Origin of the sequence: Larsenimonas rhizosphaerae (assembly GCF_023700005.1) — a bacterium.
In the GTDB taxonomy this organism is placed as follows: domain Bacteria; phylum Pseudomonadota; class Gammaproteobacteria; order Pseudomonadales; family Halomonadaceae; genus Larsenimonas; species Larsenimonas rhizosphaerae.
The window spans coordinates 769,366-1,000,051 of sequence record NZ_JAMLJK010000001.1 but is presented as its reverse complement, the minus strand read 5'-3'; the positions used below and the strand labels follow the sequence as shown (position 1 = coordinate 1,000,051).

Sequence of the window (230,686 nt, the reverse complement as noted above, 5' to 3'; positions counted from 1 at the left end):
CAGGAGCGCAGAATACCGGCCACGTCGCCGGTCGTGGCCTCAGGCGCTCCTGCGTCGGCACGTACCTCATCCATGCAGTCCGCGACTGCCGGCTCATCGGCATGAGCCTCAAGCCATTCGGGCAGCGCCTTGTACGCATGGGGGAACAGGATGTCGTGGACGAAGGCAATCGAACTGGTTGTCCCCTCGATATCGGTAATTACCGCCCTGATCATGAATGCTCCAGCTGTTCAAAGCGCGGGAAGTTACCGGCGATGGGACTGCCGGTCATTTGAGCGACCCACCCTTCCGTTCGAGTAAAGAGACGAATACAGCTGAAGGCCGGTGCCGGTCCCATGTCAAACCAGTGCCGGGTGCCTGTTGGTACCGACATCAGGTCGCCCTGGCTGCAGCCCACGGCGTAAACATGATCATCCAGGTGCAGGTAAAAGATACCCTCACCCCGAACGAAAAAGCGGACCTCGTCTTCGCTGTGCTGATGCTCTTCCAGAAATCTGGTACGCAGCGCGGCCCGGTCCGGGTGATCCGGTGTCATATGGATCACATCCGCCGTAGCGAAGCCTTCATTCTCCTTCAAACGCGTGACCTCATCGGCATACGCCAGGAGAATGGCGTCCTGATCCGCCTGAGCCGGCAGATCGCGAAGCGCCCAGCGCTCGAATCGCACACCGTGAGGGGCCAGCTCTTCGGCAATGACATCACCCTCACGGGTCGACAGAACCGGCTGTTCCGGGTGTGCTTCGTGATAGACCTTCAAAAAACTCATCGGCATTGCCTCAGGGTAAGTTCACAATCAAACAGCACACTCAATGCTTCCACCTGATTCAGACAGGCCTGCAGATCTCCGGCCCAGGTATAAAGACCATGACCACGGATCAGATAGGCATGACAGGCACCGTCCGACACAGCCTGCTCCACCTCTGCGGCCAGTGCCGGAATATCCTGACTATTATCCACTACGGGAACATGGAACTGCGTCAGATGCGTCGACACGCCGTCAAAGACCTTCAGTAATTCATACCCGGACAGAATGATATTGTCACCGCTTTCCAGCATCGACAGGGCCGTGGCAGCGCGACAATGAGTATGCAATACCGCCCCGGCTCCCTCTCTGAGCCTGTAGATCTGACCATGAAGAAGCGCCTCATCGGAGGGCTTGAGATCGCTGCCCACGGGGGTGGCTTCAAGGTCTGTCACCATGATATCCCCGACCGACAGATGCCCCTTGTGCCGGCCTGAGACCGTCACAGCCATGTGCGACCGGTCCAGCCGCACCGAAAAGTTGCCGCCGGATGCCGGCACCTGCTGCGCCTGGTGCAGCGTCCGCCCGGCCTTCACCAGAGCCTGTTGCGCCGTAGCCAGCGTGGGAAGATCAATCATGGTTGGTGACCATCCATTTTAGAGTCAGTGCATCATGCAGTAGATGGGCCCAGACTAACCAACCCGTCACCGGGATGCCAGCATCCTTAATTCAGGCGCCAGCTTCAGGTAATCTGACTCTACTTCCTCCCTGCATGGTGCTCGATGGCCCTTTCATCCGATACTGATTTTACCCTGACGCCCATTGCCACACTTGCCGGATGCTATCCGGACAAGTTCGGCGTCCCGCGCCAGCCCGGGCTTGCAGCGCATGCCACCGCCACACTGAACCTGCTTCCACCATTCAACCAGCCGGATTGTGTCCGCGGGCTTGAGGCCTTCAGCCATCTCTGGCTGCATTTCATCTTCAACCAGAGCCCCGAAAAATGGTCTCCCCTGGTACGCCCTCCCCGACTGGGCGGCAATGCCCGGGTCGGCGTGTTCGCCTCCCGGGCCACTCATCGCCCCAACCGGCTGGGGCTTTCGCTGGTTGAGTTGATTGATGTGCAAATCGATCAGGGAGTGCGCCTCATCATTCGCGGTCACGATCTCGTGGACGGCACGCCGATTGTCGATATCAAGCCTTATCTGCCCTGGGCAGACAGCACAACCGATGCCCGGGCAGGCTTTGCGCCCGCTCCACCGCTTGAACGACGCGTCATCTTCAGCGCTCGGGCTCGCAGGGCACTGGCCGACATGAATGACAGCGCCCAGCTTGAAGCACTGGTTACCGAAGTACTGGCACAGGACCCGCGCCCGGCTTATCAACATGGCAAAACCGGCCGCATTCATGGCGTACGGCTAAACCGGCAGGATATTCACTTTCACGCCATGCATACGTCTGAAGGCGAAACGGTTATTGAGGTGGTGGATATCATCGACCTGCCATGAGGCACTACACCATCTGCCATCAAAAACGCCGCGACAAGTCGCGGCGTTTTTGATCTTCTGACATGTGATCAGTCAAAGCTGATGCCGATTCGGCGCCCGACTTCCTCATACGCCTCGATCACCCCGCCAAGCCCCTGGCGGAACCGATCCTTGTCCAGCTTCTCACGGCTGGTGCTGTCCCACAGCCGGCAGCCATCCGGCGAAAACTCATCACCCAGGGTGACCTCGCCGTTGAAAACACCGAACTCCAGCTTGTAATCCACCAGCAGGATACCGCCATCCAGAAAGAGCTTTTTCAACACATCGTTCACCCTGAAGGTCAACTCACGCGCCAATTGAAGCTGTTCCGGGGTTGCCCAGCCAAAGGTTTCCGCCAGTGACTCATTGATCATGGGGTCATGCTGCGCATCGTTTTTCAAAAACAGCTCGAAGGTAGGTGGCTCAAGCGCCAGACCTTCCTCTACACCCAGCCGGCGACACAGGCTGCCGGCACTGTAGTTACGCACGACACACTCGACCGGCAGCATGTCGAGTCGCTTGACCACAGACTCTGTATCAGATAGCAGCGACTCGAAATGGGTGGGAATACCCGCTTCCTTCAGCCTGTCCATGATGAAGGCATTGAACCGGTTGTTGACCATGCCCTTGCGTTCGAGCTGTTCGACCTTCTGGCCATCAAAGGCACTGGTGTCATCGCGAAACTCGAGAATCAATCGATCCGGGTCATCGGTGGTGTAAACGGACTTGGCCTTGCCCGCATACAGCGCTTCGCGCTTTTCCATTTAATCTCTCCAGGGCTACAGGTTGTTCAGGGAGTAAAAGTTAACTACAGGGAGCGTGCCGACGACTCAACGACTGCCAGCCGGCGCCATGCATCTGGTCTGCAACGACAAGGCGATGCGTGTCGTCACCCAACAGCGGCACAAGCGCCTCGAAGGCCAGCTCGGCAAGGTTGTTCTTGTCGGACAGGTGAGCCGCCACCACGCACTGCAAATGCTCGGTGCCTATGCCCTTGATCAGTTCCGCCGCCTGCTCGTTGGACAGATGCCCCCAGTGACCGCCTACACGGCGCTTGAGACTGGGGGGATACGGTCCACGCTGCAGCATGTCACGGTCATGATTGCACTCAAGTACCAGCGCATCGCAATGGCGGTAACGCTCAAGTACATGTGAGGTCACGTGTCCAAGATCCGTCAACAGGCCCAGATGACAGCCGCCGGCGCCCAGAATGAACTGAACCGGCTGTCGCGCATCATGAGGCACCGTGACGACATCGATATCCATGTCCTTGATGGAAAAATGCTGCTCCGGCGCAATCATGCTGACCCGGGCAAGCTTTTTCAGGCCGCTTTTAAGCCAGGTACCCGGCGTTGCATACACGGGCAGATCATATCGCCGCGCCAGTGCTGCTGCACCTCGCACGTGATCGATATGCTCATGCGTAATCAACAGCGCATCCAGCTCGTTCGGCGACACATCGAGACGCGCCAGGCGCGCCTCGATGTCCTTCAGTGAAAAACCGCAGTCCACCAGCACCCGACACTCGGCACTGGTAACCAGGGTGGCATTGCCCTTGCTGCCACTGCCCAGCGAAGCAAAGGACAGAGGCATCAGCGCAGCGTGGATGCCACGCGATCAAGAAGCTCTCGGGCCTCGCCCTGCTCGATCGGCTGCCCATCGGTTCGCGTCGCGGTAACCACTACCTGCTGATCACGCGGCGCCAGTTCAAGGCGATATTCACGTGGGTCCGGGCCGCTACCGAAGATCCACCAGCCACTACCGGAGGCAGTCGATGGCGTGTACGTCACGGTGAAGGTGCGTGCACTTCGATCCTGGTCGACAAGGCGTGCACCATTGTCACTGCTGAAGCTGTGTTCCAGCTGGTACGCCATTTCGGCCCAGGTCGATGAAAACCCCTGAGCAATGTTCAACTGCCATTGTCCCTGGCGATTTTCAAGCACCACCGTGTTGTCGTCAGACAGGTTCTGGCCTGCCAGTGATACACCCTCGCCCTGCTGGCTCACCGTCTGGCTCAGGTAGCCGGCCAGATCCTTGAGGCAGGCAGCATTGACGCTGTCGCCCTGGGTACATTCAACGCGCGTGGAATTACTGCGAATCCCCTGAACCAGTGTCAGCTCACCCTGGCGGGTCTGGATACGACCACGAGCCGGGTCAACTTCCTGGATGCCATAGCCTGCACGTGAGGCAAAATCCTGCAAACGCGGCCAGACAGCCGCGGGCGCTGCATTGACCAGCAACCAGCTATCGCCGTCCTCGTTGCGCAGCTGCGCAAAATCGCGCTGATCGCCTTTCGACATCATGGGCTGGGGGCGCGGCACCTTGAAGCCATCCTTGCCCTGCACGAAATCACCGTTGACCCGAGGAACCGGCATCGCATCCTGACTGGCGCCCTGGCGCGCCCCTTCCGGCAGCGACAGGGGCGCAACCATCTTGGCATCCACGTATTCCGAGTTGCGGTCGTAGTAATAGCCATTACTGCCGCACCCGGCCAGCAGCACGAGCAGTGACGCGCTCGCGACCCATGTGGTTCGGGATATCATTCTTCCAACACTCCTGCGAGCTGAAGGGCTTCTCCGACCGTGGCGTGATATTTTTCAGACAGCCAGGTCAGTGGCAAGCGTATTCCCTTGTCGGCCAGCCCCATTTCACACAGGGCCCACTTGACAGGAATCGGATTGGCCTCGATACCCAGCACGGAGTGCAGTGGCATAAGGCGCGTATTGATCTGGTGGGCACGGTCATGATCACCCTTGAACACTGCCTCGCACATGTCGTGCATGCCCTTCGGCGCAACGTTCGAGGAGACGGAAATCACACCATGGCCACCGGCCAGCATGAATTCACACGCTGTCGGATCGTCACCGGAATAAAACGCAAAGTCCTCGTTCCGGAGACGCTTGACCAGCTCGGCCGCGCGCTCCAGATTGCCGGTGGCGTCCTTCAGCCCCACGATATTGGGGATACAGGCAAGCCGGGAAACAGTATCGTTATAAAGGTCCACGCCGGTGCGGCTTGGCACATTGTATAAAATGATGGGCATATCGGTGGCTTCCGCCACGGCCTTGAAATGCTGATACAGGCCTTCCTGGGTCGGACGGTTGTAATACGGCGTCACTGACAGGCAGCCATCGGCGCCGACATCCTTGGCATACCGCACAAGCTCTACCGCCTCAGCCGTGGCATTGGCCCCGGTACCGGCAATGACAGGAATCCGGCCATCCACGATATTGACCACTTCGCGAATCACGTCAAAGTGCTCGGAAAAGGACATGGTGGTTGGCTCACCCGTTGTACCTGCCGCGACGATTCCATCGGTCTCGTGCTCAAGATGGAAATTGACCAGTCGGCGCAGCGCGTCCCAATCGATATCGCCATTGATCTTCATCGGCGTCGCCAAGGCGACCAGGCTACCCTTGAACATCTCGAACCCTCTCTTCGAAAACCGGATTAACACAGTATATTGTGTCCATGACCGAGCGGCTGCCCTCACGCAGAGAGGGCCCGGCCGGGAATAGATGGTACTCAGGCAAGCTTCCAGTGTACAGGTCAGGCAGACGAATCCCGGTGGAAAGCGCTAGACTTCATCATTCCACTTACTGTCTTCCCGGGAGTTATCATGTCCATCGAGATTGGCACCCCGTTGCCACACTTCTCCGTTTCCGCCACATCGGGGCTTACCATCACCCCGGAAAGCCTCACCGGCCACTATACCGTGCTGTACTTTTACCCGAAGGACAGTACGCCGGGCTGCACTACCGAAGGCCAGCAGTTCCGTGATCTGCACGATGAGTTCAAACAGGCCGATACCGTCGTTTTCGGTGTGTCCCGCGATGGCCTCAAGTCACATGACAACTTCCGAACCAAACAGGACTTTCCGTTCGATCTCATCAGCGACAAGGACGAAACCCTGTGCCGACTGCTGGATGTCATCAAACTCAAGAAGATGTACGGCAAGGAACACGAAGGTATAGAGCGCAGCACCTTCGTGCTGGATGACAAGGGGGTATTGATTCAGGAGTGGCGCAAGGTCAAGCCGGATGGCCATGCTGCCGAGGTACTCGCCTTCATCCGCGAGCACCAGGGCAGCTGAGTGTCAGGCATCGCGCCCGGAGGCCTTCTTTTCCCTGCGGGCGCGATGGGTTGCCACGCTGCGCGGCCAGGCATGCAATAACGCCTTCATCAGCGTCGCAAGAGGAATGGCAAAGAACACGCCCCAGAACCCCCAGATTCCCCCGAAGAACAACACCGCGAGAATGATTGCCACCGGGTGCAGATTGACTGCTTCGGAAAACAGGATCGGTACCAACACATTGCCGTCCAGCGCCTGAATGATGGCATAAGCCACCATCACATACATGAACTGATCTCCCAGCCCGAAATGAAAGCCTGCAACCGCGGCGATCGGCAGCGTGGCCGCCGCCGCACCGATATAGGGCACCAGCACCGAAAAGCCCACCATCAGCGCCAGCAGCGCCGAATACGGCAGCCCGAAACAGAAGAAGGTAACGTAGGAGACCGAGCCGACAATGATGATCTCCACCACCTTGCCCCGCACGAAATTGGCGATCTGACCGTCCATCTCTTTCCAGACCTGGGTCATCAGTGCGCGCTGGCGCGGCAGCAGGGACAGAAAAAAGCCGATCAGCTTTTCCTGATCCTTGAGCATGAAAAACACCAGAATCGGCACCAGCACCAGGTAGATAATGATGCTCAGCACATTGCCCAACGAGTTGAACGACATTCTGAGCGCTCGCTGCCCCAGTTGCGTGGCCTCGTGAGCCCCACTGTTGACCCAGCTCTGAATCTGGGCCGGTGTAATGACTGTCGGATACTGTTCCCGCAGTTGATCCAGTAGCTGCTGACTACGAACAAACATCCGCGGCACCTCGCTGACCAGCCCGGTCAACTGATCCCATACCAGCGGCAGGATCACCAGCGCCGCTGTCAGAAGCAGCACCACAAATACCAGAAAGATCAAAAGCACGGCCGGCAGTCGCGGCACTCCCCAGCGCTCCAGCCTGCTGACGCCGCCCTGCAGTAAAAAGGCAAATACCAGTGCGGTCAGAAACGGCGCCAGCATCTGGCCGAAGAAGACCACGATGGCCAGACCGACCAGCAACACCAGCCCCAGGATAATCGCCTCCTCATCCGAGAAGTAGCGATCGACCCAATGTTGTACCAAGGCCTTGACTGCCATGAATCAGCACACCCCCTTGATGAAGCAGTACCGGTACACGCCATCAACCGGCTCCTCGCGCGTCAGGGTATGCCCACCCTGGGCGGCATAACTTTCAAAATCACGCCACGACCCCGGGTCAGTGGCTTCAACGTGTAATACTTCGCCCGGCTGCATGGCGGTCAGGCGCTGCCTGACCTGAAGCAGCGGCAGAGGGCAGTCCAGCCCTCTGGCATCCAGCGTCTGTTCACTCGTGGCCACGACAAAAGCTCCGTTACCGGTTGAAATCGCCCCGATTTAAGGGCACTTTGCCAGACAAATCAATTTATTCGGTATCGACTGACGCGGGATAACTCGAAATGAAAAGGCACGGCGTCGCATGGTGTTTAAGCGCAATTCTTCTATGCAGCGCCGCTGCCCGGCCCGCAACCGCCGTTGCAGACGATTATGGCCTGCCGGCACTGGGTGATGCCAGCAGCGCCATCTCGCCCATGGAAGAATTTCGTCTCGGGCGGGCCTGGCTACGCCAGTTCCGTGCCCAGACAATTTCCTGGCGCGACCCTATTACACGACACTACGTAGAAGACCTGATTCACCGCATGATGCCCTGGAGCGGCCTGGGTAATGAACGGATTGTCGTCACCCTGGTTTCCAGCCGCATGCTGAATGCCTTTGCTGTGCCAGGCGGTGTCATCGGCATCAATACCGGCCTGTTTGCCTTCGCACCGGATCGAGACACCTTCGCCTCGGTACTGGCACATGAAATGGGCCACCTTTCACAGCATCACTTTGCGCGCCAGCTGGAACAGCAACATGCCAGCCGTGTTCCCATGCTCACGGCGCTTCTGACCGGCATGGTACTTGCCGCCGGCGGAGGTGGCGGAGGCGATCTGGGGGTCGCTGCCGTGATGGGGACCCAGGCGGCATACATTCAAAACCTTTTGACCTACTCTCGCCAGTACGAACGTGAAGCCGATGACGTCGGTCTTCGAACGCTGGCCAATGCCGGCATGGATCCGCATGCCATGCCCCGCATGTTCCGTATTCTTCAGCGGCTGGCCAGCCTGCAGGGGTCTACACCGCCCGAATTCCTGCTGACCCACCCCCTGACCGAAACACGCATCAGCACCACAGAGGCCCGTGCCGATCAGCTGGGGCACGGCCATGGCCCCCCGGCAGGCCCGTTATACGACATGGTACGCGCCCGTGTACTGCTGGCCATGCACATGGATGACCCGGCTCAGGCCAGACACCGCCTGGAAGAAGACGACCCGTCGCCCGAGGCACTGGCGTATCTTGACGCCATGACCGATGCCGTCGAGCACCGTACCGACAAGGCGCTGACCGGACTCGACCGTTTGATAACACGCTATCCCGACCTGTCCATGCTGCAAAATAGCGCCGCCGATGTAGCCCTGGATGCCAATCGCTTCAACGAGGCCCTGGCACGCAGCCGCCGCTTGCTGGCCATTGTCCCCGACAACACTCCGGCTCGCCTGATCGAAGGTGAAGCCCTCCTCAATCTGGCGCCGTCAAAGGCCTATCCGGTGCTTGAAAAGCTCTCCGAACAACGCCCGGAAGACCCGGATGTCTGGAATCTGCTGGCAGAGGCCGCCGGGCGAAGCGGCCATTCAGCCGAAGGCCATCTGGCGCTGGCCGAGCAATTGCAGCTGACCGGTCGTATCGACAAGGGTATGAAACAGCTGGATATTGCCGAAGGGGAAGCCACCCGGGCCGGAAACTATACGCTGGCAAGCCGTATCAGGGCACGGCGGGACGCGTTCATGCGCTACCGCAGCGCGCTGGACGACTTTTGACACGATGGAAATACGCCCCGGCCGTTTCGGCCCGGGGCGTTGCAGACAGACTTACAGGCTGTTTCTGAACGTCAGCATGCGCTCCAGCCCGACCAGGGCGCGACGACGAATCGCGTCATCCACCTCGATCGCCCCCAGCCCCTCTTCAAGGCACAACTCGAGCTTATCGAGACTGTTCATTGCCATCCAGGGGCAATGGGCACAGCTGCGACAGGTCGCGCCATTCCCGCCGGTCGGCGCCTCGATCAACAGCTTGTCAGGCACGGCCTGCTGCATCTTGTAGAAAATGCCTCGATCCGTGGCAACGATCAGGGTGTCCTGTGTCATCTTGCGAGCGGCATTGATCAACTGCGACGTGGAACCTGCCACATCAGCCAGATCCACGACCGCCTGTGGTGATTCGGGATGCACCAGCACAGCGGCCTGAGGGTACACACGCAACATGTCCTCGATACCCCTGGCCTTGAATTCTTCATGAACAATGCAGGCACCCTCCCACATCAGCATGTCGGCACCGGTACGTGACTGCACAAACCGGCCCAGGTGCTTGTCAGGAGCCCAGATAATCCTTTCACCGCGCGCATGCAGGTGTGCCACCACATCCTCGGCAATCGCCGATGTCACCACCCAGTCTGCCCGTGCCTTTACCTCAGCCGACGTATTGGCGTATACCACCACGGTTCGGTCAGGATGTGCATCACAAAAGGCGCTGAACTCGGGCGCTGGACACCCGATATCCAGTGAACAGGTGGCCTCCAGGGTCGGCATCAGTACACGCTTGTCAGGCGACAGCATCTTGGCTGTCTCGCCCATGAAGCGCACGCCGGCAACGACCAGCGTAGAAGACGGTGATGCCGCACCAAAACGGGCCATTTCAAGAGAATCGGCAACGCAGCCGCCCGTTTCCTCGGCCAGAGCCTGCAGACTGTCTTCCGTATAATAGTGCGCCACCAGGGTGGCATTGTGTGCCTTGAGCAGGGTCTTGATGCGTTCGCGCTGAAGGGACTCATCGGCTGAAACAGCCGCAGGCTGGTAGGAGCGAGCCAGGTGCGCCTGCACCTGCTCGCGTTCGGTAAGGTGTGTCATGTGTCTATCACTCCGACAGGCAGGGGCTCCCCCTGCTGATGAACTGGCCCTCGACACGTCAAGGGCCGCCAGCGTCATCATAGCGCCAAAGGTCGCGCAGCTCACCCCTCCCGGGAAGCCTCGTCGCGTGCAGCCTGTCCGAGCGTCGTAAAGCCTTCCTCCAGGGCATACACCCAGGCCAGCAGCTCGGCAATGGCCTGATAAAGGGCAGCCGGAATCCGCTCATCGAGGTCAACCTTCATCAGTAGATCCACAAGCTCGGCTGAGTGATGAACATAAAGGCCGTTTTCCTCGGCTCGCTCAAGAATGGCCTGTGCCGTAGATCCATATCCCTTGGCGACCACACGCGGCGCGGCGTCACCGGCCCCATAGGAAATGGCCGCGGCGCGCGCCTGTGGTGCGGGTTGCTCCTCACTCATGCCCCTCCTCCCGCGTCAGTCGTTCGATATCGATACGTTGTGTCGACAGCCCAATCTCCGACATTGCCTGCTGAAGGGCAACACGCGCCTCACGAAAGCGACCTGCGGTCTGCGCCTGATCGGTGCGACAGGCAATCGACAGTGCTCCATCATTCATCAGCAGGTCAAACTGCACTGCTCCCAGACGCGGCAATTCAAGGCTCAGGGTTGAGCGCCAGCGACTGGCCTCATCATCGTCCGCCTGATGGGCCTCACGTTCATCCATGTACAGGGCATCTTCATCCGGCAAGGGACGCAGCTCGGTGATTTCCATTAACAACGGCACCTGCGGTGTCAGCTGGGCATCAATACGAAGGGTATGAGTGGTCAGGGTTTCCAGCTGGTGGCTGACCAGCCGCTGAACGCTTTCATGAATGATCTGCCGCGGCTCGGTACCGACAGGTGATGATCCCACGTCACCTCGCGCCATCGTCTCCGCACCTGACCGGGCCGATGCAGCAGCAGGGCCTGGCGCCATGTCAGCCGCACCAGCCCCGAAAGGCATTGTGGCTGATCCGACCGTCGGCGGGGGGGTTGCCCCCGGCATGCCGGGCGAGGGATGCACCTGCCCTGCAACTGCAGCACCTGTCGTGGTCATCGGGGCGCCGGGCTGCGCCGCAGGTGCTCCCGGCAGCGGAGCGCCCTCGCCTCCGGCACGCAGCAGCAGCGGCAAGCGCCCCTGAGGCTCCTGACGGAGCAGTTGCTCCGGAAAGTCACCCTTGAACCAGCGAGACAAGTGGGATTCGTAGAATATGCCGCTTTGTCCGACGGTTTGTCGCAGCCCTTCCGCCATGGCGCTCGGGCTGGCAGGCACACCCGGCTGAGTAATCAGTGCAGGCGTCCGGGCTGGTACGCTGGTTTTAACGTCACCAAACTGTGACAGCAGGGTGGAAAGCGTCTGGCCTTCCCGGGTAAAGCGAAACTGGAGGGATGAGGGTGCGGCCCTGGCCGCGTCACTGGTCACCGGTTGCAGCCGCTCATAAAGCCCTGCCTCGGCCCCGGCACGCTGGGCGGCACCCTGTCGCGCCGAAGCAACCTGCATTTCCGGCTGCTGGGGGCGATTCAAATGCTCCTGGCCAGGCTTGAGCGACTGATCACCCCGCACGGCATTAACAGACAACACCTTGTTCTCGGCCCCTTCGGAAGCCACACGCTCCATCTGTGCCCGGCGCCCCAGCACCTGATGCATCAGGGTATCAATCAGCGGGGTTATGGTACTCACGGCAAGACCCTCCACACTTGGGGGCAGGCATGCCCTTTCCACGTCACCAACACGGAAACAACACCCACCGTTAATATCGACGCAGAAAGCGCCTTATCGTGACAGTATCGACCACTGTGGTTCACGACTGAAGTCCTTGACCAGGCGAAATACCATTTTTCAGGCATAAAAAAGCCCCGATCTCGAAGAGACCGGGGCCTTGAATTCTGGTGGGTCGTGTAGGATTCGAACCTACGACCAATTGGTTAAAAGCCAACTGCTCTACCAACTGAGCTAACGACCCTGGAAAAACCGTTCGATTTTTCGTGCACAAGTTCGGATGGTGGGTCGTGTAGGATTCGAACCTACGACCAATTGGTTAAAAGCCAACTGCTCTACCAACTGAGCTAACGACCCGTAACATGCCGAACGGGTTGAGCTTTTCTCTTACTGGAAGAGATGGTGGGTCGTGTAGGATTCGAACCTACGACCAATTGGTTAAAAGCCAACTGCTCTACCAACTGAGCTAACGACCCGCTCAACGCGGCGCAAATATTACTGTGAAACGCACCGGCATGCAAGCACTTATATCAATTACCGTTGTCGACGCGGCGGACGCGGTGCCCAGTCGTCCTTCGAGGACCGGCGTGCGTCATCTCTGGATGACCGCTGAGCGGCACCCTGACGTCCTTCGCCGGCCCGGCCCCTGCTGTCATCGCGGCTTTTGCTGTCACGGCCACCGTCGCGCGAGCTCGTGGACTTGACGCCACGCACGGGACGACGCTTGTCCTTGTCCCGATTCCAGCGGTTTTTCTCATCCGGCGTCAACTGCGGCACACGCCGCTGCTCCAGACCTGCCAGCGTCGATAGTCCATCGACCTCTTCCTGAGTCAACTCGGTCCATTCCCCCGCCCGGGCCCGCTTGTCGATAAAGATATTGCCATACCGAACGCGCTTCAGACGGCTGACGGTCAGGCCCTGGGATTCCCACAGGCGACGAACTTCACGGTTGCGCCCTTCAAGAATCACGACGTGAAACCAGGTATTGATGCCTTCGCCACCAAACTCCTGAATATCGGAAAACCTTGCGGGGCCATCATCCAGCATTACCCCTTCGGCCATGGCGTTGACCTGTGCCTGGGTTACTTCACCCATGACCCGCACGGCGTATTCACGCTCGATCTGCATCGAGGGATGCATCAGCTTGTTGGCCAGCTCCCCATCCGTGGTAAACAGCAACAGACCACTGGTGTTGATATCGAGACGGCCAATCGCGATCCAGCGCTCTCCCTTGAGGCGCGGCAGCCGTTCAAACACGGTGCGTCGTCCTTCAGGATCACGTCGCGTACACAGTTCGCCTTCCGGCTTGTTATACATGATCACCCGACGCGGGGCGTCTTCGGCAGCACGGATGCTGACCGGGCGGTTATCGACATTCACGCTGTCGGTGGTGGCAATACGGTCGCCAAGGGTCGCTACCCTGCCATTGACCGTAACGCGACCATCGGCAATCGCGGTTTCCATTTCGCGGCGTGAACCCAGCCCGGCCCGGGCCAGTACCTTCTGCAGCTTTTCAGTCGTCGTTGTCATCAGTGTCATTACTCTCATCGTCGTGCCGGTTATCTGCTGTCTGGTCAGACAGTGAATGCCGGCGTTCGATCAATCGCTGGCCCAGGGTGGCAAAATCCAGCGTTGATTCCGTGGACGCCTTCTCGGCGTGTTGTGCTGTCTCGCTCGCATTGTCAGGCGGAACAGCAGGTGCATCTTCCTTATCGAGGGAGAGTATATCGCCCTCGGGGGAAGCATTGTAATCCTGATTGCCCTCCGTGTCGGGAGGCGTGCTCAGGGTGTGCATGGGGGGCAGTTCATCAAGCGTTGTCAGCCCGAAGTCATCCATGAAGCTGCGAGTGGTAGCATACACGGCCGGTCGCCCCGGCACGTCACGATGACCGATGACCCGCACCCAGTTACGCTCGGTCAGGGTCCGCATGATCGAGGCACTGACCGATACGCCTCGTACCTCCTCGATGTCTGCCCGCGTAACCGGCTGGCGATAGGCGATCAGTGCCAGGGTTTCCATCAGCGCCCGGGAATAGCGCTGCGGGCGCTCTTCCCAGAGCCTGGAGACCCAGGGCGACAGGGCCTGACTGACGTGAAGACGGTACCCTGAGGCCGTGTGACTCAGTGTCAGGGCGCTGGACTCAAGACGCTGACCCAGCACATCCAGCGCGGCCTTGAGCTCGAGCCTGGTCGGCCGCTCGCGCTCGTCGAACAGGCTTTCCAGCCGGTCAAGCATCAACGGCTCCCCGGCGGCCAGCAGCACCCCTTCGATAATACGATCCAGGGAAATGTCATTGTGAGTCACGGCACCTTTTACTCCGGGTCATTCACTGGCATACGTCATTATTCATCGTCAAAGGCAGACTCTCCGCCCTCCTCGCCCGTTATCCCGTCAACGTGATCCGCCTCGGCAAGTCGGGCACGAACGTGAATCGGCGACAACGGGGCATTCTGAACGATCTCGATCATGCGCTCCTTCGCCAGTTCCAGCAGGGCCATGAAGGTCACTATGACCCCGGCGCGGCCTTCCTCCAGCGTAAAGAGCGCTTCAAAGGGCGTAAAATGTCCTGCATCGAGGCGCGCCATGATGGCGAGCATACGCTCACGTGTCGAGAGGGTTTCACGTGTAATCTGGTGGGACTGATTCAGCTCGGCCTGGGCCAGCAGCCCCTTGAGCGCGCCCAGCAGGTCCGCCATATCCACCTCCGGGTAGATCACCCGGGGAGAAAGCTCCGGCAATGCGACCTGAGGGCTGAACCAGTCACGCCCCTGGCGCGGCAGGGTATCCAGCTCATCGGCCGCCTGCTTGAGTTGTTCATATTCCTGCAGTCGACGCACCAGTGCAGCTGTCGGGTCGTCCTCGTCCTCCTCCGCGTCCCCCTTCGGTGGGCGCGGCAACAGCGTGCGCGACTTGATTTCCGCCAGCATGGCGGCCATCAACAGGTACTCTGCCGCCAGATCGATCCCGGAAGTTTCCATCAGCTCGACATATTCAATGTACTGGTGGGTCACCGCCGCCACATTGACCGCCAGAATATCCAGGTTCTGACGACGAATCAGATACAAAAGCAGATCCAGCGGCCCTTCAAAGGTATCCAGAAAGACCCTGAGCGCTTCCGGTGGAATATACAGATCCTCGGGCAGTTCCGTGACAGGCTCATCATTGACTCGTGCCAAAAACGAGGACGGTGGCGCCGACAGCATCGGTACCGACGGCAGTGCATCGGAATCGCTCATCGCGAAAAGGGCTCAGGGTAATCAAGGGAAAGGGGCAGATTCATCGTGTAATTGTACCAGCATTTCAGACATCTGACGCCTGTCAGGAAGCGCTGTCGGCGCGCCGATAGCGTCCTTCGTAATCAAACAGCTTTTCTCGAATCCTCCAGTATCGCCCTACCTTGCGACCGATCACGAAATCAGGCGCTCGAAGCCGTGCGTGCTCGGCACAAACGGTCTCGATACTGTCCGGTACCCAGCCGGTTCCGGGGGCCCGCAGGTGGTGGCGTAGAAAAACCCGCTCGAACACGGTGCGCTGGGCGGGGGTCTCCAGGGCAAACCACTCATCGAGCTGCGCGCCATCCTCGTCGTGATAGACCACCTGAAGCCGGGGCATGCCACGGCCATTGCGCGCCGCCACCAGCTCCATGCCGCTGACGCGCAAAACCTTCGCGTCACGCAGCTTCAAGGCCTCCTTGAGCTGGTTGTCAGCGTCCACCAGCAACCGCTCACACCCGCCACAGCGCCGGGCAGCAATATCATTTTCCGTTCCGCACTCATCGCAGACCTTGAAGCGAAATCTGAACAGGCACTGGGTCAGGCCCTGCTCTCCTTCCACCAGTCCCTGGCAGCGTCGTCCGAAATGCTCGATCAGAACCTCACCGTCCATGCGCCCCCAGAAAGTATTGGCAAAGTCACACAGTGGACATGGTACCTGCACCGGCTCGGTATCCGACGCCGGGCGCGGCGTGGTCATGTCCGGGTCATAAAGTCCCCAGGGGTTGCCGGCATAATCCAGAATCAGACAATCGGTCTTGCCCGGACTCAGGCGAAGGCCGCGACCGACAATCTGCTGATAGAGCCCGACCGACTGGGTGGGACGCAATATGGCAATGACATCCACATGGGGGGCATCAAAGCCGGTAGTCAGTACCGACACATTCACCAGGTACTTGAGTCGGCGGACCTTGAAGTCGGCGATGATCTCGTCACGCACCCGAGTCTCGGTCTGCCCGGTCACCAGCGCACTTTCCGGAGGAAGGTAGGTCAGGATCTCCTCGGCATGCGCCACGGTCGCGGCAAAGATCATGACTCCCTGCCGATCCGTCGCCTGAGCCAGTACATCCTCGATGATCACGGGAGTAGCCCGACTGCCCTTCACTACCCGATTGAGTTCATCCTCCCGGGGTGCTGCGTCACGGCGGGTTATCAGGTGGGAGAAATCATACCGGGCAATGGCAGCATCAATCAGGCGCGGTTCGGTCAAATATCCCTGCCGCACCATCACCCGCAGCGGTTGTTCGAATACGCAGGCCCTGAAAAAGGACGTCTCCGGCCCGCGCACCATGCCGTGGTAATGCTGGTGATAAATGGCGCCCTGGCCGAGCCGAAACGGCGTTGCCGTCAGCCCCAGCACCTTGAGATTCGGGTTCGCTGCCCTCAAATGATCGATAACCTGCTGATAACGCGATACGCGCGTGGCATCATCACTGACGTCCACCCGATGGCATTCATCAATGACCAGCAGGGTAAAGTCACCGCCCCCGAAGGCATCAAGGCGATTGGCCACCGATTGCACCGACCCGAAAACGACCTGACGTGCGGTTTCCTTGCGCCCCAGACCGGCACTGAAAATGTCCGCCTGCAGGCCGTAGGCCTCATACTTGGCGTGGTTCTGCTCGACCAGTTCCCGAACGTGGGCCAATACCAGTACGCGCCCGCGGGCAAGACGCGCCAGCTCGGCAATGACAAGGCTTTTTCCGCTGCCGGTGGGCAGTACAACCACCGCCGGCTCGCTGCTGCGGCGAAACCAGTCCACCACGCGGCGAACGGCCTCCTGTTGATAGGGGCGAAGTGAAACCTGGGTCATTGCACCACACACGAATAATGAAGGGGCCACCATGATGGTGGTCTCGTTCGAATCAGACAAGGCAGGCGTTCCCTGCCAGGAGTTGCCATGGATGCCAACCCGGTACTGCAGACCTACCTCGATTACCTCGATGAAACAACCGAGGTGGAGGTCGTTGAAGACCACGCCGCCAGATTGACCAATGATGGCGTTGATTTCATGCTGATCGCCGCCGAGGATGAACCCTCGTTTTTCCAGCTCCTGCTGCCCAATGCCTGGCCCACCGGCACGGATGATCAGGCCCTGATGCTGGAAGCAGCCAATGAAGTGATGAATACCCTCAAGGCCGTCAAGATTGTACTGATGGAAGACACCGTTCACCTGAGCGTGGAACAGTTTGTCTCGGGGCCGGATCAGGGTGGCCAGTTGCTCGAAGGCCTGATTGAATTACTGAAAAGCGCCGCCGCCGAGCTGCACGAGCGACTGGGCATGGGCAAGGCCCCTCTGGTTCACTGATACGGCACGCATCTGCGCTCATCGACCACCCATAACAAGGAAGACACCCCATGAGTCACACCCCGTTAGTCATGACTGCCCGCTACCAGGTTCGGCCGGAGGCCATCAAGGAATTCATGGCCCTGGCGGAGCATGATGCCAGTGAGTCCCTGGCCTTTGAGCTTGGCTGTCGTCGGTTCGACATCAGTCTGGACGATGGCAACCCCCACACCGTAGTGCTGACGGCGACCTTTGATGACCGCTCGGCCTTTGATCATCACACCCACATGCCGCATTACCTGCCCTGCCTGGCAGGGGTCAGCGACATGCTGGAGGCACCGGCCGAGATCGACCTGTCCGCAGAAGACGCACCCGCTGCATGACGACATGTGCCCCCGCTCCGTATCAGGGAGCGGGGGCACATGGACATCACTTCACTTTCAGCGTATCAGGCCGGGGATGACGCCTGCATGTCGATGACAAACCGATACTTCACATCCCCCTTTTCCATGCGCTCGAATGCCTCATTGATCTGATCGATTTTGATCATTTCAACGTCGCAGGCGATATCGTGCTTCGCGCAGAACTCAAGCACTTCCTGGGTCTCCGCCATGCCGCCAATCAGTGAGCCTGCCACCACTCGACGCTTCATCAGCAGATTGGCGGCGTTGATGGGCGGATCGATTGGCTCAAGCAGCCCGACCAGAATATGCGTGCCATCATGGCCCAGTGCATTCAGATACGGGTTCAGATCATGCTGTACCGGGATGGTGTCAAGCATGAAGTCAAACCGGCCGGCCACTGCCTCCATCTGCGCCTCGTCGGTGGAGATCACCACGTGATCTGCGCCCTGAGCCAGAGCCTCCTCCCGCTTGCCTTCTGAGCGGGTAAAGAGAGTGACTTCCGCACCCAGAGCCCGAGCCAGCTTGACCCCCATGTGCCCCAGTCCACCCATGCCAATCACGCCCACCTTGTGACCGGGCCCGACGCCATGATGACGAAGCGGCGAGTAGGTCGTGATGCCGGCGCACAAAATCGGCGCGGCGCCTTGAAGGTCGATACCCTCGGGCATGCGCACCACAAACCGCTCACTGACCACGACGTGACGGGAATACCCTCCCTGGGTCAGCGACTGATCGTGGCGATCCGGACTGCCATAGGTCATGGTGAATCCTTCCTGACAGTACTGCTCCAGCCCATCGTGACAGGCACTGCAGTGTCTGCAGGAGTCAACCATGCAGCCCACACCGACAACGTCACCGACCTGATAGTGGCTGACATCACTGCCTACCGAGGTGACGCGACCGACAATCTCATGACCCGGCACTACCGGGTACGATGAAAAGCCCCAGTCATCACGAGCAAAATGCAGGTCGCTGTGGCAGACGCCACAATAGAGAATATCGATGGACACATCGTCGGCACGAGGCGCACGGCGCTCAAAGGTCCAGGAAGACAGGGGCTGGTCGGGAGAAAAGGCCGCATAGGCCTGGGTAGTAACGGGCATGCATGCCCTCCTTGTACAAAAAAAGTCTCCGTCAGTGTGCGCCTGACACCCATGCCAGACCAGAGCCGTTACTACCTCAAATATGCCTGTTTCTCCAGAAAAAATGAAAAAAGACTCGCATACCCTGTTATCACGTGCACAATAATACGGTCACCTTCGAACAAGGAGCCCGTCATGTCTGATGGAGAACAGCCATCGATAGCGCAGCATACCGTGGACCGTCTGGCGGAACTGATCACTCCGCACGCACCGAATGATGGCTTTAATGACACCATCATCCCCGGCCTCAGGACCCTGCGCACCCACTGCGCCCAGCAGCGCACGCCACAGATGTACGAACCCGGCCTGGTCGTGATTGCACAGGGCGGCAAGCAGGGCTATCTGGGCGATCAAACCATTCATTATGGGGCCGGTCACTACCTGATTCAGGCCATGCCGCTGCCGTTCGACTGTGAAACGGAAGCCACCCCAGAGGCTCCTCTTCTGGGGATAACACTGCACATCAGCCCGGAAATACTCAGCGATCTGGTACGCCACATGCCCTCGCCGGAACAGGAACCACCGGCGCCGATGGCCTCTGTAGCCCTGGATGAAGACATGGCCGGCAGCGTGATTCGACTGCTCGAGTGCCTTGATGATCCACTCAAGGCACAGGTGCTGGGTGAATCACGCGTGCGGGAAGTCATTTTTCAGGCACTGCGCGGCCCCCAGGGCGGCAGCCTGCATCACCTGATGTATCATCAGGGCCAGTTTGCCTACCCCCGCATCGCACGGGCGCTGCATATCCTGCATAGCGAGTATCAGAGCACACTGGCGATCGACACGCTGGCCGAGCAGGTCCACATGAGCGCATCATCGTTTTATCACCACTTCAAGCAGATCACCTGTCTGTCACCACTGCAGTATCAAAAGCGCGTTCGGCTGCTGCGCGCCAGGGCACTGCTGGCCCAGCCGGATCACTCCGTTTCGCTGACCGCCAATGAAGTCGGCTACACCAGCGCCTCCCAGTTCAGTAGGGAATACAAGCGCTATTTTGGTACCAGCCCGCTGCAGGACCGCCCCGGGCAGGTTTGAGGCGCGGTAGTTGCCCACAAAAAAGGGCCGCAGCATAAGCGGCGACCCCTTGACCTGCTCAACAGTCCTGCCGATCAGCCCAGCCAGACACGGGCATTGCGGAACAGGCGCATCCAGCCGCCATCCTGTGTCCATTCTGCCGGACGCCAGGAGTTGGTGACTGCACGTGCAACACGCTCCGGATGCGGCATCATGATGGTGACGCGTCCATCGGTGGTAGTCAGACCGGTAATCCCGGAAGGCGACCCGTTCGGGTTGGCCGGGTAACGTGAGGTTACCTGCCCGTGGTTATCGATATAACGCATCGATATCTGGCCGCTGGCCTGCAGCGCCCGTAGCCCTGCATCATCCGGGAATTCTACCCGACCTTCGCCATGAGCCACGGCTACCGGCAGACGGGAACCTTCCATTCCGGCCAGAAACAGCGATGGTGATGCCTCAACCTGTACCATCGAGACACGCGCCTCGAACTGCTCGGACTCGTTGCGAACAAAGCGCGGCCAGTGATCAGCCCCCGGAATCAGTGTCTTGAGCTGAGACAGCATCTGACATCCGTTGCAGACCCCGAGCGCCAGGCTGTCTTCACGCGTGAAGAAGGCCTCGAACTCATCGCGGGCCCGGGTGTTGAACAGTATCGATCGGGCCCAGCCGCCGCCGGCGCCCAGCACATCGCCGTAAGAGAAACCACCGCAGGCTACCAGCCCCTGCATATCGGCAAGCGAGACGCGGCCTTCCAGAATATCGCTCATGTGTACATCAACGGCATCGAAACCGGCACGGTCAAAGGCCGCCGCCATTTCCATCTGTCCGTTGACGCCCTGCTCTCGCAGGATGGCAATCGCAGGGCGTGCGCCCTTGTTGATGAACGGCGCCGCGACATCTTCGTTGACATCAAACGACAACTCGGCAAACAGTCCCGGATCACGGGCATCCAGCAGGCCATCAAACTCGGATCGTGCACAGGCCGGGTTATCCCGCATGGCCTGAATCCGGTAGCTGGTCTCTGCCCAGGCGCGCTGCGTTTCGATGCGCGTCGACTCGATCAATGGCTCGCCATAAAGCGAAACCCGCACGACATCATCGGCTCGCGTAGTCGCCACGACGCCACAGGCACCATCGAATCCGGCCGCATTAAGCTGGGAAAGCACCTCGGCCGTGTCGCTGCGGCGCACCTGCACTACTGCCCCCAGCTCCTCGTTGAACAGGGCATGAGTCGCGTCATGAAGGTCATAGGCCAGCCAGTCGAGATCAACATCAAGGCCGGTGTGGCCGGCAAAGGCCATTTCCAGCAGCGTGACCAGTAATCCGCCATCCGAGCGGTCATGATAGGCCAGCAGCCGGCCGTCTCCGTTCAGGCCCTGAAGCACGGCAAAGAAGGCGCGCAGATCTTCCGGATCATCCACATCCGGTGTGCTGGCACCAAGCTGGCCATACACCTGCGCCAGCGCAGAGCCGCCGAGGCGGTTTTTGCCACGCCCCAGGTCAATCAGGATCAGGTCAGTCTCCCCCTGATCCGTGGCCAGTGTGGGCGTCAATGTCGCCAGCGCATCGGTGACGGGTGCAAACCCGGAGACGATCAGCGACATCGGCGAGGCCACGGTCTTGTCACGGCCGTTATCCTGCCAGTCGGTACGCATCGACATCGAGTCCTTGCCCACCGGAATGGTCAGACCCAACGCCGGGCACAACGCCATACCCACAGCGTGTACCGCATCGTACAGTGCTTCATTTTCGCCCGGATGGTCTGCCGCACTCATCCAGTTGGCGGACAGCTTGATGTCTGACAGTTGAGCGATCGGCGTGCCCGCCAGGTTGGTAATGACCTCTGCCACGGCCATGCGCGCAGAAGCCGGAGCGGAAATCAGTGCGGCCGGCGTGCGCTCGCCCATGGCCATCGCCTCACCCTGGTGAGTATCGTAGGACGAAGTGGTTACCGCGCTGTCCGCTACCGGTACCTGCCATGGCCCAACCATCTGGTCACGCGCCACCATGCCGGTAATCGAACGATCGCCGATGGTAATCAAAAAGCTCTTTGAGCCCACCGCCGGCAGGTGCAGCACCCGTTCCATGGCTTCGCGCAGGTCAAGGTTGTCGAGCATGACACCGGACAGCTCGTGCGATGCACGCTCAAAGGAACGATGCATTTTCGGCGGCTTGCCGAACAGCAGGCTCATCGGCAGATCCACCGGCGAGGTGTTGAAGTGGCCATCACGCACTTCGAGGTGATGTGCTTCCTGCGCCTCGCCAACCACGGCATACAGGCACCGCTCACGATGGCACAAGGCTTCAAAGGCCTCGAGCTGCGCCGGAGCAACGGCCAGCACATAACGCTCCTGAGCTTCGTTGCACCAGATTTCCAGCGGGCTCAGGCCCGGCTCGGCACTGGGAATGGCGCGCAGGTCAAACAGGCCCCCCCGGTCCCCGTCCTTGACCAGCTCCGGCAAGGCATTGGACAGGCCGCCCGCACCGACATCATGAATGAAGCAGATCGGGTTATCGGTGCCCATGGCCCAGCAGCGATCGATCACTTCCTGAGCACGACGCTCCATCTCGGGGTTACCACGCTGAACCGAGGCAAAATCCAGATCTTCGCTGGAAGCGCCGGACGCTGTCGAGGATGCTGCTCCGCCGCCAAGGCCGATCAGCATTGCCGGGCCACCCATCACGATGAGCTTCGCGCCTACCGGGATTTCCCGCTTGTCGACATGCTCGTCGCGAACGTTGCCATAGCCACCAGCCAGCATGATCGGCTTGTGATACCCCCGCCGTTCGATGCCATCACGGCTGATGACGTCCTGTTCGTAGGTCCGGAAGTAGCCATTGAGGTTGGGCCGACCAAACTCGTTATTGAACGCCGCTGCCCCGATGGGCGCTTCGATCATGATGTCCAGCGCACTCTTGATTCGGCCGGGCTTGCCGTAGTCGTATTCTTCCCAGGGCTGGATAAAGCCGGGCATCCGCAGATTGGATACACTGTAACCGGCCAGACCGGCCTTGGGCTTGCCGCCGATTCCGGTGGCACCTTCGTCACGGATCTCGCCGCCGGCGCCGGTCGAGGCCCCCGGGTGCGGGGCAATCGCCGTAGGATGGTTATGAGTTTCGACCTTCATCAGAATATGAATCGGTTCCTGATGATAGCCGTAACGATGATCGGTCGGTGACGGGAAGAAGCGCCCGGCACTCAGGCCGCGAATGATCGCTGCATTATCACTGTAGGCCGACAGTACGTTATCGCCCCCCTGTTCATTGGTATTCTTGATCATCTTGAACAGGGACAGGGGCTGGGCTTCGCCATCAATGGTCCAGGACGCATTGAAGATCTTGTGGCGGCAGTGCTCGGAGTTGGCCTGGGCAAACATCATCAACTCGATGTCGGCCGGATTGCGCCCCAGGGCGGTAAAGGCCTCGACCAGGTAATCGATCTCGTCGTCAGCCAGCGCCAGGCCCAGCTCGCGGTTGGCCGTTTCAAGCTCGGGCCGCCCGCCGCCGATAATGTCCACATGCGCAAGCGGACGTGGCGCCTGCGTATCGAAAAGATGCACGGCATCGGCCGTATCATGCAGCACCGTTTCAGTCATGCGATCGTGCAGATGATCCAGTATCCTGCGCTGCACTTCTTCGTCAGGTAATTGTCCGAACGTGATATCGTAAACGATTCCACGTTCGATTCGACGTACCCCGTCAAGACTGCAGTTATGAGCGATATCGGTCGCCTTGGACGACCAGGGAGACAGTGTTCCCAACCGGGGTACCACCAGCACCTGGCGGCCGGCAGCCGGCGGCAGGGTATCGGTGGCATCCAGCAGTGAGGCCAGACGCGCAAGCGTCACCTCATCCAGCCGGTGCCCGGTATCAATGAAATAGGTATACGTCGCACCCAGTTGTTCAATGTCGGCGCCAGCCTCGCGCAGGGTATTGAGCAGTTTGGAATGACGAAAGGAAGAAAGGGCACTCGCGCCTCGCAGTTCGAGCATGACGAAGGAAGCCTCTGCAGCAGCATGAATGAAAGGGCATCCACTCGCGGATCGCCCCCGGGCAGCGGGGAGCATGATACGCGAAACCCCTGCCAGAGGCGAAAGTATAATGGCCTTGCTCGCTGTTTTTCGCTGCACAGGGCAGAAACCCTCTGTGCGATGTTTTCAAGTGCTATCCACTACAAGTAATTAGACGCCTATGCGCCTGCTGTTTCCCGACGTATTGAAGCGCCCCTCACATCGGTGGTTGTCACTGCTCGTACTGTGCGGTCTGATGGCCATTCCGGAAATGAACCTGTTGCCACGCGACGGGGAGCTTGGCGCGGTCAGAAAACGGGATTTCCTGCAGGTCTATACCCGCAATACTCCCACCTCCTTTTATGAAGGCCGCCAGGGCCCGACCGGGTTTGAATACGAACTGTTCACTCGATTTGCCCGCACCCTGGGGGTGAGCCTGGCCGTCGACCGCGAGAACAATATTGCCGGTATTCTCGGTGCCGTGCGCACCGGAAAGGCCGACCTCGGAGCAGCAGGACTCCCCCTGACCACCACGACCCCCGGGGTACGGTACAGCCGCCCGCTGATGACGATGCAGCCACTGGTCATCTATCACCGCGGCCTGCGCCGACCACGCACCCCCGAGGATCTGATAGGGCTTGATATAGCGGTCCTGTCCAATGCAGGCCCTGACAGCCTGTTGAGAAATGCCCAGGCATCACTGCCCGCGCTGAGCTGGAAGGAAAGCAGCGATCTGGAAGTCAATGACCTGCTGGAACTGGTCAACGATGGCCGACTGGACGCTGCCGTCATTTATGAACACCAGTTCAAGCTGAACCGATTATTCTATCCGCAGGTCGAAAATGCCTTCTCCCTAGGCCATCCCCTCTCCCTGGTCTGGGCCTTCCCGGCCGACACGGATATCAGCCTGTTGTCACGCGCCAATCAGTTCATCGACACCCAGCGTCGCAACGGCACGCTGGACCAGCTGATCGAGCGTTATTTCGGCCATGATGATTACCTTGAGTACGTCGGCGCACGCCGATTCATCAATCAGGTCAAGACCACCCTGCCGCGCTACCAGGCCCTGTTCCAAAAGGCGGCCAGGGAAACCGGGATCGACTGGAAAATGCTGGCGGCGCTGGGCTATCAGGAGTCTCACTGGCGCCCCGATGCCGTCTCTCCGACCGGTGTGAGAGGCCTCATGATGTTGACGCGTCCCACGGCCAGACGCATGGGTATCGCCAACCGACGTGATGCGCACCAAAGCATCGATGGCGGATCACGCTACCTGGCCAGTGTGCGGCGCAGACTGCCCGCTTCCATCAAGGAACCGGATCGGACCTGGATGGCAATGGCATCCTATAACATCGGGCTGGGTCATGTGCTGGATGCCAGACGTGTCGCGCGTATGCAGGGACAGAATCCGGACCTGTGGAAGAACATCAAAACGGCACTGCCTCTATTGCAAAAACGACAATGGTATCAGCAGGTGCCCCACGGTTACGCGCCAGGGCACGTGGCGGTCTACTATGTTCGTAACATCAGACGTTATCACGACATATTGAGTTACGTGACGCGCAGTCAGCAGCGTTTCGAACCACTTCGCCGCTTTGAGGAGAGCAATGACCTGCCCTCCTTTGACACCATCCCACCGGTCGACTGACACCATGTTGCTTGCATCACTGGTATTTTTGATTATTTCAAGCATTCAGGCACCGACCTTTTCGACCTGGCTGCTGTGCGGGCTGGGCAAGGCCCATATAGTGCTGCTGCTTGTCAGCAAGCGCCTCAGCCCCGAATGGCGCTGGGCATTGGCCGGTATACTGCTGACCGTCGAGCTGACCCTGCTGTGCAGCTACATCATGCCCACCAGCTGGGTCGGTCATGATGAATGGGAATGGCTCTATGAAACCCTGAGCCACGGGCACTTCACCATTTACGACCGCCCCCCCCTGCTGATGCTGGCCCTTGAAGTCCTGCTGCTGGTTCACACCTTCAACAGCCGGTTTGTCAGGCTGGCCTCACCCATGGTGCTGACCATGGCTCTGAGCATGATGGGCGCCCAGCTCTGGCTTCAGCTTCAGACATCTTCCGGTCCGTCCGAAAGCATTTCCTTGTGGATGGCCGCCGGCCTGATGCTGCTGGCCCTTTACCAGACCCGCCCGTGGCTGGCTGCCGACCATCCCGGTGCTACTCGGCTGGCAACAGTACTGGCGCTGGGACTGAGCAGCACCTTCATGTTATCAGCGCTGGGCTATTGGCACTTTCAGAACGTACAGACCCAATACCGGCTGGAGCGCACCGCTCGCCAGATCAGCGATAACGTTCTGGAGCACGTCAGCCAGTCACTCGAGAATCATCACCGTGCCATGAGCCATTTGACCAGTGCCTGGTCAATGCTGGAACGCCCTCCGTCGCAAGACCAGTGGGACAGTCTGGCAGTCAATTTCAATGACGACTTCGGCTACCAGGCACTGCTGGCATTCGTATCGCCATCCGGCGTCATCACACGCGTTGCCACCCGCGGCATCCCGCCTCGCACCGGGCTTCCATTCAACCAGCTGATGCATCCGTTGAGTGGAAATGCACCCCTGTCTCCTGGCGCGGATGGCTATACGGATGTGATCGATCTGAAGGGAATGGGGCCTAGCGTCATGTTTTATCTGCCCAGCCGTGACAGCCGGGGCGTCATTTTCGGCGCCACGTTAAGCGTCATCGCCCTGGCTCCCCTGCTGAGCACACTGACCACCCTGCTGGGCGAAGAACATGTGGTCTTGAACGCCTACGAGCACGGGCGTCAGATCTACCGCCTTGGTCCCGCCGAAACACCGGCCGAGGCAAGCTATTGCAACGTGCTGTCGCTGGGACAGGAAGGCATTACCCTGTGCACCACGCCCACTCGCCAGCGGCTGGCACGGGAGTATTCCAGCATGCCGGATATTGTGCTGGTCGTCGGGCTGATATTTTCACTGATGATGTTTGTGCTGTTTCAGCTGAACCGAAGGCTCAACGCCCAGCACATGATGGAGCGTGATGCCCGGGATGCTCTGGAACAGGAAGCCGAACAGCGGCGTGAACTGCAGCAGGCCATCGAATGGATGGCGCACCACGACGACTTGACCGGCCTGGCCAATCGGCGCCACTTCATGAACCTCGCCGGCACCTGGCGGGAAGATGCAGGGATCACCCTGCTGATGATCGATCTGGACCATTTCAAGGCCATCAACGATACCCTGGGCCATCAACAGGGTGATCATGTGCTGGCCGAAGTCGCCCGAGCGCTCAAGCTGGCCATCGATGTGCACAATGGCCTGATTGCCCGTTACGGCGGCGAAGAGTTCATGGCACTGGTGCCTGGTATCGACCCGTCTTCACTGACCGACCTTGCCACGAGTCTTCGTGAAGCCGTCAGTGGTACCGGACTGATTCACCCGGCGACCGAGCGTCCGATCACTGTCAGTATCGGCATGGCCACCGGCACGGCGGGTGCCCTGAACGGTTTGATACAGCGCGCCGACACCGCGCTTTACCAGGCCAAGCGTGCGGGCAGGAACCGGGCGGTGCTGTCTCCCCCCGGCGGCTAACGGCGTGCATCGAAAAAGGCTTTCAGCAGGCGCCTGGAGGCCGCGGCCAGCACGCCACCCCGATGGGACAGACGATGATTAAACCAGGGCTGATCAATCAGGTTGGCCCGGGACTGGATCATGCCGGTCCGCGGCTCCGGTGCCCCGTAAACCAGATGGTCCACACGGGCGGTAATCATCGCCCCCAGGCACATCATGCAGGGCTCAAGCGTGACGTACAGGGTGCATCCCGACAGACGATAGTTATCGACATGCAATGAGGCCATCCGCAGCGCCTGAACTTCAGCATGAGCGGTGGGATCCAGAGAAGACCGGGGCTGATTGAACCCCTGTCCGATCACTTCCCCCAGAGCATTGACCACGACCGCCCCGACCGGCACTTCGTCAAGCTCCAGCGCCTCACGAGCCGCCTCCAGGGCGCGATGCATGTAGAATTCATCGCTGCGCATCTGCGCTACACTCTGATGATTTTCCGTCTGGCTCATTGTCATCACATTGTTCCTGTCACCTTACACGCCATCAGCCATTCAAGGAGCCCGTATGCCATTGAAGACCCTTGCCGAACTGGTCCAGCCGGACCTGCTCGATACTCGTCACTTTTGCGGCCAGAGCCAGGATCTGGGCCTGCCTCAGCTTTATGGCGGCCAGGTTCTGGGCCAGGCCCTGTCGGCAGCGCAGCGAACCGTGGAAGAAGGCCGTCTGGCCCATTCACTGCACGGCTACTTCATCGCGCCCGGCGACCCGAATGCCCCGGTGGATTATGAAGTCGACATCCTTCGGGATGGTGGCAGTTTTTCGACAAGGCGAGTAACCGCCACGCAGGCCGACACCACCCTGTTCATCAGCAGTGCATCATTTCATCGCCCGGAATCCGGCCTTGAGCACCAGGCACCGGCAGACCTGCCCCCCTTTCCCGAGGCGCTCATGGCACAGGGCACCCGGGTGGAGCGCTACCCCGGCCACCCGATCGAGTTCGTGCGCATCGCGCCTTCCGAACAGGATCCCCAGCATGTTCGTCACTGGTGTCGGTTGTCCGGTGAACTTGATGCTCCCGCAGATCTGCACCAGGTTCTGCTGGCCTACAGCTCGGATTTCTATCTGATCGCCAGTGCCCTGCGTCCGCACCAGCGGGACTTCAGGGACCCCAACCTCAGGATTGCCAGTCTGGATCACGCCATCTGGTTTCACGAGCACGCCGATATCACTGACTGGCTGCTGTATGACATTACCGCCGTCTGGAGCGGCCACGGACGTGCCCTGTGCCGCGGTGTCTTTTACAATCAGCAGGGCGTACGCATCGCCTCCGTGGCGCAGGAAGGCCTGATCCGGCTCAAAAAGGGCTGAAGCATGGTATTAGCCGGCACGTAACCGGCGCTGATAGTCCGCCTTGAGCCGCTGATAGGTTGAATCGGCCTTCGCCTGCTGCCACACAGCATAAAAGATGGCGGCGGATTCAGCCTTTACCGGGTCTTCCACCGTCTGGCGAGGCAATTCCTCGCCAGTATCAGCGTCGTATTTGCGACCGCCCTTGTGGTTGGCATAACGTCTCGCCCGGGTATAGCCCATCTGGATGAACTTGCGCGCCATGTCCATTCCCGCAAAATCGCCCTGGCGCCCATATTCGAGAAACATCTCGAACAGGGTATCCGCCGATTGTCGGGCGACTTCCGGCGTCTTGAAACGCCAGTGCGGCAATAGTTCGCTTTTGTAGGGCTCGATGGTCAGAACGCCCTGTTCCCCCCGACCCATGCGATATTTTTCAGGATGCGCCCGATAGTCCGTCGTATCTGCCATGGTCATCTCGTGTTGTCGGTCAGCGAATGCGCAGCCTGCGGGCACGAAACTGACGCCCCTTGAGCCGCCCGTTCTTCAGCTGGTTCAGCGCCTGATCCGCCTTGTCACGGGCCACTGCCACATAGCTTGAAGTCGGCTGAACACTGATGCGACCAAGGTCATCCGCAGCCAGGCCGCCATCACGCGTCAGGGCACCCACGATATCTCCCGGACGCAGTTTCTGTTTTTTGCCACCATCAATGGCCAGCGTCACCATCGGTGCCGGCGACGGCCCCTCGTGGCCGGGGGCGGGCAACGGCGAGTCCATCAACTCCCTGTCAAGATACGATGCCAGTGCCTGAAGCTGATGGCCTTCCTTTGACGTAAACAGCGTGACGGCGCGCCCGGCCTGACCGGCGCGGCCGGTGCGACCGATACGGTGTACATGCACATCCAGATCACGGGCGATGCGCATGCTGATGACCAGCGCCAGATCCGGGATATCCAGCCCTCGGGCAGCAACATCGGTCGCCACCATAATCCGGGCGCTGTGCTGGGAAAACAGCAGCAATGCCTCATCCCGCTCACGCTGCTCCAGATCGCCGTGCAGTGCTACCGTATCCCAGCCGGCAGCGCGCAGGGCCTCGGCTGTCTCCTGGGTCTCCCGTTTGGTTTCACAAAACACCAGACACTGCGCCGGGCGATAATGGCTCAACAGACACGTCACGCCGTCCAGCAGCCCACCGCGCTCCACCAGATGAAAGTGTTCCTCGATGGCCGGAGGCGTTTCATCGTCACCGGCCTGCACCATGGCAGGATTGACCAGCCCGGCCTGCGCCAGGGCCTGCACGTCCTCGGGCCAGGTGGCGCTGAACAGCAGCGTCTGACGAGGAACAGGCAACCAGCTCATGATGGCCTCGAGCACCTCTTCAAAGCCCATGTCCAGCATTCGATCGGCCTCATCCAGCACCAGCATCGACAGGGCATCCGGCGACAGGGAGCCCTTGCGGAGCAGAGCCTCTACCCGGCCGGGCGTTCCGACCAGCACATGAGCGCCATGGGTCAACGAGTGAATCTGACGACCGATGGAAGTTCCACCACAAAGCTCCAGCACCTTGAGATTCGGCAGGCTGCGGCCCAGCCGTCGCAACTCGGCGGCGACCTGATCGGCCAGCTCACGTGTCGGGCACAATACCAGCGCCTGGGGAGCGAACCACTCCAGACGCAGGCGAGTCAGTACCCCGAGGCCAAAGGCCGCTGTCTTGCCGGACCCCGTGCGGCCACGGGCAATCACATCACGGCCTTCCAGTACGACAGGCAGTGCTGCCGCCTGTACCGGGGTCATGGTGGTAAATTCAAGCGAGGCCAGGTTATCAAGCAGCGCCGCCGGCAATGGCAGCGACGAAAATTCAGCGGTATCGGGCACAGGGGGACCTTCAAGTAACAATTCAGTACCTTATTGTCGCTGCCACGCGGCCATAACCCAAGTAAAAACACGCCCTGACGTCATTTCAGACAGCACATGCCGGCCAGGCAGAAGCAAAGGACTTGCCTTGTAGCCGTGTATCAGGCGTACAATCTCATGAAGCGTCATCAACACATTATTCTTATATTAAAACAACACGTTGGAATGTCATGAAAAAATGGATTGCTGCATCACTGATTGCCTCGGTAATGGCTTCCGGGACAGCACTTGCCCGTATCCCCGACCCGGTACGCATCGCCATTGATGTCCCCTATGAGCCGTTTGTCGAACGCGCCCCCGATGGCAGCCTGAAAGGGTTTGAAATCGATCTGGGCAATGAATTGTGCAAGCGGGCCAGCCTGAACTGCACCTGGGTAGAACAGGGCTGGGATGGCCTCATACCAGGCCTTCTGGCCCGCAAGTATGACGCGATCCTGTCCTCCATGGGTATCACGCCGGAGCGGGAACGACAGGTAATGTTCTCGATTCCCTACTACAACACGCCCAGCGTTTTCCTGACCTCCCGTGACAGGGACATCAACTTTGACGACAAGGCCTCGCTCAAGGGTCTGACCATCGGCGTTCAACGCGGCACGATCCGTGATGTCTACCTGAGTGGCCAGTACGCCGACACCTTCAACATTCGTCGCTATGGCTCCTCCGAGGACGCCGACAACGACCTGAAGGCCGGTCGACTCGACCTCATCATGGAAGATCTGGGCGTCGCCACCAGCACCCTGGACTTCAAAACCCAGGACAGCCCGTTCAAGCAGATTGGCCCCACCCTGAGCACCCCGACCTCCATTTTCGGCAAGGGCTCGGGCATTGCGTTCAGAAAGCGCGACCAGGACCTCGCCGACAGGTTCAACCAGGCGATCCGCGATGTCTATGCCGATGGCACGTACTATACGCTGATGGACAAGTACTTTGACTATGACCTGTCCACGCCGCCCGACGGCATGAGCCGTCCTGACAAATAAATCACAGGGCCACCTCCGGGTGGCCTGCCTTCCTATTGACACTCCGCCTCGGGAACTTCTTGTGAGACACGATGCCCACCCTCTGCTGTCGGCGCTGCCCGGCACGCACCGCCAGATTGACAGTTTCACCTTCGGGCCATCGGACGCGTCACGGCGCGTGTATATTCAGGGCGCCCTTCACGCTGACGAACTGCCAGGCATGATGGTGGCATGGACATTGAAGCAGCAGTTGCTGGCGCTGGAAGCCGAGGGCCGGCTTCGCTGCCAGATCACCGTGGTTCCGGTCGCCAATCCCGCCGGCCTGGACCAGCAACTGATGGATGTCCCTCTGGGCCGCTATGACCTTGAAACTCTGACCAACTTCAACCGGCACTATCAGGACGTGACCGAGCAGGTTGCCGACGGCCTGGAGGAGGCACTGAGTGATAATGCATCAGACAATGTCGCGCTGATTCGAACCCGCATTCGCCAGGCGCTGGACAGCCTGCCTGCCGATTCTGCCCTGGCGCACCTGCACCTGACCCTGCAGAAGCTGGCCTGCAATGCCGACTTCATTCTTGATCTGCACTGCGATTTTCACGCGGTGGAACATCTTTATACCACCCCGGCGGCCTGGCCTTCGTTCGAACCACTGGCCTGTTACTTTGGCGCCCGGGCCAGCATGCTGGCAACCGACTCCGGCGGCCAGTCCTTTGATGAGTGCTTTACGCTAATATGGGAGCAGTTGCGGGCGCGTTTCGGCGATCGCTATCCGATCCCCTATGGCAGTGAGTCGGTCACGCTGGAACTGCGCGGCCAGGATGATGTGAGTCGCACTCAGGCCGAACAGGACGCTGCCGCAATTCTTCACTGGATGATGCACCTGGGGCTGATCGAGGGAGACGCTCCCGCGCTGCCGGCCCTCCCCTTTCCGGCCACCGACCTTGCCGCGATGACCTTTTTAAAGGCCCCGCGCGGCGGGCTGCTGGTATTTCACGCAGATGCAGGCGAGCTTGTTGAAAAAGACCAGCTTATCGCTGAAATCATCGACCCGATCACCGATGAAGTGCATGCTCTCAAGGCACCACAGCGTGGCATGATGTATGCCAGAAGCCTGCGTCACATGGCCACCACCGGCATGATCGTGGCTGATATTGCCGGCTTCGAAGTACACCGCAGCGGTTATCTACTCGCGCCGTAAATGCTCCGATATGGATTCGGGGCTGTTATCGACGGCGATGTTCAGTAGAATTTCCGTTTTCACTGATCATGTGATGGACGAGCACAATGGGCAGAGCGTTTCAGAACCGCAAGGAATCCATGGCCAAGACGGCCGCGGCCAAAACCAGGGTATACAGCAAGTACGGACGCGAGATTTACGTCTGCGCCAAGTCAGGCGGTACGGACCCCAACAACAACCTGAGCCTGCGAGGAATGATCGAGCGCGCCAAGAAGGATCAGGTGCCTACCCACGTGATCGACAAGGCCCTCGACAAGGCCAGTGGCGCCGGGGGTGAAGATTTCTCCGCCGCTCGCTATGAGGGGTTCGGTCCGGGCAATTGCATGATTATTGTCGAGTGCCTGACCGATAATCCCAACCGCACCTTCGGTGATGTTCGTGGCTGCTTTACCAAGAACAAGAGCAAGATCGGGACCCTGGGCACGGTCAGTCACATGTTCGATCACTGCGCCATTTTTTCCTTTGCCGGTGACGACGAGGAAGCGGTACTCGAGATGCTGATGGAAGCGGACGTCGATGTCACCGACATCGAATCGGAAGATGGCCACATCACCGTCTTTGCTCCCCATACCGAGTATGCAAAAGCCAAGCAGGCACTGATCGACGGCATCGAGGGGATCGATTTCGAGGCAGACGACATCCAGTTCCTGCCCCAGACCCACACGGCCATCGAAGGAGACGACGTCGCCCAGTTCGAGCGTCTGGTGGATATGCTCAATGATCTGGATGACGTGCAAAACGTCTACCATAACGCCGAATTGCCCGCCTGATACCCGACCGGCCCTGTGTTTCCTGCAGGGCCAGCTTCCCTTCAAGTTTTCTATCGTTCGGCCGCTAACCATTGATGTATTCTCCCCTGGCGACGATAAAAACATCATGGCGACGATCACGACCAATACGCTCTCGCTGACCACCCGACAGCATCAGACGAGAGTAAACGACCAGCTTTCCAACGCCATTGAACGGTTATCTTCCGGACTGCGCATCAATAGCGCCCGTGATGATGCCGCCGGCCAGGCCATGGCCAACCGCATGCAAACCAACCTCAATGCCGACCGGCAGATCAGTCGTGGCATGAGTGATGGCATCAGTCTGGCGCAAACGGCCGAAGGCGGTCTCGACCGCATCAATGACCTGCTGCAACGCGGTCGCGAGCTGGCAGTTCAGTCAGCCAACGGCACCCTGTCCGACCCGGACCGGGCCACCCTTAATCAGGAATTCCTGTCCCTGCGTGCGGAAATCGACCGTATTTCGGGCAGCACCGAAATTTTCGGCAAGACCCCGCTTGCCGGTGAAGCGGCACTGACCGGTATCAAGCTGGGGGATACGCCCCACGTGGTTGATGTGTTCGACGATGGCAGCCAAAGCTACTCGTCCGGCGTCAAGGCCATCGCCTATGTACCGGCTGGAACTACCAATTTCACCCTGAACATCAACTCCTATAACCAGGACGATGACATTCAGCTGTTTACTACCGACGGCAAACACCTGATCGGAACCCCGGTCAATGGCACCAGCGATTATACCTGGACGCATAACGGCATTACCGACGGGGCCACTGCCACCACTCAGCTACTGAATACCAGTGACGGCTTTGACCCCGGTGCCACCTACGATGACAGTCAGTTTGTCGATGCCACCGGCAGCTACAGCCGCCCCGGAGCCGCCGCTACCAATAATTACAACGGCATGACAATCGGCTACTCCGGAGATGGCGACCGCACCGCCCCGGCCACGGACCCCGAGTTCAACAATGGCCGTCTGAATGGAAGTGAAACCAGCGAGACGGTCGAAACACTGACCGTTGATAATGTCACCGAGAACCTTATTCTGTTCATGTCCGGGGAAGGCTCCTTCACTGCCTCCGCCAGCTGGGATACCCTGCCGGGTACCTATATGAAGGATCCGAACGCCGCCGCCAGCAGCGATACCGACATAGTCATGAGCGCAGATTACGGCAGCGCCATGAGCACCCTCACCATCAAGGCCACGCCGTCCGACAGCAAATCCCTCGGTATCGATAACACCGCGCTGGACCCGATTGAAAAGGCCCGCGAGGCCATGGCCGAACTGGATAATGCCATATTGAAGGTGGATGACTATCGCAGTCAGTATGGTGCAGCCCAGAACCGGCTGGAGGGGGCCATTGACACCGTCAGTGACAAACGCACCATTACGTCCGCAGCGCAGTCTCGCATCATGGACGCCGATTATGCGCAGGAAAGCTCCCGCATGACCCGAGCGCGCATCATCAGTGACGCAGCCAACGCCATGCTCGCCCAGGCCAACCAGGTGCCTGACGCCATGCTGAGCCTGCTGAAGTAACCACCCGGCACTTTCTGCAATGCCTCGCAGCGCATGCATCAGGGATGCAGGACGTGCCGGTCAGCGTTATCCTTTCTGCCCACCCCGGAGCAGAGATCACCATGCCGATTCAACAAAGCCTCATGCACCGCCTTGCGCTGGATGACGCCTCGAATGCCCTGTCGCTCCAGCTCGCCGATAGTGAGCAGCAGCCTACTCCCGCGCTCGATGACCTTCTGAGCCATTGCCTCAAATTGTTCAACGGCAAGAGCAAGGGCTTTGGTCATGCCGGCGATACCCCGGCCCCTCAAAGCCTGCTGGGCTGTCTGGATGCATGGCAACGTCAGGACACCGACTTCCCTACCGCCACGCATCATGCTGCCCAGGCACTGGCCCCGGCGCTTCAGGAACATCTGTCGGCCAGCGGTTATCTGTGGTGTGTGCATTACACACAGGGCGAAAATACGTTTGTCGCCGTCATTCTTCTGCATGACCGCCAGGGCTACGGCATGGATGAACAGGGCAATGTTCACCTGTCGCCGCAGCTCAACACCAGCCAGTTCTCACTGGCTGTACGCATTGATCTGACCCAGTGGCAGCGCGGCGGCAACAGTAACTACGTGGCGTATTTAAAAAGCGGGGGCGCCAAAAACATGATGGATGCCTTTCACGGCTGGCTCGGTTGCGAGGAAGGCGGAGACTCTGCCAGAGAAACCCGTGCCCTTTTGCAGGCCTTCAGTGAGTATGTCGGTAGTGAAGACATGAGCGAGGAAGACAGCCGGGAAAAGACCGATGCCGTGGTGAGCTACGCGACCGACCAGGCCAGCACCGGCGAACCGATGAGCCTTGACGAGTTTTCGCGCCTGGTCAGCGATGAACACCCCGAGGCCTTTTTCGACTACATTCGTAACAGTGATTATGGTCTGGCAGACGAAGTACCGGCAGATCGCAAGACCATCAACCAGTTTCGCCGGTTTACCGGCCGTGCCTCGGGCGTATCGATCAGTTTTGACTCCCATCTGCTGGGTGACAGCATCGAATACAACGAAGATGCAGACCGACTGATCATAAAAAAGGTGCCGGAAAAGCTGAAAGCCCAGCTGCTTGAGCGCCAGCGTCACTGATGATTCACACGTTCTCCAGTAAATTCGCATAAAGCAGGGAGCATTGATGCAACGTTCAAAAGCGATCGCCATGGATGGCGCGCTGGCGACAGCCATTTCCTTTGGACCGGCCCGCATGGGCTTCGGTCTGTTTCTGCCACAGTTCAAGAATGCCTTTAATATTTCAACGCAACAGGCTGGCCTCATCGCCAGCTCCGGATTTGCAGGATTTTTTGCAGCACTTTTGCTGTCAGGCATTCTGGTATCAAGATGTGGTCCCAGATACGCGGTCGTCGTCGGTGCCTTCGCGGCGATGATCGGGATGTTCATGATCAGCGTATCTCAAAGCCCGATGTTTCTCACTGCCGGCGTGGTGGTGGCTTCCGCCAGTGCCGGGTTCTGCTGGTCACCGTTCAATAACGCTGCCCAGCGCGGCGTAGAAGAGCGCTATCAGGGGCGCACCCTGTCGATCATCAGTACCGGTACAACCGGTGGGATTGCACTCGCAGGCCTGATGGCCTTTTGCGTAGCCAGTACCGAACACGGCTGGCGAGCAGCGTGGCTGGTGTTTTCCGTTACTGCACTGATTGCCATCGTCATCAGTACCCTTGCTCTGGCGCGCCTGCCCAGTGAACCAAGCACCAATTACAGCCATCACGATGCCTCACTGAAACGCCTGCTGCATCACACGGCCTGGCCGCTGTACGGCATCGCCCTGTCGTTCGGGATCACCAACAGCATTTATCTATCCTTTGCAGTCAATCAGGTGGATCAGGCCGGGGGGCTGTCGGGTCTTGCAACCTCCCTGTCAGGGCCGGTGCTTTACATGAGTTTCGGCGCGGCAGGTCTGTTCGGGCTTGCCACGGCAGAACTACACCAGCGTCTTGGCATGCCCACACTGGTGGCTGGAATCTTTCTGGCGTCGATGCTCTCGCTGGTTCTGATCGGTATCACGCCAGCCTCCTGGCCGGGCATGCTGGCCTCCTCTGCCCTGCAGGGCATGTGCGTCATGATGCTCAGCGCCATTTTTTCCTTCTGGAGTGCTCGGCTTTTTCCGGCGCTGGCCACGGTGAGTCTGACCGCCGTGCTTGTCGTATTTGCGCTGGGCAATATTCTGGGGCCCGTGCTGGCCGGTCTGTTTCAAGGCGTAATGGACATGACGGGGGTATTTCTGATGGCAGGTGGGCTGTCGCTGGCGACTGCAGTGGTATTTCCACTGGCTTACCGGGTCATGTTCAACTCGCAACCCCGGTAGCCAGGGTTCTCACGCAGGAGCGACGCTTCCCCGTCGCTCCTGACGGGGAGACAGGCCAAACTGGCGACGATATTCGCGACTGAACTGGGAGGCACTTTCATAGCCCAGCGCCCGGGCAATGGTCGTAACGCTGTCCGGCCCATGCCACAAACGGTAGCGCGCTTCGCACAACCGCAACTGTTTCTGGTATTGCAATGGCGTCATATGAGTCGCGGCCTTGAAGTGATGATGCAGGGACGACACGCTCATGTGGACCTCGGCGGCAAGCGCTCCCATGACCAGCGGGCGATCATACTGGCGGCGGATCAACGCTATCGCCCGGGCTACCCGGGGCATGGGATGCTCCTTCTGCATGGTTCGACCAAGCCATCCCAGCTGGCCTTCCTGTATCAACCGGTAATACAGCTCGCGCTGGTACAGGGGTGCCAGCATCGGTATGTCCTCGGGAGTCTCCAGAAGCCCTGCCAGACGGCATATCGCGTCCAGCAGAACGGGGCCGAGGGGCTCAACCGACAGGGCCCGATCGGGCCCTTTGGCCGCATGCATGGGCAAAGCCGCCATATCCCGCAGGATGTCATCGACCAGGGCTGTATCGATATCGAGCCGGATGCCCAGGTAAGGAGCCTCTGGACTGGCCTCGACCACGTGCGCCAGCACCGGAATATCCATCGACGCCAGCAGGTAGTGCCCCGGATCATAGGAATAGGCCACGCCACCGGCCCACAGGGTTTTACGCCCCTGCGCCATCAGATTGAAGGCCGGTGTCTGCAGCAGATAATCCGGTGAGGTCGGCGCCGTCTGACGGTTGATGTAAAGCCCCGGCACCGCCGTTTCAAGCCGCCCCAGACGCTCTCCGGCAGCACTGGTGAGCATCCCGCACAGCGCCTTCTGCTGGCTAAAGGGCCTGCTATCTTCCAGCCTGACATTCATCCGTTACTCTCCTGTTGATCCGGCCGCCACTGTAGCGTGCCGGCCACGCCGTGACAGCTACCCTTGCAGGATCAGGCAAGAACTCTGCACCATCGCGCCAGCACTCCCACCGCAGGACAACCATACTGAGTCTCGTTACTTACCCTCACCGTTTCGGGAGTACCTCCTTATGCGTTACCGCACTCTTGGCAATACCGGCCTGTTTGTCTCCGAGCTGTGCCTTGGCACCATGACCTTTGGGGGCCAGGGTGAACTCTGGAGCAAGATCGGGCAACTGGGTCAGAAGGAATCAGAGGCCCTCGTCAAACAGGCGCTGGATGCCGGCATCAATTTCATTGATACCGCGGATGTGTATTCCGAGGGCGAATCGGAAAAACTGACCGGTCGGGCCCTCAGGAATCTCGGCATCCCGCGTGATGACGTCGTGGTGGCCACCAAGGTATTTGGCGCCACCGGCCAGGGCATCAATCAGCTCGGCAACTCTCGCTATCACATCATGGAAGGGGTCAAGGCCAGTCTCAAGCGCCTCGACATGGATCATATTGATCTCTACCAGATTCACGGCTTTGATCCCGCCACCCCGATCGAGGAAACCCTGCGCGCGCTCAATACTCTGGTCGAGCATGGCCATGTGCGCTACATCGGCGTCTCCAACTGGGCCGCATGGCAGATCATGAAGGCCCGCGGCATTGCCGACAAACAGGGCCTCGCACAGTTTCAATCCCTGCAGGCCTACTACACCCTGGCCGGTCGGGATCTCGAGCGGGAGATTGCACCCATGCTGCAATCAGAAGGCATGGGCCTGATGGTATGGAGCCCGTTGGCCGGCGGGCTGCTCAGCGGCAAGTATGACAGCGATGCGACCGGCAGCGACGGTCGCCGAGCCAGCTTTGATTTCCCGCCGGTCAATACGGACCGGGCCGGCAAGTGCATTGGCGTCATGCAGCAGATTGCCGAGAGCAAGGGCGTCAGCGTCGCGCAGATTGCCCTGGCCTGGCTGCTTCATCAGGACGTGGTGACCAGCGTGATCATTGGCGCCAAGCGTGAGACACAACTGGCTGACAACCTGGCCTCGGTTGATGTGAAACTAAGTCAGGAGGAGCTGGCACGCCTGGATACCGTTAGTGCACTGCCCACTGAATACCCGGGCTGGATGCTGGAACGCCAGGGCGGTTACCGAGGCAAACAGCTCACCGCCGAATAACAGCTTGAACCGACTGCTGACCTCGGCCGGGGCTCAGCAGTTGCCTTCGCAGGCATTAACGAGGTTTTCGAACGCCACGCTGAAATACAGCTCATAACTGTCCTTTTCCACATACCCCAGATGCGGTGTGGCCATCACATTGGGCAACGCCAGCAAGGGGTCGGTATCGGCTGTCGCCGGCTCCTGTTCAAAGACATCCAGCGCCGCCATCCGGCGCGGATGATCAATCAGCGCGTCATGCAGGGCACCTGGTTCAATCAATTCAGCCCGGCTGATATTGACCAGCAGGGCATCCGGTTTCATCCGGGCCAGATCCTGACGCGTTACCAGCCCACGTGTGGCCTCCACCAGCCGCAGGTGCAGCGACAGGACATCGACCTGACTGAAAAAGGCCTCGCGCGACTCGGCGCATGCCAGGCCATCGGCCTCGGCCCGGTGCTGTGCCGCCTGACTTCCCCACACCATGACCTGCATGCCAAAGGCCTGACCGTAACCCGCGATCCGCTGACCAATACGGCCATATCCCCAGATTCCCAGGGTACGACCGGACAGCACCCGCCCCAGCCCGGCAGGCTCCGCGCACTGCCATCGCCCCTGTTGCAGATGGGTAATGTAGGCCGGCAGATGACGCGAAGCCGCCATGATCAAGGCCCAGCAAAGCTCGGCCGGCGCCACGGGAGAGCCCCGCCCCTCCAGTACCTGAACACCGTACCGCTCACACAGGGCCACATCGATATGCTGGCTGACCCTGCCTGTCTGACTGATCAGTCGTAAATCAGGAAGCTGCGCCAACAGCGCTTCCGTAATGCAGGTTCGCTCCCGAATCAGCACCAGCGCCTCAACGCCCTGAAGTGCTTCTGCCAGCGCGTCAGCACTGTCAAACGGGCCTGAAAGAATTCTTACATCATGCCCATCAAGCAGTGACAGGCAATCCAGTTCCCTTACTACCTGCTGATAGTCATCAGGAATGGCTATCTTCATGTCATGGCCTCCGATACACCGTAAAAATGCCGCCCCGGATGGCTCATGCAGGTATGGGGCGACGCAGCGTCGGTGTGAATCGATATTAAAAAACCCGCGCCAGAGCGCGGGTTATCCGAGACGTCTACTGTCAGAATCAATCAGCTTTTCTGGGCTCGAACGCCGTCTTCGATACGCTGACCAATGGTGGCATCGATGTTTTTCCAGTACTCGAACACACGCGAGAGTACCGGCTCTTCCACGTCTGCCAGCACATGGCCGACCACGTTACTGACCAGGCGATCGCGAGCCGCATCGTCCATGACCTTGTTGACCAGATCATTGGCCTGGCTGAAGTCATCATCTTCCGGACGCAGTGTATAGGCTGCCCGAACAAACTCGCCGTCTGCCTGCCATACCGCGTCTTCCGGATAGGTATCTTCCTGCGCGACCGGACCGCCCTTGCTGTTGGGGGCATACACCGGATCACTGGTCTTGCGAATCCGCATTGCGCCGCCCTTGGCGTAGCTGTTCACTTCCGATTTCGGGGAATTGACCGGAATCTGCTTGTAGTTGACCCCCAGACGCGCCCGGTGAGCATCGGCATAGGAAATCACGCGCGCCAGCAGCATCTTGTCCGGTGAGAAGCCGGTGCCGGGCACGGAGTTGTTCGGCTCGAACGCAGCCTGTTCGATTTCACTGTGGAAATCCGTCGGATTGCGATCCAGCGTCAGCTTGCCGACCTTGATCAGCGGATAGTCGCTGTGCGGCCAGACCTTGGTCAGATCGAACGGATTGATACGGTAGGTTTTGGCATCCTCGAACGGCATGATCTGCATGTGCAGTGTCCAGGACGGGCAATCCCCCTTCTTGATCGAATTGAAGAGATCACGGCGATGGTAGTCCGGATCGACGCCATCCATCTTCACCGCTTCTTCCTGTGTCAGGCACTCGATGCCCTGGTCTGTCTTGAAGTGGTACTTGACCCAGAAGCGCTCGCTCTTGTCATTGACCCACATGTAGGTATGACTGGAGTAGCCATTCATGTGGCGCCAGGTCTTCGGAATACCGCGATCCCCCATCAGCCATGCCACCTGGTGCGCGGATTCCGGCGCCAGCGTCCAGAAGTCCCACTGCATGTCATGGTCACGCAGGCCGTTGTCGGCACGACGCTTCTGGGAATGAATGAAGTGCTGGAACTTCATCGGGTCACGGACAAAGAAGACCGGGGTATTGTTGCCCACCAGGTCAAAGTTGCCGTCTTCGGTATAAAACTTGACCGAAAAACCGCGAGGATCGCGCCAGGTATCCGGGCTGCCGCTTTCACCGGCAACCGTGGAAAATCGTGCAACCACCTCGGTTTTCACGCCCTTTTGCAGGAACTTCGCCCGTGTGTACTGGCTGACATCTTCAGTCACTTCAAAATGACCAAAGGCACCGCTGCCCTTGGCGTGCGGCTGACGGTCCGGGATCATTTCCCGGTTGAAGGCCGCCATCTGCTCCATCAGATAATGATCGTGAAGTACGATCGGGCCATCCGGGCCGACCGACAGCGAATTTTCCTGACTGGATACCGGAATACCGGCATCTGTTGTGGTGCGCTTTTGATCACTCATCAAGGTTTCTCCATTCGTGACGGTCATGGCGTCCTGCCATGTTGTTATTCACCCGACACGGCTCCATCGCTGCTGCCGGGCGTAGTAATCCATGCATATGACCGTGACTGTTCGAGCACCGGCATTCCGGTCGCTTCGAACAGGGCCTGCAGCAACGATAGCATCAATTTACACAAAGAAAAGTGGGCCCGAACGGGCCATTCGGAGGGCAGCAAAAATACAGTCTGGTCACACGTGAGAGGGAAAAACTGCGGCAACCCGCATGCCGACAGGGCTCAAACGCCCTTTTGATAAATTTTATATCTCAAAAATCACTCAAGGATAGTTTTTATAAATACGAGGTATGCAAAAGCCCAATCAAAAAACCCTCGAAATTCGGCCAGGTGTAGCTCGAATACCCCCATCTGCTGGTCCAGCCTCTTCGATCATGGGTCACATGTGCAGATTCAACGGCCTTCTTTGAAAAAACAGCGAGGATCAACAATACTTGCCTCATCCTGAAGAGCATGGCCTTCAGGTCCCATATTCCCTGCCTGCCCTGCTAGGCATGATCATTGATGTACGGGATCATAATGTGCTGAAGGTTTTCTCCTCCCCGGCCGGCCGGTCACGGTTCGGCGCGATAGTCTCGTGTCTTGCATTACTTGCTCTTTCCGGCTGCAGTTCGGCGCCGGGATTTCTCTGGCCGAACGGGCCGGTGGCCGATGCACAGCGCCAGCATCTCTGGCTGGTCATTGCGCTGGTCATGATTGTCGTACTCCCGGTATTCATTCTGACCCCGTGGCTCGTCTGGCGTTATCGCTACAAAAGCCAGGCGACCTATCGGCCCCGCTGGAGCTTTTCACTGTGGGTGGACGTACTGATATGGGGCGTACCTGTCGTGATCGTGGCCCTGCTTTCCGTGGCACTCTGGAAAAACACGATCAACCTTGATCCGTACAAGCCGATTGCATCCGACAAGCCGCCGCTCAGAATTCAGGTCATCGGGCTGGACTGGAAGTGGCTGTTCATTTATCCCGATCACCATATAGCCACCCTCGGGCAACTGGTGATTCCGGTCGACCGGCCAGTGTCGTTTACCCTGACCTCCGCCACGGTCATGCAGTCCTTCATTGTGCCGGCCCTGGGCGGCCAGATTGATGTCATGAACCGCATGGTTACCCGCCTCAACCTGATGGCAGACCACACCGGTGAATTCATGGGTCGCAACATGCAGTACAACGGCGAGGGCTTTTATGCGCAGCAATTCACGACCCGAGCGGTCAGCGACAGTGAGTTCGCGACCTTCATCGACCAGGTCACGACCCAGGGCCAGCCGCTGAATGCCCATGCCTGGGGTGTACTGAAGCAGCAGAACAACTGGAAGGACGTTGCTCGAATATTGAATGATGGCCTGCCGCCGCCGGCCCCCATGGTGGCCTTCAGCCAGCTTCCCGCATCGCTGTTTCAGGATGTGGCCCGCCATCAGCCGATTGCCTGGAACGGCAGCACCGCCACCGATACTTCCGGGAAGGATACCTCCCATCACGACAGGACACCGGCACAGTGACCCTATTTGGCGCGCCCCTGCTCGGGCGCATGACTCTGGATGCCCTGCCCTTCCGGGACATGGTGCAGCACCCCACGCGTGAAAATATCGTTAATGGCCTTATCGCCTCCGGCGCGGCCCTCATGGTGATACTGGCCGCCATCACGGTGCTGGGCCTGATCACCTGGTACGGCAAGTGGAAAACCCTGTGGTGTGACTGGCTGACCAGTGTCGATCACAAGAAGATCGGCATCATGTTCATCGTGATCGCTCTGGCCATGCTGGCTCGTGCACTGGTGGAGGCCTTTTTCATGCGTGCCCAGCAGGCGGTCGGGCTGGACGGCGGCTTTCTGTCGCCGGAGCATTACGGCCAGCTGTTTACCACCCACGGCACCATCATGATCTTTTTCATGGCAATGCCCTTCCTGACCGGCATCATCAACTACGTCATGCCGATGCAGATTGGTGCCCGGGACGTTTCCTTTCCGGTCATGAACTCGATCAGCCTGGGGCTTACCGCGGCCGGCGCGGCACTGGCCATGATCTCCCTGGTACTGGCACCCTTTTCAACCGGCGGCTGGACCGGCTACCCGCCCTTCACCGAACTGGCCGCCAATCCGGGGCCCGGCGTGGATTACTGGTTGTGGGCCATTACCCTGTCGACATTGTCATCGACCATGACCGGCATCAACTTTGCCGTGACCCTCTATAAAAAGCGCGCGCCAGGCATGGGGCTGATGCGCATGCCCCTGTTCTGCTGGACGGCGCTTTGCACCTCGATTCTGATGATTTTCGGCATGCCGCCGCTGACGGTGGCCACAGGGCTTCTGGCGCTGGACCGCTACCTTGACTTTCATATGTTCACCGCGGATCTCGGCGGCAACATGATGAACTATATCAACCTGTTCTGGGCCTTTGGCCACCCGGAGGTCTACATACTGATCCTGCCGGCCTTCGGTATCTATTCAGAAATATTTTCCACCTTTTCCGGCAAGCGGCTGTATGGCTATACGGCACTGGTCATCGCCACCATGGCCATTGCCGTGCTGTCCTTTACCGTATGGCTGCATCACTTTTTCACCATGGGCCAGAGCGCGCATATCAATGCCGTATTCGGTATTGCCACCATGCTGATCGGCATTCCTACCGGGGTGAAAATCTATGACTGGATGTTGACCATGTACCGCGGGCGTGTGCGCCTGACGGTACCGATGCTCTATGCCTGCGGATTTTTGATCCTGTTTTCGATCGGCGGGCTGTCGGGCATTATTCTGGCCACGCCTAGCATCGACTATCAGATCCACAACTCCCTGTTTCTGGTCGCCCACTTTCACAACATGCTGATACCGGGCCTGCTGTTCGGCATGCTGGCCGGATACACCTACTGGTTTCCCAAGGCCTTTGGCTTTCAGCTGGCTCCTCGCTGGGGCTACCGCGCCGCCTGGAGCTGGATCATTGGCTTCATGCTGGCCTTTTTTCCGCTGTATGCACTTGGGCTTCTGGGCATGCCGCGTCGTGCCCTGTCGTTTTTCAATCCGACCTACCTGCCCTGGACCATCTCGGCGCTGCTGGGTGCCGTGCTGATCCTGTTCGCCTTTTTCGGGCTGATCATGCAGCTGTGGCAGAGCATCAAACAGCGGGCTTCCCTTGCCGTGCCGATCGGCGACCCCTGGGATGGACGAAGCCTTGAATGGGCCATGCCCTCTCCTCCACCGGAATACAATTTCCCGGTGCTGCCCAGCATCAATAGCCATGATGCCTTCGCACGTCAGAAAGGCAGCGGACAGCACTATGAAACGCCGGAATATTATGAAGACATCGTCCTGCCGGCCAACACGGCCATGGGGGCAGCATTGGGCGGTGCCGGTTTTCTGATGGCCTTTGGCCTGACCTGGCACATGTGGTGGCTGGTCATCCTCGGGGCCGTGGCCGTACTGGTGTCACTTGTCGGACGCGGTTTCGTGCGTCAGACCACGCGGACCATTCCGGCGGCTGTGGTTGAGAATCAACACCGGGCATGGATGAATGCCGTGCTTGAAACCACACCGATTACTCGCGCCGACGAGCAGACACCTGCCAATCAGGGCCTGCCGGTATCCCCTCGGGAAGGAGCCGTACAATGACCCGTCAGACTGCCGCGTCCGACATACGCCATCCCGGCCTCAACCTCGGGGAGCCTCACAAGGAAGCCCATACGGCCAACGAAGAGCTGGCCTTCGGGTTCTGGGTCTTCATGATGAGCGACCTTATTGTGTTCGGGCTGCTGTTTGCCACCTATGCCACCATGCTGGGCGGTACCGCCGGTGGTCCCGGACCATCGGATGTGCTTGAACTCAAGGGGCCTTTCATCGAAACCATGCTGCTGCTGGCCAGCAGCTTTACCTTCGGCATGGCGTCTCTGGCGCTCAAGTACGAGCAGGGCAAACTCCGCCTGATCGGCTGGCTGCTGATTACCCTGCTGCTCGGGCTTGGGTTCATTGCCCATGAACTCATGGATTTTCAGAGCATGTTCAGCAAGGGCGGCGTGCCGAGCCGCAGTGGCTTTTTATCAGCCTTTTTCTCTCTGGTACCCCTGCACGGCCTGCACGTCACCGCGGCCTGCCTGTGGATGCTGGCCATTCTGGGGCAAATGGCTGTCTACGGGGTTGATACCAGTGTCAAGACCGGCCTGATGCGCCTGGCGATTTTATGGCACTTCCTCGATATCGTCTGGATCGGCATCTTTTCAGTGGTGTATCTCGGAGGGCTGAGCGGATGACAACACGGCAGACAACAGGCAACGAGGCATCGCCGGAGGACCGGGCGCAGGCACAGCGACGGGAATTCAGAAGCTATGTGATCGGCGGGGTGCTGGCACTGATATTGACGCTGATCCCCTTCGCACTGGTGGCCTTCACCCATCTTCCAGCGATAGCGACCTGGATCGTCATCGGGGAGTGCGCCATTATTCAGGTCGTCGTGCATTTTCGCTTTTTCCTGCACATCACCCTGGCCAGAAACACGCGGGAAGACCTGCAGCTGATCCTGTTCACCTTCCTGATCCTGTTGATCATGGTGGGCGGCACCCTGTGGATTCTCTTCAATCTCTACTACCGCATGATGCCGGACATGGTGCCGTAACGTACCTTCAGAATGTGACGGATAAAAAAAGCGCCCTGACGGGCGCTTTTTACATTCATGCAGTCCAGGGCAATCCAGTATCCCTCTAGCGGGATAAAAAGCGACTTCGCAACAGATCAATCAACTGACGCAGCCCCGGTGGGGACTGTCGCCTTCCCGGGTAGTACATGCCAAAGGGCGCACCAACAGAGGCCCATTCCGGCAGTACGATTTCAAGCTGGCCGTTCTGTACTTCCTTCTCGACACGCCACGCCAGGCAATACGCCAGCCCCACCCCTTCAATAGCCGACGCAATACTGTATTCCGTGTCATTGGAACTGACAGGGCCCGTCACGTCGAGCCGCACCAGGGCTTCATCATTACCAAGCTCCCAGGGCATCTGCCGGTTGTCACCGAGCCGCATCTGAATACACGGATAGCGCAGCAGATCCTCCGGGCTGGCCGGTCGGCCCATCAGATCCAGAAGCTCCGGCGACCCTACAACAACCCAGTCCAGCGGATCAGTCAGCGGCAGCGCCACCATGTCGCCGGGGACATGATCCAGATAGCGGATACCGGCATCAAACCCGCCGGCGACAATATCCACCGGGCGATCATCAACACATATGTCGAGAGTGATCTGTGAATAACGCTCAACAAAGGCAACGGTCGAGGGTGCAAGCAGCAGCCGCGCTGCATCACGGGGAACGTTGATCCGCAGCTGACCGACCGGATCGTGGCGCCAGGTATCCAGTGCACCCAGTGCATTGTTGATCAGGTCAAATCCTTCATTGAGCCGAGAAGCCAGCGCCTGGCCTGCCTGAGTAGGCAGCACCGATCGACTGGTGCGATTCAGAAGGCGCACCCCCAATCGCGTCTCAAGCCGCCGCAATCGGTGGCTCAACGCGGAAGTGCTGACGCCCAGTTCGATACCGGCGCGTGTAAAGTTGCCGTGGCGTACAATGGCCAGAAAGGCCTTGAGGTCACCCATGTCCGGCGATCCGCTGTGAGGCATTGTGTCTACCGCTCATCCCATCATTGAATTGAACTCAATGATAGCAGGGTCTTCAAGCAGGTATACTGCGTATCGCAGGGCCAGAAGCTCAGGACGAGTGTGGTAATACGGATGTTACGCTGTCCCTGCCCGCCTTTTATCGTTACCCCGCATGATCCCTCCGCAGCACTCTTCGCACGCTTATCTCCAGGAGCCATGGATGACGTATCTTCCAGCTGAGGACCGCTACGAGCGGATGCCCTATCGTCGATGTGGCCGATCCGGCCTGAAGCTTCCGGCCATTTCCCTTGGTCTCTGGCATAACTTCGGCCACGACAAGCCGCATGCCACCAAGCGCGAGATCTGCCGTACGGCCTTTGATCTGGGCATTACGCACTTTGACCTTGCCAATAACTACGGACCGCCGGCCGGCAGTGCCGAGGAAGCCTTTGGCGAGATTCTGCGGACGGATTTCAAGGGACTCAGGGACGAGCTGGTCATCTCATCCAAGGCAGGCTACGACATGTGGCCTGGTCCGTACGGCAACTGGGGCAGCCGCAAGTACCTGATGGCGTCCTGTGATCAGTCGCTCAAACGCCTTGGCGTCGATTACGTCGACATCTTCTACTCCCACCGTGTTGATCCGGAAACGCCGCTTGAAGAAACCATGGGGGCGCTGGATAGTCTCGTGCGTCAGGGCAAGGCCCTCTACGTGGGGATCTCTTCCTACGGTACCGAACGCACACGGGAAGCGGCAGCCATTCTGAAGGAACTGGGCACGCCCTGTCTGATCCATCAGCCCAGCTACAACATGATCAATCGCTGGATCGAGCAGGATGGCCTGAAAGACACCCTGCACGAGCTGGGTATCGGCTCCATCGCCTTTACGGCGCTGGCCCAGGGCATGCTGACCGACAAGTATCTGCAGGGAATCCCGGAAGGCTCCAGAGTGACGGAAGGCAAGTCGCTGTCGAGGGATATGCTTGACGAGCGAACCATCGAGCACCTGAACCGGCTCAATGATATTGCCGCACGTCGGGGCCAGAGCCTGGCGCAGATGGCCATTGCCTGGGTACTCAGAAATGAAGGCATCACTACCGCACTGATTGGTGCATCAAGTGCCGACCAGGTCCGCGACAGCGCAGCCGCCATCGACAACCTGTCATTCACTGAAGACGAGCTGGCCGAAATTGACCGCTACGCCGTGGATGCCGACATCAACCTGTGGAAGCCCTCCTCCGACGTCTGAGCGGCATGGTGATAGATACAACAACGGCCCCAGAGGGCCGTTGTTGTATACGAGCGTCACTGCCATCACATCCTGAACGATGCGCTGCCTATTCCATTACAAACATGAAGCGATCCCGCGTCCAGACAAGTTTCTCAAGATCCAGAGCTGTATCCTCCGGCCGCTCGAACAACATCTGGCGACCGCAACTTTCGGCTGGGGTAACAAATTCTTCCACCAGGTGGTAATACGGCCGATTGCAGTAATCATCAAACAGTAAACGTGTTCCCGGAGCGGCATTCAACAGGGACGTCAAAAAGCAGGCTACTCGAAACCGACCATCTACCAGCACCAGATCCGGTGAAATCCCCTCGGGCCACCAGCCATTGATGTAGTCCTCAAAGCGATCACGGTGCTTGTAGGACAGGGCGCGTCCCCAGTCGCCCACCGGGCCGGTGTCACAGTAACGAATGGTTGCTCGCTCGGGCATGCCAATATCGGTTCTGACGGAGACCGCCCAGCGCTCGTCACTTTCAACACTTTCAATCCTGGCACTGGTATGCCTTGCCATCCAGCGGGTTGACTGGCCGACACCGTATTCGCCATAACACTGTGACTCACTGGCAAGGCGCTTGAAAAGCGCATCGTCGCCGTCAAAAAGGCGATCTTCGTTCTCCAGCTTAACGATGGTAAATCCCATCGGTTCAAGCCTGACCTTGAGCTCATCAATCGTTAAATTTGCCATGCAGGTTCCTTTTTACGAACTGAGACACCCGTTACCAGAATCATCAAGTGACTGAGCGAAGTTGTTCCATGCTAGGTGAGCGCAATACAGGCTGATACAAGAAGAAGAACGCCAAAACACCGGCAAGTCTGACGATTGAAGCAGCAGGTAAAGCAGGATGAGTACTGAAAAGCCCACCGAGTGTGGGCTTTGTCAGGAACCATCAGATGTCGAGCATTCAGGAGGCGGCAGTTACCTCGGTATCGTCGTTCTCGTGCTCGGTCGTGGCAATCAGTGCGGTCCCCGCCAGATCACCTGTGACGTTGATGGCCGTGCAGCCCATTCCCACCAGCGCGTCGATGGACGTCAGCAGGGCGACGGTTTCGATCGGCAGACCTACCTGTGTAAAGACCGTGGCAATCATGACGATGCCGGCACCCGGCACCCCTGCCGTGCCAACGGAAATCAGCGTACCCAGCAGGACAATATCAACCATCTGGGACAAGCTCAGCGGCACCCCCATGACATTGGCTGCAAAAACGGCCGACACGGCAATGCGAATGGCTGCGCCATCCATGTTGATGGTAGCCCCCAGAGGCAGGCTGAACCCGTAAAGGCCTTGTGGCAGCGAAAGCCGACGTGCCGCATCAAGCGTCAGAGGCAACGTACCGGAACTGCTTTGCGTGGCAAAGGCAGTCGCCATGGGCGTTCGAGCTGCTTTGAAGAAAGCACCGACGCGCACTCCAAATCCAGCCATCAATATCCCGTAGACCACCAGTTGCAGAGCCAGCGCCACGTAAAGCACCAGAATCATGTCCCCCAGCGACAACAGCGTGGATACGCCCTGCTTTCCCACGGTTTCAGCGACAATGGCAAACACGCCAATGGGTACATAATGCAGCACCCCATCCATCACCTTGAGGGTCAGTACATTCAGCCCTTCGACACCCTGATAAAGCCGCTCTGCCAGCGCGCCATGGGTCTCGCTGCGGCGTAGCTCAAGCAGCGCCAGCCCGAAGACCACTGCGGTAAAGATGATACCCAGCAGGTTCGGCCCGGCTATCGCCTCGACAATATTGGCAGGCACAATCGACAGCAACACATGGAAAAATCCGGGATTATCCGGCACCGAGACCTGAGCACCATCACCCAACACCATGCCCTCACCGGGCTGAAGCACGGAAGCCACGGCCAACCCGACCATCATGGCCAGGGCAGTACTGATGACATAGTAAAGCAGAACCTTGCCGCCCATACGCCCTGCACGGCCCGACTCGATCTGGTTGATGCCACTGACCAGCGTGAACAGTACGATGGGCACGATCAGAAACTGCAGCAACCGCAGCAGTAAATCGCCCAGTGGAGCCAGCCAGTCGGCAGCGGTGTCGCCGCCCAGAAACCCGACCGCCAGGCCCAGTACCAGCGCGAGCGTTACTCGCAGAATCAATGATGCCTCGAAATAAGGGCGCATCATCTTCGTTAATACCTTCATGTCTGCATCCTGTTAACGACCGGAAAATCCATGTTATTCCCTCCCTGCCCTCGGCTGGCACGCCGCACGGCTCAGCGTAAACCCGGCAAGTGATCCGGCCCGCGTTCCCGTGTGCAGCCAGTCCGCCAGTGTATCTCCCAACGCGCAGGCAAACTTGAAACCATGGCCTGAAAACCCGCCGGCCATCACCAGCCCCGGCATCACCTCGTCAATCAGAAAATGCTCATCCGGCGTACGGATGTACTGACAGACCGCGCCATGGCGCAGCGCACCAACACCAGGCAGATAACGATCGATCACCTGCTGAAGCTCGGCCATATCCTCGTCATGGCCACCGAACGGGGCCAGAGGCACCCCGGGTTGAACCGTCTGCCCCTGATCGTGACGGCCCATCTTGAAGCCGGCACCGTTCAGATCCGGAAAGCCATAATAAATACCACGCTCCGGGTCGGTCAGACTGAAACCCGGAAAGCAGTCCGGCTGATACCGGGCATCAGCGTCAAACCAGGCAAACGTCTTGCGTACACGGGTCAGGGGAACATGAATGCCTAATGGCGTCAGCAGCGGCTCGATATGCTGACCGGCCGCCAGAAGCACTCGTTCCGCCGTAAAACGGCGGCCATCGGCGCATACCGCAGTAGCTCCCCCACCCTGCAGGGGCTCCAGAGCGATCACGGAAGCATTCGTCGTCAACGTGACGTGACGGGCACGCTCGATGCGGGCGCGCCAGGCCGCCACGATGCGCTCGACCCACAGCACGCCGGCCCGGTGTTCCACGGCGGCCGTCCAGTCAGTATTTATCTGCCAGCCCGGGAACCGACGGCGGGCCGTGTCCCCGGCCAGGACGGTCAGAGGAAGTCCGTACTCACGGGCGCTGGCCTGAACCTGTTGAATGAAGGGTACATCAGACGGCCCCATGTTGATGACGCCACAGGGCAACAACAACGACGCCCCCGTCTCCTGCTCCAGCTGTTGCCACCCGGCCCAGGCCTGCTCGGCCAGTCCGACGTATCCACTGCCCTCGCCGTAAGCCAGTCGAATCAGCCGAGTCTCTCCGTGATGGGCGCCGTGGGAATGCGGCGGGCAGTGCGCGTCCAGAACCTGGATCGATTCGGCACCTGCCCGCACAAGGGCATCGGCAGCGGCCAGTCCCATGCTGCCGCCCCCGATGATCAAATGGCGTGAAGCGTGTTGCGTCTGTGTCACGGTGGTGCCGTCCTCTGGCCAGTAGAAAAGGGCTGTCAGTATAACGGCACCCCGGCGGTGAGACGAAAAACGCCCGGCTCACTGGCCGGGCGCTTGAACGCTGCGGAGTATCAGCCCCTTTTATCTTCGGTTCGAGTCTCGAAGTCGCTGGCCTCATGACGCTCGTGCAGCTGCGTATGGAGCTCGCCGAAGGTTCGGTTGACCATGCGACCGCGCTGGACGGCTGGACGTTCATCAATCTCACGGGCCCAGCGCTGTACGTGTTCATAGTCCTGCACCTGCAGGAATTCGGCCGCATCATAGAGCCGACCCAGCGCCAGCTGACCATACCAGGCCCAGACGGCGATATCGGCGATGGTATACATGTCACCAGCCAGATAACGGTGCTCGGCCAGACGACGGTTCAGTACATCCAGCTGACGCTTGGTTTCCATCGTAAAGCGATCAATCGCGTACTCGATCTTGACCGGCGCGTAGTTATAGAAGTGGCCAAATCCACCGCCCAGATAGGGCGCACTGCCCATCTGCCAGAAGAGCCAGTTCATGGTTTCGGTGCGGTGCTGAATATCTCCGGGCAGGAACTCGTCGAACTTTTCAGCCAGATAAAGAAGGATTGAACCGGACTCGAAGATCCGGACCGGCGCCTCACCACTGTGATCCATAAGCGCCGGGATCTTGGAGTTGGGATTGATGTCCACAAACCCGCTGCCGAACTGATCTCCCTCACCAATGTCGACCAGCCAGGCATCGTATTGCGCGCCTTCATAGCCCAGTGCCAGCAGCTCCTCGAACATTACGCCGGCCTTGACGCCGTTGGGGGTGGCCAGCGAGTACAACTGAAACGGGTGCCGACCGACCGGTAGCTCCCGGTCATGCGTGGGCCCGGCAACAGGCCGATTGGTACCGGCAAACTTGCCGCCACTTTGCTTTTCCCAGGTCCAGACTTTTGGCGGTGTATAATCGTCGCTCATGGCGCCCTCTTTAGCGGAGTAATTTCATGCCTGCTAACAGGCAGGGTATCGTGTCCAAAGCTAGAATGGTTCAGGACATGTCGCCAGTCCGACATTCAACGTCCTGTGAACACCTCGACGCGTTCCGGTGGTCTGGCGAAATCACCTGCCTGATGCCATCCACTTAAAACCGGTCCCCGCCCTTGAAGTAGCCAATGATTGATTGAACGGACTGACCGGGTACCTGCCTGTCTGCAACGTCAGGCGCACGCTCGAGGTCGTCATGTACGGGATGTACAAGAGGCCTGCCCTGGCCTCCCCCTGCGCAGGGGGCCGCCACACTCGCCAGACACCAACGGGCTGCCATGATGCAGGCCCTGTCATTCACCCATGCAACGCCGTCACCGGCCGCTGAAAGGATTCCCATGTTTCGCTGGTTTGAACAACGCCTTGATCCCTTCCCGCCCGACGAGCCTCGGCGCCCGCCGGCCAGCCTGCTGGCCTTTTGCCTGCACTACACCAAAGGAGCCTGGCCGTATCTGGCCGTCGCTACCGTATTGATGGTGGCCATTGCCGCCATCGAGGTCTGGCTGTTCAGTTTTGTCGGACAGATCGTCGACTGGCTCAGCACTCAGGACCGTCAGACCTTCCTGGCCGATCAGGGCTGGGCACTGGCCGGTATGGGAGCGCTGATACTGATCGTGCTGCCGGCGCTGGTCGTTTTGCACTCCCTGTTCAACCATCAGACATTGATGGGCAACTTTCCCATGCGTATTCGCTGGCTGGCGCATCGCTACCTGCTCAGACAGGCCATGCCGTTTTATCAGGATGAATTTGCCGGACGCATCGCGACCCGCGTCATGCAGACAGCACTCGCCGTACGCGAGTGCGTCATCAAGCTGTTTGATGTGCTCAACTACGTGGTCGTCTATTTCATTGGCACCCTGGTGCTGGTGGCCAGCGCCGACTGGCGGCTGGCTGTTCCCCTGCTGATCTGGCTGGTCGGCTACGTCATCCTGCTGCGCATCTTTGTACCGATCATGAGCCGTGTTTCGGAATCGCAGGCCGATGCACGTTCACAGATGACCGGCCGTATCGTCGACAGCTACAGCAACATTCAGACCCTCAAGCTGTTTTCCCATGCACGCCGTGAAGCCGACTTTGCCCGTGAGGGAATGAGTGCCTTCATGACCACCGTGCATCGGCAAATGCGGCTGGTGACCGGGCTGTACGGCCTGCTGTATGTCCTGAATGCCCTGCTGCTGTTTGCCATCGGGGCGCTGGCCATCCGGCTGTGGCTTCAGGAGGCGATTACCGTGGGAGCCATTGCCGTGGCACTGGGACTGGTAATGCGGCTGTGGGGCATGTCGCAATGGATCATGTGGGAAGTTTCCAGCCTGTTTGAAAATATCGGTACCGTTCAGGACGGCATGACCATGCTGTCCCGGCCTCACGAGGTGGAAGACAGTCAGGACGCCCCGCCGCTCTCCCTCACCCGGGGTGAAATCGTGTTTGACCATCTGCAGTTTCACTATGGCAAGGGCAACGGCGTCATCGATGACCTTTCCCTGACCATCGCCCCGGGTGAAAGGATCGGTCTGATCGGCCCATCCGGAGCCGGCAAGTCGACCCTCGTGAACCTTCTGCTGCGTTTTTATGATGTCGAAGGCGGCAGCATTCGCATTGATGGCCAGAACGTGGCCGCCGTGAACCAGGAAAGCCTGCGGGCCAGAATCGGCATGGTGACTCAGGACACGGCACTGCTGCACCGCTCGATTCGAGACAACCTGGCGTATGGTCGTCCCGATGCCAGTGAACAGGAACTGTGGCAGGCCGCCGGCGAAGCCCACGTGGCAGACTTCATCGCGGGACTCAAGGACAGCGAAGGCCGGGAAGGCATGGATGCCCATGTCGGAGAGCGCGGGGTGAAACTGTCCGGCGGCCAGCGCCAGCGCCTGGCCATCGCCCGCGTCATCCTGAAGAATGCTCCGATCCTGATCCTGGACGAAGCCACCTCGGCACTGGACTCCGACGTTGAAGCCGCCATTCAGGACAATCTGGATCATCTGATGGAAGGCAAGACGGTCATTGCCATTGCCCACCGACTCTCTACCATCGCAGCGATGGACCGGCTGGTCGTCATGGAAGGGGGCCATATTGTCGAGCAGGGCTCTCACCAGCAACTGCTGGCGAAGGACGGTTTGTATGCCCGGCTATGGCGTCGCCAGTCCGGCGGCTTTCTGGACACTGACCACCAGGGGAACCTGGATGACGGTCCCGAGTAGCCTCACGGCAACGCGCGCAGGCCGGAACAGTCCCATCATGAAAATGGCCTCCCGAGGGAGGCCATTCATTATTCCGGTACAGCACTCCAACACAGGCTCATGAAGAGCGGGACGTATCAGAACTGACCGTAGCGCTGGACTCATAGGTATAGTCATCATCCAGTACATGCTCGGGATCATTCAGCTCCCCACGGACAAAGGCCAGCAGCCGCTCATCGGCCTCCTTGTCCCTGGCCTTCGCGTCAAACCGATGGCGAATGACAATGCGGGCACGCTGGTGATTAAAGAGCCCGCCCAGCATGAAAAAGGCACTGCCGATCAAGAAAAGCCAGGCCAGAAACGACAGCAGTTGCGCACGATCACTGGCACTTTCATAACTCCAGATGTACGGCACCGACCCCACGACAAACAGCACGGACCCTACAATGAAGGTCACGGCGGTGAGGTTCATCAATTGCAGGGTCAACAGCGCCGATGCCCGAATCACCATCATGACGTTCAGGCTGGCCCCGATCAAAAACAGTACGGAGCCGATCACGAAAAGCCAGGCGCCAGGCACAACCCAGTGCCACCAGGAAAGAAAGAACAGGCTGCCGATGGCGTACAGTATCGTCCCGACGATATAGATCCCGAGCGCGGCCGACTCCAGTATCCGGGAAGGCGATACCCGCCGGCGGTTCCAGAAACGACGAACCTCAATCACATCGTGTGCCTGGACGACCAGGTACACCAGCGAGCCCACGAAAAACAGCCAGGCACCAATATCCTTCCAGGCCTCGAAGCGAGGAAAGAACATGATGCTGCCCACAATGAACATGACGCCGCCCAGCTCGTACAGCACCGCATTGATGCCTTCCCACCGGTAGTCCCTGTTCAGGTCATGAGCCCCGCGCCCGGGGCGCGAAGTGCGTGGACGATCAGTAAAAAGATGCGGCATGTCGGATATCACTTTGAAAAACGATAGCGAAGTGTAGTTGCCCGAGGCGGGTCGCATCCATGGCGCAGACAAAAAGTAATATGGCGGGGAGATGAACATGACACCGGCCGACACGGAGAAGCCCGGCCGCGATACATCGTCGGCCGGGCCTCGGGCAGGTCGTGTCATAACATCATGTGACACATCGATCAGCCCTGTCTCATGCGCCTCGTGCACCGGTATGGAGTGTGTAGATGGACCGGCTGGCAGCCATCAGCAGCTGGTTGCGCTTTTCCCCGACAAAACAGACATTGCCACAGACCTCCGGCAGCAGGACCCGGCCGATCAACGTGCCATCCGGGGCGAACACGGCAACGCCATCCGACCCCTCGCCTCCCGAGGTGGCCGCCCAGATATTGCCATCCTCATCGGCAGCCAGGCCGTCGTACTGCTCCTTGATACTTTGCGTCAGAACCTTGCCACCGGACAGCGACTGGCCGTTCTGCTCAATGGTAAACCGGGTGATGGTCGCGGGATGGTCCTTGAAATGAGACGGCGCCGTATCGCTGACATACAGGGTCTTGCCATCAGCCAGCAGGGCCACGCCGTTGGGCTTTTTAAGCGTATCGTTCAAAAGCCGCGGCTCGTCCATCCCGTCATTGATGAAATATACCGCCGGGGCCAGCTCCAGTGGCCGCTTTTTGCCCTCATAGTCAGCGTGAGCGCCATACCCCGGGTCGGTAAAGATGATTCCCCCTTCCGGCAGGGCTACCAGATCATTGGGTGCATTGAGCGGCTTGCCATTGAACGTTGAGGCCAGCACCGTCACCGAGCCATCCCACTCATAACGCACTACCCGGGGAGGCGCGTGTTCGCAGGCCACCAGCCGGCCTTGGTGATCGAAGGTATTCCCGTTTGAATGGCCTACCCCTTCGCGCAGGACGGAGACCTGCCCGGTGACCTCATCCCAGCGCATCTGACGGGCACGCGGGATATCACTGAACACTGCGTAACGCCCCACGGCGTTCCATGCCGGACCTTCCAGCCACAGCCCGCCACTCCACTGGCGCTCCAACGGCGCGTTGAAGAGGTAATACGCTTCAAAGCGTTTATCGATGACCTTCCATGCCTTGTCCGGATAGCGGCTCGGCTGGGGCTCGGAGGTGGCGGCCCAGGCAGAAGGCAGGGCTGCAGAGGCAGCAAGCGCGGCAGAAGCAGCAAGAAAGTGGCGGCGCGGAAAAGACATGAAGGCTCCTTTGAATCAATGATGCGGGAACAGGCCGCGGGTAATGAAACACAGGCACCGGCAATACCGGTGGTATGCGTTTCGGTTCCATCAGGCACATATGACAAAGGCTGACCCCATGCGGGAATCAGCCTTTTTGAATTTACCACCCCTGTCACTTTCAGACAGGTTCATGCACATCAAACAACACTCATCACTCTGTTACGTCACGCGTAGTGAAATCGCTCGATACGATCCCGAATTGCCGATTCAGGGCCAATCAGCTCACGAAGTTCTCCTTCCGTCAGACCAATCTCGCTGTGTCGCTCGGCAATGGTGGAATAGCTTTCACCATGACGTATGGCATCTTCGACCAGCATGGACAGTTCCTTGCGGTCATCCAGCGCAACGTGGTCAAAGTGATGGCCGGACCGCTGATGCTCAAGCGACAGCTCCTTCCGACAGCGCTTGAGCAGCTGGTCGGTGACAAACGGCGTGCGTTGCATGACTTCACCTCCTCGTTGACGTATGACTGAAAGCTAGAACTACCGTTGGCACCGGGCCATCACTCTTTAGGCGTATACCCGTTCAGTCATGGAGCCATATCCAAAGCGGCATCCAGAGGCCCATCAGGATCATCGGTTCAGGAACATGGTCGAAAACTGCTCCACGTCCTGCGGCGTCTGCCCCTCAGCAGGGGCATTGATATTGCAATGAACCACTCAGGCAGGCGGCTGGTAAATACCGTATCGAACACCGCCCAGCTCACGGCCATCACCATCAGAAATGCCGTGGCAAGGATGGCCACCGTCTGATAGCTGGTCTCGTCAGCGCTCCTGACGGCGATACTGCACAAGGGTGACGTCCACCGTGACCGACAGCGCCTCCAGTGCCGCGGCCCGTGCGCGCCCTTCTGCAGACGCCCGGTACAGATGAGGTGTCATGGCCAGCAGATCGGCAATGCCCTGAGCGGTGTCGATCTTGCAGGTAAAGCGCACCGTATCAAGGGCATGATGTACAAACCCGTGCGGCACCTCATCCCGCGGCGGCCTGTCAGGCTTGAGCGTCGGGTAGATGACCTCCCGCAACTCCCGCAGGTGATCCGGACCGGCCTCGACCTTGATCAGCGTGCCGCCGGGCTTCAGTACCCGTTCAAACTCCGCCATCATCGGAAATCCGAACATGCACAGCACCACGTCAACAGAGGCCGGCTGCACCGGCAAATTGGCGTTGCTGCCGACCACCCAGGCCATGGTATCGCCACTGTCCTGCTTCGCAGCCGCCATGACCGCCCACTTGGAAATGTCCAGTCCCAACAGGGAAAGCGCCTGCCCGGCCGGCGCCTGAGCGGCCAGTTCACGCAGGTAGTAGCCTTCACCGCACCCGGCATCCAGGCAGGTCAGCGGCCCTTCCACCGGATTCAATGCCATGACCAGGCGGCTGACCGCCGCGGCAATCGGGGCGTAGTGCCCCGCCGCCAGAAACCGCTGACGCGCCGCGACCATGGGCTTGCTGTCGCCCGGGTCCGCCGAGCGCTTGTTTTGTACCGGCAGCAGGTTCACATACCCCTGCCGCGCAATATCGAACCCGTGCCCGTGTTCACAGCGCCAGCTGCTGCCTTCCTGCGTGAGCCTGCGACCATCAATCGGGCAGGCCAGTCGTTCAAAGGGGGTACTCATCATCGCAGCACCTTCTGAAGGTATCCGGGTCGTGTCATGCGGAAGACATCCTTAATGCATTTCATCAGGCTCGAGCGAGCCGTTGTCGCGCCATCGTGCTACAGACCGGCCGGAATGCAAAGCACCACCCCGTTCCGGGCGTCCTTCTCGACCTTTCCACCCGAAGACATTGACTTGCTCCCCAATGAGCGCACTATACATCCATGCACCATCCATATGGATGGTTAAAACAACTCATGGGCGTGCGCTCCCGGCCAGCCCATCACCCAGGTACTCACATGAGCGTCCATGAACTGCGCCGCAAAACCGGCGAATCAAGCGAGAAGATCACCATCAATCTGGGGGTGGTGGATCTTGGCCAGATTGATCTGCTCGTTCAGGAAGGCTTTTATTCCAACCGCACCGATCTCATCCGCACCGCCATCCGCAACCAGCTGGCCACTCATGCCGAGGTCGTCAGGGACACCGTAAGCCGCAAGGCCTTCGTCCTGGGGCTTGAGCACTACAGCCGCGCTGATCTGGAGGCCCTGCAGGCCGCGGGTGAAACCCTTCAGATTCAGGTACTGGGCATGGCCAGCATCGCCAGTGATGTCTCCCCGGAGCTGGCACTCGCCACCATCGAATCGGTAGTGGTACTGGGTGCCCTGCATGCCAGTGCCACCGTCAAGTCCGCCCTTGCCGACCGCATCCACTGAGTCTGTGAACAGAGGTAGTAAAATGATCAACCCCGCGATGACACAGCGAATGGAAGAAGCCACACGGCTTACCCGGGCCGGACGACTCAAGGAAGCCATGTCCCTGCTCCAGGGTGCGATGCCTGACGCAAGCCACGATGAAACCGCCTCGACGAGAGCAGCCGACGAGGCCTGGAAGGGCCAGACCCTCGACGGTGACTGGCAGGTCGTGGGGGAGGAATCAGGCCCCCAAGGGGAGTTCACCCGCGATGACACTCATGCCGCCCGAGCGTGGCGCACCTACAGGGACGCCACGGCCTCAGCGACGCAGGCCAAACAGGCCCCCACCGATGTACTGCCGGGCACGTTTACCTCCGGGCACTTTACTCACCCGGCCGGCACGCGAGAGTACAAACTTTATATTCCAGAGGGAGGTGAGGGTCAGACGCTGCCTCTGGTGGTCATGCTGCATGGCTGCACCCAGGGGCCTGATGACTTCGCCATCGGCACCGCCATGAACCACCTGGCCGAGGCGCAGCCCTGCTGCGTGCTGTATCCGGCTCAGCCGATGAGCGCCAATCACTCAAGGTGCTGGAACTGGTTCAGGGCCGAAGACCAGCAGCGCGAGGGCGGCGAGCCGGCGATCCTTGCCGGCATGATCCGCCAGCTCATCGCCACTCATGAACTGGATGCCCGCCGGGTCTACGTGGCCGGCCTCTCGGCCGGGGGGGCCATGGCGACTACGCTGGCCATGACCTATCCGGAGCTGTTCGCCGCCGTGGGCGTGCATTCCGGCCTGCCTCATGGCGTAGCCCGGGGCCTGCCTGATGCCATGGCACTAATGCAGGGCGGAACCGGCGGCGGCAGTGCACGCGCCAGATCCTGGGCCTCGGCAGTACCTGCCATCATCTTCCACGGGGATCGGGATACCACCGTGCATCCCGCCAATGCAGACCGGATCGCTGCTCAGTACGCCATCACCCATCAGCAGACCCGCGTTACCGTGGAACAGGGCCAGGTCAAACACGGCCACGCCTATACGCGGACCCTTCATCATGACGCGACAGGCACGCCCTGCCTGGAACAGTGGCAGATACAGGGTGCCGGTCATGCCTGGTCAGGAGGCAGTAACAAAGGCAGCTATACCGATCCCAAGGGCCCCGACGCCTCCCGGGAAATGCTGCGCTTTTTCTCCCATCACTCCAGGGGCTGAAGAAGGGCCTGGCTGCTGCGCGGGTGCACGCCTCGCGCGGCAAGGCTACAGTAGCGGCTTCACACTCCTGACAAGCAGGCTTTTCCAATGCACACCCTCAACCCTGACAAGCTTTACCATAGCAAATGGACCGCGACCCGCCCGGAGCACAAGGAAAAGCACTTCATGGTGACCCGACTGGTGCGCGATGAGGAAGACAACGTGGTCGACGTCATTCTGGAAGCCGTGCTTACCCGCCGGGAGTTCACTCTGCCCTGGCAGGCACTGAAGGACGATGACGTCTGGAAAATGGGGTGGCAGTAAGCGCCGAGGGATTCCCCCTTCGAACGCCGCATGGACAGATCGGTGGAGACGCTATAGTGAAGTAGTGCACCAGCGTACGCTGCCTCGATTCCAGCCCAGGATGCCGCTCATGACTCACCTTCGTTACCTGCTTGCAACCACTGCCGCCGCTTCGTGCCTGCTGCTTGCCCCCGACGCGCTTGAAGCACGCGTCACGGCATTTGATATTTCATCCACCACACCGATGTACGATGGGCGCCGCTTTGGCAAGGCCGGCCATATAGAGCGCATCGAAGGTATTGCCCATTTTGCCGTCGCACCGGACGATGAGCGCGTAGCCCATATTGATGGGCTGGACAGGGCACCGACCAATGCCGATGGCGAGGTGGAATTCAGTACCGAGGTCGTCATCCTGAGACCCACCGGCCAGGGCTCGGGCGTGCTGTTTTACGACGTACCGAACCGGGGGCGCAACCTGAGTCTGGCCCTTTTGAACCTTGCCGGTGTCGATGATGACCACTTCAGCGTGGATGACCCAGGCGACGGCTTTCAGATGCGTCAGGGCCACACCCTGGTCTGGAGCGGCTGGCAGGCCGGGCTGGACGATGACATGCTGACACTCGACATCCCCGCACTGGACGGCGTCACCGGCCCCTCCCGTGACGAGTTCATCTTCGATGACACCGAGACCGTCCATCGAGAACGGCTGAGCTACCCGGCTGCCAGTCTCGATCCGAAAGACGCCACCCTGACGGTACGCCCCACGCCCGAGGCGCCGCGTGAAACACCGGACGGGCTTTCGTTTCGCTACCTGGACGAGCAGACCATCGACATCACGCGGCCAGCGGGTCAGGACGCCGGTGCCATTTACGAATTCGTCTATCCCGCCACGGGAGCACGGCCCGCCGGGCTTGCGTTTGTCGCAACAAGTGACCTTGTCTCGTTTCTGCGCGGCAACCCGGGCCATGATGCCTCCTCCCCCATTCATCACATTGACCATACCATCGGGCTGGGTATTTCCCAGTCAGGTCGCTTCCTGCGCGATTTCATTTATCAGGGGTTCAACGCCGACGCACAGGGCCGACAGGTGTTCGATGGGGCCATGGCGCACATCGCCGGTTCGCGCAAGACCTTTACCAACGACCGGTTCGCCCAGCCCGGCCGTTTTTCCCGCCAGCACGAGGACCATGACTTTCCGGGCGACCAGTTCCCGTTCAGCTATGCCGACACCACGGACCCGCTGACCGGCCGGACCGGCAGCCTGCTGACAGCCTGCAGGGCGACCGACACCTGCCCGAAACTGATGCATACCGATACCTCCACCGAATTCTGGCAGGGCCGGGCATCACTGGTATCCACCTCCCCGTGGGGTGCTCCGCTGACGATGCCGGACAATGTGCGGCTGTATTTTCTCGCCGGCATGCCACACTTCAATACCTGGGGCACCACCCCCCAGGACAAGGCGCCCTGCACCTACCCGACCAACCCGCTGAGCCCGGCCCCCACCATGCGCGCACTGGCTTCCGCCATGCAGGCCTGGGTAACAGAAGATACGGCCCCGCCTGCGAGCGCCTATCCTGGACTTGAACCCGGCACGCTGATTGACCCCGCCGTGCTGCACCTTCCTCGCGTGCAGGGCACCGTGCCGACACCCCCCGTCAACGCCCTGCACGTGATGGATTACCGCACCACACCACCGGCAGCCGGTGCGGCCTACCCGGTGAGGGTGCCCAATGTAGATGCCGATGGCCTGCCGCAGGGCGGCGTGCAGTCACCCTACGTGGCAGTGCCTGTCGGCACCTACTGGGGCTGGAACCTGCGTGACGAAGGCGTGGCGGCCGGGGATTTGTGCAGCCTGAACGGCAGCTACCTGCCCTTTCCGGCCGCCCCTGTCGAAACCGACAGCCGCCGCCCCCTCGATACTCGCTATAAAAACCGGGATGATTATCTGGATGCACTACGCCAGGCGGCGAACGCACAGGTCATGGCCGGGCTGATGCTGCCGGAGGATGTGAGCCTTGTGGTCGAGGATGCCCCCGCCTTCCCCACCCACCGGCACTGACTGCACGGGCACAATGGCGGGACAACGGCATGACCGTCCGGCCGCGATGCGAGGCCTGAGCCCCGCACTGCGGCCCTCGCCCTGTCAGGGCGCGTCAGCATCACCCCGCGTAATGTCCTGCTGGCTGATCACCATGACATTGCGCGGCCACCAGTCGGGATGATGATCCCGGATGAATGCCAGCATTCGCTCCCGGATATTTGCCTCGGCACGCCACCCGGAAATGGGGTCGGATGCCATCAGAAAGCAGGTCAGGGTCTGCGCCGAGATGGTCTGTGCGGTCACACTGCACAGCAGCTTGTGATGCTCGATCACATCGTCTTCTTCCTGAGCAAACTCCAGGAACTTCTCGCGCAATACGGCAATATCGGCATTCAGGTGCACGTTCAGCTCCATGCTTCGATATTCCCGGGTATTACCGGCCGACAGATTTTCGAAGGCCTTGGACGCAAAGTAGGTTACCGGCACGATCAGCAGCCGCTCATTCCATACCCGCAGACGAATATAGGTATAGAAAATGCCTTCCACGTAACACCACTGCCCTTCAAACATCACCAGATCACCAATGCGTACCGGCTTTGCCAGCGATAGCTGAAACGAGGACAGGATGTTACCGAGCACGGCCTGACCGGCAACCCCCACCAGCACCGCCAGTACACTGGCTGACGCCAGAATCGACATCCCGAGGGTCTCGAACAGCTTCACCTGACTCAGCACATAGATCGTGACCGAAATCACCAGAACAAGAATGATCACCCGCCGCAGGGCGTACAGCGTGGTCAGCAGCTTGCGGTCATCCCGGGGCTTGGCATCATCGATCTGCCCGACCATGTGCCGGGTCAGGTGCAGCATGAAGGTATCCACCAGCGTCAGCGCGATGGCCCCCGCGCTCCAGGCCATCACCGTAATCAGCGCAACACGCAGCGTGGTGGCAAAGATCGCCGAGAAGGACACCACATACTCGATCAGCATCTGGGTGACGAGGGCCACCACGATCATGGCTACCGGGCCCTGAATCTGAATGACAAAAATACTGGGCGAACCGGAAGGCAGCCATCGGGCCATGAACCCGATCAGCGCATGAACGGCCTTGCCGATCAGCCACAGCATCAGCAGTACCAGCGGAATGGCGAACCACTCCCACAGCTTCAGGACGCCCATGGGAGTCTTGAGGCGGTCAGGGATGTAATGCTCGAACCGGGAGGGGCCGTACCGATCATACAGGGCCGGAATGGCCCGCACGCTCTCCGGGGTAATCATCCAGACCGGCTCGTGATCGCTGATCCGGTAACGCCCGAGCCGAATGTCATAGGCATCGCTGCCGACCTCCATCGAGACCAGCTCGATATCCCGGCGCGGCTCCCCGGCCCGGGAATCCTTGCCGGAGGCATCCTCGATCACGGCGTCACGCCGCCCTGACAGGCTCGAGATATTGAGCCACTTGCCACGCCGAAAGACCTCGGACAGCTTGCGGGCCAGCATGGCACCGCGCTCACGCTGCTCCGTCGGACTCAGATCGGTCAGATTGAGTATGTGCGCGGCGCCCTCGAAATCGCCCTTGTCGGTCAGTTCGGTAAAACTGCGCATCGCTTCGCGGGGCGTACGCAGCATGGCCTCATCCATTTCACCCGGCAGCCCGGTATTCATCGACTCGGTGCTGTACCAGAGCCCTTCCTGATTTTTTGTCTCCTCCGCCTGAGCCACTCCCAGCCCCAGACCGATCGACAACACGACCGCTACCATCACCCGCCATCCCTGCCAGGACTGTTTCATCGTCATGCCTGCATTACCGTTCCGTGAGCCATGCATGAGGGTTACCCACCTGCACGATGAACATGCGACTGCCGGCGGCAGCCGCGCTATAGCGCCAAGCGTGCATTGTAAGGGCGCGGCTGATCCCCGCGCCATAACATGATGCCCCGCCACCGGCACGGCATGAAGAAACCCATGCAGCACGGCCCCACCTCAGCCAGGCTGAACAGAGCCATGACAGCATGTTCGTCACCGCCCATTCATACCGAACGGCGCCGCCCATCGCGGCCCGGGCCACAGGAGCGCTCATGACCCACCCCACCCAGCAAACCCGCAAGGCCCTGTATGAACAGGCCCGGCACCACAATATTGAAGGGCGCTCATCGATGAGCAGGGACGAACTGGCCGCCGCGCTGGTACGTGCAACACACAAGGAGGCCAAGCCGGTGGTGGCGACACGCATCGAGACCTTCCGACGGCTGGCCAGCGCCGTGGCGGCCGGCGAATTCGTGCTGCGCCCCCGCAGCCTGACCGGCCATCAACGGCGGCTGCACCTGCGCCAGACGCTGCGCGAAGACCACCAGACCCGCATTGCCTCTGCCTCAGAGGAAGCCGTGGTCAAGTTCGACAAGCTATCCGACTCCCTGTTTTCGTTCTTCCGCGGCACGGCACTTTTGTTCTACCGGGACATGGCCGGCGATGACGCCTGGATGCCCACGGTGCTGGCGCTGGGCGATGTACACCCGGAGAACTTCGGCGTCATGCCCAACATGAACAACGTGCCCATCTTCTCGGTCAATGATTTCGATGAAGCCTACTACGCCCCCTTCACCTGGGACCTGAAGCGCGGCGCGACCGGTTTCATGATCGCCGCCGAGACGGAGGGAAAGCTTGAACGCACGCACCAGATCAAGGTGGTGCGCCAGTTCATCAAGGGCTATATCGAAGCCATGGAGCGGCTGGCACGCGAAGGCACCGAACAGGATGAGGAAATGCGGTTCGACAACGCCCCGAAGTTGATTCGCGGGCTGTTCAAGGATGCCCATGAAGCGCGGGCCGACTGGCTGATGGATGATTACCTCACCGAGGACAAAAGCGGCTTTCGCTCCACCGATAAACTGGTGCCGATCTCATCACGGCGTGACGACTTCCAGGCCATTACCGACCGGCTGATCAAGGATAATGGCATCGAGATACCGACACGCACCGAGGGCATGCGGGTGAAGGATGTTGCCATACGCCGCGGCCAGGGGACCGCCTCGCTGGGGCTTAACCGCTATTACGTGCTGATCGAAGGCCCCGAGCGTGACGGCACCGATGACGTCATTATCGAATACAAGCAGGCCCGGCGTTCTGCCCTTTCCGGGCTGGTGCCACCCTCCGCCTACGAGATGGACTCCAAAGCCGAGCGCATCAGCCATGCCCAGCAGGTGCACCTGGTGCGCGGGGATGTATTTTACGGCCATGTCGAATTCGATGGCCTGAGCTACATGTCCCGCGAGCGCGCCCCGTTTCGCGACGATATCGACCTGGATGACCTCTCGAAGCGCGACTGGAAGAAATACGCCCGCATCTGCGGCCGCGTGCTGGCTCAGGTACATGCCCTCTCGGACGAATCCGGCAGGATCGACTACGACGTTGAACCCGCCATCATCAACGCCATCGGGCCCCGGGCACTGTTCATTGCCGACATGGTGGAATTCGCCCTTGAGGCCGCCGACCGCGTCCGCCAAGACCATGCCATGTTTCGCGAAGACCATGCACGAGGCGCCTTTACGCAGCTTGATATCGTACATCGATAGTTCAATAGCCTCGCCCTGAAAGGATAAATCCGGCGTTTTCAGGGCATGGGGCGCATCAGCCAAGCAGCAAGGAGTGATCGATGGGAATGAACCGGGTGGCGGACTCAATGAGCGAGTCCGCCGTAAACCGGGGCACGCCATACACCTCGACGCACTTGCCGTGGACATCACGAAGCCGTTGCGCCAGCAGGTCAAAATCGCCATCGCCGGAGACCAGCACGATCACATCGGCCTGCGCGGCGAACTCGATGGCGTCGAGCGTGATGCCGACATCCCAGTCGCCCTTGGCCGAGCCATCCGCGCGCTGAATGAACGGCTTGAGCCGAACGTCAAACCCGATCGAGCGCAGGATGGCCTGAAACTCGCGCTGCCGGGTATCGCCCTTGTCAATGGCGTAACACCGCGCCGCCAGCACCTCCCGACCGGCCGTGGACCGTGCCCACAACCTGCGATAATTGACATGTTTGCCGTAGGCCTCACGGGCGGTGTAATACACGTTCTGGGTATCGACGAACATGGCAACGCGGGTCATGGCAAGCTGACTCCCCTGCAGGCATGAACGCGCTCACTGAAGACGAGCGCAATGTGCGGCTCATGATACTCCGCGATCAGGGCCGACCCAATAACACACCCAGTGATAGAGCCAGAGTGCAACGCATGATCCGAGCCGAACCGGCCACTTTCCAGCCACGTTGAATCATGTTTGCCGCAGATTAAAGCATGAGCAGAATGCAGGAGGCGTATCTATCGATAGTGACGCACGTGATCAATCAGGGCGCGGAGTTTTGGTGTCACCGTATGTCGGCCTGGATAGTAGAGAAAGAATCCGGCAAACGGCGGCAACCAGTCATCGAGCATCGTGACCAGCTCGCCGCGTTCGATATAAGGCAAAAACGTCTCTTCCATGCCAAACGTGATGCCACCGTCAGCAAGCGCCACACGGATCATTAACTGCATGTCATTGGTGGTCATCTGTGGCTCGACTGCCACCGCAAGCGCGCGCTGATCACGCTCAAACTCCCACCGATAAGGAGCCGTTTCGGGTGAGGCGCGCCAGCCAATGCAGCGATGCCCCGTCAGTTCCCGGGGGTGTTGCGGCATATCATGGCCCGCAAGGTAGCCAGGTGAAGCAACAGCCACCTGACGCTGTTCGCCCGTCAGGGGGATGGCGATCATGTCCTGCTCGATAACCTCTCCCAGCCTGATACCGGCATCGAAACCGGCTGCGACAATATCGAATACCTCATCCGTCACGGTGACATCCAGCGTAATATCCGGATGTTTCTCAATAAAGGCCGTGATCAGCGGGCCCGACAAGAACCGCTCCGCGATCGATGTGGTCGTCACCCTTAAAAGCCCGCTGGGCGACGCCGGCGTATCCCGCGTCGCCTCCAGCACCGCAGTGATCTCGGTCAGCGTGTCAGAGAGTGCGCCCAGTAACTGCTCTCCCTCTTCGGTCAGCCGTACACTCCGCGTCGTACGATTGAAAAGTGGTCTACCCAACGCATGCTCAAGTCGTCCAATAGACTGACTGACCGCAGAACGCGTCACCCCCAATCCATCGGCCGCGGCGCGAAAGTTGCCTGCCCGGGCCACGGCAACAAATATCGTCAACAGGTTGAGATCCATATCGATTGGCAAGCCTCACTAACCATTGCGTATAGCCATCAGCATATTCTAATTGACAGGCCAGCACCTTACCCTGTGATGCACCGGCATGGCATATCACACGCCGTCATCACGGAGAGTACCATGAGCATTATCGGCAAAATCGTTTTAATCACCGGCGCCAGCAGTGGCATCGGGGAAGGCATCGCCCGCGAGCTGGCAGCGGCCGGGGCATACGTTCTACTGGGTGCCCGTCGCACCGACAGGCTGGAGCAGATCGCAGGTGAGATTCGTGAGGCGGGCGGTATCGTCGAGGTACGGCCTCTGGATGTGACCAACAGACAGGCGATGGTCGAGTTTGCACAACGTGCGATGGACCTATGGGGTCGCATCGATGTACTGATCAATAATGCTGGTGTCATGCCACTGTCTCCGCTCTCGGCAGGAAAGCTGGACGAGTGGGCATGCATGGTCGATGTGAACATCATGGGTGTTTTATGGGGCATCGGCGCAGTACTGCCCGTCATGGAATCCCAACGGGAAGGACAGATCATCAATATCGGCTCCATCGGCGCGCTGGCAGTCACTCCCACAGCAGCCGTTTACTGCGCCACCAAATTCGCAGTCCGAGCGATTTCGGACGGACTGCGACAGGAAACCTCCAATGTTCGCGTCACCTGTGTCAATCCAGGTGTCGTGGAGAGCGATCTGGCCTCAACCATTACCCACGACGAGACCGCAGCTGCCATCAACGATTACCGCGCCATCGCACTGCAGCCGGTCGATATTGCCCGGGCCATCCGCCAGCTCATTGATGCTCCGGCCAGCGTCGATACCACCGAAATCACCCTGCGCCCAACGGCCTCTGCCAATTGACCAGTCCGTCATCAAGCCTTCCCCCTTTATCCCACACAAATAGCCACCCGGAGGTGGCCTTTTGTGTGTCTACTTCTACGCCCGCCTGGAACGTAGTGCGAAGCGTCATCGAGGCACTGCACGGGGTGGCGTGGAGGAAACCGGCGTAAAGGCCATAGCAGATTGTAATAACGCTGATCGAACAGGTTCTCGACGTCCAGCGTCATGCTGTTGGTCTGGCCCGCCGGGCCGGATACCGTATAGACATGTCTCCGGGCGCGTACTCAAACCACTGGCCCCGGCCCCTTTATATAAGTCATACTTCATCAAACTTTGGATCGGCCACGCTGATGCCGTGACCCATGTGTTGCTGCTGCGCTTCCATCGCTCGCCGATCCCTGACTTCATGTTCAAGGCTGAACCCCGTTGTTCAGTGGAATCTGTCGGGCGGAGCACACGCGTTCATGGCCGGGATACATACGCCAACGGAACTTCAACAGGCGATCAGCGCCTGTCGGGGGTCGTTTATCGCCGTGGGGATCTTCAGCATGTTCATCAACGTGCTGATGCTGGTACCGCCCCTTTACATGCTGCAGATCTATGACCGGGTCATCAGCACCCGAAGCATCGATACGCTCCTGATGCTGACGCTGATCGTGGTCTTCTTTTTCCTGGTGATGGGCGGACTGGAACTGGTGCGCTCCAGGCTGATGGTTCGGGTGGGCAATCGGCTTGATACCCTGCTCAGTGAACGGCTCTACAGCGCCATGTTTCACAAAAGCCTCTCGTCACCTGCCGGACAGACCGCTCAACCCCTGACCGACCTCACCACACTGCGCCAGTTTCTGACCGGCAATGCCCCCTTTGCCTTTTTTGATGCGCCCTGGATCCCGATCTATATCGGGGTGCTGTTCCTGTTCCATGCCTGGCTCGGGGTCTTTGCCATCGCAGCCGGGCTGGTACTGCTGGGCCTGGCGCTTGCCAACGAATGGGCCACCCGCACCCTGCTCACCCGCGCCGGCAGCGATCAGATCACCTCACAGCAACTAGCCACCGCCAACCTGGCCAACGCCGAAGTTGTCCATGCCATGGGCATTCTGCCCGGCCTTCGGGCGCGCTGGGCCAGACATCATCACCAGTACCTGCTGAAACAGTCTCGCGCCAGTGACCGCGCCGGGGCATTGATCAATGCCTCGAAGGTCATGCGCCTGCTGTGCCAGTCGATGATTCTGGGGCTTGGCGCCCTGCTGGCCATTGAAGGCGAGCTGAGCCCGGGAATGATGATTGCCGGTTCGATTCTGATGGGGCGCGCCCTGGCACCGATCGATCAGATGATGGCAGCCTGGAAGGGATTCATTGGTGCCCGCTCGGCCCATGAACGGTTGCAGACCCTGTTCAGGGAGACCTCCGCCGAGCAGCCCCGCATGGCTCTGCCCACCCCGACAGGCAACCTGCATCTTGAAAACATCTCCGCCGCACCTCCCGGCGCCCGCAAGACCACCCTGCGCGGCATCACCCTGTCAGTGGCACGGGGCGAGCACATCGGTATCATCGGCCCCAGCGCCTCGGGCAAATCAACCCTGGCACGGGTAGCACTCGGCCTGTGGCCGACGCAGACCGGCAAGGTGCGCCTTGATGGTGCCGATATCACCCAATGGGACCGGGAAGCCCTCGGGCCCAGCATCGGTTACCTGCCTCAGGATATCGAGCTGTTTGATGGCACCATCAGCGACAACATCGCCCGCTTTGGCGATGTTGACCCTGCTGCCGTGGTCGAGGCGGCAAGGTGGGCTGGCGTACACGAAATGATCCTGCAACAGCCCGACGGCTACGACACCTGGATTTCCTCCAGCCGCGGGGTGCTTTCCGGCGGGCAGCGTCAGCGGATCGGGCTGGCGCGCGCCCTGTACGGCAAGCCGGTTCTGGTGGTTCTGGATGAACCGAACTCCAACCTGGATGACAGTGGCGAGAAGGCGCTGGCCGCCACCCTGGAACGGCTCAGGGCAGAGCAGATCACACTGCTGGTCATCTCCCATCGCCATCACCTGCTCGCCCATGTCGACAAGCTACTGGTGCTCAAGGACGGCAGAATGGGGATGTTCGGCCCGCGTGACGAGGTCATCGGCCACTTCAAGCGCCAGCGGCAACCCGCCCCCGAAGCAGCGCCTACCAGGGTGCAGGCATCCGCCATGCATGCTCACCCCACCGCGCGGGGCAGCCAGTCATGACGCATGTTGCCGGTACGCCGGATACCTCCCGAGATACGCTGCCCACCAGCAGTCGCCGCGTGTGCCTGGCCGGGCTGATTATCATCCTGGTGGCCTTTGGTGTCTTCGGCACCTGGGCGGTACTGGCCAACCTGTCCGTGGCCGTGATCGCCAGTGGCACGGTCTCGGTGGACTCGTTCAAGAAGACCATCCAGCACCTTGAGGGGGGCATTGTCTCCGACATCCGGGTCGATGATGGGGATCACGTTACCCGCGGCGATACGCTGATTGTTCTGGATAACACCCAGTCCACCAGCCGGCTGGCCATTGAGCGCACCACCTTCTTCGTGGCCCGCGCCCAGGAAACCCGCCTGCTGGCCGAGCAGAACGGAGCCGACCGGCTTGAATTCCCCCCTGACCTGGTAGACGAGGCAGCAGGCCATGCCCGCCTTGAACAGGGGCTTTCGGTGCAGCAACGCCTGTTTGATTCCCGGCGGCACTCGCTGCAAGGCGAAATCGGCGCACTCAACGAACAGATTCAGCAGTACCGGGAGCAGATCACGGGACTGAAACAGATGACGGCCATCAACCAGCGCCGGTCCCGCTCGCTGAGCGCCGAGGCGGACGACTACCGCTCCCTGTTCAAGGAAGGGCTCGGGAATAATCAGCGCATTCGCGAGCTGGATCGGCAGATTCTGGAACTTCAATCAAACAGTGCCCAGGCCCGCGCCGAAATGGCCCAGCTTGGCTCGCGCATCAGCGAAAACCGGGCACGCATCGAAACCCGACGCCAGGACTATCAGCAGAACGTCAGCGAGCAGCTCCGCGAGGCCCAGTCCCGGGGCAGCGATGCCCGCCAGCGCATGATCGCCCTGGATGATCAGGTGCGCCGTACCGACATCCGAGCACCGGTATCGGGCACGGTGGTGGGCCTTGACGTGCGCACCCTGGGCGCGGTCATTACCCCCGGCCAGCCCCTCATGAGCATCGTGCCGGACACCGACGGCTTTTTCATTGATGCCCGGGTGCCGGTGCAGGACATCGACAACGTGTACGCCGGCCAGCATGCCGACATTCGGTTCAGTGCCTTCAACCAGCACCGCGCTCCCATCATCGATGGCCGGGTGGATCACGTTTCAGCCGACAGCTTCAGGGATGAAGCAACCGGTGCCCATTATTACCGGGCCCGCATCCGGGTCTCGTCGGCAGGCAAGGGCCAGATGACCGACAGCATGCAGCTGCTGTCCGGCATGCCGGCCGAAGTCATGATCAAAACGGGCCGGAAGACCCTGTTCGAGTACCTGAGCCAACCGGTCACCGACATGCTGCACCGCGCCGTGCGACAGGACTGACCTGATCATGATGCCCCTGCGCCGCTGCTCGTTTTCGCTGATGCTGCTGTTGCCCCTTCTGCCAGGCCTGCTGCCCCCCGCCGTGGCAGATACCTTCATGGCCGCGCTGGATACGACCTTACCTGAGCACTCGCCACAGGCACCGCCCACACGACAGCCCGCCCCAGGCCAGCCGCCCGTTCAGACCCTGAAGATGGCTGACGAGGCCACGGTGCCCTCACTGCCGGCCCTTCTTGCCCGGGCACTCGCTTACGACGCCGGCCTTGAAAGCCAGCGCCTTCGCGCAAGAGCGCAGGGCAAGGAGGTGCCCAAGGCCTGGGCGGCGCTACTTCCCCGGCTGGATGTGACCTATGCCCGCAGCTACACCGACAGCGACAATTACTATTCCGAGGGTGGATCCGTCTCCTGCAGCAACAACCCCCGGACCGGCGCCCTGATCGGGGGCGAGGATCTGGAGATGCGTTGCCGAGGCTATTCTGCCGACACGCGCCGCCAGCTTACGCTGAGCCAGACGCTTTTCTCCCTTGAGCAGTTTCGTCAGGTTCAAAAGGCCGATGCTCAGCGCGACGCTGCCGTACTGCAGGTGGCGGTAGCAGAGCGCGACCTCGCCCTAGAGACCGCCGAGGCATACATGAATGCCCTGTTTGCCTCGCGCCACATTGCCCTGCTGGATGGCAAGCGCACCGCCCTGACCCTGCAGGTCACGCAGGCGCAGCGCGCCTATGAGCTGGGCATCGGGGACCGCATTGACCTGCTCGCAGCCCGTGCACGGCGAGATCAGTCCGAGGCAGACCGTGTCGCAGCCCGCAACGACTACGACGATGCCCTCTCCACCCTGACCCGGCTGACCGGCACCACTCCGGACTTCACCCGGTTTTCACTGAACGCACTGACCGACGTGGAATTTGCCGATGCCCCGGCACTCGCGACCCTCACCCCGCTGATCGCTGACAACCCGGAAGTGCGGCTGGCCCAGCTTCAGGGCAGGATCGCCGCCGCCGAACATGATGTACGCCAGGCCGGGTATGCCCCGGACGTATCGCTGTCACTGTCCTGGTCCGATCAGAACAGCGACGACCCCTACCAGGACCGGACCGACCGCCGCGTAGCCCTTCAGGCGCAGATGAATCTCTTTCAGGGCGGCTACACTCTGGCCGATACGCGCCAGGGGGAGCTGCTCGCCCGGGCCAGCCGGTTTGAGGCCCAGGACGCTCGCCGCCGGGCGCTGGAACAACTGACTACCCGGCATCGCCGCATCAGCAGCGATATCTCGCGCCTGAAGGCGCTCAGGCGCGCCATTTATTCCAGCACGCTGTATCTGGACGCCGCCGACAAGGGCGCCGCGCTGGGATTGAGGGATCTGGTGGATGTGCTTGATGCACGCGCCGAGGTCTTTCAGCAGCGCATTCACTTCATGGAGGCGTTCCGCCAGCTGGTAATGGACCACCTGCACCTGCAGGCAGCCATGGGCCGGCTGAATACCCGGGCACTCGGTGAGGTCATGGTATTGATCGGTGACGTCGTCGAGGCGCCACGGAAGTGAACTGCCCGCCCTGCGCAAGGTGCCTCGGCAGGCATGAAAAAGGCCCATCCAGGATGGGCCTTGTCAATCACACGCCATTGGGCTTCAGGCAAACAGAAACTCTTCCGGCCCCATGGCATAGGCAATTTCACCTGTCGGTGAGCCTGGATCATACTTGGGTACGCCCACCAGGGAGACCGAATACAGGCCGTCATCGGTATTGAGCATCAGCGTCTCATCCGGACGCATGCTGATATCTTCATAATCGATCGGCTGACCGTCCGGGCCGTTCAGACCGGTGACGTCGATGCGGTCAATGCCCAGCTCGAAATTGGTAATGGTGCTGTACTGCCACGCGCCATCACTGCCAAAAACGAAACTGTCGGCCGCATTATCCGTGCCGCTGACCGTGCCATCGACGATAACCTCTTCGTAAGGGCCGGTCGGCGCTGGTGCACGATGCGGTATCTGGTCACGATGATCGGTAAACGCATTGATGCCACCGGCCACATCGGCAAGCAGCAGGGCAAAATCGTTTTCATCCAGCCCTGCCGGCCCGCTGTCGCGGTACAGCCAGGTCTGGCCGTCATAGATGACCGGCATGACGGCGTCATCGCTGTCCTGTTCGCCGGCCATGGTCAGGGCTTCCTGCAGGGAAGCCGCATCATCGGCCACGAGGGCATAATCGAAATCCAGCGTGCCAAAGGACTCCATCACCTCGTTATCGACAAGCAGGGTATCCTTCGCGACATCAAAGCCTGAAATGGTATCGATGCCATCGCCGGCCGTGCCATAGCGGGACGCATCGCCGGCCACGTGGATCACATCCACCCCGTTGCCCTCCCCCCCCAGCATCACGGTTTCCTGCACCGCGCCTGATGCGGTGTAATCGAGCCCGCCGGACAGCCCGGTAGCATCAACCTGGGTAACCGCGGTAGTGCCATCGGCACCGTTGGCCCATTCAACGCGGCCGTTGCCTGTAAGGTCGAGCGACTCAAGTGCCGCGCCCTGCACGTTCAGATCAAGCGTATCGCCGGAATTTACCCGGTCTTCGGCAAACTGCGCCGCAAGCGAAAGCGTCGTCACATCATCGGCTAGTGCAAAGGTGGCCTCCCCGCCCTCCGTAAACGTATAGGAGTGGGTGTTATTGGTGTATGCCATGGTGTCAGTCCCCTGGATTTTCCTGTCAGATACGGTGCATGACAACCCTGTGCTGCCCTTCCCGCCTGCCCAGGGTAATCGGGTTATAACCTACATTAGCTTAACAAAAATTAATATAGTTAAATCCGATTAACTCCGGGCGTATGTCATTCAAAATCAGCACGCCTTTTTTCGAATGCGCGGGCCTGCTACCGGTACTTGTACGCACTCGAGCACGCGCCAGGGACAGCACGACATTCAACACGGCAAAAGGCAGAATCATGGACCACATCGACTGGGCAGAGGTCGGCGCATTGCTCGACCAGCTCTACAGCGCCGCGGATGGCCTGGAAGCCCTGTTTCCGGGGCGAAAATTCACCCTCGATGGCCACCTGGTCGGAAGCGTTGGCGAAGTAGTCGCGGCGTACATGTTTAACTTGACGCTGAACCCGGCCTCCACGCTCGGCCATGACGCCATTGCCCCGGACGGACGCCAGGTCGAGATTAAATTGACGCAGGGCAAGACGGTTGCGCTTCGCCACCCGCCCGAGCACCTGCTGGTGCTCGCACGCCCCAGGAGCGGCGCGATTTCCGTGATCTACAACGGCCCCGGGCAGATCGCCTGGGACGCGGCAGGGAAGAAGCAAAGTAACGGCCAGCGCCCCATTGGACTAGGGAAGTTGAAGGCACTGGATGCAGGGCTGGAAGAAGAGGAAAGATTGGTGCTGGTGAGAGAGGCGCCGGTTTGAACTCAGCTCAGGCGTACGACGATATGCATTAGCTTCTATTCTGCTCCGCCTTCAACGCGGCCTGCACCGAAGGCCGCTCGCTGATCCTTGCCATATAGGCCGATAATGCTGGCCACTCATCAAGCTCTATATCAAAGAACCGACACCAGCCAAGTACAGTAAACAGATAGGCATCTGCGATACTGAAATGCGCCCCCATCAAATACTGGTTTTGGGTTCGCAGCTCATGTTCCAAAACATCAAACCGCGTGCTTACTTTATCGAGGAAGATCGCTCGAGCCTCAGCAGGAAGCACCGAATTAAACAGTGGTGCAAGCCCGGCATGAAGTTCGCTATTGATAAAAGCCAGCCACTCATGAAGTCTGATATTTTCCCATTTATCCTTTGGGATCAGGCCTGTTTCCGGTTTCAAACCCGCGAGATAGTTAAGAATTACAGGACCTTCAGTAATGATTCGGCCATCCTCGGTTTCCAGTGCGGCCACGTACCCCTTGGGGTTAATAGTCCAAAAATCCTGCCCATGCTCCGTACGCTTTGTTCGATTATTCACTCGAACCAATTCGAACGGCAGCGATAACTCTCGCAGCACGATATGCGGCGATAGTGAGCAGGTGTGGGGCGCGTAATAGAGTTTCATGAAGGCGGGTCCTGATCTAAAACATGGCTTGATGCAAAGCACCTTGAAGACGCCAGTATGTTATTGGCCCAGCCCCACCGTATAATTACTATCCGAGACACAAACCATTAGCTGAGCTACTACCTTGCTGAATCTAACGCACTGGCGCCTTGTGGTTTCGATCAGCGACATGGGCACCATTTCTCACGCATCCGATATCATCGGCATGACGCAATCCGGCGCCAGCCAGGCACTTGCTCAGCTGGAACACATGCTCGGCGCGGCGCTTTTTTCACGCTCGCAACGACGGATGATCCCTACGGCGTTCGGCGAGTCCGTTATCGAGCATGCGCGCGCCATGCTAAACCACCATGCCCACATTCGAAGTCTGGCCAACGAACAGCAAGGACTCGGCCCTGCTCGCCTTACGCTCGGTAGCTTTCCGTCCGTCATTTCCCGTATTTTACCCAAGCTTCTAAGCAGCTTTAGGCAGCGATACCCCGACATAGAGGTCGTGGCGCTAGAGGGAACTGACAAGGAAATCGAGGAGTGGCTTGGAAACCAACATATTGATGTTGGCGTGGTATTGAATCCTGCCGCAGAACGCGACGCCGTAATCCTTGGGTGCGATACCTGGGTTGCCTTACTGCCCGTATCTCATGCTCTCGCCCGCAGAACGGACGGCACAGGCATAGGCTTTTCTGAGCTCGCGCATCACCCCTTCATTCTCGCAACGGGCGGCTGCCATGTGCACGCACAAAGCCTGGCTCAAACACTCGGACTGGAACTCACCGATATCCGAGTGACGGTGCAAAGCTGGGAAAGTGCCTGCGCACTCGTACGTGAGGGAATAGGCATTGCCGTGGTGCCGGAGTCAACGCTTCCCGAGTGCAAACGAGGCCTTCGAGCCCTACCGCTTGAGCCACCAATAAAGCGCAGCTTCGGGCTGGTTAAAGCCCCCGCTGCGGCTTACTCAAAGGCTGCTGATGTGTTCTTTCAGTATTTATCTGCAATGACACAGGCATAAAAATAATTTTACCAAAAATTTAATAAATTACTCAAAAAATAATTTTAATAAAATATATAAAAATATCAGCTACCATACGCCCTCCAGCATTCTCATAGAAGTCGATTGACCCTTTTTTTATATTCATAACCTTTCTATTATTTTTTTAGCATTTTCGATTTTTTTATCATTTGCCATTTCACCCAACACATTATCATTAAAATGTAACAATTCATCCTTGTAAGGCAATGTTTGCTCGTAAAGTTGAAAGTAACCTTTACCTACGGCACCTCGAAACTGAACTAACTCAGGTGAATTATCACCATTTGCTAAAATATGATCGGTTGTTATACCAGGGTATGGATCTATAAAAACTATTTTAGAAACTCCTAACTGATATGCTTTTTTTGCACACAGCTCACAAGGACTAGCTGTTGTATACAGAAATCCACCCTCTACTCCAGCTCCTCCATATTTTGAAATTTGCAAAAACGCGTTTTCTTCTGCGTGCAATGATCTTGTATGCACTTGATTTCCTTTACCATCTAAAACATTTTTTATATCTTTAAAGCAATAAGACGGGTTGCGACCTTTCATCAACTCTTTTTTGTTTTTATACTTATCATCTATTACCTTTACAACATCCCTAAACTCTTTATTATTTCTTTCAAACTCACTATATTCTATCTTATCAAAGCCATTAATCGCTTTCTCCGTAGATCTTAAAGCACATGGAACTTGACCATGAGGTACATCATTCCATCCAACAGCCTTAACAGATTTATTTTTATCAGTTACAACCGCGCCTACTTGTCTTGAAATACACCCAGAGTTAGTCTTTGCTGTATATGCAATTTGCATTATTCTCTCCATTGACGAGGGAGAGACTAAACCAGGATGCATCATCAATGATAAATACCAAGCCAACTGAGATTTCAGAATATTATTATTTCCAATTTCATTTCTGGGGTTAAACAAATGAATATCAGATATCTCTATACACTTTTTAACATTCTGACCAACAAACTCATTCTTATCACCTGATCCAGATTCTATTTTATCCATTTCTTTAATTTGCTCACCAGTAAACTTTCTTACATTACCTAAATATTTTTCTCTATCCGAATTGGGAGCATTTACAGAAACCAAATAAAAGGCAGAGTATCTATCTTTAAAAAATCTAGCCTCAAAGGGATTTCTAATTGCATCAATAACTATAAAAGCCTTTTCGTAAGTACTTCTTATTATTTTAATAACAGCATTAACAGCTTTAGGCAGCTCAAAAACCTTATTCGGATCGAATTTAACAGTCTCGTAATTACAATCTACAGATCCAGTTTTTCTTATCGAGTTTCCCGCAGCTTGATATACATTAACGTACAACCCTCGTTCAAGACCATCCAAACAAGACTTAAGCTTATCGGTTATTTTTTTAATAGAGCGAAGCTCTTTAAGAAGTTTATTTTTACGCCGACCAAGGTCATCTCTACCGTTAGATGAATCTTGTCTAGATAAATCCTGCTCACCTCTTGCTATAACAGCATGTTTTATACTATCCAACTGAATAAAAAGCCTAGCAGCATCGTCGTGAAAATTCTTCAAAGCCGTTTTAACTTTACTTTTACTCACAGCGCTAGACTTATTTACCACAAAATCCTCAAGCTTCGACCTACTTATGTTGAGCAGATATATAGTTATTAGATCACTCATTTTTATGTAGAAAAAAGGAGTCCAATTCGATGATATAAAACTATTTAAAATAGAATACCTTTTAACATCCAACCCCTTATAAAATAACTCTCCTTGATAATTCAAGTAACTAATATCTGGAAACTCAGGAGACTTACTGGTCAATATGGATGCAGCAGTACTACTGCCCTGATCCAGTTCGACCAGTTAATCCAACAACCAAGAACTTGCTTTTCTCTAGAAAAAGACTTGATAGTGCGGAACTACTCATAGTGTGCTATCTCCAAGAATTTTGGCACCATTCAACTATAATTAAAAAAAGCCAATTTTGAGAGCAAGTCTGTTAATTAGCCTCAATTCATCTTTTGAAACTGAAAATAAAAAACCCGCCGAAAGGCGGGTTTTTTATTGAAGCCAGCATGCAGAAACCATCATTTCCACTCGATCGTTGCGGGCGGCTTGCTGCTCACGTAATGGGCCATTCGCGGCGGCGCCACTGATCTCGTTGATAACGTGACCAGCAGCTCGTACGGCAGGTGCGCCCAGCAAGCGGTCATGACGTCGATGGTCTTGGCCACGCGAATGGCGATGCCCCACTCATAGCGACGGCCGTCGCCAACTACGCCGACGGCTCAGCTTGAACCAGGTGCTTCCGCCACCACGTGCGTCATGGCCATCACCGTTTGCGACACATCCACCCCATCAGCTTCCCGAGCACGTGCATGGGCCGGATGGGAAATGTTTAATACCAGAGAAGTGGCCAGCATGGGGGTTAGCCATGCCCATGTGCTTCCAGCCCGCAGGACAACTTCCACAAATCACCCGTTTAAAAGCCAATATTCTTATAACTATCAAGGCTGAGCATGAAAGTAGAAGAGATTTATCGACGGGACCTGAACCTGTTGGTCGCATTGCAGGTTCTGGTGGAGGAGCGCAGTGTCAGTCGGGCTGCCGCTCGGTTGAACCTGAGCCAGTCCGCCATGAGCCGGATTCTGGGGCGATTACGCTGCCTGCTGTCGGACCCGCTGTTTACACGCCAGGGGCAGTATCTGGTTCCCACCGAGAAGGCCTTGTTAATGAATATGGCGCTGGACGAGCCTCTTGGGTCGCTCAGGCAGCTGTTGTCTCCCATCGAGTTTGACCCCGGGTCCTGTGATCAGAATTTCACGATTGTCACGACGGATTATGCAATGCAAACCATCCTGCCCTTTGCCTTGCCCCGTATATATCAGGAGGCGCCCAACGTCGCGCTGGAGTTTCTACCCTTGCAGGATGAGCATTTAAAAGAGCAACTGACCTATGGCCGGGCTGATCTGGCCATTTGCCGCCCGATTCATTCCATTGAACCATTGCAATACGAGACCCTGGGCCGTGTTGGCGTGTCGTGTCTGGTATCCAGACAACACCCGTTGGCGGACAAGGACATGTGTCTGGACGATTATCTGAATTTCCCGCATGCCATGATCGCCATCAGTGATGGGGTTAAATCCCTCATCGAACAGGCGCTGGAAGACAGGCCCAGACGGCGCATGGTGCTGCGGGCCTATCATCTGGAAGCGGCACTGGCGATTGTTGATACGATGCCACTGATCATCACGGTGCCTGCGGATCTGGCCTATCTGGTGTCAGAGCGTCATGACCTGGTGGCGAAACCCCTGCCCTTTCATTTCACACCGTTTGATTATTCCATGATCTGGCACCCTCGCTGTGAACACTCGCCTTCACAGGAGTGGTTGAGAAATATCGTCAAGGAAGAGTGTGGCAGGCTCATCGCCAGCCGTGTCGTGGAAATGGGGCTGGATGCAGACGCTGATAGCATGGTGCTGCCTGATCCCTTGCCCACCGGTATGAAACCGTAACCTTCGTTCTGGCTATCCTGCTGATTCAAAGGCCCTTTTTTAAAGGGCCAGGGGCCCGCCGCAAGGCCGATGTGGTGTATGTACAATCTGCATGGATCACTTCACTTTTTATCATTTGAGTCACTCCCCGATACTCTTTACGCTTCGCGTGAAGCTCGTCGTTAAGCGCATATACGCACCTTTTTCAGCGCACTTCCCGCCCGGGTTGCTGACGTTGTTATCCATTTTGCGGCTGTTATTGGTTTTTCCATGATTTACCAGGGTCAACGGAAAAAGTGGCAGCGCACGCCATTAAAAGTGGTGAACAAAAACAATAGGCGTAAACGAAAGGCACTCCCATCACTGAACATATAACAAGAGCAACTTATGACTATTTTCCGGTTTCCACTCCTGGTCTGGCTCGGTATAGGGATTCTGATTACCAGCTTGGGGATCAGACAGTCCTTTGGCATTTTCATGACGCCCATTTCCGACTACTTCCATACGGGGCGTGAGTTCTTCAGCTTTGCCATCGCATTGCAGAACCTGTTGTTCGGGGCATTCCAGCCGTTTGTCGGCATGGCCGCTGACCGCTGGGGGCCAAAGCGCATCATCGTTGCAGGCGCCATCGCGTACGCCCTGGGTCTGTACCTGACCTCCATTACTACCGAACCCACCATGATGTTCCTGTCACTGGGTGTGCTTGTCGGCTTTGGGTTGAGTGCCACCAGCTACGTGATCGTTCTGGGTGCCGTTGCGAAAGTGGTGCCTGCACAACACGCGGCCAAGGCCTTTGGCCTGACCACGGCAGCAGGCTCCTTTGGCATGTTTGCAATGATTCCGGGGGCACAGACGCTGCTGAGTATTTCCGACTGGCAGGGTGCCATGCAGATATTTGCTGTCATGTGCAGTTTCATGGTGCTGTTTGCATTTTTCATCAAGACGGCAAAACAGGACACACACAGCGCACATCCCCTACAGGAAGACCTGCAGACCCTGAAAGGCGCCCTGAAGGAAGCCTTCTCACACAGGGGCTACTGGTTGATTCATATCGGCTTCTTTGTGTGTGGTTTTCATGTGATGTTCATCGCCACTCACCTTCCCAGTTATCTGGCGGACAAGCACATCTCGGCCTCAACGGCGGCCATGGCGCTGGCCTACGTAGGCATATTCAACATCGGTGGCTCGTACTTCTGGGGCGCCATGGCAGACCGCTATAGCAAACGTTATGTGATGTCTGCGCTGTACCTGGTGCGTACGGCCGTGATCAGTGCGTTTGTGGTGCTGCCCACCACCGACATGACGGCGGTCATCTTTGGCGCGGCCATCGGGTTCTGCTGGCTGGGCACCGTGCCCATTACATCCGGGCTGGTTCGTCAGATCTTTGGCGCTCGTTATCTGTCGACACTCTACGGGCTGGTGTTTTTCTCTCACCAGCTGGGCAGCTTTCTGGGCGCATGGGCCGGTGGCTTCATCTACGACTACTACGGGTCCTATGATCCGATCTGGTGGTCAGCGATCACGCTGGCGTTCATTTCGGCATTGATTCATCTTCCGATCAATGACAGGCCGGTGCCCCGCCTGAGCATGGCAACCGCGTAACGTCTCGGGGCGCCTGGCACAGGATGTCAGGCGCCTGCTTTCCTTATGCCTATCCGTCACCCTCACCAAGCTGGCGCAGATACGGCCCACTCACCTCACCTCACCTCACCTCACCTCTTGCGCATTGCCCCACTTATCCGGCGCCAGCATGTCTCGCCCGACACGCATGCCTCTCTCGGTTACACTAGCGTGGCCGCCTGGAGTGTGAGGTTTTCTCACCACGTTTCACCCAGCCCCTTTCCAACCTGTGATGCATGACATGTCCATTTCCAAACGCGCTTCAAGGCTGAGCCTGCCTCAGATCAATCCCGGTGTGTCGACGGTGCTTGAGTATCTGCTGCTCAGGTTTCCAGCCATCGGTGAGGCGACATGGCGAGAGCGCATGGCCACCGGCAAGGTACATCGCGATGACGGCGTCTTGATTACACCGACATCGCCCTTCAAGCCACAACTTCGCGTGTTCTATTACCGCGAAGTGGCCAGCGAGCCGAGCATTCCCTTCGCAGAGCAGATTGTCTATCGCGATGAGCACATTCTGGTGGCCTACAAACCGCACTTTCTGCCCGTCATGCCCGGCGGGCGCTACGTAACCGAGTGCCTGCAACAGCGTCTGCGCAACAGTACGGGAATCGAGGCGCTTCAGGCAGTGCATCGTCTGGATCGAGTGACGGCAGGGCTGGTGCTTTGTTCGCTGAATCCCGAGACCCGCGGGCAGTATCACCAGCTCTTCAAGTCACGACGTATTCACAAGACCTATCAGGCCATCGCCGAGGTAGAAGGCCATGAGTCATGGGTGGGTCGAGAGTGGGACGTAAAAAATCGCATCGAGAAAAACGAGCAGCGCTTTCGCATGCGGGTCAGTGAAGGTGACGCCAACAGCCACTCGGTGATTCGCTGCGTGCAGCAAACCGACACGCAGGCACTGTTCGAACTACATCCCGTCAGCGGGCGCCGTCACCAGTTGCGCGTGCACATGCAGTCACTCGGCTGGCCGATCCTGAATGACCGCTACTATCCGGTACTGCAGCCGCTCTCGCCGGACGACTACACGCGCCCCTTGCAGTTGCTCTCCAAGGGCCTGGAGTTCATTGACCCCGTGACAAGTGAACCCAGGCGCATTGAATACGATGGCAACCTGGCGCTTGAATAGCACGGCGCCATCACGCTCCTGTCCCTTGCTCCACGAAGTGCATCCCGAGCCGGGCTACCATGCTCATCCCGGCGATTGCATGACGAGCTGAACGGCGCCGGACTGCTCGCACCACGGTAACTTGCCGCTGGTAGCTACCACTTACACGAAAAAGCCCTTCCGACCTGATGGCCAGAAAGGCTTTTTTGCACACAGCGCTCAGTTCATGTCATTGAAGTGCAACCGGGCGGCGTCACCTCAGCGAGAAGGGATCATCAGACGATCACTCCCACTCTAATATAAATAGGAACAATATATTCATACAATTCAGTAACTTATAAATAACCAATCTAGCAATACCATAAACTATACCACACGAAGAATTTTTGCTACTTTTTTGCAGCTCTGCGCTTCCGCAGCTCAGTCCGAGCCCAGGCAGATGCCTCTGCCATGTCACTGCGCAGCTCTTGCCGCTCCTCAGGGGTCAACCAACGCACTACGGATTCGCCCCCTTCAGCCTGCTCCAGAGACCAACGCATACTCTCTGCCTTGACCTCTGCAGCCGATGCCTGTGACGCTCGGCACTCTTGCTCGCTCATACCGCCTCTCAAACTTATACTAAGAATCAGTTGCTCAGTGTATATTTTTTAGCAAAATAAAAAAATTCTGTAGCTTTATGATAACTGGTAAATTGTCAATATTAAATGACAAAAGGAGCTCTTCATGGTCATGACAATAGATGAGATTAACGATTTAAGTGAAGAGGCTGATTTACATATACTAAACAGAGACTATGAAGCTCTGGAAAGTCTTATTGAGAGATTGACACCAAAAGATTTTGATTTTGAACACCCTCTTTATGAGGCTCATTACCTTTACACAATAGCAAACTGCTATTCCGTACTTTACGAGGCTCGGAGGGTTGAATGGCACTCAGACGACCTAATGAAAGCCATAATCTATTACAGACAATCTCTTCACAGAATACCAAAACCTGACTGGAATGAAATACCTGAAAATATTCAGGCATTTAATAACCTTAAGTCGATGGTTCTAACTAACTTGGCTAACCACCTTTCTTCTCAAGGAAGGGTTTTATGTTGCATACCTTTTTATGATGAAGCCATAGCTATAAATAGAAAAATAGAAGCGATTGCATCAAAGGCTAGAAACCAGCTCTTTCTTGGCGAATCTCTATATGACAACGGGCACAAAGAGTATCACTATTTTATCGCCTACAGGCTTACCAAAGAGGCCGCAGATAATATCGAAGAACTATATCCTGAACACAGAGTCGATTTGGAGGGGGATGGGTATTTAATTAGATTCAAGGAATGGTTCGAGGAGAACTTTGAGGAATCTTCCTTCGATTACTTTTCAGAAGAGTATAACAGCTCAAAAACGAGAAAGGAAAAACAATATCTACAATGGTGCGCAAAGAACAAACTATTTATTAACGACCTAAATGATGTCTGCGATTTTGAAATATCCCATCAGGATGTTCTTGCTCTTCCTTCTTTCTCTCAATCCATAAACTCAACACTCACCATGCAAGAAGAGCTAGCGTATCATGGCAACTTCGATGAAATAAAAAATGACTACTGCTACGCACGCTACTTGTTTTTTACTGCCCACAGCATACCTGATGAAGAACAACACTTCTACAACTCAACATATCGACATGTTGACGACATGTCTCACTCGATAAACAACCTAAAAATCAGTCATTACAAAACATCATTCCGGATACTTTATTCATTATTCGACAAAATCGCTTATTTACTAAGTCGCTTTTTTGATCTTAACGATATCAAAGATGACAACATGATAAGCATTGACAATCTATTTCGAGACTTCAAGTCAAGCAACTGGAGAAAAAATTGGAAGCCAAATAAAAAGCTAGGGACTAGCGACAATCATTTTATTCATGCTTTATTTTACATATTAAAAGATATTCGCGACGTTAAAAACACTTCATCTGTTTCAAAGTGGATAGACCCAGACGCTAAGGCATTTTCTGAAATTAGGAATGCCATGGAGCATAGATCACTTAAAATAGTAGATGATTTCGGTTATGATATTACGACCTCACATAACAGTTATCATGATATTGAATTAGAAAAACTTAATCTAGAGATTAAAAAAATAAGGGAGAAGTTACAATCCCCCTTGCCCCCTGAAGAATCCAAAGCAATAGAATCCGACCTAAAAAAGCTCGAATCGGATCTTTATGAAAAGAAAAAATTAAGCTCACATTCTCTATTAATACCTATAAGTCAATTTGAGTCCCGGCTAATGACGCTAATAAAACTGGCAAGAAACTCAATTATTTATCTATCGCTATCCATCCACTTCGAAGAAAAAAAGCGCCCTAATGATAAGATATACTTGCCAATGGGCGTCCCATTAAAAGATTAAATCAAAGATAAGGCGGGCTGCACCGCCTTATCTTAGTATTGAGTCCGTTCTCAGCTTCATAATTCAGACCTAGGCATAACAACCTTGGTCATAACCTTTCCCATTTCCTCCTGCGTCGCCTCGATCTTACTGAGAACAGCAAGGATTGTTGACTGGCCAAACTGGGCAGTTCGCACGTCATCGGTCAGCCATAGCTTCAATAGGCCACCCAAACGGCCAAGATCGCCGTTGATTCGAGCCAACTCCCGTACCTGCTCACAATCGACTACACCCTTGATCTTGTAGCCCTGGCCAACCTCGCGCAGATAACGCGCAGCGCTCATGCCTGCTCGCTTTGCTTGCGCCTCGATATGCTCCTTTTCCTCAGGTAAGCAGTACACCTTGATAGGCGTACTGCTCTTCCTCGTTATTCGTTTTGCCTTATCGTTCATCATCTTTTGCCTTACCTCCTTGTTACCTGGCGGATAGTGTCCAACGCCTCCTGGAAGTCCTCCGGTGTCGCTCGACCAGTTTCAGCCTGGTAGTACAGGATCGTGAACATATTGGCGACGGCTTCCGCAACGGGCGAAATCTGCCGGGCGGTTTCCTGGTCGATGAACTCCAGGGCAGCCAACTTGGTCGCGGCCTGATGAATTACGTTCTGAACTTCGATATTATGTGTGGTTGTCATGTGTCACCTCTCTGTCAGGTGGTATGTGGAAATGCGGGCCGGTGCACCATCACCGGCCCGTGTGCTTTCTAACTACTTGCGTCGGCCAAACGGCCAGCGTCTCATTTTGTCGATTTGATCGACCGATCTCGTCATGTCCTTGTAAGCACGCCCGGCCAACCTGTTTTGGAATACCTCCATTTTGTCGGCAATGGCTTTCATCTTCGGGCCGTGTCCGGTGTTGTGCAGCCACTGCCCCCAAAAATAGAAGGCCAGCATCACAATGAACATCACTGCGAAGAAACCAAATACCTCCGCAAGGTTTTGGGGTGGAAAGTTAAACTCCATAATCAGTAATCCTTATCTAGTTAGGCCATGCGGCCTTTTTTAACAAAGCTGGCAATCTCGCTATTTCGCTCCTGCTGACGTTCCTGGGCATACGAAACGTAATCCTCAACGTCGAAGGTGTGCTTTTCCGGGTCGCGCTCTTGCCATTCTGCGTGTGCTTGGCGGGCTTCTTCTTGGTCCTCACTGGATAGGCCATCAAAGCCGCCGGTTTGATTCATCCAGCCAGTGCCGCCACCGCCTAAGCTATCGTTGTCAAATGCAGGGGAAGCGTCGTCAGTCGCCCTCCTTGTCGTCGTCATCCCCGTTATCTTTCGTACTGTTTCGGATCGAGCTGGCTAGACGACCTCCAGCAGTTCGGCCAATCCGATCCCCGGCCATATCACCCATACCCCTCATCAAATTTGCACCGGTATCCGCTGCAATACGACCAGCTTTTACAGCGCTGCCTTTAAAGCCGCCGCCAGAGGATTCGCCACCGCTAGAAGATTGGCCGGACGCTTGGGAAAATGAGCCAGCTTCATCAGAGTCGCCGCCACCGCTAAATGCTCCGCCCAGGCTCGACATAACGTCAGTATTGTTCGCTACGTTCTCACCTGCTTTTGCAAATGCAGCCTGAATAGCAGACGCACCGCCGGCGGTAGCCATTGCTGCACCGGCAGCCATACCGCCAGTGGCAACAGCCGCTCCGGCCATCGCTCCGGCACTGATACTGCCAGCACCTGCCGCCGCGCCGCCTCCAGGAACCAGGCTGGCGACCACATTGGGAACCGAGTGAATGAGCATCACAAGAACCAGTGAAACGACAAAGATCACCAGCAGTTCACGCATAGGGGCATCATTGGATAGATCGGCATAGAAACCGTCCATGATCGACATGGCAATGCCAATGAGCAACGTCATTGTCATCAACTTCAAAGCAACGCCCAATACGCTTTTGAAGTAGTTGATTGCTATATCTGAAGTCCAACGCGAACCACCAAACCCCAGCACGAAGACACCGGCATAGATCAATATCCAAGCCGTCACCAAGGCCAACAACACATTGGCCGCCACTACCCCCATACAGGCCAAAATTGCCAGCGTGATTAAGAAGATAGACAAGTTATCTATCGGGCTTGTGATGCTGTAGGACTCACCAGCTTTCACAATAATGTCGAACGCAATACTAATAGGCTCTGACGGGGTTAGATCTCTCGGAAGGCCACCGGCTTGAGCACCGATCATTCTCAACGAGTCGATGATTGACGTCGCAAAGTCTGGGCCGTTTCTGAGCAACCAGAGAAAGAAACCAAACGTCAGAATGAAGCGCACGAACTCGGCAAAGAACTCCCTTATATCCGCTTGTTTAAGGATTAAGGTCCCGCCAGTCCAAACAAGGGATATAGTGCCCAGCGTCCAGAACAGCCAGGCGGCATAGCTTGTAATTACCGTGCCCCAAGTAGCACTGGCCGTCATGAAACGCACGGCCACTTCATCCAAGACACCATTAGGCTCAATGGCCGCTGACGCAGTTTGCGAAGTCAGTAAAACTGCCAGGAGCATCACAAGTCGAATGAATATCTTGCTCATGGTTAGAACCCCTTGTTCTTGGAGCGATCAGTGGGTTCGCCCATATCCCAAAGACAGTTCCCTTCTTCCCTCTGCTCTTTCGTCAAGTTTGGGTTGTCACAGTTGATCGTTGCAGGCTTAGGCCCGTCATCTTCACCGCACCCCACCAGAACGAAAGAGGCCAACGCGCTAACGATAAAAACTCGGGTGATATTCTTCATGATTAGAACCCCCTGTTTTCTGAACGGTCGGTTGGCTCTCCCATATCGAACAACCTTTCACGGGACGCTTGATATTGAGCTTCGCGGTCAGCATCCGCCTGCATTCGAGTGCCAACGGCATTCTGCTGAGCAATCAGCAGGCTACGGATTTGCAGGAGCTGGTTAGCCTGGTTGCTGGCGAGCTGATTGGCGTAGCCAATAGCGGCCAGTTGGCCGTCTGCGCCCTGGGCGGCAGATTGCAGGCGGTTAAGCTGTCGGGCGTCGGCTTCAAGATTGTCTTGCTGCTGCTCCAGGCCCTTAAACAGCGCGTCGTTGGCCTTCTTCTGCGATTCAGACGCCAGGCGACGGTTCTCGGCCATCGCGGCTCGTTCGGCATCACTGCATCCCGCCGCCGAGAAACAAGGCGAGCTGCGGTAATAGGCCACGTCCTGGAACTTGCCCAGGTAAGCATCGAGGCTGCCAAGCTGGTTCTGGTAATAGGCGAGCGTGTTGGTCGCCTGGTTCAGATCGTTGATGGTGCGCTGCGCCTGGTCCCAAATATGGGCCGCCGGGGCCATCGTGTTTTGCAGTTGGTTTTCGTACTGCTGGAGTTGGGTTTGGTATTCCTGAATCTGCTTGGCCGTCTGCGCGACCGCTTCCAAAGCAGACATGATGTTTTGCGTCAGATTGGTGCCATCAACTACTGGAATACCGGCGTAGACGGGCTGCAAAGTGCAGGTCGTCATAACGACGGCCATAGCAATTTTAGCGGCTAAATTTTTTCTTTTAACTTTTTGCATACGTTGATCTCCATTACCAATGAATGCTTTATCGTGCCTTTCAATGCATAACGTATAAGCTCAATAATTGGACATAAAAGTTGACATGAAGAAATTTAAGCCAATAACTCCTACGGCGGCAGCCGGCAGCCTCGAAGAGCAAGATTCCCGTTGAGCACCTCCGGTGCGAATAAAGGGGAGTGAAATAGGAACCGCCGACTTGTCGGTGGGCCTACTTCACCTATCTTGCCCGCCTTTCAGCGTTGTTTACGCCAAGGAAAGTATTGCCGCGAAAATCTGTTTTTTAGTGCAAACTATATAAAATCGCTTGATCACCTTCTTGCGAGAACGGAAGCACGAAATAAACACGTAATATCAGTCAATTACTACGCTAACGCGGGGGTTTACACAGCAAACAAAAACAGGAATACACAGCTTTACCAATTCAGGAGGGATAGCGCCCCTCAAGTGTCAATGAAACGTACGAGTGATAGCAACTCATCGAATGTAGAGCGCTGTATTCCATGGGTTTTCAAACTCACTAGACACTCTCGCCGGCCTTTTCTTTGACAGTTTCAGATTGGTATCGGTTGGGTCATACGGTCAGGAAGGATCGCTATCAACACCCTGTGCGTGTCGAGCCGCTAGCGCCCAACTTCGGACAGCTTTTCGGGCACAGCGTCAAGGCGGATAGGAAATGTAGTGTTGTAGTATGTTGTATAGTGCTACTACATAATACAACCTAAAAACCGCACACATTTTCGGCCTACTACCGGCTTAAGTCGCTATTCATCTTGATGCATTGAATACGGCTTTCTGATCCGCCCAGAGAGGCGCTTCAGGCATCACCCTCCGGCCAACCCCTAGTCGACCTCTGAACGATGCTCCTGGGGCTTATAAGGCGGCTTTGGTCGTCCTTCGGACGGGTTGAACGCCAAGAAAAGGTGATAGCCCTTGGCGAGGAAGCAGAATCGGCCACCCTCTTGGCGTTAAAACATCGGCCAAAGGCCGATAGGTATTCAACCTCCAGCACCCAGCTGGAGGTTGCTGGATATCCTTAGATATCCTGAATATCCTGCCAAAACAGCAAAAAATCGGGCGGGTGTGAGTCACTATCGGGCGGATGTGAGTCGCCATCGGGCGGGTGGGGGACGCTATCGGGCGGGTGTGAGTCGCCTTATCCTATTCTCAGCATCTATCGTTATTCCAACTTCGTGCAATTTTTCCGCATCTTCCCTAAGCCTGGAACGCCCATTTCGCATCGTCTTACTATTGATGTTTTCACCACAGACTGCGCGAATGAGAGTATCAACATGCCACCCTCCGGCTGGATCATTCTTGTGGGTCAATATGTGTCGAGCGACCGCCTGACTAATCCCGTGCCGCAAGCGAGCAATGGGTGCGGGATCGTAGTACAGGCTAAGGTCATGCTCCAATAGCATGACCAAGGCGATACCAAGCCGAACTCTCCACAGATTTCGGTCTCCCCCCGTCAAGGGATCAGGGCGTGTCATAGGTGAAGGAATAACATGATCGATCAAGCCGCCGATTATCGGAAAATCGAACTGTGGTGTTTCAATGGTTACAGTTGCTGCTCGCAGCTCTGCCAGCAGCTTCTCAAGATGGGAGGAACTATACCTGCTATCAGACAAGGTTTTCCGCACTTTGGCAGGGTCTACCAAAAGCTCTACACCACCATCTGACACATCGCGTCGACGTTCGGCACAGTGCAAAATAGCCTCAACAACATCTGCGTGCCGCTGGCCAAGCCTTCCCTTAATGCGACAGCGGCCAAAGGATGTTTCCATCCAATCGGCCTCCATCAGACTTGGGCGCTGACTGGCCTGGTAAAGCATCACTCTTGCCTGTGCACTTGTACTAGTTGGAGTGACCTTGTTACCAGTTGTCATCAGTGCCTTCCATAGCAGCTTTAGATTTCTTGAACGGTAATACTCCTTTGGCCTTACGCTGCCTCTCCAGCACGGCAGGTTTCAGCACACCGCCTTCGTGACGTCTGAACCAACACTCTGAGAAAGGAGAGCCATAATTCGCCTTGCTCACGCCATAGCGGACGAAGTACCCACGCTGACTATCATCAACACCCCATTCCTCAGCCTCGGTTTGCGTCATGCCAGACAGATACGATTGCCAGCGAATGTTATCGACCAGAACAGACGACCCACGGCTGGCCTGTTGCTGGTCACCCGCACCAATCATGGCGGCGCTCTTACTGGCATGGTGCAAAAATACGATAGAGCACCCCGTATCGGCGGCAATGGCCTCCATACGTCCGATCACTTGCGCCATTGGGCCGCTGGCGTTTTCATCTTCAATATGAAAACGACGTAAGGTGTCCAGGATCATCAGGCGACGGCCTTCAGCCGCTCGCTTAAGGCCATCGAACCAATCGAGACACATGATGTTGGGGCACCTTCCTATCAGCGGCTCAATCAGCAAGCCTTTAGCAACGGCTTGCCGCTGCTCGGCAGTGAGATGTGCCCCAAGCGCATGTAATCGGTGATGGATAGCAGCAGGAGGATCTTCTGCGGGGAGATAGATAACTCGCCCAACAGTAAACTCTCCGACTTCCAGCAAGTCCGGGCCTCCAGCGATCTGCATGGCAAGCTGTAAAGCCAGCATGGATTTTCCGGCACCACCTGGTGAAACCAAGGCCCCCACCGTACCGGCAACCATGTTAGGTAAAACATAATCAAGAGGCGGCGGCGTTTCCGAAAAGGCCGCCATAAGATCAAGGGCCATACTGTTAGGCCTCTATGGTGTTGCCAGGTCGAGCTGCCTGGATTCCAGACGACTTGCGCTCTTCAATCCATTGCTCTACTTCCGACAAGTCCCACGCGACGTTTCTGCTGGTAAGTGCAATTCGGCGAGGGAACTCACCTCGCTTCTCCAAGTTGTAAATTGTCCGTGAGGAGAGAGGAATCATTTCTAAGAGCACTTTTCGATTGATCAGCGTCTTGTTTGCCATTGCTTGCATACTTGTGCCTCCACTTACTTATGAAAGCTCTATGGTGCCCAGCAATGCCACTTGATTAAGCCTATAAATTGGCTAAAATGGTTGACATGAAAAATGAATCGAGCATCGTTATCTGGGAAGGTTGTGCCCCAGTCGTCACAGAAGCTATCCAGCGGTTTGAAGAACGCTGGCACCCTTACTCTGCGTCCTCAAGACGCTACCCGATCGTGCGCTTGATAGAGGAAGTCATCGATCCTGCCCTGGCAACCTACATGGATACACTTCCAGGAAGCTACGCTGGCCATGTTCCTGGAGCCGGTACTGGAGTAGGATTCAGCGCGATCATTCGAATGGTAGGACTTGAGGCCATGGTGCGAATGCAACGCCAATTACTACGTCAATTCATTAAGACAGTAGAACAGAAGAGTCCGACGGACGAGCGCTTCATAGCGACTCTCGAATCCTTGAACGGGCTGGTTTGGGATTGTGCATGTAAACGTCCCAAAAGGTCATCCTCTACAAAGGGAGTCAACCTAAACGCACAACGTAAACACGATTTTTGCGAACTATGCGGAAACAAGACGGAGTTCGCAGCCTTTATGACGACAGTGACAGGTCAGCGTATCAATGACGTTGAGTTAGAGGATCGTAAGAAACTTGAGCTCAGTCACCAGTACTGCGAAGAACATAGACCCAAGTTGGCAAATGGTGACTGGAACCCTACTTATAGACAGGCAAAACGCTCTCTAGCGCAATTTAATATCGAACTCACACGACTGATCCATCAGTGTGCGAACCGGTCCAAGCCTCACGCCATGTCAGGCGATGACTTGATTGACAGCTACTTCTTCCAATTAATGTTGCGTCTAACTCTGCAACCAGCAGACAAATCCGAATTACGCAATATCGCCCGCAGAATGGTGAATTCTAAGCTATCGGACACCAAGAAAAAAATGCTGGTACTCAAACGGTCAGGGTTCAGCCAGACTGAAATTGGAAAACGAATACTGAACGCCAAGCAACAGCCCATGACGCGCCAAGCTGTGTCTAAAGCGTTAGCATCAGTTCGAACAGAATTCCTGCTCTGATATGCAATCTCTCTGAGCTTATCTGTATTATTTACAACTCTATCTGACATTTTTCATTATAGAGTTTAACCAAATCTTACAGCTTGCTCTGCACCAGGAGCTGACATACCATAAGCTCGATATAGATGGAGAGATTTCCCACACCACATTACTTTAAAACCCTGCATCAACTTAGTTAGCCTTATTCCATAAAGATTAGGTTTAGATAGTGAGGTTTAATCTGATTTTCCTCACACCAAACATCAAACCTTTCCCTCTCACTGGAGACAAAGCCGCTACCATCATCACATGTGATCATATGGATTTGACTATGAATCGGTCTTATATAACCATCGAATAACATAAACAGCCGTGTTGAAATAAGTGTATCCTTCAATTCTTCAACTGATATTTCATACTTACCCTTGAGATATTCATCCAAGTCTTTGTCCAACTGAAGATATCCACCCTTGAACGCCATCAGGTTTATTGCGCTTACTTCGGGCTTACCAATAGTAACTGGTGACCATAATCTGTCATCATTGCGCTTTAGAAATTTCTCACTCGGCTCAATAGAATTATACATCCAACCAGCCACATCTCCTTCACGCATTGCTTCTGCAACCAGCAGAGGTTCAAGATTTTCCATATAAAGTCCATCATCGTAGGGCATCTTAATATTAAGCCTCACGGATATTTTCATCCAAATCAACTCGAGAATTAATTTGGCGGAATTATATCGAGTCGACAGTACCGGCGCCCATTTGTTGTCTTGACAAACTCCTAAAAAAGGCAAACCATTCCCTTTTATTAAACTATAGTTTCCAGATGTCACCAGAGACGGTATAGTTGGTATACCAACTCCTATACCATCCTCTGCTTTCTTCTCTTCAATTATATCTAGGAATGCCTTTCTTATTCCGCGCTCTGTGGTGTAGCCGCTATATCCATGAATGATGGTAACTGGGGCGAAAAACTCCTGTACCAAAGCGTAAAACAACATACCTTCACTCTCTGGTAATTCATGAATTCCCATATAATGGGTAGGGGCAGCTTTACCTGTTAACTGCGAAAATCTAAGCCCAATTACATCTACATCTGGATCATAAGCCTCATTTATAAGTTTATGCTCAAAATACTCAGAAAATGCTTTTTTGATTTTTCCGAGATGGCTGACAGCGTCAGAAAAATCTTTTTTTGAAAGGGTTTTCTTGGCTTCGAAAACACACAATACATTCTCTATATCGTAGATATATTGTTCTGTAATACCGAACCTCTTTCCTTCACCACATACGAGCATACAATCGATTTGCTCAGGTAGCATTTTACCGCTAAGCTCAATAAAACCTGAAACCACCTTTAGATCAAGGTGTTTTGGTATTGCAAAATGTTGATCGATTCCTTGTTTAGTAATCTCCTCGTAAGCACTTCCTAATGTCGGCATGTGAGGCATTTCAACTCCAGATATTTTTTTCTCTTCTGCCTCAATAAAGTATTCAAGTAGTTCTGATGCTTTCCTTATCATTGATACACCCTGCTCTAGGTTTATTCGATGAATAGACAATACTTTTTTGTGCTATTTTGTTAGCTAAACAAGCCAGCAATCATCTCAAAAATTTGCTCATAGCTGCCTGCCAGCTCAAATTTAAACTTTCTACAAAATGTGTTAGATCAGATATGAGCCACTAAAGCTTATCGAAGCCAATCCACTATTCAAAATCAATATCATTTTCTTTTTTATGATGTTCTTTATGAGGTGCAGAATTTACAAGTTCAATATTATCTAAATCTAGTGCCAAGTCCGGATTATCCGCTCTTCTTTCCCTATGGTGCGCATGAGCATCCGGCTCAAGAGGCTCACCAGTATGCTGACACTCTGTAATATTCTCTTCCTCTAACTTCCTTTTTTTTAAATACCGTTGCTCATGCCTTATTTTACTTTCTTTTAAAGCACGTATTCTTAACGACTCACTATTATCCCTAAGTGCTGTTAAACACCTTTCATTTTCTTTCATTTGTTCAATTTTTTTAGCGTCGTACGGTTTTTCTATCCTCTCATCAAGCTCTCGTTTTAAAGCTGGGGTCCTCACAAATCTATCATTTCCAACTTTAAACTTATCTTTATTTGGAAGCCTGTTAAAAAACTTTTTAGCACCTACAATGTCTGTACACAAAGCATGTGGCAAAGCTTTAGCATTAAGCGCTGTTTTTCCATCATTATCGCGGACAGAATTAGCCTGTATTACCTCTCTAGTTTTCTGGGCATATTCTGGCTCAACAAAAATCGAGGGTTCAGGAAAATCAAGAGGTGTCGACTCTAAAGAATGCACGACAACTTGCTTTGGGGCTTTATCACTCATCTATGCCTCCAAAAGCTTCATCATCGGTTAAATCTTGATAAATATCTTGAAGTTTCTGAAACGCTTCTTTAGCCTGCTCAGAATCCCTTGTACCAAAATCCGGATGAACAATTTGAGCTATTCTTTTATACCACTTTTTTGCGACTTTCTTGTCACTATAAATTTCATCGTCGATTCCAAGTAGTTTTTCGCGCCTTTCCCCTTCATGCTCAAGAAGGTAGTAAATATACTCAGCTCTTTTGCTAACAAAATAACCTTTTTTGAACGGTAGCCAATTCTCTTTTAACGTTGAAATAACAGCCAGCAGTTCTTCATATGAATCTGCAGTCACCTTCAAAGGGACCACAATTTTCTCTAGCTGCTTAACTAGCTCACTTAGCTCACCTAGCTTTTTAAGCTCACCAACTGAGCTAACTTCGTAAAATTCTTTCATGTTTGTACCATTAAAAATTTTAAATGATGATAATTTATCTCGAAAATTTATACATTTGTCCACTCATCAATCATATCTGCCCAGTCCTGCAACATGGCTGTACGCTGCTCTCGATACTCAGCTTTGTTATAGATTGCCCTTACACCTTTTTGCTCATGCGCCAGGCATTTCTCTATCCAGTCGGTGTTATAACCAGCTTCATGAAGCAAGGTACTGGCTGTTCGTCTCAGGTCGTGCGGGCCGAATTTAGCAAGCGGCTGCCCCTCTTTCTGAGCCAGCTTGTAAGTCATGGTCATTACTCGATTGAGCGTGGCACTACTCATGGGGACGTCAGAATCGTAGCGTGACGGCAGTACATACTCAGATCCTCCGGAGAACGTCTTCAAAGCGATGAAGATGTCCATGGCCTGCCTGGATAGAAACACCAGGTGAGGGTTTCGCCGTTTCATCCGTTCCTTGGGTATCGTCCAGAGCGCTTCGCTGAAGTTGATCTCACTCCAGGTGGCATTCGTCAGCTCGCTTTTTCGCACCATCGTCAGCAATAGCAATTTGACCGCTGCCCGGATCGATGGTGATGTACCAATACGCCCCATGTACTGGTACATGGTCCTGATTTCTTCGGGCGTGAGGGTTCTATCCCGCGGCTCAAACCTGGCAATGCTTGCGGGCCGCACTAGGTCTGCCGGGTTCTCAACCTTCTGGCCTCGCTCAGTCGCCCAGCGATATACCTGGAGTACAATCTCACGCGCATGAACTGCCGTAGCAGGCGCACCGCGCTCTACGATGGCGTCGGTCAGTGCTCGCAAGTCCTCGTGAGTGATTTCATTCAGCTTCTGATTGCCGAATTTCGTTTCTAGCTCTCTCGCATAAACCGAGCGGCGCATATCACGGGTAGAGTCGGCCATCTGGTAGCCACGTAGCCACTTTTCCGCCCAGGCACCAAAGGTTTCAGCCCCTTTAACACGCGCCTTGTCTCTGGCCTTCTCCTTCGCTGGCGACTTTCCATCAGCGACCATCCGCTTGGCTTCACCAAGTCGCTCACGGGCTTCTGCCAGCGTGATCCCCCCAACGCCATAGCGGCCAAAAGTGACTGTCTCTTGCCTGCCATTGATAGAGTAGTTGTAACGGAATGAGATAGAACCGGCAGGAGTGACAGCCACATAGAGGCCATCCCGGTCATTCACCTTGTAGAGCTTATCCCTCGGCTTGAGGTTGCGCAGCTTGGTATCGGTCAGCAAGAGTCTTATCCTTCTTCGATTCCAATACCATGCTGGAAGATCACCCAAAAATTAGGCCATAAAATCAATAAAAACAGATAGTTAAATAATTTCGATACCATGAACACACAGGATCAAGCAGCATGGTATCGGCTATCACTCATGGCATCATGTCTCGATAATACCACCTTGGATACCACGCTCAAGCGGTGCTTCCTGCTGCCATCAGTTGCCAAACACTGCCAGACGAAAAAACAAAAAAGCCCATGAAAACATGGGCTTAAGTGTCATTTAATGCCAGTTAGTACCAACTAATGCCTAACGTGTGATCATTCCCACTCGATCGTCGCGGGCGGCTTGCTGCTCACATCATACGTCACCCGCGAGACACCACTGATCTCGTTGATGATGCGGTTGGAGACCTTCTCGAGCAGCTCATACGGCAGGTGCGCCCAGCGGGCCGTCATGAAGTCGATGGTTTCAACCGCACGAATGGCGATGACCCACTCGTAGCGGCGGCCGTCGCCGACCACGCCGACGGATTTCACCGGCAGGAACACGGCAAACGCCTGACTGGTCTTGTGGTACCAGTCGAAGTTGTGCAGCTCTTCGATGAAGATGGCGTCGGCTTCGCGCAGAATGTCGGCGTATTCCTTCTTCACTTCACCGAGGATGCGTACGCCCAGGCCTGGCCCGGGGAACGGGTGACGGTACACCATGTCATAGGGCAGGCCGAGTTCGAGGCCGAGCTTGCGTACTTCGTCCTTGAACAGTTCGCGCAGCGGTTCGACCAGCTTGAGCTTCATGGTCTCGGGCAGGCCGCCGACGTTGTGATGCGACTTGATCACGTGGGCCTTGCCGGTCTTGCTGGCCGCGGATTCGATCACGTCCGGGTAGATGGTTCCCTGGGCGAGGAAGTCAACGCCGTCGATCTTCGCCGCTTCCCGATCAAAGACATCGATGAAGGTGTTACCGATGATCTTGCGTTTGGCTTCCGGGTCATTGACACCGACCAGTTTGCCAAGGAATTCGTCTTCAGCATCCACGCGAATGACCTTCACTCCCATGTGGCTGGCGAAGGTTTCCATCACCTGGTCGCCTTCCTGCTTGCGCAGCAGGCCGTTATCGACAAAGACGCAGGTCAGCTGATCGCCGATGGCCTGGTGCAGCAATGCAGCCACTACCGAGGAATCCACACCGCCGGAGAGGCCCAGTAGCACGTGCCGGTCACCGACCTGCTCCTTCACCCGTACGGTAAGGTCTTCAATGATCTGGGCCGGGGTCCAGAGCCGTTCTGCCTTGCAGATCTCCAGCACGAAACGCTCCAGAATGCGCTGGCCCTGCAGGGTATGGGTCACTTCCGGATGGAACTGCACGCCGTAGAACTGCTTTTCGGGCCAGCTCATGGCAGCAATCGGGCAGCTTGAGGTGGAGGCCGTGACGGTAAAGCTGTCCGGCGCGCGGGAGACCTTGTCGCCATGGCTCATCCATACATCCAGCAAGGCGCCGCCATCACTGCCCACATGATCCTTGATACCGCCCAGCAGGTCGTCTTCCGCGCTGACATTGATCTGCGCGTAGCCGAATTCACGCTTGTTGGAACCTTCGGTGGCACCACCAAGCTGTTCGGCCATGGTCTGCATGCCGTAGCAGATGCCGAAGACCGGCAGGCCGAGTTCGAACACACACTCGGGGGCGCGGGGGGAACCCAGCTCGGAAACGGATTCCGGCCCGCCGGAGAGGATGATGCCGTTGGGGTTGTAGGCGCGAATCTCGTCTTCGGTAATGTCGAAGGCGCGAATTTCGGAGTACACGCCCAGCTCGCGCACACGGCGTGCGATCAGCTGGGTGTACTGGGAACCGAAATCAAGAATCATGATCTTGTGGGAGTGAATGTCTGTCATATGTGTAGGCCACTGCGTTGTGGGGCCGCCTGGGGCGTCCGCCGTGTTCGGAAACACAAGAGGGAAGCATGTCCTGAAAGCGGGCTTTCAGTGGACACCTTCCCTCTCGATTCAGGAAATACCTGCCTTAACGACCGCGGTAGTTAGGCGCTTCCTTGGTAATTTGCACGTCGTGTACATGGGATTCAGCGAAACCGGCACCGGTGATCTTCACGAACTGGGGCACGGTACGCATGGTGTCCATATCCGCACTGCCGGTGTAGCCCATGGAAGCACGCAGGCCGCCCATCAACTGGTGCACGATGGCGCTCATCATGCCCTTGTAGGGGACACGGCCTTCAATGCCTTCCGGCACGAGCTTCTCGACACCTTCTTCCTTGCTCTGGAAGTAGCGGTCGCTGGAACCCTGGGTCTGGGACATGGCGCCCATGGAGCCCATGCCGCGATAGGCCTTGTAGGTACGGCCCTGGAAGAGCTCGACTTCGCCCGGCGCTTCTTCGGTGCCGGCCAGCAGGCCGCCGATCATGACGCAGTTGGCACCGGCTACGATCGCCTTGGCAATGTCACCGGAAAAGCGAATGCCGCCATCGGCAATCACCGGCACACCGTAGGGCTCAAGCGCTTCACAGACGTCGGAAACCGCTGAAATCTGCGGTACGCCCACGCCGGCCACGATACGGGTGGTGCAGATGGAACCGGGGCCAATGCCGACCTTCACGCCATCCGCACCGGCTTCAGCCAGATCACGAGCAGCAGCGGCAGTGGCGATGTTACCGCCAATCACCTGGACCTGCGGGAAGTTTTCCTTGACCCACTTGACCCGATCAAGCACGCCCTGGGAGTGACCGTGCGCGGTATCTACCACGATCACATCCACGCCGGCGTCAGCCAGAGCAGCAACGCGGTCCGGGGTTTCCGGGCCGGTACCGACAGCAGCGCCGACCAGCAGACGGCCGTCGCTGTCCTTGGCGGCGTTCGGATAGGTACGGGCCTTTTCAATGTCACGTACGGTGACCAGACCACGCAGGTGGAAGCTTTCATTGACGATCAGGATCTTCTCGATCCGATGTTCCTGCAGCTTCTGCTTGATGACATCCAGGGAAGTGCCTTCCTGAACCGTCACCAGCTTCTCGCGCGGGGTCATGATGTTCTCGACCTGGTCGCCCTTGTTGGGCTGGAAGCGCATGTCGCGGCCGGTCACGATACCGACAAGGCTTTCGCCTTCAACCACGGGGAAACCGGAATAGCCGTGTTCCTCGGCCAGAGCAAGCAGATCCTGCAGGCGGGCCTTCGGGCTGACCGTTACCGGATCCTTGACGATGACACTTTCGTGTTTCTTGACCTTCTTGACTTCCGCAGCCTGCAGAGCAATCGACATGCTCTTGTGGATAATACCGATGCCGCCTTCCTGGGCCATGGCAATCGCCAGGCGGGCTTCGGTCACGGTATCCATCGCGGAGGACAGCAGGGGGATGTTCAGTTCGATCGTACGCGTCAGGCGGGATTTCAGGCTAACGTCCTTGGGGAGAACGCTGGAATAGCCGGGAACGAGTAATACGTCGTCGAACGTAAGAGCTTCTTGCGCTATACGTAACATGTCGGACACGCCCAATGGTCAGGTTAGAGATGCGGCGGGGAAAGTTAATCGCGCATTGTAAACCCTCGGCTGGCCGCGCACAATCGTACCCCCTTCCGGATGACGCGAACCGATTATATTCATGCCGCTAGCCACCGACCCCGTCACGCCCGCCCTGAGCGTACGCGATCTCAATCGCCAGGCCCGCCAGTTGCTGGACCGCCACTTTGATCTGGTCTGGGTCGAAGGCGAGCTGTCCAATGTGTCCCGCCCGGCCTCCGGTCATGTCTATTTTACCCTGAAGGATGACCACGCTCAGGTGCGGTGTGCCCTCTTTCGCAATCGGGCGGCATTTGTTCGCGCTCCGATGACCCACGGCGATGCCGTACGGGTACAGGCGCGCGTCTCCCTTTTCGAACCCCGGGGGGATTACCAGCTGATTGTGGAAGCGGTGCAGCGCGCCGGCGAAGGGGCACTGCTGGCTGCACTGGAAGCCCTCAAGCAGAAGCTGCGCGATGAAGGTGTGTTTGATAATGCACGCCCCTTGCCCTGCCCCCCGGCCCACCTGGGCATCATTACCTCGGCCACCGGCGCAGCGCTACAGGATGTGCTGGCCGTACTGCGCGCGCGCTGGCCGTTTACGCCGGTATCGGTATTTCCGGTGCCGGTACAGGGCCAGGACGCCGCGCCCGCCATGATCCGGGCGCTGTCACTGGCGGCCCGTGACGGGCGCTGTGACGCGTTGCTGCTGACGCGGGGTGGCGGCAGTCTGGAAGACCTGTGGGCCTTCAATGATGAGCAGCTTGCCCGTGCCATTCATGCGAGCCCGGTGCCGGTCATGAGCGCCGTCGGCCATGAAGTGGATACCACCCTTGCCGACTTCGCCGCGGATGCCCGTGCACCGACGCCCTCGGCCGCCGCGGAGCAATTGACACCGGACGCGGCTGCGATCAGACAGCAGCTGGCTGCGCTGGCAAGGCGGCTGGTACGGGCCATGGAGCACACTCTCAACGAATATGGCCAGCGCCTTGATCGGGCGCGCCTGGGACTGCGCCACCCCGGCGATCGGCTCGCACAGGACAGGCGTCAGCTTTCACAGCTGGAAGCGCGCATGCAGCGCGCAATACATCAGCAGCAACGCGACGCCAGGCGCACCCTCGACACGCTTGATACCCGCCTGACGCGTCAGCCACCATCCCGTCAGCTCGAGCAGGCGCGCGCCCTGACCCAGCGGCTGAGCGGGGCACTGCACGAAGCGATAAACCGCACCCTGCAGCAGGAAACGACCCGGCTGGATGTCGCCGCACGGCAACTGAACGCCGTCAGCCCACTGGCAACCCTGTCCCGCGGGTATGCCATTACCGAAAACGAGCAGGGCAACATCATCCGTCAGGCACAGGAAACAACGCCCGGGGAAATGATTACGGTGAGACTGGGAGAGGGACGCCTGCGCGCCGAGGTAAAGCGACGCTACAAGCGCTAGTGCGACAAGCACCGAACGCCACGGGGCATGGCGCTCGGTGCAGGAAGCATCGGGTCAGGAAGCCTTGAACCGTGCGACTTCAAGATCATGGCGCGCCAGCAGCTTGTAAAAATCGGTCCGGTTGCGCCCGGCAATACGGGCTGCCTGGGTCACGTTACCATCGGTCATCTTCAGCACCTTGATCAGATAACTGCGCTCGAACCCGGCGCGGGCATCGTTGAACGAGGGCAGCACGGATTCATCCGACGCCAAAGCCTGCGACACCAGCCCCTGGGAGATGATCGGTGACGTGGACAGCGCCACGCACTGCTCTACCACGTTGACCAGCTGCCGCACGTTGCCCGGCCAGCCATAGCCGACCAGCAGCGACAGCGCCTCGGGCGAGAACCCCTTCACACTGGACTGGTTACGAGCGCTGACCTGATGCACCAGATGCTTGGCCAGCAGCGGAATATCCTCGGCTCGTTCGCTGAGCGACGGCAACCGCAGGTTGACAACATTGAGCCGGTAATAAAGGTCTTCACGGAAATCACCGCTTTCCATGGCCTTGTTCACGTCCCGATGCGTGGCCGACAGGATACGCACATCGACCGGGATCGAGCGGGTACTGCCCAGCGGGCGAACGTGGCGCTCCTGCAGCACCCGCAGCAGCTTGACCTGTAGCGCCAGTGGCATATCGCCGATTTCATCCAGAAACAGGGTGCCACCATCTGCTGCCTGAAACAGACCTTCGTGCGCGTGCATCGCGCCGGTAAAGGCGCCCCTGGCGTGGCCAAACAACTCGCTTTCCAGCAGCTGTTCCGGCAAGGCGCCACAGTTGATGGCAATGAAGGGACGATTGCCTCGGCTGCTGGCACGGTGAATGGCATTGGCCATCAGTTCCTTGCCGCTGCCGGAGGGGCCGGTAATCAGCACGCTGACATCGCTGACGGCAACCATCCGGGCCTGATCAAGCACCTGTTCCATTACAGCACTGCGGGTGACAATCTCATCACGCCAGGCATCGTCATTGCCGGCAGATGCCGGCGTCTGACGCAGCGCGTCATCCACGGCAGCAAACAGCTCGTCCTTGTCGATCGGTTTGGTCAGAAAGCTGAAAACGCCCTGCTGCGTGGCACTGACAGCATCGGGAATGGACCCGTGTGCGGTCAGGATAATGACGGGCAGGCCTGGATGGCGCGACTGTACCTCACGGAAGAGCTCCATGCCGTCCATTTCATCCATGCGAAGGTCCGACAGTACCAGATCAGGCCGTTCGGACTGGATGTGCGCCAGGGCTTCGCGACCACTTTCAACCGTGGTAACCCTATATCCTCGGCTCTCGAGCCTCATGCTCAGTAGCCTTAACAGGCTGGCATCGTCATCGACCAGTAATAGGTGTGCCTTTCCTGCACTCACGGCTCATGCTCCTTGCATTCACCACCGCTCAGGGTGAACGGCGGCGTGCATTCATGCTTTCTTCAATCGCGGTCAGGGCGTCCAGCTTGCGGGTCAGTTCGGCATTCTTGTCCGCCAGTTGCTGTATCCGCGGATCCCTGGTGGGGGTGGCACTCGACACCAGTGTCTTGCGGTATTCAAGTTCATCAAGCCAGTAATGCAACAGGGGCTGAAGTGGCACCGGTGCCTTGTCGAGCTCGGTTCGATACAGCGCAGTTGCCTGCTTCCACTCCGCCCGGGTGCCCCAGGACAGTACCACAGCCCGCGCGAGGCGGTCTTGTGGAGTATCGTCCCCGGTTTGTTTCAGGATGTCACGGCGCCACTCATCATTGCCGTGCTGAGCCCTGATGCCAAACGCGATCCAGTTCGGCAGCAGGCACTCCCCTTCAATCAGTACAGGGGGCCCGGAAAAGAAGCAGTTGCTGGCACCGGTGCCCGTCAGATTCTGATTATGGCCAGTGATCATCTGACAGCCGGACAACATCAGGCTGACAGCAAGGCCGCATATAATATGTTCAAGTTTCATGGCCCATCATTTCCTTTATTCATCAGGCACGCTCAAGCTCGGCCTGATCAGTATGCCCACTACCGTTATCGTCCAGCCAGGGAAGGATCAGTCGAAAACAGACAGTCGCCTCTCCATCATCATCCTCCACAAGCGCCAGGCTGCCGTCCTGAGCGGCGGCACTTTCAGCCGCGACCGACAACCCGATGCCCGAGCCCTTGAGTGGCCCCTTGCGCTTCGACGATCCCTGATAGAAGGGCTCGAACAGGTGGTCCCTGTCCTTTTCGGCGATCGGCTCGCCGGTGTTGGCCACCTCGATATACAGCATCTCATCGTGCACAAAGGCACGAACCCAGAGTTTACCGCCATCTTCCCCATAGGCCACGGCATTGGAGACCAGATTGTCCACGATGCGCATGGTGCGGGTGCGATCCGCCTGCCAGGCCAGCCGATATTTCGACCAGCTCACCACCATCTGCTTGTTATCAAGCCCCAGGTGGTGCTTGTTCAGTACGTCCTGCACCATGGCAGCCACGTCAAAGCGTTTGACCTGCAATTTGCGATTATGCTGCAGCAGGTTGTAATCCAGCAGTTGCTCGATCAACGTCTGCAGCTCCTGGCTGCTGTCATCCAGCAGCAGCACGATTTCCTTCTGACGCGGGCTTAATTCGCCGACGATGCCATCGGCAAGAAGCCCTGCTCCCTCCCGGATACTGGCCAGCGGCGTTTTAAGCTCATGAGACATGTGCCGGAGAAACTGCTGTTTCTGGGCTTCAAGCTCTTCAAGCCGATTGGACAGCCAGTTCAGGCGCTCGCCCAGATTGATCAGCTCGGATGGCCCCTGCAACCGCGGCGGCTCCTTCTGCCGGTCGCCGCTGCCAATGCCAAGAATACGTTTTTCAAGCTGTTTTATCGGTCGAATAATCAGCCAGGTGAAAAACAGGATCAGCGCCAGACTGACCGGCACCAGAATGCTTGCCTGCAGCCACAGCGTGTTCTTGACCTCACGGGCACGGGCACGAATGCTGTCAATACGGGCATCGACCACGTCCCGGGTCTGATCGAGCAGTTTGTCGGTGTCTCTGGCAAAGGGCTGGAAGTCATCCAGTCGGTTCTTGATATCGGCAAGCGATGCATCCGGAATATTTCGCAGCGCATCCAGCTGCTGATTGAGCACATCGATGACGGGGTCATTGTCGAGCAGGCTGGCCTGCTGGTCCAGCAGCTCCTTGTAACGGGCGGCGCGCTCACGATAAATGTTCATCAGGCCCGGGTCCTCCAGTACGGCGTACTGGCGTGCACTCCGCTCCATTTCAACCGACAGGGTTGTCAGGGTGCGGGCACGTCGGGTCTGATCAACCGCCTGGCGCGCACTGACATCAGCCAGCTCGGAGAGCTCGGAGAGCGTCTGGCCTGCCTGAAAGATAAGCACGCCCATGGGCAGCATGACCATTAAAAAGGCAAGCAGCACCAATTGAGGAAGGGATCGCGGGCGCCAGTGGCGAGAGGCCTTGTTAGCCATAGTGTCTAAAACTCACACGGATTAACGGGTAAAACCCTTTACAGATCCTAACATGATAAATGCAGTGGGTAACGAAACAAACACACCCCTTTCACTATGGCCACTGAAGATATAAGCACACCGACATAAAAAAGCCGACACATGATGTGTCGGCTCAAGGTACGCAGGGAACTGAAGGGTAAAAGGGAATATGGTCGGGGGCTTGCCTGACCTGCACTGATCCCGGCACATTCCGGTGGCCCGAAGGCCATTAAAGTCCTCGACGACACTGATTCAGGAGTGCCCCCTGTGCCAGTACGGCACCGACTTTAAACGTGATATCCAGCCCGCAACGGCTCGATATATCAAATGGGTCTCTCCCATCCATGGGAGAGTCGGCATCCTTGCCGCGAGCGTGAAGCTCATGACACCTTATCCATGCTTTCGCGGTGTCTTGTCTTATCGCAACCTAAGCACAATGGGGTGCGCCCGAAGCATACGTAGATCATGCCGCTTGCCTCAGGCAGAAAACGATGTTCGCTTTCCTGCTGCACTGCACATTAGTAGCGAAATGCATGCCATTATAAAAAATAATACTTAATATCAATAACTTGAAAAAAATTAACCAGAATACATTCAACGCACCCGGGAAAAACGGAATGATTTTAACTGCACCGTCAATCAAGATGTCTCCAAACGCAGACACACAAAGCCTTCAATAACAACAAGCTATTTAAAATCATAAACTTACACTGTCTCCTTTTGATCACACCATGTGCTGCGGGTGTCGTTATTTTCCAACGCGCGCAAAAAAGCCGCCTGTAAGGCGGCTCGGGAAGGGCACCATGGCGCACCTACAGGGGCTTGATCAGCACCCGTGAGTTTCGGGTCGGGTTATAACGCTGTCTGCGGGCCTCGGGCAGTCGCTCTACCGGCACCGTTTCGAAACCTCGCTCAAAAAACCAGTGGGCCGTATGTGTAGTCAGGGCATAAAGCTCCCTGATGCCCTGCCGGCGGGCGCGCTGCTCGATCGCCTGCAATAGAACATCTCCACGCTCGCCGCCTCGGTAACTGCCGTGAACCACGACACAGGCAAGCTCGGCCATGTCCGTCCCGTGATCCACGTGCAACGCCGCACAACCGATGATCATGCCGTCACGCTCGATGACAAGATAGTCCCCCATGTCATGCTCAAGCCGTTCACGGGAGCGGGCCACCAGCACGCCCTGCTCTTCCAGCGGCTTGAGCAGAGCCAACAACCCCCCGACATCACGCAGCTCGGCGTCACGAAGCTGCTCGTAACGATCTCGAGTAATCATGGTGCCAACACCATCCCGGGTGAACAGCTCTCCCAGCAGGGCATCATGATCACGCCAGGAAATCAGGTGGGTACGCGCCACCCCCTGGCGGGCTGCCTCACAAGCCACCCCCAGATGCCGGCGCAACTCACCGGGCAATGCATCGGACTGAGCCATGAAACGCTCGGCATCGGCCGGCGTGAGCTGGCGCAGAAGCCCGGATGAGGGATCAGTAAATCCGCTACTGTCACCGATCAGAATCAGCTTGTCGGCCTTCAGCGCCGTAGCAGCGTGCAGGGCAATGGCAGAGGCACTGACATCAAACACTTCGCCGGTGCTCGAGTAGCCGATCGGGGGCAACACCACGATATGTCGTTGATCCAGCAGCGAGGTAATCGCCTCGGCGCGCACCCGTCGCACTTCTCCCTCGTGGAGATAATCGATGCCGTCACGAATACCGAAGGGGCGGGCCATGACAATGTTGCCACTGACGGCCGTAATGTCGGCTCCATACATGGGCGTATTGGGCAATCCCAGGGACAGCTGGGCTTCAAGTCCCAGCCGCATGTGCATCGCCTCACGCTCAATGATGTGCATGGTAGCGTCGTCCACTACACGCGGCATATCACTCACCGGTGGCTGATGCCCTGCCCGGGCAAGGGCCTGGTCGACCTGCGGGCGGATGCCGAAAACAAGTACCACCCGTACCCCCAGAATATGCAGCAGGGTAACGTCCTGGATCAGTGACTCGCGTCGTCGTGCTTCAAGCGCCTGCCCTTCCACCAGAATGACGAAGGTTCGCCCGCGATGAGCATTGATGTAGGGAGAACTGCTGCGAAACCATTCCGCAAAGGGAAACGACGTATCCAACGAGGCCACTCCTGTCTGAGGAAAATCGGAAATTCAGGCTTCACTATATCAACCGCGACAGATGCCGACATCCGGCCTAGTTGAGCGGGCATAAAAAAAGCGCGACCTGAAGGTCGCGCCCCTGGCAGTGAACGACCTGGTACTCAGCCGAACATGCCCTTGAACATGAAGAAGAAGATAATCGACAGGAACGCGCCGGCAGGCAGGGTAACAAGCCAGGACACGACGATGGTTCCCAGAACACGCAGGTTGAGCGCATGCATGCCCCGCGCAAGCCCCACACCCAGAACCGCGCCCACCAGCGTATGCGTGGTCGAGATCGGCAGACCGATGCCCGAGGCAATCACGACCGTACTGGCAGCAGCGAGCGTAGCCGCAAAACCGCGGCTGGGCGTCAGCTCGGTAATACCGGTACCCACTGTCGCAATTACCTTGTGCCCCAGCGTGACCAGACCTGCCACGATCCCTGCACCACCCAGCAACAGGATCCACCAGGGCATGGTAGATGCCTGCCCCAGATGCCCCTGCGTCTGAACAATGCCGACCACTGCTGCCAGCGGGCCTACCGCGTTGGCAACGTCGTTGGATCCGTGGGCAAAGGCCATGGCACAGGCCGTGAACATCATCAACACGCCGAAGATGCGCTCGACACTGGCAAAACTGAAGTTGTCACCTGCGCGGCTTTCACGGCCGATGCGACGCTCGAGCAGGATGCCGAACAGCATGATGATCGCGCCGACACCTATGGAGAGGCCGGCACTGTCCAGAAAGGACAGATGCAGGCCAATGTGCTTGAGTCCCTTGAGCAGGGTTACCATCGAAATAATGAACCCGACAAGGAACATGTAGCCAGGCACGTACCGCTTGGCCGCTGCAAAGGGATCACTGTTTTCAAAGATCAGCCGCTGAACCGAACGGAACAGCAGGTAAGCCAGCAGACCGGCCAGCAGCGGCGACGTCAGCCAGCTGGATACGATCTGACCCAGCGTGCCCCACTCGATGCTTTCAGGGCCGAGCCCGACAAGGCCGAACCCCACGATTGCCCCGACAATCGAGTGCGTCGTCGACACGGGCCAGCCCTTGGCGGAGGCAATCATCAACCAGATGCCGGCCGACAACAGGGAAGCCAGCATGCCATAGGCAAGATACTGAGGCGTCTGCTGCAGCAGGGCAGGATCAATGATCCCCTTTCGGATGGTGGCGGTTACTTCCCCCCCCGCAAGCCAGGCCCCCAGAAACTCGAACACGATCGCGATCAGGATCGCCTGCTTGACCGTGATGGCCTTGGAACCGACGGAGGTACCCATGGCGTTGGCAACATCGTTGGCGCCAACCCCCCAGGCCATGAAAAAACCGAACACACAGGCAAGAACTATAAAAAGTTCGCCGTATTGGGCAATAATGGTCATAAGCGTTCAGACAACTTCACTTGAGTGCGTGACAACTCGTCTACCGCCCTGATCGGGCGATTGATATTAACGAGCGAGCAGAATTTGTAGACGAGCACCGACACGCTCGGCGCAATCGGATACTTCACCAATCCAGTCAATGATTTGATACAGGAAGATGACTTCAACCGGCGGCAGGGTACTTTCCAGCGCAAACAGGGCGCGACGAATCGCCACCTGTTGATCATCGGCCTGATGTTCCAGCTCGTGAAGCTCCGTGATAAAGCCTTCCATGACGCCATACACGTTGCTTCCAAAACCGGATTCGATCACATCATCAAGCTCATGCAGCGCCTTGCGCGCCTGATGCACGGTGTCCACGGCGGTCTTGATGTAATCGTGCATCGGCTTTTCAAGTTCCGCCGGCACGTGCATCCTGCGACCCAGCATGATCCCGGCTATATCCTTGATCTTGTTGGCGATCTTGTCCTGGACACTGATCAGCTCCAGCAGATCCGACCGTGATACGGGCAGAAACAGCGTATTGGGCAGATTAAGACGCAACCGTGTCTTGAGGTCATCAGCCTGGTGCTCGCACTCGCTGATCTGATTGCGCACCACCGCTGCCTGCTCCCAGTCGTCTTTCAATGTGGCATTGAAAAACGTGATCAGCAGGTCAGCGCTTTCTGTTGTCTTGACGATATGCTCAAGCAGCGGCTGAAAGGGCGACCGCCCGAACAGCGCCGAAAATGGGTTATGACTTACCATGGGTAATCAACATCACGTTGGGAATGGCGTGGTCAGTATATAAACTGCGCCCCCACTCGTCATCGAAAATTAACATTCATTCTCCAAATGATCAGGACGGCATCATGGCGACAGAAACGGAACTCAAGCTTCAATGCACTCCGGAAGGCCTTGAGCAGCTACTGCAGCACCCTCGCCTCGCCGGTATTGCGCCTCGCCGGCAGTGGCTGCGCAACACGTATTACGATACGCCGGAGCAGGCCCTTCAGCAGGCACGCATGGCGCTTAGACTGCGTCGCACGGAATGCGGCGTAGTGCAGACGCTGAAAACGGCCGGAGAGGAACACGGAGGGCTGAGCCGACGTGGCGAATGGGAATGGGCGCTGAATGAGGAACAGCCTGATACCGATGCACTGCGTGACGTCGGCCTGAGCGGGCTGACACCGGACCTGCTCGACCGGCTTGAACCGGCCTTTACCACGGACTTTCATCGGACGACCTGGCACGTCACATTCGACGATATCGATATCGAACTTGCCTTCGATCAGGGAACGATACAGGCCGGCGGCAATGCCACAGATATCTGTGAAATCGAACTTGAGCTCAAGACAGGCCATAGCGCACGTCAGGGAGAGCAGGCGCTACTCGGGCTGGCCAGAACCCTGACAGACACCCTCGCCTGCCGACCGGCAAATGCCAGCAAGGCTGCCAGAGCTGCCCGCCTGGCCAAACGGCAATGGCCACAGGCCGAACCGGACGCCACGGCTCATGCACGACTTGATGCCGTGATTGCCGGTCTAGATGCCTATGCTGACAGCGGGGAGCAACGCCACTATGACGCCGCCTGTCAGGCAGCTAGGGCACTGGCGAATGACAGCGATCCTGCCATTGCCGTCCCAGCCGAATCGCTGACTCTGGCACTGACCGAAGGACAGTGGCTTTCCACTACCGCCTCAGGGCCAGCCCTTGCACTGATCGAGCGGTTATACATGGGGTAGACAAGCGCCCTCTCAGGCCTTCATGACCGGGAACAGGGGAAGTTCTTCGATCACACGGCCAACCGGCAGGGGGCGAGCATAAATAAATCCCTGAATACTGTCGCCGCCGAGGGCACGCACCGTGCGAAGTACCGGGAAGTCTTCAACGCCTTCAACCACGACCCGGTACCCAAGACGCTTGCACAGCTCGATCATGGACACCAGTACATGCCTCTTGCGGGCATCGGATTCGATATGCATCACCAGACATCGATCGAGCTTGACGGTATCCAGGGGCAAGTCACAGAGCTGTGCCAGCGAGGAATAGCCGGTCCCGAAATCATCCAGCGCAATGCTGATGCCCCGCGCCCGCAATGCTTCAAGGGTCAATCGTGCTGTCTGAGGCTCTGCCAGCACGGAAGATTCGGTCACCTCGACCTGCAGACGGGTCGGCGCAACATTTCGCCTGGCAAGGGCTGACATCAGCCACTCCACCAGCGTAGCGTCCAGCAGCTGCTTGCTCGACAGGTTCACATTGACGGTAAATTCCGACCCATACACGGTATTGAAACGAGGGTCTGCAAGCACATCGATGGCCTGCTCGAGCAGGTGGCGACTCAGGGGATGAATCAGCGCGGTGCGCTCGGCCACCTCGATAAAATACTCCGGCCCGATAATGCCGAACTCGGTCTGAAGCCGCATCAGGGCTTCAAAGCCAACGATTCGCCCGCCTTCGCTCAAGCTGACAATGGGCTGCAGAAAGCAACGCACCCCATTGTGCGCCAGCGCTTCGCGAATCATCTGCTCGCCCGCGCCGGCATGGCGGGTCAGCTCCGCCAATGCATCCGTATAAAAGCATCGAGAGCCCACCCCGGTACGGACGGCGTGCTGAAGGGCCAGCCGTGCCTGCATCAGCAGCTGCGGTACATTGGTGACCTGCCCCGGATGAAATTCCACGATGCCCATGGCATGGGAAAGCCAGACACCGGTTTCATCAAAGATCACCGGCTCGGAAAACACGGCTTCAAGCCGGTCCATGATATCCGACAGCGTGGCGCGGCTATCTGCCTCGACCACCAGACCGAACTGATAGTTCGGCAGCGCCACCAGCGATGTATCCGGCGGCAGCCTGCAGCGCATTACCCGACTGAGCCGCCTCAGCCCGCCCTCGATATGGTGCGGCGGAAAGGCATCCAGCACGTCCTCGGCATTGCTCAGCGCCAGCTTGATCAGATAAAGCGGCTGGTCGCTGTTGCTGCGACAGATATCGTCCAGATGCTGGTTAAGCAGCTCCGCATTGCCCAGTCCCGTCGCTCGATCACAAAACCGCTGGTCGGTGATATCGGTCTGTGTACCCACCAGCCAGCGCCCACGCCCCGAGGTCTGCCCATCGCTTACTCCTCGGCAGGCCATCATGCGCCAGGTACCAAAAGCGTCCTTGATCCTGTATTCCACGGCCAGACTGCTGTCAATGCTGTTCAGATAACGCTCGACCGCTTCGCGGAGCATGGCCTGGTCATCAGGATGAACTCGATCAAGCCATACCGATGAAGGCAGGGGCCCGTGTTCTTCCTTGAGCCCCAGCATGCTGAACCAGCGTGAGGAAAGGCACAGCTGATCGGTATCCAGCCGCCACTCCCAGATGCCATCCGTGGTGCCATCCAGCACCCCACCCAACAGCAGGGTGTGCTCACTGAAACACCCTCCGGACAGGGCCCCGAAAGGCATTGGCGAGGGCGTGACCTGAGGATAAAGCGCATTGCACAGTACAGCCAGACGCGCAACGCACTCGCTCTCGGCACGCTGGCCATCCAGCGTCAGGTCGTTGGTACCCACCCTGTTTCTGACCCATGCATCCAGCGTACCAATGGCCTGATCCAGGATCTCGATCTCCCGGCTTTTTTCTTCACCATTACTTTCGGGGGTGCACATATCAGCCATTGCGTTATGTTCCCTGCCTGCAAGGAGTGAGTTGTTCTATACTGCCCATCGCCAGGGCAGGGTTCAAAACGACCCGCCAACGGCCCTGCCCCGGCCCCCTGGTGTACCGATTCGATTATCAGGGAGAAACGCGTGTCCCATTCATCCCCCTTCAGCCCGGGCGAAAAAGGCCTGCGTCTCAGGACGTTTCAGATCATTTTTGAATCCGACACCCGGTCGGGAAAAGTCTTCGATATCGTGTTGATCAGCGTCATCATTTTAAGCGTGTCGATTGTCTTTCTTGATAGCGTGCCCCACCTCAATGCCCGATATGGCGAATGGTTCAGTATCGCCGAATGGGTATTTACCCTGATCTTTACCGTGGAATACGCGCTGCGCATCTGGTGTCTGGACCGCCCGTGGCGCTACATGCGCAGTTTCTACGGCATCATCGATCTCGTCACCATCATGCCAAGCTGGCTGAGCCTCGTGATTCCGGGCGCCCAGACCATGCTGGTCATACGCATCATGCGGGTATTGCGCCTGTTTCGTGTACTACGCCTGATGGAATTCGTCGGTGAAGGTCGCATGCTGGTACAGGCCCTTAACCGCAGCCGTCGCAAGATTCTGCTTTTCCTTACGGCAGTGTTATCAATTATTACAGTGTTCGGTTCACTTATTTATTTGATCGAGCCACCCGAAGCAGGTTTTACCAGCATCCCCAAGGCGCTTTACTGGGCCATCGTTACCCTGACAACGGTCGGCTATGGCGACATTGCCCCCATCACACCGGTGGGTCAGTTCATTTCATCGATCATGATGATTCTGGGATATTCGATCCTGGCCGTGCCTACCGGAGTATTTTCCGCCGAAGTCATCCGCGCCATGCGCACCGAGCAGGAATCCGAAGAAGCCTGCCCGGGCTGCGGCCGTGAAGGGCATGACAAGGATGCCCACTACTGCAAGGACTGCGGCACCTGGCTTGATGAGGAGACCGAAGATCCCCGTCTCAAGGAGGATAACGTCGACCAGGACAAATAAATACTTTATTAATCTTAACTAATAGAAAAGTATAAACCTAGCCGAAACGTGCATGTCATATAAAGGGAGTGATATCACCGCGCCCTTCTCGCACGATCACCGGCGGCAGATCGCGCAGATCAATCACACTGGTTGGCTCCAGATGGCAGGCACCACCATCGATGATCGCATCAAGATGGGCTCCGAACTGCTCACGGATATCCTCGGCGTCCGTCATTGGCAGGGTCTCGCCCACGGGAATCAGCGTCACGCTCATGAGCGGGCCCCCAAGGGCCTGCAGCAGGGCATGGGTAATGATATGTTCCGGAACGCGGACACCAATGGAGCGACGCTTGGGGTGAAGCAGCAGTCGCGGCACATCGTTGGTCGCATCGAGGATGAAGGTATAGGCCCCGGGCGTATGCGCCTTGAGCAGCCTGAACACACTGTTGTCTACCTTGGCGTAGGTACCAATCTCTGACAGGTCAGAGCAGACCAGCGTAAAATTGTGACGATCATCCAGCTGACGCAGCCATTTGATCTTTTCGATCGCTTTCTTCTCGCCCAGCGAACATCCCAGCGCATAGCCCGAATCGGTGGGATAGGCAATCACACCGCCCTTGCGAACAATATCAATGGCCTGCTGAATCAGGCGGGGCTGGGGATTATCCGGATGCAGACTCAAGAACTGGCTCATGAAAACTCCCTGCGCCATGGCGCGTAACTCATGTAATGACGCTCTCCACTATAGCGGATCAGCGTCGGAAAGACCGTTCTGTCGGCACCACTCCGACAGCCGTGGATGCGTCCAGACCGGCGGCAGGGCTGTTCGAGGGATCGCACCAAAACGCCCGGGCGCCACCGGCCCGCCCTGAAAGTGAAAGTCACTGCCCAGTGAGCCCATCATGCTGCGGCGCGTCAGAATCTGGGCCAGATCGCGTCCCTGATCCTCATTTTGAAACCCGCTGACCAGTTCGGCACCCGCCGCCCCGGCTGTCCCGGCATCGTCCAGTAGCGCCGTCAACTTCTTGCGTGTCAGCCGGTAACGCAGCGGATGAGCCACCAGCGCAATGCCGCCTCCAGCCACAATCCAGTCGATGGCCGCCGACAGCCCGGGCCAGGGCTGTTTGACATCGCCAACCTTGCCGGCACCTAGGTATTTCCTGAAGGCCGTTTTCATGTCCGGCACCAGTCCCTCCTCCACCATGGCTCGGGCAAAATCCGGACGCCCCAGCGCAGTACGCTCACCAGCCTGCTGCTGTGCCTTGCGCCAGGCATCGCTGAATCCCGCCTTTTCAAGTCGCCGTGCCACTTCCTCGTTGCGTGCCAGACGCGCCTCGGCCTGACGCGCCAGCCCCTCCAGCAGGATATCGCCCGGTGCCTGTGGCAGTAGCGCCACGATATGAATACCGACCCCCTGCCACTGGCTGGATACCTCGACGCCCGGCAGTACCGCCACGCCGGCAGCTCGACCGGCAGCGCAGGCCTCATCCACGCCCGCCAGGGTGTCATGATCGGTCAGCGCCATGAACTTCACCCCGCGCGCTGCCGCCAGATGCACCAGATCGGTGGGTGAAAACGCGCCATCGGAAGCAGTCGAATGCATGTGAAGGTCAATGCCGCTGGCAGCATCAAGGCGGGTCGGCAACGTGAACCGTTCAGAAGACATGACAACTCCAGGGGATGGAAAAGATCGCATGATAACAGCTCGCGCGGCCTTGCCGCAGTGGAGCTGGCGCAACCGGGTTCGCCCCGTGTTAAGCTTTGCCGTTCATGCAGGGCGCGTGCTCGCGCCGACCCATCCCCGTGCCCTCGCCGACAGGAGATCGCACACGCTCATGAAGATGCTGATTGATTTTTTCCCCATTGCGATTTTCTTTCTGGTTTACCAGCTCACCAAGGACATCGTGCTGGCCACGGCCGTACTGATTCCGGCCACGATTGCGCAGGTACTGTTTACCTGGTGGCGCTTTCGCAAGATTGAAAAGATGCACCTGGTAACACTGGCACTGGTAGTAGTGCTGGGCGGCGCGACCGTGATCTTTCAAAATGGTGACTTCATCAAGTGGAAGCCGACCATCGTCAACTGGCTGTTCGGTGTCGCCTTTTTGCTGTCACCGCTGATTGGTGGCAAACCGCTGATTCAGCGAATGATGGAAAAGAACCTGTCCCTGCCGGCGCCGGTCTGGATGCGCCTCAATCTGGCCTGGGTGGCCTTTTTCATGGTACTGGGCGCCGTGAATATCTTTGTTTTCAAGACCTACAGCGAAGAAACCTGGGTTGATTTCAAGCTGTTCGGCATGATGGGACTGACCATCCTGTTTATTCTGATTCAGGGCGTGTACCTCGCCCGCCACATGAAAGACCCGCAACACAACACTACGGATTCAGGAGAGTAACCAGCCATGTTGTACGTCATCGTCAGCCAGGACAATGAAGGCAGCCTGCCCCTGCGCAGGGAGGCCCGCCCGGAACACCTCGAACGCCTTGAGACCCTGAAGGCAGCAGGTCGGCTGGTACTGGCAGGGCCCTGCCCGGCCATTGATGCGAGCGACCCGGGCGAGGCCGGCTTTACCGGCAGTGTCATCGTGGCCGAATTTGCCTCCCTTGATGCCGCGACGCAATGGGCCGATGAAGACCCCTATGTTGCAGCCGGTGTCTACGCGTCGGTCAGCGTCAAACCCTTCCGCCAGACCCTGCCCTGACCCGCCCTCGGGTTATCCACGGCTTCTGTGGATAACCATGTGAAGAGTCCGCGGATGACATTCACATCCCCGTCATCTGCGGTCCCTGTGGCATGTTGTTCATTTTTTAACCAGTGCGGAACACGCCCGTGACCGATACCCTGCCTACGGCCGGCCTGACGCCGGCCCGACTGAGCTGGCGTGATGACGCGCCGGAAGCCGACGATTACGGCGATGTCTATTTTTCACGCGAAGATGGCCTGGAAGAAACCCGCCATGTCTTCATCCACCACAATCACCTGCCTGAACGTCTGGCCGACTGGGATGAATCCCGTCCATTCGTGATCGGTGAAACCGGCTTCGGCAGCGGGCTGAACATGCTGTGCGCCTGTGCCTGTTTTGAGCAGTACGCACAGCCGACGGCGCGCCTGCATCTGGTGTCGGTGGAAAAGCACCCCTTTTCACCAGACGATCTCAAACGTGCCCAGAGCGCCTGGCCCATGCTGGCCCCCTGGGCCGAGGCCATTCAGCGCCAATGGCCGGCACCGGTGGCAGGCATTCATCGGCTGGTGTTGAGCGAGCGCATTACGCTGGACCTGCACCTTGGTGAAGCGGTAGAGATGATCACTGCACTTGACGGCACGGTGGACGCCTGGTTTCTGGACGGGTTTGCACCCTCCAGAAACCCTGACATGTGGCAGCCGGCCCTGTTCGAGGCCATGGCTCGCGTCAGTCGCCCCCGGGCTACCTTTGCTACCTTTACCTGCGCCGGTTTCGTCAAGCGTGGCCTGAAGGCTGCCGGCTTTGCGATTAAAAAGGTGGCTGGTTACGGTCGCAAGCGGGAAATGCTGGTCGGCGAACTGGTCGAATCGACACCCACTGCGCCACGAGCAGCCACGCCCTGGTTCATTCCCCCGACACCGCCACAAGGCGACACCATCGCCGTGATCGGCGCAGGACTTGCCGGGATCAGTTGCGCAGAAGCGCTCGCCAGGCGAGGTCGACGCGTGCTGCTGATTGACCCAGCCCCCGGCCAGGGCGGGTCCGGTAATGATCAGGGCGCGCTCTATATCAAACCCGCGGCCTCTCCCAACGACCAAAGCCACTTCTATCTGGCCGGCCTGCAGTACAGCCTGCGCTGGCTGGCCCGGCTCGACCCGTCAATGGCTCACTGGGCGCCCTGTGGCGTACTTAGCCTGGCGCTCGATGAAAAGGGGCTGACCCGTCAGCGCACCATGCTGGCACGCTTCGGCCTGCCCGACACTTTACTGAGGGAAGTATCCTGCGAAGAAGCAGGCAGACTTGCCGGTACCCCCGTGGCCAGCGGTGGCATCTACTTCCCGACGGCGGGCTGGGCATCCCCCAGGGGCCTGTGTCATCTGGCCCGTCAGTGGCCGGGGATAACACTGACAACAGCAGCCCTGTCCTCACTTGATTACCAGGATGACAACTGGCATCTGATGCTCGATACCGGGGCTACCCTACGCGCCGATCAGGTCATTCTGGCCTGCGCCGAAGCCACTCGTCACTGGCCCGAGGCCGCCCACCTGCCACTGCAACCCATCAAGGGACAGGTCAGTCAGGCACCCGCCCTGGAGGCCACGCCGGGACCGGAGTGCGTGGTATGCGGGCGCGGCTATGCACCACCTCCACACCTGGGCCTACAGAGCTTCGGGGCCAGCTTCCACCCCGGCCACACCGACACGGAGGTAAGCCGGGAGGATCACGAGTACAACCTGACCGTACTGGCCGAGGCCCTGCCGGACTACACCACGCACCTGCTGGCCAATGCTCCGAACCTCAAGGGCCGCTCTGCCCTGCGCTGCGCCACGCCGGACAAGAGCCCGTTTATCGGGCCAGCGCCCCGCGCTGAACGCTGGCGGACCGATTACCAGGGCCTTGGCAAGGATGCACGTCGCTTCCACAGTGATGTGCCCGGAGCGTGCTGGCCAGGGCTCTGGATCTCGACCGGCCACGGTTCGCGCGGGCTGTGCAGTGCGCCTCTGGCAGCAGAGATACTGGCTTCACGAATCTGCGATGAACCCGCGCCCCTGCCACGCCATCTGATGGATCACCTGCATCCGGGTCGACGCATCATCCGGGATCTGATTCGCGGCCACTGAGGCAATCGTTCACTTACAGAAAGGGCGCGCCTCTCGGCGCGCCCTTTCTGTATCCGGATGAACCGGTTCAAGCATCCTCGTGAACTTACAGCGTTTTGATCGACGCAATCATCTCGCCCACGACCTTCTGGCCATCGCCGTACACCATACGAGTATGGTCGAGATAGAACAGATGGTTTTCCACCCCGGAGAACCCGGCACCCTGCCCGCGCTTGATCACCAGAACATTCTTCGACTGGTCGGCGTTCAGAACCGGCATGCCGTACAACGGGCTGTCCGGATCGCTTTTGGCCACCGGGTTCACGACGTCATTGGCACCAATCACCAGCGTAACGTCTGTCGTATCGAAATCGTTGTTGATTTCTTCCAGATCCAGAATCATGTCGTAGGGAACGCCTGCTTCCGCCAGCAACACGTTCATGTGACCCGGCATACGACCGGCAACCGGGTGGATGGCAAACTTCACGTCCGTGCCACGCTCGGTCAACAGCTCAACCATTTCCCAGATCTTGTGCTGTGCCTGCGCCACGGCCATGCCGTAACCCGGCACGATGATGACCCGATCGGCATAAGCCATCTGGATACCGGCGTCAGAAGGGTCAACGCCCTTCATGCTGCCTTCGATCTCGGTCTGTTCCTTGCCCTGGCTGCCACCAAACTGCTTGAACAGGACGTTGGAGATCTTGCGGTTCATGGCCTTGGCCATCAGCTGTGTCAGCAGCGTACCAGCGGCGCCAACCACGGTGCCGGCGATGATCATTGCTGCGTTATCCAGCACGAACCCTTCCATCGCCACGGCAAGGCCCGTGAAGGCGTTGAACAGGGAGATGATGACCGGCATGTCTGCACCACCGATCGGCAGTGCCATCATCGCACCAAAGGCCAGGGCCAGAACGAAGAACAGCAGCAGTGTGACGCCGGAAGGCGTGGTGGTGGCGATCACGATCCCCAGAATGACGGCCAGCACGATAACCGCCAGGTTGATCCACTGCTGATTGGGGAAGTACATGGCCTTTTTCATGCGACCATCAAGCTTGGCCCACGCCACTACCGAACCACTGAAGGCCACACTCCCGATCAGAGCCCCCAGGACACCCAGCCACAGAGCCATCGGGCCGTGACCCTGTGCCAGGGCCGGGTCATTGGCAACACGAATCAGCTCCACGGCGGCGATGGCTGCTGCCGCGCCGCCTCCCATGCCGTTGTAGATGGCAATCATCTGCGGCATGTCGGTCATTTCGACCTTGCGCCCACCCATCCATGCCACGCCACCACCGATGGCAATGGCCAGCAGCATCAGGATATATCGACCGTCGATTTCCGGGTGAAAGAAGGTCGCGACCGTAGCCACCACCATGGCCACGCCAGCCCAGTGAATGCCACTGCGCGCCGTGGTCGGATGCGACATCCGCTTGAGTCCGAGGATGAACGTGACAGCGGTTGCAAAATAAACCAGCTCAACAATACCGCTCATTTGCCCTGCTCCTTGCCTTTGCCGCTTGACTTGAACATCTCGAGCATTCGCTCGGTCACTACGTAGCCCCCGACGGCATTACCGGCCGCCAGCAGCACGGCAATGAAGCCGATTGTCATCTCAAGGCCGGTTTCAGCCTGACCAAGAGCGATCATCGCGCCGACCAGCACGATGCCGTGAATGAAGTTGGAGCCCGACATCAGCGGGGTATGCAGGATGACCGGAACCCGGGAAATTACCTCGAAGCCGACAAATGCTGCCAGCATCAGAATATAAAGTGCCGCTACACCTTCAATCATGCCTTGTCCTCCAGAGCCTTGCGCACACCCTCGTGCACGATGTCGCCGTCACGGGTCACGCACATCGGCCCGATGACAGCATCGTCAAAATCAAGTACCAGCTCACCGTCCCTGATAAACGGTGTCAGCAGATTGAACAGGTTCTTGCCGTACATCTCGCTGGTATTGACCGGCAGCTGTGACGGTATATCGAGCAGGCCGACAATCTTGACGTCGTTGTGCTCTACCGTCTCGCCGGGGCGAGTCAGCTCACAGTTACCACCGCCTTCGGCAGCCAGATCAACGATCACACTGCCAGGCTGCATGCGCTCGACCATGTCTTCGGTAATGATCTTCGGTGAAGGACGGCCAGGAATGGCTGCCGTGGTAATGACGGCATGGGCCGTGGAGAGATGCTTGGCCAGCGCTTCGGCCTGAGCGGCACGCTCGTCGTCGGTCAGTTCACGGGCATAGCCGCCTTCACCGGAAGCGTCGACGCCGGTGTCGATCATGCGCGCGCCCAGCGACTCGACCTGCTCACGCGCGGCAGCGCGGATATCATAGGCCCAAACCTGCGCACCAAGCCGCCGTGCGGTGGCAATGGCCTGAAGGCCAGCGACACCCGCCCCGACTACAATCACTCGCGCCGGGCGAATGGTACCGGCAGCGGTAGTCAGCATGGGGAAGAACACACTGGCCTCGTGAGCAGCGGTCAGCGCTGCGTGGTAGCCGGCAGCCGCAGCCTGGGAGGACAGCGCATCCATGCTCTGGGCCCGGGAGATACGCGGCACCAGCTCCATCGCCAACGCCGTGATGCGTCGCGCCTTGCAGCGCTCCAGCAACTCGCGACTCTGGAACGGAGACAACAGCCCGACCAGCACCGTACCTTCGGCCAGACTATCGATCAATTCAGGCTCCGGGGGGCGTACGCACAGCACCAGACCGGCATCTTCCGCATGCTGGCCCGCCTCGAGCACCTGCACACCGGAGACATCGTCATAGGCAGCATCAGCAAAGTGAGAAAACCTGCCGGCACCGGCATCCACCATGACAATGCTCTGATCAGCATCGGCCGACACGGCCCGGGCAAGCTTGCCTGCTGTGGTCGGGTCCAGTGCGACACGGCGTTCGCCCGGCGCACCGGGCCCTGCCGAGGGCGCACGAGACTCACGCACAACTCGAATAGTCAGCATTCAACAATCTCCCTCGTTCCACGAGAATAATACTTGCACAATGATTAACAGGATGACCGGGCGATACATGCCGACCGGTTTAATTCAATCGGGAACAAGAGTGTTTAAAAAAGTGGAAACCAGGTCAAGAAAAAGCGAAAAAATTCTTTAAAAACAACAACTATAATGCTTACCCTATATATTTTATAACGCTTTATCTATGCATGTTGAAAAGTATCAACTGACTGTTTTAAATGAAATAAGTAGGTATTTATCAAACCGCCATTCATGTTATGAACACCATAATAAAAACGTTATGGCTGTTTTTTCAGGTAGCGGCCTGCAAGTGGCGCACTGCTGACAACCGTCTCATTCCGAGCGTCGAAGCTGTTCCAGCCGCTCATTGTCGAGGCACATGTAAGTAAAGGAAGGTCGGCCGATCTGACCGTAGGCGAAGGTCTCTTCAAGCACTTCCCGAGTGGCAAGGTACTTGAGGTACTTGCGTACCGAGACACGTGACATTCCGGTTAACCCGGCAATATCCTCGGTGGAAAAGTGCTCTTCCGATACGGATAAAATCGCGTCGATCACCTGAACCAGACTCGGCAGGGTCAACCCCTTGGGCAACCCGGAAGGACGGCGCATATCCGAGCGTGGCGCCCGAAACAGGGTATCCAGAAGCTGCTGGTTAATATCGTTGCCCGGCTGATCAAGCACATCACGCTGGCGCCGTGCTGAAAGCACCGCGTCGCGAAAGCGCAGGAACTCGAAGGGCTTGATCAGATAATCCGTCACCCCGAGCCTGCGGGCCTCACGGATGGTGTCGCGCTCGGACGCCGCCGTAATCAGTATGATTTCAGGCACCACGGCCTGTTCCTGCAGCTCACGCACCAGCTCCAGACCGTTGCGAGCACCGAGGTACACATCCAGCAGAACCAGATCCACCGGCTCACGGTCCAGCACCACTCGTGCCGTGGTGAGGTCACTGCACCGGGCCACCAGCTGCATGTGTTCGATCCGGGCCAGGTACTCCACGTTCAGCTTCATGACCATGGGGTCGTCTTCTACCACCAGCACCCGGGTATCAGTGCTTTTCGGCATCATCATCACTCCAGTAGGGGTAGGTGATTTCTATCAGGGTGCCTTCGCCGGGCGTGGAGTACAGCGCCAGATCACCTCCGGCGGTCTCCAGACGCTCCTGCACCAGCGACAGCCCCAGCCCACGATTCGCGCCCCGTGTGGACACGCCGCGGGCGAAAATATTCGACTGCATCGATGGCGCAATGCCTGGGCCATTGTCCTGCAAATGCGCCGACAGGCTGTCCCCCTCGCGGTCCATGGTCAATACCATCATGGGCGAACGATCGGTGACGGTATCAAGCGCTTCAAAGGCGTTATCAATGATATTGCCCAGAATCGTGACCAGATCGTGTATGACCCGGGGACTTCGCTGTATATCAATCGGCTGTTCGATGCGAATATCAAACTGCACGCCCCGTTCACGCGCCTCGCTCTGCTTGCCAAGTAAAAAGCCGGCCAGTGCCGGCTCCTGCACGTCCCCGGTCAGCTGCGATGACTGCGATATCCGATGATCCGCCAGCGCCTTCAGGTACTCACGCAGTGCCGGAAGATCCCCCAGATGAGCCAGACCATGAATCACGTGGATCTTGTTCTTGAACTCATGCGTGGACGCGCGCAGCGCTTCGGCATAACGACGCACGCCGGTCAGCTCCTCGGCCAGCACATGCACATCGTTCTTGTCCCGGAAGGTCATCAGCGCCCCTTCCTGATGCCCTCGCCACAATATGGGCCGGTAACTGATCAGCAGCGTCATGGCATCAAGCTGCAGGGTCTGGTGCTCGCGGCCCTGATCGGTGGTCATGCCCCCCGAACAGGCCAGTTCAGGCCAGTGGGTATCCAGTAGCACGCCTTCACTCGGCAACGGTCGGGACAGCCGCGACAGCAAGCGCCGGCCGGCCGGGTTCAGCAGGGTCACTCGCCCTTCGGCATCAACAGCCAGCACACCATCCTGCATGGCATCCAGCATGGCCTGACGCTGCTGAACCACATGGGCGATATCATCGGGCTCCATGTCGAGCAGGCGCCGCTTGACCGTACGGGCCAGCCACAGGGCACCATAGGCACCCACCGCCCCGATCAGCGCGAGGGTAAACCCCAGCCGCCAGCGATTACGATCCAGAAGCGGCGTCAGCCGACTCATGGTAACCCCCACCGAGACGGCTCCGAGCTGTCGGCCGTCGGGGCCGATGACCGGTGCAAAGCCCCGCAGGCTGATGCCCAGACTTCCCTCTGCCCGGGAAACATAGTGCTCCCCCAGACTCAGCGCGCGCACTTCATCACCGCCAATGAAGTGATGACCAATCCGCTCGCGTCGCGGGTGCGTCAGGCGCATGGCCTGCTGGCTCATTACCACAATGAAGTCCACGCCCAGCGCCTGGCGCAGTGTGGTAATCCGCTGCTGAAAGGGAGACAGCGGTGTGTCGCGGGCCAGTGGCTTAGGCTCCCCGTCGGACAGGGCACTGATAACATCGGGGCGCTCGGCAATGGTCAGCGCCAGATTACCGACGCGATCTCCCTGCGCCTGTTCCAGGCTCTCGACAAGCTGTCCATTGAACAGCCAGAAGGCCCCGGCCAGGGTCACGCCGATCAGCACGATGGAGACCAGCACAATCAGTCCGCTCAGGCGCCAGCGGCGCCGGCGCAGGGTATTCAACCAATGGATTAACATCATGACGGGCTGATCGACCTTGGTGGCATGTTTTGAAACCGGCAAATGTGCAGCGCGCAGCGGGTATGCTTTTTTAAGTTACGAAACGATTTTTAAACTACGCAAAGATTGGCGACACGGTGCAAACCCGTATCCTCGTGACCCTGAACCAGCTGCCGCCCGGCGGCCATTCGATAACCACATACGTTGCCGGATATTTCTTCCGCACGTTTACGGGCCAACCCGTGGAGCCACATCATGAGTGATTCTACCAGCAGCGCGACAGCCTCAGCGACTGTCCCTGCCTCGAGTCTGCGTATTTTCAATATTCCCCTGCCGGTCTTTGCCGTAGTGGCCGTGGTCATGGCCATCGCCATGTACATGGGCGTATTACCAACGGGCATGATCGGTGCCCTGCTTGTGATGATGGTGATCGGCGAGCTGCTGGGCTTCATCGGCGATCACATGCCGATTGTCAAAACCTACCTGGGCGGCGGGGCCATTCTGGCCATTTTCGGTGCCGCAACCATGGTGTACTTCAACGTGCTGCCGGAAACGGTAACCACCGGCGTGACGTCCTTCATGAAGGGCGGCGGTTTCCTGAACTTCTATATCGCCGCACTGATTACCGGCAGCATCCTCGGCATGGATTCCAGGATCCTGGTCAAGGTCGGTACGCGCTTTGCCCTGCCCTTGCTGGCGGCAGTGCTGTTTGCCTGCCTGTTTGCCATCGCAGTCGGCATGGTCATGGGCTTTTCGCCCCAGGACGCCGTTGTCGTCATTACACTGCCGATCATGGGCGGCGGCATGGGTGCCGGTGCCGTGCCGATGAGCCAGATCTACGAGCAGCTGCTGGGTCAGCCGGCCAGCTATTACATCTCTATTCTGGTGCCGGCGCTGGCGCTGGGTAACGTCTTTGCCATCATCATTGCCGGACTGCTCAACGGGCTGGCAAACCGCATGCCAAGCCTGTCAGGCAATGGCCAGATGATGCCGGGCGTTGAAATCGAGGAAAAGACCACACCCGTGGACATTTCCAAACTCGGCATTGGCCTGGTCATCGCCCTGAGCTTCTTTACTGCCGGTCAGATTCTGGGCGAGTTCATTCCGCTCCACCCCTACGCGCTGATGATTGTGCTGGTAGCCGCCATGAAAATCACGAACCTGGTACCAGAGTTCATCAACGATGCAGCGGCACACTGGTTCCGCTTTGTCGCCAAAAACTGGACCTTTGCCCTGCTGTTCGGCATCGGCATTGCCTATACCGATCTGGGACAGGTAATTGACGCCATCTCGATCACCTATGTCATGATCGTATTTGCCGTCGTGGCCGGCGCCGCCTTCGGCGCAGGCCTGCTTGGCAAACTGGTCGGCTTTTATCCAATCGAAGCAGCCATCACGGCCGGTCTGTGCATGGCCAACATGGGCGGTACCGGGGATGTTGCCGTACTTTCTGCCGCCAAGCGCATGCAGCTGATGCCGTTTGCCCAGATCTCGTCTCGTCTGGGTGGTGCGCTGATCCTGCTGATCTCGAGCCTGGTCGTGCCGATGTTCTTTACCTGAACGACCTGAGCACGCACGAAAAAGCGCCCCACGGGGCGCTTTTTTCATGAACAGGCCCTGCCCGGGTCAGTCAGTCTTCCTCGTCATCAAAGGCCTGACGACCAAAGGCTTCCCACTGCTCCCGCGTCATGACCTCGGTGGATTCGGTCTCAAGGTCATGCACTATCATCAACTCGCCACGCTCAAGACGAGCCTGCAATTGAGCGGTCCAGCCGCGGGTGCCGGCATCGCTGGTATCACTGGTGTCGTAGCCCTCACGAGTGACAAACACCTCCAGCAGGGCATTGAGGGTATCAACCGGCAGCATGGAAGCAGGGACCTGAATGAACCGGCCTCCATCAAGCGTTGTGGTACTCATGGGCGTACTCCGTGATGGTCAAATAGATCCAGCAACTGCTGTTCGCTCCAGACAGTAACACCCAGTGCGGTTGCCTTGTCGAGCTTGCTCCCCGCGCCGGGGCCGGCAACTATCGTATGGGTCTTGCCGGAAACACTGCCGCTGACCTTCGCCCCCAGCGCCTGCAGCGCTTCCTTCGCGCCGTCCCGGGTCAGCGTGTCCAGTGTGCCGGTCAGCACCCAGGTCTGCCCGGCCAGCGGCTGAGCGGCATGCGTCACATCGACCACCGGCCACTGCACGCCCTGAGCGATAAGATCCTCAACAATGGCGACATTGTGCGGTTGCTGAAAGAAGATCTGGATATGCGCCGCCACGATCGGACCGATATCGTTGATCGCCATCAGCTCCTGCTCGGTGGCGGCCATGATCGGTTCCAGCCGACCAAAGTGTGTCGCCAGTACCGTGGCGGTGGTTTCGCCAACCTCGCGGATACCGAGCGCGAAGATGAAGCGGGCCAGTGTCGTCTCCCGGGCATGCGCCAGTGACGTGATCAGATTCTGCGCGGATTTGGCGCCCATTCGATCAAGGCCTTCCAGGGTCTCTGCTGTCAGACGGAACAGGTCCGCCGGCGTCTTGACCAGCTCGCGCGCCAGCAGCTGATCGATCAGCTTGATGCCCAGCCCGTCAATATCCATGGCCCGGCGACTGACAAAGTGCTTGAGGGCTTCACGGCGCTGGGCACCACAGTACAACCCGCCGGAACAGCGCACGTCCACCTCGCCGTCCAGCCGCTCGACGGCCGAGCCACATACCGGGCAGTGCGTCGGCAACGTAACCGGGCGGGCATCATCGGGGCGACGTTCCACGAGAACGTCCACAACCTTGGGAATCACATCCCCTGCCCGATAGACCGTCACCGTATCCCCGATATGAAGCCCCAGCCGGGTAATTTCATCCATGTTGTGAAGCGTCGCATTCGAAACCGTCACGCCCGCCACCTGCACCGGTTCAAGCTTGGCCACCGGCGTCAGTTTGCCGGTTCGCCCGACCTGAAACTCCACATCACGGACCTGCGTCAGCTGCTCCTGCGCGGGGTACTTGAACGCAATCGCCCAGCGTGGCTCACGGGAACGAAAGCCCAATGCCCGCTGCGCGGCCAGACTGTTCAACTTGATGACGGCACCGTCAATGTCGTAATCCAGATCATCACGCTTCTCGCCCAGCTGGCGACAAAAGGCGATGACGTCCTCGATACCGGTCACGACCTGAAGCTCCGGGCTGGTCATGAATCCCCAGTCACGCAAGAGCGCCATATTGACTGAATGAGCAGGCTGTTCACGCGACTCGTCAATACGGGCTACCTGGTAGGCACAAAACTCCAGCGGACGCTGAGAGGTAATGGCCGGGTCCAGCTGACGCAGGCTTCCGGCAGCGGCGTTGCGCGGGTTGGCAAATACCTTGTCGCCCTGTGCCCGTGCCTGTTCGTTCAGCTCCTCGAATCCCGAGTGGCGCATGTACACTTCACCGCGCACCTCCAGCAATGCCGGCCAGTCGTCACCCCGCAGACGCAACGGAATCGAACGCAGGGTGCGCAGGTTACTGATAATGCCTTCGCCTACCCGGCCGTCTCCCCGCGTGGCTCCGCTGACCAGCTTGCCCTGCTCATACACCAGCGACACCGCCAGACCGTCGAGTTTGGGCTCACAGCAGAATTCAAGGGTCGAGGCCGGTTCGGAAAGCGCCTTGCCGACACGCGAGCCAAAGGCATGCAGTTCGGCATCATCAAAGGCATTACCCAGCGAAAGCATCGGCACCGCATGCTCGACCTCGGGAAACCCCGCATCAGGCCTGGCCCCTACACGCTGGGTCGGAGAATCACTGGTCACAAGTTCGGGATGGTCCGCCTCCAGTGCCTGAAGCTCACGCATCAGGCGGTCGTATTCCACATCAGGCAGGCTCGGAGCGTCCTCGACGTAATACTGATAACTGGCGTTTTCAAGCTCACGACGAAGGGTGTCGACTCGTTGCGCGGGGGTGCATGAACGGGCACTCATGGCAGGGCACTCTTACTCAGGGGTCAAAAGGGACACGAAATAAAAGGAGGAGCACCAGGCTCCTCCTTTGATACCAACCGCGTATGCAGTTCAGGTGGCCTGCTGCCGATGCAGACGCCAGCGGCGCTCGAATTCATGCACGCGCTGACGTGCAAATTCGATGGTCTGGGCCGTCATTACGCTCTGGTTCTCGTCCTTGAGCTCGCCGCCCAGGTTGCGAACGATCACCATCGCCGTTTCAAGCATGGCTTCAAAGGCGGCGGCCGTATCGTCCGCGCCGGGAAGCGGCATCAAGAAGGTCACGCCAGGCGTGGCAAAGTCATCCATGGCCTCAAGGTCGAATATACCCGGCTTGACCGAGTTGACCATCGAGAACTGCAGGGCACTGTCATCGCTTTCGGTTTCAAAACGGTGGAAGACATGCATGTCGGGGCTATAACGCAGACCACAGGCCAGCAGCAACTGCAGTAGTGTCGTGCCTTCAAAACCGGCGTCATCCCGGGAAAACACGCTGATCACGATCAGCTCATCGGCATTGGCAAGCGCGTCGCGGGCCAGTGCATCCGCGGGGATCGCGTGGCGCATTGCCCGCTCGACCATCGGATGGCGCGTCACGTTATCACCGAGTGGATCTTCGTCAAATGCGTCGGCATGCATCGAAGCCTCATCTACTCCGGCCTCCTCGGCAACCGGCACTTCCTCGTCCTGCGCATCATGACGACGCGCAGCCACCGGGCCGCCGTCGGAGGCATACCGGGCGCCACCGTTCGGCAGTTCCCAGTTGGTCTGCGCTTCACGGAGGTCTTCTTCACGCTCGTCGTTGACGTCCAGATCCCTGGACAGATCAAGCCGTGGGATACCTCGTTGATGCTTTAGCCGCCTTACGCCATCAATGATGATGATGGCGACCAGCACCAGACCGAGAATTATCAACCACTCTCTTAATTCCATGGGTATCTTGCCTGTAGTTGTAGCCGCGCACATACCCTTGTACGCAACAGTCACCAGTATCGAAAGGCTCTCGTATGGCCTGTCCCGTATGCCTTCAGCCGGGTCTGCGCCCTGTTATTATGCTGTTGACGCCTGAACGTCATTTATCGTCACTTTAATACCACAAAACGGTCACTGCGTGCATGTTATCAGGCTTGGGCCAGCTCGGCAGCCTGTTCCACCCCTACTGCGACCAGTCGGGAGACGCCAGGTTCCTGCATGGTCACGCCCATCAGCTGATCAGCCGCCTCCATCGCAATCTTGTTATGGGTAATGTAGATGAACTGAACGGTGTCCGACATTTCCTTTACCAGCCGCGCGTAGCGGCCCACATTGGCATCATCCAGCGGAGCATCGACCTCATCCAGCATGCAGAAGGGTGCCGGATTGAGCTTGAAGATCGCAAAGACCAGCGACAGGGCCGTCAGCGCCTTTTCTCCGCCGGACAGCAGGTGAATGGTGCTGTTCTTCTTGCCCGGCGGGCGGGCCATGATGGCGACACCAGTCTCCAGCAGGTCATCGCCGGTCAGGGTAAGCCAGGCCGCGCCGCCACCGAATACCCGCGGAAACAGCGCCTCGAATCCGGCATTGATGTCATCAAAGGTCTGTCGGAACCGCACACGGGTTTCCTGGTCGATCTTGCGGATTGCCTTCTCGAGCGTTTCAAGGGCTTCCGTCAGCTCACCATGCTGGGCTTCCAGATAATCCCGCCGCTCGGCCTGCTGGTCATACTCCTCGATGGCCGCGAGATTGATGGCACCCAGCCGCTTGATACGCTCACCGGTGCGCTCAAGCTCACTGTGCCAGTCATCGATGCTGGCGCTGTCCGGCAATTGCTCGGCCAGCAGCGCGGCATCATGCTCCATGTCGCGCAGCAACTCGTCCTGCGTATCGGCCTTCATCGACAGCGCCTGGACGTCCATGCGTCCCTTTTCAAGCGCCTCGCGCAGTTCACTCAGCCGATGTTCATGGGCCTGACGCTGCTGTTCGAGGGTACGCATGCGTTCAGCCAGGTGCTGGGACCGGTCACGATGCTCATTCAGCGTCTGCTCCTGGCGCCCCCGCTGGTCCAGCAGCATTTCCAGTGTCTCGCGCGTTTCCTCTCCCGGTGCCCGGAGTTCCTCGAGTTGTTCGGCCAGCAGCTCACATTTTTCCTGCAGTCTCTCGCGCTGCTCATCGCTGCGCTCACGCTGATTGTTCAGCCCCTGCCGCTCGGTAACCAGTCGCTGACGCTCCAGCTCCAGCGCACTGTACTGCTCTCGAAGCGGCGCCTCCCGGGCCCGGTACTGCCCCAGCGTCATACGGGCATCATTGCGGCGTTGCGCGAGCTGCTCGCGGCGAGCGCTGTTGGCCTCTACCGTTTCCATGGCGGCCTGCCACTGCTCCCGGGCAGCCTCAAGTGTCAGACGGATATCCTCATCCTGTTCGGCCAGAGATGACAGCTCCTCGGAAAGCTCGTTGCGCCGACCCTGTGCATGCTCCAGCCGGGTCGACAGGTTGCTTTCCTTCAGTGCGGCCTGCTGGCGAGCCTCATTCAGGCGGCGCTCATCAAGGCGCAGCTGCTCGATGGCTTCATCACTGCTGTCACGAGCCTGACGCGCCACGACCAGCGCGTCGTCGAGCGCCTCGATCTGCATGTCCAGCTCGCCAAGGGTAGCGGTAATGCTGTCCCGACGCTGGCGGCGTGCCAGCAGGTTATCCACGCCCTCGCGCTCGCCACGTCGGCGTACCCAGTGAGGCCCGAGCCATAATCCTTCAGGGGAAATCACGCTTTGATGCGGCTCAAGCTGCGCCCGCTGCGCCCAGGCCTGCTCATCGGTGTCAGCACATACAATGGTATTGAGCCAGGCTCCCAGTGCACCGGCCTGTCCGACATGAGCACCCAGTGTGCCGGGTTCCGGAGCGATCCTTGCCTGTTCCAGCAACGCCAGCTCGCCCTGAGGCAGCTGATGCTGTGACACCTCCGGCGGCAGCGCAGTGCCCACGCGTGCCGTCAACCAGGGAGACAGGACCCATTCAGCGGCAGTCGCCCAGTCGCCATCCACCTCCAGCTGCTCGCCCAGTCGGGGCGTGCTGCGCCAGTCCAGCCGTGTCAGGTACTCGTCCAGGCTGTCATCATCCTGCCCCAGGGCCGCCTCAATCAGAGCCTCAAGAGAAGCCAGCTCGCCCTGCAGGGTAGTCTGTTCCCGTACCAGTGCATCCCGGCGTGTCCCGGCATCGGTCAGGGTCTGCGCCGCATCGCTGCGCCGGGCCTGAAGCGTCTCCCGCTGCATGTCCGCATCGGCGAGCTGCTCATCCAGCCCTTCCCGATCTGTCTGGCTGAGGTGGTACTCTTCGCGCAGGGCGGCGTCTTCCGGTAATTCCTGCCACTGGGCCTGACGACGATGTCGCTGCTGCTCCAGTTCGCGCAACCGACTTTCATGCTGACGAATCTCCTGCTGCAGGCGCTCGGCCTGACGTGACGCGGCCTGATCCTCTTCACTGAAATGATCCCAGTCTTCCTGCGCCTGCTCCTGCATCATGCGGGCCTGTTCGAGCTGGTCGGTCAGCAGCTCAAGCTGCTCCTGGGCGGTCTCCTGCTCGGGGGCCAGCGCCTCCAGCCGGGTATCGATATCCTCCAGCCGTCGAACATCATCACTGCCGAGCTGCTCCAGCTCACCAAGCTCGCGGCGCGCATTGTCAAGGTCAGCGGCAAGCTGCTGCTCACGGCTTCTGGCATGTTCGATGGATTGCTCGATGCGGGCGATGGCGGCTCCGGTTTCATAAAAGGCCGCCTGATGCTGCTCCAGCGTGTCGGCCATGTCATCGTGGGCACTGCGCGCCTGCTCAAGGCCGCTTTCGCTTTCCCGAACACCGAAGACATTTTTTTCAACCTCGATTTCGAGCTCACGCACCCGGTGGGCCTGCTGCTGCTGCTGGTCGCGCAGCGCTCGCCCACGCATCAGCGCCAGCTCGCCCCTGAGACGATGCTCCCTCCCCTTGAGCTCCTGATAGCGACGGGCAGCGTCGGCCTGCCGCTTGAGCCGTTCAAGCTGCTTGTCGAGTTCTTCACGCAGGTCATCCAGGCGCTCCAGGTTTTCCTGGGTACGGCGCATGCGGTTTTCAGTCTCGCGCCGGCGCTCCTTGTAGCGTGAAATGCCGGCAGCCTCCTCGATGGTGGCACGCAACTCATCCGGCCGTGCTTCAATCAGCCGCGAGATCATCCCCTGCCCGATAATGGCGTAGGAGCGCGGCCCCAGCCCCGTTCCCATGAACAGATCGGCAATGTCACGACGACGACACTTCTGCCCATTGAAGTAATAAAGCGACTGCCCGTCCCGAGTGACCAACCGCTTGACGGCTATTTCCCGGTATTCGGCATACTGCCCCCCCAGGCTGCCATCCTGGTTATCAAACAGCAGTTCGATCGTGGCCTGCCCGACCGGCTTGCGACCGGTCGAGCCATTGAAGATCACGTCGGCCATTGATTCGCCGCGCAGCATCTTGGCCGAAGACTCGCCCATGACCCAGCGCACGGCATCAATCACGTTGGACTTGCCGCAGCCGTTGGGCCCGACAATCGACGTCATATTGCTTTCAAAAGGCACTGTGACCGGGTCTACAAAGGATTTGAACCCTGCCAGCTTGATCGACTTGAGCCGCATTCATCCCGCCGTTGGTCGTGGGTAAAAGGTGGTTGGCCTGCATTACTGCCAGTGGGCCAGGCCCTGAACATCAGGGTCTGGCATGATCAATCACGAGTGTCACGGGACCACTGCCCCGCACCGTCACCGTCTGTGCATGACTGACCCAGTCACCCGGAGCCGGGCGCGCCGTGCCTGTCCGTGAAATACGCGCACTGATACTGACCCGGTCTGCACTCGATAGCGTAAACGAGGGCGCCATGGCCTTGCTGTCATCCAGCGTCAGTGTAACCGGCAGCGCCGAGACCGGCCGACGCACCACCGCCAGGGGAGGAGCATCCGGACGAGCGGGGTCCCGCGCCACGATAAAGACCATGGCCTTGCGGCCCAGAGCCTTCGGCACACGAGCCCCCAGTGATGCACTGACCTGCACCTGCGCGGCCACCGCATCGCCTGGCGAGACACTGTCCGACGCATCAGCCTTCGGCGCCGCACTCAACCCGCCCTTCTGACGTGCAATGCGAATTCCTTCCTGCATGGCGCGAACGCTGCTTTCGTTCCGGAATCCGGCAGCAGCAATCTGCCAGTGCTCCACGGCGCCGGCATACTGGCCCTGACGAAAGGCCGCCAGCCCCAGCAGGCTGTGGGCAGTCGCATTGCCGGCATCGGCCGCCAGCGCATCATCCAGTAGTGCCCTGCTGTGATCGGTCAGGGTCTGGTCATCAGCGAAATACTGCATCTGGGCTGCCAGCGCCAGCAGCTCCGGCTGACGCCCCTTCAATCGCATCAGCTCGTCAAGGCTGTGGGCCGCCTGCAGAAACCGGCCCTGATCCCGGTACAGGGGAAAAAGGGTTTGCCAGACATCAGGGTTATCCGGCTGCTGACGCGCATGAGCTTCAAAGGCGGCTATGTAGTCGGCTGCATCGGCAGCAGGATCGGCCTTGAGGTGCTGCGCCGTTTCATACAGGGCAAGGTCATCACTGTTGCCATAGCGCTGATAGCTCCACAGCCCGCCGCCAATCACCAGAACGGCCACGACCGGTATTGCCCACAGGCCCTGCCGGGCGCTCCCGAGCGGCGCGCGACGATGCCCCTCGACATCGCCCAGCAACTGGCGTGACAGCTCGGCCCGTTCCGCCTCGAAAGTGGGCTGGTCCAGCATGCCATCGGCATACTCGCCTGTCAGCGCCGCCAGTCGCTGCCGGTAGATGCGTGTGTTTTCCCGCACGTAATCATCATCCCTGTCAGCCTGTGCCAGGGCATCGGCTGTCTGCCGGGATCGCCACAGCGGCAACAGCATGAACAGGGAAGCCAGCACACTCAACGCGACCAGGCCTATCCATAAATCCATCATGATGGGTCCCTGCGGTCTGTCGAATGGTTGGTAGTACGCAGGGGATCGCCCAGCAGATCATCCAGCCTGGCCTGTTCTTCCGGAGCCAGCGCCGAGACAGTGTCCCGTGACCGTGTTCTGGCGCGCACCACGCCAACCATGATGGCCAGCCCGATGGCCAGCACCAGCAGCGGCCCGCCCCACAACAGCCAGGTGCGCAGGGTCAGCCGGGGATCATAAAGAACGTAGTCGCCGAAGCGCTCAACCATATAGTGACGGATGGCTTCATCGGATCGCCCCTCACGCAACAGGCGCGCCACGCTTGCGCGCATGTCGGCGGCAATCATGGAGTGGGAATCACCGATGGCCTGATTCTCACACTTCGGACAACGCAGTACATCGTTGAGCGCGTCATAACGCGCCGCCAGGGCCGGTGTATCAAACTGTTCAGGGGCATCGGCGGCCATTGCCTGACCGGCCACCAGTGCCAGCCATACTGCGGCAAGCCTCAGGAAGATGACCACTTTTTGATCTCCGGCAAAATGGTGTCCTGAATATCCTCGGGCCTGATATAGCCCGTATGGTGATAGCGAATAACCCCGCGGGCATCCACGATGAAGGATTCCGGGGCTCCATAGACGCCCAGGTCAAAGCCCAGGGTGCCATCCGGATCAAACACGCTGACATCAAACGGGTTACCGAACTGATTGAGAAAGTCCCGTGCCTTGACTCGCGTGTCCTTGTAATCAACCCCCATGATACGAACACCCTTGTGGTGCAGCGCCAGCAGTTGCGGCATTTCATCCTTGCAGGTCGGGCACCATGAGCCCCAGACATTTACCAGCGTCACGTGGCCCAGCAGGGCACTGCGATCCACGTTCACGGTCGGATCATCGAGCGCCGTCAGGGAAAACTCGGGCATGCCCTGGTCGATCAGTGCCGAGTCGCGGGCAAAGGGATTCAGATCCAGTCCCTTCCACAGAAACACGCCCAGCGCGATGAACAGCACCAGCGGAATGAATAAAAGCCATCGGCGTTGCATTTACAGTTGCTCCTTGCGAAGTTGACGGCGATAGCGACGGTCCCACACGGCCAGCCCTCCCCCCAGCGCCATGATCACGCCGCCAAGCCAGATCCAGCGTACGAAGGGTTTGATCTGAATCCGAAGCGCCCAGTCCCCGTTATCCAGTTGCTCACCCATGGCGACATACACGTCACGAAACAGCCCCGCATCCAGCGCCGTTTCGGTCAGCGCCTGACGGCGGGCATGATAAAAGCGTTTCTCGGGATGCATGATGTTGATCAGGCGGTTATTCCGCGTGACCTGAAGGGTTGCCCGGGTAGCGGTATAGTTTGGTCCTTCACGATCGCCCAGACTGGTCATGGTAAAGCGATAGCCTCCGACCATGACCTGCTGGCCGACATTGAGCCGAACGTTATCGGACACATGGTAACTTGATACCAGCGTGATCCCGGTAATCGTGACGGCCAGCCCCAGGTGCCCCAGTACCATGCCGTAGTGGCTGCGAGAGAGCTTGCGCGGTCCGCGCAGTCCAAAACGCAACAGGCTGCCTGCCACCTCCCGCAGTGAGGCAAGGGCCACCCACAGCGCCAGCAGCAACCCAAGCGATACCAGCGGCGTCCAGTGGCGATCAAGCCACAGGGGCAGCGCCACCGACAGCACCAGCGCGGCCAGCGCACTGAAAGCACTTCGCTTTACCAGCGTGCGGCGTGACATCTGCTTCCAGCGCGACAGCGGCCCCAGCCCCATGGCGATACACAGCAGCGTAGCCAGCGGTACGAACAGGGCGTTGAAGTACGGCGGGCCGACAGAAATCTTGCCCAGACCCAGTGAGGACAACAGCAGGGGGTACAGCGTGCCCAGCAGCACTGTCACGGCCATGACCAGCAGCACGATATTGTTGATCAACAGGAAGGTATCCCGTGACAGCCAGCCGAAGGTAATACGGCTTTTGACCTGCGGAGCACGCAGCGCAAAGACAAGCAGCGCAAGACCCACCGTCAGTCCAAGCAGCACCAGGATGAAAACGCCCCGGTCAGGATCATTGGCAAAGGAATGCACCGAGGTCAGTACCCCGGAGCGGACCAGAAATGTCCCCAGCAGTGACAGGGAGAAGCTGAAAATGGCCAGCAGCACTGTCCAGCTTTTAAACGTGCCCCGCTTTTCGGTGGCTGCCAGCGAATGCATCAGCGCCGTTCCCACAAGCCAGGGCATCAGTGAGGCATTCTCAACCGGGTCCCAGAACCACCAGCCGCCCCAGCCCAGCTCGTAATAGGCCCACCAGCTGCCCAGCGCAATTCCCAGCGTCAGGAACGACCAGGCCACCGTCGTCCATGGGCGCGCCCAACGCGTCCAGGCCGCGTCCAGTCGCCCGCCCAGCAGGGCAGCCATGGCAAAGGCAAAGGCCACTGAAAACCCGACATAGCCCATATAGAGCATGGGCGGATGAACGATCAGCCCCGGGTCCTGCAGCAACGGATTCAGATCAGCACCTTCGGCAGGCACGACCGGCAGCGTGCGGGTGAAGGGGTTGGAAGTCACCAGGATAAACAGCAGAAACCCGCTGCCGATGGCGCCCATGATGCCCAGCACCCGGGCCAGAAGATCCCTGGGCAGTCGCCTTGAAAACAGGCTGACCGCCAGCCCCCAGAACGACAGCAGCAATGACCACAGCAGCATCGATCCCTCATGACTGCCCCATACCGCGCTCAGCCGATAATACCAGGGCAGGGCCGAGTTCGAGTTGGCGGCGATGTAATCGACACTGAAATCATTGACGTAAAACCCGGTCGCCAGACAGGCCAGCGACAACACCAGGAAGGTACATTGCCCCCAGGCCATTGGCTGGGCAAAGGCCATCCAGAGTGGACGGCGCTGCCAGGCACCCCATAACGGCACCACGGTTTGAAGCACCGCCATGCCCAGCGCCAGAATCAGCGCATAAAACCCGAGTTCGGGCAGTACATCCGTCACCATGAGTATTCCTGCAACATCCAGATGATCAGCGCGAAGGTGCCGAAGGATCGGAGGCGCCCTCGTAGGACAACTCTCCCGAGGCTTCGGCCTGTCGGTAATCCGCCGGTGACATTCCCTCCTTCTTCAGAACGTCTGCCACCTCTTTCGGCATATAGTTTTCATCGTGCTTGGCCAGCACCTGACCGGCCTCGATCACCCCCTGTCCATTCAGGCGACCGACCACCACGATGCCCTGCCCCTCCCGGAACAGATCGGGCAGGATACCGTCATACTGTACCGGCACATCGGCCTTGAAGTCGGTCACCGTGAAGCGGACCTTGAGGCTGTGCTGATCACGAGCGAGACTGCCTTTACGAACAATGCCGCCCGCGCGAATCTGACGCTCGACCGGCGCCTTGCCGGCAGCAATGTCGGCCGGGCTGTAAAACAAATTGATGTTTTGCCCCAGGGCATACAGCATCAAGCCGATCGCCAGACCCGCCAGTGCCACCAGCGACAGCACAATGAACAAGCGACGCTTTCTGACCGCGTTCACAGCTGTTGCTCCCGCCGGATCTGTCGCCGGATCCGTTGCACGATACGACGGTGTTCCAGCCGGGCCATGATTACCTGTGCCACACACAGGCCGGTAATCACGCCCCAGGCCGTCCAGACGTACAGGCCATAGCCGTTCATTGACATGAACGCGTTCAGGGAATCAAAGGCCACCATTACACTCCCGTGTCGGAGGAGCCGGCATCCGGCGCAATCAGCGCCCGAACCCAGCGTGAGCGCGACTCGCGCCGCAGGATTTCATGCCGCGTTCGGGTCAGTACCAGCGCGGCAAACAGCAGATAGCTGCCCAGCATCATCAATAACAGCGGTACCCACATGCTGGCCGGCATGGACGGCGCCTGAGTCAGGCTGAAGGACGATTTCTGATGCAACGTGTTCCACCAGTCGACCGAATACTTGATGATCGGCAGATTGACCACCCCGACCAGCGCCAGCACCGCTGCTGCGCGCCCGCCACTGTCCGGACGATCAAAGGCGTAACGCAGGGCCATTACGCCCATGTAGAGAAACAGCAGAATCAGCATCGACGTCAGACGTGCGTCCCATACCCACCAGGTTCCCCAGGTTGGAATGCCCCACACGGCACCGGATACCAGCGCCCCGAAGGTCATGCTGGCACCGAAGGGGGCAGCCACCCGGGCCACCATATCGGCCAGCTTGATTTTCCAGACCAGAAAGATCGCGCCACACACAGCCAGCAGGGCAAAGCAGGATTCTGCCAGCATGGCGCTCGGCACATGCACGTAAATGATCCGGAAACTGTCGTGCTGCTGGTAATCAGGGGGAGCAAAGGCAAGCCCCCAGACAGCCCCGATGCCCAGCAGCAGCGCTGCCGCGCACCAGAGCCAGGGCGTTACCCGCAGGCTGAATCGGTAGAAGACCCTGGGTGAGCCCCATTTATGTATCCATTGCCACATGACGTCATTGCTCACAGGGAAATTGAAAAAATCAGCTGTCCTGACCCAGGCGCAGCGCGGCTGCACAGGCCCAGGGCGCCAGCGCCAGTGCACCGGCCAGCAGGGCACCAAGGATCGCAAGATACGGCGCAACGGCCGCCCCTTCGCCGGCCAGACGCACCACGCCGGCACCGAAAATCAGTACCGGTATATAAAGCGGCAGGACCATCAGGGACAACAGCAGGCCACCGCGTCTCACGCTGACTGTCAGAGCCGCCCCGATGGCACCGATCAGAATCAGTGTGGCACTCCCGAGGGCCAGACTCAGGGACAGGGCCCAGAACCCCTGGGCCGGCAGGGCCAGCATGATCCCCGGCACCGGGGCCACCAGAGCCAGCGGTAGCCCGGTCATCAACCAGTGCGCGCAGAGCTTGGCCAGGACCAGCCACCAGGTCGGCACCGGTGAAAACATCATCTGCTCCAGCGTGCCGTCATCCCGGTCTTCCCGAAACAGGGCCTCCAGCGAGAGCAGCACGGCCAGCAGTGCCGCCACCCACACCACCCCCGGCGCTACCCGCGCCAGAGTCACCGGGTCAGGCGTGGTCGCCAACGGGAACAACGTGGTAATCAGGGCAAAAAACACCAGCGGACTGCCCCAGTCACTCCCATGACGCAGGCGCAGGCGCATATCACGCACCAGCACGGCGCAGAAGGCGCGACGCCACTGCGGGCCGGAATCAGAGGACATCATGGCCTCCTCGGCCATCCAGCCGAACATGATGCGTCAGGGGAATGGCACTGAATGCATGATGCGTAATCACGATAACGGTGCCGCCGTTCTGACAACGCAAGTGAACCAATTGTTCCAGCACATCCACTCCGGCACGGTCGATAGCGGTAAACGGTTCATCCAGTATCCAGAGCGGCCGATCCACGACATGAAGACGCGCCAGCCCGGCCCGCCGCTGCTGCCCGGCGGAGAGCTGCTGCACCGGCACATCCTCGAATCCGGCAAGACCAACCTCGGCCAGAGCATGCCAGCGCGCCGCCTCTGCACCGGCATCCGGCGTGGTATGAAGTGCCTGATACCAGGCAAGATTTTCAAGCGGCGTCAGGGCCCCCTTCACACCAGCCAGATGGCCGACATACAGAAGCGAACGCTCCAGCACCGGCCGCGCTGCCGGCAAGGGCTGGCCCAGCCAGCGCACCTCGCCCTCATCGGGCGGAAGCTGACCGGTCAGGAGCTTTATCAGGCTGGTCTTGCCACTGCCATTGGGGCCTTCGATCCGACACAGGTCGCCGGGGGCAAGCGTCAGGGATAGATCTCTGAAAAGCCACCGGTCATCGCGTTCACACCCGAGCCGGCATGCCTGAAGCTGGGCACTCACACGACGTCCTTTACGTTGGGGAGCCAGCGCCATGAAACGCCGACGATCATCAATTATCAGGGGGTGCAACTTTACTACGAAAGGCGCAGACGAGCCACCGGCGCTCCATCATGGAAGGGTGATTAATCGGCGGACGCCCTGCTATGATGCTCGAACCTCAACGGATCGCCTGCTGGAGTTTCCCCGTCATGTCGACTGCTGAACCGCGTTTTCTGCACCGCCTGCCCAATCTGCCGCTGGATGCCCTGGCCTGGGAGGAAATCGACCCGGATGAACTGGTTGATGTTCCACTGCTCGGGCTGGTATCGGCCGGCCTGCCCATCGAAGCCTGCGGCACGGATGATACCGTGCGCATTCCGTCCCGAATGGTTCGCCGCAACACCTATGCGCTCAAGGTGCGTGGCAACTCGATGATCGACTGCAATATCTTTGATGGCGACATCATCATTATCGAACGGCACGAGTCGGCCGAAAACGGCGAGACAGCCGTGGTGCTGATCAATAACCAGGAAGTGACCCTTAAAAAACTCTACATCGACAGGAGTGGCGTGCGCTTGCAGCCTGCCAATGATGCCATGGCACCGATCTACCTTAAAAACGATGACATTCAGGTGCTCGGGCTGGTCATGGGCGTGGCTCGCCCGCAAAACGATCAGGTTGCCTGATGGCCTACGAAATTCCCGCCAATGAGCCTGATGCGCCCTGGGTCGTCGAGTTCGAAGTACAGAAAAGCCGCTTCATTACCTGGGCGGCTCACACGCCAGCACCCGCGGATGCGCAGGCCCTTCTCCAGCGTGCGCGCGCGCACTTTCCGGATGCTCGTCACCACTGTCTGGCCTTCATTGCCGGGCCACCCGGTGAGCAGCGTGATATCGGCTTTTCCGATGATGGCGAGCCCGGCGGCACGGCGGGTCGGCCCATGTATCAGGCGCTGGAAGGCAGCGGGCTGGGCCACATCGGCTGTGTTGCCATTCGCTATTTCGGGGGAATCAAGCTGGGCACCGGCGGGCTGGCCCGGGCCTACACCAAATCAGTGACGCTGGCCCTTGAACAGCTGCCAACGATTACGCATGTGCCACGCCATGCCCTGTGGCTGGATGTCAGCTTTGCGGGCGAACAGGAAGCCCGCTTCTGGATAGAACAGCAGGCCGGCAAGGTCACCGATGCCGAATATACTGCTCAGGGCGTCCGCCTTGCCCTGCAGTGGCCGAACGATACACCGTGTGATATTGCCCCCCTCAAGGCGCGCCTGGCAGGCGAAGCCACACTGATCACTTCCACTCACGCTGAGTGAGGCAGACAGTCCAGAGCCACCTCGAAGGATAATTGAATGTGGCGCTCCAACAGGGCCACGGCTTCCTCGACCTGGCGGCGCTCCGCCAGCGTGGCCAGCTGCTCATGGTGGGCATCCAGGGTATCACGCAGATCCGGGCGCTCGGGCGCTGCACGACGATAACGATCAAACTGATCGTACAGGACACCGACAAAGCGGCGGCGCCAGGGCGACGGACAGGCCCCGATCAGTGCCAGATGAAAGGCTCGATGGCACATTTCCCACTGCTCGACGTCAGCATCAGGCCGCAGCGGAGTACGCTTCAGCCGATACAGGCATGCCATCACCTCATCCAGCCAGTGATCATCGCCATGTATCAACGCGTCGCGCAGTGCTCGTGTTTCAAGCTCGATACGCAGTGATGCCACGTCCTCAAGATCTGCCCGAGTCAGCGCGGGCACCCGAAAACCGCGCTGTGGCAGCTGCTCTATCAACCCCGTCGCAGCCAGTCGATTCAGCACTTCGCGCAGCGGACTCAGCCCTGCACCATAGCGCTGACGAAGGGCATCTATAGGCAGCTTTTCTCCGGCAATAAAGATACCGGTCACGACATCACGCCGTAACTGCTCCAGCAACTGCTCCGATGACATGCCCACCGAGCGCCTCCTTTTCAGTATATCCATCGCGTTGACAGCCCTGGCAGGGCAGCGCATAGTGCAAAAAATCGATTTTATGATGAAAATCGATTTCTTCTCGGCCCTACAATAACGAACAACCGCTGGAGACACCATGTTCCCGTTTTCATCACAGAACCCCTACCCTTCCGAGCGTAGTGCCACGTATGCCCGCGGCGGCATGGTTGCTGCCAGCCAGCCACTGGCAGCACAGGCCGGCCGCGACATGCTGGCCCGCGGCGGCAATGCCATTGACGCTGCCATTGCCACCGCCGCCGCCCTGACCGTCGTGGAACCGACCTGTAACGGCATTGGCAGCGATGCCTTTGCGCTGGTATGGATCAAGGATGATAACGGCAAGGGCACGCTGCACGGCCTCAATGCCAGCGGCGCTGCTCCGAAGGCGCTGACCATCGATGCGGTCAAGGCCGGAGGCCATGACACCATGCCCATGTACGGCTGGCTGCCAGTGACCGTACCGGGCACCCCTTCTGCATGGGCCGAACTGTCACGCCGATTCGGCAAGCTGCCGTTTGCTGATCTGCTGACACCGGCCATCACTCTGGCACGAGAAGGCTTTCCCGTAACGCCCGTCATCAGCCAGTTGTGGGAGCAGGCTCACGCCACCTTCACGAAGGCGTTCACCGAGCCCGCGACACAGGGCTGGTTCGAAACCTTTGCGCCGAAGGGACGCGCGCCACGTGCCGGCGAAATGTTTAAAAGTGATGCCCACGCCGATACTCTGGCCGAACTGGCCGATACCAGCTGTGAAAGCTTTTATCGGGGCGCGCTGGCCGAACGGATCGATGCCTTCTCCAGAACGACCGGGGGCTACCTGCATGCGGAAGACCTTGCCGCGCACCAGTGTGAATGGGTCGATCCGATCTCCACCCGTTATCGCGGCGTGGATGTGTGGGAAATTCCTCCCAATGGCCAGGGCCTGGTAGCCCTGATGGCGCTCAATATTGTCGGCGGCTATGACGACCTGCATGCCCGGGACGACATTACCGTCCTGCACCGCCAGTGCGAGGCCATGAAACTGGCATATACCGATGGCCACGCCTTCATTGCCGACCCGGCACACATGACCACCGATACGGCAACGCTGCTGAGTGAGTCCTACGCAGCCAGCCGACGCGATACCATCACGGATACGGCCTGCGATCCCACGCCTGGCACGCCCCCCCAGGGCGGTACGGTCTATCTGGCTACCGCCGATGCCGAGGGCAATATGGTATCGTTCATCCAAAGCAACTTTCATGGCTTCGGCTCGGGCGTTGTCGTGCCGAATACAGGCATTGCGCTGCAAAATCGCGGCCAGGGCTTTTCCCTCGACTCAACCCACGTCAATGCGCTTTCTCCCGGCAAACGCTCATTTCATACCATCATTCCAGGCTTTCTGACCCGCGACGGCCAGGCACTGGGCCCCTTTGGCGTGATGGGCGGTTTCATGCAACCCCAGGGACATATGCAGGTGGTGATGAACCTGCTGGACTTCGGCCTTGACCCTCAGGCGGCACTGGATGCCCCACGCTGGCAATGGATGGGGGGCAAGCGTATTGCCATCGAAGCCGGTTACCCGCTGCACCTTATGAAAGAGCTACGCAGCCGTGGACACAAGGTCGAGAGCGCCTTTGACCGCACCGGTTTTGGTCGTGGCCAGATCATCCTGCGAGACCCTGCCACCGGCGTATTGTGCGGCGGCACGGAACCCCGAACCGATTCAGCCATTGCGGTGCTTTGACATGAACCTGCCTCTTCAGGGCCAGTTGATACTGGCCTTCACACGCATCGGTCTACTCGGATTCGGTGGTGGCCCGTCCATGATTCCACTGGTGCATGCCGAGGTTGTCAAACGCTACGAGTGGATGAGCGAAGACGACTTTTCCGATGTGCTGGCCATCGGCAATACCCTGCCAGGCCCCATTGCCACCAAAATGGCCGGTTATATCGGCTATCGTGTCGGCGGAATGGCCGGATGCATCGGCGCGGTTCTGGCTGTCACCCTGCCCTGCATCATCGCCATGATTGCCCTGCTGGGGTTGTTCATGCGCTACCGGGATGAACGCTGGATCAATGGCATGAGCCAGGGCGTCATCCCGGTAGTGATGGTCATGATGGCCAGACTGACCTGGGATTTCTGGGCCAAGGCACGGAGTTCACTGGGCGCGATCGCCACCGTGGTACTGGCTGTGGTATCGGCCGGGCTGATGTACGGACTGGGCGTTCACCCTGGCCTGATCATCGGCGCTCTGCTGATCGCGGCGCTGTTGCGCCCTGAACCCAAACAGTCCACGAGGTCCTGACATGCTGTACTGGCATTTGTTTCTGGCGTTTTTCATCCCGAACATCGTGGGCTATGGGGGCGGGCCGGCCATTATCCCGCTGGTCGAAAACGAGATAGTGGGACATTACGGCTGGATGAGCTCCCAGCAGTTCGCTGAAGTACTGGCGATCGGCAATGCCCTGCCCAGCCCGATTGCCACCAAGATGGCTGGCTATATCGGTTATCACGTGGCCGGAGGCCCGGGGGCCGTCATTGCGGTGCTGGCGACCGTCGGCCCGTCACTGCTGCTGATGCTTGCGGCACTGGGCGTCCTGTACCGTTACCGCAACTCGATCAAGGTCAAGTCAATGAGCAGCTGGGTTCGCCCGGTAATCATGGTGCTGATGGGCTACCTGACCTGGACATTTCTGGACGAGAGCCTGATCAACAGCGGCTGGCTGCCGACCCTGCTGATTGGCGCCGTGGCGGCGGTACTATTGAACGCTACTCGGATTCATCCAGCGCTGGTGGTATGCCTGGGCCTTGCCTCGGGCGCGCTTTTTCTCGGTTAGCCTGGATTGTGCTTCGCGGGGCGAGCAACGTATGATCGCTCGCCCACGCTCCACACGAGATCCAGGCCATGTCTGCCAATGCTGTTCTGCAGCCCGTAGCGCGCCCCCACGGCGCACTGGGCCTTGCCCCGATGGAAGGTGTCATCGACGGGCTGACCCGAGCCCTGCTGTGTGAACAGGGCGGACTGGACTGGATAGTGACCGAATTCGTGCGCGTCACCAATACCATATACCCTCCCCGCGTCTTTCACCGTATCTGCCCCGAGCTTGCCCAGGGGTGCCAAACCGTGGGCACCACTCCAGTACATCTGCAACTCCTCGGCTCTGATCCGGCCATGATGACAGCCAACGCCGTACAGGCGGCCCGTCTGGGAGCACGCAGCATCGATATCAACTTCGGCTGTCCAGCCAAACTGGTCAACCGGCATGACGGCGGAGCATCGCTGCTGCGCCGACCGGAACACATGGAACGCCTGATTGATGACATGCAGCGTGCGCTGAGACCCTTCGAGATACCGGTAACCGCCAAGATCCGACTTGGATTCGATAACAAGCAGCTGGCGCTGGCATGTGCACTGGCAGCCGAACGAGGCGGCGCCAGTCGCCTGACGGTACATGCACGTACCAAGGCCGAGGGATACCGTCGCCCGGCCCACTGGGAGTGGGTCAGACGCATTCGCGATCGCATCAGCATACCGGTCGTCGTCAATGGAGATATTCAAACCCTGGAGGATTACTGGCGTGCAACGACCCTATCCGGATGCCAGGACGCCATGATCGGACGTGGCCTGCTGGCAGACCCGGCACTGGCCCGGCGCATCAAGCACTGGCAGCACACCGGCACGCGACTGCCATCTACCACCTGGGCTGAAAAGGCCTGCGTGTTGCTGAACTATGCCAGCCGGGTGGATGGCGCCCTGCCCGACAAGGTCACCCTGTCACTGCTCAAGCAGTGGCTCAACATGATGCGGCTGGGCAGCCATGATGGAGAGCAGTGGTTCCAGGCATTGAAGCGTGAACGTACGCTTGACGAGTTTACCGCCAGGCTGGCCGACAGCGCCTGAAGAAACGGCCCGGTCGATAGCCGGGCTGATATAAATAACGAGCATAAAAAAAGGGTCTTCCGATGGAAGACCCTTTTTTATCAAATCTGGCGCGCCCGGGAGGATTCGAACCTCCGACCCTCTGATTCGTAGTCAGATACTCTATCCAGCTGAGCTACGGGCGCTAAACGATGAGAAAACACTAAATATGCCCATTTGCTCATCCGCAGATACATTGATTGGCGCGCCCGGGAGGATTCGAACCTCCGACCCTCTGATTCGTAGTCAGATACTCTATCCAGCTGAGCTACGGGCGCATCATCAATCTACTGCTTGTACCGATTGGCGGAGAGGGAGGGATTCGAACCCTCGATAGGGCTATAAACCCTATACTCCCTTAGCAGGGGAGCGCCTTCAGCCACTCGGCCACCTCTCCTCATCGGTACGGCGCGCATATTACCGATTTTAAAAGACTTTGTCCACCCCTGTTCCAAAATCGATTTAAAAAAATCAGGGGGCATTTACTACAGGATGCTGAAACCGGCATAACATGTGGCCTGAAACACTACCCCGTCAGGCGTCCTGCTCATCCACGTCCGTCTTCTCTCGTTGAATGCGCTGATATATCTCTTCACGATGGACAGAGACGTCCTTTGGCGCATTGACTCCCAGGCGTACCTGATTTCCCTTGACGCCAAGTACAGTGACAGTGATTTCATCCCCGATCATGAGCGTCTCACCGACCCTCCGGGTTAATATCAGCATGGTATGAAACTCCTTTTTCGGTTACAGCTTCCAGTAATCAGCAGAGTGCAGCATTATGCGTAAAGTTGGACTCCTGTCCAACCTGCATACCGTCAAACTAGTTGATAGTGACCAACCATGCTGAAAGATTCTGCCGTTTGGCCATATTGGCGTGCCAATATGGCCAAACGGGGTGGATCAGGTCTCTTCGTTGACATCTTCGCGGTCAAGACCAAAGGCAGTATGAAGCGCACGAACCGCAAGCTCCATGAACTTTTCATCAATTACAACGGAAATCTTGATTTCGGAGGTGGAAACCATCCGGATATTGATTCCTTCATCGGCCAGAACGCGGAACATTCTGGAGGCCACGCCCGCATGGGAGCGCATCCCCACCCCCACCAGAGATACCTTGGCAATCTGGTCGTCACCACGCACTTCTCCTCCGCCCAGTGACGGCACAATGCTTTCTTCAAGAATGCGCTTGGTCTGACGGTAATCTGCCTTGGAGACAGTGAAGGTGAAGTCGGTGTAGTCCCCGGCAGGCGCCACGTTCTGGACAATCATGTCGACTTCGATGTTGGCATCAGCAATCGGGCCCAGAATCTTTGATGCCACGCCCGGGACGTCCGGCGTGTTCAAGACGGTCAGCTTGGCTTCATTGGTATTGAAGGCAATTCCTGAAATGAGCGGCTCTTCCATGTTCCTTTCATCCTCCTGGTCATCAGCAACAATCAAGGTCCCCTGCCCTTCGGCAAACGAAGACAGGACGCGAAGCGGCACCTTGTATTTCCCGGCGAACTCGACAGCACGAATCTGCAGTACCTTTGATCCCGAGCTTGCCATCTCCAGCATTTCCTCAACGGTAATGCTGTCCAGACGACGCGCCCTTGAACAGACACGTGGGTCGGTGGTGTAGACGCCATCTACATCCGTATAGATCTGACACTCGTCGGCATTGAGCGCTGCCGCCAGTGCAACACCGGTCGTATCAGAACCGCCACGGCCCAGCGTCGTAATGTTGCCGTCGTCATCGACCCCCTGAAAACCGGCCACCACGACCACCTTGCCATTATCAAGATCCTGGCGCAGTTCATCGGTTTCGATCCGCTGAATACGCGCCTTGGTGTGGGCACTGTCAGTGAGGATCCCGACCTGGGCCCCGGTATAGGACGTCGCCGGCACCCCGGTTTTCTGAAGCGCCATCGCCAGAAGGGAAATGGTGACCTGCTCACCGGTCGACACCAGCATATCCATTTCGCGTGGCGTCGGATCGTCATTGATTTCACTGGCCAGCTGGATCAACCGGTTCGTTTCACCACTCATCGCGGACACCACGACCACTACCTGGTGCCCCTGGTTACGGAAGGTCTTGACCTTTTCCGCGACCGCCTTGATGCGCTCTACAGACCCGACCGAGGTCCCGCCAAATTTTTGTACGTATAAGGCCATGTGCGTCCTATTTAACCTATGTTATGGATTTTAGGTGCTCATTGACAACCTGTCTGATAAAAAAATCACTCAAGCCTGCTCGCAACCCAGTCATACACACTTTCAAGTGCGCCGGGCAATGCCGCCGGGTCCTGCCCGCCAGCCTGTGCCATATCCGGGCGACCGCCCCCACGTCCACCTACCTGCTCCGCCACGTGATTGACCAGCTCACCGGCCTTGACGCGCCCTGTCAGGGATTTTGTTACCCCGGCAATCAGACTGACCTTGTCGCCTTCGGCAGTGCCCAGCACGATCACCCCGTTTTCAAGGCGGCTCTTGAGCTGATCCAGCAGGGTACGCAGGTCCTTGCCACTGACACCATCGACCTGGTAGGCAATCACACTGACGCCGTTGATATCCCGGGCCTGCGACAGCAGGTCATTGCCGGCACTGCTGGCCAGACGTGCCTTGAGTGATTCAAGCACCTTTTCAAGCTCACGCTGATGGCCAAGCATCGCATCAAGACGTGCTTCAAGCTGATCCGGGCGCGCCTTGAGGGTTGCAGCCATGCGCTCGAGAGTGGCCCCCTGCTCGCGATAGAAGCGCAGTGCGCCTCGGCCGGTCAGCGCTTCAATTCGCCGAACACCGGATGCCACGCCACTTTCGGAAGCAATATGGAAGGTCCCGATATCGCCGGTATGCCTGACATGAATGCCACCACACAGCTCGATCGAAAACGCTTGCGTGCCCATGGTCAACACGCGCACATCCTCGCCGTAGCGGGCTTCAAACAGGGCACGTGCGCCCTTGTTGCGCGCCTCATCCAGCGTCATCAGCTCGGTCTGAACCGGCGTATTGGCCAGCACCTGCTCGTTGACGATGGCTTCAACCCGTGCCAGCTGCTCCGGCGTAACGGCTTCGAAGTGGCTGAAATCGAACCGCAGCCGTTCATCGTTGACCAGCGAACCCTTCTGCTGAACGTGCTCGCCCAGCACCTGACGCAAGGCTTCGTGAAGCAGGTGCGTCGCCGAATGGTTACGCTGAATGTCTTCGCGGCGTGTGCTGTCCACCTGGGCAGAAACGGTATCCCCCAACGACAGACGACCGCCTTCCAGATGCCCGTAATGAAGGTTATGTGCGCCCTGACGACGGGTATCCGTCACATGAAACAAACTGTCGCCCAGTGTCAGGGTCCCGGTGTCACCTACCTGACCACCGGATTCAGCGTAAAACGGCGTGCGCTCCAGTACAACGACTGCGGACTGACCATGTTCCAGGTGTTCGCAAGTAGCACCGTCGGCGTTGATCAGCCCGGCAATGCGAGCCTGCTCTTCGTCGGTGCGCTCGTATCCGGTAAAATCGGTTTCACCCTCCAGCTCCACATCTGCCGAATAATCCCCATTGAACTGGCTGGCAGCACGCGCCCGATCCCGCTGCGCCTGAAGCTCGCGCTGAAAGCCGAGCTCATCAAGTGTGACGCCGCGCTCACGAGCCACATCGGCAGTCAGGTCAAACGGGAACCCGTACGTGTCATACAGTTTGAAGATGGTGGCACCATCCAGGGTATCTCCCTCAAGGGAAGCCAGAGCGTCATCAAGTAGCTTCATGCCATGATCAAGTGTCCGGGCAAACTGCTCTTCTTCCTTCAAAAGCACCTGCTCGACCTGGTCGCGTGCGGCGCGAAGTACCGGATGTGCTTCCCCCATTTCCTCATCCAGGGCAGAAACCAGGGTATGAAAGAAGGTATTTTCCTGGCCCAGCTTGTGCCCGTGACGTACAGCACGACGGATGATGCGCCGCAGCACATAGCCACGCCCTTCATTGGAAGGCAGTACACCATCGGCAATCAGAAACGAGCAGGAACGGATGTGGTCGGCAATCACGCGCAGCGAAGGCTGATTGATGTCGCTCTGGCCGGTAGCACGGGCAGCAGCCTGCAGCAGGCTCTGAAACAGATCGATCTCGTAGTTGGAGTGTACGCCCTGCATGACGGCCGCCATCCGTTCCAGACCCATTCCGGTATCGATGGAGGGCTTGGGCAGCGGATGTAGCGTACCCTCGCTATCGCGGTCGTACTGCATGAAGACCAGATTCCAGATCTCGATGTAGCGGTCACCGTCTTCATCCGGGCTGCCGGGAGGGCCACCCGCGACATCCGGACCGTGATCAAAGAAGATCTCGGAGCTGGGACCACAGGGGCCCACATCACCCATTTGCCAGAAATTGTCTTCATCCAGCCGGGAAAAACGTGCCGGGTCGATGCCCATCTCGTCAATCCAGATGCGCTCGGCCTCATCATCACTGACGTGCACGGTAACCCACAGCCGTTCCTTGGCAAGCCCAAGCTCTTCGGTCAGAAAGCGCCAGGCAAACTTGATGGCATCACGCTTGAAGTAATCGCCAAAGCTGAAGTTGCCCATCATTTCAAAGAAGGTATGGTGGCGCGCCGTATAGCCGACGTTATCCAGGTCATTATGCTTGCCACCTGCGCGGACACAGCGCTGAGCCGTGGTCGCACGCGTATAGGGGCGTTGCTCGCGGCCGAGGAAGACATCCTTGAACGGCGCCATGCCGGCAACGGTAAACAGTACGGAAGTATCGTTTTGAGGCACCAGCGACCCCGAGGGGACCTGGGTATGGCCTTCGCGTTCAAAGAAGTTCAGAAACGCTTGTCGTAATGCTGCGCTTTTCATAATGCTCCCGTACAAGGTGCAGGCGTTATGCACTCATTCGTCGACGTTGTCGGGCCGGGAGGTCACGATCGTTTTCCCGCGCCACATGGTATAACGAACTAGTATAACGCCTTCACGCAACGACTAAAGAGGCAATCCATTCCCTTCCGGCCTCTTCAAGTCGTACCTGCAACAGGATCAGTCCCGTGAAGGATCAAAGGCGCAGGCCAGCGCATGGCGGGACTGTTCGCCGTTGAACCCTCGCGAGGCCAGATATCTCAGGCGCTTCGCCTGTTCGGCCGGCGTACTGCCCGGGTCCGAAAACCGTCGTGCCAGCACCTCACAGGCCAGGGAAAACCAGTCAGTCCCACTGTCTGCCAGCGCCTGACGCGCCATGGCTGCATCAATACCTCGCTGATAAAGCGCTGATGCTATCTTGATTTCACCCTGCCCTCGCGCCACATGGCTTCTGACAAAGTGCTCGGTAAAGCGGGCATCCGACTGCAGACCTTCTTCCTGAAGCGCTGTCAGCGCCGTGTCGATGGCATCTTCCTCATGCCCCTTGCGTCGCAGCCGCTCATCAAGCTCACTGGCGCTGTATTCTCGCCGCGCCAACAGCGCGATGATGTCGTCACGTGCGGAGCGACCGGGCTCCTTCGGCGTGTCCTGCCATGGTGATGTCATTTTCATTTCTCCCAACGCAAAAGGCCCCGCAATAGCGGGGCCCCTTCAAGTAGCATACGATCAGATCAGCTCATCCGTATCGGCATCAGCCTCGATCGCACCTTCATCCTTTTCAGGCTCGGCGGTAGAGATATTCAGAAGCTGCGCCCGAATCTGCGTTTCGATTTCGTCCATTATCTCGGGGTTGTCCTGCAGATGCTGAGCAGCATTGGCCTTGCCCTGCCCGATCTTGGTGCCCTTGTAGCTGTACCAGGCGCCGGCCTTGTCGACCAGACCACACTGCACACCCAGATCAACGACCTCACCGGCGTGATAGATCCCCTTGCCGTAAAGAATCTGGAACTCGGCCTGGCGGAACGGCGGCGCCACCTTGTTCTTGACGACCTTGACGCGGGTTTCGTTGCCCGTGACCTCATCACCCTGCTTGACGGAACCGGTACGACGAATATCCAGACGTACGCTCGAGTAGAACTTCAGCGCGTTACCGCCGGTGGTCGTTTCGGGATTACCGAACATGACCCCGATTTTCATGCGGATCTGGTTGACGAACATGACCATGCAGTTGGCGTTCTTGATATGGCCGGTCACCTTGCGAAGCGCCTGAGACATCAGACGCGCCTGAAGGCCCACATGGGAATCCCCCATTTCGCCTTCGATCTCGGCACGCGGTGTCAGTGCGGCCACGGAGTCGACGACAATGACGTCCACGCCGCCGGAGCGTACCAGCATGTCGCAGATTTCAAGTGCCTGCTCGCCAGTGTCGGGCTGGGATACCAGCAGATCATCAAGGTTAACGCCAAGCTTTTCAGCGTAGCTCGGGTCCAGGGCATGCTCGGCATCGATGAAGGCGCATACCTTGCCCTGTTTCTGAGCCTGAGCAATGACCGACAGCGTGATCGTGGTCTTGCCCGAGGATTCCGGACCAAAGATCTCGACAATACGACCGAACGGCAGACCGCCGATCCCCAGAGCAATATCCAGCCCCAGCGACCCTGTAGATACCGACGGCATGGTGACGCGCGGGGTATCCCCCAGACGCATGACTGCTCCCTTGCCGAACTGTCGCTCGATCTGGGACAGCGCTGCACTCAACGCCTTGCCGCGATTATCGTCCTTTGCCATGAAGGCCTCCTTCCATCGTAAGAATCAGACAACAGCCCCTGCTGCGACATCACACGTACCCGATATCAAAAGGCCAGCTGTCGAATAGAATAGCGAGAGTGTACCGAATCGCCAAAACCATGTACACATATACAGTTATTTTTTAACGCCCATCAGGCCGTCATTCGGCGCCATGACCTCTTCGATCAGCCCTTCGAGTGCTGCACGCACAGCCTGAAGACGCACCTGGTGTCGATCTCCCTCGAAAAGAAAGCAGCGTGCACGACTGTCACTGGCGGTTCCCCAGGCAATCCAGACCGTACCCACGGGCTTGTCAGGACTACCGCCGCCCGGCCCGGCCACACCGCTGACCGACACACCCAATGACGCGCCGCTGAGTCGACATGCACCCTGCACCATCGCATGCACCACCGGCTCGCTGACAGCGCCATGCGCGCTCAGAAGGGCTTCGGACACACCCAGCAAGGCTGTCTTGCTGTGATTGGCATACGTCACCAGCCCTGTTTCAAACCAGCCGGAACTTCCGGCAATCTCGGTAATGGCCGCCGCTATACCGCCGCCGGTACAGGACTCCGCCGTCGTCACGCAGTGCCCTGTCGCCTGACACGCCTCTCCCAGTCGCAGAGCCAGTGAACTACATTGCTCATCCATCATACATACTCCTGTCTGCACAGGGCAGGCAGCCCGGTAACAACTACATCCGTGTCGGCGGGCATGCTACCCTTCGCCCCATTATATCGATGCCCCCGGATAAAGAGCAGGATTGTGACTCAAGACGCCGCCACACCGCACACCCCCATGATGGTGCAGTATTTACGTATCAAGCGGGAGCACCCCGACGTATTGCTGTTCTATCGCATGGGCGATTTCTACGAGCTCTTCTTTGATGATGCCAAACGCGCCGCGGCCCTGCTTGATATCACCCTGACGGCACGCGGGCAATCGGCCGGCAGCCCGATCCCGATGGCCGGCGTTCCCTACCACAGTGCCGAGGGCTATCTGGCAAGACTGGTCAAGGCAGGACAGTCCGTGGCGATCTGCGAGCAGATCGGCGACCCGGCCACCAGCAAGGGGCCGGTTGAGCGCAAGGTCGTGCGTATCGTCACGCCCGGCACTCTGTATGACGAAGCCCTGCTGGACGCTCAGCATGACAATCTACTGGTGGCCCTGCATGCACATCACGGTGGCTGGGGCATCAGCTGGCTGGAGCTTTCCAGTGGCCGATTTGCAGTGCTTGAAGCCGACAGCGACGACGACCTGCTGGCTGAAGTGCATCGGCTGGCCCCGGCTGAACTGATGGTGGCCGACGAGTTGCCACTGCCCGGCGCCCTGGCTGACCATCCGGGGCTTCGCCGCCAGCATGCCTGGCAGTTTGATCTCGAAACCGCTCAGCGGCTGCTGTGCGATCAGTTCGGCGTGCAGGACCTGAATGGCTTCGGGTGTGCTCATATGCACCGGGCCATTACTGCAGCCGGGGTGCTGCTTGACTATGTGCGTGACACGCAGCGCAGCCAGTTGCCCCATATCACCTCACTGTCCGTCGAGCTGCGTGATGAAGCCATCGTGATCGATGCCGCCAGCCGTCGGAACCTTGAGATTGACATCAACCTGGCCGGCACCGGCGACAATACCCTGGCCAGCATCTGGGACACGACTCAAACGGCCATGGGCGCACGGTTGCTGAGGCGCTGGCTGAATCGTCCGCTGCGCGATCAGTCACGCATCATTGCAAGGCAGGATGCTGTTGACGTGCTGCAGGAAGAGTATCGGTTCGAGACCTTCCGTGACCACCTCTCACCGATCGGCGATATCGAGCGAATTCTGGCCCGCGTTGCACTGCGCAGCGCACGCCCACGCGATCTGGCCCGACTGCGCGATGCCCTGTCGGCGCTTCCCGCTGTGCAGGCGCTGCTGGCGCCACTGCCTGACGGTACCGCCCTCGACGGCCTCAAAACTCATATCGTTCCCTATCCGACGCTTGACGATACCCTGAGCCGGGCCATCATCGATAACCCGCCGGTAGTGGTTCGTGATGGCGGCGTAATCGCCGACGGCTTTGACAGCGAACTGGATGAACTCCGTGGGTTGCATGAACACGCCGGCGAATACCTGGTCGAGCTCGAGCGCCGGGAAAAGGAACGCACGGGGCTATCGAGCCTGAAGGTCGGTTATAACCGTGTGCACGGCTACTTCATCGAAATCTCCCGAGCTCAGGCAGCCCAGGCCCCGGCCGAATACATCCGGCGACAAACGCTTAAAAATGCCGAACGCTTCATCCTGCCGGAGCTCAAGCAATTTGAAGACAAGGCCCTGTCTGCCCGCACCAGGGCCCTGGCACGTGAGAAATGGCTCTACGAGCAGCTCATTGATCAGCTCAACGATGAGCTGGTCGCGCTGCAATCCACCGCCCAGGCACTCGCCATGCTGGACGTGCTGGCCTGCTTCGCCGAACGGGCACGCACCCTGGCACTTACACGCCCGAATCTGGTCAGCGCCCCTGGGCTTGAGATAGAAGGTGGCCGCCATCCGGTCGTCGAACACGTGTCCACACACCCGTTCGTTCCCAATGACCTGGCATTGAATGACGACGCCCGCATGCTGGTGATTACCGGCCCGAACATGGGTGGCAAATCCACCTTCATGCGACAGAACGCCCTGATTGCCCTGCTGGCCCATACCGGCAGCCCCGTCCCGGCAGATCGTGCCAGCATTGGCCCGGTGGATCGTATTTTCACCCGTATCGGTTCTTCGGATGATCTGGCCGGTGGCAGGTCAACCTTCATGGTCGAGATGACCGAAACCGCCAATATCCTGCACAACGCCACTGAGGAAAGCCTGGTGCTGATGGACGAGATCGGCCGCGGCACCAGCACCTTCGATGGCCTGTCACTGGCCTGGGCCAGTGCAGAACATCTGGCCCGCACCCGCGCCTATACCCTCTTTGCGACCCATTATTTCGAGATGACGGCGCTGGCAGATCAACACAACGGCATTGGCAACGTACACCTTACGGCCGTAGAGCATGGGGACAGTATTGTCTTTATGCACAAGGTGGAACCCGGTCCGGCCAGTCAAAGCTACGGCCTGCAGGTAGCGCAGCTGGCCGGCGTCCCACGCCCGGTGATCGAACGGGCTCGACAGAAGCTGGACAGCCTCGAACAACCCGCCAGAGCCTCAACGCAGGATACGCAGCCCGCCGGTATGCCCCATCAGGGCGATATCTTCGATGCACTGCCTCATCCCGTGATCGAGGCGCTTGGTCAGACCGATCCTGATACACTGTCGCCCCGAGACGCTCTGGCCCTGATCTATGCCTGGCGCCAGCAGCTTTAAGTTCGGTCTACACCTGCCGATCTGTACAGGCTGTTCATCATTATCAATACCCGGCGTGTGGCCCGGTGCTTGCCGCCCGCGCCACACGCCCTCTAAAATACCGATAAATTGAGGCAACGGGCCTTGATGCCCCTGCTCATCCGTGACCGAGGAGTAACACAATGACGTTCGTCGTCACCGAAAACTGCATTCAGTGCAAGTACACCGATTGCGTGGAAGTCTGCCCGGTAGACTGCTTCTATGAAGGCCCCAACTTTCTCGTCATTCATCCCGACGAATGCATTGACTGTGCCCTGTGCGAACCGGAATGTCCGGCCGAGGCCATCTTCTCGGAAGACGAGTTGCCCGAGGGCCAGGAGAAATTCATCGAAATCAATGCCGAGCTGGCCGAAGTCTGGCCCAACATCAGCGAACGCAAGGATGCGCTTGACGATGCTGACGAGATGAACGGCAAGGAAGGCAAGGCAGACAAGCTGGAGCGCTAGACACCAGCTACTGCACGGATGAAAAAAAGGCGCCCATGAGGCGCCTTTTTAGTGCCTGCCGATCAGATGGCAGACAGTTCGGGGCCGACATGCAAAAACGGCGGCCCCGGAGGCATGCAGCGCGAATGATTCAGCGCTTACTGCCCCTTGACCTCACTGAGACCACGGTACGGAGCCTTGCCCTTCAGCTCGTTTTCAATGATCAGCAGACGGTTGTACTTCGCCACTCGGTCGCTGCGCGACAGCGAACCGGTCTTGATCTGACCGGCACAGGTGCCTACTGCCAGATCCGCGATGGTGGAGTCTTCGGTTTCACCACTGCGGTGTGAGATAACGGCCGTGAAGCCGGCATCCTGCGCCATGCGAATGGCATCCAGCGTTTCGGACAGTGAGCCGATCTGGTTGAACTTGATCAGAATCGAGTTACCGATATTCCTGTCGATGCCTTCCTTGAGAATACGGGTATTGGTCACGAACAGGTCATCACCGACCAGCTGCAACTTGTCGCCGAGCTTCTCGGTCAGCACTTTCCAGCCATCCCAGTCAGACTCGTCCAGACCATCCTCGATGGATACGATCGGGTAATCGTTGCTGAGGCCGGCCAGATAATCGACAAACCCGGCAGCGTCAAAGGACTTGTTCTCACCGCCCAGCACGTACTTGCCATCCTTGTAGAACTCGGAGGCAGCGCAGTCGAGTGCCAGCGTCACGTCGGTGCCCAGGGTGTAGCCAGCGTCACTGACTGCCTGCTTGATGGAGGCCAGCGCATCGGCATTGGATTCGAGATTCGGCGCAAAGCCACCCTCGTCGCCCACTGTGGTTGCCAGCCCCTTGCCGGACAGCACCTTCTTGAGCGCGTGGAAGATCTCGGCGCCCATGCGCAGCCCTTCACTGAACGATTTTGCGCCCACCGGCTGAATCATGAACTCCTGAATGTCCACGTTGTTGTCGGCGTGCTCGCCACCGTTGATGATGTTCATCATCGGCAGCGGCATGCTGAACTGGCCCGGCTGGCCGTAAAGTTCAGCGATGTGAGCATACAGCGGCTGGCCCTTGCTGACGGCAGCGGCCTTTGCGGCAGCCAGTGATACGGCCAGAATGGCATTGGCCCCCAGCTCGGACTTGTTGTCGGTTCCGTCCAGCGCCAGCATCTTGTTGTCCAGCTCACGCTGATTGGTGCTGTCCATCCCCAGAAGCGCATCGCGGATCCTGCCGTTGACAGCCTCGACAGCCTTCAGCACACCCTTGCCCAGATAGCGTGACTTGTCACCATCACGAAGCTCCAGTGCTTCACGGGAACCTGTAGAGGCGCCGGATGGAGCACAGGCGTTGCCACGCGATCCGTCCTCAAGCACCACTTCCGCATAAACAGTCGGGTTGCCGCGGGAATCCAGCACTTCCAGCGAATGGATATCAGCAATCTTGGCCATGTCGAAACTTCCTTTTCGGGATCAGGTATCCCTGAGTTCTAGATCGAAAACGCCGCGAACAACACCATGATCGCGTCATTTCACTAAAGTCGCTGGCCTAACATGCCAGCCTGGCCGCCGTTATTCCAGTGGCGAGCTGCGTCATTGTAGTGTTCAGACAAGAAAATGCCGACCCGAAGGTCGGCATGAACTCGTTCATCAGTCGCGATCTTCCCGATCGCTCTGCTGCTGGCGGGCACGTTCTGCCTTGTGATCCAGCGCGGCATTGACGAAGCCGGTGAACAACGGGTGACCGTCACGCGGTGTGGACGTGAATTCCGGGTGGAACTGACAGGCCACGTACCAGGGGTGATCAGCCAGCTCGATCATTTCAACCAGGGAATTATCGACGCTCTTGCCCGAGAAGATCAGGCCGGCCTGCTCAAGCTCGCTCACGAACTGGTTGTTGACCTCGTAGCGGTGACGATGACGCTCGATAATGGTGTCAGCACCATATACCTCACGGGCGCGACTGCCGGGCGTCAGGCTGCAGCTCTGGCCACCCAGACGCATGGTGCCACCCAGATCGGAAGAGGCATCACGGGTTTCAATATTGCCTTCCGGCGTAATCCACTCGGTGATCAGACCCACGACCGGGTGTTTGGTCTCGAAGCTGAACTCGGTCGATGTGGCATCTTCCCAGCCCACTACGTGACGAGCAAACTCTATGATGGCCACCTGCATTCCGAGACAGATACCGAGGTAGGGGATCTTTCGTTCGCGGGCAAAGCGGGCCGTGGCAATCTTGCCCTCCACACCACGGGAACCGAAACCGCCAGGTACCAGAATCGCGTCCTTGCCTTCAAGGCGTCCGGGGCCGTCGCGCTCGATTTCCTCGGAGTCGATGTAATCGATGTTGACCTTGACCCGCGTCTGAATACCCGCGTGAATCAGGGCCTCGTTCAGCGACTTGTAGGCGTCCAGCAATTCCATGTACTTGCCGACCATGGCGATATTGATCGACTTGAGCGGATTAAGCTTGGCATCCAGCACCCGCACCCATTCATCCAGGTTGACCGGGCCCGGCTCCAGACGCAGGCGATCGCAGACGAACTGGTCCAGACCGTGCTCGTGCAGCATCAGCGGAATGCGGTAGATCGTATCGGCATCCAGCATCGGGATAACGGCACGCTCTTCAACGTTGGTAAACAGGGCGATCTTGCGACGCTCGCCCTCTTCCAGCTCCACTTCGCTTCGGCACAGCAGTACATCCGGCTGAATACCGATCGAGCGAAGCTCCTTGACGCTGTGCTGGGTCGGCTTGGTCTTGGTCTCGCCGGCCGTCTTGAGATAGGGCACCAGGGTCAGGTGCATGAACATGGCGCGGTGGCCGCCCAGTTCGGAACGCAGCTGGCGAATGGATTCAAGAAACGGCAGGGATTCGATGTCACCCACGGTGCCGCCGATTTCCACCAGTGCCACGTCATAGCCTTCGCCACCGACCTTGACCCGGCGCTTGATTTCGTCGGTGATGTGCGGAATGACCTGCACCGTACCACCCAGGTAATCTCCCCGACGCTCCTTCTTCAGCACGTGCTCGTACACACGGCCGGTAGTGAAGTTGTTGGCCTGAGTCATTTTCGAGCGAATGAAGCGCTCGTAGTGCCCCAGATCCAGATCCGTCTCGGCCCCATCCTCCGTGACGAACACTTCTCCGTGCTGAAAAGGACTCATGGTGCCGGGATCCACGTTGATGTAAGGATCCAGTTTAAGAATGGTCACCTTGAGACCACGGGACTCCAGAATGGCAGCCAGTGAAGCAGAAGCAATGCCTTTGCCGAGCGAGGACACAACACCGCCCGTCACGAAGATATATCGTGTCATGAAAAACCTGTCAGAAGCGTGGAACTGGAGGCCCGAAAAGAGTGAAAAAATACGCGGGCCAGGATGGGATGTCAGTCTAACAGAGTCGGATGCGAGGCTCAATTTAACGCCGCCAATGGGCAGGACAATCACACGCCCCTTCAGCGTACGTCGGTATCAAAAGCCAGGGGGGACGCGACCTGCTTGATCGACTTGGTCACGATATAGGAATGGTAGCGCTTGATACCGCTGTCGCCGACCAGCCAGTTGTCGATCATTCGCTGATACTGATCGATGCTTTCAGCCTCGACCTTTAGCAGGTAATCGACGCCGCCCCCCACGCCCACGCACTCCGTGACCTCCGGGGTGGCCATGATCAGCTGCTCGAAACGGTCGGCATGCGCCAGATCGTGCTGCTCAAGCTCGATCTGAACCCATACCGGAGTGCGCGGCATCAGAACAGCCGCATTGATGAACGCACCATATCCCGTGATGATGCCGGCCTGCTCAAGCCGCCTGACCCGCTCCCAGCAGGGACTGACCGACAGATTGATCGCCTCGGCCAGCCTGGACTTGGTAATGCGCCCTTCCCGGGCCAGAATCGACAGGATCTGCACATCATAGCGATCCAGCCGCACACTGCTCCCCTTAGCGCTCAAGGGTGGCTACCTCCTCACCGATGACCACCAGCGTATCTCCCATGTTTACCCGGGCAGGGAAGCGGCGTGCCAGCACGATGCCATCGCGCCCGGCATGATACTCCACCGGGTCGGTACCGGTTCGGGTAATGTCGTAGATACGCGCCACCACCTCACCCTGCCGAACCTGGCCACCCAGGGCACAGGTCATCTCGAGCAGACCAGCATGCTCGCTTTGCACGTAGCAGCTGGCATCCGGCATTTCGACATAACGCTGATGGGCCGAGCGGGTCAGCTCTCCCTCCATGACCCCGGAAAAGATCAGGAAGTTACGCACCCCGCGCTCGGTCAACTCGATACTGCCGGGTGTCGATGTCCCCCCACCACCCAGCTCGGTCGTCACCAGCACCTTGCCCTGACGCTCTACCACCGTGTCATAAAGCGCCGAGGCATCAAGCTCAAACATCATGATGGCCGTCTGGGCGCCGAAGGCCATTGCGCCTTCCATGCTCTTGCGCTCCAGTGCCAGATCATCCAGCCGGTGCGCCGCCGCGAAGGGCAGTATATCCAGCGTCCGTCCACCGGAATGCAGATCGAGGGCGTAATCACACATTGGTACCAGATACCGGGTAAAATAATCCGCAATCTGCCGGGTCGGACTGCCATCCGGGTCGCCGGGGAAAGAGCGATTCAGGTTGCCCTTGTCCATGGGCGATGTCCGGCGGCCGGCCTCGGCGGCTGGGGGATTCATCATCGGTACGATGATGACCCGCCCCTGAATATCTGCGGCCTTCAGCCGGCTTGACAACTTCAACAGGGCCGTAATGCCCTCGTACTCGTCACCGTGGTTTCCTCCGGTCAACAGGGCGGTCGGTCCGTCGCCGTTCCTGACCACGGTAATCGGTATCATGATCGCGCCCCAGGCAGACTCATCGTGAGATACCGGCAGTTTCAAATACCCGTGCTGTACGCCGTCGGCATCGAAATCAACCGTGGAAGAGATGGGACTCTCGCGCATTATTGTTCTCCAGCAGGGGGCCGCCGCACACGATGATGTCAGCAGGCCCGGATATTATTTGACAAACAGCTGACGCGGAAAGGAACACAAGGGCTCTGCCCCATGTTCGGTAATCAGAATCGTCTCGGTAATTTCCAGCCCCCAGTCAGCCATCCACATGCCTGGCATGAAGTGAAAGGTCATGCCAGGTTCGAGCACGGTATTGTCAGTGGGGCGCAGGCTCATGGTGCGCTCGCCCCAGTCCGGTGGATAACTGATCCCGATGGGGTAGCCACAGCGTGCGCCTCCCCGGTCGAACCCGTACTTGTCCATCGCCGCGCCGAGCGCCTTTGCCACGTCACTGCATCTATTGCCAGGCCGCGCGATGGCCAGTCCGTTATCGATGCCTTCCAGCAACGCTGCCTCCCCTCGAATAAAGTCCCGGGTCGGCCTTCCAAGGAAAATGGTACGCGACAGTGGCGCATGGTAGCGCTTGTAACACCCGGCAATCTCGAAGAAGGTGCCCTCGCCTTTCTTGAACGGGGTATCGTCCCAGGTCAAATGAGGTGCGGCAGCGTCCGGACCTGTCGGCAACAGCGGCACGATGGCCGGATAATCACCACCGTGGCCATCGACGCCTTCGATACCGGCCCGATAGATTTCCGCCACCAGCCGATTCTTGGGGAGCCCCGGCTCGATCATGTCAAGAATGCAGGCATGCATGTGCTCGACAATGCGTGCAGCGCAGCGCATGTAGTCAATTTCGGTCGGTGACTTGATGGCCCGGCACCAGTTGACCAGGGCCGTGGCATCGTCAAACCGTGCATGTGGCAGATGCCTTTGCAGGCTCGTAAAGGCCTTGGCGGAAAAATAGTAGTTATCCATTTCCACGCCGATCACACAGCGGTCCCACCCCCACTCGGGCAACACCGACTGCGCCAGAAACTCCATGGGATGCATGTCCGGGTTCTGGACGTAATAGTCGGGGTAGTACAGCACATGCGTATCGGGATTCATGTAGCAGGTTCGCACTGCTCCATTACTGTCCTGGCGCCGGCCATACCAGACAGGCTCACCCTCCAGACCGACCAGTACACATTGATGCACGTAAAACGACCAGCCGTCATAGCCGGTCAGCCACCCCATGTTGGACGGGTCATAGATAATCAGCACATCCAGGCCTCGTCGAGCCATGGAAGCGCGTACCTTGCGAAGCCGTTGTGCATACTCCTGACGGCTGAAGGGCAGGGTTACCGAGGGAATCTTCTTTGGTGTCGTCATCGCTTGCTCGCCCAACGTTTTTATAATCACTAGCAGAGTCTGCTTCAGCCCTGCAAACTCTAGACGATGCATTCTGGCGCGCGGGGTCATCACGTGATCGATCTCTCGCCGACCTGTTCATGAGTCTGCACCTCAGACTCGTGCAGGGTCAAAGAAAATATAAGCACTTGCCAAAACAGCACTTTCCCCTGGCTCTGGCCCCATTGCTCGCGCTAACGTGCCTGCAGGGCGGGCATGGCCTGCTGTACTGTCACTATTTCATGGAGGCGTTTGTGCACATCCTGATTCATGACCTTCAGAAGGCTGCCTGCTGGCAGAGCGCCTTGCAGGATGCCTTTCCGGACGCGCGGGTCGACACGACGGACGAGGTCGGCTCTGTTCCGGCCGAGATACTGATTGTCTGGCAGCCGCCCACCGCGCTGCTGGCCGCACAGGACCAGCGGCTGCAGGCCATCCTGAACCTGGGCGCCGGCGTGGATGCGCTCCTGAACAGCGCTGCCCTGCCGGACGTACCGGTCTTCAAGCTGAAGGGCGCTGGCATGGAACCCTTCATGACCGAGTACGTGCGCTACGGGCTGCTGCATTTCTACAGAAACATGGATCATTACCACCGGGATCAGCGCAAGGGCGTCTGGCAGCCTCGGGGGCTTGAAGACAGGCAGGACTGGCCTGTCTGCGTACTGGGTCTGGGCACCATCGGCCGTTATGTCGCCCAGACCATCGCTGCCGATGGCTTTCCGGTTCATGGCTGGAGTCGTCATGAAAAACATCTGGATCATGTCACGACCCACGCAGGTGAGCAGGCGCTGGCCCCGTTACTGTCCAAAAGCCGTGTGGTCATCAACCTGCTGCCCGATACGCCTCTCACCCGGGGCTACCTCAACCATCAGTTACTGGGCTGTCTGCCGAAAGGCGCTGTGGTGATCAACATCGGTCGTGGCACCACCCTTGTGCTGGAGGACCTGATGGCACGACTGGATGAGGGACATCTGCGAGGCGCCGTGCTGGATGTCTTCCCCGAGGAACCGCTGAACGCGGATCACCCCATCCGGGGGTATGACAACGTGCTGATTACCCCACACATTTCCGGGCCAACGCCGATCAAGGGCGCCATCGACCAGCTGGTGTCGTACCTTCAGGCCATTGCCAGGAAGGATTTGTCAGAGGCCGTCAGCAGGGAGGCAGGCTATTGATCCGTCAACTTCATCTGGCATGGCTGCTGATGCTGACCGCAGCCCTGCCTGCACATGCAAGCACATCATCGACCCGCAGCCCGGCCATCACCCCCTTCGAGGCCACCTATCACCTGAGTGTGAAGGGCTGGCCTGACGCTACCGTGTCGCACACCCTCAAGGCGCATGGCGATGACTGGCAAAGCCACATGAAGGCCAGGATCAGCATTGCGACCGGCGAGGAAACCGGACGCTTCGTGGCCGGCGCACCGCTTGAAGCCATCGCCTATCGAGGTGGATACCACCTGCTGGGCATCAGCCACGATTACCGCCTGGACAGGCAGGATCTTGCCACTTTGCCGGACCGCCAGACGGCGCTGGTACAGCTGGGTCTGTCACTTGATGCAGCGCGCTGTCGCACCAACGATCAACCACCCTGCCGGTTCGACTACATGAATGAAAAGGGCAAGGCACGCCACTACCTCTACCGCGTTACGTCAGCGGCACCGGTCACCACGCCGGCAGGCTCACTGGCCGCGCGCCATATTCACGCCTGGCGGGAGGGGCATTCGGACAGCGTGATCAACGCAGCGCTCAGCACTGATACGCCTGGCCTGATCCTGAGTCTCGATTACCTGAAGGACGATACAGTGAAGGCGCGACTGCGCCTGACTCACCTGACATCCGGACCCGGGACACCGTAAGCGGTTTTGCCTACAATGCGCCCCTTGAGCCAAACAGGCGCCTTGACGTGAAAGGATGTAGACACCATGGCCGGACTCTGGTGGATGATTGTGCCGCTGCTCGCCGGCTACCTGCTGCCGTGGCAAGGACAGCAGGCCAAAAGGCGCGTAGACCGCCTGGTAACGCCCACCATTTACCTGCTGCTGGCGTTGATGGGGCTTGGGCTTGCCGGGCTGGATGATCTGGGCCGCAACCTGACCCGGATGGCCGGCCATGCGCTGGTGCTGCTCGGGCTGTTGAGTGTATTGAACGGTATCGGACTGTGGGGACTGGCGCGGTGCTACCGCGCCCGCGCCGTAAACCGCCCGGCTGCTGATGTTGCACCGCCTCCCCCCGTATCCATTGCCTCTTCGTTGATTGATGGCGCGCTTCTGATCGGGCTGGTTGGTCTGGGATGCCTGCTGGGTCGTCTGTTGCCGAGTCTGGCAACGCACGGCAGCCAGTGGGCAGAAGTGGCACTCTACGTGCTGCTGGCCCTGATTGGAGCACAGCTGAAACAGGCAGGGCTGCCCCTGCGGGAGCTTATTCTCAATCGACGCGGTGTACTGATTGCAGTAACCGTGCTGGTGACATCACAACTGGCCGGAATCGTCGCGGCATTGGTGCTTGGCCTGCCAGTAACCCAGGGGCTGGCGCTGGCCTCGGGCTTTGGCTGGTACTCCCTGTCCGGCATCCTGATGACGGATCAGCTCGGCTCGCTGTGGGGCGGCGTGGCCCTGCTGAACGACCTGGGTCGCGAACTGATTGCCCTGCTGCTGGTGCCCTTGATTGCCCGACGCACGCCGGAACTGGCGGTAGGCTACTGCGGAGCAACGGCCATGGATGTCACGTTGCCGATGTTGAGCCGCAGTGGTGGCATAACCTGTGTTCCGCTGGCGCTGGTCAGCGGCTTCCTGCTGTCTCTGCTTGCGCCGCCGATGATGGTGTTATGGCTGGCAGCTGGATGAGCATCACCATCCATGACACCTTGCGATGTACCACACCGCTTCCTCTCAACTTCATGCTCAGGATGATTGCCATGTCGATGCCGGATGCCGGCAAGCCATTTCATGCCAGGGACGTGCGGCCATGAGCCGGCGCAACCGCCCGGGTTCGGGCCGCATTACGCTGGGCGATGTAGCCGAACACGTCGGCGTCAGCAAGATCACCGTATCACGAGCCCTGCGCCAGCCGGACAAGGTCGCGGACCCGCTGCGCCAGCGCATTCTCGATGCGGTTGACGCCCTGGGCTACATCCCCAATCGACAGGCCGGAAGCCTGGCCAGTGCCCGGACACACGCGATAGCGCTTCTGGTACCGTCCCTGTCCAACGGCGTTTTTTCAGACGTGCTGCGTGGCGTCGATGACATTGTTCAGGACACCGGCTATCAGGTACTGCTGGGGCACTCGGGCTATTCCCTGCAGGAAGAAGAACATCTGGTCAGTACCTATCTGGGGTATGGCGTGGAGGGCTTCATTCTTCCCAGCGGTCAACACACTGACCGTACACTTTCCCTGCTGTCGCGTTCCGGGCTACCCGTCGTGGAAATCATGGGGCTTTCAGACACCCCGATTGACATGTCGGTCGGGCTCGACCATGAAAAGGCCGGCTACAGCATGACACAGGCACTGATCGAGGCAGGGTTTCAGCAAATCGGTTTTGGCGGGGCCCGGATGGACTACCGTGCCCGGCAGCGGCACCAGGGCTGGCAACGTGCCCTGCGTGAGGCAGGGCGGCGTGATGATATCTGCATGACCACCACCCGCCCCTCCAGCTTTCGGTTTGGCGGTGCACTGCTCAACGACATGATGACACGCTGGCCATCCCTGGATGCCCTGTTCATGTGCAATGACGATCTGGCCGCCGGCGCGCTGTTCGAATGTCAGCGACGCGGCATCCTGCTGCCGGATGATCTGGCGCTGGCAGGCTTCAATGGCATGGATATCACCGCCTCGACCGAGCCGGCACTGACCACGGTCATGACACCACGCCGCACCATTGGCCAGGAAGCGGCGCGCCGTCTGCTGGCCAGGCTCGAGGGTGATTCCTCCCTGTCATCCAGCCTGGATGTCGGCTTCGAGATCGCCTGGCGAGCCAGTACGACACGTACCAGGCGCTGATGACTCAGCGCCCGGGCTGGCGTGAGTTATCGACGACCCGCAGGCATTGATCCATGACGCCCTCCGGCGAAAGACTGATGTCGATATTGAAGGCCTCACCGCCGATGGGCGGCTCAAGCGTCTGGAACTGGCTGGCCAGCATGTTCGATGAAAAGAAGTGATCGGACCGTCTGCTCATTCTCGCATGAATAAGGGCATAACTGCCGTCCAGGTACAGCGCAATCAACTTGTCATCACCTCCCTCGCGCAAATGCTGCCGATAACGCCCCTTGAGCGCCGAGCAGGCAATCACCACGCTGTCATCGCGATCCCGGTACTCGGCCAGCAGCTCACTGAGGCGGTCGAGCCACCCGGCACGATCATCATCATTGAGTGCTTCGCCGCGGCTCATCTTGTCGATGTTGGCCTGCGGATGAAAATCATCCCCGTCATGGAAGTCACATCCCAGTGTTTTTGCCAGGCGCGCTCCGATCATTGACTTGCCCGACCCAGAGACCCCCATGACCAGAATACGGCGGGACACCAGTGCCGAAAGGGATTGAACCATGGTCTAACTCCTGTTGTTTATGTAGCAATGTTACCGATAACATCGCATGTTTTAGGCCGCACGTGTAGCACCACTATCGTCGGTATCCGCCGCGCTATCTCACAGGGACCCGCATCATGTCTCATGCCAGTGTTCTGATTGCCGCCGCCTTGGGCGGCATTGTTCTGCTGTTGTTTTTTGTAATGAAGCTGCGACTTCATGCGTTTGTTGCCTTGCTGCTGGTCAGCCTGCTGGTGGGAATTGCAACCGGTATGCCACTGACCGATATCGTCGAAACCGTCAAGAAGGGAATGGGCGGCACGCTGGGGTTCGTGGCCACGGTCGTTGGCCTTGGCGCCATGTTCGGCAAGATGCTCGAGGTATCCGGCGGTGTAGACCGGCTCGCCAATACGCTGTTAAAGCGCTTTGGTGAAGGCCGCTCCCAGTGGGCCATGGCCATCGCCGGTTTCATGATCGCCATTCCGGTCTTTCTGGACGTCGGCTTCATAATTCTGGTGCCGCTGATCTATGCCCTGGGCAAGCGTACCGGTCGATCGCTCCTGCATTACGGAATTCCGCTGCTGGCCGGCCTGGCCGTCACGCACTCCTTCATGCCGCCGACGCCCGGCCCGATTGCCGTTGCCAACCTGATCAATGCCGATCTGGGTTACGTTATCCTGTTCGGTGCCATCTGCGGCCTGCCGGCCATGATTCTGGCCGGCCCGGTATTCGGTACCTATATCGGCAAGCGTATCCACGCTACCGTGCCGGACTACATGCAACAGGAAGCCGGCGAGGTGCGTGAAAACTATGATGACCTGCCCGGCTTCAGGATGATTGCCTCGATCATCATGCTGCCACTGGTATTGATCCTGGCCAATACCGTCAGCGGCGTCATGCTGGATGAAAGCAGCATGGTCTATCAGGTACTGGGCTTTTTCGGCAGCCCGATCGTGGCGCTTCTGATCACGACCCTGCTGGCCTTTACCCTGCTGGGCACCAAACGCGGCCTGTCCCGCGAAGAAGTCATGGGGGTAGCTACCAAGTCACTCGAACCTGCCGGGATCATCATTCTGGTCACCGGCGCCGGTGGCGTGTTCAAACAGACCCTGATCGATTCAGGCGTAGGTGACGTCATCGGCCATTACATGGCAGACAGCTCCCTGCCACCGGTACTGCTGGCCTTTATCATCGCCACCGGGGTACGCGTCATTCAGGGCTCCGCCACGGTGGCCATGATTACCGCTGCCGGTTTGATGGCACCGGTCATTACCCAGCTTGATCTGAGCGGGCCGATTCTGGGGCTTATCGTCATTGCCATCGCCTCCGGTGCAACGGTACTGAGTCATGTCAACGACTCGGGGTTCTGGCTGGTCAACCGCTATTTCGGGCTGACAGAAGCACAGACCCTGAAGAGCTGGACAGTGATGGAAACCATCATTGGCGTTGTAGGTATCATCATGGCGCTGATTCTGACCCTGTTCATCTGACCCTGCCTGTTGCCAGCCCATGCTTGATGGGCTGGCAACTTCCCACCTGTTTTCTACACTGCTATGAACTGTTCGCGCCACGGCCCCTCACAGGGCGTCTTCACGCTGTCAGGGAGGTCTGCATGGCCGCACCGCTTTTCATAGCCGATCTCGAATTCAGACACGCCATCATTCAGGCGCCCATGTCCGAAGGGATAACCACTCCGGAACTGGTGGCGGCCATTGCCCGCCAGGGGGCCGTCGGCAGTCTTGCCGCAGGCTACATGACCCCTGCCGACATTATCGAACAGACACAGCACGTTCGCGCCTGCACCTCGGCGCCGTTCGCACTGAATTTGTTCATTCCCCCACGGGACGCGCAACATGGCTGCGACATGGACAGGGCTCGCCTGGCGCTTAAACCGTGCTACGCTGCCGCCGGCGTACCCATGCCGGAGCAGCTCGACGACCTGCCTGCGTTTGAAGACCAGTTCGAGGCCATGCTGGCCGTACAGCCGGCCATATTCTCCTTTACCTTCGGCATTCTCGATCAGCGTCATATAAAGGCGTGTCGGGCTCGAAACATCGCGCTTGTCGGCACGGCCACCAGCGTGTTTGAAGCCAATGGCCTGGCACACAGCGGCGTCGATGCCATTGTCCTGCAGGGCGAGGAAGCCGGAGGCCACTGCGGCAGCCATAACCCTCATGGCCAGGGTCAGCCCCTGAACGCCCTGTTGCGGGCCTGCCGTCCGCACATCACCCAACCTCTGATTGCTGCCGGCGGCCTGATGAGCGCGCTGGATGTTCGCCGTGCGCGACAGCACGGCGCTGACGGTGCACAGTGCGGCACGGCCTTTCTGCTGGCCGATGAAGCCGGCACGCCGTATGGCTGGCGATGCGCTCTGGAAGATGCAGGCCAGGACGCCACTGAGGTCACCATGGCAGCATCCGGTCGCCTGGCCCGAGGCCTTCGCAATGCATGGATGAGCCCACGAGCACCACGCGACATTGCCCCTTGGCCTTGGCAGGCCCTGCTGACGGCACCCCTGCGCCACCAGACGGAACATATCGAGTGGAAGAACCTGTGGGCCGGCAGCCGGGTTCACCACATCTCGACCGGCTCGGCCGCCAGCCTGCTGGCTTCGCTGTGTCGTTGAGTCGGCAAACGGCCTTCTTCGCGCTCACATCATTATCCCCCGTAATGACTGGCAGGTTAAACCGTCCGAGCGGGCCCCGGTACGGGCCTTCAAGCCAGGCGTGGACATCGTCGCAGGCCGTTGGCTCAATTTCCGCCATGTTCCCGCCGTTAGACGAAGTGCCAATACGCATGCCGCATCAATCGTGGCGGGGCTGTTGAAGGCGAAGACCAATCCCTGTACTTTAATTGAACGATCGATCAATAAAAAAAGTTATAGCATGACGCTATTCGGTCACGCCGGTCAGAAGGCAACATGACTGACTGGCTTACTCAGCATGACCCGTTTCGCACGTTCATTCATGGCTCCCGTCACGGGGCAGGAAAATGAAGTGCGCCTGCACCGTGTAATGCGGACAGGTACCGCCGACTCACGGCGGATTCCAATAACTTGAAGAGGATCGTTCATGACATCGCATGAAACGGAAAATACACCCAGGGCAAGACTGAATCCGACCGTTTTTTTTGGTTCGGCCTTTTTTATCGTGATCTTTGCCTTCTGGGCCATGTTCTATACCACCCAGGCACAGGAAATCATCTTCACCATGCTGGGGTGGATATCCAACACCTTTGGCTGGTACTACATGCTGGCAGGCACGCTGTACCTTGCCTTCGTCATTTTTGTTGCCTGCTCACGCTTCGGGAATATTCGACTCGGCCCCAAGCACTCTCGCCCCGAATTCAGCCTGATGTCCTGGGCCTCCATGCTGTTTGCCGCAGGCATCGGGATCGATCTGCTGTTTTTCTGTGTGGCCGAACCGGTTACCCAGTTTCTCGCCCCACCGACCACTGACGGCGGCAGCATGGAAGCTGCTCGTCAGGCTACGGTCTGGGCCATGTTCCACTACGGCATTACCGGCTGGGGCATGTATGCCCTGATGGGCATGGCACTGGCTTATTTCAGCTATCGCTATAACCTGCCCCTGACCATCCGCAGCGCGCTTTATCCGCTGTTCGGGAAAAGGGTCGAAGGTGTCATCGGCCATAGCGTGGATATCGCAGCAGTCATCGGCACCGTGTTCGGTATCGCGACCAGCCTGGGCATCGGCGTGGTGCAGCTGAACTATGGCCTGACCTTCCTGTTTGATATTCCAGGCAGCATTGCCATTCAGGGCGCGCTGATTCTTGTCTCCATCGTGCTCGCTACCATCTCCGTGGTCGCCGGCGTCGACAAGGGCATTCGTCGCCTGTCGGAATTCAACGTGCTGCTGGCCCTGGCCCTGCTGGCCTTTGTACTGGTAGAAGGCAAGACCATCTTCCTGCTCAATGCGCTGGTACAGAACGTTGGCGATTACATCAGCCGATTCACCAGCATGACCATGGACACGTTCGCCTTTCGCCTCAACAACCCTGATACCGCCGCTGATACGTCCGAATGGCTGAACTGGTGGACCCTGTTCTTCTGGGCATGGTGGGTTGCCTGGGCTCCGTTTGTCGGCCTGTTTCTGGCGCGCATTTCACGCGGTCGTACCATCCGCGAGTTTGTGATCGGCACCCTGACCATTCCGTTTGTATTTACCCTACTGTGGATCTCGATCTTCGGTAACAGCGCCATCGAGATGATCCTGAGCGGTAATGCCGACTTCGGCCAGCTGGCAATGAACAACCCTGAACAGGGACTGTATGCCCTGCTGAGCCAATACCCGGGCATTACCTGGACTGCAGGTCTGGCCACCCTTTTGGGCATGCTGTTTTATGTCACCTCTGCCGATTCCGGCGCGCTGGTACTGGGTAACTTCACATCCATCATTCCGGACCCCAACCATGACGCACCGACCTGGCTGCGTATCTTCTGGTCTGTCGTGATCGGCCTGCTGACCTTTGCCCTGCTGCTGACCGATGGCGTGTCCGCCCTGCAAAGCATGGTGGTCGTCATGGGCCTGCCCTTCTCGTTCGTGATGTTCTTTGTGATAGCAGGCCTCTACAAGTCGCTGCGGATGGAAAGCTTCCGCGAGGACAGCAAGATGGCCAGCCTTTCCGGGCAACTCTCAAGCCGTACCAGTACCGGTGAGCACGGCGCGGCCCTGGACTGGCGCAAACGCCTGAGCCGCTCCATGGACTTCCCGACCGTCGAGCAGATCAAGGCCTTCCAGCAGGACATCTGCCTGCCCGCCATGGAAGAGGTCTGTGAGGAGCTTAACAAGCAGGGCGCCAGAGCCGAGCTGATTCATGGCGAGGAAGACATTCCTCATCTGGCACTGAATGTGATGCTGGATGATGAACAGAACTTCACCTATCAGATCTGGGCACGAAGCTTCGAGACACCTGCCTTCGCACACCGGGAATATGATCAATATTACCGGCTGGAGGTTTATCTGCTGGAAGGCAGTCAGGGGTACGACCTGATGGGCTATACCCGCGATCAGGTTATCGAGGATATCCTCGACCAATACGAGCGCCACATGAACTTCCTGCACATGAGCCGTGAAGCACCCGGCAGCTCGGCCACCATACCGGACAGCCCGGAGCTGCCCGAGTAACCCGGCCGATCTGACCGGTATCCCTTTGGCCGACCCCTGCGGGTCGGCCTTTTCGTGTCTGCTCGTCCGACAGGGCCACCTTTTACACATCGGCCTGCCACGTCGCCCATAAAAAAGGCGCCTTGCAGCGCCTGAAAAGAGAGATATAACAGAGAGATGTAGAAAGCCATCGTAATTACCCGGCGCTGGTCTCGCCTTCAAGACTGGCTTCCGGAGCCGGTGCCGGCTTGAGCAGTGCATACAGCACGCCCACGATCAGCGAGCCTGCCGCGATGGACAGCAGATACAGCAGTGCATGATTGACCGCATTGGGAATCAACAGCACAAAGAGCCCACCATGTGGCGCCATCAGGGTAATCTTGAAGAACATGGACATGGCGCCCGTGACTGCGCCGCCGATGATGCAGATGGGGATAACCCGTAGCGGATCCTTGGCAGCAAAGGGAATGGCCCCCTCACTGATAAAGCACAGGCCGAGTACGAACGAGGCCTTGCCGGCTTCCTGCTCTGCCTGAGCGAACTTGCGCTTTGCAAGCATGCTGGCAATACCCATGCCGATCGCCGGTACCATGCCACCAGCCATGATGGCAGCCATCGGGCCATAGGTTTCAGAAGACAGCAGACCAACGCCAAAGGTATAGGCAGCCTTGTTGACCGGGCCCCCCATGTCCACACACATCATCCCGCCAAGCAGCAGACCCAGCAGAACCGCATTACCCGTCCCCATCGACTTCAGGAAGTCGGTCAGTGCGGTCATGATGGCAGCTACCGGCGTACCCACGACATAAATCATCACCAGACCGGTAAAGAGGCTCGCCAGCAGGGGAATAATCAGAATCGGCTTGAGTGATTCAACACTGGCCGGCAGCTTGACGTAGCGGGTAACCGCCATCGCCGCATACCCGGCCAGAAACCCTGCCAGAATACCGCCAATGAATCCCGCACCCAGGCTGGCTGCCAGCCAGCCACCGATCATGCCGGGGGCAATGCCGGGTCGGTCGGCAATCGAGTAGGCAATGTAACCTGCCAGTACCGGCACCATCAGCTTGAAGGCACTGCCGCCACCAATCTGCATCAGGGCCGCTGCCAGAGTTCCTTCCTCTTCGAAGGCCTTGATCCCGAACACAAAGGACAGCGCGATACACAGGCCACCTGCCACCACCATCGGCAGCATGAAGGACACCCCGGTCAGCAGGTGCTTGTAGATGCCCTTTTCCTTGACACTACCGCCACCGCTACTGCCGGCAGAGCTGCCTGCCTGCTCGACACGAGCCTCGGCCAACGCCGTTTCAATGGTCTGCTTTGATTTTTTCAGGGCACTGCCGGTCGAGGTGCGATAAATCGGCTTGCCTTCAAAGCGCGTCGGGTCTACTTCAATGTCACAGGCCAGAATAACCACATCGGCCTGAGCGATTTCCTCCGGCGTCAGCTTGTCCTGAGCCCCTACCGAGCCTTGGGTTTCCACACGTATGTGGTGCCCCTGGGCCTTGCCGGCAGCGCTCAGGGCTTCAGCAGCCATGAAGGTATGCGCCACCCCGGTCGGGCATGCAGTAACTGCCACGATATGCTTCTTTCCACCATCGGCGGCAGGCGCCGGCGCGGCTGCGCCGGTGGCCTGTTCAGCAGGCTCGGAAGCACTGCCAGACCAGGGTGCGGCCTTTTCCTGGGCCATGGCCAGAAAGGCATCCGGGTTCGGCAGCGCATCTTCAATCGCGCCCTTGTAAAGCGGCTTGCCGCTGAAACGCGATAGATCGATCGCCCGTCCCGCAGCCACCACGATCAGGTCCGCATCGCGCACCTGGTCGTCACTGGCTGTTTGCGACTGGCCCAGATCGCTCTGGTTATCCACCACAACCTCCCACCCACGTCGGGAAGCTGCAAGCTCAAGCCGTCGAGCGGCCAAAAACGTCGTTGCCATGCCACTTGGGCAGGCCGTGATGATAATGGCTTTCATACACGCCACTCCCCTGCGGGCCGACCATCGGTCAGCTGTTGTAGAACACATTGTGTTTTCAGTGTTTCAAGATCGGTGGCGTGGATATCACCCACGCCTACGTGGCGCACGGCGTCAGCCGAAAGCGCCGTGGCAAACCGCAGCGTCTCCTCCACGGGCCACTGCATCAGTTCACCATGCAGTGCCGCAGCCACCAAAGTATCACCGGCACAAACCGTACTGACTACCTCAACCGCTGGCGGCCGGGCAGACCAGACGCCCGCCTGCGTCGACAGCACCATACCGTCGCCGCCCAGTGATACAAAGACGTTGTGGATGCCGGTCTCATTGAGCCGCCGTGCTGCTTCGACGACCGCCTCCCGGCCATTGACGGGTGCCCCGAGCCATTCGCCCAGTTCCACGTCATTGGGTTTGACTGCAAAGGGTACCGCCGCAAACCCGGCCTTGAGGGCCGCACCGCTGGTATCAAGCCAGACGGGCACCTCAAGCGTACCGATAAAGCGAACCAGCTGCTCGAACCGCTCGGGCGAGACGCCAGGCGGCAGGCTGCCGGCCATCACGACCGCCGATGCCCGGCCGGCATGGTCGGCCAGCACGGCTTCAAGGGCCGCAAGATACGTCTCACCGACCTGAGCACCAGGACCGTTGATATCCGTTACCCGGCCATCGGCCTCGGACAGCTTGACGTTGACTCGCGTCTCGCCCGGCACCCGTACAAAGGCATCTTCGACGCCCCAGGCAGCAAAGGCCCGTTCGAATGCGCCCTGATTGTCTTCGCCCAGAAAGCCGGTGACGAGCACATCATGCCCCAGCGCGCGCAGCACGCGCGCCACGTTATTGCCCTTGCCGGCGGCGTCCATCCGGGATGACTCGCTGCGGTTGACTTCCCCCGGTCGTACGGCATCCAGCTGAATCGATAGATCCAGTGCCGGATTGAGTGAAATGGCAATCACCCTGGCCATTTACATGTCCTCCAGCGCGTCACGGACGTCCGCTGCCGTCGGCAGCATCAGGATACGTTCAGCCAGTTGCGTTGAATCCGCCATCGACAACTCACGAATGCGTGCCTTGACCATCGGCACCTGGCGGGCCGCCACGGACAGCTCGTCCACGCCCAGCCCGACCAGCACGGGCACCGCCTGAGCATCAGAGGCGAGTTCGCCACAGACACCAACCCAGCGCCCTTCTGCATGCGCAGCGTCCACGGTCATCTTGATCAGGTGCAGCACGGCCGGATGCAGGCCGTCTGCCTGGGCGGACAGCTGGGAATGGCCGCGGTCGATCGCCAGGGTGTACTGGGTCAGGTCATTGGTGCCGATGGAGAAGAAATCGACATGTTTTGCAAGCGTAGGGGCCAGAATGGCGCAGGACGGAATCTCGATCATGACGCCGACCTGTACGTCCGGCGCCTTGATGTCCTGCTGAACCCGATCAACGATCGCCTTCGCTGCATGGAACTCAGCCACGTCCTTGACCATCGGGAACATGATGCGCAGCGGTCGATCATCCGCAGCCGTCAGCAGCGCACGAATCTGGGTTTCAAGCACCTCGGGGCGCGTCAGCGCCAGGCGGATGCCGCGCAGCCCCAGGAAGGGGTTGTCTTCCTGCGGGATCGGCCAGTAATCCAGCGGCTTGTCACCGCCCACATCCAGCGTACGGGCAACCAGCGGCCGGTCATGGCCCAGCGCATCAAAGGCTTCGCGGTATTCGCTGATCTGGGTGTCCAGATCCGGCGCGTCCGGATGGGCCATGAAAATGAACTCGGTACGCAACAGGCCGACGCCTTCGGCGCCACGCTCGACAGCATCCTTGGCATGAGCGGTGTTGCCCAGGTTGGCGCAGACTTCAATCCGATGGCTGTCCGTGGTGACCGCGCTTTCGAAACGGGCGTCATACGCCTTGCGCTCACGCTGATCACGCTCCCGGATGGACAGCTCCGCCCGGTCCCGACGTTCCTGACTGGGCTGGGGAATAACCCGACCACGCTCACCATCCAGAATCATGTCCTGACCATTTGCAAGCGCCAGCACGGTATCACCGGCGCCAACCACGGCCGGAATACCCAGCGCACGTGCCAGGATGGCACTGTGGGAGGTCGCCCCCCCCTTGGCCGTCAGCAGTCCCTTGACCTTGCTGGTATCGAGCTGAGCCACATCCGAGGGGCCCACGTCTTCCATGACCAGAATATAGGGATGAGCCGGCGGCTCCGGCAGTTCCACGCCGCACAGCAGTCCGAGTACACGGCGTCCGACGTCTCGAAGATCGGCCGCGCGCTCGGCAAGAAGCCTGTCTGCAAGGGCTTCCTGCGCCCGGGCAGAAGTATCGATGGCCTTCCACCAGCCCGCTTCTGCCGACAGCCCTTCACCGATGGCTTCAAAGCCGGCTTCCTTGAGCTCCGGGTCCTGAACCATTTCCTCATGCATGGAAAGGATTTCCGCGACCTCCCCCCCGGCATGATCTATCAGGGACTCAAGCTGACGGTGGGCCTGATCGATGGCATTGCTCAGGCGCTCACGCTCACCGGCGGCATCACTGGAGTGCTCTTCATACTTGAAGTCCGGCAGCCGCATGACGAATACCGGCGCAATCGCCATGCCCGGCGAGGCGGCCACGGCCGCCAAGGCCGTATCGGGCGCCGGCGGCTCTACCGGGGTATAGCGGGTCTTGTTACGCGATGGCCGCGCTGCCGACGTATCATCCAGCGGGGTAACCACTTCCCCCAGACCGCCACGCACGGCTTCAACGACGGTGTCCAGTGCCGCTGCAGCAGTCGCGCCACGGGCAGAGAACACCAGCATCTGACCACGACGCGCGCCCAGACCGATCACTTTGGTCAGGCTGGTAGCGGATACGGCATTGGCGTCGCCTTCCATCAGGCGCACCTTGATCTCGATGCCCTGTTCACGCGCCACCTGTACCAGTTGCTTGGCCGGACGAGCATGAAGGCCATGGGCGTTGCGTACGCGTACCTTGGCCGTTTCGGCATCAGAGCTTTCGCCTGACAGCCGCGCCAGAATCTGCTGCGGACTGACGCGGGCAAGCTCCTCACCCTTGCCGTCTTCCAGCAGGCCGATCAATCGTTCCATCAAAGGCACGTGGCCGTCACCGTGCTCTGCCAGACAGAAGACACCCGCGGTATCGGACAGCGGTGGCTGGCTGGTGGCAAATCCCAGTGCAGGCTGTTTGACCCCATGGCGCGATCGCACCAGCCACAGTTTCTGACCCAGCGCCACCGGCGTCTGATCAAGGATGTCGGCCACAAACAGCTCATCGACACATCCGATCTGACGCAGCCGCGCAGCGGCCGCGGTGGCAAGCTCCAGACGGTCACGGGCCGGCAGGCCGACCAGCAGCGTGTCCTGGTCCAGTCGGGTGGGCAATGCCGGTTCCTTCGACAGCAGGTTGATGACGGCTTCGGGACTGGAGGCGCTGGAAAGCTGATCAGCTACGCCATCCCGGTCAAGCACATGTGTCAGGCTTCGAAGAATGTCCAGGTGCTCGTCGGACTGGGCCGCAATGGTGATGATCAATGTGACGCGGGCACCGTCATGCCAGTCCACGCCGCCTGGGAACTGAAGCAGGCGAACACCGGTCTTTTTGACATACTGACGACTGTCCTGGGTGCCATGGGGAATGGCAATGCCATTGCCCAGATACGTCGATGACTGATTTTCACGATCAAACAGGGCATCGCGGTAGCCTTCTTCCGCAAGGCCGGCATCCACCAGGGACTGGCCCGCCTGGGTAAGCGCATCGCGCCAGTCGGTCGCGGTGCGTCCCAGCGATACGGCGTCTTGAGTAAGCGTTAGCATGGCTGAATCTCTAATGGGGAAAACGGTAGCTGAATCGTTTCACTGTGCTATGGTAGCCATGCTGAAACGTTTCAGCTACCAAATCAAGTGGTCGACTGTGCAACTTTGGGCGCACGATTACGGTTTATGATTCCTTTTCATCCTGAACGTCGAGGGCGGCCCATGAAATCCATGACCCTGGCCGAAATCGCCCGGCTTGCCGGCGTCTCCCGAACCACCGCCAGTTACGTGGTTAACGGCAAGTCACGCCAATACCGTATCAGTGAGGAAACGGTACGCCGGGTGATGGATATTGTAGACATTCACCAGTATCGCGTGGATGCCCAGGCAGCTGCCCTGCGCCGGGGCGCGAGCAGAACGCTGGGATTTATTCTCCCGGACCTGGAAAACGCCAGTTACGCCCGACTGGCCAAGCGGCTGGAACAGGGGGCACGGGACGCCCACTACCAGTTGCTGATTGTAGGCTCCAATGACACGCCGGATACGGAAAGGGAGCTGGCCCGCTCACTCAAGGCCAGGCGCTGTGACGCCTTGATCGTGGCCTCGAGCCTGGCGCCGGATGATCGCTTCTACCACGAACTGATGGATCAGGACATGCCGGTCATTGCAGTGGATCGCGCCCTCGACCCGGAGCACTTTGTATGCGTGGTCAGCAATAACGGGTCGGCCGCCGAACAACTCACCCGCTCGGTGCTGACGCCCGATACCCGTCATGTGGCATGGCTTGATGCGGTGCCGGAGCTTTCCATCAGCGCCTCGCGCCGAGCCGGCTTTCGCCGGGCTCTGCCGAAGGGCGTCTGCCACATCAATGAAAGAAGCGGTGAGCACTACAACCGGCACATCGGCGCGCAGCTGATGGAGCGCATACTGGACCAGGACGGCCTGCCGGATGCGCTGATTACCGCGTCATATACGCTGCTTGATGGCGCCCTGGATGTACTGCTGTCCCACGACCAGGTCCCGGATATTCGCATTGCCACCTTTGGCGATGACCGACTGCTCGACTTTCTGCCCCTGCCGGTCAATTCGTTGCCCCAGCACCATGACCGCATTGCCGAGCTGACGCTGGACTGCGCCTTTCGTGCCATTGCCGGGGAATACACCCCGGGCCTTAATGTGGTCGAGCGTACGCTGAAGCGCCGGGATCAGGGCGCCTGAAGGTCCTGGTACATCACCAGTGCATCGACATACCCGTGACCCGGATGGTGAAAGGCACCCGGCAACCGGCCCACGATGTCGAAACCATGGCGCTGCCAGAGCCTGACGGCGCCTTCATTGGTCGATACCACGCAGTTGAACTGCATGGCCCGAAACCCATGTGACCGGGCCTGCTTCAGCGAGTGTTGGCACAATGTGGCCGCCACGCCCTGACCTCGCGCCTCGGGGGCCACGATATACCCGCAGTTACAGACGTGATCACCGCCTCCCCGGGCATTGGACCTGAGGTAGTAACAGCCCACCACCGTGCCTTCCTGTTCTGCGACCCAGCAGCCTTCCGCCAGTGTGAACCAGTAGTGCCAAGCCTCGTCGTCGGTCATGTCGCGAGGCAATGCATAGGTCTCACCCGTGGCCAGAATCGGCAAAAGAATAGCCAGTACGGCGTCACGGTCCTCGGCCGTGGTCGGCCGAAGGGTAAGGCCTGAACATCGACCGTGTTCCCATGTCATGGTTTGTCTCCCGTAAATACCTGCCATACTACGCTATAGCCCCGGAGATGTACCCGGCGACAGTTTCTCTACAACAAGGATGAGCGATGACAGGGTTTAGCGACAAGCTGACAGCACTGTTTGACAACAATCCCTTGATCAAGACCTCGGACATTGATCAGGACACGCTTGTCAGGCGGTATGGCCACCCGGATTCTCGTTACGCGTCCCTGCCGGACGGCAACCGGGTGCATTATCTGATTTCGGGCCCCGACGATGCACCAGTCATTGTTCTGATCCATGGACTGACCATGGATAACGCGGTATGGGAAACCTGGAGACCGGTACTTGCAGAGCAGTACCGCGTTATCGTGCTGGACCTGCCCGGCCATGGCTTGAGTACGGCTGCGCCGCGCTGGCAGGCTGACATCCCCCACCATGTCGAAGTGGTCCATCAGACCCTAAACCAGCTAACAGAGGCGCCCTTCACTCTGATCGGCCATTCCATGGGAGGCTGGATCAGCTGGCTTTATACACTGATTCACCCGAACAGGGTCACGGCACTCGGCCTAGTGGCCGCTGCAGGCTGGACCGACCAGCGCCGCCAAGCGCGTACGGCACAATCCTTCATGAACTTTGCCGGCAACGCGGTAGGACGCACCATCCTGCGCTACGCCAACGGCGATCGTTTCATCGAGGAAGGCATGAAGGCCACCTTCAGCCCTGATGCGCCGAGCGAGGACATGATTCGGCGTTATCAGGATATGCTGCACGGGCCGGGGCACCGGGAAACCCTGCTGTCGCTGGCAAAACACTGGGAAGGCAGCCCGAAGGCCGATGACACCGACTTCACGGCCATCACCTGCCCGGTGCTGATCATCAGTGGCGATTGCGATGGGCTGATCCCCACCGCCCATGCCTATGCGTTCGAGCGCAAGCTGAACAACCCCACGTTGATCATGTACCCGCGCACCGGGCATGTGCCGATGCTGAGCTGCCACCCGCAATGTCTGGACGACACCCGGCGATGGCTTGATGAGGCAGTACCCGCTTCAGAGGTGCCTGCCACCTCCCCGTAAAACCGCCAGCCCATGCCTACGCGTGGGCTGCCCATTCATGCACGGTGGCCTGAGCAATGCCCTCGCTGATCAGTGGGTCACGCGCAGCCTCTTCCTGCGCCATACTCAGCGTCTCGGCCTCCAGAATATAGGCGCCGCCACGAACATCCTTGAACGGTCCGGCCAGTCCCAGCCGCTTTTCAGCACGAAGATCAGCCAGGAAGGCACGGTGTGCCGTGATCATGTCGTCACTGACGTCAGTGTCACGAGACAGTACTACCAGAAAGGTGGCCATGTTCTTCATCCTCAGGTGATCAAACAAGTGATTTATAATAAAGCCCCGCGGGCTCTGCAGGCCCGTGAAGCGGTATGTGGTAGCCCGGCAGCTTCCCGGCACACTGCCACTGCCGTCCGTCCAGCATCTTCTCAAGGGTGACTGACGGTGCCAGGCACATCAGCAGCTGACAGCCATCGAAGCCGGCAAAGAGTTCAAGCATGGCCAGCAGCTGACCGGCAATAGCGCCCTCCTTCTCCGGCGCCTCGAGCAATGCCTCGACCCAGCCACGATGACGATTGCCCGGCACATCATCACGCACCAGCTGTACGCAGCCGACCAGCCGCCCCTGATCCCGGGCACACCAGAGCGCCCGCCCCTGCCCCAGAGCCGGCATCACCTGTCGCACCCAGCCCTGTGATGCCTGCCAGGTCGCATCAAAAGGCCCGGCGTGGTCCTCGGCTGCCGCCCGGGCCAGCGCGGCCAGCTCATCGCACAGCTCCTCATCAAGCCGAGTCACCGGCAGACACAGTGCCATTGCATTTCTCCTGCTGCCATATTCTGTCGATTATATGTCGTCTGCCGAGATCAGGCCGGTCGCGCCAGGCTGACTGCACGCACAAGTGCCAGCACCTTCTGCCCCTCCCGAAGCGCCAGCGCTTCACAGGAGGCCGTGGAAATCAGAGCCCTCAGTACCTGTCCACCCACGGCCAGTGCCACCAGGGTAACCCCGGGCGTAGATGTGTGGTGGAGTCCGGTAACCCGACAGCCAAGCACGTTGCGAATACTGGTCTGCTCCGGGGGGGTAAGCGCCAGAGCAACATCCCGGGCACGAATCTGAATCTTGAGCACCGCTCCCGGTGACACGTTCAACGCCGGTACCTCAAGGCGCTGACCATCAGCCAGACGCAGCTCATTCAGATGACGGTCAGGGTCCACACGATGACATACGACCCTGAGCATGGCGCTGACATCGAATCCTCCGAGAAACGGCATCAGCTCAGGCCGTGCCAGCAGGGTATCCAGCGGGCCACTGGCCCTGACCTGCCCGTGCTGCATCAACACCAGATCATCGGCCACGGCCAGCAGCTCCTGCGGGTCGTGGCTTACAAAGATCACCGGAATTTCAATATCACGTACCAGCGCGGCCAGATAGCCAAGCAGCTCCTGCTTGCGGTCCCCATCCAGACCGGTCAGTGGCTCATCCAGCAATAGCAGGCGTGGCCTGGTCAGCAGGGCACGACCGATCGCTACTCGGCGCGCCTCCCCCCCTGACAGGCGTCCCGGCATACGGTCCAGAAGAGGCTCGATACCAAGTAGCCGGGCCATCCGCTGCAGGGCCGGTTCGTCACGGGCAGGCATGCCGTAGCACAGGTTTCCGCGCACACTGTAGTGCGGGAATAGTCGCGCCTCCTGAAACACCACTCCGAGCCGGCGTCGATGTACCGGCACGAAAAGGCCGGCGCGGGTATCCACCAGCACCTGGCCATCCAGCACGATCCGACCGGTGTCGGGGCGATCCAGCCCGGCCATCAGCCTTAAAAGCGTGGTCTTGCCGCTGCCGGAAGGGCCAAACAGCGCCGTCACGCCCCTGCCGTTCAGGGCAAGATCCACATCGAGACGAAACGAACCCTGCTCATGAGAAAGTGACAGCTCAAACATCACGCCCTCCCATGCGCCGGCGCGTACGACGTGCCAGCCCCTCGGAGGCCAGCAGAGAGACCATCGCCACCCCAATGGAGATAACACACAACCGGGCCGCTGCAGCGTCACTGCCGGGCGACTGAATCAGGCTGTAAAGCGCCAGCGGCAGCGTGCGTGTTTCGCCGGGAATATTGGCTGCAAAGGTAATGGTCGCTCCGAACTCGCTCAGGGCCCGGGCAAAGGCCAGCGTCATGCCGGCCAGCAGGCCCGGCAGCGCCAATGGCAGTGTAATGGTCAGGAAAACGCGTCCTCGCGTAGCTCCCAGCGTCCGTGCAGCGGCTTCAAGCCGGGGATCAATCGCCTCGAACGACAGACGCACGGCCCGTACCAGCAGTGGAAAGGCCATCACGCCACCGGCCAGTGCCGCCCCTTGCCAGGTAAAGGGCAGGGTAATGCCGAACGTGGCCAGCCACTGCCCCAGCACCCCCTGACGGCCAAAGGACAGCAATAGCAGATACCCCACCACCACCGGCGGCAGCACCAGCGGCAGATGAACCAGCCCATCCACCAGCCCCTTGCCAACAAACTCGTAGCGCGCCAGTACCCAGGCCAGCACGATACCGGGGATCAGACTGGCCGCCACCGCCGTGCCCGCGACCTTGAGGCTCAGGGCAAGGGCTTCCCATTCAAGAGGCGTCAGCATGCCATGACATTACCGGCCATCGTCACCCGCCGGACTGAACCCGTAATCGGCAAGCACCTGCCCCGCCGCGTCGCCCTGCAACCACTGGTAAAATGCCTCGGTCGTGGCATCGGGTGTGCCGATTTCGGCCATCGGGTACGTAATGGCCGGATGGGAATCCGCCGGGAAGGTTCCTAAAAGACGCACCCTGCTGCTGGCCATGGCGTCGGTGGCATACACGATACCCAGCGGCGTTTCACCTCGCTCGACCAGCGCCAGCGCAGCACGGACATCGCTTGCTCGAGCAAGCCTGGGCTTGAGCGTATCCCATTGCCCTTCCGTCTGAAGGGCCTGTCGTGCATAGATACCGGCCGGAACATGATCAGGATCACCCACTGAAATACGCTCGCCCGGCTGCAGGTAATCGACCAGCGGATGCGCTGCATCCGGCGTCACATCATCAAGCGTGGAAGCCTGTGGTGCAATCAGTACCAGGCTGTTGCGCAAGAGATCCCGTCGATCGGTCAGTGTCATGTCCTGCTGCCCAAGCCAGTCCATCCACTGTTCATTGGCCGACACGTAGATCTGCGCCGGCGCCCCGTTGGCGATCTGGCGCGCCACCGTCGAAGATGAGGCATATACCGGAACAACATCCACGTCGGGATGACTTTTTTCATACTGGCTGACCAGCGCGTTCATGGCATCGGTGAGTGACGCCGCCGCATAGACATGGACGGTGTTACCGGCCTGTGCCACGCCCGCCAGCCCCATGCCAGCCACAAGCCCTGCAGCCACCGCGAGAAAACCTGCCCGAAACATATGATTGTCCTGATTGAAATGTAACCTGCCTGGCTATCAGACAGTCATCTACCTTATGACACCATCAGCAAAACACAAGCAACGTGGCACACGACACATGTATACCCGGCTGAAAGACCTGAAGCATCAATGACGACCAGGGGCTTTAAGCCGCCATTACCGTGTCACCCCGGACATTGATGATGAACGTGCCGAGACTGTCTTCATGTCGCGCCGGCCACATGCAGGGATAAGGAAAAAAACTGGCAGCACCTTGATACAAAACGACCTGCACCGCATGCTACTGGCGACCGCACACCGGCAGCCCCAACGACCAGGGGTCGCCTCCTCACTGCACAGGAAGATTCTGCCATGATATATGCCGGCTTTCTCAAGCGAACTGCGGCACTGCTTATTGATATCTGTCTGTTACTGGGGGCGTTTCAAGTAGTGTCGATAGTGTTGCTGATCGCCCCTCTGGTGCTGTGGGAGGCCACGGCGCTAGAGAGCTGGATGGTCGAGGCCATCATGAACAGATCGTATCTCCTGCCGCTGGCCGGTCTGGTAGTGACCTGGCTTTATTACTCCTGTTCGGAAGCATCATCCCGTCAGGCAACCGCCGGAAAGATATTGATGAAGCTCCAGGTCAGCCGCCTTGATGGCACGCGCCCGGGATTTGGTCAGGCAACGGTACGTCACTTCTCGAAATATCTGTCTGCCCTGTTGATGGCGGGCTTCATCATGGCGGCCTTCACCCGGCGAAAGCAGGCACTTCATGACCGCATCGCCCGCTGTGTGGTGAGTGAATACCAGAGTGCGAACGGCCCTCGAGAGATGCCCTGACCCTGTCGGACACAAGGCTCCCAGCCTGCAACAAGGGGCGTGGACGCATACCGAATACCAGTACAGGTGCGCGCCATCAAGGGAAAACAACAATCGTTATCAATGCCTGCAAACAATGCGATACTGCCCGCTCATGGTTTCATCAGGGTGGTTCATGTCTGATTTTTCATCGCAGCTCAGCCGCCGCCGCGTCATGGGCTGGCTGAGCCTGGCACTGGGCAGTACCTGCCTTCCAGCCTGGGCCGGGCCGGACCTGGAACGCTCCATCTACCCAAGCATTGCCGACCGGGGTCACCCCGACTATCACTTCGACCGCCTGCAGGTTGACAGCACTGACATGCAGCGGCACTACAGTTTCTGGATCGCCACCCCACGCCGGGCACCTCCACCGGAAGGCCACCCCATCATTTATCTGCTCGATGGCAACGCTGCGCTGGATGATACGCCAGCATGGTTGTTGAACCGCATGGCCGCCGCCACGCCGCCGGTCATTGTTTATCTGGGGTATGCCACCGACAAGCGGTTCGACGTACGAGCACGCCAGGAAGATTACACCCCCTCACTGCCACAGCAGGGTATTTTCCAAAGCCATGGCCGGCCCAGTGGCGGCGTTGAAACCTTTATTGCCACGCTGGTCGGCACCTGGCTGCCCATGATCGAGCGGGCCGTGCCAATCAACAGCATGAACCGCTATTTCTGGGGCCATTCCTATGGCGGCCTGTGTGTGCTCTATACGATGATGACACGCCCATGGCTCATGAGCCATTTCATCGCGGCAAGCCCGAGTCTGGGCTGGAACGGGAATCAACTGGCCGGCATGGCACGTCAGTTCAGTGCCCCGGCAGGGTGCATACCCGCGCTGTGGCTACTACGTGGTGAAGAGGAAGGCCGGGAACGACCACGGCACATGCGCACGGAAAAGCAGGACCAGCGCATCAGTATTGATGAGCTGGCCGCCCTGCTGGAGCGGCAGGACCCCGCCCTGTCTGTTGAGGTAGAGCATGTTGCCGGCCTGAGCCATGGCCCGATGTTCACTCACTCCCTGCACAGGGCCATGGCACGCGCAGCCGGACTTGATGCCCCAGCCGCACGCCCGGCGGTTCAGCCTGTCACATAGCCATTGATATCAGCGGCACGAACATGCTCGATGCCCGCCTTGTCCGCTCGCGCCAGCAGACGCTCGAACCAGGCCTGCACCGTGTCATCCTCATCAAGCAACACATGCCGGCCGGTAATGTGACCCCACATCAGCATGCCGAATGCCAGATAATCGCCGGCGCCCGGCCCCTCTCCATCGATAAAGGGGCTGTCTGCCAGCAGTGCGCGCAGCGGTGACAACGCCTGGTGCAACCTTTCCTTTCCGGCCTCCAGGTCCTGCACCTCTTCCAGCCGGTTTCCCAGCCTCGCCTCACGGCTTTCACGGAAATAGGCCTGGTCCTCTGGCGTCAGCACATCATGCACGTCGGCAATCACGCAGGTCATGATGGCAGGCGCCAGCTGGGTTTCACTCCAGTGTCGAATGAAATCAAGGCGGGCCCGGGCCTGACCGGTGCCGATCAACGGGTGTTCAGGATAGGTGCGATCCAGGTATTTCATGATTTCGAGACTGTCACTGACCACCGTCCCATCCTCATCCTCCAGCACCGGCACCTTGCGTGCCTGGGGAGGCTCCTGGCCTGAAAACGCCAGTGCGTCCTTTTCGCAGAAATGCCAGGGCACACTCTCGAACGGCAGCTGCTTGTGCACCAGGGCCATGATGACGCGCCAGCAGAAGGGAGAAAAGCGCAGACGTTCATCAGCACCACATAATTCATAAAGTCGGCGTGGCATGGCAGGCTCCTTGAGGTCATGCAAAGTGTGAGTCGTGCAAGCCCCATAGCCTGGCCCCAACGATCAGGACGCGCAACCAGCCGCGTCCCGACCCGTCTGGCGTGACGACTAAAGAATCATTGCAGCGACCCACCCGAACAGCAGAAGCGGGATGTTGTAGTGAAGAAACGTCGGAACGACCGAATCCCAGATATGATCATGCTGGCCATCGGCATTGAGGCCGGAGGTAGGACCCAGGGTAGAGTCCGAGGCCGGTGAGCCGGCATCGCCCAAAGCCGCTGCCGTACCTACCAGAGCGATGGTCGCCAGCGGAGAGAACCCGAAATCAACCGCCAGGGGTACATAGATGGAGGCGATGATCGGGATCGTAGAAAATGAAGAACCAATGCCCATGGTAATGAACAGACCAACCACCAGCATCACCAGCGCGGCCAGCATCTGACTGTTGCCGATCAACGAGCGCGAGCTTTCAACCAGCGTATTGATTTCGCCGGTGGCCTGCATGACGCTGGCAAAGCCGGCTGCGGTAATCATGATGAACCCGATCAGGGTCATCAGGCGCATACCTTCGGTAACCACATCATCCTGCTCACGCCAGCGAAATACACCACTGACCGACAGGATGGCGAACCCGAGCAGACCACCGAGCACCATGGAATCGGTCAGCAGCTGCGTCGACAGGGCCGCCACGATGGCCAGCCCCAGCACCACATACTGCCAGGGCTTGAGCGGCGCCAGATCGCGGCGCTCACGCTCGCTGACCACATCGTCACGCGAGGCAACATGCCCGAAGCCCACCGACTGCATGGTGTATTCCCGTGGTTTTCGGTAACTCACGAATACCGCAACAAGAAGTCCGACCAGCATGCCGCTGATCGGCAGAGCCATCGCCTTCGGCACCATGTCTGCGGTCAACTCGAGCCCCAGCGCCTGACCGGCATTATTGAGGTTCGACAACAGAATATCGTTGAGAAAGATGGCACCGAAACCGACCGGCAGCAGCATGTAAGGCGCCGTGACGCCGAAGGTAATGACGCAGGCCACCAGCCGGCGATCAAGCTTCAGACGGTTCATCGCCATCAGCAATGGCGGCACCAGGATGGGGATGAAGGCAATATGCACCGGGATCACGTTCTGAGAGCAGACCGCAGCCACCAGCAGTACGCCAATCATTGACCATTTCACGGTGCGGCCGGCACGGGAATGACGCACGCTGTCGTGGCTCTGGCCCTGCAAACGGCCAATCAACCGGCGGGCAATGGCTTCGGTCAGCCCGGAGCGGGACAGGGCCACGGCAAAGGCACCGAGCGTTGCATAGGACAGCGCGACCTGCGCTCCTCCACCCAGCCCGCTGTTGAACGCATCCAGGATATCGCCCAGCGACATCCCGCTGTAAAGCCCTCCGACCAGAGCAGCCACAACCAAAGCAAATACCACGGAGACGCGGGCCAGGCTCAGCGCCACCATGACCAGAATCGAGAGGACAATGGCGTTCATCGATATTCCGAAAAAGTGAGTGAATCCAGGCCCATCGCGGGCCGGTGATGCCCGTTTTCAGGGCCGCGCGCACTCTATCACATACACGGAAGCCCCTCACCCCGGAGCGAAACACCTGCTGACAGCCATGCCTTGCAAGGATAGCGCTGCGAGGATGCAAAGGATTCGCTATCCTTGGGGCAACGCTGCCTTCGGGCACCCTCTTCAATCATCAAGGAAAGCTGAATGTCCATCGAGGACCTCCATCTTAATCTCTGTAACCTGAGCTCCGAGGATTACAACGGCCTGAAAGTGCTGATGGATGCCGTCTACAACGACATCGGTGGCGCCTGGCCCAGGGAAACCATCGACAAGCTGATCAGTGAATTCCCTGACGGCCAGCTGGCCATCAAGGATGGCGATCGCATTATCGGGGTCGCCCTGACGGTGCTGGTGGATTACGACACGTTCTCCAACCCGCACAAGTACGATGACCTGATCGGTACGCGCGAAGTCATTCTGCACAACAAGGAAGGTGACGCCCTGTACGGGCTGGATGTTCTGATCGACCCGGCCTACCGTGGCTATCGCCTCGGACGACGCCTTTATGAAGCGCGCAAGGATCTGTGCCGCTCCATGAATCTGCGCGCCATTCTGGCCGGCGGGCGTATTCCCAATTACTACCTGCATGCCAATGACCTGTCACCGACCGAGTATCTGGACAAGGTCTCCCGCAAGGAAATTCACGACCCGATCCTGTCGTTCCAGCTGGCCAACGACTTCCTGGTCAAGCGGTTGCTGCGCAAGTATCTGCCGGAAGACGAACGGTCGATGGGGTATGCCACCCTGCTTGAGTGGAACAACATCCTGTTTGAACCCGCCGAACGCGTGCTGCAGTCTCGCAAGAGTCAGGTACGTGTCGGTGCGGTTCAGTGGCAGATGCGTGAGTTTGCCTCGGTGGAACAGGTGCTCCAGCAGGTCGAATTCTATGTGGACGCCATTGCCGACTACCAAAGTGATTTCGCTGTACTGCCGGAGCTGTTCAATACGCCACTGATGGGATTGACGGATCAGACCAACCAGGTCGAAGCCATCCAGTTTCTGGCCGGCTTCACCGAGCGCTTCAAGACTGAAATCTCGCGCATGGCGGTGTCCTACAACATCAACATCGTGGCCGGCTCGATGGTTGAGCACGGCGAGGACGGCAGACTCTACAACGTCTCCTACCTCTGTCACCGGGATGGCGAAATCGAAAAACAGGCCAAGCTGCACATTACACCGCAGGAGCGCCGTGACTGGGTGGTCGATGGCGGTGATCAGCTGCAGGTCTTCGAGACCGATGCCGGCCGGGTAGGCATCCTGATCTGCTACGACGTCGAATTCCCCGAACTGCCGCGCCTGCTCGCCGAGCAGGACATGGATATCCTGTTTGTACCGTTCTGGACCGACACCAAGAACAGCTACCTGCGGGTACGCCACTGCGCTCAGGCGCGGGCGATCGAAAACGAGTGTTATGTCGTGGTCTGTGGCAGTGTCGGCAACGTGCCATCGATCGAGAACCTGGACATCCAGTATGCCCAGTCAGCGGTATTTTCACCGTCGGACTTCTCGTTCCCTCACGATGCGGTACTGTCGGAAACCACGCCCAATACCGAAATGGTCATGTTCTCGGACCTTGACCTCAAGCGCCTCAAGATCGTACGCAGCGAAGGCTCGGTAACCAACCTGAAGGATCGCCGCAAGGATCTGTTCGATCTGCGCTGGCGCGACTGGTCCTGGAAATCCAGCTGAGCCCATCAGCGAGGGAGGCAACATGCAGTGGCTGGCCGCCTGGCAACGGAAACGATTTCTGAAGCGCCATCCATTGCCGGAAGCGGCCTGGCGGGACGTTCTGTCTCGCCTGCCGGTGACCTCCTGCCTTGACGCTGCTGCACGTCAGCGCCTGATGGTGCGTGGCTGGCAGCGGCTTCATCACCTGGCCTTTCACTTTCCCGAACCACTCACCTGGACACTGGAAGATCAGCTGAGTGTGGCTGCCCATATCGAGCTGATCACGCTGTACTGGCCTGACAGCCAGGCACGCTGGCCTGACGTCCACGATATTGTCGTGGTGCCCGATGCCTTCAGACGACATCTGGTTGAAACGGATACTGCCGGCGTTATTCATGAGCATGATGACGAACGGATCGGTGAGACGTCCTCCCGTGGCCCGGTGGTTCTCTCGATGAACGACATGCAGGCTGACCGCCATCATGCCGGCGTCAATGTGATCATTCATGAGTTCATCCACAAGCTCGACATGCAAAACGATGGCGTAGCCAACGGCTTCCCTCCACTTCATGGTGACATCAGCTCACGCCGATGGCATGCCACCTTTACACGGGTCTGGCAGGATCTAACCGACCATGTCGCACGCGGTGCCCCCACGCCCATCAACGAATACGCCGCCACCGATCCGGCTGAATGTCTGGCCGTATGCTGTGAATACTTCTTTACGGCACCAGGCCGATTGAAAGCTACCTATCCGGAGCTTCATGCACTGCTGGTGGAGTACTTCAGGCAGGATCCGGGCCTGAAACGGACAACCCAGCACCCCGGCGCAGACGGTTACAACGCACGCCCGTCACAGCCGGCTTCAAGATAGTCCCAAAGCCTGTCCACCATGGGTGCAGGAGCACGGCCGGCCATGCGCGTCAGCCAGAACCCCTGCTGCGCGCGGACCCGTACTGAAAAGGGTGCAACCAGCTCGGGGGCCAGCTGATCAAGCCAGCGAGTATGTGTAAGCGCGATGCCGGCGCCATGACGGGCAAGATCAAGCGCCATGGCCTGATGGTCACAGCCCAGACGTCGACTGGTTTCAAGCACACCTCGAACCTTTGCTCCAGTCAGCCAGGCCGGCCAGCCCGTATCAAACCCGGCCACATGAATCAGTGTGTGATGGGCAAGCCCGGTGGGGTCATGATCAAGTCTCTGAGCCAATAACGGCGTACATACAGGTATCAGTTCATCAATGCCCAGCGCATGCGCTCTCAGACCGGACCATTGGCCATTGCCATAACGAATTTCAAGGTCGACCCCGGATGCCTCGAAGTCCTGCGCCTGAATAGCCGTGACAATACGCACCGGCGAGACGATGCCTCCCTGTGACAACCAACCGGCCAGCAATGGGGCCAACCAGTAACGCTGCACCAACGGAGTAGCCCTGATGGTAAGGGGGGCGTTGTTCGGCTCACCAAATACCTCGGCGGTGCCCTCACGCAACCGCTGAAAGCCAGCCTGCACGCAGGGTAGCCAGGCAAGCCCCGCATCCGTCAGATCAAGTCCACTGGCATGACGTACAAACAATGGCTCGCCCAGCCGGTCTTCAAGTAATCTGATACGCTGGCTGATCGCTGATTGGGACACACATAATTCATCACCGGCAGCAGTAAAACTCATCAGCCGAGCCGCCGCTTCAAATGCCTGTAGCCAGGCCAGGGGAGGAAGCAAATTCAGGACACTCCTGCGTCGGTCAAGGGGAACTCTCCGGAAAAACAGCCATCACAGCCATGACGTTTTGCATCAGGCACCGTATCATGAGCCCGCCCTCGCATCAGGCGGGGGCCTTGTAAGCATTCAAGGAGAAGGACGCCATGCCACGCAGGCTCTGGCTTATCATCGGTCTTCTTGCCCTGCTGCTGGCCCTGGGAGGCCTGTGGCAATGGCTTGCCATGGGTGATGTACTGACCCCCGGCAACCTGCGGCAACTGCTGGCCAGCACACTGGTGCTGCGCGAGACCATCTGGGCTCCCCTGGCCCTGATGGCACTGTATGTGGTGGCCTCGCTGGTGGTGTTCCCACTGACCGTGCTGGTAGGGGCAACCGGCTTGATCTTCGGCTCCTGGTGGGGGCTGGCCTACGCGTTGGCAGGCACCATGCTGGCGTCTGCCGTGACCTATTACGCCGGACGACGACTCGGGCGTGATGCCCTCATCAGCCATGGCGGCGAGCGGGTCAACAAACTGGCCAACGGGCTGGCCAACCGTGGTATCCGTACCATGATCGTGTTCAACCTGCTGCCGCTGGCACCCTTTACCCTGACCAACATGCTGGCCGGAGCATGCCGTCTCCGCTTCGGTGCCTACATGATCGGCTCGTTCATCGGTATCGTGCCCGGGCTGGCAGCGGTCACGATTGCCGGCAGCCAGCTGGGCAGCCTGATACATAGCAATAGCCGGGATGGCCTGTGGATATCGATCGCCGTCATTGCCATGGCAGTGGCCCTGCTGGCCCTGCTGGGCCACCTGGCGCGACGGCGTCAGGCCGCCTGAAGCTATTTATTGCCCGTAACGGCCTGATCGGCGGGCGATGGGGCACCACCTGGCGGGTCGTCAGGGTCATCGCGGCGGTCCCAGAACACTTCCTTCAACACCGCACCGCGATGGCGGAGGATATGCCACTCGGCATCGAACCGGCTGGTCACACTGTCCCAGAATGTGGGATCAGCATGCTTGGGAGTCACCTCATTGCCGGCCTGTTCGATCAGTCGTGAATAAAGTGCCAGACAGCGCTCTGCACATACACGTGCGTCAAAATGCTGAGCACTGTCCAGTGCGCCACGGGTCAGCCGGACATAGTCCTCCTGGCGGCTGACCTTGACCAGCGCATCTGCCATCGCCGCTTCATTCTCATCAGGCAGCAGCAGGCCGTTTACCTCGTTACGTACCACCTCACGCACGCCGGGCGCATCCAGTGCCACCACAGGCAGCCCTGCCGCCATGGCTTCTGCCACCACCATGCCCTGGGTTTCACTGTGAGAGGCAAAGACAAAACTGTTCATGGCGTGATAGGCATCCACCAGGGACTGACCACTCAACACACCAGTGAAATGAACCCGCTCGCTGACACCCTGCTGGCGAGCAATGTTGACCATGGCCTCGGCCTCATCCCCATCCCCGACCACCATAAAGTGCGCGTCGGGACGCGCCTTGAGGAACCGGCATACGGCGCGTGTCATGAACATCAGGTTTTTCTCTCGCGCCAGACGCCCGACATGGCCCACCACGTGCGTGTGTTCATCAATACCGAAGTGATGACGCCAGATACTCGCATCACCCGAGGCAAACCGTTCGGTATATACACCGCTGGGCAACACTTCAATTGGCGTACCGACATCACGCTTGTCGAGGATGTCACGCACGCTCTCACTCGGCACGATCACCGTATCGCACAACTCGGCATAGCATGACGCCAGTGCCACGGCAAAGCGCTTGATGGCCGGCGAATTGCTGGGAAAATAATGAATGTAGCGCTCATAGAGCGTGTGGTGCGTAAACACCAGCGGCACGCTTAACCGCTGAGCCAGCCGGGCTGCTGCGTCTCCCAGCAAAAAGGGATGATGTGCATGGATGATATCCGGTCCGAACGCCTCTACGGCATCAACCACCTGGCTTGTCATGAACATGGGGAAGGAAAACTGTGTGCCATTGAAGCGCTGAAAGGACGGCACTCTAAGCACGTTATCCTCGTGCGGCGACTGGCCTTCAATATTGGGCGCAATGACCAGCACACGATGCCCAAGCACCTCGAACTGCTCCACGAACCGTTGCACCGATTCGCTGACACCACCAACGATGGGGCGATAGGTGTTGGTAAAAACAAGAATATTCAACCCGCAACCTCCTGCTTCACCGAGAAAATCCATGAAGCGTTTCTGTTCTGCGCCATCCCTGACGCCCGTTCAGCAGCCGAGCAGCTACCCGGATATCCATCCTTGAGCAAGGACAATACATGCTGCCGGCCAGTGTACCGCGTAACACGTACGTCGTCCTCATTAGCCAGGCTGGCCCCAAGCCCTCAAATTGATGATTTGCACCTGAATACGGGGCTGATCACCCTGTTACTCCGTTTAAAAATCAGGTGATGACCATGAACAACCGTAGCGCGCAGCATCCTCGCCGCCCCGTCATGAAAGAACATGCAAACCATGAGCAGGCTCCGGCACCCTGCCATGCCAGCCTAAACAATGAGGTAGTGACCATATACTTTGACGATGACCAGACCGGGCAATGGCCACTCGTATGGCTACGAGATCACTGCCCCTGTGATACCTGTCGTCACGTGCACTCTCATGAGCGTCTCTTTTCCCTGCTGGATGCCGATATTGGTACGCCGTCACTGACGCTTGTACCCGACATGTATCAGTTGACAATCAACTGGCCGGATGGGCATCGAAGTGCCCTTGACACCGGGTGGCTCTATCAGCGCCGCCCGGGACAGCATGACTTTCTACCGGCGCTACCTGCCGCGAGGCCCTGGCAGCTCCCCTTCTCTCCCCGAAGGATCACCCATGAAACGCTCATGGCAGAACGCGACCGTGGCCAGGGCGCTGGAGAACGACAGTGGCTTCAGGCATTGATGCGCGATGGCCTTGTTCTGCTTGACCAGGGGCCCACTACCCCAGATGAGGTTATTCGTTTCGCCACTCACATCGGGCCTCTGAGGGATACCAATTTTGGAGCGCGTTTTGATGTAGTATCAAAACCGACCCCCAATAACGCCGCTTATACTGCACTGGAACTTGAACTGCATATTGACCTCCCCAACTGGCACCAGCCCCCGGACATCCAGTTGCTTTACTGCCTTGAAAATGACGCACAAGGCGGCGGCTCCACGTTTGCAGATGGCTACGCCGTGGCAGAAGATCTGCGAATTCATGCCCCAGAAGCATTCAGGCGCCTGGCCGACACCCCCATCGACTTTCGCTTTCAGGACAGTGAGCAGGACATCACCTTTCGTGCCCCCGTCATTGGCGTCGATCATCAAGACAAGGTTACCGAGATCCGTTTCAACAACTGGATTCGCGATGCGCTTGACCTGCCCCTGGAAGAGATCACTCTCTGGTATGAGGCCTACCTCGCCTTCTGGCAGCGCCTGAAAAACCCGCTGTTCCGACATGAACTCGCGCTGGCACCGGGACAAATGATCGCCTTTGATAACCGACGCGTGCTGCACGGTCGATCGGCCTTCAACCCCGAAACGGGTAGAAGACATCTACAAGGCTGCTATCTGGACCGGGACATGATTCACTCCCGCTTTCGAGTTCTCTCCAGAGCATGTGAACACACGCGGTAATACTCATGATCCTGGCCCTGCCACGCAAATGCACTATGCTTGTGAGGCCGAGGCCCCCATAGAGAGGCCGGTTCAATGAACTCACATCGCAAAAAGGATTTTGACCGATGACCACCATTTTCGAGGAATTGCGTGCTGACCATGACAAGCAGCGCACCCTGCTGGATCTTCTGACAAAAACGGAAGGTGACAGTGAGGGCCGGCGCGAACTGTTCCAACAGGTCAAGGACGCTCTTCATCACCATGAGACGGCTGAAGAGCGGCACTTTTACAGCCCGTTGATGGAATATGATACCGGCGTCGACAAATCTCGGCACGGTATCGCCGAACACCATGAGATGGACGAGCTCATGGAACTGATGGATTCCACCGACCTGAGCTCATCAGCGTGGCTCGGTTACGCCAAAAAGCTTCAGGACATGGCACTCCATCACTTCGAAGATGAAGAAAATCACTATTTCATCTCGGCAGGCCAGAAATTCAGCGATTCGGAAAAGACTACACTTGCGACCCGGTATCGCGAAGAAATGGAACGACTTGACAAGTAACCCCCTCCCCCGCCAACCATGACGAGTGAGTTCCCGGCACCTCAAGGTGCCGGGAAAACGTATTGCATGAAGACCAGATCCAGCCAGCGACCGAACTTCATGCCAACCTGCGGCAACCGCCCTGACTCGCTGAACCCGAGCCGCTCATGCAGGCGAATCGATCCCGGGTTACCGGCATCGATGCCTGCCACCATTACGTGAATTCCCTGATCTGCTGCTCGAACCATCAACGCCTTCATCAATGTACTGCCGATGCCGTTGCCCTGCCGCCCCTCTGCCACATACACCGAATGCTCTACGGTACGCGCAAAGCCATCATGTGGCCGCCATGGCCCATACGTGGCATAACCCAGGCAGTGTCCGCCACTACGCGCAACCAGCACGGGGTAGCCAGCGTCAACTCGTTCTCTTAACCAGTGCCAACGGTTGGCCTCATCGACTTCCGTGAAATTCCAGATCGCCGTGGTTTCTCGCACCGCCTGGTTATAAATGGCAACAATCGCCTGCAGGTCCTGCTCGCCGGCGTCAAAAATCTCGATCTCCACTACAGGTTCTCCTGTCTGCCCATTGCCTGACACGCGCAGGTGTCTGTTCCCCCCTACACTGTAAACGTTTTCATCTACCCGGGAGAATACTCATGGCAAGGCAGCGCATTGCGGTTATCGCCGGTGACGGCATAGGTCAGGAAGTCATGCCGGAGGGACTTCGCGTCATGAAGGCTGCAGCAGACCGATTCAACCTTTCCCTGTCATTCGAGCACTTCGATTTTGCCAGCTGTGACTACTACGAGCAGCACGGCCGCATGATGCCGGAAGACTGGAAGTCACGCCTGGAAGGGTTCGATGCCCTCTACTTCGGGGCGGTAGGCATGCCCGAGCGGGTGCCGGATCATGTCTCACTGTGGGGGTCACTGCTTCAGTTTCGCCGCCATTTTGATCAGTACATCAATCTACGCCCCTGCCGCCTTCTTCAGGGCGTTACCAGCCCATTGGCCAACCGCGCACCGGGGGATATCGACTTCATGGTAGTGCGTGAAAATACCGAGGGTGAGTACTCGAGCATCGGTGGGCGCATGTATGAGGGCACAGATCGGGAGCTGGCCATTCAGGAAACCGTCATGAGCCGCCACGGCATTGATCGAGCCCTCAGGTTTGCCTTTGAGCTTGCCTCCACTCGGCCAAAACGCAGCCTGACCTCGGCAACAAAATCCAATGGCATATCGATCACGATGCCCTACTGGGATGAACGCGTGAATGCCATGGCAACCCACTACCCGGACATTACTGTCGACAGCTTTCATATCGACATTCTGACAGCCCGCTTCGTGATGCATCCGGACATGTTCGATGTGGTCGTCGCCAGCAACCTGTTCGGCGATATCCTGTCGGATCTTGGGCCGGCCTGCACCGGCACCATTGGCATCGCGCCGTCAGCCAACCTCAATCCCGAACGTCGATTTCCCTCCCTGTTCGAGCCGGTCCATGGCAGCGCACCGGATATCTTCGGTCAGAACATTGCCAATCCGGTCGGTCAGATCTGGTCCGGTGCCATGATGCTTGACCACCTGGGACACGCCGAGGCGGCCGATGCCGTGGTCAAGGCCTTCGAGGCGGTACTTGCCCAGGCAGATTCAGCGGTAATCACTCCGGATCTCGGTGGACAGGGCACCACCGAAACCCTTGGCAGGGCCATTGCCGACCGGCTCATGTAGACCGGTTGCTTTCGAAACGCCCTTGCGCCATGCTGGCGCGCCTCACTTCGGCAAGGACGAATTCATGAAAAGGACATTGGTAGCGCTGGGCGCCGCAGCACTGACACTGACACTTGCAGGCTGTGACAAGAGCCCAGGCAAGGATGAAGTGACCCAGGCAATGAACAACACCCTGAGCCGTCAGATCGAGCAGCTCAAGGGAATTGCGCAACAGATGGGTGATGGCGGTGAACGCCTCAAGGACCTGACGTACGATGTCCAGATCGATGACGTGAAGGACTGTGGCCATCCGGCACCTAAAAAGGATGCGAAGAAGGGTGATACCCCCACGGATGACGAGTCCATCTGGTCCTGCCATGTAACCGGCAAGGTCGTTGTCGATGGCAAGGCGCAGGCCATTGATGATGACGTTGTGCTGTATAAGAATGACAAGGATGAGTGGCTGGCACGCTAGGCTTCTTTCCTGTCATCAAAAAAGCCCCGCCAGGCCGATGCCTGACGGGGCTTTTTACCGTGGCGACATTCAGGGAAGTTTGAAACGCCCGATTTCCTGATTCATGTGAAGCGCCTGGTCCTGCAATGACGAGGCTGCTGCTGCTGCCTCCTCCACCAGCGCCGCATTTTGCTGCGTCACCTGATCCATCTGACTGACAGCAGTATTGACCTGCTCGATCCCACGGGTCTGCTCCGAGGCAGCCGCCGAAATCTCGCTCATGAGATCCGACACACGCTGAACGGATACCAGCATCTCACTCATGACCTCGTCGGCATTGGTGACCATCGCCGACCCCTCATTGATTTCCTTGGTCGATGCTGCGATCAGTTCTCGAATTTCCTTGGAAGCCCTGGCACTTCGCCCTGCAAGCTCACGCACTTCACCCGCCACGACTGCAAAGCCACGCCCCTGCTCACCGGCACGCGCCGCCTCCACAGAAGCATTGAGCGCCAGCAGGTTGGTCTGAAACGCAATGCTGTCAATCATGGCGGTAATTTCGGCAATCTTTTTGGAACCGTCGCTGATGCTCGACATCTTGACGACCACATCCTTGACCACACTGCTGCCGCGCATGGATGTCTGAGAGGCTTCACTGGCCAGCTGGCTGGCCTGGCGGGCACTGTCGGCACTGTGTTTTACCGTGGCCGTGATCTCTTCCATGCTGGCTGCCGTCTCTTCAAGCGAAGCCGCCTGCTGCTCCGTGCGCGAAGACAGATCGATATTGCCCGAGGCGATTTCACGTGCTCCCGTGTCTACCGCCTCACTTGAAGTACGGATGTGGCGAAGGGTTTCACTGAGCTGATCACGCATGTACATGATATTGAAGATCAGGCTGGAGTTATCGCCTTTTGCCAGGGGCAATGAGGCGGTCAGATCGCCGTCGGCAACACGCTTGACCAGATCGGCAGCCTCGTTGGGCTCCCCTCCCAGACTCCGCGAAATCTGACGAATCAAAATGCCCATGACCAGTGATACAACCGCACCGACAACCAGCAGAATCAGAAAGTAGCTGATCAGGTTATGCAGAAAAATGCTCTGAACATCATCAACATAAATGCCGGCTGCAATATAGGCGTCCCAGGGCGCAAAGTAACTCACGTAGCTGACCTTCTGGCGGAAGGCATCCTCGGCGGTAGCCCCCTTGGAGACATACTCTACATAACCGGCACCATTGGCCTTGGCGACCTTGATCAGCTCAAGATACACCGACTTGCCCTGCGGGTCGGTATAGCTCGCCATCGACGAGCCTGCATCGCGCCGTGGATGGCTCAGGATGTTGGCCTGGCTGTTGAAGGTAAACACATAATTGTCTGCCTCCGCCCCGAATCGCATGGTGTTGATGATGCCAAAGGCTTCCGCCTGGGCCTGAGCCTGGGTCATCGCACCACTTTCCTGGCGGGCATACATCGCATTCACGGCGCCAGATGCCATGCTGACCACGTTTTTCAGGCCGTTTTCGCGCTCCTTGAACATTTCGGCCCGACTTTCGAGTGCCAGGCTGACTACAATGGCAATCATACCGACCCACATCAGCCCCAGCCCCAGCCAAAGCTTGGTGCGGATGGTCAGGGGCTTGCCACGGCGTTTGAGGCTCAGGGGCTTACGCTTGCTGCGCGAAGCCCGTTGGATACTGCTATCTTCATGATCGAAGGTATGAGATGTCATAAACAGGTTCCGAGAAGTAGCGTTCATGGTCGTCATGGCCTGTGCCAGACAATGACTGATTCGTCGTTTGTGCTGAAACGATTATCGGCGGATCGCTTTAAAGCTTCACACTCCCTTCCCTACTACATTCGAGTAACGCCTGTTACATTCAGTAAATAAACGCCTTCTGCCATATTGGAGCATTACATGAGAGCAGCAGACATGAAGGCAAACCTGCGGGCGGTGTGGGCTGCTGCCGGCGGTGATCCCGGTATCCCTGGTGGTATAAAGCCGGTCGCACACGTGGATGCAGAGCGCTACAAGGGTACCTGGTATGAGATTGCCCGCCTGGATCATCCCTTCGAGCGGCGCCTCAGTGAGGTGACAGCAAGCTATTATCCCAGAGCCGATGGCGGATTTGATGTCGTCAATCGCGGGTATGATGTGGTCAAGCGGATGTGGAAGGAGGCAAGGGGCGTGGCTTATCCGGTCAACCAGCCTGCCGACGGCCGCTTCAAGGTCACCTTCTTCTGGCGGTTTTATGCCGGTTACAACATTATTCTGCTGGATCCCGAATATGATCATGTCGTGATTGTCGGGCCCAATCGCCACTTTCTTTGGGTACTGGCGCGCACACCCTGGATCAGTGATAGTGTCTTCAAGGATATTACTCACTGGCTGTCTTCTCAGGGATTTCCGGCCAGCGACCTGAACAGGGTTCATCACGAGCGCAGCTACCCGACGCACACTGGAACCCGCTGAAGGCACGGCCCCCTGGGCCGGCGCCTCTCCGTTGATACTCGGGTGCGAGAGTACATTGACCGGCAGGATAGACGTTCAGGCAGCACTTTCAGGTGATCAGTGGATGTGCCGAGGCGGAGATGCCACTTGATAAGTAACCGTCAATATATATCGAATCATCACTCGGCTGCGGCAACCACGGTACCAGCCTGATAGAATGGACGGCTTTTACGTCCCGATTCGTCAGGGCCTGCCATGCCTTCAGGAGTCATATTGTCCATGGCCGATACTTCCATTCCCCTGGAAATCAATCATCTCCACAAGAGCTTCAACGGCAATCCGGTGTTGAACGGGTTGTCGCTCAAGGCCCAAAAGGGTGATGTCATTACACTGATCGGTGCCTCCGGCTCCGGTAAAAGCACCTTCCTGCGCTGCATGAACCTGCTCGAAATGCCCGATCAGGGCGAGCTGATCGTGCATGGCGAGGCCATCGGCTTCAAGGTCGACCGCAAGGGGCAACGCCAGCCGGAAGACTGGAAGCAGGTAGAACGCATTCGTGCTCGCTTGTCGATGGTCTTTCAGAACTTCAATCTGTGGCCGCACATGACCCTCATCGAAAATGTCATGGCCGCTCCGGTACACGTGCTCAAGATGCCGAAGGCCCAGGCCCGAGAAAAGGGAATGGCGCTATTGAAACGTGTCGGGCTTTCCGAACGGGCCAGCTACTTCCCGACCCAGATGTCCGGTGGCCAGCAACAGCGTGGTGCCATTGCGCGTGCACTCGCGATGGACCCGGAAGTCATGCTGTTTGATGAACCGACCTCGGCCCTTGACCCGGAACTGGTAGGGGATGTGCTTCATGTCATGCATGAACTGGCTGATGAAGGACGCACCATGATCGTGGTCACCCATGAAATGGATTTTGCCCGCGATGTCTCCAACCACGTCATGTTCCTGCATCAGGGTCTGATCGAGGAGCAGGGTGCACCCGGTGACATACTGACTTCACCGCGTTCCGAGCGGTTACAACAGTTTCTGGCACCTCGCTATTGAGCGGCTGACCCGGTTTCCCTGACGGTGATGCGCCAGACGCATCTTCCGGATTCAACTACTGCGCACCGTGCGCGATCAGGACGCGTTTATGCTTGATCTTCATGGGTACGGCCCCCGCCTGCTGGAGGGGTCGCTATTGACACTGGAACTGGCCCTGCTGTCGCTGCTGCTCGCAGTCCTGCTGGGATTGTTATCAGCCAGTGCAAAATTATCGTCGTCTCGCATACTGCGCGGCATTGCCCACGTTTATACGCTGGTCATCCGCGGCGTGCCGGATCTGGTACTGATGCTGCTTTTGTTTTATGGAGGCCAGATCGGTATCAACATGGCCACCGACTGGATCTACAGCGAGTTTGATGTCGACATCTTCATCAATATCAATGCCTTCGTGGCCGGTGTGGTAACCATCGGCATCATCTTTGGCGCCTACATGTCCGAAACCTTCCGCGGGGCGTTTCTTGCCGTCGATGAGGGTCTGCTGGAGGCGGGACGCGCCTATGGCATGCGGCCCTGGGCGGTATTCAGGCACATTCGCTTCCCGCTGATGATGCGGCACGCCCTGCCGGGGCTGGGCAACAACTGGATGGTGCTTTTGAAAACCACCGCGCTGGTGTCCATTATCGGCCTGAGCGACATGGTCAAGGTCGCTGCCGAGGCCACCAAGGCGACCCATGAACCCTTTCTGTTCATGATCCCTGTCGCACTGGGCTACCTGTTGATCGCCAGCGTATCGGAATGGTGCTTCATGAAACTGCGCCAGCGGTTTGACATCGGCTTCTCCAGCGGAGGCTCCTCGTGGAACAATTAAGTACTCTCTGGCAGCCTGTGCTGAGCTGGATGAACGGCAATGACATCTTTACCCCCAACACCTTCGAGATGTACTGGTCAGGACTGGTCAATACCGTGCACCTGGTGTTTGTATCGCTGGTCATCGGACTGATCATTGCCGTTCCTCTGGCCATCGCCCGAGGCTCATCAAACCTGTGGATCAGGAAACCGGTCTGGTTTTTCACCTATCTGTTTCGCGGCACACCGCTGCTGATTCAACTGTATCTGGCCTACTACGGGTTTGCCTTTATTCCCGGCATCCAGGACACCTGGCTATGGTTTTTCCTGGAAGACCCGATCTATCCGGCGCTTCTGGCCTTTACCCTCAATACGGCGGCATATACAACCGAGATCTTCCACGGGGCCATTCAGTCAACACCCCGGGGTGAAATCGAGGCTGCCCGTGCCTACGGCATGAACAGGTTCACCATGTTGCGCCGCATTGTATTACCCAGCGCCTTCCGGCGTGCGCTGCCAGCCTATGGCAATGAGGTGATCTTCATGCTTCACGCCAGTGCCATTGCCTTTGTAGTCTCGATCACCGACCTGACCGGGGCGGCCTACTATATCTATGCTCGTTTCTACGCGCCCTTTGCCGCGTTCCTGTTTGTGGCGGTACTTTACATGGCGCTGAGCTTCAGTATTCAGGGCCTGTTCAAATACCTTGAAAAACGCCTGCTGGGGCACCTGAAACCCCAGTCGTGATTCATGACGTATCGGTCATTGCCGGTTATGCTTGTACCCTGCATACCGGCCACACGCCGGTACAGGGCATCAATGGATCACTACCACAATGCCGGGCTATCCCCGGCCAACAACAAAAGGATGTTTCCATGAAACGGATTCTGACCCTGTCACTCATGGGCGCGGCACTGGTTGCCGGCACGGCCCAGGCAAAGGATTACGACACGGTACGTATCGGGGTCGATATTCCCTATGTACCGATGGAATATCGCCAGCCGGACGGCACACTGGCCGGCTTTGATATCGATCTGGGCAACGCCCTGTGCGAGCAGGCCAAACTGAAGTGCAACTGGGTCATTCAGGGCTGGGACGGCATTATTCCGGGCCTGCAGGCACGCAAGTTCGACGCCATCATGTCCTCGATGACCATCAACGATGATCGTAAGAAACAGATTCTGTTTTCCGACCCGTACATGACTCCGCCCTCTGCCTGGTTCACGCCTGAAAAAAGTACGCTTGAAACGCCTGACAAGGCCAGCCTCAAGGGCATGAATATCGGCGTACAGCGAGGCACCGTACAGGACAACTACGTGACCGACATGTTTGGTGACGAGGCCAGCATCAAGCGCTACGCCACTGCCGACGATGTCGCCGTGGATATGGAAGCAGGCCGACTGGATATCGCCTTCCTTGACTACCCTACCGGCAAGGCCGCGCTGGTGGACAGCAAGGATGGCAAGTTCAAGACCGTGGGTGACATGCTGACCGAACCGAAGAAATACTTCGGTGAAGGGTTCGGGATAGCGTTTCGAAAGCGCGACCGGGAACTGGCAGACACCTTTAACAAGGCCCTGGCCGAGCTCAAGAGCAACGGCACCTATAACAGCCTCTATTCCAAATACTTCCCTGACGGCAACACCCACTGACATCCTTTCATGTTGCACGACTGAAAACGGCGCCCGAGGGCGCCGTTTTCATTTTCCATGCCGTCGAATCCGGCCGACTCACTTCATGATGAGGGCGCTATCGCCCGCTTGATTGAAGACAACGGTGCGCCAGTGGGTACTTCCGGCTCATCCACGGCAAAGGTGGCACGTGACAGGCGCCGCACCCGCTTCATGAACAGGGCAATCGCAATCAGCGTTCCTGCTGCAGCAAAGACATAGCTGACCTCCAGCGACAGTCCGAAACCGATCGGGGCATATGCCATGTAGGTAAAGGTCGCCATCGTCATGAAAACAGCCGGAATCGAGGTCACCCAGTGCGGCTTTCGTGCCAGAACGAGATACATGGTGCCCACCCACAGGGCAATAACCGCCGTGGTCTGGTTCGCCCAGGAGAAGTAACGCCACAGTAGCGTGAAGTCGATGTGGGTCAAGGCATAGGACATTATAAACAGCGGTGCAGCAATCCAGATCCGCTTCGCTATCTTGCGCTGATCGATCTTGAGGTAATCGGCAATGATCATGCGTGCACTGCGGAAGGCCGTATCTCCGGAGGTAATCGGCAGTACGATAACGCCAAGAATGGCCAGTGTGCCGCCAATGGCACCCAGCATCTGGGTGGATACGGCACTCACCACGGCTGCCGGTCCGCCGGCTGCCAGTACCGCTGACAGGCTTTGCTCACCGTGGAACATGCTCATGGCGGCTGCAGCCCAGATCATGGCAATAATGCCTTCGGCAATCATCATGCCGTAAAAGATGCGTCGTCCGTTGCCTTCATTCTCGGTCGTGCGAGAAATGATGGGCGTCTGGGTTGCATGGAATCCGGACAGCGCGCCGCAGGAAATGGTTAAAAACAGCAGCGGGAAGATCGGCGCCCCTTCAGGGTGCATGTTCTGGAAGCTCAGCTCCGGAATAGGCGCCCCGGTAAAGACCAGACCAAGACCGATGCCCAGCGCACTGAACAGCAACAGCGCACCAAACCAGGGATAAATCCGCCCAATGATCTTGTCGATCGGCAACAGGGTGGCCAGCAGGTAATAGGCAAAGATCGCCAACAGGATCAGCGGTACATTGAACGATGTCAGGTTGGCCAGTAACGCTGCCGGTGAGGTCACGAATACGGTACCGACCAGCAGCAGCAGCAGGATCGCAAACCCGTTCACGATGTGCTTCATGGACTTGCCAAGAAACTTGCCCGCCAGCTGAGGCAGATGAGCACCATGATTGCGAATCGAGATCATGCCGGTCAGATAATCATGAACCGCACCGGCAAAGATACACCCGATCACGATCCATACAAACGCCACGGGGCCGTACAGCGCCCCCAGAATCGGCCCGAAAATCGGCCCGACGCCGGCAATGTTCAATAGCTGGATCAATGCATTACGCGGCGTTTTCATCGGCACGTAATCCACGTTGTCGCGCATGGTAAAGGCCGGCGTCTGACGCTGACGCTTGACGGCAAACACCCGCTCGATAAATACCCCGTAGGTAAAATACCCGAGGACCAGAAGCGCAATAGCTACCAGAAACGTGATCATGAACTCATCCTCGCAGGCCGCCCCGCACACACTTGTCGAAAGCGATACTGTTGTTACTGCAGCACAGGCATGAGGTCATGCCTAACGAAAGACGCCGCCCTGCATGGCGGCCTCTTCGGATACCCTACGCCTGGTGGTATGACAATACCGTTAGACGTTTGTCGACATCAGTTCACCGGAGCCAGTGTGGTCCTCAGCCAGCCCCCACACTGCTGAACCAGCTGATCTGCCAGTCGATGCTGCCCTACCCGCCGCATGAAGCCATGAATGACGCCATGATAGCGACTGGCAATCACTGTAACGCCGGCCTCGGCCATATGACGGGCATAGGCCTCCCCTTCATCCACCAGCGGATCGAACTCCGCCGTCACGACCAGCGCCGGTGGAAGTCCGGCCAGATCCGTCCGCTGGAGCAGGCCGACATGCTGATCAAGCGCCTGTTCCGGGGAGGTCAGATACTGTGCAACAAACCAGTCTCTGGCCTGTCGCGTCAGGCCATACCCGACGCCATGACGATCCAGCGAGTCAGTACCGGCCGCCGTGAAATCGGTCTGCGGATAGATCAGGCACTGTCCCATCAGGGCGGGCCCATCTTCATCCCGGGCTCGTAGTGCCGTCACGGCCGCCAGCTGCCCTCCGGCACTGTCACCGGCCACCGCCAGACGCTCGGCATCCCCTCCGTGTTGCGCCGCAGTGGCATGGACATGACGAAGCGCCGCCAGACAATCATTTGTCGCGGCGGGAAACGGTGCCTCAGGTGCCAGCCGGTATTCGACCGATACCACAATGGTTTTCGAGGCACGGCACAGGGCGCGGCACAGCGTGTCGTAATTATCGACGCTGCCAATCACAAACCCGCCACCATGAAAGAACGTGACGACCGGCAGTGAGGCCACTGAGCCATGTACCTGAGGGATGTACCAGCGAAGACCGATGCCGGCATCGGTCTCGCCGGATAGTGTCTCGTGGTCGATACGCGCCACGGGATACGTTGACCCCGGCAGGGTGCGACGGTTGTTTTCCGTATCAAGCCACTGACGCACATCACTGACCGAACCGGTCGAAAAATCAGGCAGGGGGTGCTGGGCGGCTTCTACCAGCCACGCATGAAACTGACGGTCAAGCGGCATGAGCTATCCTCGGTCAAAGGTAATATCACACAGCATAGTCGGTACGGCATGACAGGCCGCACCGTTCGAGGGACAATGCCCGGCTACATTTTCTGTCATGAGCGTTGCCATGTTATCGACATCCCGCCACTCGATCATTGCTGCCCCCGTCTGCGGCCTTGCCCTGGTACTGCTGAGCGGGTGCGATCGCCCGCCGGCATTGCATGTCGCAGAGGGTCAGGCACAGGGCACGAGCTACCACATCAAGTGGTGGAGCGAGGATCAAAGCGATGACAAGGCAATTGCCGGCGACATGTCCGACACGCTCAAGCGCATCGATCAGGCCATATCCACCTATCGCGATGATTCCTGGCTGGCTCGTTTCAACCAGGGAACCTCCACTGACTGGCAAAAGGCCCCCGGAAGCGTGCTGGCACTGCTGCACATTGCACGCGACGTCAATCGACAATCCGGCGGCTGTTATGACCCGACCATCGCGCCACTGTTTCGCCTGTGGGGCTTCCAGACCCATCAGTTTCATGTGCCGACCGATGCTGACATTTCAAGCGCGCTGACCCACACCGGCCTGCAGCACATCGAAGTCAATACCAATACCGGAGAAATTCGAAAGACACGTCCCGACCTGTCGCTGGATTTATCGTCCATGGGTGAGGGATACACCATCGAGCAACTCGCGGACGTATTGCAGCAGCACGGCATCACCAATTATCTGGTCGAGATGGGGGGAGACCTGTTTGCCAGAGGGCATAAACCGGACGGTAGCGCATGGCGGGTAGGTATTGAAAAGCCCCAACAGGGTGCGCCCGCCTCACAGCGGGCCTTTGATATCACTCAGCAGGATGGCGTATCGCTCAATACGTCCGGTACCTATCGTCGCCATTTTGATGAACAGGGCAAGACCTACGGCCACATCATTGATGCCCGTACCGGTCGACCTGTCACGCACCACCTGGTATCAGCCTCCGTGTTCGGTACGCGCCCGGCCCTTACCGATGCCTGGGCCACGACCCTGCTGTGCCTGGGGCCCAAGGAAGGGCTGGCCGCCGCCAATCAGCTGAACATGCCGGTGTATCTGGTCGAGAAGAAAGGCCAGACGCCGGTCACCCATGAAAGTAACGCGCTGAAGAACACGCCACTGGTCAGTGAAGTGACCGGCAACTGAGACGGCGGCTATTCGTGCTCGTGGGCGTAACGCATGAAGCCAACGATCCAGCGCGCCATGAGCGTATCGTCAATCTCGGCCAGCAGGGAATTCATTCCTGCACGATACACATTGCCAGGCAGGATATTCTGCTTCTGGTTCATCAGTGCCCCCCCACAGGCACGGGTAAACTCGGGATGCCCCTGAACGCTCAGGAAGCAGTCGTCATACTGCAGCATATAACTCGGACAGAAACTGCTTTCCGCCAGCACTTCGGCAGCAGCCGGCAACTCCACGACCTGATCGCGGTGACTGACGACCAGATCAAGCCCCTTCTGCCACGGCTCCATCCACGGCATCTGCATGGTCACCGCATTGAAGGATACACCGACGCCCCAGCCACGAGCGCTTTTCTCCACACGCCCTCCCAGGGCCTGGGCGATCAACTGATGGCCAAAGCAGATGCCTACCAGTGGCCGTCGGGCTACCCACAGGCAACGAACAAACTCCTCAAGGGGAGCAATCCAGTCATGGCCGTCATACACACTGGCCTTGCTGCCGGAAATCAGCCAGACATCGGCATCATCCAGTGAATCAGGCAGTTCATCTTCATGTATGCGCCAGGTTTCAAACGTGAGCGCCGGGTCGGCCTGTCGCAGCAGACGCTGATACATTTCGGGATAGTTGCCATGCTCCTTCGCAATGGCAGGCGAAATATCATCACATTGAAGTAAGCCGATATGCATTGTGTCTCCCGTTGGCCCTTGGTTATCTGATTACAACAACGGCCACGCCCTGTTTATATCAAGGCGTGGACGCCCCTCTCATCGCACCACTCTTAAAAAGAATGCGTTCGTTAATGAAGTTCGGATTCGGCACTGGCGATGGCTTCAAACTCCTCTTCCGGCGCCCGAGCCACAAGCCGCTTGCGGCTGTAAAGCCCGAAGTACGCCAGCATGATGGCGTAAAACAGTGCCGACCAGAGAGCTGCCTGAATACTGACTACAAAGGTGGATGCAAAGGCAATCAGGGCCAGCACCATGGCCACACCGGAGGTCAGCGTCCCGCCTGGGGTAACGTAGGGACGCTTGAGATCGGGCTCACGGCGGCGCAGCAGAATGTGTGACAGCATCATCATCGCGTAGGAGATCGTCGCTCCGAATACCGCCATGGTGATCATCAGATCACCCTCGCCGGTCAGCGAGAGCAGGAAGCCGATGATGCCGGGTACGATCAGTGCCATGGCCGGTGCCTTGCGTGCATTGGTCAGCGACAGTCCTCTGGGAAGATAGCCCGCGCGGGACAGGGCAAATACCTGCCGAGAGTAGCCAAAGATGATCGAGAAGAAAGAAGCGATCAGACCGGCGAGTCCGATCAGGTTTACAAAACCTGCCGCCCAGTTGCCCTCACCATACACCGCTGACAGGGCATCCACCAACGGCGCTGCCGAGGTACTCATGGCCTCGGCACCGGCGCCTCCTGGTGCCAGCAGCAGCACACTGGCAGCAAATACCAGCAGGATCAGCATGGCAGTAATAATCCCTCGCGGCATGTCGCGTCCGGGGTCACCGGCTTCCTCGGCGGCCAGAGGTACCCCTTCCACGGCCAGAAACAGCCACATCGCAAACGGCAGCGCACTCCACACGCCCATGAACCCGTGCGGCAGGAACATCGAGGCGCCTACCGTGGATTGATCCGGTGCAATATCAAACAGGTTATCGATACTGAAATGCGGCAGCATGCCAATGATAAATACCCCGATCGCCAGTACTGCCAGCGCCGTGATACCGATCATTATCTTGAGTGCCTCCCCGGCCCCCCATAAATGGATACCGACAAAAACAGCATAGAATGCAGCGTATACCAGAGGGCCATTCACACCGATCAATGACTCGACATACCCTCCGATAAAGATCGCTATTGCAGCGGGGGCGATGGCGTATTCAAGCAAAATGGCGGTGCCGGTGATGTATCCCCCCCAGGGACCCATCGCACGGCGGGCAAAACTATAGCCTCCCCCAGCCGTTGGCAGCGAAGAAGACAGCTCCGCCAGTGCAAACACCATGCCTGTGTACATGATCGCCATCAGCAGGGTGGCGATCAGCATCCCACCGAACCCTCCCGAGGCCAGCCCGAAATTCCAGCCGGCGAAGTCTCCTGAAATCACATAGGAAACCCCAAGGCCAGCCAGCAGTATCCACCCGGCAGCGCCGTGTTTCAGTTGCCGCTTGTCGAGGTAATCATCGCTGACGGATTGGTACCCCACGTCATGTCGTGATGCGTTGTGCTTGCTCATGATCTCACCTTGTTATTGTTGGCAGTGATGTGCATGTGTGCAGTGATGGATAGTGCAATATGCCGAAGCCCGGCTTTCTTCCCCGTTGTCATGCAACGAAAGTCGGGCTTTTTCATCATGCCGGGCCGGGTGAGTAGAAGCGAGGGTTCTTTCACTTGTGTGCACAAAAAAGGGAGACCTCATGGTCTCCCCTTTTGACATGGTCACGGCAGTGGCGGGTATCAACCGATATCAGGCATCCGCAACATCGCTTCGATGGGGCAGATCAGGGCCACGGCGCTGGCAGGTGACGGCAGCAGCACGGTGGGCAAACACCATCATGGCCCGAATCTGTTCCGGTACCAGTCCGGAGACACCTGCCGGTGTAGAGAGACGCTGCTCACTCAACCAGCACAGCAGCGCAGCCTGAAAGGTATCCCCAGCGCCAACCGCATCCACCACGTCAAGCGGCGTGATCGGCACACTGACAGGCGCATGATCATGCGTATAGGCCACTGCCCCATCGCCCCCCTGGGTCACGATGACAAGACCGCAGCGTTTGCTCAGGAAGGAACGAGCTACATCCTCGATTTCGCGCTCGGGGTACAACAGGTGCACGTCCTCATCACTGAGCTTGATCATGTTGGCATAAGATGCAAAGGCACTGACCTGCTGCTGCCAACGCTCAACGGAGGGCTCGATGGCCAGACGAATATTCGGATCAAGGGAGATCAGCCGCTGTTCTCCGGCGTGAGCGACCAGATCCAGCAGTGTATCAGCAGTAGGATCAACGACCAGCGAGTAGGACCCCAGGTGAATCCCTTCCACCTCATCGGACAACACCGGCAGATGGGCTCGAGTCAGACTGCGATCAGCCGCACGCTCGCCATAGAAGGCGTACCGTGGCGATCCATCGGAGCCCGGAGCCACCATGGCCAGCGTGGTTGGCGCATCCAGCCGCACGACATAGTCGGTATTGACGCCTTCCCTGGTCAGCACATCAAACAGCTTTTCGCCCAGAAAATCATCCGATACGCCGGTCATCAGTGCCGAGCTTCGAGACAGCCGGGACAGCCCGACGGCGACATTGAATGGCGAGCCACCAGCAATCGCCTTGAACGTCATTGACGCATGACCTGCTGCCTGGTCAGGCTCGACAAAAAAATCAAACAGGGCTTCGCCACAAATCAGGAACATCGTTTTTCCTTCTACGGTTTTTTACGGCTGAGCCGCATGACTGGAGATCAGGTAAACGTCCTGTCTCATCACTCTATTTCAAGCCCTGGCGGCAGACTGTCCGGCCACACCGGCTGGTCAGACTCCATTGAAGCGACCGGGTAGGCGCAGTAATCGGCAGCGTACCAGGCACTCGGGGCGTGGTTGCCGCTGTCGCCGACCCCGCCAAATGGTGCCTTGCTGCTGGCCCCGGTGGTCGGACGGTTCCAGTTGATGATACCGGCACGCACCTGCAGCAGTACGTTATCCCAGTCCGACGCCGTTCCGCCGATCAAGCCGGCGGCCAGCCCATAACGGGTTTGATTGGCAAGCTCGATGGCCTCATCCATGGTCTCGTAGCGCCTTACCTGCAGCAGGGGGCCAAAATACTCCTCATCCGGCACGGAGCAGCCGGTCACGTCGACAAGCCCGGGGCTCAAAAGGCTGGAGCCCTTTTCCAGCAAGGCAAGTCGTACCAGCACCTGCCCGCCAGCAGCCTGCAGTACCGCCTGAGCCTCAAGCAGGCCATGCGCTGCCTGGGACGAAACCAGCCCGGAATAAAAGGGTGATGGCTCCGAAAACGGTTCGGCCACACGCAGGGTCTTGAGGGTATTGATCAATAACTCGATCAACGCATCGCCCTGAGCGGTACGAGGGACCAGCAATCGTCGCGCACAGGTGCATCGCTGCCCGCCGGAAACATAGGCAGACTGGATGATGGCCAGTACGGCAGGCTCCAGCGCCTCAAGCTCGCCCACGATCAACGGGTTATTTCCACCCAGCTCCAGCGCCAGCACCTTGCTCATCTGCCCGGCCGACTGTGCATGCAACAGGGCACCGGTGCGAGCGCTACCGGTAAACAGGAGCCCGTCGACGCCCTGGTGCTGCGACAGGGCTCGCCCGGTATCTGCTCCCCCCTGTACCAGATTGATCACACCTGCCGGCAACCCCGCGGCCTCCCAGCACTGCATGACCAGATCTGCCGTGGCCGGCGTCAGCTCACTGGGTTTGAACACGACCGTATTGCCCGCCAGCAGCGCCGGTACAATATGCCCGTTGGGCAGGTGACCGGGGAAATTGTAAGGCCCGAATACGGCCATGACGCCATGAGGTCGATGGCGCACTACCTCCCGCATGGCACCGTTTTGTCGTTGCTGCTCTCCGGCTCGTGCTTCCTGTGACTGGCGGGATACCTCTATCTTGGCAATCATGGCGCTGACCTCCGTCAGCGACTCCCAGTAGGGCTTGCCGGTTTCACGAGCAATCAGGGTAGCCAGCGTCTCGTGATGACGTTCAAGAGAGGAGCGAAACCGCTCGATAATGGCCAGACGCTCGCTCAATGCACGGCGGGCCCACTCGGGAAAGGCCCGACGCGCAGCCGTGATGGCTTCATCCACCTGAGCCTCCGTGGCACTGTCACCCCGCCAGACAAGCCGCCCATCGACCGGGTCATGCTTCGCAATATTCTCACCCTCACCTGAACGCCACTGGCCATCTATCCAGAGTTGCTGCCTGACCGTCATCATCGCGCGTCTCCTGTTGGTATGTGTATCACGATGCAAGTATCCGAACCGTGTCGCCGGCCGATACACCTAACGCGGCCAGCTCTTCTTCCGTCAATGCCAGCGTTTCATCGGCGGGTGCATGGCTGGCCCAGATCACACGAAAGGCCTCGCACCCGGTGGAAGCGACCAGCGTGGACGGCCTTTCACTGACAGCTACCGTCTCACCGAGGGTGACAGTCACCAGTCGGCTCTGACAGACGCCCGCCACGTCATCCAGGTAGGATTCAACGGTCGGGCCGGCATCAAACAGATCGATGTACCCTTCCCACCGCAACCCTTCCCGGTTGAGCATTGCCAGGGCCGGACGCGTATTGTGGTGGACCTTGCCGATGCCTTCCTGCAGCTCTTCCGGCAGCAGCGATACGCAAATCGGATGCTTGGGCATCAATTCACCAATAAAGCTTTTCTCACCCAGCCCGGTCAGTCGGTCAGCCTCATGAAAATCCAGCGGTAGAAAATGACGGCCCAGATGCCGCCAGAATGGACTACTGCCATGTTCATCCAGTACGCCCCGCATTTCGGCAAACACCCGCTCAGGAAACAGTGCGCGATGTTGCGCCATGAACAGCCAGCGCGAGCGCGACAGCAGCACACCCAGCCGATCGCGCCGCCAGTCAGGGCGAAGGTAAAGTGAGCAGACTTCCGCATCACCGATATGATCAGACGACAGGGACAGTGTCTGCAGCACCCGATGCAGCCCGAGACGGGGCGATGAGTGACCAATTCGCCCGACCCGATAGCTGTAGAACGGCGCTTCAAGGCCTACACGCGCCTCAATGGCACAACAACCGGCGAGCGCCTGTTGCTCAACATCCTCGAGGACAAAGAAATAAAGGGCCGCTCCCTCGCTGGACGCCTGTTCAAAGGCGGCGCAGGACTGAGCGATCCGCTCGGCCAGAAAGTCACGATTATCCGGCAGGGAGGTAAACCCTGCACCGGTTTCAATGGCCATCTCATGCAACTGATCAAGATCATCAGGCCGTATGGGGCGAAGTATCATCACAGGCCATCCTCCAGCACCGCACGTACTGCCACACCTGCCGTCACGCCCAGCAGACTGGCCTGTTCAGGCGTCAGCACCACCTGCCCGGCAGGCGACATGGCGACATCCAGCACACTGCAGCGATAGCGCGCCAGGTCCTGTCCCGCCAGTAAAAGACGATGTGTCGGCGTGGTCTGGTGGGCAATGGTGACAGGAAGCCAGGTACCATTTTTGATGACGGAAACCGCCGATGGCCGGGCGGACAGCACCGGCCCTCCGTCCAGAATATCGACGTGACCGGAATCCTCGAAGCCTTCCTGATACCAGTCAGACAGGGCCTTGTGATGCGTTCGATGCGCGTGCGCCAGGCTCTCCCTGGCGGCATCACTCAATAACGACAGGTACAGGGGATACGGCGGCATCACCTCGGCAATGAAGCTCTTGGATTCAAGGCCGGCCTGGAAATTGATGTCCTGAAAATCACGCCCGAAGAAGTGTTTTCCGACGCTGTTCCAGAACGGGGAATGCCCGGCATCATCGATGACACCCGGAAGAGCCATGGTCAAACGATCGGCGAATCGCTCGGGCCACTGGGAGATCATCATCAACCGTGCCCGCCGCAGCAGACGCTGTGCCTTGAGGCGCTGGGTGTCATCCAGACGCGGCGACAGGGCCAGTGCGCATAACAGCGATGAGGAAGACAGCTCGTGGGTCAATGCAAGGATGGGCACTTCCACGCGCACATCCAGCTGGTGTGACGCATGAATCAGCTGCTCCTGACGGTACGTGTAATACGCCTCGCCTTCACCGGCCTTTACCCGCAGACTGGCCGTGCCCAGCAACGTACCGGTATGGGCATCCGCCAGCACCAGCATATGGCAGGCCTGAGCATCGGGGCCCTGCTCGATATCAAAGGCGCGCCGGGACGCCTGAACCCGCTGGTCCAGGCGCCGTTGATCCGGAGGAAGGTTGGTAAGGCGAGGAGAGGCATGCTCCGCCAGCGCGAGGATCCCGGGGACATCCTCACGCTCTGCCGGGCGCACTACCCAGGACATGCTGATCATGCCTTGAGAGTGGCCAGCGCACGATCAAGCCGTGCCATCCCTTCATTGACTTCCTCTTCGGAAATGATCAGGGACGGAGCAAATCGCAGCACATTGGGTCCCGCAACCAGCAGCATCAGCCCCTCCTTGATCGAGGCCGCCAGAATATCCCGCCCTCGGTCCCTGAAGTCTTCCGACAGCTCGGCACCAATCAACAGCCCCATGCCCCGTACTTCGCTGAACAGACCGCCGTGCTTCTCGCTCAGTTCTTCAAGGCGCTGGCGAAACAGGGCGTGACGGCTGGCCACGCCTTCAAGCACTTCCGGTGAGGAGATGGTTTCAACCGCCGCCAGGGCAACAGCACAGGCCAGCGGGTTACCGCCATAGGTAGACCCGTGTGTACCGGGCTGAAACACTGCTGCAATATCATTGGTCGTCAGTACCGCACCAATCGGGAAGCCACCTCCCAGTGCCTTGGCAGAAGTCAGAACATCCGGGGTAACACCATAATCCATGTAGGCATACAGGGACCCGCTACGCCCCATGCCGCTTTGTACTTCGTCAAAGACCAGCAGTGCATCGTGACGATCACACCGTTCCCTCAGCCCTTCCAGAAACGCCTGATTCGCAGGCATGACGCCACCTTCTCCCTGCACCGGTTCCACGATCACGGCACAGGTATCATCTCCTATCAGGGCATCCACACTGTCAAGGTCATTGAAGGTGGCGTGATGAATACCACCGGGAATCGGTCCGAAGCCTTCGGAATATTTTGGCTGCCCGCCAACGCTGACCGTAAACAGGGTACGGCCGTGGAATGACTGCCGGAAGGAAATGATCTTGTTCTTGTGCTCACCGAATTTCTCGAACGCGTAGCGACGCACCATCTTGAGCGCCGCTTCGTTGGCCTCGCCACCGGAGGAACAGAAAAAGACCTTTTCCGCAAAGGTGTTCTCTACCAGCATTCTGGCAAGTTTCAGCGCCGGTTCATTGGTATATACGTTGGAAAGATGCCAGACCTTATCGGCCTGCGCCTTCAGTGCGGCAAGCAGGGCCGGGTGCGCATGCCCCAGCCCGTTAACGGCAATGCCGCCAGCAAAGTCGATGTACTCGTGCCCTTCCTGATCCCATAGTCGGCTACCTTCCCCGCGGACCGGGATGACTCGCTGTGGTGAGTAATTCGGCACCATATAAAGGTCAAAATCTTCGCGAGTCGGCGTCCAGCTCATGGGGGTATCTCCGAAATCAGTCGTCATTAAAAAAAGGCCTTCAATGGCCTCCTTTATTTATACCCCTGAAGATGAGCTTATGAAACCTTGTGCAGCACGTTCAAGGCATTACGGAGACGAAAAATCGGGGATAAAACAATATCACGGACGACGCATGACGCCATTTTCCATCCGAATCAGCCATTCCTGCCACAGGCTCAATCGACTTGAACTTCCTACCTCACGCCCGTCGCGCTCCAGCTTGGACAGCCACATGTTACTGGCGTTGAAGCTGTAAACGGGCAGCAGGTCACTGCGCCGTGAGGCGGGTACGATGTTCTTGTCGATATTATCAAGCACCAGCGGCATGGCCGTGGCCGACTTCTGATAGGTCAGCACCATGTGGAACTGGTCGTAGGGAATATACTTGACGTAGTGCAGCCGCATTCGGCTGTCAGGCACCCCCAACTGAATCAGGGTGTAATACTTGGCCATGGCGAAGTCTTCACAATCCCCCGCTCCCCGCCCCAGAAACTCGACCGGTGTGGCCCAGTAGTCCTCTTCACCCCACACCACAATGTCATCCTTGAAGGCGGCGCGGTTATTGAAAAAGTCATTGGTAATACGCAGCTTTTTATCGATGCTCAGCGAGGCTGCCTTGCGCATCATCCGTTCCCAGGCAGTAACACGACTGACCGCCTGATTGCCATAAACGGCGCGGATGGAGGACTTTGCCGGCAGTACCGGCTCGGCCCCGACGGCGACAGGCATGATCACGCTCAATAGAGTCACTGTCAGGACTGCCATGAAACGCATGCCAATGCCTCGATTACGCCCTCATTCGAAGGCATGATGTCCCTGGCCGGGACAAAAAAGGCCCCAAATGCAGGGGCCCGCCACATTCAGTGACACAGTCAGTGCTCGTCCACCACGAGAGCCTCGACAGGCGCCAGGTAGCCCTGGAATCCGTCAGCACCGATATCGATGACCCGCTGACGCTGCTCTTCGGTTTCAACGCGGGTCACGATGACGCGCGCGTTGACCTGGTGCGCAGCCATGCACAGGCTTCGGAGCAGTTCGGTATCCACTTCCTCACGAACGAAGAAGGACTGATCAATCTTGACGTAGTCCGGTCGCAGCGACACCAGATACGGCATGATCTGAAGGTTGCGTGCAAACCGGTCAATGCCGGTACGGCCACCGAGCGCACGAACCTGATCACACAGTTTCTGGGTTGACGTCGGATGCTTGAGCACATCGGCTTCGGAAAGCTCGATATCCAGCCCGGCAGCAGTATGAGGGTGCTTCTCAAGCCAGCGCATGAAGCGCCCGAGGGCAACGGCATTTCCCAGCGTATCGACGGTCAGGTTCACCGCCAGCCTGTTGGTTAAACCTGCCCTGCGCCGGTCAATCCAGTCACAGACATACTCATCCAGACGGTTACCCATTCGGAAGTGGTAGACCACCGGCACAAAACTGCCGGCGGAATGTACCCGGTCCCCTTCCGGGAGGCGAAGATACACTTCCCGATGAAATTCCTCACCGTTGCTGAGCAGAACCGGCTGAGCGACAAAGGCGAAGGTATCATTATCGATGGCCTGTTCGACCAGCTGACGCCACTCACTGCGGTTGCGTTCACTGGCAGCAGACGCCTTGGGCGCCATTTCCCAGTCGACCTGACGTTCACGAGCCGCCTGAAGCGCCTTGTCCGCCGCCGCCAGCATGGTCATGCGTCGGGCGCCGGGTTCCTTGACCACAATCCCGGCGCGACACGCATCAAGCTGCTCATCGGAGAGCGGATTTGCATCAACTATCCGGTTCAGCAGCCCCATCAACTGCTCGAGGAACCGATAGCGCTCATCGTCGTCGGCATCCGGCAGCAGTGCTGCAAACTCATTGGCAGACAATCGGGCCGCATTGAGTGGTTCGTTATTAAGCCGCGCTGCACGCAATTGCTGCCCGATGGCCCGCACTGCGTTGTCCCGTGCCTCGAAACCGTCACGGCGATACAGGTCATCCAGCGCATCGACCTGCAGAATCATCAACGCGCCACCATCGGCCGAGGCCAGCCATTCTTCCATGACCCGCGCCAGATATGCCCGATTGCCCAGGTCGGATACCGCGTCCCGCTCGGCCATGGATTGAAGGCGACGCACCTGCTGCGCCTGTGCATCATATTGTTCCTTCAACCGTTGCCCGAGACGGTTGACGGCGGCAGTGATGCCCTGCAGTTCCTTGATACTGGTTGGTTTGAGGGGTTTGCTGAAGCCCTGAAGCTCCATCGCACTGATATGGCTCGACAGGTCATGCAATGGTGAAAGGAGCCACCGCAGCAGTACCGTACAGACCAGCACGGCAATCACGACGGCGATACTCAAAAAGCCAAACATCTTGAGGGCCAGGTACCAGAGCTGGTTATAAGCGGTATTGTTGTCAGCTTCGATGTAGATGGTTCCCAGCGGAGACCAGCCACCACTGATGTCACGCTCTCCTTCCTGCTCGGGCAGATCTATCATGCTCCGAAACAGGGAAGGCGCATCTTCCCTGACCTGTTGCTCGATCCTCAGTGGCTTGTCCCGACTCACGGCATCCAGATACATCCGCTTGACCGAACCGCCATCGAAGGTGGCACGCATCAGTGTTTCGGCACCCACCCAGTCACCCACCTCGACAAAGGGCACCAGTGACAGGCTGAGGGCCTGGGTCAGGTTAGCCACCTGATTACGTTGCTGCTGCTCAAGCACATCGCGCTTTTGCTGCACTTCGATGACGAAGACACCCGTTGAAAACAAAAGCAGCAATATGATGACTGCGCCAATCAGCCGACGATACAAGCTCATGCCACACTCCTTGACCTTGTCGAATACGACACGGGGGGTATTACCCTTGTTTCGGCCAGCTGACGTCCACCTTGAGGGTGTCCAGCAGTTGGCCCGTGGCTGACAGCAGGCGATAACGCGCGCGCATCAGGTCGGATTCAGCGCGCAACCTTGCCTGGCGCGACTGATAAAACTCGGTTTCACTATCCAGAAGATCCAGCAGTGAGCGGCGACCGATATCAAACTGCTTGCGGTAGTTGACCCGCGACTGCTTGCTGGATTCGACATGACGATCCAGATAAGGCATCTGACTACGAAGGTAGTCACGCGCATTCCAGGCCAGCCTCAGTTCATCACTGACCTCACGGCGGGCGCGATCGCTATCGTATTTCACTGCTTCAAGTGCATGGCTCTGCGAACGAAGCTCGGCCGCATCGATGCCACCACGGTACAGGCTATAGCGCATGACAAGCTCCGCACTCCAGTCATCATCGCTGACACCCTCGTAGTCATAATCCTCGGCCCATGAGCGACTGCCTTCCAGGCTGAACGTTGGCCAGAAGTCCCCCCGCTCGGCGTTGCGCTGATGCTGCTGGGAGCGTATTGATGCTTCAGCCGATAACAGCAGCGGATTATACTTGCGTGCCAGCGCCTGAATGCCCTTCAGGCTGTCCGGCAGTGCCGTCATGTCCGGCTCATCGGGCTCGACAAGCCGGGTGGGCGCCGCCCCTACGTAGCGTTGATAGGCCGACGCGGCATCGGCCAGATTATTCCGTGCCGCAATCAGGGTGGATTCAGCCTGAGCCAACCGCCCCTCCACCTGAGTGGCATCCGCCGTGGTACCGGCACCACTTTCAGCACGGCGCCGGATATCGGAGGCGGTATCCTGATGAATTTCGACATTACGTTCGGCCAGTTCAACCAGCTGCTGATTCAACAGCACGTTCAGGTAAGCCTCGACACTTGAAAGCGCCACGCTGTTGGCTGCTGCAGCCGCCTGAAGCTTCTGATAGTCGGCTTCGGTCCTGGCCTGACGAATGCGCTCGATGGTGGTATTGCCATCCCAGATCAGCTGGGTCAGCGTGATGGACGCGCGCTGATAGTCATGTGGCTTTGAATTGGCGCTGATGCCGTTGGTTTCGCTTTCAAACCGCCCACGGCCAGTGCGTGCCGTCACATCCACGGTCGGCAGATAGCCCCCCTTCGCGGCGCGGGCGTCGGCCTGCCGGGCTTCATACCGGGCAATTTCCGTACGGGTGATCGGGTTTTCATGTACCGCCTGAGATACAGCCTCTGCCAGCGTCTGTGCCTGAGCTGCCGGTGCCATGCAGAGCGCTGCCAGCCACCACCATTGTTTTTTCATTGGTACTGTCCCCTGATACCTTGTTTATCGTTCTCGAAGCGCGCCCTGACGCGCGCGCAAAATCGGTTTTAACAGGTACTGCAAAATGGTCTGTTCTCCGGTAATGATGTCCGCAGTCACCTGCATGCCAGGAATGATGGGCAATGGGTCAGCGTCACTGCCGAGATGATTGCCGTTGGTACGAATGCGTACCTGATAAAAACTGTTGCCTTCCTCGTCCTGTACCGTGTCAGGGCTGATGCGCTCGACCGTGCCGTTCAGCCCGCCGTAGATGGTGAAATCGTAGGCGCTTAACTTGATCGTGGCGGGTTGGCCTGGCTGTAGAAAACCGATATCCCGCGGCAGGACGCGAGCGTTAACCAGCAGCTTGTCTTCGATCGGGACGATTTCCATCAGGCTTTGGCCCGGCTCGATCACTCCACCAATGGTAGTAATGTTGATCGAACGCACCGTGCCATGTACCGGTGAGGTCACCAGGGTGCGGTCTACCCGATCCCGCAGGGAAGAGCGTCCCTGGCGCTGACTGTCCAGGGTGCCTCGCGCCTCACTGAGTGCATCAGCGCTTTTCACACGAAACTGCCGTGCCACATCCAGCCGGCGGCTGATGGCTTCTTCGAATTCCGACTGTTTGGCAGGAATGGCCAGCCGGGCTGACTCAAGGTCGCCGCGCAGGTCATTGACGTTACGCTGAATCTGTAAAAGATCGACCCGTGACACGACGCCTTCCCTGACCAGCGGCGCGGTAATGGAAAGTTCCTGACGAGCCAGCTGGTAACTACGGTTCAGGCTTGCCACACGCGCATCAAGTTCACGCAGTTCCTGCTGACGCTGGGTAATCTGCTCGCGACTCTGGGACAACTGGGAACGCAGCCCACCGATACGCTCACGATAAGCTGCAGAAGCACTCTGACTGAGTGATGGATTGGCAGCCCTGAATGCATCATCCAGCGCCAGGGGATGAAGCTCTAGGCTGACCTGACCCTGCCAGTCAGCGGCATCCGGGGTGATCACCACCGAGGCCAGTTCGGCTTCCAGCTGCGCAATGCGCGCATGCAGCCCTGAGAGGGTGGACTCCCGCTCCGCCAGATCCGCCCCGGCACGGGTATCATCAATGCGTGCCAACGGCTGGCCCGCGTCAACCACATCGCCTTCGCTGACCAGCAGGTCACGAATGATGCCCCCTTCCAGGTTCTGTATGGTTTGGAGTCGCGTGGAAGGTACGATTTCACCGGTGCCGCGCGTCACGACCTCGACCTGAGCCAGCGCAGCCCACCCCAGCGCCACGCCCATGAAAGCCAGCAAAAGCCAGATCAGAAACCGGGACTTCCAGGGCGTTGCCAGCAGCACGGCAGCGCTGGCATCGTCCAGATAGTGAATATCCTCACGCTCTATTACTGATTCCGTGTTACGCGCCATGTTGCCTCCCCGGCGCACTCGCGTCCGGACGTGCCGCTGTTCGGGCATTCAGGCGATTCAGAACCTCATCCTTCGGGCCATCTGCCATGATACGTCCGCCTTCCAGCACGATGACGCGCTCGGCAAGATCGAGCATGGCGCTTTTATGGGTAATCAGTATCAGCGTCTGGCTACGTGGCAACGTGGCCAGCATCTGCTTGAGACGGAACTCGGAGCGGTTATCCATATGAGCGGTTGGTTCATCCAGCAGCAGTAGCGGTGGCTGAGTGAGCAGGGCCCGCGCCAGCAACACTGCCTGCCGCTGACCACTCGAAAGCAGTCGCCCGCCTTCGCCTACCTGTCGATCCATCCCGTCAGGATCAAGACGAGTAAATTCCACTACACCCGACAGGGTGGCAGCACGCTGCACGGCTTCATCACTGGCGTAACGCTGGCCCAGCATGATGTTGTCGCGAATGGAGCCGAAAAACAGTGAGCCATCCTGACCGGCATGGCCGATATGCCGACGCACATCGGCGGGATGAAGCTGATTGATATCCAGACCATCTATTCGAAGGCTGCCGCTGGTCGCCTGATAGAGCCCGGACATCAGGCGATGCAGCGTACTTTTGCCTGCACCGATTCGGCCGATGATGGCCACGCGCTCACCGGGATTGATGCTGAAACTCAGATCACTCAGCACCTCAGGTGCATCAGGACCATAACGAAACCCAACATGGTCGAACTCGATGCGCATGTTCAGCCGTTCGCGGTGCACATAGTTTTTTTGTTCATCGACTTCTTCCGGCAGGGCCATGATCTGACTCAGGGAAGCCATGGCACTGCGTGTCTGTCCCAGTCGGGTAATCAGCATGGCGGTCTGCGACAGCGGCTGCAGGGCGCGGCCGGTCAGCATGACAGCAGCTATCAGTCCGCCCATGCTGAGCGAGGCATCACTGATCTGATATACCCCGAACAGAATCAGGGCCACGGTGGCCAGCTGGCTGATGCTCATGGTGAGCGAATTGACCGATGTCGTCAGGTTGCGGCTTCTGACACCCCAGCGGGCAATTTCACCCACTGCTCGTTCATAGGCACGCTGTGTTTCACCCTGGGCATTGGCAAGTTTCAGGCTTTCCATGCCGGCCACGCTTTCCACCAGACGAGCGTGGCGCTCGGTAGACAGCCGCGACCCCAGCTCGATGCTGCGCTTGAGCGGCCATTGAATGGCAATGCTGTAACCCAGGAGAATGATCAGGGCAATGATCGGCACCAGCACCAGTGGGCCCGCCACAATCCACACGATGACCAGAAAGAAAATGGCAAACGGCAGATCAATGAGCGTTGTCATGGTCAATGATGTGAAAAACTCGCGAATCGATTCGAATTCCTGCACATGCTTGACGTAGCCACCCACTGACGCCGGCCGCGACTCCATCCTCAGGTTCATGGTCTTGGCAAAGATTTTCGAGGACACCAGAATTTCGGACTTCTTGCCGGCCACATCCAGAAACCACGCCCTCACCTGTCGAACGATCAGATCGAACACCACGATGATGGCCATGCCGCTGGCCAGCACCCACAGGGTATTGAACGCCAGGTTCGGCACGACCTTGTCATAGACATTCATGACAAACAGCGGAGAAGCCAGTGCAAACAGGTTGACCAGAATGGAAGCGATGAACACATCGCGATAGATGGGTGCCGACAGACGAAGGGTGGACCAGAACCAGTGCCCTTCCGGCAATCTGGCCGTTTCGCGAGTACGCTCATCAAAGCGATGCTCACGCTTCAGGTAGACAACCCGCCCGGATGCTTCCTCCTGAAGCGCCTCCAGTGACAGCATCTCGGTGCCATCGGCTTCCGGCAGATAGACTTCGGCCTTGTCACTGGCTGAATCCACCGACAAAAGCACCACCGCCCTCTGATGCTTGAGCAGCACGATACATGGCATCAACAGGGAAGAAATGCGCGTTACCTGCTGATTGACCAGACGGGCCGATAACCCGGCCCGCTGTGCCGCTCGAGGTAACAGCGCCAGTGCCAGCCGCCCATCGCTCAGTGGCAACCCATCGCTGAGCACCGCCACCGAGCGGGGCACCCCGTAATATCGCGATAAAAAGGCCAGGGCATGGAGCAGGGGATCACGCTCACGCTCCCCGGTTGGCTCAGGCCGTAACGGCGTCGCTTCGTCTGCCAATGCTCCCCCTCAGGAATGGCGCAGGGTCCCTGCCCTACCCATCCATCTGTGTTTTAAGATTTCCGCCATCTACCATCTGCCGAAGGATTTCGGCATCGGAACCGCCCAGGCTGGTCAGGTCCGTGTTGTCTACAACGATTTTTTGCGTTGCGCCGCCGGAGGCCCCCTGCGGACTGACTTCGATCGTACTGCTGCCATCATCGCCGGACGTCACATGAAGGTATTGCGCCAGCAGGTCAGCATCCGCGCTATCGATATCCAGCATGTCGGAGAGGTCTATGACGTCCCCTTCGGTCAGGCTGAAGTCGGTAATATGATCTTCCGCCGGGGCGTCGCTGGTACCGTCATCGCCCTGCATCCAGGCGAAAATGTCAGCCCCGGTGCCACCGGTAAGAATATCGTTGCCGCTGCCCCCGATCAGAAGGTCATCCCCGCCCTGGCCAAACAGTAGATCGTCACCGGCACCGCCATTCAGAACATCATTGCCACCGCTGGTTTCACGAAAATCGACGGTGTCAGGGTTCGACTGAATGTACTCATGCAGCGCGCTCGTATCGAGACTGTCCGGATCACTGACCCCTGTCTGCTGCGCCACGTACTGCCTGAGGCCCTCAAGACCATCCGACTCACTGCCCGGAACATGGAAGCGATCACCGAACAGGATGTCATCACCCGCAGCTCCCAGCAGTGAATCGCCGGAAGGGGCTGCTTCCACATTGCCGGCAAGAATGGCATTGCCCAGCTCGGACGGGTCTACATTGGCCTGAACAACCCCATCGGAGTCGTAACCACTGAGCTGGTCTTCATTCAGGTAGGTCCCCATCCCGATGGTTTCGACCGTACTGACACTGCCAAGCAGCGCAAAGCTGCTGTCGGCATTGGCAATGGTTGTATCAGTGACGTACCCATCGCCAGCCAGATATGCCAGCTCATGACTGCCGGCACCATTGGGCTCTACAGTACCAATGGCTGTCCTTGTCCATCCAACGAGTAGAACCTCGCTATAGGCGTAAACAGTGCCATTGGCATCAATCACCTCGAACGTGCCAAAGGATGTCGACAGGTACACCGGCTGCCCGGGGACATAGCCTGACGCGTCAAAGGTATAATTCACATCGGAAGAGAGCGCTCTATCTACGGCCCTGAACGTATTGAATTCCTGGTTGTAATAGGTCGGTTCACCATCCGTGATGAAATACGTCAGATTCTGACCACTATTGGCAAGCACCACGTCACTCTGGAACCAGTTGGCGGCTGTCTTGAAGGCATCCTCATAGTTGGTACCGCCATCGTTCGACATGGCATCCAGTACGGTATCGAGCCGTGACAGCGCATCCGGGTCGGCAAGATCAAGGCTGATCGAACGCTCGACCCTGTGATCAAAGTCCGCAAGAAAGAGATTGACCGTACCGGCGGCCGGCGCATCGGCACTTTGCTTGAGCGTGGAAAAGGCACTCTTGAGTGCTGCACGCGCCTGATCGACCGATTCCGCGGACAGACTGCTCGAGGTATCCATCAGGATGGCAATATTGTAGTTTTGCCCCGCCACGAGCTTCATGCCGGCCGCATCACCGATCATGATGTCGTTGCCGCCGGTCCCGATCAGCGTATCCTCGCCTGGTGAGCCGGCCAGCTCACTGTAGCGCTCAATGCTTGCGCTGACGGCTGCACCCTCTGCCGTCGCGCCATTGGCAGCTTCCGTCACAACAGCTCGTGCCTGCACGCTGAAGGTATCGCCGGACAGTGGCACATTCAGCGTCAGCACCAGGCCCGACATGTCGGATCCATCCGGATTGGGAAGATACCAGTTACCACCTTCAAGCAACTGCGCCCCGCCGCCTTCGACCGTCACCCCATCGGGGATCCCGGACAGGGTGATGCCACTCAGGGCTTCGCTGCCATCGGTATCACTCAGCAACGCAGATACCGTCAGTTCGATGACGTCATACCCGCCCTCGGAGACGGTTGAGGAAGCCCCCTCAGGCAGCACCGTCGTACCATCCTCGAAAATCAGACCGCGAATATTGCTGAGACTGATGATGCTACCGGTCGACAACTCAACCAGCGTTCCCTCGTAACCCGAGCCTGTGAGGTATTCGCCCAGCAACACGTCATACAGTGAGTAATCACCAGCCAGGTAGAGGTAATCCTTGCCACCGCCGTCGATCGACAACAATGGCAACCCACCCTCCACCAGACTATTGAAATTGCCTTCAAGCACGATCACATCACTGTCGAGGGTATTACCTCCGCTGCCGGGTTCAAGCTCAAAGACACTGAACGGCCCCTTGACCACGTTGGCGCCGGATATGAGCCCGTTATCCACATTGATCACCGACGCACCATCGACAATGGAGATACTCTCGTTACGAACCGATTCCAGAGTCTCTCCCAGCACTGCCGAAACGACTGGCGCATCGGCCACTGACACCACGCCAATGGATGCCGTTGCCACCGACGTGCCTCCCTTTCCGTCGCTGACCAGATAATCGAACGAGGCCACCCCGGAAAAATTGCCATCGGGTGTAAACGTCACCGTGCCATCCTCATTGAGCTGAACAGCACCGTTGGTGGCACTGCCTACCCCGAGAATCGTCAACGCATCACCGTCAATATCGGTATCGTTGGCCAGAAGCGTCGAGGGCAACAGCGTCAGTGTCGTGTCTTCGGCCACCGTGAACGTGTCCGACGTCGCGATCGGTGCATCGTTGGTACCGTTGATGGTGATCGTTACCGTTTCGGTATCCCCACCCGCGGTGGTGACGGTAAAGCTCTCGATCTTATTCTCGCCGGCGCTCAGGGCCTGCACATCAGCATTCGCGTTATCAAGCGCGTAGGTCCAGATTCCGGTACTCAAAAGAGTGAATGTTCCGTATTGCCCCACCGTGCTGCCCTGGGGAACAAACGACGCCTCGCCTTGATCGGCATCGGTTACCGAGAGAATGCCGCTTGTTGAGAAAATCGCGTCTTCCTGAACGGTACCGGTCTGCACGCCGGTAATCTCGGCGGCGTCATCCGTGCCGTTGATCGTGACGGTAACGGTCTCGCGGTCACCACCGGCGGTGATGACGGTGAAGGTCTCGGTCAGTGTGTCGCCGTCGCCCAGGGCCTGAACGTCACCGTTGGTGTTGTCGAGCGTGTAGGACCAGTTGCCGCTCTCGTCGATGCCGAAGGTGCCGTAGCTGCCCGCAGTAGCGGTCTGCGGCTGGAAGCCGGCCTGGCCACTGTCGGTATCAGTGGCGGTCAGGGTGCCGGAGGTGGTGAGCGCGGTGTCTTCCGTCACGCTGCCGGTCTGCACGCCGGTAATCTCGGCGGCGTCATCCGTGCCGTTGATCGTGACGGTAACGGTCTCGCGGTCACCACCGGCGGTGATGACGGTGAAGGTCTCGGTCAGTGTGTCGCCGTCGCCCAGGGCCTGAACGTCACCGTTGGTGTTGTCGAGCGTGTAGGACCAGTTGCCGCTCTCGTCGATGCCGAAGGTGCCATAACTACCGGCCGTGTCAGTCTGCGGCTGGAAGCCGGCCTGGCCACTGTCGGTATCAGTGGCGGTCAGCACACCACTGGTGGTGAGCGCGGTGTCTTCCGTCACGCTGCCGGTCTGTACGCCGGTAATGACGGCGGCATCATCCGTGCCGTTGATCGTGACGGTAACGGTCTCGCGGTCACCACCGGCGGTGATGACGGTGAAGGTCTCGGTCAGCTGATCATTCTCGCCCAGGGCCTGGACATCACCGTTGGCGTTGTCGAGCGTGTAGGACCAGTTGCCGCTCTCGTCGATGCCGAAGCTGCCGTAGCTGCCCGCAGTAGCGGTCTGCGGCTGGAAGCCGGCCTGGCCACTGTCGGTATCAGTGGCGGTCAGGGTGCCGGAGGTGGTGAGCGCGGTGTCTTCCGTCACGCTGCCGGTCTGCACGCCGGTAATCTCGGCGGCGTCATCCGTGCCATTGATCGTGACGGTGACCGTCTCGCGATCCCCGCCGGCGGTGATGACGGTAAAGGTCTCGGTCAGCTGATCATTCTCGCCCAGGGCCTGGACATCACCGTTGGCGTTGTCGAGCTGATAGGACCAGTTGCCGCTCTCGTCGATGCCGAAGGTGCCATAACTACCGGCCGTGTCAGTCTGCGGCTGGAAGCCGGCCTGGCCACTGTCGGTATCGGTGGCGGTCAGGGTGCCGGAGGTGGTGAGCGCCGTATCTTCCGTCACGCTGCCGGTCTGCACGCCGGTAATCTCGGCGGCGTCATCCGTGCCGTTGATCGTGACGGTGACGGTCTCGCGATCCCCGCCCGCGGTGGTGACGGTGAAGGTCTCGGTCAGCTGATCATTCTCGCCCAGGGCCTGGACATCACCGTTGGCGTTGTCGAGCTGATAGGACCAGTTGCCGGCCTCGTCGAGCGCGAAGCTGCCGTAGCTGCCCGCAGTAGCGGTCTGCGGCTGGAAGCCGGACTGGCCACTGTCGGTATCGGTGGCGGTCAGGGTGCCGGAGGTGGTGAGCACGGTGTCTTCGGTCACGCTGCCGGTCTGTACGCCGGTGATCTCGGCGGCGTCATTGGTGCCGTTGATCGTGACGGTGACGGTCTCGTTGTCCCCGCCGACGGTGGTGACGGTGAAGGTCTCGGTCAGCTGATCATTCTCGCCCAGGGCCTGGACATCACCGTTGGTGTTGTCGAGCTGATAGGCCCAGTTGCCGGCCTCGTCGATGGCGAAGCTGCCGTAGCTGCCGGTGGTAGCGGTCTGCGGCTGGAAGCCGGCCTGGCCACTGTCGGTATCGGTGGCGGTCAGGGTGCCGGAGGTGGTCAGCACCGTATCTTCCGTCACGCTGCCGGTCTGCACGCCGGTAATCTCGGCGGCGTCATTGGTGCCATCGATCGTGACGGTGACGGTCTCGCTGTCGCCGCCGGCGGTGATGACGGTAAAGGTCTCGGTCAGCTGATCATTCTCGCCCAGGGCCTGAACGTCGCCGTTGGTGTTGTCGAGCTGATAGGACCAGTTGCCAGAGGCGTCGATGGCGAAGCTGCCGTAGCTGCCCGCGGTAGCGGTCTG

202 protein-coding genes, 6 tRNA genes and 1 pseudogene (1 of these 209 cut by a window edge) are annotated in these 230,686 nt (G+C 58.6%); 78 read left to right on the top strand and 131 right to left on the bottom strand.

Features of this window, described 5'->3' with window-relative positions:
• The 3 genes in view from mtnC to NAT21_RS04480 are tightly spaced (each overlapping or abutting the next) and all read right to left on the bottom strand, a layout consistent with a single transcriptional unit that may run on beyond the window.
• Positions 1-215: the 5' end (the start) of an acireductone synthase gene (gene mtnC / locus NAT21_RS04490; protein ID WP_250936034.1), read on the bottom strand. It extends 472 nt beyond the left edge of the window; only the first 215 of its 687 coding nucleotides appear in the window; its start codon is at positions 213-215; the stop codon falls past the left edge of the window.
• Positions 212-766 carry a 1,2-dihydroxy-3-keto-5-methylthiopentene dioxygenase gene (locus NAT21_RS04485; RefSeq protein WP_250936033.1) on the bottom strand — a complete coding sequence of 185 codons (555 nt, stop codon included), beginning with the start codon at positions 764-766 and terminating at the stop codon, positions 212-214. Before NAT21_RS04485 ends, mtnC begins: the two co-directional genes overlap by 4 nt.
• Positions 763-1,380 carry a methylthioribulose 1-phosphate dehydratase gene (locus tag NAT21_RS04480; RefSeq protein WP_250936032.1) on the bottom strand — a complete coding sequence of 206 codons (618 nt, stop codon included), beginning with the start codon at positions 1,378-1,380 and terminating at the stop codon, positions 763-765. Before NAT21_RS04480 ends, NAT21_RS04485 begins: the two co-directional genes overlap by 4 nt.
• A 144-nt stretch (positions 1,381-1,524) precedes the next feature.
• On the opposite strand from NAT21_RS04480, the gene tsaA reads away from it, so the two are divergent.
• Positions 1,525-2,250, top strand: a complete 726-nt coding sequence (gene tsaA / locus NAT21_RS04475; protein WP_250936031.1) for a tRNA (N6-threonylcarbamoyladenosine(37)-N6)-methyltransferase TrmO — start codon at positions 1,525-1,527, stop codon at positions 2,248-2,250.
• Between the two features lie 68 nt (positions 2,251-2,318).
• Here the strand turns inward: tsaA and purC are convergent, their stop codons facing one another.
• The 4 genes from purC to dapA are packed head-to-tail and all read right to left on the bottom strand — an operon-like array spanning position 2,319 to position 5,692.
• On the bottom strand, positions 2,319-3,032 hold the full coding sequence (purC, locus tag NAT21_RS04470) for a phosphoribosylaminoimidazolesuccinocarboxamide synthase (protein ID WP_250936030.1): 714 nt from the start codon (positions 3,030-3,032) through the stop codon (positions 2,319-2,321).
• A 40-nt stretch (positions 3,033-3,072) separates the two neighbouring features.
• Positions 3,073-3,861 carry an MBL fold metallo-hydrolase gene (locus NAT21_RS04465; protein ID WP_250936029.1) on the bottom strand — a complete coding sequence of 263 codons (789 nt, stop codon included), beginning with the start codon at positions 3,859-3,861 and terminating at the stop codon, positions 3,073-3,075.
• Entirely contained in the window at positions 3,861-4,811 is a 951-nt protein-coding gene (gene bamC / locus NAT21_RS04460) for an NlpB/DapX family lipoprotein (protein WP_250936028.1), read from the bottom strand. Before bamC ends, NAT21_RS04465 begins: the two co-directional genes overlap by 1 nt.
• The gene (gene dapA / locus NAT21_RS04455) at positions 4,808-5,692 is read right to left on the bottom strand and encodes a 4-hydroxy-tetrahydrodipicolinate synthase (protein ID WP_250936027.1); all 885 of its coding nucleotides are present in this window, start codon (positions 5,690-5,692) and stop codon (positions 4,808-4,810) included. The genes bamC and dapA overlap by 4 nt, the downstream gene beginning before the upstream one ends.
• 195 nt (positions 5,693-5,887) lie before the next feature.
• Between dapA and NAT21_RS04450 the strand changes: the two genes are divergently transcribed.
• On the top strand, positions 5,888-6,361 hold the full coding sequence (locus tag NAT21_RS04450; RefSeq protein WP_250936025.1) for a peroxiredoxin: 474 nt from the start codon (positions 5,888-5,890) through the stop codon (positions 6,359-6,361).
• A 3-nt stretch (positions 6,362-6,364) separates the two neighbouring features.
• On the opposite strand, the gene NAT21_RS04445 is transcribed toward NAT21_RS04450, so the two are convergent.
• Both NAT21_RS04445 and NAT21_RS04440 read right to left on the bottom strand, forming a co-directional pair.
• Positions 6,365-7,468, bottom strand: coding sequence for an AI-2E family transporter (locus NAT21_RS04445; RefSeq protein WP_250936023.1), 1,104 nt, complete (start codon positions 7,466-7,468; stop codon positions 6,365-6,367).
• Between the two features lie 3 nt (positions 7,469-7,471).
• Complete coding sequence (locus tag NAT21_RS04440) at positions 7,472-7,708, bottom strand: sulfurtransferase TusA family protein (RefSeq protein ID WP_250936021.1); 237 nt, start codon at positions 7,706-7,708, stop codon at positions 7,472-7,474.
• 98 nt (positions 7,709-7,806) lie between these two features.
• Here NAT21_RS04440 and NAT21_RS04435 point away from each other — a divergent pair, with 98 nt between their 5' ends.
• Positions 7,807-9,264, top strand: a complete 1,458-nt coding sequence (locus tag NAT21_RS04435) for a M48 family metalloprotease (RefSeq protein ID WP_250936019.1) — start codon at positions 7,807-7,809, stop codon at positions 9,262-9,264.
• Between the two features lie 51 nt (positions 9,265-9,315).
• Here the strand turns inward: NAT21_RS04435 and nadA are convergent, their stop codons facing one another.
• The 10 genes from nadA to radD all read right to left on the bottom strand — a co-directional run bounded on the left by nadA (position 9,316) and on the right by radD (position 17,155).
• Positions 9,316-10,350 (bottom strand): quinolinate synthase NadA, encoded by a 1,035-nt coding sequence (gene nadA, locus NAT21_RS04430; RefSeq protein WP_250936017.1) that lies wholly within the window; start codon positions 10,348-10,350, stop codon positions 9,316-9,318.
• A 101-nt stretch (positions 10,351-10,451) separates the two neighbouring features.
• Positions 10,452-10,769, bottom strand: a complete 318-nt coding sequence (locus tag NAT21_RS04425) for an EscU/YscU/HrcU family type III secretion system export apparatus switch protein (protein ID WP_250936015.1) — start codon at positions 10,767-10,769, stop codon at positions 10,452-10,454.
• Positions 10,762-12,030 carry a flagellar hook-length control protein FliK gene (locus NAT21_RS15580; RefSeq protein WP_250936013.1) on the bottom strand — a complete coding sequence of 423 codons (1,269 nt, stop codon included), beginning with the start codon at positions 12,028-12,030 and terminating at the stop codon, positions 10,762-10,764. The genes NAT21_RS04425 and NAT21_RS15580 overlap by 8 nt, the downstream gene beginning before the upstream one ends.
• Positions 12,031-12,237: 207 nt before the next feature.
• Positions 12,238-12,313 (bottom strand) — tRNA-Lys (locus NAT21_RS04415).
• A 37-nt stretch (positions 12,314-12,350) separates the two neighbouring features.
• Positions 12,351-12,426, bottom strand: a tRNA-Lys gene (locus NAT21_RS04410).
• A gap of 43 nt (positions 12,427-12,469) precedes the next feature.
• A tRNA-Lys gene (locus tag NAT21_RS04405) sits at positions 12,470-12,545 on the bottom strand.
• A 58-nt stretch (positions 12,546-12,603) separates the two neighbouring features.
• On the bottom strand, positions 12,604-13,599 hold the full coding sequence (rluB, locus tag NAT21_RS04400; RefSeq protein WP_250936012.1) for a 23S rRNA pseudouridine(2605) synthase RluB: 996 nt from the start codon (positions 13,597-13,599) through the stop codon (positions 12,604-12,606).
• Positions 13,583-14,374: an SMC-Scp complex subunit ScpB gene (gene scpB, locus NAT21_RS04395; RefSeq protein WP_250936011.1), complete on the bottom strand. Its 792-nt coding sequence runs from the start codon at positions 14,372-14,374 to the stop codon at positions 13,583-13,585. Before scpB ends, rluB begins: the two co-directional genes overlap by 17 nt.
• A gap of 38 nt (positions 14,375-14,412) precedes the next feature.
• Complete coding sequence (locus NAT21_RS04390) at positions 14,413-15,273, bottom strand: segregation and condensation protein A (protein ID WP_250937987.1); 861 nt, start codon at positions 15,271-15,273, stop codon at positions 14,413-14,415.
• A 115-nt stretch (positions 15,274-15,388) separates the two neighbouring features.
• Positions 15,389-17,155, bottom strand: a complete 1,767-nt coding sequence (gene radD / locus NAT21_RS04385) for a DNA repair helicase RadD (protein ID WP_250937985.1) — start codon at positions 17,153-17,155, stop codon at positions 15,389-15,391.
• Between the two features lie 87 nt (positions 17,156-17,242).
• Here radD and NAT21_RS04380 point away from each other — a divergent pair, with 87 nt between their 5' ends.
• On the top strand, positions 17,243-17,650 hold the full coding sequence (locus NAT21_RS04380; protein WP_250936010.1) for a hypothetical protein: 408 nt from the start codon (positions 17,243-17,245) through the stop codon (positions 17,648-17,650).
• Positions 17,651-17,700: 50 nt separating this feature from the next.
• Positions 17,701-18,012 (top strand): putative quinol monooxygenase, encoded by a 312-nt coding sequence (locus NAT21_RS04375; protein ID WP_250936009.1) that lies wholly within the window; start codon positions 17,701-17,703, stop codon positions 18,010-18,012.
• 65 nt (positions 18,013-18,077) lie between these two features.
• Here the strand turns inward: NAT21_RS04375 and NAT21_RS04370 are convergent, their stop codons facing one another.
• Complete coding sequence (locus tag NAT21_RS04370; RefSeq protein ID WP_250936008.1) at positions 18,078-19,136, bottom strand: NAD(P)-dependent alcohol dehydrogenase; 1,059 nt, start codon at positions 19,134-19,136, stop codon at positions 18,078-18,080.
• Between the two features lie 174 nt (positions 19,137-19,310).
• Between NAT21_RS04370 and NAT21_RS04365 the strand changes: the two genes are divergently transcribed.
• The gene (locus NAT21_RS04365; protein ID WP_250936007.1) at positions 19,311-20,210 is read left to right on the top strand and encodes an AraC family transcriptional regulator; all 900 of its coding nucleotides are present in this window, start codon (positions 19,311-19,313) and stop codon (positions 20,208-20,210) included.
• A 74-nt stretch (positions 20,211-20,284) separates the two neighbouring features.
• Here NAT21_RS04365 and purL read toward each other — a convergent pair whose 3' ends face one another.
• The gene (gene purL / locus NAT21_RS04360) at positions 20,285-24,184 is read right to left on the bottom strand and encodes a phosphoribosylformylglycinamidine synthase (RefSeq protein WP_250936006.1); all 3,900 of its coding nucleotides are present in this window, start codon (positions 24,182-24,184) and stop codon (positions 20,285-20,287) included.
• Between the two features lie 199 nt (positions 24,185-24,383).
• On the opposite strand from purL, the gene mltF reads away from it, so the two are divergent.
• Entirely contained in the window at positions 24,384-25,847 is a 1,464-nt protein-coding gene (gene mltF / locus NAT21_RS04355) for a membrane-bound lytic murein transglycosylase MltF (RefSeq protein ID WP_250936005.1), read from the top strand.
• Positions 25,848-25,851: 4 nt separating this feature from the next.
• Positions 25,852-27,768 (top strand): GGDEF domain-containing protein, encoded by a 1,917-nt coding sequence (locus NAT21_RS04350; protein WP_250936004.1) that lies wholly within the window; start codon positions 25,852-25,854, stop codon positions 27,766-27,768.
• On the opposite strand, the gene tadA is transcribed toward NAT21_RS04350, so the two are convergent.
• A complete protein-coding gene (tadA, locus tag NAT21_RS04345) occupies positions 27,765-28,217 on the bottom strand; it encodes a tRNA adenosine(34) deaminase TadA (protein ID WP_250937983.1) in 453 nt (150 codons plus the stop codon). The two genes, NAT21_RS04350 and tadA, sit on opposite strands and share 4 nt — an antisense overlap.
• A 91-nt stretch (positions 28,218-28,308) precedes the next feature.
• On the opposite strand from tadA, the gene NAT21_RS04340 reads away from it, so the two are divergent.
• Positions 28,309-29,112, top strand: a complete 804-nt coding sequence (locus NAT21_RS04340; RefSeq protein WP_250936002.1) for an acyl-CoA thioesterase — start codon at positions 28,309-28,311, stop codon at positions 29,110-29,112.
• Positions 29,113-29,121: 9 nt separating this feature from the next.
• Here the strand turns inward: NAT21_RS04340 and NAT21_RS04335 are convergent, their stop codons facing one another.
• Together NAT21_RS04335 and dbpA are read right to left on the bottom strand one after the other, a co-directional pair.
• A complete protein-coding gene (locus NAT21_RS04335; protein ID WP_250936000.1) occupies positions 29,122-29,562 on the bottom strand; it encodes a DUF4385 domain-containing protein in 441 nt (146 codons plus the stop codon).
• 19 nt (positions 29,563-29,581) lie between these two features.
• Positions 29,582-30,967, bottom strand: coding sequence for an ATP-dependent RNA helicase DbpA (gene dbpA / locus NAT21_RS04330; protein WP_250935998.1), 1,386 nt, complete (start codon positions 30,965-30,967; stop codon positions 29,582-29,584).
• Positions 30,968-31,176: 209 nt separating this feature from the next.
• On the opposite strand from dbpA, the gene NAT21_RS04325 reads away from it, so the two are divergent.
• The 6 genes from NAT21_RS04325 to NAT21_RS04300 all read left to right on the top strand — a co-directional run bounded on the left by NAT21_RS04325 (position 31,177) and on the right by NAT21_RS04300 (position 37,867).
• Positions 31,177-31,986 (top strand): transporter substrate-binding domain-containing protein, encoded by an 810-nt coding sequence (locus tag NAT21_RS04325; protein WP_250935996.1) that lies wholly within the window; start codon positions 31,177-31,179, stop codon positions 31,984-31,986.
• A 61-nt stretch (positions 31,987-32,047) separates the two neighbouring features.
• Positions 32,048-33,166, top strand: a complete 1,119-nt coding sequence (locus tag NAT21_RS04320; RefSeq protein ID WP_250935994.1) for a succinylglutamate desuccinylase/aspartoacylase family protein — start codon at positions 32,048-32,050, stop codon at positions 33,164-33,166.
• 86 nt (positions 33,167-33,252) lie between these two features.
• The gene (locus NAT21_RS04315; RefSeq protein ID WP_250935992.1) at positions 33,253-33,975 is read left to right on the top strand and encodes a YebC/PmpR family DNA-binding transcriptional regulator; all 723 of its coding nucleotides are present in this window, start codon (positions 33,253-33,255) and stop codon (positions 33,973-33,975) included.
• Positions 33,976-34,081: 106 nt separating this feature from the next.
• Positions 34,082-35,530 (top strand): flagellin N-terminal helical domain-containing protein, encoded by a 1,449-nt coding sequence (locus tag NAT21_RS04310; RefSeq protein WP_250935990.1) that lies wholly within the window; start codon positions 34,082-34,084, stop codon positions 35,528-35,530.
• Between the two features lie 101 nt (positions 35,531-35,631).
• On the top strand, positions 35,632-36,633 hold the full coding sequence (locus NAT21_RS04305; protein ID WP_250935988.1) for a nucleoid-associated protein: 1,002 nt from the start codon (positions 35,632-35,634) through the stop codon (positions 36,631-36,633).
• Between the two features lie 46 nt (positions 36,634-36,679).
• Positions 36,680-37,867, top strand: a complete 1,188-nt coding sequence (locus NAT21_RS04300; RefSeq protein WP_250935986.1) for an MFS transporter — start codon at positions 36,680-36,682, stop codon at positions 37,865-37,867.
• Positions 37,868-37,876: 9 nt separating this feature from the next.
• Here the strand turns inward: NAT21_RS04300 and NAT21_RS04295 are convergent, their stop codons facing one another.
• Positions 37,877-38,797 (bottom strand): AraC family transcriptional regulator, encoded by a 921-nt coding sequence (locus NAT21_RS04295; protein ID WP_250935984.1) that lies wholly within the window; start codon positions 38,795-38,797, stop codon positions 37,877-37,879.
• Between the two features lie 169 nt (positions 38,798-38,966).
• On the opposite strand from NAT21_RS04295, the gene NAT21_RS04290 reads away from it, so the two are divergent.
• Positions 38,967-40,001: an aldo/keto reductase gene (locus NAT21_RS04290; protein ID WP_250935982.1), complete on the top strand. Its 1,035-nt coding sequence runs from the start codon at positions 38,967-38,969 to the stop codon at positions 39,999-40,001.
• A gap of 33 nt (positions 40,002-40,034) precedes the next feature.
• On the opposite strand, the gene NAT21_RS04285 is transcribed toward NAT21_RS04290, so the two are convergent.
• Together NAT21_RS04285 and NAT21_RS04280 are read right to left on the bottom strand one after the other, a co-directional pair.
• A complete protein-coding gene (locus tag NAT21_RS04285; protein WP_250935980.1) occupies positions 40,035-40,982 on the bottom strand; it encodes a D-2-hydroxyacid dehydrogenase family protein in 948 nt (315 codons plus the stop codon).
• Between the two features lie 140 nt (positions 40,983-41,122).
• The gene (locus NAT21_RS04280) at positions 41,123-42,577 is read right to left on the bottom strand and encodes a catalase (protein ID WP_250935978.1); all 1,455 of its coding nucleotides are present in this window, start codon (positions 42,575-42,577) and stop codon (positions 41,123-41,125) included.
• A 487-nt stretch (positions 42,578-43,064) separates the two neighbouring features.
• Here NAT21_RS04280 and NAT21_RS04275 point away from each other — a divergent pair, with 487 nt between their 5' ends.
• The 4 genes from NAT21_RS04275 to cyoD are packed head-to-tail and all read left to right on the top strand — an operon-like array spanning position 43,065 to position 47,225.
• Complete coding sequence (locus tag NAT21_RS04275) at positions 43,065-44,126, top strand: cytochrome c oxidase subunit II (protein WP_250935976.1); 1,062 nt, start codon at positions 43,065-43,067, stop codon at positions 44,124-44,126.
• Positions 44,123-46,228, top strand: coding sequence for a cbb3-type cytochrome c oxidase subunit I (locus tag NAT21_RS04270; protein WP_250935974.1), 2,106 nt, complete (start codon positions 44,123-44,125; stop codon positions 46,226-46,228). The genes NAT21_RS04275 and NAT21_RS04270 overlap by 4 nt, the downstream gene beginning before the upstream one ends.
• Positions 46,225-46,863 (top strand): cytochrome c oxidase subunit 3, encoded by a 639-nt coding sequence (locus NAT21_RS04265; protein ID WP_250935972.1) that lies wholly within the window; start codon positions 46,225-46,227, stop codon positions 46,861-46,863. The genes NAT21_RS04270 and NAT21_RS04265 overlap by 4 nt, the downstream gene beginning before the upstream one ends.
• A complete protein-coding gene (cyoD, locus tag NAT21_RS04260) occupies positions 46,860-47,225 on the top strand; it encodes a cytochrome o ubiquinol oxidase subunit IV (protein WP_250935971.1) in 366 nt (121 codons plus the stop codon). The genes NAT21_RS04265 and cyoD overlap by 4 nt, the downstream gene beginning before the upstream one ends.
• A gap of 85 nt (positions 47,226-47,310) precedes the next feature.
• Here cyoD and NAT21_RS04255 read toward each other — a convergent pair whose 3' ends face one another.
• A complete protein-coding gene (locus tag NAT21_RS04255; RefSeq protein ID WP_250935970.1) occupies positions 47,311-48,195 on the bottom strand; it encodes a LysR family transcriptional regulator in 885 nt (294 codons plus the stop codon).
• Positions 48,196-48,418: 223 nt separating this feature from the next.
• Here NAT21_RS04255 and mgrA point away from each other — a divergent pair, with 223 nt between their 5' ends.
• Positions 48,419-49,447, top strand: a complete 1,029-nt coding sequence (mgrA, locus tag NAT21_RS04250) for an L-glyceraldehyde 3-phosphate reductase (protein WP_250935969.1) — start codon at positions 48,419-48,421, stop codon at positions 49,445-49,447.
• 88 nt (positions 49,448-49,535) lie between these two features.
• Here the strand turns inward: mgrA and NAT21_RS04245 are convergent, their stop codons facing one another.
• The 4 genes from NAT21_RS04245 to yghU form a co-directional block, all read right to left on the bottom strand.
• Complete coding sequence (locus tag NAT21_RS04245; RefSeq protein ID WP_250935968.1) at positions 49,536-50,171, bottom strand: hypothetical protein; 636 nt, start codon at positions 50,169-50,171, stop codon at positions 49,536-49,538.
• Between the two features lie 217 nt (positions 50,172-50,388).
• Entirely contained in the window at positions 50,389-51,642 is a 1,254-nt protein-coding gene (locus tag NAT21_RS04240) for a dicarboxylate/amino acid:cation symporter (RefSeq protein ID WP_250935967.1), read from the bottom strand.
• A gap of 33 nt (positions 51,643-51,675) precedes the next feature.
• Complete coding sequence (solA, locus tag NAT21_RS04235) at positions 51,676-52,848, bottom strand: N-methyl-L-tryptophan oxidase (protein ID WP_250935966.1); 1,173 nt, start codon at positions 52,846-52,848, stop codon at positions 51,676-51,678.
• Positions 52,849-52,958: 110 nt separating this feature from the next.
• Positions 52,959-53,819 (bottom strand): glutathione-dependent disulfide-bond oxidoreductase, encoded by an 861-nt coding sequence (yghU, locus tag NAT21_RS04230; protein WP_250935965.1) that lies wholly within the window; start codon positions 53,817-53,819, stop codon positions 52,959-52,961.
• 404 nt (positions 53,820-54,223) lie between these two features.
• On the opposite strand from yghU, the gene NAT21_RS04225 reads away from it, so the two are divergent.
• The gene (locus NAT21_RS04225) at positions 54,224-56,083 is read left to right on the top strand and encodes an ABC transporter ATP-binding protein (RefSeq protein WP_250935963.1); all 1,860 of its coding nucleotides are present in this window, start codon (positions 54,224-54,226) and stop codon (positions 56,081-56,083) included.
• Between the two features lie 97 nt (positions 56,084-56,180).
• On the opposite strand, the gene NAT21_RS04220 is transcribed toward NAT21_RS04225, so the two are convergent.
• From NAT21_RS04220 to NAT21_RS04205, 4 genes are all read right to left on the bottom strand, one after another.
• Positions 56,181-57,020, bottom strand: coding sequence for a YrhK family protein (locus tag NAT21_RS04220; RefSeq protein WP_250935961.1), 840 nt, complete (start codon positions 57,018-57,020; stop codon positions 56,181-56,183).
• Positions 57,021-57,219: 199 nt separating this feature from the next.
• Positions 57,220-58,245 (bottom strand): SMP-30/gluconolactonase/LRE family protein, encoded by a 1,026-nt coding sequence (locus NAT21_RS04215; protein ID WP_250935959.1) that lies wholly within the window; start codon positions 58,243-58,245, stop codon positions 57,220-57,222.
• A gap of 206 nt (positions 58,246-58,451) precedes the next feature.
• On the bottom strand, positions 58,452-58,730 hold the full coding sequence (locus NAT21_RS04210; RefSeq protein WP_250935957.1) for a hypothetical protein: 279 nt from the start codon (positions 58,728-58,730) through the stop codon (positions 58,452-58,454).
• A 321-nt stretch (positions 58,731-59,051) separates the two neighbouring features.
• Positions 59,052-59,906, bottom strand: a complete 855-nt coding sequence (locus NAT21_RS04205) for a putative RNA methyltransferase (protein ID WP_250935955.1) — start codon at positions 59,904-59,906, stop codon at positions 59,052-59,054.
• Positions 59,907-60,181: 275 nt separating this feature from the next.
• Here NAT21_RS04205 and NAT21_RS04200 point away from each other — a divergent pair, with 275 nt between their 5' ends.
• The 4 genes from NAT21_RS04200 to NAT21_RS04185 all read left to right on the top strand — a co-directional run bounded on the left by NAT21_RS04200 (position 60,182) and on the right by NAT21_RS04185 (position 64,134).
• Complete coding sequence (locus NAT21_RS04200) at positions 60,182-60,598, top strand: CopG family transcriptional regulator (RefSeq protein WP_250935954.1); 417 nt, start codon at positions 60,182-60,184, stop codon at positions 60,596-60,598.
• 37 nt (positions 60,599-60,635) lie between these two features.
• Positions 60,636-61,790: an extracellular catalytic domain type 1 short-chain-length polyhydroxyalkanoate depolymerase gene (locus NAT21_RS04195; protein ID WP_350355153.1), complete on the top strand. Its 1,155-nt coding sequence runs from the start codon at positions 60,636-60,638 to the stop codon at positions 61,788-61,790.
• A gap of 87 nt (positions 61,791-61,877) precedes the next feature.
• A complete protein-coding gene (locus NAT21_RS04190) occupies positions 61,878-62,093 on the top strand; it encodes a TIGR02450 family Trp-rich protein (RefSeq protein WP_250935952.1) in 216 nt (71 codons plus the stop codon).
• A 109-nt stretch (positions 62,094-62,202) separates the two neighbouring features.
• Positions 62,203-64,134, top strand: coding sequence for an alpha/beta hydrolase domain-containing protein (locus tag NAT21_RS04185; protein WP_250935951.1), 1,932 nt, complete (start codon positions 62,203-62,205; stop codon positions 64,132-64,134).
• A gap of 84 nt (positions 64,135-64,218) precedes the next feature.
• Here NAT21_RS04185 and NAT21_RS04180 read toward each other — a convergent pair whose 3' ends face one another.
• A complete protein-coding gene (locus NAT21_RS04180; RefSeq protein WP_250935950.1) occupies positions 64,219-65,913 on the bottom strand; it encodes a mechanosensitive ion channel family protein in 1,695 nt (564 codons plus the stop codon).
• A gap of 281 nt (positions 65,914-66,194) precedes the next feature.
• Between NAT21_RS04180 and NAT21_RS04175 the strand changes: the two genes are divergently transcribed.
• Positions 66,195-67,688 (top strand): DUF2252 domain-containing protein, encoded by a 1,494-nt coding sequence (locus NAT21_RS04175; RefSeq protein ID WP_250935949.1) that lies wholly within the window; start codon positions 66,195-66,197, stop codon positions 67,686-67,688.
• Positions 67,689-67,743: 55 nt separating this feature from the next.
• Here NAT21_RS04175 and NAT21_RS04170 read toward each other — a convergent pair whose 3' ends face one another.
• Complete coding sequence (locus tag NAT21_RS04170) at positions 67,744-68,220, bottom strand: NYN domain-containing protein (RefSeq protein ID WP_250935948.1); 477 nt, start codon at positions 68,218-68,220, stop codon at positions 67,744-67,746.
• 212 nt (positions 68,221-68,432) lie between these two features.
• Complete coding sequence (locus tag NAT21_RS04165) at positions 68,433-69,329, bottom strand: LysR family transcriptional regulator (RefSeq protein WP_250935947.1); 897 nt, start codon at positions 69,327-69,329, stop codon at positions 68,433-68,435.
• A gap of 111 nt (positions 69,330-69,440) precedes the next feature.
• Between NAT21_RS04165 and NAT21_RS04160 the strand changes: the two genes are divergently transcribed.
• The 4 genes from NAT21_RS04160 (at position 69,441) to NAT21_RS04145 (ending at position 75,253) form a co-directional block, all read left to right on the top strand.
• Positions 69,441-70,172, top strand: a complete 732-nt coding sequence (locus tag NAT21_RS04160; protein WP_250935945.1) for an SDR family oxidoreductase — start codon at positions 69,441-69,443, stop codon at positions 70,170-70,172.
• Positions 70,173-70,615: 443 nt separating this feature from the next.
• A complete protein-coding gene (locus tag NAT21_RS04155) occupies positions 70,616-72,379 on the top strand; it encodes a type I secretion system permease/ATPase (RefSeq protein ID WP_250935943.1) in 1,764 nt (587 codons plus the stop codon).
• Positions 72,376-73,710, top strand: a complete 1,335-nt coding sequence (locus NAT21_RS04150) for an HlyD family type I secretion periplasmic adaptor subunit (RefSeq protein ID WP_250935940.1) — start codon at positions 72,376-72,378, stop codon at positions 73,708-73,710. The genes NAT21_RS04155 and NAT21_RS04150 overlap by 4 nt, the downstream gene beginning before the upstream one ends.
• Positions 73,711-73,717: 7 nt before the next feature.
• Positions 73,718-75,253: a TolC family protein gene (locus NAT21_RS04145; RefSeq protein ID WP_250935938.1), complete on the top strand. Its 1,536-nt coding sequence runs from the start codon at positions 73,718-73,720 to the stop codon at positions 75,251-75,253.
• Between the two features lie 84 nt (positions 75,254-75,337).
• On the opposite strand, the gene NAT21_RS04140 is transcribed toward NAT21_RS04145, so the two are convergent.
• Positions 75,338-76,393, bottom strand: coding sequence for a hypothetical protein (locus tag NAT21_RS04140; protein ID WP_250935936.1), 1,056 nt, complete (start codon positions 76,391-76,393; stop codon positions 75,338-75,340).
• A gap of 260 nt (positions 76,394-76,653) precedes the next feature.
• Between NAT21_RS04140 and NAT21_RS04135 the strand changes: the two genes are divergently transcribed.
• The gene (locus tag NAT21_RS04135; protein ID WP_250935934.1) at positions 76,654-77,121 is read left to right on the top strand and encodes a DUF6998 domain-containing protein; all 468 of its coding nucleotides are present in this window, start codon (positions 76,654-76,656) and stop codon (positions 77,119-77,121) included.
• A gap of 28 nt (positions 77,122-77,149) precedes the next feature.
• Here NAT21_RS04135 and gstA read toward each other — a convergent pair whose 3' ends face one another.
• A complete protein-coding gene (gene gstA / locus NAT21_RS04130; RefSeq protein WP_250935932.1) occupies positions 77,150-77,758 on the bottom strand; it encodes a glutathione transferase GstA in 609 nt (202 codons plus the stop codon).
• A gap of 124 nt (positions 77,759-77,882) precedes the next feature.
• Here gstA and NAT21_RS04125 point away from each other — a divergent pair, with 124 nt between their 5' ends.
• On the top strand, positions 77,883-78,764 hold the full coding sequence (locus NAT21_RS04125) for a LysR family transcriptional regulator (RefSeq protein WP_250935930.1): 882 nt from the start codon (positions 77,883-77,885) through the stop codon (positions 78,762-78,764).
• Between the two features lie 123 nt (positions 78,765-78,887).
• Here the strand turns inward: NAT21_RS04125 and NAT21_RS15575 are convergent, their stop codons facing one another.
• The 3 genes and pseudogenes from NAT21_RS15575 to NAT21_RS15490 all read right to left on the bottom strand — a co-directional run bounded on the left by NAT21_RS15575 (position 78,888) and on the right by NAT21_RS15490 (position 81,199).
• Positions 78,888-80,393: a deoxycytidylate deaminase gene (locus NAT21_RS15575; protein ID WP_250935928.1), complete on the bottom strand. Its 1,506-nt coding sequence runs from the start codon at positions 80,391-80,393 to the stop codon at positions 78,888-78,890.
• A 470-nt stretch (positions 80,394-80,863) separates the two neighbouring features.
• Positions 80,864-81,064: pseudogene (locus NAT21_RS04115) on the bottom strand (GMP synthase (glutamine-hydrolyzing)); the annotation flags it as partial.
• Entirely contained in the window at positions 81,065-81,199 is a 135-nt protein-coding gene (locus NAT21_RS15490; protein ID WP_284732656.1) for a hypothetical protein, read from the bottom strand.
• 96 nt (positions 81,200-81,295) lie between these two features.
• Between NAT21_RS15490 and NAT21_RS04110 the strand changes: the two genes are divergently transcribed.
• The 4 genes from NAT21_RS04110 (at position 81,296) to NAT21_RS04095 (ending at position 87,419) form a co-directional block, all read left to right on the top strand.
• On the top strand, positions 81,296-82,291 hold the full coding sequence (locus tag NAT21_RS04110) for a LysR family transcriptional regulator (RefSeq protein ID WP_250935926.1): 996 nt from the start codon (positions 81,296-81,298) through the stop codon (positions 82,289-82,291).
• 366 nt (positions 82,292-82,657) lie between these two features.
• On the top strand, positions 82,658-83,872 hold the full coding sequence (locus NAT21_RS04105) for an MFS transporter (protein ID WP_265895230.1): 1,215 nt from the start codon (positions 82,658-82,660) through the stop codon (positions 83,870-83,872).
• Positions 83,873-84,131: 259 nt separating this feature from the next.
• The gene (locus NAT21_RS04100; RefSeq protein ID WP_250935922.1) at positions 84,132-85,022 is read left to right on the top strand and encodes a pseudouridine synthase; all 891 of its coding nucleotides are present in this window, start codon (positions 84,132-84,134) and stop codon (positions 85,020-85,022) included.
• 702 nt (positions 85,023-85,724) lie between these two features.
• Complete coding sequence (locus tag NAT21_RS04095) at positions 85,725-87,419, top strand: LA2681 family HEPN domain-containing protein (RefSeq protein ID WP_250935920.1); 1,695 nt, start codon at positions 85,725-85,727, stop codon at positions 87,417-87,419.
• A 56-nt stretch (positions 87,420-87,475) separates the two neighbouring features.
• On the opposite strand, the gene traJ is transcribed toward NAT21_RS04095, so the two are convergent.
• From traJ to trbJ, 6 genes are all read right to left on the bottom strand, one after another.
• Positions 87,476-87,853 carry a conjugal transfer transcriptional regulator TraJ gene (gene traJ, locus NAT21_RS04090; protein WP_250935919.1) on the bottom strand — a complete coding sequence of 126 codons (378 nt, stop codon included), beginning with the start codon at positions 87,851-87,853 and terminating at the stop codon, positions 87,476-87,478.
• A gap of 8 nt (positions 87,854-87,861) precedes the next feature.
• Positions 87,862-88,089: a type I toxin-antitoxin system ptaRNA1 family toxin gene (locus NAT21_RS04085; RefSeq protein WP_250935918.1), complete on the bottom strand. Its 228-nt coding sequence runs from the start codon at positions 88,087-88,089 to the stop codon at positions 87,862-87,864.
• Positions 88,090-88,161: 72 nt separating this feature from the next.
• Entirely contained in the window at positions 88,162-88,416 is a 255-nt protein-coding gene (locus NAT21_RS04080) for a hypothetical protein (RefSeq protein WP_250935917.1), read from the bottom strand.
• 20 nt (positions 88,417-88,436) lie between these two features.
• On the bottom strand, positions 88,437-88,715 hold the full coding sequence (locus tag NAT21_RS04075; protein WP_082671296.1) for a conjugal transfer protein TrbL: 279 nt from the start codon (positions 88,713-88,715) through the stop codon (positions 88,437-88,439).
• Complete coding sequence (gene trbL / locus NAT21_RS04070) at positions 88,690-89,985, bottom strand: P-type conjugative transfer protein TrbL (RefSeq protein ID WP_250935916.1); 1,296 nt, start codon at positions 89,983-89,985, stop codon at positions 88,690-88,692. The genes NAT21_RS04075 and trbL overlap by 26 nt, the downstream gene beginning before the upstream one ends.
• 202 nt (positions 89,986-90,187) lie before the next feature.
• A complete protein-coding gene (gene trbJ / locus NAT21_RS04065) occupies positions 90,188-90,964 on the bottom strand; it encodes a P-type conjugative transfer protein TrbJ (RefSeq protein WP_284732655.1) in 777 nt (258 codons plus the stop codon).
• A gap of 1,508 nt (positions 90,965-92,472) precedes the next feature.
• On the opposite strand from trbJ, the gene NAT21_RS15625 reads away from it, so the two are divergent.
• Positions 92,473-92,646, top strand: coding sequence for a hypothetical protein (locus NAT21_RS15625; RefSeq protein ID WP_250935915.1), 174 nt, complete (start codon positions 92,473-92,475; stop codon positions 92,644-92,646).
• 193 nt (positions 92,647-92,839) lie between these two features.
• Here NAT21_RS15625 and NAT21_RS04055 read toward each other — a convergent pair whose 3' ends face one another.
• A complete protein-coding gene (locus NAT21_RS04055; protein WP_250935914.1) occupies positions 92,840-93,703 on the bottom strand; it encodes a helicase RepA family protein in 864 nt (287 codons plus the stop codon).
• A gap of 4 nt (positions 93,704-93,707) precedes the next feature.
• Positions 93,708-93,887 (bottom strand): helix-turn-helix transcriptional regulator, encoded by a 180-nt coding sequence (locus tag NAT21_RS04050; RefSeq protein ID WP_434084396.1) that lies wholly within the window; start codon positions 93,885-93,887, stop codon positions 93,708-93,710.
• A gap of 137 nt (positions 93,888-94,024) precedes the next feature.
• On the opposite strand from NAT21_RS04050, the gene NAT21_RS04045 reads away from it, so the two are divergent.
• Positions 94,025-95,005: a LuxR family transcriptional regulator gene (locus tag NAT21_RS04045; RefSeq protein WP_250935913.1), complete on the top strand. Its 981-nt coding sequence runs from the start codon at positions 94,025-94,027 to the stop codon at positions 95,003-95,005.
• A 181-nt stretch (positions 95,006-95,186) separates the two neighbouring features.
• On the opposite strand, the gene NAT21_RS04040 is transcribed toward NAT21_RS04045, so the two are convergent.
• The 6 genes from NAT21_RS04040 to guaB all read right to left on the bottom strand — a co-directional run bounded on the left by NAT21_RS04040 (position 95,187) and on the right by guaB (position 102,495).
• The gene (locus NAT21_RS04040; protein ID WP_250935912.1) at positions 95,187-96,509 is read right to left on the bottom strand and encodes a DUF6602 domain-containing protein; all 1,323 of its coding nucleotides are present in this window, start codon (positions 96,507-96,509) and stop codon (positions 95,187-95,189) included.
• Between the two features lie 184 nt (positions 96,510-96,693).
• On the bottom strand, positions 96,694-97,344 hold the full coding sequence (locus NAT21_RS04035) for a hypothetical protein (protein WP_250935910.1): 651 nt from the start codon (positions 97,342-97,344) through the stop codon (positions 96,694-96,696).
• Positions 97,337-97,777 (bottom strand): DnaJ domain-containing protein, encoded by a 441-nt coding sequence (locus NAT21_RS04030; RefSeq protein ID WP_250935908.1) that lies wholly within the window; start codon positions 97,775-97,777, stop codon positions 97,337-97,339. Before NAT21_RS04030 ends, NAT21_RS04035 begins: the two co-directional genes overlap by 8 nt.
• Before the next feature lie 47 nt (positions 97,778-97,824).
• Entirely contained in the window at positions 97,825-99,015 is a 1,191-nt protein-coding gene (locus tag NAT21_RS04025) for a tyrosine-type recombinase/integrase (RefSeq protein ID WP_250935905.1), read from the bottom strand.
• A gap of 308 nt (positions 99,016-99,323) precedes the next feature.
• Positions 99,324-100,898 carry a glutamine-hydrolyzing GMP synthase gene (gene guaA, locus NAT21_RS04020; RefSeq protein ID WP_250935903.1) on the bottom strand — a complete coding sequence of 525 codons (1,575 nt, stop codon included), beginning with the start codon at positions 100,896-100,898 and terminating at the stop codon, positions 99,324-99,326.
• A 127-nt stretch (positions 100,899-101,025) separates the two neighbouring features.
• Positions 101,026-102,495, bottom strand: coding sequence for an IMP dehydrogenase (gene guaB, locus NAT21_RS04015; RefSeq protein ID WP_250935901.1), 1,470 nt, complete (start codon positions 102,493-102,495; stop codon positions 101,026-101,028).
• Positions 102,496-102,616: 121 nt separating this feature from the next.
• Here guaB and xseA point away from each other — a divergent pair, with 121 nt between their 5' ends.
• Positions 102,617-103,957 carry an exodeoxyribonuclease VII large subunit gene (gene xseA, locus NAT21_RS04010; protein WP_250935899.1) on the top strand — a complete coding sequence of 447 codons (1,341 nt, stop codon included), beginning with the start codon at positions 102,617-102,619 and terminating at the stop codon, positions 103,955-103,957.
• A 54-nt stretch (positions 103,958-104,011) separates the two neighbouring features.
• Here xseA and glrR read toward each other — a convergent pair whose 3' ends face one another.
• The 6 genes from glrR to NAT21_RS03980 all read right to left on the bottom strand — a co-directional run bounded on the left by glrR (position 104,012) and on the right by NAT21_RS03980 (position 111,724).
• Entirely contained in the window at positions 104,012-105,355 is a 1,344-nt protein-coding gene (gene glrR, locus NAT21_RS04005) for a two-component system response regulator GlrR (RefSeq protein ID WP_250935897.1), read from the bottom strand.
• Between the two features lie 28 nt (positions 105,356-105,383).
• Positions 105,384-105,920: a hypothetical protein gene (locus NAT21_RS04000; protein ID WP_250935895.1), complete on the bottom strand. Its 537-nt coding sequence runs from the start codon at positions 105,918-105,920 to the stop codon at positions 105,384-105,386.
• Between the two features lie 22 nt (positions 105,921-105,942).
• A complete protein-coding gene (locus NAT21_RS03995) occupies positions 105,943-107,421 on the bottom strand; it encodes a sensor histidine kinase (protein ID WP_250935893.1) in 1,479 nt (492 codons plus the stop codon).
• Positions 107,422-108,254: 833 nt separating this feature from the next.
• On the bottom strand, positions 108,255-109,568 hold the full coding sequence (argA, locus tag NAT21_RS03990; protein ID WP_250935891.1) for an amino-acid N-acetyltransferase: 1,314 nt from the start codon (positions 109,566-109,568) through the stop codon (positions 108,255-108,257).
• 143 nt (positions 109,569-109,711) lie between these two features.
• A complete protein-coding gene (locus NAT21_RS03985) occupies positions 109,712-110,977 on the bottom strand; it encodes an inorganic phosphate transporter (protein ID WP_250935889.1) in 1,266 nt (421 codons plus the stop codon).
• 66 nt (positions 110,978-111,043) lie between these two features.
• A complete protein-coding gene (locus NAT21_RS03980; protein WP_250935888.1) occupies positions 111,044-111,724 on the bottom strand; it encodes a TIGR00153 family protein in 681 nt (226 codons plus the stop codon).
• Positions 111,725-111,828: 104 nt separating this feature from the next.
• Between NAT21_RS03980 and NAT21_RS03975 the strand changes: the two genes are divergently transcribed.
• Positions 111,829-112,701, top strand: coding sequence for a CYTH domain-containing protein (locus tag NAT21_RS03975; protein WP_250935887.1), 873 nt, complete (start codon positions 111,829-111,831; stop codon positions 112,699-112,701).
• Positions 112,702-112,713: 12 nt separating this feature from the next.
• Here the strand turns inward: NAT21_RS03975 and NAT21_RS03970 are convergent, their stop codons facing one another.
• Complete coding sequence (locus NAT21_RS03970) at positions 112,714-114,621, bottom strand: GGDEF domain-containing phosphodiesterase (RefSeq protein ID WP_250935886.1); 1,908 nt, start codon at positions 114,619-114,621, stop codon at positions 112,714-112,716.
• 132 nt (positions 114,622-114,753) lie between these two features.
• On the opposite strand from NAT21_RS03970, the gene NAT21_RS03965 reads away from it, so the two are divergent.
• Positions 114,754-115,641 (top strand): ion transporter, encoded by an 888-nt coding sequence (locus NAT21_RS03965; protein ID WP_250935885.1) that lies wholly within the window; start codon positions 114,754-114,756, stop codon positions 115,639-115,641.
• 55 nt (positions 115,642-115,696) lie between these two features.
• Here the strand turns inward: NAT21_RS03965 and NAT21_RS03960 are convergent, their stop codons facing one another.
• Together NAT21_RS03960 and NAT21_RS03955 are read right to left on the bottom strand one after the other, a co-directional pair.
• Positions 115,697-116,317, bottom strand: coding sequence for an L-threonylcarbamoyladenylate synthase (locus tag NAT21_RS03960; protein ID WP_250935884.1), 621 nt, complete (start codon positions 116,315-116,317; stop codon positions 115,697-115,699).
• Between the two features lie 48 nt (positions 116,318-116,365).
• Positions 116,366-117,289 (bottom strand): PHP domain-containing protein, encoded by a 924-nt coding sequence (locus NAT21_RS03955; RefSeq protein ID WP_250935883.1) that lies wholly within the window; start codon positions 117,287-117,289, stop codon positions 116,366-116,368.
• A 169-nt stretch (positions 117,290-117,458) separates the two neighbouring features.
• Between NAT21_RS03955 and NAT21_RS03950 the strand changes: the two genes are divergently transcribed.
• From NAT21_RS03950 to mnmC, 3 genes are all read left to right on the top strand, one after another.
• Positions 117,459-118,019: a septation protein A gene (locus NAT21_RS03950; protein WP_250937979.1), complete on the top strand. Its 561-nt coding sequence runs from the start codon at positions 117,459-117,461 to the stop codon at positions 118,017-118,019.
• A gap of 6 nt (positions 118,020-118,025) precedes the next feature.
• The gene (locus NAT21_RS03945) at positions 118,026-118,325 is read left to right on the top strand and encodes a YciI family protein (protein ID WP_250935882.1); all 300 of its coding nucleotides are present in this window, start codon (positions 118,026-118,028) and stop codon (positions 118,323-118,325) included.
• Between the two features lie 128 nt (positions 118,326-118,453).
• The gene (gene mnmC / locus NAT21_RS03940; protein WP_250935881.1) at positions 118,454-120,427 is read left to right on the top strand and encodes a bifunctional tRNA (5-methylaminomethyl-2-thiouridine)(34)-methyltransferase MnmC2/FAD-dependent 5-carboxymethylaminomethyl-2-thiouridine(34) oxidoreductase MnmC1; all 1,974 of its coding nucleotides are present in this window, start codon (positions 118,454-118,456) and stop codon (positions 120,425-120,427) included.
• A gap of 85 nt (positions 120,428-120,512) precedes the next feature.
• Here the strand turns inward: mnmC and NAT21_RS03935 are convergent, their stop codons facing one another.
• From NAT21_RS03935 to NAT21_RS03915, 5 genes are all read right to left on the bottom strand, one after another.
• Positions 120,513-121,901 carry an NAD(P)(+) transhydrogenase (Re/Si-specific) subunit beta gene (locus NAT21_RS03935; RefSeq protein WP_250935879.1) on the bottom strand — a complete coding sequence of 463 codons (1,389 nt, stop codon included), beginning with the start codon at positions 121,899-121,901 and terminating at the stop codon, positions 120,513-120,515.
• A complete protein-coding gene (locus tag NAT21_RS03930; protein ID WP_250935877.1) occupies positions 121,898-122,200 on the bottom strand; it encodes an NAD(P) transhydrogenase subunit alpha part 2 in 303 nt (100 codons plus the stop codon). Before NAT21_RS03930 ends, NAT21_RS03935 begins: the two co-directional genes overlap by 4 nt.
• The gene (locus NAT21_RS03925) at positions 122,197-123,372 is read right to left on the bottom strand and encodes an NAD(P) transhydrogenase subunit alpha (RefSeq protein WP_250935875.1); all 1,176 of its coding nucleotides are present in this window, start codon (positions 123,370-123,372) and stop codon (positions 122,197-122,199) included. Before NAT21_RS03925 ends, NAT21_RS03930 begins: the two co-directional genes overlap by 4 nt.
• A gap of 348 nt (positions 123,373-123,720) precedes the next feature.
• On the bottom strand, positions 123,721-124,452 hold the full coding sequence (locus tag NAT21_RS03920) for a response regulator (protein WP_250935873.1): 732 nt from the start codon (positions 124,450-124,452) through the stop codon (positions 123,721-123,723).
• Positions 124,436-126,103 carry an ATP-binding protein gene (locus NAT21_RS03915; protein WP_250935871.1) on the bottom strand — a complete coding sequence of 556 codons (1,668 nt, stop codon included), beginning with the start codon at positions 126,101-126,103 and terminating at the stop codon, positions 124,436-124,438. The genes NAT21_RS03920 and NAT21_RS03915 overlap by 17 nt, the downstream gene beginning before the upstream one ends.
• A gap of 234 nt (positions 126,104-126,337) precedes the next feature.
• Between NAT21_RS03915 and NAT21_RS03910 the strand changes: the two genes are divergently transcribed.
• Positions 126,338-127,642, top strand: coding sequence for a 2-hydroxycarboxylate transporter family protein (locus tag NAT21_RS03910; RefSeq protein WP_250935869.1), 1,305 nt, complete (start codon positions 126,338-126,340; stop codon positions 127,640-127,642).
• A 70-nt stretch (positions 127,643-127,712) separates the two neighbouring features.
• Here NAT21_RS03910 and NAT21_RS03905 read toward each other — a convergent pair whose 3' ends face one another.
• The 13 genes from NAT21_RS03905 to ccmA form a co-directional block, all read right to left on the bottom strand.
• Positions 127,713-128,000, bottom strand: coding sequence for a YheU family protein (locus NAT21_RS03905; RefSeq protein ID WP_250935866.1), 288 nt, complete (start codon positions 127,998-128,000; stop codon positions 127,713-127,715).
• Positions 127,997-130,033 carry an NAD-dependent DNA ligase LigA gene (ligA, locus tag NAT21_RS03900; RefSeq protein WP_250935864.1) on the bottom strand — a complete coding sequence of 679 codons (2,037 nt, stop codon included), beginning with the start codon at positions 130,031-130,033 and terminating at the stop codon, positions 127,997-127,999. Before ligA ends, NAT21_RS03905 begins: the two co-directional genes overlap by 4 nt.
• 90 nt (positions 130,034-130,123) lie before the next feature.
• Positions 130,124-130,984: a cell division protein ZipA gene (zipA, locus tag NAT21_RS03895; RefSeq protein WP_250935862.1), complete on the bottom strand. Its 861-nt coding sequence runs from the start codon at positions 130,982-130,984 to the stop codon at positions 130,124-130,126.
• 188 nt (positions 130,985-131,172) lie between these two features.
• A complete protein-coding gene (gene smc / locus NAT21_RS03890) occupies positions 131,173-134,667 on the bottom strand; it encodes a chromosome segregation protein SMC (RefSeq protein ID WP_250935860.1) in 3,495 nt (1,164 codons plus the stop codon).
• 70 nt (positions 134,668-134,737) lie between these two features.
• On the bottom strand, positions 134,738-136,000 hold the full coding sequence (ccmI, locus tag NAT21_RS03885) for a c-type cytochrome biogenesis protein CcmI (RefSeq protein ID WP_250935858.1): 1,263 nt from the start codon (positions 135,998-136,000) through the stop codon (positions 134,738-134,740).
• Positions 135,997-136,503, bottom strand: a complete 507-nt coding sequence (locus NAT21_RS03880; RefSeq protein ID WP_250935856.1) for a cytochrome c-type biogenesis protein — start codon at positions 136,501-136,503, stop codon at positions 135,997-135,999. The genes ccmI and NAT21_RS03880 overlap by 4 nt, the downstream gene beginning before the upstream one ends.
• Positions 136,488-137,021, bottom strand: coding sequence for a DsbE family thiol:disulfide interchange protein (locus NAT21_RS03875; protein WP_250935854.1), 534 nt, complete (start codon positions 137,019-137,021; stop codon positions 136,488-136,490). The genes NAT21_RS03880 and NAT21_RS03875 overlap by 16 nt, the downstream gene beginning before the upstream one ends.
• On the bottom strand, positions 137,022-138,977 hold the full coding sequence (locus NAT21_RS03870; RefSeq protein WP_250935852.1) for a heme lyase CcmF/NrfE family subunit: 1,956 nt from the start codon (positions 138,975-138,977) through the stop codon (positions 137,022-137,024).
• Positions 138,978-139,002: 25 nt separating this feature from the next.
• The gene (ccmE, locus tag NAT21_RS03865; RefSeq protein WP_250935851.1) at positions 139,003-139,512 is read right to left on the bottom strand and encodes a cytochrome c maturation protein CcmE; all 510 of its coding nucleotides are present in this window, start codon (positions 139,510-139,512) and stop codon (positions 139,003-139,005) included.
• Positions 139,509-139,685: a heme exporter protein CcmD gene (gene ccmD / locus NAT21_RS03860; protein WP_250935850.1), complete on the bottom strand. Its 177-nt coding sequence runs from the start codon at positions 139,683-139,685 to the stop codon at positions 139,509-139,511. The genes ccmE and ccmD overlap by 4 nt, the downstream gene beginning before the upstream one ends.
• Positions 139,686-139,687: 2 nt before the next feature.
• Positions 139,688-140,449 carry a heme ABC transporter permease gene (locus NAT21_RS03855; RefSeq protein ID WP_250935849.1) on the bottom strand — a complete coding sequence of 254 codons (762 nt, stop codon included), beginning with the start codon at positions 140,447-140,449 and terminating at the stop codon, positions 139,688-139,690.
• A 31-nt stretch (positions 140,450-140,480) separates the two neighbouring features.
• Positions 140,481-141,176: a heme exporter protein CcmB gene (gene ccmB, locus NAT21_RS03850; protein ID WP_250935848.1), complete on the bottom strand. Its 696-nt coding sequence runs from the start codon at positions 141,174-141,176 to the stop codon at positions 140,481-140,483.
• Complete coding sequence (ccmA, locus tag NAT21_RS03845; protein ID WP_250935847.1) at positions 141,166-141,816, bottom strand: cytochrome c biogenesis heme-transporting ATPase CcmA; 651 nt, start codon at positions 141,814-141,816, stop codon at positions 141,166-141,168. The genes ccmB and ccmA overlap by 11 nt, the downstream gene beginning before the upstream one ends.
• 188 nt (positions 141,817-142,004) lie before the next feature.
• Here ccmA and NAT21_RS03840 point away from each other — a divergent pair, with 188 nt between their 5' ends.
• Together NAT21_RS03840 and NAT21_RS03835 are read left to right on the top strand one after the other, a co-directional pair.
• On the top strand, positions 142,005-142,481 hold the full coding sequence (locus NAT21_RS03840) for a LexA family protein (RefSeq protein ID WP_250935846.1): 477 nt from the start codon (positions 142,005-142,007) through the stop codon (positions 142,479-142,481).
• Positions 142,481-143,110 (top strand): IMPACT family protein, encoded by a 630-nt coding sequence (locus NAT21_RS03835; RefSeq protein WP_250935845.1) that lies wholly within the window; start codon positions 142,481-142,483, stop codon positions 143,108-143,110. The genes NAT21_RS03840 and NAT21_RS03835 overlap by 1 nt, the downstream gene beginning before the upstream one ends.
• Here the strand turns inward: NAT21_RS03835 and NAT21_RS03830 are convergent.
• Positions 143,098-143,739, bottom strand: coding sequence for a GntR family transcriptional regulator (locus NAT21_RS03830; protein ID WP_250937977.1), 642 nt, complete (start codon positions 143,737-143,739; stop codon positions 143,098-143,100). The two genes, NAT21_RS03835 and NAT21_RS03830, sit on opposite strands and share 13 nt — an antisense overlap.
• Before the next feature lie 139 nt (positions 143,740-143,878).
• Here NAT21_RS03830 and NAT21_RS03825 point away from each other — a divergent pair, with 139 nt between their 5' ends.
• The 4 genes from NAT21_RS03825 to NAT21_RS03810 all read left to right on the top strand — a co-directional run bounded on the left by NAT21_RS03825 (position 143,879) and on the right by NAT21_RS03810 (position 147,665).
• The gene (locus tag NAT21_RS03825) at positions 143,879-145,507 is read left to right on the top strand and encodes a gamma-glutamyltransferase family protein (protein WP_250935844.1); all 1,629 of its coding nucleotides are present in this window, start codon (positions 143,879-143,881) and stop codon (positions 145,505-145,507) included.
• Position 145,508: 1 nt separating this feature from the next.
• Positions 145,509-146,069 (top strand): chromate transporter, encoded by a 561-nt coding sequence (locus tag NAT21_RS03820; protein ID WP_250935843.1) that lies wholly within the window; start codon positions 145,509-145,511, stop codon positions 146,067-146,069.
• A 1-nt stretch (position 146,070) separates the two neighbouring features.
• Entirely contained in the window at positions 146,071-146,601 is a 531-nt protein-coding gene (locus NAT21_RS03815) for a chromate transporter (RefSeq protein WP_250935841.1), read from the top strand.
• Positions 146,602-146,669: 68 nt separating this feature from the next.
• Positions 146,670-147,665, top strand: a complete 996-nt coding sequence (locus NAT21_RS03810; protein WP_434084386.1) for a tRNA dihydrouridine synthase — start codon at positions 146,670-146,672, stop codon at positions 147,663-147,665.
• 87 nt (positions 147,666-147,752) lie between these two features.
• On the opposite strand, the gene NAT21_RS03805 is transcribed toward NAT21_RS03810, so the two are convergent.
• The 9 genes from NAT21_RS03805 to NAT21_RS03765 all read right to left on the bottom strand — a co-directional run bounded on the left by NAT21_RS03805 (position 147,753) and on the right by NAT21_RS03765 (position 154,951).
• Positions 147,753-147,829: transfer RNA gene (locus tag NAT21_RS03805), tRNA-Arg, on the bottom strand.
• A gap of 55 nt (positions 147,830-147,884) precedes the next feature.
• A tRNA-Arg gene (locus tag NAT21_RS03800) sits at positions 147,885-147,961 on the bottom strand.
• A 26-nt stretch (positions 147,962-147,987) separates the two neighbouring features.
• Positions 147,988-148,080: transfer RNA gene (locus tag NAT21_RS03795), tRNA-Ser, on the bottom strand.
• A 137-nt stretch (positions 148,081-148,217) separates the two neighbouring features.
• Positions 148,218-148,409, bottom strand: a complete 192-nt coding sequence (csrA, locus tag NAT21_RS03790; protein WP_250935839.1) for a carbon storage regulator CsrA — start codon at positions 148,407-148,409, stop codon at positions 148,218-148,220.
• Between the two features lie 177 nt (positions 148,410-148,586).
• Complete coding sequence (locus NAT21_RS03785) at positions 148,587-149,840, bottom strand: aspartate kinase (protein WP_250935836.1); 1,254 nt, start codon at positions 149,838-149,840, stop codon at positions 148,587-148,589.
• A 65-nt stretch (positions 149,841-149,905) separates the two neighbouring features.
• Positions 149,906-152,512 carry an alanine--tRNA ligase gene (alaS, locus tag NAT21_RS03780; protein ID WP_250935834.1) on the bottom strand — a complete coding sequence of 869 codons (2,607 nt, stop codon included), beginning with the start codon at positions 152,510-152,512 and terminating at the stop codon, positions 149,906-149,908.
• 177 nt (positions 152,513-152,689) lie between these two features.
• Entirely contained in the window at positions 152,690-153,175 is a 486-nt protein-coding gene (locus NAT21_RS03775) for a regulatory protein RecX (RefSeq protein ID WP_250935832.1), read from the bottom strand.
• A gap of 60 nt (positions 153,176-153,235) precedes the next feature.
• Positions 153,236-154,297: a recombinase RecA gene (recA, locus tag NAT21_RS03770; protein ID WP_250935830.1), complete on the bottom strand. Its 1,062-nt coding sequence runs from the start codon at positions 154,295-154,297 to the stop codon at positions 153,236-153,238.
• 135 nt (positions 154,298-154,432) lie between these two features.
• Positions 154,433-154,951, bottom strand: a complete 519-nt coding sequence (locus tag NAT21_RS03765; RefSeq protein ID WP_250935828.1) for a CinA family protein — start codon at positions 154,949-154,951, stop codon at positions 154,433-154,435.
• 144 nt (positions 154,952-155,095) lie between these two features.
• Here NAT21_RS03765 and mutS point away from each other — a divergent pair, with 144 nt between their 5' ends.
• Complete coding sequence (gene mutS, locus NAT21_RS03760) at positions 155,096-157,630, top strand: DNA mismatch repair protein MutS (protein ID WP_250937973.1); 2,535 nt, start codon at positions 155,096-155,098, stop codon at positions 157,628-157,630.
• Between the two features lie 161 nt (positions 157,631-157,791).
• Positions 157,792-158,115: a ferredoxin FdxA gene (gene fdxA, locus NAT21_RS03755; RefSeq protein WP_250935826.1), complete on the top strand. Its 324-nt coding sequence runs from the start codon at positions 157,792-157,794 to the stop codon at positions 158,113-158,115.
• Positions 158,116-158,252: 137 nt separating this feature from the next.
• On the opposite strand, the gene eno is transcribed toward fdxA, so the two are convergent.
• The 5 genes from eno to doeA form a co-directional block, all read right to left on the bottom strand.
• Positions 158,253-159,545 carry a phosphopyruvate hydratase gene (eno, locus tag NAT21_RS03750; RefSeq protein WP_250935824.1) on the bottom strand — a complete coding sequence of 431 codons (1,293 nt, stop codon included), beginning with the start codon at positions 159,543-159,545 and terminating at the stop codon, positions 158,253-158,255.
• A gap of 198 nt (positions 159,546-159,743) precedes the next feature.
• The gene (pyrG, locus tag NAT21_RS03745; protein ID WP_250935822.1) at positions 159,744-161,408 is read right to left on the bottom strand and encodes a CTP synthase; all 1,665 of its coding nucleotides are present in this window, start codon (positions 161,406-161,408) and stop codon (positions 159,744-159,746) included.
• A gap of 140 nt (positions 161,409-161,548) precedes the next feature.
• Entirely contained in the window at positions 161,549-162,046 is a 498-nt protein-coding gene (locus NAT21_RS03740) for an Lrp/AsnC family transcriptional regulator (RefSeq protein WP_250935820.1), read from the bottom strand.
• Positions 162,036-163,043, bottom strand: coding sequence for a N(2)-acetyl-L-2,4-diaminobutanoate deacetylase DoeB (gene doeB / locus NAT21_RS03735; protein ID WP_250935819.1), 1,008 nt, complete (start codon positions 163,041-163,043; stop codon positions 162,036-162,038). The genes NAT21_RS03740 and doeB overlap by 11 nt, the downstream gene beginning before the upstream one ends.
• A 54-nt stretch (positions 163,044-163,097) precedes the next feature.
• Positions 163,098-164,285: an ectoine hydrolase DoeA gene (gene doeA / locus NAT21_RS03730; RefSeq protein WP_250937971.1), complete on the bottom strand. Its 1,188-nt coding sequence runs from the start codon at positions 164,283-164,285 to the stop codon at positions 163,098-163,100.
• 185 nt (positions 164,286-164,470) lie between these two features.
• Between doeA and NAT21_RS03725 the strand changes: the two genes are divergently transcribed.
• The 4 genes from NAT21_RS03725 to NAT21_RS03710 all read left to right on the top strand — a co-directional run bounded on the left by NAT21_RS03725 (position 164,471) and on the right by NAT21_RS03710 (position 168,319).
• A complete protein-coding gene (locus tag NAT21_RS03725; protein ID WP_250935818.1) occupies positions 164,471-165,496 on the top strand; it encodes a 2-hydroxyacid dehydrogenase in 1,026 nt (341 codons plus the stop codon).
• Positions 165,493-166,179: a hypothetical protein gene (locus NAT21_RS03720; RefSeq protein ID WP_250935817.1), complete on the top strand. Its 687-nt coding sequence runs from the start codon at positions 165,493-165,495 to the stop codon at positions 166,177-166,179. The genes NAT21_RS03725 and NAT21_RS03720 overlap by 4 nt, the downstream gene beginning before the upstream one ends.
• Before the next feature lie 66 nt (positions 166,180-166,245).
• Positions 166,246-167,166, top strand: coding sequence for a LysO family transporter (locus NAT21_RS03715; RefSeq protein ID WP_250935816.1), 921 nt, complete (start codon positions 166,246-166,248; stop codon positions 167,164-167,166).
• A 121-nt stretch (positions 167,167-167,287) separates the two neighbouring features.
• Entirely contained in the window at positions 167,288-168,319 is a 1,032-nt protein-coding gene (locus tag NAT21_RS03710; RefSeq protein ID WP_250935815.1) for a LacI family DNA-binding transcriptional regulator, read from the top strand.
• A gap of 4 nt (positions 168,320-168,323) precedes the next feature.
• On the opposite strand, the gene NAT21_RS03705 is transcribed toward NAT21_RS03710, so the two are convergent.
• Complete coding sequence (locus tag NAT21_RS03705) at positions 168,324-168,866, bottom strand: gluconokinase (protein WP_250935814.1); 543 nt, start codon at positions 168,864-168,866, stop codon at positions 168,324-168,326.
• A gap of 116 nt (positions 168,867-168,982) precedes the next feature.
• Between NAT21_RS03705 and NAT21_RS03700 the strand changes: the two genes are divergently transcribed.
• From NAT21_RS03700 to betT, 3 genes are all read left to right on the top strand, one after another.
• Positions 168,983-170,335 (top strand): GntP family permease, encoded by a 1,353-nt coding sequence (locus tag NAT21_RS03700; RefSeq protein ID WP_250935813.1) that lies wholly within the window; start codon positions 168,983-168,985, stop codon positions 170,333-170,335.
• 122 nt (positions 170,336-170,457) lie between these two features.
• Complete coding sequence (locus tag NAT21_RS03695; RefSeq protein ID WP_250935812.1) at positions 170,458-171,471, top strand: NAD(P)H-dependent flavin oxidoreductase; 1,014 nt, start codon at positions 170,458-170,460, stop codon at positions 171,469-171,471.
• A gap of 445 nt (positions 171,472-171,916) precedes the next feature.
• The gene (gene betT, locus NAT21_RS03690; protein ID WP_250935810.1) at positions 171,917-173,989 is read left to right on the top strand and encodes a choline BCCT transporter BetT; all 2,073 of its coding nucleotides are present in this window, start codon (positions 171,917-171,919) and stop codon (positions 173,987-173,989) included.
• Positions 173,990-174,164: 175 nt separating this feature from the next.
• Here betT and NAT21_RS03685 read toward each other — a convergent pair whose 3' ends face one another.
• From NAT21_RS03685 to ptsP, 3 genes are read right to left on the bottom strand one after another with little or no spacing between them, the layout of a single operon-like run.
• Positions 174,165-175,943 carry a PTS fructose-like transporter subunit IIB gene (locus NAT21_RS03685; RefSeq protein ID WP_250935808.1) on the bottom strand — a complete coding sequence of 593 codons (1,779 nt, stop codon included), beginning with the start codon at positions 175,941-175,943 and terminating at the stop codon, positions 174,165-174,167.
• Positions 175,940-176,905, bottom strand: coding sequence for a 1-phosphofructokinase (gene pfkB / locus NAT21_RS03680; protein WP_250935806.1), 966 nt, complete (start codon positions 176,903-176,905; stop codon positions 175,940-175,942). Before pfkB ends, NAT21_RS03685 begins: the two co-directional genes overlap by 4 nt.
• The gene (gene ptsP, locus NAT21_RS03675) at positions 176,906-179,755 is read right to left on the bottom strand and encodes a phosphoenolpyruvate--protein phosphotransferase (protein ID WP_250935805.1); all 2,850 of its coding nucleotides are present in this window, start codon (positions 179,753-179,755) and stop codon (positions 176,906-176,908) included.
• Between the two features lie 171 nt (positions 179,756-179,926).
• Between ptsP and cra the strand changes: the two genes are divergently transcribed.
• The gene (cra, locus tag NAT21_RS03670; RefSeq protein ID WP_250937970.1) at positions 179,927-180,913 is read left to right on the top strand and encodes a catabolite repressor/activator; all 987 of its coding nucleotides are present in this window, start codon (positions 179,927-179,929) and stop codon (positions 180,911-180,913) included.
• Here the strand turns inward: cra and NAT21_RS03665 are convergent.
• Complete coding sequence (locus NAT21_RS03665; protein ID WP_250935804.1) at positions 180,901-181,422, bottom strand: GNAT family N-acetyltransferase; 522 nt, start codon at positions 181,420-181,422, stop codon at positions 180,901-180,903. The genes cra and NAT21_RS03665 overlap by 13 nt on opposite strands.
• Positions 181,423-181,508: 86 nt before the next feature.
• Here NAT21_RS03665 and NAT21_RS03660 point away from each other — a divergent pair, with 86 nt between their 5' ends.
• Entirely contained in the window at positions 181,509-182,480 is a 972-nt protein-coding gene (locus tag NAT21_RS03660; protein WP_250935803.1) for an alpha/beta fold hydrolase, read from the top strand.
• A 16-nt stretch (positions 182,481-182,496) separates the two neighbouring features.
• On the opposite strand, the gene NAT21_RS03655 is transcribed toward NAT21_RS03660, so the two are convergent.
• From NAT21_RS03655 to modA, 5 genes are read right to left on the bottom strand one after another with little or no spacing between them, the layout of a single operon-like run.
• Entirely contained in the window at positions 182,497-182,754 is a 258-nt protein-coding gene (locus tag NAT21_RS03655) for a YciI family protein (RefSeq protein ID WP_250935802.1), read from the bottom strand.
• Between the two features lie 19 nt (positions 182,755-182,773).
• Complete coding sequence (locus NAT21_RS03650) at positions 182,774-183,271, bottom strand: GNAT family N-acetyltransferase (RefSeq protein WP_250935801.1); 498 nt, start codon at positions 183,269-183,271, stop codon at positions 182,774-182,776.
• Positions 183,272-183,321: 50 nt separating this feature from the next.
• Positions 183,322-184,395 carry a molybdenum ABC transporter ATP-binding protein gene (gene modC / locus NAT21_RS03645; protein WP_250935800.1) on the bottom strand — a complete coding sequence of 358 codons (1,074 nt, stop codon included), beginning with the start codon at positions 184,393-184,395 and terminating at the stop codon, positions 183,322-183,324.
• Positions 184,388-185,080: a molybdate ABC transporter permease subunit gene (modB, locus tag NAT21_RS03640; RefSeq protein WP_250935799.1), complete on the bottom strand. Its 693-nt coding sequence runs from the start codon at positions 185,078-185,080 to the stop codon at positions 184,388-184,390. Before modB ends, modC begins: the two co-directional genes overlap by 8 nt.
• Before the next feature lie 9 nt (positions 185,081-185,089).
• Entirely contained in the window at positions 185,090-185,878 is a 789-nt protein-coding gene (gene modA, locus NAT21_RS03635) for a molybdate ABC transporter substrate-binding protein (protein ID WP_250935798.1), read from the bottom strand.
• 351 nt (positions 185,879-186,229) lie between these two features.
• On the opposite strand from modA, the gene NAT21_RS03630 reads away from it, so the two are divergent.
• Together NAT21_RS03630 and NAT21_RS03625 are read left to right on the top strand one after the other, a co-directional pair.
• The gene (locus NAT21_RS03630; RefSeq protein WP_250935796.1) at positions 186,230-186,700 is read left to right on the top strand and encodes an RDD family protein; all 471 of its coding nucleotides are present in this window, start codon (positions 186,230-186,232) and stop codon (positions 186,698-186,700) included.
• A gap of 154 nt (positions 186,701-186,854) precedes the next feature.
• Positions 186,855-187,817 (top strand): alpha/beta hydrolase, encoded by a 963-nt coding sequence (locus tag NAT21_RS03625; RefSeq protein ID WP_250935794.1) that lies wholly within the window; start codon positions 186,855-186,857, stop codon positions 187,815-187,817.
• On the opposite strand, the gene NAT21_RS03620 is transcribed toward NAT21_RS03625, so the two are convergent.
• Both NAT21_RS03620 and NAT21_RS03615 read right to left on the bottom strand, forming a co-directional pair.
• Positions 187,802-188,530, bottom strand: coding sequence for a glutathione S-transferase N-terminal domain-containing protein (locus NAT21_RS03620; RefSeq protein WP_250935792.1), 729 nt, complete (start codon positions 188,528-188,530; stop codon positions 187,802-187,804). The genes NAT21_RS03625 and NAT21_RS03620 overlap by 16 nt on opposite strands.
• A 108-nt stretch (positions 188,531-188,638) precedes the next feature.
• The gene (locus NAT21_RS03615) at positions 188,639-190,027 is read right to left on the bottom strand and encodes a Na+/H+ antiporter family protein (RefSeq protein ID WP_250935789.1); all 1,389 of its coding nucleotides are present in this window, start codon (positions 190,025-190,027) and stop codon (positions 188,639-188,641) included.
• Positions 190,028-190,252: 225 nt separating this feature from the next.
• On the opposite strand from NAT21_RS03615, the gene NAT21_RS03610 reads away from it, so the two are divergent.
• Together NAT21_RS03610 and NAT21_RS03605 are read left to right on the top strand one after the other, a co-directional pair.
• The gene (locus tag NAT21_RS03610; RefSeq protein ID WP_250935787.1) at positions 190,253-191,797 is read left to right on the top strand and encodes a carbon-nitrogen hydrolase family protein; all 1,545 of its coding nucleotides are present in this window, start codon (positions 190,253-190,255) and stop codon (positions 191,795-191,797) included.
• Between the two features lie 22 nt (positions 191,798-191,819).
• On the top strand, positions 191,820-192,650 hold the full coding sequence (locus NAT21_RS03605) for a M90 family metallopeptidase (protein WP_250935785.1): 831 nt from the start codon (positions 191,820-191,822) through the stop codon (positions 192,648-192,650).
• Here the strand turns inward: NAT21_RS03605 and NAT21_RS03600 are convergent.
• Entirely contained in the window at positions 192,614-193,495 is an 882-nt protein-coding gene (locus NAT21_RS03600) for a LysR family transcriptional regulator (RefSeq protein ID WP_250935782.1), read from the bottom strand. The genes NAT21_RS03605 and NAT21_RS03600 overlap by 37 nt on opposite strands.
• Positions 193,496-193,638: 143 nt before the next feature.
• On the opposite strand from NAT21_RS03600, the gene NAT21_RS03595 reads away from it, so the two are divergent.
• On the top strand, positions 193,639-194,316 hold the full coding sequence (locus NAT21_RS03595; RefSeq protein ID WP_250935780.1) for a TVP38/TMEM64 family protein: 678 nt from the start codon (positions 193,639-193,641) through the stop codon (positions 194,314-194,316).
• Positions 194,317-194,318: 2 nt separating this feature from the next.
• Here NAT21_RS03595 and NAT21_RS03590 read toward each other — a convergent pair whose 3' ends face one another.
• The gene (locus tag NAT21_RS03590) at positions 194,319-195,656 is read right to left on the bottom strand and encodes a glycosyltransferase (RefSeq protein WP_250935778.1); all 1,338 of its coding nucleotides are present in this window, start codon (positions 195,654-195,656) and stop codon (positions 194,319-194,321) included.
• Positions 195,657-195,913: 257 nt separating this feature from the next.
• Between NAT21_RS03590 and NAT21_RS03585 the strand changes: the two genes are divergently transcribed.
• Together NAT21_RS03585 and NAT21_RS03580 are read left to right on the top strand one after the other, a co-directional pair.
• The gene (locus NAT21_RS03585) at positions 195,914-197,119 is read left to right on the top strand and encodes a TauD/TfdA family dioxygenase (RefSeq protein ID WP_250935776.1); all 1,206 of its coding nucleotides are present in this window, start codon (positions 195,914-195,916) and stop codon (positions 197,117-197,119) included.
• 107 nt (positions 197,120-197,226) lie between these two features.
• Entirely contained in the window at positions 197,227-197,667 is a 441-nt protein-coding gene (locus tag NAT21_RS03580; RefSeq protein WP_250935774.1) for a hemerythrin domain-containing protein, read from the top strand.
• A gap of 41 nt (positions 197,668-197,708) precedes the next feature.
• On the opposite strand, the gene NAT21_RS03575 is transcribed toward NAT21_RS03580, so the two are convergent.
• Positions 197,709-198,212, bottom strand: a complete 504-nt coding sequence (locus NAT21_RS03575; protein WP_250935772.1) for a GNAT family N-acetyltransferase — start codon at positions 198,210-198,212, stop codon at positions 197,709-197,711.
• Positions 198,213-198,304: 92 nt separating this feature from the next.
• Here NAT21_RS03575 and NAT21_RS03570 point away from each other — a divergent pair, with 92 nt between their 5' ends.
• The gene (locus NAT21_RS03570; RefSeq protein ID WP_250935769.1) at positions 198,305-199,378 is read left to right on the top strand and encodes a tartrate dehydrogenase; all 1,074 of its coding nucleotides are present in this window, start codon (positions 198,305-198,307) and stop codon (positions 199,376-199,378) included.
• A gap of 64 nt (positions 199,379-199,442) precedes the next feature.
• The gene (locus NAT21_RS03565) at positions 199,443-199,832 is read left to right on the top strand and encodes a hypothetical protein (RefSeq protein ID WP_250935767.1); all 390 of its coding nucleotides are present in this window, start codon (positions 199,443-199,445) and stop codon (positions 199,830-199,832) included.
• A gap of 69 nt (positions 199,833-199,901) precedes the next feature.
• On the opposite strand, the gene NAT21_RS15485 is transcribed toward NAT21_RS03565, so the two are convergent.
• Entirely contained in the window at positions 199,902-201,539 is a 1,638-nt protein-coding gene (locus NAT21_RS15485) for a methyl-accepting chemotaxis protein (protein WP_284732652.1), read from the bottom strand.
• 201 nt (positions 201,540-201,740) lie between these two features.
• Between NAT21_RS15485 and NAT21_RS03550 the strand changes: the two genes are divergently transcribed.
• The 5 genes from NAT21_RS03550 to NAT21_RS03530 all read left to right on the top strand — a co-directional run bounded on the left by NAT21_RS03550 (position 201,741) and on the right by NAT21_RS03530 (position 205,750).
• Entirely contained in the window at positions 201,741-202,280 is a 540-nt protein-coding gene (locus tag NAT21_RS03550; protein WP_250935765.1) for a lipocalin family protein, read from the top strand.
• Positions 202,281-202,538: 258 nt separating this feature from the next.
• Positions 202,539-203,312, top strand: coding sequence for an ABC transporter ATP-binding protein (locus NAT21_RS03545; RefSeq protein WP_250935763.1), 774 nt, complete (start codon positions 202,539-202,541; stop codon positions 203,310-203,312).
• A gap of 88 nt (positions 203,313-203,400) precedes the next feature.
• A complete protein-coding gene (locus tag NAT21_RS03540) occupies positions 203,401-204,120 on the top strand; it encodes an ABC transporter permease (RefSeq protein WP_250935760.1) in 720 nt (239 codons plus the stop codon).
• 29 nt (positions 204,121-204,149) lie between these two features.
• Positions 204,150-204,845: an ABC transporter permease gene (locus tag NAT21_RS03535; protein ID WP_250937969.1), complete on the top strand. Its 696-nt coding sequence runs from the start codon at positions 204,150-204,152 to the stop codon at positions 204,843-204,845.
• A 128-nt stretch (positions 204,846-204,973) separates the two neighbouring features.
• On the top strand, positions 204,974-205,750 hold the full coding sequence (locus NAT21_RS03530) for a transporter substrate-binding domain-containing protein (protein ID WP_250935758.1): 777 nt from the start codon (positions 204,974-204,976) through the stop codon (positions 205,748-205,750).
• Positions 205,751-205,833: 83 nt separating this feature from the next.
• Here NAT21_RS03530 and NAT21_RS03525 read toward each other — a convergent pair whose 3' ends face one another.
• Both NAT21_RS03525 and NAT21_RS03520 read right to left on the bottom strand, forming a co-directional pair.
• Positions 205,834-207,312 (bottom strand): carbon starvation CstA family protein, encoded by a 1,479-nt coding sequence (locus tag NAT21_RS03525; RefSeq protein WP_250935755.1) that lies wholly within the window; start codon positions 207,310-207,312, stop codon positions 205,834-205,836.
• A gap of 167 nt (positions 207,313-207,479) precedes the next feature.
• Entirely contained in the window at positions 207,480-208,442 is a 963-nt protein-coding gene (locus NAT21_RS03520; RefSeq protein WP_250935753.1) for an alpha/beta hydrolase, read from the bottom strand.
• Positions 208,443-208,551: 109 nt separating this feature from the next.
• Between NAT21_RS03520 and NAT21_RS03515 the strand changes: the two genes are divergently transcribed.
• Complete coding sequence (locus tag NAT21_RS03515) at positions 208,552-209,604, top strand: FAD:protein FMN transferase (RefSeq protein ID WP_250935751.1); 1,053 nt, start codon at positions 208,552-208,554, stop codon at positions 209,602-209,604.
• Between the two features lie 8 nt (positions 209,605-209,612).
• Here the strand turns inward: NAT21_RS03515 and NAT21_RS03510 are convergent, their stop codons facing one another.
• The 13 genes from NAT21_RS03510 to NAT21_RS03450 form a co-directional block, all read right to left on the bottom strand.
• Positions 209,613-210,329 (bottom strand): glutamine amidotransferase-related protein, encoded by a 717-nt coding sequence (locus NAT21_RS03510; RefSeq protein ID WP_250935748.1) that lies wholly within the window; start codon positions 210,327-210,329, stop codon positions 209,613-209,615.
• Positions 210,330-210,439: 110 nt separating this feature from the next.
• Positions 210,440-211,879 carry an ethanolamine permease gene (gene eat, locus NAT21_RS03505; protein WP_250935746.1) on the bottom strand — a complete coding sequence of 480 codons (1,440 nt, stop codon included), beginning with the start codon at positions 211,877-211,879 and terminating at the stop codon, positions 210,440-210,442.
• A 231-nt stretch (positions 211,880-212,110) separates the two neighbouring features.
• Positions 212,111-213,055, bottom strand: coding sequence for a carbohydrate kinase family protein (locus NAT21_RS03500; protein WP_250935744.1), 945 nt, complete (start codon positions 213,053-213,055; stop codon positions 212,111-212,113).
• Positions 213,056-213,123: 68 nt separating this feature from the next.
• A complete protein-coding gene (gene astD, locus NAT21_RS03495; protein ID WP_250937968.1) occupies positions 213,124-214,596 on the bottom strand; it encodes a succinylglutamate-semialdehyde dehydrogenase in 1,473 nt (490 codons plus the stop codon).
• A 28-nt stretch (positions 214,597-214,624) separates the two neighbouring features.
• Complete coding sequence (gene astA, locus NAT21_RS03490; RefSeq protein ID WP_250935743.1) at positions 214,625-215,638, bottom strand: arginine N-succinyltransferase; 1,014 nt, start codon at positions 215,636-215,638, stop codon at positions 214,625-214,627.
• Positions 215,638-216,675 carry an arginine N-succinyltransferase gene (locus NAT21_RS03485; RefSeq protein WP_250935742.1) on the bottom strand — a complete coding sequence of 346 codons (1,038 nt, stop codon included), beginning with the start codon at positions 216,673-216,675 and terminating at the stop codon, positions 215,638-215,640. The genes astA and NAT21_RS03485 overlap by 1 nt, the downstream gene beginning before the upstream one ends.
• A gap of 5 nt (positions 216,676-216,680) precedes the next feature.
• Entirely contained in the window at positions 216,681-217,892 is a 1,212-nt protein-coding gene (locus NAT21_RS03480; RefSeq protein ID WP_250937967.1) for an acetylornithine/succinyldiaminopimelate transaminase, read from the bottom strand.
• 141 nt (positions 217,893-218,033) lie between these two features.
• Positions 218,034-218,642, bottom strand: a complete 609-nt coding sequence (locus NAT21_RS03475; RefSeq protein WP_250935741.1) for a transglutaminase-like cysteine peptidase — start codon at positions 218,640-218,642, stop codon at positions 218,034-218,036.
• Between the two features lie 143 nt (positions 218,643-218,785).
• Positions 218,786-220,711: a bifunctional diguanylate cyclase/phosphodiesterase gene (locus tag NAT21_RS03470; RefSeq protein ID WP_250935740.1), complete on the bottom strand. Its 1,926-nt coding sequence runs from the start codon at positions 220,709-220,711 to the stop codon at positions 218,786-218,788.
• 40 nt (positions 220,712-220,751) lie between these two features.
• Positions 220,752-222,053 (bottom strand): TolC family outer membrane protein, encoded by a 1,302-nt coding sequence (locus tag NAT21_RS03465; protein WP_250935739.1) that lies wholly within the window; start codon positions 222,051-222,053, stop codon positions 220,752-220,754.
• A gap of 24 nt (positions 222,054-222,077) precedes the next feature.
• Positions 222,078-223,469, bottom strand: a complete 1,392-nt coding sequence (locus NAT21_RS03460; RefSeq protein ID WP_250935738.1) for an HlyD family type I secretion periplasmic adaptor subunit — start codon at positions 223,467-223,469, stop codon at positions 222,078-222,080.
• Complete coding sequence (locus tag NAT21_RS03455) at positions 223,459-225,648, bottom strand: type I secretion system permease/ATPase (protein WP_250935737.1); 2,190 nt, start codon at positions 225,646-225,648, stop codon at positions 223,459-223,461. Before NAT21_RS03455 ends, NAT21_RS03460 begins: the two co-directional genes overlap by 11 nt.
• A 34-nt stretch (positions 225,649-225,682) precedes the next feature.
• Positions 225,683-230,686 (bottom strand): VCBS domain-containing protein (locus tag NAT21_RS03450; RefSeq protein ID WP_250935736.1); only part of this gene is annotated, 5,004 nt, incomplete at its 5' end.

Bases quoted from the DNA above. Each gene is read 5' to 3' on its own strand.
- astA (WP_250935743.1), bottom strand. From the start codon at position 215,638: ATGATACTTCGCCCCATACGGCCTGATGATCTTGATCAGTTGCATGAG.
- NAT21_RS03510 (WP_250935748.1), bottom strand. From the start codon at position 210,329: ATGCATATCGGCTTACTTCAATGTGATGATATTTCGCCTGCCATTGCG.
- NAT21_RS03825 (WP_250935844.1), top strand. From the start codon at position 143,879: ATGTTCCCGTTTTCATCACAGAACCCCTACCCTTCCGAGCGTAGTGCC.
- NAT21_RS04080 (WP_250935917.1), bottom strand. From the start codon at position 88,416: ATGGAGTTTAACTTTCCACCCCAAAACCTTGCGGAGGTATTTGGTTTC.
- NAT21_RS03775 (WP_250935832.1), bottom strand. From the start codon at position 153,175: ATGACATCACCATGGCAGGACACGCCGAAGGAGCCCGGTCGCTCCGCA.
- rluB (WP_250936012.1), bottom strand. From the start codon at position 13,599: ATGACAACGACGACTGAAAAGCTGCAGAAGGTACTGGCCCGGGCCGGG.
- nadA (WP_250936017.1), bottom strand. From the start codon at position 10,350: ATGACACACCTTACCGAACGCGAGCAGGTGCAGGCGCACCTGGCTCGC.
- NAT21_RS04335 (WP_250936000.1), bottom strand. From the start codon at position 29,562: ATGGCAGATACGACGGACTATCGGGCGCATCCTGAAAAATATCGCATG.
- NAT21_RS04300 (WP_250935986.1), top strand. From the start codon at position 36,680: ATGCAACGTTCAAAAGCGATCGCCATGGATGGCGCGCTGGCGACAGCC.
- NAT21_RS04215 (WP_250935959.1), bottom strand. From the start codon at position 58,245: ATGTCTTTTCCGCGCCGCCACTTTCTTGCTGCTTCTGCCGCGCTTGCT.
- NAT21_RS04245 (WP_250935968.1), bottom strand. From the start codon at position 50,171: ATGGCAAATTTAACGATTGATGAGCTCAAGGTCAGGCTTGAACCGATG.
- NAT21_RS04340 (WP_250936002.1), top strand. From the start codon at position 28,309: ATGCCATTGAAGACCCTTGCCGAACTGGTCCAGCCGGACCTGCTCGAT.
- NAT21_RS03550 (WP_250935765.1), top strand. From the start codon at position 201,741: ATGAAGGCAAACCTGCGGGCGGTGTGGGCTGCTGCCGGCGGTGATCCC.
- doeB (WP_250935819.1), bottom strand. From the start codon at position 163,043: ATGCGCGAGAGTCCCATCTCTTCCACGGTTGATTTCGATGCCGACGGC.
- modA (WP_250935798.1), bottom strand. From the start codon at position 185,878: ATGTTTCGGGCAGGTTTTCTCGCGGTGGCTGCAGGGCTTGTGGCTGGC.
- NAT21_RS04255 (WP_250935970.1), bottom strand. From the start codon at position 48,195: ATGGGTGACCTCAAGGCCTTTCTGGCCATTGTACGCCACGGCAACTTT.
- NAT21_RS03870 (WP_250935852.1), bottom strand. From the start codon at position 138,977: ATGGTGACGGATGTACTGCCCGAACTCGGGTTTTATGCGCTGATTCTG.
- NAT21_RS04370 (WP_250936008.1), bottom strand. From the start codon at position 19,136: ATGCCCGTTACTACCCAGGCCTATGCGGCCTTTTCTCCCGACCAGCCC.
- NAT21_RS03460 (WP_250935738.1), bottom strand. From the start codon at position 223,469: ATGGCGCGTAACACGGAATCAGTAATAGAGCGTGAGGATATTCACTAT.
- NAT21_RS03995 (WP_250935893.1), bottom strand. From the start codon at position 107,421: ATGGCTAACAAGGCCTCTCGCCACTGGCGCCCGCGATCCCTTCCTCAA.
- NAT21_RS04085 (WP_250935918.1), bottom strand. From the start codon at position 88,089: ATGACAACCACACATAATATCGAAGTTCAGAACGTAATTCATCAGGCC.
- NAT21_RS04280 (WP_250935978.1), bottom strand. From the start codon at position 42,577: ATGAGTGATCAAAAGCGCACCACAACAGATGCCGGTATTCCGGTATCC.
- NAT21_RS03705 (WP_250935814.1), bottom strand. From the start codon at position 168,866: ATGGTTCAATCCCTTTCGGCACTGGTGTCCCGCCGTATTCTGGTCATG.
- eno (WP_250935824.1), bottom strand. From the start codon at position 159,545: ATGGCCAAGATTGCTGATATCCATTCGCTGGAAGTGCTGGATTCCCGC.
- NAT21_RS03980 (WP_250935888.1), bottom strand. From the start codon at position 111,724: ATGGTAAGTCATAACCCATTTTCGGCGCTGTTCGGGCGGTCGCCCTTT.
- NAT21_RS03855 (WP_250935849.1), bottom strand. From the start codon at position 140,449: ATGTGGCAATGGATACATAAATGGGGCTCACCCAGGGTCTTCTACCGA.
- NAT21_RS04445 (WP_250936023.1), bottom strand. From the start codon at position 7,468: ATGGCAGTCAAGGCCTTGGTACAACATTGGGTCGATCGCTACTTCTCG.
- gstA (WP_250935932.1), bottom strand. From the start codon at position 77,758: ATGAAACTCTATTACGCGCCCCACACCTGCTCACTATCGCCGCATATC.
- NAT21_RS03810 (WP_434084386.1), top strand. From the start codon at position 146,670: ATGTCTGCCAATGCTGTTCTGCAGCCCGTAGCGCGCCCCCACGGCGCA.
- NAT21_RS04200 (WP_250935954.1), top strand. From the start codon at position 60,182: ATGAGCGTCCATGAACTGCGCCGCAAAACCGGCGAATCAAGCGAGAAG.
- NAT21_RS04220 (WP_250935961.1), bottom strand. From the start codon at position 57,020: ATGCCGCATCTTTTTACTGATCGTCCACGCACTTCGCGCCCCGGGCGC.
- NAT21_RS04350 (WP_250936004.1), top strand. From the start codon at position 25,852: ATGTTGCTTGCATCACTGGTATTTTTGATTATTTCAAGCATTCAGGCA.
- NAT21_RS03975 (WP_250935887.1), top strand. From the start codon at position 111,829: ATGGCGACAGAAACGGAACTCAAGCTTCAATGCACTCCGGAAGGCCTT.
- NAT21_RS03935 (WP_250935879.1), bottom strand. From the start codon at position 121,901: ATGAGCGGTATTGTTGAGCTGGTTTATTTTGCAACCGCTGTCACGTTC.
- NAT21_RS04315 (WP_250935992.1), top strand. From the start codon at position 33,253: ATGGGCAGAGCGTTTCAGAACCGCAAGGAATCCATGGCCAAGACGGCC.
- NAT21_RS04160 (WP_250935945.1), top strand. From the start codon at position 69,441: ATGAGCATTATCGGCAAAATCGTTTTAATCACCGGCGCCAGCAGTGGC.
- fdxA (WP_250935826.1), top strand. From the start codon at position 157,792: ATGACGTTCGTCGTCACCGAAAACTGCATTCAGTGCAAGTACACCGAT.
- trbJ (WP_284732655.1), bottom strand. From the start codon at position 90,964: ATGCAAAAAGTTAAAAGAAAAAATTTAGCCGCTAAAATTGCTATGGCC.
- NAT21_RS03830 (WP_250937977.1), bottom strand. From the start codon at position 143,739: ATGTCATCGGAGCAGTTGCTGGAGCAGTTACGGCGTGATGTCGTGACC.
- NAT21_RS04310 (WP_250935990.1), top strand. From the start codon at position 34,082: ATGGCGACGATCACGACCAATACGCTCTCGCTGACCACCCGACAGCAT.
- NAT21_RS03820 (WP_250935843.1), top strand. From the start codon at position 145,509: ATGAACCTGCCTCTTCAGGGCCAGTTGATACTGGCCTTCACACGCATC.
- mutS (WP_250937973.1), top strand. From the start codon at position 155,096: ATGATGGTGCAGTATTTACGTATCAAGCGGGAGCACCCCGACGTATTG.
- NAT21_RS03815 (WP_250935841.1), top strand. From the start codon at position 146,071: ATGCTGTACTGGCATTTGTTTCTGGCGTTTTTCATCCCGAACATCGTG.
- ccmI (WP_250935858.1), bottom strand. From the start codon at position 136,000: ATGATGGATTTATGGATAGGCCTGGTCGCGTTGAGTGTGCTGGCTTCC.
- NAT21_RS03470 (WP_250935740.1), bottom strand. From the start codon at position 220,711: ATGAGCTTGTATCGTCGGCTGATTGGCGCAGTCATCATATTGCTGCTT.
- NAT21_RS04190 (WP_250935952.1), top strand. From the start codon at position 61,878: ATGCACACCCTCAACCCTGACAAGCTTTACCATAGCAAATGGACCGCG.
- NAT21_RS04305 (WP_250935988.1), top strand. From the start codon at position 35,632: ATGCCGATTCAACAAAGCCTCATGCACCGCCTTGCGCTGGATGACGCC.
- NAT21_RS03655 (WP_250935802.1), bottom strand. From the start codon at position 182,754: ATGGCCACCTTTCTGGTAGTACTGTCTCGTGACACTGACGTCAGTGAC.
- traJ (WP_250935919.1), bottom strand. From the start codon at position 87,853: ATGATGAACGATAAGGCAAAACGAATAACGAGGAAGAGCAGTACGCCT.
- NAT21_RS03520 (WP_250935753.1), bottom strand. From the start codon at position 208,442: ATGCCGCTTGACCGTCAGTTTCATGCGTGGCTGGTAGAAGCCGCCCAG.
- NAT21_RS03465 (WP_250935739.1), bottom strand. From the start codon at position 222,053: ATGAAAAAACAATGGTGGTGGCTGGCAGCGCTCTGCATGGCACCGGCA.
- NAT21_RS04210 (WP_250935957.1), bottom strand. From the start codon at position 58,730: ATGCAACGCACGCCGTTTGTCACCGACCAGCTGCTCAAGCGCTGTCGG.
- NAT21_RS04295 (WP_250935984.1), bottom strand. From the start codon at position 38,797: ATGAATGTCAGGCTGGAAGATAGCAGGCCCTTTAGCCAGCAGAAGGCG.
- NAT21_RS04045 (WP_250935913.1), top strand. From the start codon at position 94,025: ATGAAAAATGAATCGAGCATCGTTATCTGGGAAGGTTGTGCCCCAGTC.
- NAT21_RS04105 (WP_265895230.1), top strand. From the start codon at position 82,658: ATGACTATTTTCCGGTTTCCACTCCTGGTCTGGCTCGGTATAGGGATT.
- NAT21_RS04225 (WP_250935963.1), top strand. From the start codon at position 54,224: ATGTTTCGCTGGTTTGAACAACGCCTTGATCCCTTCCCGCCCGACGAG.
- NAT21_RS04170 (WP_250935948.1), bottom strand. From the start codon at position 68,220: ATGACCCGCGTTGCCATGTTCGTCGATACCCAGAACGTGTATTACACC.
- ccmB (WP_250935848.1), bottom strand. From the start codon at position 141,176: ATGTCCTCTGATTCCGGCCCGCAGTGGCGTCGCGCCTTCTGCGCCGTG.
- modB (WP_250935799.1), bottom strand. From the start codon at position 185,080: ATGCTGACGCCTCTTGAATGGGAAGCCCTTGCCCTGAGCCTCAAGGTC.
- bamC (WP_250936028.1), bottom strand. From the start codon at position 4,811: ATGATATCCCGAACCACATGGGTCGCGAGCGCGTCACTGCTCGTGCTG.
- betT (WP_250935810.1), top strand. From the start codon at position 171,917: ATGACATCGCATGAAACGGAAAATACACCCAGGGCAAGACTGAATCCG.
- NAT21_RS03595 (WP_250935780.1), top strand. From the start codon at position 193,639: ATGCCACGCAGGCTCTGGCTTATCATCGGTCTTCTTGCCCTGCTGCTG.
- NAT21_RS03905 (WP_250935866.1), bottom strand. From the start codon at position 128,000: ATGAGTACCACAACGCTTGATGGAGGCCGGTTCATTCAGGTCCCTGCT.
- NAT21_RS04465 (WP_250936029.1), bottom strand. From the start codon at position 3,861: ATGCCTCTGTCCTTTGCTTCGCTGGGCAGTGGCAGCAAGGGCAATGCC.
- NAT21_RS04155 (WP_250935943.1), top strand. From the start codon at position 70,616: ATGGCCGGGATACATACGCCAACGGAACTTCAACAGGCGATCAGCGCC.
- NAT21_RS03515 (WP_250935751.1), top strand. From the start codon at position 208,552: ATGTTATCGACATCCCGCCACTCGATCATTGCTGCCCCCGTCTGCGGC.
- NAT21_RS04180 (WP_250935950.1), bottom strand. From the start codon at position 65,913: ATGACGATGAAACAGTCCTGGCAGGGATGGCGGGTGATGGTAGCGGTC.
- pfkB (WP_250935806.1), bottom strand. From the start codon at position 176,905: ATGGCCAGGGTGATTGCCATTTCACTCAATCCGGCACTGGATCTATCG.
- NAT21_RS04100 (WP_250935922.1), top strand. From the start codon at position 84,132: ATGTCCATTTCCAAACGCGCTTCAAGGCTGAGCCTGCCTCAGATCAAT.
- csrA (WP_250935839.1), bottom strand. From the start codon at position 148,409: ATGCTGATATTAACCCGGAGGGTCGGTGAGACGCTCATGATCGGGGAT.
- NAT21_RS04140 (WP_250935936.1), bottom strand. From the start codon at position 76,393: ATGGCATACACCAATAACACCCACTCCTATACGTTTACGGAGGGCGGG.
- NAT21_RS03920 (WP_250935873.1), bottom strand. From the start codon at position 124,452: ATGCCGAAAAGCACTGATACCCGGGTGCTGGTGGTAGAAGACGACCCC.
- NAT21_RS04450 (WP_250936025.1), top strand. From the start codon at position 5,888: ATGTCCATCGAGATTGGCACCCCGTTGCCACACTTCTCCGTTTCCGCC.
- yghU (WP_250935965.1), bottom strand. From the start codon at position 53,819: ATGAGCGACGATTATACACCGCCAAAAGTCTGGACCTGGGAAAAGCAA.
- NAT21_RS04030 (WP_250935908.1), bottom strand. From the start codon at position 97,777: ATGAAAGAATTTTACGAAGTTAGCTCAGTTGGTGAGCTTAAAAAGCTA.
- NAT21_RS03700 (WP_250935813.1), top strand. From the start codon at position 168,983: ATGTCTCATGCCAGTGTTCTGATTGCCGCCGCCTTGGGCGGCATTGTT.
- recA (WP_250935830.1), bottom strand. From the start codon at position 154,297: ATGGCAAAGGACGATAATCGCGGCAAGGCGTTGAGTGCAGCGCTGTCC.
- NAT21_RS15490 (WP_284732656.1), bottom strand. From the start codon at position 81,199: ATGCTGGCCACTTCTCTGGTATTAAACATTTCCCATCCGGCCCATGCA.
- NAT21_RS03630 (WP_250935796.1), top strand. From the start codon at position 186,230: ATGATATATGCCGGCTTTCTCAAGCGAACTGCGGCACTGCTTATTGAT.
- mgrA (WP_250935969.1), top strand. From the start codon at position 48,419: ATGACGTATCTTCCAGCTGAGGACCGCTACGAGCGGATGCCCTATCGT.
- NAT21_RS04185 (WP_250935951.1), top strand. From the start codon at position 62,203: ATGACTCACCTTCGTTACCTGCTTGCAACCACTGCCGCCGCTTCGTGC.
- NAT21_RS03625 (WP_250935794.1), top strand. From the start codon at position 186,855: ATGTCTGATTTTTCATCGCAGCTCAGCCGCCGCCGCGTCATGGGCTGG.
- NAT21_RS03955 (WP_250935883.1), bottom strand. From the start codon at position 117,289: ATGTCTTCTGAACGGTTCACGTTGCCGACCCGCCTTGATGCTGCCAGC.
- NAT21_RS04040 (WP_250935912.1), bottom strand. From the start codon at position 96,509: ATGATAAGGAAAGCATCAGAACTACTTGAATACTTTATTGAGGCAGAA.
- radD (WP_250937985.1), bottom strand. From the start codon at position 17,155: ATGACCCAGGTTTCACTTCGCCCCTATCAACAGGAGGCCGTTCGCCGC.
- tadA (WP_250937983.1), bottom strand. From the start codon at position 28,217: ATGCGCAGCGATGAATTCTACATGCATCGCGCCCTGGAGGCGGCTCGT.
- guaB (WP_250935901.1), bottom strand. From the start codon at position 102,495: ATGTTACGTATAGCGCAAGAAGCTCTTACGTTCGACGACGTATTACTC.
- NAT21_RS04375 (WP_250936009.1), top strand. From the start codon at position 17,701: ATGAGTCACACCCCGTTAGTCATGACTGCCCGCTACCAGGTTCGGCCG.
- NAT21_RS04290 (WP_250935982.1), top strand. From the start codon at position 38,967: ATGCGTTACCGCACTCTTGGCAATACCGGCCTGTTTGTCTCCGAGCTG.
- NAT21_RS03540 (WP_250935760.1), top strand. From the start codon at position 203,401: ATGCTTGATCTTCATGGGTACGGCCCCCGCCTGCTGGAGGGGTCGCTA.
- NAT21_RS04205 (WP_250935955.1), bottom strand. From the start codon at position 59,906: ATGATGAGTACCCCCTTTGAACGACTGGCCTGCCCGATTGATGGTCGC.
- smc (WP_250935860.1), bottom strand. From the start codon at position 134,667: ATGCGGCTCAAGTCGATCAAGCTGGCAGGGTTCAAATCCTTTGTAGAC.
- NAT21_RS15625 (WP_250935915.1), top strand. From the start codon at position 92,473: ATGATCGATCAAGCCGCCGATTATCGGAAAATCGAACTGTGGTGTTTC.
- NAT21_RS03585 (WP_250935776.1), top strand. From the start codon at position 195,914: ATGAACAACCGTAGCGCGCAGCATCCTCGCCGCCCCGTCATGAAAGAA.
- NAT21_RS04425 (WP_250936015.1), bottom strand. From the start codon at position 10,769: ATGAGTGAGGAGCAACCCGCACCACAGGCGCGCGCCGCGGCCATTTCC.
- NAT21_RS03475 (WP_250935741.1), bottom strand. From the start codon at position 218,642: ATGCCTGTCGCCGTCGGGGCCGAGCCGGTACTGCCGGCAAAGTCCTCC.
- NAT21_RS15485 (WP_284732652.1), bottom strand. From the start codon at position 201,539: ATGACATCTCATACCTTCGATCATGAAGATAGCAGTATCCAACGGGCT.
- purC (WP_250936030.1), bottom strand. From the start codon at position 3,032: ATGGAAAAGCGCGAAGCGCTGTATGCGGGCAAGGCCAAGTCCGTTTAC.
- zipA (WP_250935862.1), bottom strand. From the start codon at position 130,984: ATGGAATTAAGAGAGTGGTTGATAATTCTCGGTCTGGTGCTGGTCGCC.
- NAT21_RS04055 (WP_250935914.1), bottom strand. From the start codon at position 93,703: ATGGCCCTTGATCTTATGGCGGCCTTTTCGGAAACGCCGCCGCCTCTT.
- NAT21_RS03580 (WP_250935774.1), top strand. From the start codon at position 197,227: ATGACCACCATTTTCGAGGAATTGCGTGCTGACCATGACAAGCAGCGC.
- NAT21_RS04110 (WP_250935926.1), top strand. From the start codon at position 81,296: ATGAAAGTAGAAGAGATTTATCGACGGGACCTGAACCTGTTGGTCGCA.
- NAT21_RS03950 (WP_250937979.1), top strand. From the start codon at position 117,459: ATGAAGATGCTGATTGATTTTTTCCCCATTGCGATTTTCTTTCTGGTT.
- mltF (WP_250936005.1), top strand. From the start codon at position 24,384: ATGCGCCTGCTGTTTCCCGACGTATTGAAGCGCCCCTCACATCGGTGG.
- NAT21_RS04265 (WP_250935972.1), top strand. From the start codon at position 46,225: ATGACCCGTCAGACTGCCGCGTCCGACATACGCCATCCCGGCCTCAAC.
- NAT21_RS03525 (WP_250935755.1), bottom strand. From the start codon at position 207,312: ATGATCACGTTTCTGGTAGCTATTGCGCTTCTGGTCCTCGGGTATTTT.
- NAT21_RS03615 (WP_250935789.1), bottom strand. From the start codon at position 190,027: ATGAACGCCATTGTCCTCTCGATTCTGGTCATGGTGGCGCTGAGCCTG.
- NAT21_RS04000 (WP_250935895.1), bottom strand. From the start codon at position 105,920: ATGAAACTTGAACATATTATATGCGGCCTTGCTGTCAGCCTGATGTTG.
- NAT21_RS03945 (WP_250935882.1), top strand. From the start codon at position 118,026: ATGTTGTACGTCATCGTCAGCCAGGACAATGAAGGCAGCCTGCCCCTG.
- NAT21_RS03960 (WP_250935884.1), bottom strand. From the start codon at position 116,317: ATGAGCCAGTTCTTGAGTCTGCATCCGGATAATCCCCAGCCCCGCCTG.
- guaA (WP_250935903.1), bottom strand. From the start codon at position 100,898: ATGACAGACATTCACTCCCACAAGATCATGATTCTTGATTTCGGTTCC.
- NAT21_RS03570 (WP_250935769.1), top strand. From the start codon at position 198,305: ATGGCAAGGCAGCGCATTGCGGTTATCGCCGGTGACGGCATAGGTCAG.
- NAT21_RS03710 (WP_250935815.1), top strand. From the start codon at position 167,288: ATGAGCCGGCGCAACCGCCCGGGTTCGGGCCGCATTACGCTGGGCGAT.
- NAT21_RS04095 (WP_250935920.1), top strand. From the start codon at position 85,725: ATGGTCATGACAATAGATGAGATTAACGATTTAAGTGAAGAGGCTGAT.
- NAT21_RS03480 (WP_250937967.1), bottom strand. From the start codon at position 217,892: ATGAGCTGGACGCCGACTCGCGAAGATTTTGACCTTTATATGGTGCCG.
- astD (WP_250937968.1), bottom strand. From the start codon at position 214,596: ATGACGGTCAGGCAGCAACTCTGGATAGATGGCCAGTGGCGTTCAGGT.
- NAT21_RS03660 (WP_250935803.1), top strand. From the start codon at position 181,509: ATGACAGGGTTTAGCGACAAGCTGACAGCACTGTTTGACAACAATCCC.
- NAT21_RS04285 (WP_250935980.1), bottom strand. From the start codon at position 40,982: ATGAAGATAGCCATTCCTGATGACTATCAGCAGGTAGTAAGGGAACTG.
- alaS (WP_250935834.1), bottom strand. From the start codon at position 152,512: ATGAAAAGCGCAGCATTACGACAAGCGTTTCTGAACTTCTTTGAACGC.
- NAT21_RS04435 (WP_250936019.1), top strand. From the start codon at position 7,807: ATGAAAAGGCACGGCGTCGCATGGTGTTTAAGCGCAATTCTTCTATGC.
- NAT21_RS04485 (WP_250936033.1), bottom strand. From the start codon at position 766: ATGAGTTTTTTGAAGGTCTATCACGAAGCACACCCGGAACAGCCGGTT.
- cyoD (WP_250935971.1), top strand. From the start codon at position 46,860: ATGACAACACGGCAGACAACAGGCAACGAGGCATCGCCGGAGGACCGG.
- NAT21_RS03985 (WP_250935889.1), bottom strand. From the start codon at position 110,977: ATGACCATTATTGCCCAATACGGCGAACTTTTTATAGTTCTTGCCTGT.
- NAT21_RS03840 (WP_250935846.1), top strand. From the start codon at position 142,005: ATGTCGACTGCTGAACCGCGTTTTCTGCACCGCCTGCCCAATCTGCCG.
- NAT21_RS03605 (WP_250935785.1), top strand. From the start codon at position 191,820: ATGCAGTGGCTGGCCGCCTGGCAACGGAAACGATTTCTGAAGCGCCAT.
- NAT21_RS04150 (WP_250935940.1), top strand. From the start codon at position 72,376: ATGACGCATGTTGCCGGTACGCCGGATACCTCCCGAGATACGCTGCCC.
- NAT21_RS04325 (WP_250935996.1), top strand. From the start codon at position 31,177: ATGAAAAAATGGATTGCTGCATCACTGATTGCCTCGGTAATGGCTTCC.
- NAT21_RS03650 (WP_250935801.1), bottom strand. From the start codon at position 183,271: ATGGCACTGTGTCTGCCGGTGACTCGGCTTGATGAGGAGCTGTGCGAT.
- NAT21_RS03785 (WP_250935836.1), bottom strand. From the start codon at position 149,840: ATGGCCTTATACGTACAAAAATTTGGCGGGACCTCGGTCGGGTCTGTA.
- pyrG (WP_250935822.1), bottom strand. From the start codon at position 161,408: ATGACACGATATATCTTCGTGACGGGCGGTGTTGTGTCCTCGCTCGGC.
- ligA (WP_250935864.1), bottom strand. From the start codon at position 130,033: ATGAGTGCCCGTTCATGCACCCCCGCGCAACGAGTCGACACCCTTCGT.
- NAT21_RS04195 (WP_350355153.1), top strand. From the start codon at position 60,636: ATGACACAGCGAATGGAAGAAGCCACACGGCTTACCCGGGCCGGACGA.
- NAT21_RS04145 (WP_250935938.1), top strand. From the start codon at position 73,718: ATGATGCCCCTGCGCCGCTGCTCGTTTTCGCTGATGCTGCTGTTGCCC.
- NAT21_RS03685 (WP_250935808.1), bottom strand. From the start codon at position 175,943: ATGAAAGCCATTATCATCACGGCCTGCCCAAGTGGCATGGCAACGACG.
- NAT21_RS03610 (WP_250935787.1), top strand. From the start codon at position 190,253: ATGTCCATCGAGGACCTCCATCTTAATCTCTGTAACCTGAGCTCCGAG.
- NAT21_RS04050 (WP_434084396.1), bottom strand. From the start codon at position 93,887: ATGATTCCTCTCTCCTCACGGACAATTTACAACTTGGAGAAGCGAGGT.
- NAT21_RS03875 (WP_250935854.1), bottom strand. From the start codon at position 137,021: ATGCAACGCCGATGGCTTTTATTCATTCCGCTGGTGCTGTTCATCGCG.
- NAT21_RS03910 (WP_250935869.1), top strand. From the start codon at position 126,338: ATGAGTGATTCTACCAGCAGCGCGACAGCCTCAGCGACTGTCCCTGCC.
- NAT21_RS03835 (WP_250935845.1), top strand. From the start codon at position 142,481: ATGGCCTACGAAATTCCCGCCAATGAGCCTGATGCGCCCTGGGTCGTC.
- NAT21_RS03915 (WP_250935871.1), bottom strand. From the start codon at position 126,103: ATGATGTTAATCCATTGGTTGAATACCCTGCGCCGGCGCCGCTGGCGC.
- ptsP (WP_250935805.1), bottom strand. From the start codon at position 179,755: ATGCTAACGCTTACTCAAGACGCCGTATCGCTGGGACGCACCGCGACC.
- NAT21_RS04035 (WP_250935910.1), bottom strand. From the start codon at position 97,344: ATGAGTGATAAAGCCCCAAAGCAAGTTGTCGTGCATTCTTTAGAGTCG.
- xseA (WP_250935899.1), top strand. From the start codon at position 102,617: ATGCCGCTAGCCACCGACCCCGTCACGCCCGCCCTGAGCGTACGCGAT.
- NAT21_RS03565 (WP_250935767.1), top strand. From the start codon at position 199,443: ATGAAAAGGACATTGGTAGCGCTGGGCGCCGCAGCACTGACACTGACA.
- NAT21_RS03535 (WP_250937969.1), top strand. From the start codon at position 204,150: ATGAACGGCAATGACATCTTTACCCCCAACACCTTCGAGATGTACTGG.
- NAT21_RS04365 (WP_250936007.1), top strand. From the start codon at position 19,311: ATGTCTGATGGAGAACAGCCATCGATAGCGCAGCATACCGTGGACCGT.
- NAT21_RS03500 (WP_250935744.1), bottom strand. From the start codon at position 213,055: ATGTTCCTGATTTGTGGCGAAGCCCTGTTTGATTTTTTTGTCGAGCCT.
- dapA (WP_250936027.1), bottom strand. From the start codon at position 5,692: ATGTTCAAGGGTAGCCTGGTCGCCTTGGCGACGCCGATGAAGATCAAT.
- NAT21_RS03545 (WP_250935763.1), top strand. From the start codon at position 202,539: ATGGCCGATACTTCCATTCCCCTGGAAATCAATCATCTCCACAAGAGC.
- NAT21_RS03930 (WP_250935877.1), bottom strand. From the start codon at position 122,200: ATGATTGAAGGTGTAGCGGCACTTTATATTCTGATGCTGGCAGCATTT.
- NAT21_RS03485 (WP_250935742.1), bottom strand. From the start codon at position 216,675: ATGTCCTGGGTAGTGCGCCCGGCAGAGCGTGAGGATGTCCCCGGGATC.
- cra (WP_250937970.1), top strand. From the start codon at position 179,927: ATGACCCTGGCCGAAATCGCCCGGCTTGCCGGCGTCTCCCGAACCACC.
- NAT21_RS04480 (WP_250936032.1), bottom strand. From the start codon at position 1,380: ATGATTGATCTTCCCACGCTGGCTACGGCGCAACAGGCTCTGGTGAAG.
- NAT21_RS03620 (WP_250935792.1), bottom strand. From the start codon at position 188,530: ATGCCACGCCGACTTTATGAATTATGTGGTGCTGATGAACGTCTGCGC.
- NAT21_RS04075 (WP_082671296.1), bottom strand. From the start codon at position 88,715: ATGACGACGACAAGGAGGGCGACTGACGACGCTTCCCCTGCATTTGAC.
- NAT21_RS03665 (WP_250935804.1), bottom strand. From the start codon at position 181,422: ATGACATGGGAACACGGTCGATGTTCAGGCCTTACCCTTCGGCCGACC.
- eat (WP_250935746.1), bottom strand. From the start codon at position 211,879: ATGAGCAAGCACAACGCATCACGACATGACGTGGGGTACCAATCCGTC.
- tsaA (WP_250936031.1), top strand. From the start codon at position 1,525: ATGGCCCTTTCATCCGATACTGATTTTACCCTGACGCCCATTGCCACA.
- NAT21_RS04240 (WP_250935967.1), bottom strand. From the start codon at position 51,642: ATGAAGGTATTAACGAAGATGATGCGCCCTTATTTCGAGGCATCATTG.
- NAT21_RS03530 (WP_250935758.1), top strand. From the start codon at position 204,974: ATGAAACGGATTCTGACCCTGTCACTCATGGGCGCGGCACTGGTTGCC.
- NAT21_RS03765 (WP_250935828.1), bottom strand. From the start codon at position 154,951: ATGATGGATGAGCAATGTAGTTCACTGGCTCTGCGACTGGGAGAGGCG.
- modC (WP_250935800.1), bottom strand. From the start codon at position 184,395: ATGTTTGAGCTGTCACTTTCTCATGAGCAGGGTTCGTTTCGTCTCGAT.
- trbL (WP_250935916.1), bottom strand. From the start codon at position 89,985: ATGAGCAAGATATTCATTCGACTTGTGATGCTCCTGGCAGTTTTACTG.
- NAT21_RS03925 (WP_250935875.1), bottom strand. From the start codon at position 123,372: ATGCTGACTATTCGAGTTGTGCGTGAGTCTCGTGCGCCCTCGGCAGGG.
- NAT21_RS03970 (WP_250935886.1), bottom strand. From the start codon at position 114,621: ATGGCTGATATGTGCACCCCCGAAAGTAATGGTGAAGAAAAAAGCCGG.
- NAT21_RS04175 (WP_250935949.1), top strand. From the start codon at position 66,195: ATGACCCACCCCACCCAGCAAACCCGCAAGGCCCTGTATGAACAGGCC.
- NAT21_RS04135 (WP_250935934.1), top strand. From the start codon at position 76,654: ATGGACCACATCGACTGGGCAGAGGTCGGCGCATTGCTCGACCAGCTC.
- NAT21_RS03695 (WP_250935812.1), top strand. From the start codon at position 170,458: ATGGCCGCACCGCTTTTCATAGCCGATCTCGAATTCAGACACGCCATC.
- NAT21_RS03715 (WP_250935816.1), top strand. From the start codon at position 166,246: ATGGCCGGACTCTGGTGGATGATTGTGCCGCTGCTCGCCGGCTACCTG.
- purL (WP_250936006.1), bottom strand. From the start codon at position 24,184: ATGCTCGAACTGCGAGGCGCGAGTGCCCTTTCTTCCTTTCGTCATTCC.
- NAT21_RS04390 (WP_250937987.1), bottom strand. From the start codon at position 15,273: ATGCTGTCGGCGCCACCGTCCTCGTTTTTGGCACGAGTCAATGATGAG.
- NAT21_RS04380 (WP_250936010.1), top strand. From the start codon at position 17,243: ATGGATGCCAACCCGGTACTGCAGACCTACCTCGATTACCTCGATGAA.